Origin of the sequence: Turneriella parva DSM 21527 (genome assembly GCF_000266885.1) — a bacterium.
Taxonomy (GTDB): Bacteria; Spirochaetota; Leptospiria; order Turneriellales; family Turneriellaceae; genus Turneriella; species Turneriella parva.
In genome coordinates this window covers 1712272-1942957 of the sequence record NC_018020.1, presented here as the reverse complement: position 1 = coordinate 1942957, position 230686 = coordinate 1712272, and the positions used below count along the sequence as shown (strand labels likewise).

At 54.1% G+C, this 230686-nt stretch carries 210 protein-coding genes, 6 tRNA genes and 2 pseudogenes (2 of these 218 running past the window's edge); 116 read left to right on the top strand and 102 right to left on the bottom strand.

Annotated elements, in window-relative coordinates:
* Nucleotides 1-860: the beginning of a hybrid sensor histidine kinase/response regulator gene (locus tag TURPA_RS09435; protein WP_014803074.1), read on the bottom strand. It extends 1639 nt beyond the left edge of the window; only the first 860 of its 2499 coding nucleotides appear in the window; the start codon lies at nt 858-860; the stop codon falls past the left edge of the window.
* 319 nt (nt 861-1179) lie between these two features.
* Between TURPA_RS09435 and TURPA_RS09430 the strand changes: the two genes are divergently transcribed.
* From TURPA_RS09430 to TURPA_RS09415, 4 genes are all read left to right on the top strand, one after another.
* On the top strand, nt 1180-1533 hold the full coding sequence (locus TURPA_RS09430; RefSeq protein ID WP_014803073.1) for a VOC family protein: 354 nt from the start codon (nt 1180-1182) through the stop codon (nt 1531-1533).
* Between the two features lie 70 nt (nt 1534-1603).
* Nucleotides 1604-1984 (top strand): hypothetical protein, encoded by a 381-nt coding sequence (locus TURPA_RS09425; protein ID WP_014803072.1) that lies wholly within the window; start codon nt 1604-1606, stop codon nt 1982-1984.
* Nucleotides 1981-2481: a hypothetical protein gene (locus tag TURPA_RS09420; RefSeq protein ID WP_014803071.1), complete on the top strand. Its 501-nt coding sequence runs from the start codon at nt 1981-1983 to the stop codon at nt 2479-2481. Before TURPA_RS09425 ends, TURPA_RS09420 begins: the two co-directional genes overlap by 4 nt.
* Nucleotides 2478-3554, top strand: a complete 1077-nt coding sequence (locus TURPA_RS09415) for a 6-hydroxymethylpterin diphosphokinase MptE-like protein (RefSeq protein ID WP_014803070.1) — start codon at nt 2478-2480, stop codon at nt 3552-3554. Before TURPA_RS09420 ends, TURPA_RS09415 begins: the two co-directional genes overlap by 4 nt.
* Here TURPA_RS09415 and TURPA_RS21695 read toward each other — a convergent pair.
* The 3 genes from TURPA_RS21695 to TURPA_RS24140 form a co-directional block, all read right to left on the bottom strand.
* Complete coding sequence (locus tag TURPA_RS21695) at nt 3535-4296, bottom strand: TetR/AcrR family transcriptional regulator (protein WP_014803069.1); 762 nt, start codon at nt 4294-4296, stop codon at nt 3535-3537. The two genes, TURPA_RS09415 and TURPA_RS21695, sit on opposite strands and share 20 nt — an antisense overlap.
* A 132-nt stretch (nt 4297-4428) precedes the next feature.
* Nucleotides 4429-4689, bottom strand: a complete 261-nt coding sequence (rpmA, locus tag TURPA_RS09405; protein ID WP_014803068.1) for a 50S ribosomal protein L27 — start codon at nt 4687-4689, stop codon at nt 4429-4431.
* Nucleotides 4690-4758: 69 nt separating this feature from the next.
* Complete coding sequence (locus tag TURPA_RS24140) at nt 4759-4884, bottom strand: hypothetical protein (RefSeq protein WP_281054965.1); 126 nt, start codon at nt 4882-4884, stop codon at nt 4759-4761.
* Between the two features lie 151 nt (nt 4885-5035).
* Here TURPA_RS24140 and TURPA_RS09400 point away from each other — a divergent pair, with 151 nt between their 5' ends.
* Both TURPA_RS09400 and TURPA_RS09395 read left to right on the top strand, forming a co-directional pair.
* Nucleotides 5036-5656, top strand: coding sequence for a hypothetical protein (locus TURPA_RS09400; RefSeq protein WP_014803066.1), 621 nt, complete (start codon nt 5036-5038; stop codon nt 5654-5656).
* A complete protein-coding gene (locus TURPA_RS09395) occupies nt 5646-6026 on the top strand; it encodes a hypothetical protein (protein WP_014803065.1) in 381 nt (126 codons plus the stop codon). Before TURPA_RS09400 ends, TURPA_RS09395 begins: the two co-directional genes overlap by 11 nt.
* On the opposite strand, the gene TURPA_RS09390 is transcribed toward TURPA_RS09395, so the two are convergent.
* Complete coding sequence (locus TURPA_RS09390; protein ID WP_014803064.1) at nt 5992-6738, bottom strand: lysophospholipid acyltransferase family protein; 747 nt, start codon at nt 6736-6738, stop codon at nt 5992-5994. The genes TURPA_RS09395 and TURPA_RS09390 overlap by 35 nt on opposite strands.
* 93 nt (nt 6739-6831) lie before the next feature.
* Between TURPA_RS09390 and TURPA_RS09385 the strand changes: the two genes are divergently transcribed.
* The 3 genes from TURPA_RS09385 to TURPA_RS09375 all read left to right on the top strand — a co-directional run bounded on the left by TURPA_RS09385 (nt 6832) and on the right by TURPA_RS09375 (nt 9801).
* Nucleotides 6832-7509: a sensor histidine kinase gene (locus TURPA_RS09385; protein ID WP_014803063.1), complete on the top strand. Its 678-nt coding sequence runs from the start codon at nt 6832-6834 to the stop codon at nt 7507-7509.
* A 6-nt stretch (nt 7510-7515) separates the two neighbouring features.
* Nucleotides 7516-9258 (top strand): BamA/TamA family outer membrane protein, encoded by a 1743-nt coding sequence (locus tag TURPA_RS09380; RefSeq protein ID WP_014803062.1) that lies wholly within the window; start codon nt 7516-7518, stop codon nt 9256-9258.
* A 63-nt stretch (nt 9259-9321) separates the two neighbouring features.
* The gene (locus TURPA_RS09375; protein ID WP_041948437.1) at nt 9322-9801 is read left to right on the top strand and encodes a hypothetical protein; all 480 of its coding nucleotides are present in this window, start codon (nt 9322-9324) and stop codon (nt 9799-9801) included.
* Nucleotides 9802-9846: 45 nt separating this feature from the next.
* On the opposite strand, the gene TURPA_RS09370 is transcribed toward TURPA_RS09375, so the two are convergent.
* From TURPA_RS09370 to TURPA_RS09360, 3 genes are all read right to left on the bottom strand, one after another.
* Entirely contained in the window at nt 9847-10812 is a 966-nt protein-coding gene (locus TURPA_RS09370) for a diacylglycerol/lipid kinase family protein (protein ID WP_014803060.1), read from the bottom strand.
* A complete protein-coding gene (locus tag TURPA_RS09365; protein WP_014803059.1) occupies nt 10812-11567 on the bottom strand; it encodes an SH3 domain-containing protein in 756 nt (251 codons plus the stop codon). The genes TURPA_RS09370 and TURPA_RS09365 overlap by 1 nt, the downstream gene beginning before the upstream one ends.
* A 115-nt stretch (nt 11568-11682) precedes the next feature.
* Nucleotides 11683-12444, bottom strand: a complete 762-nt coding sequence (locus TURPA_RS09360) for a phosphatase PAP2 family protein (RefSeq protein ID WP_014803058.1) — start codon at nt 12442-12444, stop codon at nt 11683-11685.
* A gap of 153 nt (nt 12445-12597) precedes the next feature.
* On the opposite strand from TURPA_RS09360, the gene TURPA_RS09355 reads away from it, so the two are divergent.
* The 3 genes from TURPA_RS09355 (at nt 12598) to TURPA_RS09345 (ending at nt 17569) form a co-directional block, all read left to right on the top strand.
* On the top strand, nt 12598-13368 hold the full coding sequence (locus TURPA_RS09355; RefSeq protein ID WP_014803057.1) for a FecR family protein: 771 nt from the start codon (nt 12598-12600) through the stop codon (nt 13366-13368).
* A gap of 164 nt (nt 13369-13532) precedes the next feature.
* On the top strand, nt 13533-17024 hold the full coding sequence (locus TURPA_RS09350) for an efflux RND transporter permease subunit (RefSeq protein WP_014803056.1): 3492 nt from the start codon (nt 13533-13535) through the stop codon (nt 17022-17024).
* Nucleotides 17025-17029: 5 nt separating this feature from the next.
* On the top strand, nt 17030-17569 hold the full coding sequence (locus tag TURPA_RS09345) for a DinB family protein (protein WP_014803055.1): 540 nt from the start codon (nt 17030-17032) through the stop codon (nt 17567-17569).
* Between the two features lie 15 nt (nt 17570-17584).
* On the opposite strand, the gene TURPA_RS09340 is transcribed toward TURPA_RS09345, so the two are convergent.
* Entirely contained in the window at nt 17585-18472 is an 888-nt protein-coding gene (locus TURPA_RS09340; RefSeq protein WP_014803054.1) for a hypothetical protein, read from the bottom strand.
* Nucleotides 18473-18745: 273 nt separating this feature from the next.
* Between TURPA_RS09340 and acs the strand changes: the two genes are divergently transcribed.
* Together acs and TURPA_RS09325 are read left to right on the top strand one after the other, a co-directional pair.
* Nucleotides 18746-20731 (top strand): acetate--CoA ligase, encoded by a 1986-nt coding sequence (acs, locus tag TURPA_RS09330; RefSeq protein WP_014803053.1) that lies wholly within the window; start codon nt 18746-18748, stop codon nt 20729-20731.
* 80 nt (nt 20732-20811) lie between these two features.
* A complete protein-coding gene (locus tag TURPA_RS09325) occupies nt 20812-21927 on the top strand; it encodes an ATP-binding protein (RefSeq protein ID WP_014803052.1) in 1116 nt (371 codons plus the stop codon).
* Between the two features lie 33 nt (nt 21928-21960).
* Here TURPA_RS09325 and TURPA_RS09320 read toward each other — a convergent pair whose 3' ends face one another.
* The 7 genes from TURPA_RS09320 to TURPA_RS09290 form a co-directional block, all read right to left on the bottom strand.
* Entirely contained in the window at nt 21961-23445 is a 1485-nt protein-coding gene (locus TURPA_RS09320) for a DUF1554 domain-containing protein (RefSeq protein ID WP_014803051.1), read from the bottom strand.
* Nucleotides 23442-24650 (bottom strand): hypothetical protein, encoded by a 1209-nt coding sequence (locus TURPA_RS09315; protein WP_014803050.1) that lies wholly within the window; start codon nt 24648-24650, stop codon nt 23442-23444. The genes TURPA_RS09320 and TURPA_RS09315 overlap by 4 nt, the downstream gene beginning before the upstream one ends.
* A gap of 47 nt (nt 24651-24697) precedes the next feature.
* On the bottom strand, nt 24698-25243 hold the full coding sequence (locus tag TURPA_RS09310) for an RBBP9/YdeN family alpha/beta hydrolase (RefSeq protein ID WP_014803049.1): 546 nt from the start codon (nt 25241-25243) through the stop codon (nt 24698-24700).
* On the bottom strand, nt 25240-26112 hold the full coding sequence (locus TURPA_RS09305; protein ID WP_014803048.1) for an efflux RND transporter periplasmic adaptor subunit: 873 nt from the start codon (nt 26110-26112) through the stop codon (nt 25240-25242). The genes TURPA_RS09310 and TURPA_RS09305 overlap by 4 nt, the downstream gene beginning before the upstream one ends.
* A gap of 1 nt (nt 26113) precedes the next feature.
* On the bottom strand, nt 26114-28453 hold the full coding sequence (locus tag TURPA_RS09300; protein ID WP_014803047.1) for an ABC transporter permease: 2340 nt from the start codon (nt 28451-28453) through the stop codon (nt 26114-26116).
* Complete coding sequence (locus tag TURPA_RS09295; protein WP_014803046.1) at nt 28450-29199, bottom strand: ABC transporter ATP-binding protein; 750 nt, start codon at nt 29197-29199, stop codon at nt 28450-28452. Before TURPA_RS09295 ends, TURPA_RS09300 begins: the two co-directional genes overlap by 4 nt.
* Before the next feature lie 82 nt (nt 29200-29281).
* Nucleotides 29282-30535: a GGDEF domain-containing protein gene (locus TURPA_RS09290; RefSeq protein WP_014803045.1), complete on the bottom strand. Its 1254-nt coding sequence runs from the start codon at nt 30533-30535 to the stop codon at nt 29282-29284.
* Between the two features lie 97 nt (nt 30536-30632).
* On the opposite strand from TURPA_RS09290, the gene TURPA_RS09285 reads away from it, so the two are divergent.
* The 3 genes from TURPA_RS09285 to TURPA_RS09275 all read left to right on the top strand — a co-directional run bounded on the left by TURPA_RS09285 (nt 30633) and on the right by TURPA_RS09275 (nt 32435).
* On the top strand, nt 30633-31514 hold the full coding sequence (locus TURPA_RS09285; RefSeq protein ID WP_014803044.1) for a hypothetical protein: 882 nt from the start codon (nt 30633-30635) through the stop codon (nt 31512-31514).
* A gap of 247 nt (nt 31515-31761) precedes the next feature.
* Complete coding sequence (locus tag TURPA_RS09280; RefSeq protein WP_014803043.1) at nt 31762-32019, top strand: DUF6364 family protein; 258 nt, start codon at nt 31762-31764, stop codon at nt 32017-32019.
* On the top strand, nt 32019-32435 hold the full coding sequence (locus TURPA_RS09275; RefSeq protein ID WP_014803042.1) for a type II toxin-antitoxin system VapC family toxin: 417 nt from the start codon (nt 32019-32021) through the stop codon (nt 32433-32435). The genes TURPA_RS09280 and TURPA_RS09275 overlap by 1 nt, the downstream gene beginning before the upstream one ends.
* Before the next feature lie 115 nt (nt 32436-32550).
* Here the strand turns inward: TURPA_RS09275 and TURPA_RS09270 are convergent, their stop codons facing one another.
* Together TURPA_RS09270 and TURPA_RS09265 are read right to left on the bottom strand one after the other, a co-directional pair.
* A complete protein-coding gene (locus tag TURPA_RS09270) occupies nt 32551-33165 on the bottom strand; it encodes a YiiX family permuted papain-like enzyme (RefSeq protein WP_014803041.1) in 615 nt (204 codons plus the stop codon).
* 135 nt (nt 33166-33300) lie between these two features.
* Nucleotides 33301-33837 (bottom strand): hypothetical protein, encoded by a 537-nt coding sequence (locus TURPA_RS09265; protein WP_014803040.1) that lies wholly within the window; start codon nt 33835-33837, stop codon nt 33301-33303.
* 201 nt (nt 33838-34038) lie between these two features.
* Between TURPA_RS09265 and TURPA_RS09260 the strand changes: the two genes are divergently transcribed.
* On the top strand, nt 34039-36777 hold the full coding sequence (locus tag TURPA_RS09260) for a SpoIIE family protein phosphatase (protein ID WP_014803039.1): 2739 nt from the start codon (nt 34039-34041) through the stop codon (nt 36775-36777).
* Nucleotides 36778-36799: 22 nt separating this feature from the next.
* Here the strand turns inward: TURPA_RS09260 and TURPA_RS09255 are convergent, their stop codons facing one another.
* Together TURPA_RS09255 and TURPA_RS09250 are read right to left on the bottom strand one after the other, a co-directional pair.
* The gene (locus TURPA_RS09255; protein WP_157210453.1) at nt 36800-37813 is read right to left on the bottom strand and encodes a tetratricopeptide repeat protein; all 1014 of its coding nucleotides are present in this window, start codon (nt 37811-37813) and stop codon (nt 36800-36802) included.
* 82 nt (nt 37814-37895) lie between these two features.
* The gene (locus TURPA_RS09250; RefSeq protein WP_014803037.1) at nt 37896-39872 is read right to left on the bottom strand and encodes an SBBP repeat-containing protein; all 1977 of its coding nucleotides are present in this window, start codon (nt 39870-39872) and stop codon (nt 37896-37898) included.
* Between the two features lie 184 nt (nt 39873-40056).
* Here TURPA_RS09250 and TURPA_RS09245 point away from each other — a divergent pair, with 184 nt between their 5' ends.
* Entirely contained in the window at nt 40057-40905 is an 849-nt protein-coding gene (locus TURPA_RS09245; protein ID WP_014803036.1) for a flagellar hook-basal body protein, read from the top strand.
* Between the two features lie 109 nt (nt 40906-41014).
* Nucleotides 41015-43009 (top strand): NHL repeat-containing protein, encoded by a 1995-nt coding sequence (locus TURPA_RS21690; RefSeq protein WP_014803035.1) that lies wholly within the window; start codon nt 41015-41017, stop codon nt 43007-43009.
* 137 nt (nt 43010-43146) lie between these two features.
* Here the strand turns inward: TURPA_RS21690 and TURPA_RS09235 are convergent, their stop codons facing one another.
* From TURPA_RS09235 to TURPA_RS09220, 4 genes are all read right to left on the bottom strand, one after another.
* On the bottom strand, nt 43147-43707 hold the full coding sequence (locus TURPA_RS09235) for a hypothetical protein (protein WP_014803034.1): 561 nt from the start codon (nt 43705-43707) through the stop codon (nt 43147-43149).
* Between the two features lie 83 nt (nt 43708-43790).
* Nucleotides 43791-44414: a hypothetical protein gene (locus TURPA_RS09230; protein ID WP_014803033.1), complete on the bottom strand. Its 624-nt coding sequence runs from the start codon at nt 44412-44414 to the stop codon at nt 43791-43793.
* 34 nt (nt 44415-44448) lie between these two features.
* Entirely contained in the window at nt 44449-44856 is a 408-nt protein-coding gene (locus TURPA_RS09225; RefSeq protein WP_014803032.1) for a CoA-binding protein, read from the bottom strand.
* A gap of 81 nt (nt 44857-44937) precedes the next feature.
* Nucleotides 44938-46503, bottom strand: coding sequence for a TolC family protein (locus TURPA_RS09220; RefSeq protein WP_041948432.1), 1566 nt, complete (start codon nt 46501-46503; stop codon nt 44938-44940).
* A gap of 145 nt (nt 46504-46648) precedes the next feature.
* On the opposite strand from TURPA_RS09220, the gene TURPA_RS09215 reads away from it, so the two are divergent.
* A complete protein-coding gene (locus TURPA_RS09215; RefSeq protein ID WP_041948431.1) occupies nt 46649-47350 on the top strand; it encodes a hypothetical protein in 702 nt (233 codons plus the stop codon).
* A 58-nt stretch (nt 47351-47408) separates the two neighbouring features.
* Complete coding sequence (locus TURPA_RS09210; protein ID WP_014803029.1) at nt 47409-47792, top strand: response regulator transcription factor; 384 nt, start codon at nt 47409-47411, stop codon at nt 47790-47792.
* A 3-nt stretch (nt 47793-47795) separates the two neighbouring features.
* On the opposite strand, the gene TURPA_RS09205 is transcribed toward TURPA_RS09210, so the two are convergent.
* From TURPA_RS09205 to TURPA_RS09195, 3 genes are all read right to left on the bottom strand, one after another.
* Nucleotides 47796-48551: a class I SAM-dependent methyltransferase gene (locus TURPA_RS09205; RefSeq protein WP_014803028.1), complete on the bottom strand. Its 756-nt coding sequence runs from the start codon at nt 48549-48551 to the stop codon at nt 47796-47798.
* A gap of 49 nt (nt 48552-48600) precedes the next feature.
* Nucleotides 48601-49575 carry a FecR family protein gene (locus TURPA_RS21685; RefSeq protein ID WP_014803027.1) on the bottom strand — a complete coding sequence of 325 codons (975 nt, stop codon included), beginning with the start codon at nt 49573-49575 and terminating at the stop codon, nt 48601-48603.
* Between the two features lie 67 nt (nt 49576-49642).
* On the bottom strand, nt 49643-50419 hold the full coding sequence (locus TURPA_RS09195; protein ID WP_014803026.1) for an META domain-containing protein: 777 nt from the start codon (nt 50417-50419) through the stop codon (nt 49643-49645).
* A 139-nt stretch (nt 50420-50558) separates the two neighbouring features.
* Here TURPA_RS09195 and TURPA_RS23770 point away from each other — a divergent pair, with 139 nt between their 5' ends.
* Complete coding sequence (locus TURPA_RS23770; RefSeq protein WP_014803025.1) at nt 50559-51011, top strand: hypothetical protein; 453 nt, start codon at nt 50559-50561, stop codon at nt 51009-51011.
* 49 nt (nt 51012-51060) lie between these two features.
* A complete protein-coding gene (locus tag TURPA_RS09185) occupies nt 51061-52047 on the top strand; it encodes an extracellular catalytic domain type 1 short-chain-length polyhydroxyalkanoate depolymerase (protein WP_014803024.1) in 987 nt (328 codons plus the stop codon).
* A gap of 47 nt (nt 52048-52094) precedes the next feature.
* Here the strand turns inward: TURPA_RS09185 and TURPA_RS09180 are convergent, their stop codons facing one another.
* The 4 genes from TURPA_RS09180 to TURPA_RS09165 form a co-directional block, all read right to left on the bottom strand.
* Nucleotides 52095-53447 carry an NAD-dependent malic enzyme gene (locus TURPA_RS09180; RefSeq protein WP_014803023.1) on the bottom strand — a complete coding sequence of 451 codons (1353 nt, stop codon included), beginning with the start codon at nt 53445-53447 and terminating at the stop codon, nt 52095-52097.
* Between the two features lie 103 nt (nt 53448-53550).
* Nucleotides 53551-54615 carry a fatty acid desaturase family protein gene (locus TURPA_RS09175; RefSeq protein ID WP_014803022.1) on the bottom strand — a complete coding sequence of 355 codons (1065 nt, stop codon included), beginning with the start codon at nt 54613-54615 and terminating at the stop codon, nt 53551-53553.
* Nucleotides 54616-54718: 103 nt separating this feature from the next.
* The gene (locus tag TURPA_RS09170; protein WP_014803021.1) at nt 54719-56608 is read right to left on the bottom strand and encodes a SpoIIE family protein phosphatase; all 1890 of its coding nucleotides are present in this window, start codon (nt 56606-56608) and stop codon (nt 54719-54721) included.
* Nucleotides 56605-58467: a 7TM diverse intracellular signaling domain-containing protein gene (locus TURPA_RS09165; protein ID WP_014803020.1), complete on the bottom strand. Its 1863-nt coding sequence runs from the start codon at nt 58465-58467 to the stop codon at nt 56605-56607. The genes TURPA_RS09170 and TURPA_RS09165 overlap by 4 nt, the downstream gene beginning before the upstream one ends.
* Nucleotides 58468-58587: 120 nt before the next feature.
* Between TURPA_RS09165 and ispG the strand changes: the two genes are divergently transcribed.
* Nucleotides 58588-59739: a flavodoxin-dependent (E)-4-hydroxy-3-methylbut-2-enyl-diphosphate synthase gene (ispG, locus tag TURPA_RS09160; RefSeq protein ID WP_014803019.1), complete on the top strand. Its 1152-nt coding sequence runs from the start codon at nt 58588-58590 to the stop codon at nt 59737-59739.
* A 76-nt stretch (nt 59740-59815) separates the two neighbouring features.
* Here ispG and TURPA_RS09155 read toward each other — a convergent pair whose 3' ends face one another.
* Together TURPA_RS09155 and TURPA_RS09150 are read right to left on the bottom strand one after the other, a co-directional pair.
* Nucleotides 59816-60232, bottom strand: a complete 417-nt coding sequence (locus tag TURPA_RS09155; protein WP_014803018.1) for a type II toxin-antitoxin system VapC family toxin — start codon at nt 60230-60232, stop codon at nt 59816-59818.
* Nucleotides 60225-60461 (bottom strand): type II toxin-antitoxin system Phd/YefM family antitoxin, encoded by a 237-nt coding sequence (locus TURPA_RS09150; protein WP_014803017.1) that lies wholly within the window; start codon nt 60459-60461, stop codon nt 60225-60227. The genes TURPA_RS09155 and TURPA_RS09150 overlap by 8 nt, the downstream gene beginning before the upstream one ends.
* Nucleotides 60462-60517: 56 nt before the next feature.
* Between TURPA_RS09150 and TURPA_RS09145 the strand changes: the two genes are divergently transcribed.
* On the top strand, nt 60518-60943 hold the full coding sequence (locus tag TURPA_RS09145) for a hypothetical protein (protein ID WP_014803016.1): 426 nt from the start codon (nt 60518-60520) through the stop codon (nt 60941-60943).
* 37 nt (nt 60944-60980) lie between these two features.
* The gene (locus tag TURPA_RS09140; RefSeq protein ID WP_014803015.1) at nt 60981-61427 is read left to right on the top strand and encodes a hypothetical protein; all 447 of its coding nucleotides are present in this window, start codon (nt 60981-60983) and stop codon (nt 61425-61427) included.
* On the opposite strand, the gene TURPA_RS09135 is transcribed toward TURPA_RS09140, so the two are convergent.
* On the bottom strand, nt 61428-62687 hold the full coding sequence (locus TURPA_RS09135; RefSeq protein ID WP_014803014.1) for a PQQ-dependent sugar dehydrogenase: 1260 nt from the start codon (nt 62685-62687) through the stop codon (nt 61428-61430).
* A 23-nt stretch (nt 62688-62710) separates the two neighbouring features.
* Nucleotides 62711-63328: a MarC family protein gene (locus tag TURPA_RS09130; RefSeq protein WP_014803013.1), complete on the bottom strand. Its 618-nt coding sequence runs from the start codon at nt 63326-63328 to the stop codon at nt 62711-62713.
* Between the two features lie 65 nt (nt 63329-63393).
* On the opposite strand from TURPA_RS09130, the gene TURPA_RS09125 reads away from it, so the two are divergent.
* The 6 genes from TURPA_RS09125 to TURPA_RS09100 are packed head-to-tail and all read left to right on the top strand — an operon-like array spanning nt 63394 to nt 71565.
* Entirely contained in the window at nt 63394-64350 is a 957-nt protein-coding gene (locus TURPA_RS09125; protein ID WP_041948426.1) for an MBL fold metallo-hydrolase, read from the top strand.
* Complete coding sequence (locus TURPA_RS09120; RefSeq protein ID WP_014803011.1) at nt 64347-66860, top strand: fibronectin type III domain-containing protein; 2514 nt, start codon at nt 64347-64349, stop codon at nt 66858-66860. The genes TURPA_RS09125 and TURPA_RS09120 overlap by 4 nt, the downstream gene beginning before the upstream one ends.
* Nucleotides 66860-68593, top strand: coding sequence for a hypothetical protein (locus TURPA_RS23400; protein WP_014803010.1), 1734 nt, complete (start codon nt 66860-66862; stop codon nt 68591-68593). Before TURPA_RS09120 ends, TURPA_RS23400 begins: the two co-directional genes overlap by 1 nt.
* On the top strand, nt 68586-69782 hold the full coding sequence (locus tag TURPA_RS21680) for a bifunctional folylpolyglutamate synthase/dihydrofolate synthase (protein WP_014803009.1): 1197 nt from the start codon (nt 68586-68588) through the stop codon (nt 69780-69782). The genes TURPA_RS23400 and TURPA_RS21680 overlap by 8 nt, the downstream gene beginning before the upstream one ends.
* Nucleotides 69779-71104, top strand: a complete 1326-nt coding sequence (locus TURPA_RS09105) for a HEAT repeat domain-containing protein (RefSeq protein WP_014803008.1) — start codon at nt 69779-69781, stop codon at nt 71102-71104. The genes TURPA_RS21680 and TURPA_RS09105 overlap by 4 nt, the downstream gene beginning before the upstream one ends.
* The gene (locus TURPA_RS09100; RefSeq protein ID WP_014803007.1) at nt 71101-71565 is read left to right on the top strand and encodes a hypothetical protein; all 465 of its coding nucleotides are present in this window, start codon (nt 71101-71103) and stop codon (nt 71563-71565) included. The genes TURPA_RS09105 and TURPA_RS09100 overlap by 4 nt, the downstream gene beginning before the upstream one ends.
* Before the next feature lie 39 nt (nt 71566-71604).
* Here the strand turns inward: TURPA_RS09100 and TURPA_RS09095 are convergent, their stop codons facing one another.
* The 5 genes from TURPA_RS09095 to TURPA_RS09075 form a co-directional block, all read right to left on the bottom strand.
* The gene (locus TURPA_RS09095; RefSeq protein WP_014803006.1) at nt 71605-72621 is read right to left on the bottom strand and encodes a rod shape-determining protein; all 1017 of its coding nucleotides are present in this window, start codon (nt 72619-72621) and stop codon (nt 71605-71607) included.
* Between the two features lie 69 nt (nt 72622-72690).
* Entirely contained in the window at nt 72691-73926 is a 1236-nt protein-coding gene (locus TURPA_RS09090) for a Glu/Leu/Phe/Val family dehydrogenase (RefSeq protein WP_014803005.1), read from the bottom strand.
* 62 nt (nt 73927-73988) lie between these two features.
* A complete protein-coding gene (locus TURPA_RS09085; protein ID WP_014803004.1) occupies nt 73989-74915 on the bottom strand; it encodes an SPFH domain-containing protein in 927 nt (308 codons plus the stop codon).
* Nucleotides 74912-75862: an SPFH domain-containing protein gene (locus TURPA_RS09080; protein ID WP_014803003.1), complete on the bottom strand. Its 951-nt coding sequence runs from the start codon at nt 75860-75862 to the stop codon at nt 74912-74914. The genes TURPA_RS09085 and TURPA_RS09080 overlap by 4 nt, the downstream gene beginning before the upstream one ends.
* 105 nt (nt 75863-75967) lie before the next feature.
* A complete protein-coding gene (locus TURPA_RS09075; RefSeq protein WP_014803002.1) occupies nt 75968-76423 on the bottom strand; it encodes an NfeD family protein in 456 nt (151 codons plus the stop codon).
* A gap of 91 nt (nt 76424-76514) precedes the next feature.
* Between TURPA_RS09075 and TURPA_RS09070 the strand changes: the two genes are divergently transcribed.
* Together TURPA_RS09070 and TURPA_RS09065 are read left to right on the top strand one after the other, a co-directional pair.
* Complete coding sequence (locus tag TURPA_RS09070; protein WP_014803001.1) at nt 76515-77225, top strand: pirin family protein; 711 nt, start codon at nt 76515-76517, stop codon at nt 77223-77225.
* Between the two features lie 257 nt (nt 77226-77482).
* Nucleotides 77483-78025: a hypothetical protein gene (locus TURPA_RS09065; protein WP_014803000.1), complete on the top strand. Its 543-nt coding sequence runs from the start codon at nt 77483-77485 to the stop codon at nt 78023-78025.
* Between the two features lies 1 nt (nt 78026).
* On the opposite strand, the gene TURPA_RS09060 is transcribed toward TURPA_RS09065, so the two are convergent.
* Nucleotides 78027-79178 (bottom strand): glycosyltransferase, encoded by a 1152-nt coding sequence (locus tag TURPA_RS09060; RefSeq protein WP_014802999.1) that lies wholly within the window; start codon nt 79176-79178, stop codon nt 78027-78029.
* Between the two features lie 106 nt (nt 79179-79284).
* On the opposite strand from TURPA_RS09060, the gene TURPA_RS09055 reads away from it, so the two are divergent.
* The 3 genes from TURPA_RS09055 to TURPA_RS09045 all read left to right on the top strand — a co-directional run bounded on the left by TURPA_RS09055 (nt 79285) and on the right by TURPA_RS09045 (nt 82133).
* Entirely contained in the window at nt 79285-79794 is a 510-nt protein-coding gene (locus TURPA_RS09055; RefSeq protein WP_014802998.1) for a PTS sugar transporter subunit IIA, read from the top strand.
* 41 nt (nt 79795-79835) lie between these two features.
* The gene (locus tag TURPA_RS09050) at nt 79836-80915 is read left to right on the top strand and encodes a 3-deoxy-7-phosphoheptulonate synthase (RefSeq protein ID WP_014802997.1); all 1080 of its coding nucleotides are present in this window, start codon (nt 79836-79838) and stop codon (nt 80913-80915) included.
* Nucleotides 80916-80978: 63 nt separating this feature from the next.
* A complete protein-coding gene (locus TURPA_RS09045) occupies nt 80979-82133 on the top strand; it encodes an amidohydrolase family protein (RefSeq protein ID WP_014802996.1) in 1155 nt (384 codons plus the stop codon).
* Between the two features lie 53 nt (nt 82134-82186).
* Here the strand turns inward: TURPA_RS09045 and TURPA_RS09040 are convergent, their stop codons facing one another.
* The 4 genes from TURPA_RS09040 to TURPA_RS09025 all read right to left on the bottom strand — a co-directional run bounded on the left by TURPA_RS09040 (nt 82187) and on the right by TURPA_RS09025 (nt 87789).
* Nucleotides 82187-83638 (bottom strand): PEGA domain-containing protein, encoded by a 1452-nt coding sequence (locus tag TURPA_RS09040; protein WP_014802995.1) that lies wholly within the window; start codon nt 83636-83638, stop codon nt 82187-82189.
* Nucleotides 83635-84060: a SufE family protein gene (locus TURPA_RS09035; protein ID WP_014802994.1), complete on the bottom strand. Its 426-nt coding sequence runs from the start codon at nt 84058-84060 to the stop codon at nt 83635-83637. The genes TURPA_RS09040 and TURPA_RS09035 overlap by 4 nt, the downstream gene beginning before the upstream one ends.
* Nucleotides 84061-84065: 5 nt before the next feature.
* On the bottom strand, nt 84066-87188 hold the full coding sequence (locus TURPA_RS09030; protein ID WP_014802993.1) for a SpoIIE family protein phosphatase: 3123 nt from the start codon (nt 87186-87188) through the stop codon (nt 84066-84068).
* Nucleotides 87189-87282: 94 nt separating this feature from the next.
* Nucleotides 87283-87789 carry a hypothetical protein gene (locus TURPA_RS09025; protein WP_014802992.1) on the bottom strand — a complete coding sequence of 169 codons (507 nt, stop codon included), beginning with the start codon at nt 87787-87789 and terminating at the stop codon, nt 87283-87285.
* A 203-nt stretch (nt 87790-87992) separates the two neighbouring features.
* On the opposite strand from TURPA_RS09025, the gene TURPA_RS09020 reads away from it, so the two are divergent.
* The 10 genes and pseudogenes from TURPA_RS09020 (at nt 87993) to TURPA_RS08975 (ending at nt 99685) form a co-directional block, all read left to right on the top strand.
* Nucleotides 87993-89804, top strand: coding sequence for a DEAD/DEAH box helicase (locus TURPA_RS09020; protein WP_014802991.1), 1812 nt, complete (start codon nt 87993-87995; stop codon nt 89802-89804).
* Between the two features lie 54 nt (nt 89805-89858).
* Nucleotides 89859-90842: a UDP-glucose 4-epimerase GalE gene (gene galE, locus TURPA_RS09015; RefSeq protein ID WP_014802990.1), complete on the top strand. Its 984-nt coding sequence runs from the start codon at nt 89859-89861 to the stop codon at nt 90840-90842.
* Nucleotides 90843-90845: 3 nt separating this feature from the next.
* Nucleotides 90846-92339 (top strand): undecaprenyl-phosphate galactose phosphotransferase WbaP, encoded by a 1494-nt coding sequence (gene wbaP, locus TURPA_RS09010; RefSeq protein WP_014802989.1) that lies wholly within the window; start codon nt 90846-90848, stop codon nt 92337-92339.
* Nucleotides 92339-93298 (top strand): glycosyltransferase family 2 protein, encoded by a 960-nt coding sequence (locus TURPA_RS09005; RefSeq protein WP_014802988.1) that lies wholly within the window; start codon nt 92339-92341, stop codon nt 93296-93298. The genes wbaP and TURPA_RS09005 overlap by 1 nt, the downstream gene beginning before the upstream one ends.
* Before the next feature lie 9 nt (nt 93299-93307).
* The gene (locus TURPA_RS09000) at nt 93308-94561 is read left to right on the top strand and encodes an O-antigen ligase family protein (protein ID WP_014802987.1); all 1254 of its coding nucleotides are present in this window, start codon (nt 93308-93310) and stop codon (nt 94559-94561) included.
* Between the two features lie 89 nt (nt 94562-94650).
* Complete coding sequence (locus tag TURPA_RS08995) at nt 94651-95157, top strand: CarD family transcriptional regulator (protein WP_014802986.1); 507 nt, start codon at nt 94651-94653, stop codon at nt 95155-95157.
* 344 nt (nt 95158-95501) lie between these two features.
* A pseudogene (locus TURPA_RS08990) lies at nt 95502-96101 on the top strand (PIN/TRAM domain-containing protein); the annotation flags it as partial.
* Between the two features lie 70 nt (nt 96102-96171).
* Complete coding sequence (locus tag TURPA_RS08985; protein ID WP_014802984.1) at nt 96172-96879, top strand: 2-C-methyl-D-erythritol 4-phosphate cytidylyltransferase; 708 nt, start codon at nt 96172-96174, stop codon at nt 96877-96879.
* Nucleotides 96880-96926: 47 nt separating this feature from the next.
* On the top strand, nt 96927-99218 hold the full coding sequence (locus TURPA_RS08980) for an OmpA family protein (RefSeq protein ID WP_014802983.1): 2292 nt from the start codon (nt 96927-96929) through the stop codon (nt 99216-99218).
* A gap of 14 nt (nt 99219-99232) precedes the next feature.
* Nucleotides 99233-99685, top strand: coding sequence for an acyl-CoA thioesterase (locus TURPA_RS08975; RefSeq protein ID WP_014802982.1), 453 nt, complete (start codon nt 99233-99235; stop codon nt 99683-99685).
* 1 nt (nt 99686) lies between these two features.
* Here TURPA_RS08975 and TURPA_RS08970 read toward each other — a convergent pair whose 3' ends face one another.
* Nucleotides 99687-101156 (bottom strand): hypothetical protein, encoded by a 1470-nt coding sequence (locus tag TURPA_RS08970; RefSeq protein WP_041948424.1) that lies wholly within the window; start codon nt 101154-101156, stop codon nt 99687-99689.
* An 83-nt stretch (nt 101157-101239) separates the two neighbouring features.
* Between TURPA_RS08970 and ppdK the strand changes: the two genes are divergently transcribed.
* Complete coding sequence (ppdK, locus tag TURPA_RS08965; RefSeq protein ID WP_014802980.1) at nt 101240-103957, top strand: pyruvate, phosphate dikinase; 2718 nt, start codon at nt 101240-101242, stop codon at nt 103955-103957.
* Nucleotides 103958-103999: 42 nt separating this feature from the next.
* Here the strand turns inward: ppdK and TURPA_RS08960 are convergent, their stop codons facing one another.
* The 7 genes from TURPA_RS08960 to TURPA_RS08930 form a co-directional block, all read right to left on the bottom strand.
* Entirely contained in the window at nt 104000-105133 is a 1134-nt protein-coding gene (locus TURPA_RS08960) for a caspase family protein (protein ID WP_014802979.1), read from the bottom strand.
* Nucleotide 105134: 1 nt separating this feature from the next.
* Nucleotides 105135-105680 (bottom strand): hypothetical protein, encoded by a 546-nt coding sequence (locus TURPA_RS08955; RefSeq protein WP_014802978.1) that lies wholly within the window; start codon nt 105678-105680, stop codon nt 105135-105137.
* 38 nt (nt 105681-105718) lie between these two features.
* Complete coding sequence (locus TURPA_RS08950) at nt 105719-106135, bottom strand: HIT domain-containing protein (RefSeq protein ID WP_014802977.1); 417 nt, start codon at nt 106133-106135, stop codon at nt 105719-105721.
* A complete protein-coding gene (locus tag TURPA_RS08945; RefSeq protein ID WP_014802976.1) occupies nt 106128-106781 on the bottom strand; it encodes an HAD family hydrolase in 654 nt (217 codons plus the stop codon). Before TURPA_RS08945 ends, TURPA_RS08950 begins: the two co-directional genes overlap by 8 nt.
* 55 nt (nt 106782-106836) lie before the next feature.
* Entirely contained in the window at nt 106837-107409 is a 573-nt protein-coding gene (locus TURPA_RS08940) for a hypothetical protein (RefSeq protein WP_014802975.1), read from the bottom strand.
* Nucleotides 107410-107431: 22 nt separating this feature from the next.
* Nucleotides 107432-108130 carry a hypothetical protein gene (locus TURPA_RS08935; protein ID WP_014802974.1) on the bottom strand — a complete coding sequence of 233 codons (699 nt, stop codon included), beginning with the start codon at nt 108128-108130 and terminating at the stop codon, nt 107432-107434.
* 86 nt (nt 108131-108216) lie between these two features.
* Nucleotides 108217-108696: a Fur family transcriptional regulator gene (locus tag TURPA_RS08930; protein ID WP_014802973.1), complete on the bottom strand. Its 480-nt coding sequence runs from the start codon at nt 108694-108696 to the stop codon at nt 108217-108219.
* 115 nt (nt 108697-108811) lie between these two features.
* Between TURPA_RS08930 and TURPA_RS08925 the strand changes: the two genes are divergently transcribed.
* The 3 genes from TURPA_RS08925 (at nt 108812) to TURPA_RS08915 (ending at nt 111395) form a co-directional block, all read left to right on the top strand.
* Nucleotides 108812-109798, top strand: coding sequence for an SRPBCC family protein (locus TURPA_RS08925; RefSeq protein WP_014802972.1), 987 nt, complete (start codon nt 108812-108814; stop codon nt 109796-109798).
* A 169-nt stretch (nt 109799-109967) separates the two neighbouring features.
* Entirely contained in the window at nt 109968-110669 is a 702-nt protein-coding gene (locus TURPA_RS08920; RefSeq protein ID WP_014802971.1) for an ATP-binding cassette domain-containing protein, read from the top strand.
* Nucleotides 110670-110852: 183 nt separating this feature from the next.
* Nucleotides 110853-111395 carry an ATP-binding cassette domain-containing protein gene (locus TURPA_RS08915; protein WP_014802970.1) on the top strand — a complete coding sequence of 181 codons (543 nt, stop codon included), beginning with the start codon at nt 110853-110855 and terminating at the stop codon, nt 111393-111395.
* Nucleotides 111396-111412: 17 nt separating this feature from the next.
* Here TURPA_RS08915 and TURPA_RS08910 read toward each other — a convergent pair whose 3' ends face one another.
* Together TURPA_RS08910 and TURPA_RS08905 are read right to left on the bottom strand one after the other, a co-directional pair.
* A complete protein-coding gene (locus TURPA_RS08910; protein ID WP_014802969.1) occupies nt 111413-113308 on the bottom strand; it encodes an ABC-F family ATP-binding cassette domain-containing protein in 1896 nt (631 codons plus the stop codon).
* Nucleotides 113308-113913: an inorganic pyrophosphatase gene (locus tag TURPA_RS08905; RefSeq protein ID WP_014802968.1), complete on the bottom strand. Its 606-nt coding sequence runs from the start codon at nt 113911-113913 to the stop codon at nt 113308-113310. Before TURPA_RS08905 ends, TURPA_RS08910 begins: the two co-directional genes overlap by 1 nt.
* A 175-nt stretch (nt 113914-114088) precedes the next feature.
* On the opposite strand from TURPA_RS08905, the gene TURPA_RS08900 reads away from it, so the two are divergent.
* Nucleotides 114089-116149, top strand: a complete 2061-nt coding sequence (locus TURPA_RS08900; protein ID WP_014802967.1) for a 7TM diverse intracellular signaling domain-containing protein — start codon at nt 114089-114091, stop codon at nt 116147-116149.
* A 15-nt stretch (nt 116150-116164) separates the two neighbouring features.
* Here TURPA_RS08900 and TURPA_RS08895 read toward each other — a convergent pair whose 3' ends face one another.
* Nucleotides 116165-116707, bottom strand: coding sequence for an SRPBCC family protein (locus TURPA_RS08895; RefSeq protein ID WP_014802966.1), 543 nt, complete (start codon nt 116705-116707; stop codon nt 116165-116167).
* A gap of 354 nt (nt 116708-117061) precedes the next feature.
* On the opposite strand from TURPA_RS08895, the gene rplU reads away from it, so the two are divergent.
* The 3 genes from rplU (at nt 117062) to TURPA_RS08880 (ending at nt 121043) form a co-directional block, all read left to right on the top strand.
* On the top strand, nt 117062-117373 hold the full coding sequence (rplU, locus tag TURPA_RS08890) for a 50S ribosomal protein L21 (protein ID WP_041949152.1): 312 nt from the start codon (nt 117062-117064) through the stop codon (nt 117371-117373).
* A gap of 89 nt (nt 117374-117462) precedes the next feature.
* On the top strand, nt 117463-119772 hold the full coding sequence (locus TURPA_RS08885) for a transglycosylase domain-containing protein (RefSeq protein WP_014802964.1): 2310 nt from the start codon (nt 117463-117465) through the stop codon (nt 119770-119772).
* Nucleotides 119769-121043, top strand: coding sequence for a hypothetical protein (locus TURPA_RS08880; RefSeq protein WP_014802963.1), 1275 nt, complete (start codon nt 119769-119771; stop codon nt 121041-121043). The genes TURPA_RS08885 and TURPA_RS08880 overlap by 4 nt, the downstream gene beginning before the upstream one ends.
* Here TURPA_RS08880 and TURPA_RS22540 read toward each other — a convergent pair.
* From TURPA_RS22540 to TURPA_RS08845, 8 genes are all read right to left on the bottom strand, one after another.
* Nucleotides 121024-122508, bottom strand: coding sequence for an ABC transporter substrate-binding protein (locus TURPA_RS22540; RefSeq protein ID WP_014802962.1), 1485 nt, complete (start codon nt 122506-122508; stop codon nt 121024-121026). The two genes, TURPA_RS08880 and TURPA_RS22540, sit on opposite strands and share 20 nt — an antisense overlap.
* Nucleotides 122509-122571: 63 nt before the next feature.
* A tRNA-Gly gene (locus TURPA_RS08870) sits at nt 122572-122643 on the bottom strand.
* Between the two features lie 126 nt (nt 122644-122769).
* Nucleotides 122770-122851: transfer RNA gene (locus tag TURPA_RS08865), tRNA-Leu, on the bottom strand.
* A 174-nt stretch (nt 122852-123025) separates the two neighbouring features.
* Nucleotides 123026-123098 (bottom strand) — tRNA-His (locus TURPA_RS08860).
* Between the two features lie 64 nt (nt 123099-123162).
* Nucleotides 123163-123279: transfer RNA gene (locus TURPA_RS23395), tRNA-Arg, on the bottom strand.
* Between the two features lie 75 nt (nt 123280-123354).
* Nucleotides 123355-123428 (bottom strand) — tRNA-Arg (locus TURPA_RS08855).
* 35 nt (nt 123429-123463) lie between these two features.
* Nucleotides 123464-123535: transfer RNA gene (locus tag TURPA_RS08850), tRNA-Pro, on the bottom strand.
* A gap of 36 nt (nt 123536-123571) precedes the next feature.
* Complete coding sequence (locus tag TURPA_RS08845; RefSeq protein WP_041948420.1) at nt 123572-124165, bottom strand: TetR/AcrR family transcriptional regulator; 594 nt, start codon at nt 124163-124165, stop codon at nt 123572-123574.
* A gap of 84 nt (nt 124166-124249) precedes the next feature.
* On the opposite strand from TURPA_RS08845, the gene TURPA_RS08840 reads away from it, so the two are divergent.
* Together TURPA_RS08840 and TURPA_RS08835 are read left to right on the top strand one after the other, a co-directional pair.
* On the top strand, nt 124250-124954 hold the full coding sequence (locus tag TURPA_RS08840; RefSeq protein ID WP_014802960.1) for a nitroreductase: 705 nt from the start codon (nt 124250-124252) through the stop codon (nt 124952-124954).
* A gap of 78 nt (nt 124955-125032) precedes the next feature.
* The gene (locus TURPA_RS08835) at nt 125033-126862 is read left to right on the top strand and encodes a GGDEF domain-containing protein (protein WP_014802959.1); all 1830 of its coding nucleotides are present in this window, start codon (nt 125033-125035) and stop codon (nt 126860-126862) included.
* Between the two features lie 4 nt (nt 126863-126866).
* Here the strand turns inward: TURPA_RS08835 and TURPA_RS08830 are convergent, their stop codons facing one another.
* Nucleotides 126867-127466: an START domain-containing protein gene (locus TURPA_RS08830; RefSeq protein WP_041948419.1), complete on the bottom strand. Its 600-nt coding sequence runs from the start codon at nt 127464-127466 to the stop codon at nt 126867-126869.
* A gap of 98 nt (nt 127467-127564) precedes the next feature.
* Here TURPA_RS08830 and TURPA_RS08825 point away from each other — a divergent pair, with 98 nt between their 5' ends.
* From TURPA_RS08825 to recG, 3 genes are all read left to right on the top strand, one after another.
* Nucleotides 127565-127903: an STAS domain-containing protein gene (locus TURPA_RS08825; RefSeq protein WP_014802957.1), complete on the top strand. Its 339-nt coding sequence runs from the start codon at nt 127565-127567 to the stop codon at nt 127901-127903.
* A gap of 81 nt (nt 127904-127984) precedes the next feature.
* Complete coding sequence (locus TURPA_RS08820; protein ID WP_014802956.1) at nt 127985-131158, top strand: SpiroCoCo family coiled-coil protein; 3174 nt, start codon at nt 127985-127987, stop codon at nt 131156-131158.
* A gap of 133 nt (nt 131159-131291) precedes the next feature.
* Complete coding sequence (gene recG, locus TURPA_RS08815) at nt 131292-133364, top strand: ATP-dependent DNA helicase RecG (protein WP_014802955.1); 2073 nt, start codon at nt 131292-131294, stop codon at nt 133362-133364.
* On the opposite strand, the gene lpxD is transcribed toward recG, so the two are convergent.
* The gene (lpxD, locus tag TURPA_RS08810) at nt 133361-134446 is read right to left on the bottom strand and encodes a UDP-3-O-(3-hydroxymyristoyl)glucosamine N-acyltransferase (protein WP_014802954.1); all 1086 of its coding nucleotides are present in this window, start codon (nt 134444-134446) and stop codon (nt 133361-133363) included. The two genes, recG and lpxD, sit on opposite strands and share 4 nt — an antisense overlap.
* 78 nt (nt 134447-134524) lie before the next feature.
* Here lpxD and infA point away from each other — a divergent pair, with 78 nt between their 5' ends.
* A complete protein-coding gene (infA, locus tag TURPA_RS08805; protein ID WP_014802953.1) occupies nt 134525-134743 on the top strand; it encodes a translation initiation factor IF-1 in 219 nt (72 codons plus the stop codon).
* Here infA and TURPA_RS08800 read toward each other — a convergent pair.
* From TURPA_RS08800 to TURPA_RS08765, 8 genes are all read right to left on the bottom strand, one after another.
* Nucleotides 134740-136116: a UDP-N-acetylmuramate--L-alanine ligase gene (locus tag TURPA_RS08800; RefSeq protein ID WP_014802952.1), complete on the bottom strand. Its 1377-nt coding sequence runs from the start codon at nt 136114-136116 to the stop codon at nt 134740-134742. The genes infA and TURPA_RS08800 overlap by 4 nt on opposite strands.
* Nucleotides 136107-136487, bottom strand: a complete 381-nt coding sequence (locus TURPA_RS08795) for a hypothetical protein (protein WP_014802951.1) — start codon at nt 136485-136487, stop codon at nt 136107-136109. The genes TURPA_RS08800 and TURPA_RS08795 overlap by 10 nt, the downstream gene beginning before the upstream one ends.
* Entirely contained in the window at nt 136484-137677 is a 1194-nt protein-coding gene (locus tag TURPA_RS08790; protein ID WP_014802950.1) for a serine hydrolase domain-containing protein, read from the bottom strand. Before TURPA_RS08790 ends, TURPA_RS08795 begins: the two co-directional genes overlap by 4 nt.
* A 217-nt stretch (nt 137678-137894) precedes the next feature.
* Entirely contained in the window at nt 137895-138377 is a 483-nt protein-coding gene (locus tag TURPA_RS08785; protein WP_014802949.1) for a DciA family protein, read from the bottom strand.
* Nucleotides 138378-138379: 2 nt separating this feature from the next.
* On the bottom strand, nt 138380-141115 hold the full coding sequence (locus TURPA_RS08780) for a penicillin acylase family protein (protein ID WP_014802948.1): 2736 nt from the start codon (nt 141113-141115) through the stop codon (nt 138380-138382).
* A 21-nt stretch (nt 141116-141136) separates the two neighbouring features.
* Nucleotides 141137-142381, bottom strand: coding sequence for a sensor histidine kinase (locus tag TURPA_RS08775; RefSeq protein WP_014802947.1), 1245 nt, complete (start codon nt 142379-142381; stop codon nt 141137-141139).
* 45 nt (nt 142382-142426) lie between these two features.
* Nucleotides 142427-142690, bottom strand: a complete 264-nt coding sequence (locus TURPA_RS08770) for a hypothetical protein (RefSeq protein WP_014802946.1) — start codon at nt 142688-142690, stop codon at nt 142427-142429.
* Complete coding sequence (locus TURPA_RS08765; protein WP_041948418.1) at nt 142687-143316, bottom strand: hypothetical protein; 630 nt, start codon at nt 143314-143316, stop codon at nt 142687-142689. The genes TURPA_RS08770 and TURPA_RS08765 overlap by 4 nt, the downstream gene beginning before the upstream one ends.
* Before the next feature lie 339 nt (nt 143317-143655).
* On the opposite strand from TURPA_RS08765, the gene TURPA_RS21675 reads away from it, so the two are divergent.
* The 12 genes from TURPA_RS21675 to TURPA_RS08705 all read left to right on the top strand — a co-directional run bounded on the left by TURPA_RS21675 (nt 143656) and on the right by TURPA_RS08705 (nt 155878).
* Entirely contained in the window at nt 143656-144396 is a 741-nt protein-coding gene (locus TURPA_RS21675) for a glutathione S-transferase family protein (protein ID WP_014802944.1), read from the top strand.
* 75 nt (nt 144397-144471) lie between these two features.
* Nucleotides 144472-145476, top strand: coding sequence for an OmpA family protein (locus tag TURPA_RS21670; protein WP_014802943.1), 1005 nt, complete (start codon nt 144472-144474; stop codon nt 145474-145476).
* A 16-nt stretch (nt 145477-145492) separates the two neighbouring features.
* Nucleotides 145493-147073, top strand: coding sequence for a sodium:proton antiporter (locus TURPA_RS08750; protein WP_014802942.1), 1581 nt, complete (start codon nt 145493-145495; stop codon nt 147071-147073).
* Nucleotide 147074: 1 nt separating this feature from the next.
* The gene (locus TURPA_RS08745; RefSeq protein ID WP_014802941.1) at nt 147075-148085 is read left to right on the top strand and encodes an SPFH domain-containing protein; all 1011 of its coding nucleotides are present in this window, start codon (nt 147075-147077) and stop codon (nt 148083-148085) included.
* Between the two features lie 94 nt (nt 148086-148179).
* Nucleotides 148180-149100, top strand: a complete 921-nt coding sequence (locus TURPA_RS08740; RefSeq protein ID WP_014802940.1) for a diacylglycerol kinase catalytic domain-containing protein — start codon at nt 148180-148182, stop codon at nt 149098-149100.
* A 3-nt stretch (nt 149101-149103) separates the two neighbouring features.
* Entirely contained in the window at nt 149104-149970 is an 867-nt protein-coding gene (locus tag TURPA_RS08735) for a glutamate--tRNA ligase family protein (protein ID WP_014802939.1), read from the top strand.
* A 231-nt stretch (nt 149971-150201) separates the two neighbouring features.
* Entirely contained in the window at nt 150202-150954 is a 753-nt protein-coding gene (locus tag TURPA_RS08730; RefSeq protein ID WP_014802937.1) for a glutathione S-transferase family protein, read from the top strand.
* Nucleotides 150951-151991 (top strand): tetratricopeptide repeat protein, encoded by a 1041-nt coding sequence (locus tag TURPA_RS21665; protein ID WP_053332155.1) that lies wholly within the window; start codon nt 150951-150953, stop codon nt 151989-151991. Before TURPA_RS08730 ends, TURPA_RS21665 begins: the two co-directional genes overlap by 4 nt.
* A 48-nt stretch (nt 151992-152039) precedes the next feature.
* The gene (locus tag TURPA_RS08720; RefSeq protein ID WP_014802935.1) at nt 152040-153500 is read left to right on the top strand and encodes an acetyl-CoA carboxylase biotin carboxylase subunit; all 1461 of its coding nucleotides are present in this window, start codon (nt 152040-152042) and stop codon (nt 153498-153500) included.
* A complete protein-coding gene (gene lptE, locus TURPA_RS08715; RefSeq protein WP_014802934.1) occupies nt 153497-154120 on the top strand; it encodes an LPS assembly lipoprotein LptE in 624 nt (207 codons plus the stop codon). The genes TURPA_RS08720 and lptE overlap by 4 nt, the downstream gene beginning before the upstream one ends.
* Nucleotides 154117-154578, top strand: a complete 462-nt coding sequence (locus tag TURPA_RS08710; RefSeq protein WP_014802933.1) for an NUDIX hydrolase — start codon at nt 154117-154119, stop codon at nt 154576-154578. The genes lptE and TURPA_RS08710 overlap by 4 nt, the downstream gene beginning before the upstream one ends.
* Nucleotides 154571-155878 (top strand): ABC1 kinase family protein, encoded by a 1308-nt coding sequence (locus TURPA_RS08705; RefSeq protein WP_014802932.1) that lies wholly within the window; start codon nt 154571-154573, stop codon nt 155876-155878. The genes TURPA_RS08710 and TURPA_RS08705 overlap by 8 nt, the downstream gene beginning before the upstream one ends.
* Nucleotide 155879: 1 nt before the next feature.
* Here the strand turns inward: TURPA_RS08705 and TURPA_RS08700 are convergent, their stop codons facing one another.
* The 4 genes from TURPA_RS08700 to TURPA_RS08685 form a co-directional block, all read right to left on the bottom strand.
* The gene (locus TURPA_RS08700; protein WP_014802931.1) at nt 155880-158087 is read right to left on the bottom strand and encodes a hypothetical protein; all 2208 of its coding nucleotides are present in this window, start codon (nt 158085-158087) and stop codon (nt 155880-155882) included.
* 135 nt (nt 158088-158222) lie between these two features.
* Nucleotides 158223-160250: a FecR domain-containing protein gene (locus tag TURPA_RS08695; protein WP_014802930.1), complete on the bottom strand. Its 2028-nt coding sequence runs from the start codon at nt 160248-160250 to the stop codon at nt 158223-158225.
* On the bottom strand, nt 160231-162114 hold the full coding sequence (locus TURPA_RS21660) for an adenylate/guanylate cyclase domain-containing protein (protein ID WP_014802929.1): 1884 nt from the start codon (nt 162112-162114) through the stop codon (nt 160231-160233). The genes TURPA_RS08695 and TURPA_RS21660 overlap by 20 nt, the downstream gene beginning before the upstream one ends.
* A 70-nt stretch (nt 162115-162184) precedes the next feature.
* Complete coding sequence (locus TURPA_RS08685) at nt 162185-162517, bottom strand: hypothetical protein (RefSeq protein WP_014802928.1); 333 nt, start codon at nt 162515-162517, stop codon at nt 162185-162187.
* A 452-nt stretch (nt 162518-162969) separates the two neighbouring features.
* On the opposite strand from TURPA_RS08685, the gene TURPA_RS08680 reads away from it, so the two are divergent.
* The 6 genes from TURPA_RS08680 to TURPA_RS08660 all read left to right on the top strand — a co-directional run bounded on the left by TURPA_RS08680 (nt 162970) and on the right by TURPA_RS08660 (nt 166759).
* A complete protein-coding gene (locus tag TURPA_RS08680; RefSeq protein WP_157210450.1) occupies nt 162970-163902 on the top strand; it encodes a CsgG/HfaB family protein in 933 nt (310 codons plus the stop codon).
* On the top strand, nt 163899-164687 hold the full coding sequence (locus TURPA_RS08675; protein ID WP_014802926.1) for a chitobiase/beta-hexosaminidase C-terminal domain-containing protein: 789 nt from the start codon (nt 163899-163901) through the stop codon (nt 164685-164687). The genes TURPA_RS08680 and TURPA_RS08675 overlap by 4 nt, the downstream gene beginning before the upstream one ends.
* A gap of 17 nt (nt 164688-164704) precedes the next feature.
* On the top strand, nt 164705-165247 hold the full coding sequence (locus tag TURPA_RS23390) for a hypothetical protein (protein ID WP_014802925.1): 543 nt from the start codon (nt 164705-164707) through the stop codon (nt 165245-165247).
* Nucleotides 165248-165884: 637 nt separating this feature from the next.
* The gene (locus TURPA_RS08670; protein WP_014802923.1) at nt 165885-166205 is read left to right on the top strand and encodes a CRISPR-associated endonuclease Cas2; all 321 of its coding nucleotides are present in this window, start codon (nt 165885-165887) and stop codon (nt 166203-166205) included.
* Nucleotides 166206-166247: 42 nt separating this feature from the next.
* Nucleotides 166248-166529 (top strand): DUF4258 domain-containing protein, encoded by a 282-nt coding sequence (locus TURPA_RS08665; RefSeq protein ID WP_014802922.1) that lies wholly within the window; start codon nt 166248-166250, stop codon nt 166527-166529.
* The gene (locus tag TURPA_RS08660; protein WP_014802921.1) at nt 166526-166759 is read left to right on the top strand and encodes a type II toxin-antitoxin system MqsA family antitoxin; all 234 of its coding nucleotides are present in this window, start codon (nt 166526-166528) and stop codon (nt 166757-166759) included. The genes TURPA_RS08665 and TURPA_RS08660 overlap by 4 nt, the downstream gene beginning before the upstream one ends.
* Before the next feature lie 169 nt (nt 166760-166928).
* On the opposite strand, the gene TURPA_RS08655 is transcribed toward TURPA_RS08660, so the two are convergent.
* Complete coding sequence (locus TURPA_RS08655; RefSeq protein ID WP_014802920.1) at nt 166929-167819, bottom strand: alpha/beta hydrolase; 891 nt, start codon at nt 167817-167819, stop codon at nt 166929-166931.
* A 56-nt stretch (nt 167820-167875) separates the two neighbouring features.
* Between TURPA_RS08655 and TURPA_RS08650 the strand changes: the two genes are divergently transcribed.
* From TURPA_RS08650 to TURPA_RS08630, 5 genes are read left to right on the top strand one after another with little or no spacing between them, the layout of a single operon-like run.
* Nucleotides 167876-168295 carry a hypothetical protein gene (locus tag TURPA_RS08650; protein WP_014802919.1) on the top strand — a complete coding sequence of 140 codons (420 nt, stop codon included), beginning with the start codon at nt 167876-167878 and terminating at the stop codon, nt 168293-168295.
* 29 nt (nt 168296-168324) lie between these two features.
* Nucleotides 168325-169080 carry a DUF2200 family protein gene (locus tag TURPA_RS24210; protein ID WP_014802918.1) on the top strand — a complete coding sequence of 252 codons (756 nt, stop codon included), beginning with the start codon at nt 168325-168327 and terminating at the stop codon, nt 169078-169080.
* A gap of 3 nt (nt 169081-169083) precedes the next feature.
* Entirely contained in the window at nt 169084-170037 is a 954-nt protein-coding gene (locus TURPA_RS08640; RefSeq protein WP_014802917.1) for an L-threonylcarbamoyladenylate synthase, read from the top strand.
* A gap of 53 nt (nt 170038-170090) precedes the next feature.
* Nucleotides 170091-171710, top strand: coding sequence for an AMP-binding protein (locus TURPA_RS08635; RefSeq protein ID WP_014802916.1), 1620 nt, complete (start codon nt 170091-170093; stop codon nt 171708-171710).
* Entirely contained in the window at nt 171707-172747 is a 1041-nt protein-coding gene (locus tag TURPA_RS08630; protein ID WP_014802915.1) for an alkane 1-monooxygenase, read from the top strand. Before TURPA_RS08635 ends, TURPA_RS08630 begins: the two co-directional genes overlap by 4 nt.
* On the opposite strand, the gene TURPA_RS21655 is transcribed toward TURPA_RS08630, so the two are convergent.
* Nucleotides 172710-173519, bottom strand: coding sequence for a DapH/DapD/GlmU-related protein (locus TURPA_RS21655; RefSeq protein WP_014802914.1), 810 nt, complete (start codon nt 173517-173519; stop codon nt 172710-172712). The two genes, TURPA_RS08630 and TURPA_RS21655, sit on opposite strands and share 38 nt — an antisense overlap.
* Nucleotides 173520-173708: 189 nt before the next feature.
* On the opposite strand from TURPA_RS21655, the gene TURPA_RS08620 reads away from it, so the two are divergent.
* Nucleotides 173709-174563, top strand: a complete 855-nt coding sequence (locus tag TURPA_RS08620; RefSeq protein WP_014802913.1) for a DUF6279 family lipoprotein — start codon at nt 173709-173711, stop codon at nt 174561-174563.
* Nucleotides 174564-174848: 285 nt separating this feature from the next.
* Here TURPA_RS08620 and TURPA_RS08615 read toward each other — a convergent pair whose 3' ends face one another.
* The 3 genes from TURPA_RS08615 to TURPA_RS08605 form a co-directional block, all read right to left on the bottom strand.
* Complete coding sequence (locus TURPA_RS08615; RefSeq protein WP_014802912.1) at nt 174849-175205, bottom strand: HepT-like ribonuclease domain-containing protein; 357 nt, start codon at nt 175203-175205, stop codon at nt 174849-174851.
* Nucleotides 175195-175509 carry a nucleotidyltransferase family protein gene (locus TURPA_RS08610; RefSeq protein ID WP_014802911.1) on the bottom strand — a complete coding sequence of 105 codons (315 nt, stop codon included), beginning with the start codon at nt 175507-175509 and terminating at the stop codon, nt 175195-175197. The genes TURPA_RS08615 and TURPA_RS08610 overlap by 11 nt, the downstream gene beginning before the upstream one ends.
* Nucleotides 175510-175819: 310 nt before the next feature.
* Nucleotides 175820-176182, bottom strand: coding sequence for a DUF2750 domain-containing protein (locus tag TURPA_RS08605; RefSeq protein WP_014802910.1), 363 nt, complete (start codon nt 176180-176182; stop codon nt 175820-175822).
* 188 nt (nt 176183-176370) lie between these two features.
* Here TURPA_RS08605 and TURPA_RS08595 point away from each other — a divergent pair, with 188 nt between their 5' ends.
* Nucleotides 176371-177261: a hypothetical protein gene (locus TURPA_RS08595; protein WP_157210449.1), complete on the top strand. Its 891-nt coding sequence runs from the start codon at nt 176371-176373 to the stop codon at nt 177259-177261.
* Nucleotides 177262-177273: 12 nt separating this feature from the next.
* Here the strand turns inward: TURPA_RS08595 and TURPA_RS08590 are convergent, their stop codons facing one another.
* From TURPA_RS08590 to TURPA_RS08580, 3 genes are read right to left on the bottom strand one after another with little or no spacing between them, the layout of a single operon-like run.
* Nucleotides 177274-185298: an Ig-like domain-containing protein gene (locus tag TURPA_RS08590; RefSeq protein ID WP_041948411.1), complete on the bottom strand. Its 8025-nt coding sequence runs from the start codon at nt 185296-185298 to the stop codon at nt 177274-177276.
* 59 nt (nt 185299-185357) lie between these two features.
* Nucleotides 185358-186482, bottom strand: a complete 1125-nt coding sequence (locus TURPA_RS08585; RefSeq protein WP_014802907.1) for a hypothetical protein — start codon at nt 186480-186482, stop codon at nt 185358-185360.
* A 52-nt stretch (nt 186483-186534) separates the two neighbouring features.
* Nucleotides 186535-188175, bottom strand: a complete 1641-nt coding sequence (locus TURPA_RS08580) for a 7TM-DISM domain-containing protein (protein ID WP_014802906.1) — start codon at nt 188173-188175, stop codon at nt 186535-186537.
* 165 nt (nt 188176-188340) lie between these two features.
* Here TURPA_RS08580 and TURPA_RS08575 point away from each other — a divergent pair, with 165 nt between their 5' ends.
* Both TURPA_RS08575 and TURPA_RS08570 read left to right on the top strand, forming a co-directional pair.
* Nucleotides 188341-188829: a WbuC family cupin fold metalloprotein gene (locus tag TURPA_RS08575; protein ID WP_014802905.1), complete on the top strand. Its 489-nt coding sequence runs from the start codon at nt 188341-188343 to the stop codon at nt 188827-188829.
* Between the two features lie 122 nt (nt 188830-188951).
* Nucleotides 188952-189569, top strand: a complete 618-nt coding sequence (locus TURPA_RS08570) for an Ig-like domain-containing protein (RefSeq protein WP_014802904.1) — start codon at nt 188952-188954, stop codon at nt 189567-189569.
* A gap of 34 nt (nt 189570-189603) precedes the next feature.
* On the opposite strand, the gene TURPA_RS08565 is transcribed toward TURPA_RS08570, so the two are convergent.
* The 4 genes from TURPA_RS08565 to TURPA_RS08550 all read right to left on the bottom strand — a co-directional run bounded on the left by TURPA_RS08565 (nt 189604) and on the right by TURPA_RS08550 (nt 192088).
* A complete protein-coding gene (locus TURPA_RS08565; protein ID WP_041948408.1) occupies nt 189604-190017 on the bottom strand; it encodes a hypothetical protein in 414 nt (137 codons plus the stop codon).
* 115 nt (nt 190018-190132) lie between these two features.
* Nucleotides 190133-190555: a hypothetical protein gene (locus TURPA_RS08560; RefSeq protein ID WP_157210448.1), complete on the bottom strand. Its 423-nt coding sequence runs from the start codon at nt 190553-190555 to the stop codon at nt 190133-190135.
* Nucleotides 190556-190619: 64 nt separating this feature from the next.
* The gene (locus TURPA_RS08555; protein ID WP_014802901.1) at nt 190620-190967 is read right to left on the bottom strand and encodes a DUF4180 domain-containing protein; all 348 of its coding nucleotides are present in this window, start codon (nt 190965-190967) and stop codon (nt 190620-190622) included.
* Nucleotides 190968-190987: 20 nt separating this feature from the next.
* A complete protein-coding gene (locus tag TURPA_RS08550; protein ID WP_014802900.1) occupies nt 190988-192088 on the bottom strand; it encodes a hypothetical protein in 1101 nt (366 codons plus the stop codon).
* A 77-nt stretch (nt 192089-192165) separates the two neighbouring features.
* On the opposite strand from TURPA_RS08550, the gene TURPA_RS08545 reads away from it, so the two are divergent.
* The 5 genes from TURPA_RS08545 to TURPA_RS08525 all read left to right on the top strand — a co-directional run bounded on the left by TURPA_RS08545 (nt 192166) and on the right by TURPA_RS08525 (nt 197207).
* A complete protein-coding gene (locus tag TURPA_RS08545; RefSeq protein ID WP_014802899.1) occupies nt 192166-192486 on the top strand; it encodes a rhodanese-like domain-containing protein in 321 nt (106 codons plus the stop codon).
* Nucleotides 192487-192494: 8 nt separating this feature from the next.
* On the top strand, nt 192495-193676 hold the full coding sequence (mnmA, locus tag TURPA_RS08540; RefSeq protein ID WP_041948407.1) for a tRNA 2-thiouridine(34) synthase MnmA: 1182 nt from the start codon (nt 192495-192497) through the stop codon (nt 193674-193676).
* A 100-nt stretch (nt 193677-193776) separates the two neighbouring features.
* Nucleotides 193777-195279, top strand: a complete 1503-nt coding sequence (locus tag TURPA_RS08535) for an SBBP repeat-containing protein (protein ID WP_014802897.1) — start codon at nt 193777-193779, stop codon at nt 195277-195279.
* Nucleotides 195280-195436: 157 nt separating this feature from the next.
* A complete protein-coding gene (locus tag TURPA_RS21650) occupies nt 195437-196111 on the top strand; it encodes a DUF6989 domain-containing protein (RefSeq protein ID WP_014802896.1) in 675 nt (224 codons plus the stop codon).
* A 4-nt stretch (nt 196112-196115) separates the two neighbouring features.
* Nucleotides 196116-197207: a DNA alkylation repair protein gene (locus TURPA_RS08525; protein WP_014802895.1), complete on the top strand. Its 1092-nt coding sequence runs from the start codon at nt 196116-196118 to the stop codon at nt 197205-197207.
* A gap of 38 nt (nt 197208-197245) precedes the next feature.
* Here TURPA_RS08525 and TURPA_RS08520 read toward each other — a convergent pair whose 3' ends face one another.
* The 3 genes from TURPA_RS08520 to TURPA_RS21645 form a co-directional block, all read right to left on the bottom strand.
* Nucleotides 197246-197680: a TlpA family protein disulfide reductase gene (locus TURPA_RS08520; protein ID WP_041948405.1), complete on the bottom strand. Its 435-nt coding sequence runs from the start codon at nt 197678-197680 to the stop codon at nt 197246-197248.
* A 61-nt stretch (nt 197681-197741) separates the two neighbouring features.
* Entirely contained in the window at nt 197742-198275 is a 534-nt protein-coding gene (locus TURPA_RS08515; protein WP_014802893.1) for a TetR/AcrR family transcriptional regulator, read from the bottom strand.
* Nucleotides 198276-198278: 3 nt separating this feature from the next.
* Nucleotides 198279-199439 (bottom strand): adenylate/guanylate cyclase domain-containing protein, encoded by a 1161-nt coding sequence (locus TURPA_RS21645; RefSeq protein ID WP_014802892.1) that lies wholly within the window; start codon nt 199437-199439, stop codon nt 198279-198281.
* Nucleotides 199440-199888: 449 nt separating this feature from the next.
* On the opposite strand from TURPA_RS21645, the gene TURPA_RS08505 reads away from it, so the two are divergent.
* Nucleotides 199889-200866 carry a metal-dependent hydrolase gene (locus TURPA_RS08505; protein WP_014802891.1) on the top strand — a complete coding sequence of 326 codons (978 nt, stop codon included), beginning with the start codon at nt 199889-199891 and terminating at the stop codon, nt 200864-200866.
* Here TURPA_RS08505 and TURPA_RS08500 read toward each other — a convergent pair whose 3' ends face one another.
* Nucleotides 200867-202657: a TVP38/TMEM64 family protein gene (locus TURPA_RS08500; protein ID WP_014802890.1), complete on the bottom strand. Its 1791-nt coding sequence runs from the start codon at nt 202655-202657 to the stop codon at nt 200867-200869.
* Nucleotides 202658-202734: 77 nt separating this feature from the next.
* Between TURPA_RS08500 and TURPA_RS08495 the strand changes: the two genes are divergently transcribed.
* The 4 genes from TURPA_RS08495 to TURPA_RS08480 all read left to right on the top strand — a co-directional run bounded on the left by TURPA_RS08495 (nt 202735) and on the right by TURPA_RS08480 (nt 206539).
* Nucleotides 202735-203235: a DUF1761 domain-containing protein gene (locus TURPA_RS08495; RefSeq protein ID WP_014802889.1), complete on the top strand. Its 501-nt coding sequence runs from the start codon at nt 202735-202737 to the stop codon at nt 203233-203235.
* A gap of 12 nt (nt 203236-203247) precedes the next feature.
* Nucleotides 203248-204462 (top strand): sterol desaturase family protein, encoded by a 1215-nt coding sequence (locus tag TURPA_RS08490; RefSeq protein ID WP_014802888.1) that lies wholly within the window; start codon nt 203248-203250, stop codon nt 204460-204462.
* Nucleotides 204459-204758, top strand: a complete 300-nt coding sequence (locus TURPA_RS08485) for a PilZ domain-containing protein (RefSeq protein ID WP_014802887.1) — start codon at nt 204459-204461, stop codon at nt 204756-204758. Before TURPA_RS08490 ends, TURPA_RS08485 begins: the two co-directional genes overlap by 4 nt.
* Nucleotides 204759-204892: 134 nt before the next feature.
* Nucleotides 204893-206539: a protein adenylyltransferase SelO gene (locus TURPA_RS08480; protein WP_014802886.1), complete on the top strand. Its 1647-nt coding sequence runs from the start codon at nt 204893-204895 to the stop codon at nt 206537-206539.
* A 58-nt stretch (nt 206540-206597) separates the two neighbouring features.
* On the opposite strand, the gene TURPA_RS08475 is transcribed toward TURPA_RS08480, so the two are convergent.
* Nucleotides 206598-207737, bottom strand: a complete 1140-nt coding sequence (locus TURPA_RS08475) for a bacteriohemerythrin (protein ID WP_014802885.1) — start codon at nt 207735-207737, stop codon at nt 206598-206600.
* Nucleotides 207734-208108 (bottom strand): PilZ domain-containing protein, encoded by a 375-nt coding sequence (locus TURPA_RS08470; RefSeq protein ID WP_014802884.1) that lies wholly within the window; start codon nt 208106-208108, stop codon nt 207734-207736. The genes TURPA_RS08475 and TURPA_RS08470 overlap by 4 nt, the downstream gene beginning before the upstream one ends.
* 111 nt (nt 208109-208219) lie before the next feature.
* On the opposite strand from TURPA_RS08470, the gene TURPA_RS21640 reads away from it, so the two are divergent.
* Nucleotides 208220-211990 (top strand): bifunctional diguanylate cyclase/phosphodiesterase, encoded by a 3771-nt coding sequence (locus TURPA_RS21640; protein ID WP_014802883.1) that lies wholly within the window; start codon nt 208220-208222, stop codon nt 211988-211990.
* A 70-nt stretch (nt 211991-212060) separates the two neighbouring features.
* Here the strand turns inward: TURPA_RS21640 and TURPA_RS24205 are convergent, their stop codons facing one another.
* Both TURPA_RS24205 and TURPA_RS08460 read right to left on the bottom strand, forming a co-directional pair.
* Entirely contained in the window at nt 212061-212363 is a 303-nt protein-coding gene (locus tag TURPA_RS24205; protein WP_342612521.1) for an adenylate/guanylate cyclase domain-containing protein, read from the bottom strand.
* Entirely contained in the window at nt 212248-213447 is a 1200-nt protein-coding gene (locus TURPA_RS08460; protein ID WP_342612464.1) for an adenylate/guanylate cyclase domain-containing protein, read from the bottom strand. The genes TURPA_RS24205 and TURPA_RS08460 overlap by 116 nt, the downstream gene beginning before the upstream one ends.
* Nucleotides 213448-213770: 323 nt before the next feature.
* Here TURPA_RS08460 and TURPA_RS21635 point away from each other — a divergent pair, with 323 nt between their 5' ends.
* A complete protein-coding gene (locus TURPA_RS21635; protein ID WP_014802882.1) occupies nt 213771-215978 on the top strand; it encodes an NHL repeat-containing protein in 2208 nt (735 codons plus the stop codon).
* Here TURPA_RS21635 and TURPA_RS08450 read toward each other — a convergent pair.
* On the bottom strand, nt 215975-216748 hold the full coding sequence (locus tag TURPA_RS08450; protein WP_245536817.1) for a pirin family protein: 774 nt from the start codon (nt 216746-216748) through the stop codon (nt 215975-215977). The genes TURPA_RS21635 and TURPA_RS08450 overlap by 4 nt on opposite strands.
* Before the next feature lie 302 nt (nt 216749-217050).
* Between TURPA_RS08450 and TURPA_RS08445 the strand changes: the two genes are divergently transcribed.
* From TURPA_RS08445 to TURPA_RS08425, 5 genes are all read left to right on the top strand, one after another.
* A complete protein-coding gene (locus tag TURPA_RS08445) occupies nt 217051-217527 on the top strand; it encodes a hypothetical protein (RefSeq protein ID WP_014802880.1) in 477 nt (158 codons plus the stop codon).
* Nucleotides 217524-217877 (top strand): VOC family protein, encoded by a 354-nt coding sequence (locus TURPA_RS08440; RefSeq protein ID WP_014802879.1) that lies wholly within the window; start codon nt 217524-217526, stop codon nt 217875-217877. The genes TURPA_RS08445 and TURPA_RS08440 overlap by 4 nt, the downstream gene beginning before the upstream one ends.
* A gap of 156 nt (nt 217878-218033) precedes the next feature.
* Nucleotides 218034-218324 (top strand): BrnT family toxin, encoded by a 291-nt coding sequence (locus TURPA_RS08435; protein WP_014802878.1) that lies wholly within the window; start codon nt 218034-218036, stop codon nt 218322-218324.
* Complete coding sequence (locus tag TURPA_RS08430) at nt 218314-218523, top strand: BrnA antitoxin family protein (RefSeq protein ID WP_014802877.1); 210 nt, start codon at nt 218314-218316, stop codon at nt 218521-218523. The genes TURPA_RS08435 and TURPA_RS08430 overlap by 11 nt, the downstream gene beginning before the upstream one ends.
* A gap of 282 nt (nt 218524-218805) precedes the next feature.
* Nucleotides 218806-219552, top strand: coding sequence for a hypothetical protein (locus TURPA_RS08425; RefSeq protein WP_014802876.1), 747 nt, complete (start codon nt 218806-218808; stop codon nt 219550-219552).
* 354 nt (nt 219553-219906) lie between these two features.
* Here TURPA_RS08425 and TURPA_RS08420 read toward each other — a convergent pair.
* A pseudogene (locus TURPA_RS08420) lies at nt 219907-221158 on the bottom strand (IS3 family transposase).
* A 144-nt stretch (nt 221159-221302) separates the two neighbouring features.
* Nucleotides 221303-221683: a VOC family protein gene (locus TURPA_RS08410; protein WP_014802874.1), complete on the bottom strand. Its 381-nt coding sequence runs from the start codon at nt 221681-221683 to the stop codon at nt 221303-221305.
* A gap of 239 nt (nt 221684-221922) precedes the next feature.
* On the opposite strand from TURPA_RS08410, the gene TURPA_RS08405 reads away from it, so the two are divergent.
* The 9 genes from TURPA_RS08405 to TURPA_RS08365 all read left to right on the top strand — a co-directional run bounded on the left by TURPA_RS08405 (nt 221923) and on the right by TURPA_RS08365 (nt 229488).
* Nucleotides 221923-222624, top strand: coding sequence for an HAD family hydrolase (locus TURPA_RS08405; RefSeq protein WP_014802873.1), 702 nt, complete (start codon nt 221923-221925; stop codon nt 222622-222624).
* 208 nt (nt 222625-222832) lie between these two features.
* On the top strand, nt 222833-223426 hold the full coding sequence (locus tag TURPA_RS08400) for a hypothetical protein (protein WP_014802872.1): 594 nt from the start codon (nt 222833-222835) through the stop codon (nt 223424-223426).
* Nucleotides 223427-223485: 59 nt separating this feature from the next.
* The gene (locus TURPA_RS08395) at nt 223486-224451 is read left to right on the top strand and encodes an IS30 family transposase (RefSeq protein ID WP_014801511.1); all 966 of its coding nucleotides are present in this window, start codon (nt 223486-223488) and stop codon (nt 224449-224451) included.
* A 64-nt stretch (nt 224452-224515) separates the two neighbouring features.
* On the top strand, nt 224516-225427 hold the full coding sequence (locus TURPA_RS08390; protein WP_014802871.1) for a nucleotidyltransferase family protein: 912 nt from the start codon (nt 224516-224518) through the stop codon (nt 225425-225427).
* 106 nt (nt 225428-225533) lie between these two features.
* A complete protein-coding gene (locus TURPA_RS08385) occupies nt 225534-226511 on the top strand; it encodes a Fic family protein (RefSeq protein ID WP_014802870.1) in 978 nt (325 codons plus the stop codon).
* A gap of 54 nt (nt 226512-226565) precedes the next feature.
* The gene (locus tag TURPA_RS08380) at nt 226566-227195 is read left to right on the top strand and encodes a hypothetical protein (RefSeq protein WP_014802869.1); all 630 of its coding nucleotides are present in this window, start codon (nt 226566-226568) and stop codon (nt 227193-227195) included.
* Nucleotides 227196-227319: 124 nt separating this feature from the next.
* On the top strand, nt 227320-227715 hold the full coding sequence (locus TURPA_RS08375) for a VOC family protein (RefSeq protein WP_014802868.1): 396 nt from the start codon (nt 227320-227322) through the stop codon (nt 227713-227715).
* 5 nt (nt 227716-227720) lie between these two features.
* Complete coding sequence (locus TURPA_RS08370; protein WP_014802867.1) at nt 227721-228488, top strand: SH3 domain-containing protein; 768 nt, start codon at nt 227721-227723, stop codon at nt 228486-228488.
* Nucleotides 228469-229488 carry an aldose epimerase family protein gene (locus TURPA_RS08365; protein ID WP_053332150.1) on the top strand — a complete coding sequence of 340 codons (1020 nt, stop codon included), beginning with the start codon at nt 228469-228471 and terminating at the stop codon, nt 229486-229488. The genes TURPA_RS08370 and TURPA_RS08365 overlap by 20 nt, the downstream gene beginning before the upstream one ends.
* Before the next feature lie 46 nt (nt 229489-229534).
* Here TURPA_RS08365 and TURPA_RS08360 read toward each other — a convergent pair whose 3' ends face one another.
* Complete coding sequence (locus TURPA_RS08360) at nt 229535-230005, bottom strand: PaaI family thioesterase (protein WP_014802865.1); 471 nt, start codon at nt 230003-230005, stop codon at nt 229535-229537.
* A gap of 197 nt (nt 230006-230202) precedes the next feature.
* On the opposite strand from TURPA_RS08360, the gene TURPA_RS08355 reads away from it, so the two are divergent.
* Nucleotides 230203-230686, top strand: partial view of a hypothetical protein gene (locus TURPA_RS08355; protein WP_014802864.1) — the start only. The gene runs 1163 nt beyond the window's last position; the window shows 484 of its 1647 coding nt (coding positions 1-484); its start codon is at nt 230203-230205; the stop codon falls past the right edge of the window.

Below are 230686 nucleotides of genomic sequence, written 5' to 3'. Positions count from 1 at the left end.
AACATGAAAGAAAGATACTCGATACGCAGCAGCAGCTCCCAGTTTGCATTGGGTACTAGAATCATCACGAGCCTGTCGCCCGTGACGAGGGTACGAAAGACTATCGCAATGCAGGTAATGGCAAACCAGGCGGGTGTGTAATCCTGGTTGCGAAAAGTATACAGACCGACGAAATATGCTGCAAGCAAGATCAATGCCCCGAGCAAGAACGCTTCAGTCAGTTGCCGTGAGCGGGTATAGGCCGTGAGCTGCGGTGCAAGGCCGAGCTCAAGCGGAATCGAAAAACCGCCGTTGCGGTGCTCGAAGTTGGCGATCTGTACAATAATTTCGGCTTCGCTTGTGGTCGTGAGCGGCAGCTTCGCTGTCAGTGGGCGATACTCAGGTTTGTAAGCGGCTTTCGTTGCAGCGACCATGCCGTTTGATGCAACCGATGTTCCATTCCAGAAAATGCGGTACGCCGTCTGCTGGTAGCGGCAACGCAACGCCAGCAGCTCATCGTGCAGAAAATTTTTTCCCGGCAGCATGATTTTCAGCCGGTAAGTCGCGAAGCCTGAGCCCGAAAGCGTATCGTCGCCCAGCTTGAGGCCATTCCAGCGGCCCGGTATGCGCACCAAAGCAGAAGGTTGCGGCTTCTGCGCGGTCTGAAAATCTGTCGGGTCGAGTAGCTGGCTCCAGTAGAACTCCCAGTCTCCTTTGATTTCGAGTATTCCGTCACGTTCGAAATCCCACGGGGTTTGTTGCGGCTGGGATCTCTCACGCAGGTCGAGCACACCCAGGTGTGCTTCGATAGGTGCACGGCGTTTGTCGCCGCAGGCTGTCAGAAAACCAACGCAGCTGAGCGCCAGCAGCAATTTCGACATGAGAGCGCGCGTTTTCAGACAGGGGTACGGCGAGCGGGTAAATGAGTGCGTAAAGCTAGTTTTAATCGTCGACTGTTTACCCGATCGAACGGGCTGAAATCGGGCTGCGCGCCAGGTCGCAAAACGCCGAAATTCATGAAAAGTTCCGCGATTTTCGCGGCGAAAATCGCTCTATGAACGGGCTTGGGCCCGCTTTTCCTGAATTTCGCCGCTTTGCCAGCACGCTGAAGTTTCAATTGCGGCGACCTGCCGCGCAGCCCCAGACTGGGTTTTAAAATATGCTTGATGACCTGTTTTTCCCGTGTTTTTTGCCAAGCACATGGTCATCATCGAAACGCTCAGTCATATCAACATACCGGCAAAGAATTTGCAGAAGGCGGTTGAGTTTTATACGCAGTTTCTCGACTTCGAAGTCGTCGAAGAGAGCGCAAACTTTGCGGTCGTTTCGTTCGATAACCTGCAGCTACGGCTCGATACGACACTCGAACCCTATGCAAAAGTGCCCGTACTCTCATTTTTGCTCGACGTCGACGATTTCACAGAAGCACTGCAAGAAGTCGAACAGAACGAGGTTGCAATTGCCAAAGGCCCATTCGAGGTTGAAGGCGGCGAAAGCGTTCACGTGGTCGACCCAAACGGCAACCTGGTAGAACTGTATTACCGCGAAGACTGATCTTTTTCACGCATTCGTTGCAGCCACCCACTGGCTGGGCCTGATACTTTATATCGGGTCTTTCGCCTTTTTGCTGATCATCGTTCACCCGGTTTACGAAAAATACCGGCAATACACCTACATCGATAACTTTCGCGCAGAAATAATCTCCAACTACTGGAAGCTCTTGAACGGCACTTTTCTGCTGATCGTCGTCAGTGGCGCGGCGCTTGCGGGCCTGAGGGGCCGGTCGCCCGTCGCAGGCCTCTATGGCCTGGCGTTCTCAGCGAAGCTGGCATTGTGGTTGGTGCAGCTATACCTGTCGCAGCAATACCTGCGACCCTTCATTGCCGAAAACAATGTACCGGGCCGCGACGCGATGGGCCTGCCGCAAATCGCCCCACCGATGTGGCTACCGCTCGGCCTTTTGTTCTTGATCTTCGTTCTGGGTTTCAGCCTCAAGTACCTGTGAAGCAATCGGCTCTCGCTTTTTTACTTTTTTGCGCCAGTTTCGCCGAATGCAGAAAAGAAACGAATATTTTTTCTTTTTGCCGCGATTTTACCGCAGACGGCTGCACTGAAGTTTTCACCGATAAGGCTTCATTCAACCTGGCGAAGACGATTCAGAACAAAACACTCAGAGAGTTTTATAACTCCGTCTATTTTCGCGGTGACCGCCTTGCATTTGAGCTCAAGAACGCCGACTCACGCAAAGCTGTGGATTTCGATTGTCTTCACGGCAGGTACTCTTTCGGCGAATCTGCGGCCGAACGTTTTGAGCTCGAATATATCGAGCTGCGTGATAAAAACGTCTATGGCCTCGTAATGCTCGGGAGCATGATCGAAAAGCTGGTCGGCCCCAAGAGAGGCCAGCGGTTTCAGCCGCTGCCCGCATTTCAAGTCACGTATGAAATTTTCTGCGGCAAAGACCCGCTCGTGAAGCGCTCTATATTGGTTGAAATCAAATGAGCCTAAGCCCGTTCAGCGCATTCGAGGCTGTTGTCTCTGCAGAACGGCAGCAGATTCGTTTTGCCGAACAGACGATTACATTCTACACAGCGCGTTCGGGCGAGCGTGACCTTAGGCACTTTCGCGAACAACTTGCTGCCGTTTCACCGAGCATGATACCCCTGCTGGTGGCGCCCTACTCAACTTCACTCGCTCCGCTTCTGAAAGACGCAAGGCGTTTTGTATGGCTCGCACCCGTTTGCTTTTCAAAAAATCTACCCGGTGACGCAAGGCTCATTTGTTCCGATGCAAATTTGCAAGAGTTTATCAACAGTGTTGAAACCGACGACAATTTTGAAATTGTTATACCGCCCCAATGGCAGGGATTTCAGGCCGCCGTGCGCACCGTCACCGTCGAAATTCTGAGGCAGGCGGCTGCGCGTCTGAAAACTCTGCGGCATTTCGGCAGATTATGGCCAATCAACTTCACCGCGAATGCCCCGTCTGCGCGTCGCTGGCGAGATATCCGCACGTTAGCGGCTGGCGGCGCCCCCGATGCAATCGTCATGGCAGGCCCGACTCTCGACCAAAGCCTGCGCGAATTGCAATCAAAACAAAATATTTGGGCCGCAGATACTGCGCTGCCCGTTCTCAGCGCGCACGGTATCGAAGCCCGCGCCGTTTTTTCAGCCGACGCGGGTTTTGCCAGCCGTGAGCACTTCGTCGGCGTAAATACCACAAAAGCGACACTTGTGTGCGATATGCTGGTGAACCCAGGTGTTGCAAGACTGCCGTTTGCCGCAATCTGCACGTACGCCAGCTCGCACCCTTTGGTTCAGCAATTCTGTCTGGTTGAAAGGCCCGATCTGACAGCAATCACAAATGCCGAAGGCAATGTCGGCTCGCTGATGCTAGCGATACACCAAGACCTCTTTGGTGAGCTGCCAGTTTCGATTTATGGCTATGACCGCGGGCACAGGCGGCGCGTCACGCATGCCCGGGGCACCGCGTATTTCAGGCGTGTCTACGGCAGACAAACGCGCATCGCGAACATCGAAACCTATATGTTACGCCTCAGCCGGCGGTATTCTTAACTTCGCGGTGAATTTCAATCGCCGGCGTCGCGAGCTGCTTCGCGAGCTCACGCGCCAGCTGGTCGATTTCAGCGGGTAAAGTCGACTTGATTTTGGGATCGACCGCGTAAGAGGCAATAAAGTTCTTCAGCAAAAATTGCAGCAGGTCTTCTTGCGAAACATTTTTGTAGAGGTCATGGTAGATTGAACTGTCTTCGTAAGTCTCGCGGTGCATGTAATAGAATGCAACCTGTGAAATGAGACTCCACACTGCTAAGGTAGGGTTGCTGCAGCGCAGCTCGCCCGCGGCGATGCCCCGCTCAATCACCGCGGTCATCGCGACAATGCGCGGCACAAGATATTTCTGTGCGACGCGCTTGAGATTATTCTGCCCGGCCGCTAGCTCCCACGCAAGAATGCAGCGAAACGAATCGCTGCGCGGGTCGCCGTGTTTCGCGAGAATTACTTTCAGAAAAACATGCACGTGCTGTACCGAGTTGAGCGGGGCAGTCATCAGTTCTTTGACAAGATTTTCCGTTTCGCCCAGCGAGCCGTAAAGTGTGTCGAGCACAGCGGCGTAGAGTGTTTCTTTATCGTGAAAGTAATAGTGCAGCATCGCCTTATTGACCTTCGCGGCCTTGGCGATGTTCTCAGTGCGCGCACCTGCAAAACCATGTTCAGCGAACGCGTCGATAGCCGCGAGCAGAATGGCCTCGCGTGTCTTGGCTTCTGGCAGGCGCGTTTTCTTGGTACGGGTGGGCATATCGACCTACAATCTCAATATACAGCAGGTTTGAAATCCTACCAAAAAAAATTAACCAAATGGTTAATTTACTTGATTAGCAAAATAAAAAAGGCCCCGAAGGGCCTCTGTTGAAGCTACGGCTATTCGGTATCAGCCAGCGACCGGATAAACCGAAATTTTCTGGCGGTGCTTGTCGACGCGCTCGAACTTCACGACACCCGGCACGGTTGTGAAAAGCGAGTCGTCTTTCGCGCGCAGCACGTTCGTGCCTGGGTGAAAGACGGTGCCACGCTGGCGTACGATGATTGAACCAGCCTTAACAAACTGGCCGCCCGAAGCCTTAAGGCCGAGTCGTTGTGAATTGGAATCGCGGCCGTTCTTCGATGAACCGCCACCTTTCTTGTGTGCCATGTGTCAGTCTCTCAGATCGAAATGGGGTGTAAAGGCCAAACGGGTTTCTGGCCCAGAAACCTCTTGGGATTAAGCCGTTACGTCAATTTTTGCAACTGTAGCCTGTTGCAGAGCCTTCTGGGCGATCGTCGCCTTGAGCATCTTTTCGGTAAAGCGCAGCTGCAATTGCATCAGATCAGCCGGTAATTCGACCATTTGGGACTGTAGCAAGATGTCTCCACCTATCCTCATACTAAAGGGTTCGGCGAAAAGCCGAGAGGGCTAAAGCACTTTTTCTCGAAAAGTGAAACAGTTTGCTATTTGAGGAAACTGCTAGACGGCGGCCCTGAAAACGCCTGAATCAGCCATGAACCGTAACCGGGCAATATGGGAAATTCGCAACGAAAAGAACAAGGCAAGTGTGCGCTGGGTGCTGGTTTTTGCCATCGGCGGATATCTCACGTACTTGCTTGAGACCGGCAAGGCCGCTGCCGTTGGCAGCGCCCCAATCTTCAACGGTACCTACATCATGAGCGTGCTCGCGTTCGCGATAGCTTTCAACGCCCTTGTCGCACTCCAGGTGCACCGCGCTGCGGCGCGCGAAAGCATTGGCCGCTGGGTGAAATACGCAACGATGGCCTGCGACTTTCTGCTCGTGGCGCTCGTGCTGATACCCACCGGCGGCAGCCAAAGCCTGCTATACCCGCTGAACTACGTCATCATTGTCTCCAACGCGCTGCGGTATGGCATGAGCGTCGCTATCGCGGGCACCATCATCATGAATATTTTTTACCTCGCGCTGCTCGCGTACCAATATTACCCGCAGACCGAAATTCCGGGTTTTCACCAAGAGGTGCTGAAGATTGCGGGCTTCTGGCTTGTCGGCGTCTATACCGGTTACCTGTCGCGACGCTACGAAGTGTTGCGAGGCGAAGTCGAACGATATCAAGAACTGCTCGCAGGCGCACTCAAGAAAAATGCAGCCTGAAGAAAAACCCAAACCTGAGAGCCAGGTCGAATACGAGGCGCGTGTCGAACGCAGCCTCAGACGCGGCAACATCAACTTTGACTTTTTGAATCCTGTTCAGCTGCGCGACGAGGTACCTGCGGTCGAAACCGACCGTCGCACCGGCGCGCGTGCCGGCAAACGCGGTCTATTTAACCGTGGCAGAAAGCAGCGTGTGTTGTCAGATTGGTTCACTGTGTTGTGGCTTGCGGCTGCCGCCGGCAGTGTCATCGGTTTTGTTTTGGTCTGGAAATCTTCACATTTTCTCGCGCTGCTCGCAGTTCCCTTCTTGCTGAGCAGTGCGCTTGCGTCGCTGATTATGCTCGGTCTTTTTCTGGCGCGGCCACGATAGCGCCGCGCGCCTGAATTATTTCATTCGCGCGAAAGCAAAGACGATCGAGCTCTGCTTCAACCTCTTTGCTGCGCTCGGCGAGCGCGGCTTCGCTCAGATCTTTCGGGGGGTCAATCGGTGCGCCAATGACAAACGCGACGCGCGAGAACGGTAGCGGCAGCGAGAAGTCATCCCAATTGGCACCGACGACGCGGCGCGAGAAACTGGCGCCGATCGGCACAACCACGCTGCCCGCTTTGGCAGCCATGTAAATCACGCCGGGTTTCGCTTCATAGATCGGGCCATGCGGGCCATCGGGTGCGACGATCGCCGGCGTGCCACTCTGAATCTTCTTTATGAAATTGAGAACGCCGGCAGACTGTTTACCGAGCGAGGCATCAAGCACATCAAAACCGAGAGAGCGCAGCGTCTTTAGACCAATCTCCCGAAAGAAATGCGTGGCGCTGCGTTCGTACGCGTCGGTGCGCGGGTGGTCAGAATAAATGCAAAAGTGCCTGTGGTGAAGCGAAAAGACCGCCGCCGTCACAAATGTATGCCAGACTGCCACGATGTGGTTCTGTTTTGAGGCCACGAGAATGCGCAGATGGTCTTCGCCTTCGATTTCGAGGCGCAGCGTCGATTCGTAGATTGACACCAGAACCGACGCGAGCGCCGCAAGCAGGCTCGTGACGGCGCGGTAGAGCGTTCTTTTGACGGGGTTTGCGGGTAACATTTGCGGACTGCGCCCCTGATTCTGCCCATAACGGCAAACAGGGTGCGGGCCAGATTAAACTTGCTATTTCAGCCGCCTATCCGAATTTACCCTATGCTCTCGCTCGCAGAACGCATAGACAGTGCGATTCAGAAGAACCAGTCAATAAAGGTTCGTGCCTATGCACTGCTGCCCGAGACCGAAAAAGACCTCAACCTGATCATTCTGCGCCTCTTGAATAAATACAACAAACTCGACATGACGGCGACGCTCTATACGTGCATTAAAGAACTGGCTGTCAACGGGGCCAAAGCGAACATCAAACGCATTCTGTTCGACGAAGTGAAGATCGACCTCGAAAATGAATCAGATTACCGCCGGGGTCTTGAGATTTTTCGCGACAAACTGACAGACAAGTTCATTAACGAGTACGCGCAAAAAGCGAAAGACCGCGGCCTTTTCGTCGACGTCAAATTCGAATACGACGACGACAAGCTGATTGTCGAGGTTCTGAACAACAGCGCGCTCACAAAACGGGAAGACGAACGCATTCGCGACAAGTTTCGCGACGGTCTGAAATATGACAACATCGGCGAGCTGTATATGGACATGCAAGACAACCAAGAGGGTGCCGGCATGGGTATCGCGCTCATTCTCATGATGCTGAAGTCTGAAGGTGTCGATCCGCATTTTTTCACGATCTATAGCGACTACCAGAACAAAACAATTGCGAAGATCACATTTCCGATGACGCCCAACTTTCAGAGTGATCGCAACGACTTCAAGAAATAACCTGCCGTGAGGCTTCAGCGTTTTCGCGGACTGTGCGCCGCTGCGGCGTTCACGTTCGCGGCGTGCAACGGCAACGACGATGCCGCGCGCCAACTGCCGGCCGACATTGAGGCGATCTTTGACGCGCCCGCCGGCCATGACCAAAAACCCGGACTACTCAGCGAGGCGATCACGATTGGCACGATCACGGTACTCAACCAGACAGTTTTGCCCGAAGACGACTTTTTCGCGCCGCTCGTCAACAACCTGCATTACACAACCACCAAAACCACAATTCGCGACCAGCTGAATTTCGCCGAAGGCAGCACTGTCGAGCGCTGGCAACTCTATGATGCCGAGCGTTACATTCGTATGCTCGACCCGGTGAAACAGGCTAAAATTATCGAAAAGAAAAATGCTGAGACCGGCAAAACTGACCTTACCATCGTCACGCGCGACCGCCTTTCGGCCTATGTGCGCGGCGGCGGTTCGGGCACAGGGGGATATACAAATTTCGGCATGCAGGTCGGCGAAACGAGCCTTTTCGGCCGACTCTACAATGTCGGCGCCGCTTACAGTCGCGAAAACTTTCGCGACTTTATCGGCTTCAGCGCCGGCAAACAGCGCATCGCCGGCACAAAATGGGAGGTCGGCGTCAGCACGCTCGACGGCTTCTCTGATTCGCGCCACAACTACTCGTCGAAGAGCATCGGTATCTCGCACCCGTTCATCGTCGACGGCCAGCGCCATGCGTTCAGCATCGGTGCCGGTTATTCGCAGGGCGTGCTCTACGAATACCTGGGTTCGGGCATTCGTAACGGTGTGAACACAGCGAACGGTCAGCCCTTCGGCCTCATCTATCGTGCGCGCACTGAAACTTTCAGTGCAAACTATCTTTACGGTATTGGCACCAAAAACCGTATCGAGTTCGGCCCCGGTATTCAGCGTTTCGTGAACAGGTCGTACTTTATAGCTCCGCAAGATCAGTACGTCGTCGGCGACACACCTGAGCTGCAGGTTTCACAACGCTCGAAGGAGTTCTACCAGGTCGAACAGTTTTCGACGCATGCGGTCTCTTTCACCGTGAACACGCGCAACGGCGACTTTGTACCGATGACAGACTTTCGCCGCTACCTGTTCGTCGAAGACCAGTTTGAAGGCTTTCGCACTTCGACCACAGTCAGCCATGCCAACCCGGCGTTCGGCCTGAGCGACCATTACACCCGGCCCGCGTTCGTGGCGAGCTACCAGAAAAATCTGCTGGCAAAAATCTTGCGCATCGAGGCGACAATCGGCCGCTCGGCGGCGTTCTGGCTGAACCGCTATGAAATACCGCGCGACGACAGCTGGCAAAGCGACGTGAGGGGGTTCTGGTTCATGAATTTCGGTACGCTCGCGCTGCGCCAATACACAACCGAGGGCAATAATCTCAGCATCGCGGCACGCAACCAGATCGCCGGCGAGTTCACACGCGGTTTTTACTACGGCTCAATTTCACCGAGCGCGGGCTCGCTCACTTCGTTTGAATACCGTTCGCCCTCGGTGAAACTGCCTTATATACTTCTGGCAGGCGTCGCCTTTTTCGACTACGCCGGCGTCGGCGCGGCGCTGCAGAACCTTACATATCACCCGATCGTCGGTCTTGGCCTGAGGTCGATGCTCTACGAATTCGACAATAACGTTTTCAGGCTCGACTTCGGCTTCAACCTGAACGACGACGGATTAAGTTTTCTCAACGCAATGCAATTTGGTTTGAGTCACGCGTTCTAAGCCTTTCGCTTCGCGAAAGGCTTAGAACGCGTGACACCCTGTAGCGCACAGGTATCCTTTCCCGTGTTCTGGCTGCGGTCTTCTTTACTCTACCTTGGCGTCACCGCGCTCATCGGCGGCGCAATCTGGCTCTTTTGGGGCAAGACGATCGAAACCGAGTGGAAAAAATTCACCGCAGCAAACCCAGAAGTAAAGAAGGCACAGGTTCAGGCTGAGAAGAAGGTGAAAGCGGCTGTGCCGAAAGAAGTCAAGGCACCGCCGGTGCCCGCAAACGCGAAAGCCGAATGGAACAAAGCCAAGAGTGGAGCTGTTACGCTCATTGATTTGCATGCAAACGAAAGCCGGCGCGAGACTGCGGCATCGCTTGCAGCGCACGACCGGCGAACCCTCGAATTAATGGCCTTACTCAGAATCAAGGGGCAGCCCGGTTCTGCACCAGACACGTCACCAACTTCCGCACCACCGGTTAAGGCACCTGCGCCTGAGACTACAAAGCCGCTAAAGAAGCCTGAGAAAAACAAACCCTTGAAGCCAATGATCTAACAGTTTCCTTCTCGGGAAACTGATGGTTAGTCGGGGGAACCACGACTAGTTAGTCGGCGGCACGACGACCTTTATCGCTGCCGGTAAAATCGTAAATTCAGCGGGGCATTCGCCGGGCATTTCGCCGTCTGAATCGATCAGCGCGCGCGATGCCGAACGTATACTCACATGCTTCGCGCGATAGACATTGATGTTCTTCTCGTAAATATGTGTGCCCTTGCGCAGCTTTTGCATTTTGGCGACCATCTCGAGTTTGCTCATCTGCCCGAGCATCACCACGTCGAACAGACCGTCGTCGCATTCGGCGTCAGGCGCGATCTTCATGCCGCTGCCGAAATATTTGCCTAGCGCGACGACGATTCCGTTGTATTCGCCGTCGAACTTCTGCTTCTTGTCGAGCACGATTTCGAGGTTCTTGTTCTTGTAGCCGATGAGGCCCCGAAGCGTGGCTATCTGGTAAGACAAGAACGCTCCCATTTTTTTTCCCTGGCGCTCGAGAATTTCGACGACCTCACCGCCGATACCGACGTCGGCGATGTTGATAAAGACGCGTTTGGTTTTTTTGCCGTTGTTGCCCACAAAGTCAATGAGGCCCGCATCAACCGTGCGCGTCTTCTTGGTTTGCAGAATCTGCAGCGCAATCGCCGACGACCGCGGAATACCCAGAGTCTTCGCATAGTCGCTACCCGAACCGGCGGGCAGAATACCCAGTGCCGGTGCCTGCTTGAGGGGCTTAAGCGCCTTGCCGTTTGCATCGAAAAAGCCAGCGGCAACTTCACTGATAGTACCATCGCCGCCGACGGCGACGACAAGCTCTGCGCCTGCCTTAACCGCCGCGCGCGAGAGTTCAGTTGCATGCTCTTTGCGCTCGGTGTATTGAATTTTTGCATTGCCGTAAATCGACGCAATCTCTTCGAGCAACTGTTTCAGCTGCTTTTCAGATTTGCCGCCGCCGGCCTGAGGATTGACAATGAAGACAGCCGGCTCGCTGCGTTGTTTACGAGCGGCCATTAAGGTGCCGCCGCGCCTTCTGCGGGCGCAGCCTCTGCAGGTGCAGATTCAATTGCAGTCGCCAGTACGTTCTTCGCAAGCGTTGCGAAAGCCGATTTACCGTCGTTCACGATGGTCTCGAGATCTTTTTTACCCTGCGCCTTTTTGGCCGCATCGGCGTCAAAAAACTTACGGGCAGCAGCCTCAAATTCAACCCCTTCGCCGATCGCCACCGGGTCGTAGCTCACACCCGTCAGCTGTGCCCATTGTTGGTCGACGTATTTTAATGTTGGTTTGGGTTGGTCCCATTTTTCATAGACCTTGTAGCCGAAGCGTACCTTCGCCCAATCGCCGCGCTCTTCAACAACAAAACCGACATGGCCCTGCGGCACTGAGGTCAATTTTTTACCAGAGACCTGGTTCACGTTGAAGATGTCGAGATTGCCGGTGACGACAAAGGCCTTGCTCTCAAGGCGCGTTGCATCGACGAAACCTTGCTTGCCGGTTGTGCGCTCGATCTTCGCCCATTCAACTTTTTTCGCCGGGTTTTTCGCATCGGGTACGCTCACGGTTTCGAGCACGGTCACCATTTCGGCGCGGTTGAGCCATTCGCTTGCTTTTGCCGCGTCTGTCTTTTCGTAAAGACCGAGCTGGTATACCGTGTACGCAATGCGCGCCTGCTGGCCCGGCTGTGTTTCTGTTTTCTTTTTACCGCATGCCGCAAAAAGCATGAGGGAGGATATAATCAGTACTGGAATCGATCGCTGCATTTTCATATTGGCGAGCTGAGCGAGGCTTAGATAATCCGTCAATTAAGAATCTGCTGTTTAGGCTTGGGTAGCTTGACTGCCGCGCACTAACGCGAGTGGTAGTGAAGTTACCCAAGAAATTTCAATTGGTCGGTAACACCGGTGCGAAACGGAGTCCCGCCATAAAGAGCAAGCCCGCGATGCCCAAGAAGATCACATACAGATACAGCACCCAGAAAGCAGTGCGCGGCGCAAAAACCAAAGCAGCACCACCGCCCGATTGGATTTCACGCCGAATAACCTTATGAACCAGTACAAAATAGACAGCCAGCGCGATGGCCGTGGCGGCGACTAAATCCGCCAAGAAATGCTGGCGCACCGTGAGCGTCGAAATCGTAATCAGCGTTGCAGCGATAATGCCCCACAGCCCAACACGCGGTGAGAGCTTCACGCAGCAGGCAGCGGCAAAGACTGCGTTCGCAATGTGCAAACTGGGAAAAGCGTTCACGGGTTTGTCGAGAACGTAATTGAACGCAACACCCCAGTAAAAAAAACTCTCTTGCGTCGGCACGCCCGGCCGCGGAACGCGCACCGGAAAAAAAATGAAGAAGGGCAGTGCAATGAAACTTATCAGCAAGAAGCCATAAAAAACACGCGTGAAGATGGCCCGGTTGCTGATCGTGAATACGGGCAAAAAAATAAACACGTACACGAGCGCATAACCCAGAATCGAAAACGGCAAAAACGGAACCGCATCATCGACGAACGTGGCAAGGCTGATGCCCGGCCGGTCGCCGTAGACGATATTGGTCGCTGTGTACATCGGCATCGCGACGGCCACGGCGAGAAGCCCCAGCAGAACATTCTGCTTCAGCGGCGGCATGCGGCGAAAAAAATCAGACATCGGGCCTTTACGCGTGGGGTTAGTTTATACGCTGTAAATCAAAAAGCTGCTTAAAATGCTACCCGACACAGTCGCAAAATTGCGTTACAATCCGTCTCAGTTGGGCAGATGGTGACATGACCTTGCTGAATCCGCAAGTTTGAAGGAGAAATTATGAATTTCGGTTTTGCAATAATCATAACGGTGGCGTTCTGCGTCAGCCCGGCTTTTGGCGCCGAAGACGCTGAGAAACTGCAGGTCATCGAAGTCAAACAGGGCGATACGCTTTCGAAGATTTCCAAAAAATACCTCGAAGACCCGAGCCAGTGGCCGGCACTACTCAAGTATAACAAGATCGCAAACCCGAACCTGATTCAACCGGGCATGAAACTGAAGGTGCCGGCAGACCTGGGCAAAAAACCTTCGGCGGTGGTGATCTACAAATCGGGCAAAGCACAATTTGCACGCGCGCAAGAAAATACCTGGAAAGAAGTTTTCATCAAGCTTGGTCTTTTCTCTGAAGACCAGGTTCGCACTGGGCCGCTCTCGAACGTTCACCTGCAGCTCAGCAACATGACAATTCTGCGCCTGCAACCCGAAAGCTACATCATCGTGAACAAGGTCGATAAGAACGCGAAAGAAACAATTTTCACGCTGCAGCAAGGTCGCCTGCAGGCGCAGGTCGAAAGCATGAAGAAGACGGGCGGCCAGCTCGTGCTGCGAACCCCGGCAGCGGTTGCCGCTGTGCGCGGCACGGTGTTCGAGCTGAACGCCTCTGAGAAAGAATCTGGCCTCGCATGCCATGAAGGTCAGGTGGATGTATCGGCGCAAAAGGTGACTGTTCAGGTGCCGCAAGGCATGGGCACTTATGTCGAGAAGGGCAAGGCGCCCATCAAGCCATTTGCACTGCCCAAACCTCCCGAAATCTCCGCTTCAGATATTTAATCTTTCGATTTCCCCGAACCCCCGGACTTAAGTCCGGGGCTAATGAAAGCTTCTGATATATAATCATTCGTAGGGGTAGGTTTTAACCTACCCCTACGAATAAAAATTAACCGTTTGGTTAATTTTTATGGGCAAAAAATGCCCCGGTGATTATTTTGTTTCTTATGAACATAGCCGCGTTTTCGATCAAGCGCCCGATCTTTATTGCTAGTCTCGTGATTCTGATGCTCGCCACTGGGTGGATATCACTGAAACGCATTGGCGTAGATCTTTTTCCCGATGTGAATATCCCCTTTATTACGATCATGACCACTTACCGGGGCGCGGGCCCTGAAGAGATTGAAACGCTCATCTCGAAGAAGATTGAAGAAGAAGTCGCGTCGATTTCGGGCCTCAAGCGTGTCAGCTCTGACAATATGGAAGGCGTTTCGATGGTCATGTGCGAGTTCTACCTCGGGCAAGATATTAAAGAGGCCGAACAGCAGGTACGCAACAAACTTGGCCGTGCGCGCCGTGACCTGCCCGAAGGCATCGACGAACCGCTGATTCAGCGCTTCGACCCGGCCGACCAGCCGATCGTGCGTCTTTCGATCGCAGCAGATATGCCTGCGGCGAAACTTTACGACTATGTCGAGCAGCGCATTAAACCCCGCTTCGAGCAGGTGCCGAGCGTTGGCGCAGTGCGCATCTCGGGTGGGCAGAAGCGTGAAATTCAGGTCGAAGTCGACCGCACTCTGCTCAACTCAAACCAAATGACCATGACGTGGATTGCGAACAACCTGCGCTCTTATGGTGCGAACGTGCCAGTCGGTAAAAAAGAAAGCGGCGATAAAGAAATCGCGTTTAGAACTCTCGGCCGTTTCGAAACGCTGAGGCAGATTGAAAACACTGTGGTGTCATTCGGGGGCGACGCCGGCAGCGCGCTGCTCTTGAAGCGGGTTGCAAAAGTTTCAGACGGCGTTGAAGACCCAAAATCAAAAGCGTTCTTGTACCTGCCGGTCGAAGAAGACCCGCTCGACCTGAATGGTAAACCGATCGACCAAACCAAGATGGTGCGCGACCGCAAACCCGCACTGCTGATCGACGTCTATAAGCAGTCGAATGCCAACACGGTGGCAGTCGCCGACGGCACGCTGAAACTCGTCGAAAAAATCAACGCCGATCTGCGACCGCCGGCTCTCAAGAACCTGAATGAGATTAAAGACCGACTGCGCAAAGGTGAAAAGGGCGACAAAATTGAACCTCTGTTCAAAGCCATCGCCGAAGATGCCCTCACCAAAGGCGACGCCAAGGTTGCAGAAAAACTTGCGGCGCTGCAGGCTCAGGTGGCCAAATCACCTAAAGCAACCGAGACCGCCGATGCCATTCGTGAACTCAAGAGCGAAATCAAGCGCGCGTCGGCTGCGCCCGAGATTGCACTGATACGCAATACCGCGCAGTGGATCAAGATCAACGTCGACGATGTGAAAGAGTCGATCATTATCGGTATCTTGCTCGCGGTTCTCGTGGTTTACCTCTTTTTGGGCAACTTTCGCTCGACTGTCATTACCGGCCTCGCGCTGCCGAACTCGCTGCTCGGTGCGTTCATTCTGATGCTCGCGATGGGCTTCACGATTAATGTGATTACCCTGCTCGCCCTCTCGCTATCGATCGGCCTTCTGGTCGACGATGCGATTGTCGTGCGTGAGAACATCTTTCGAAAAATGGAAGAAGGCGAGCACCCGGTCAAGGCGGCCGAAACGGGCACGACCGAGGTCTTGCTCGCGGTCATTGCGACGACCGCCACCGTTATCGCGGTATTTTTACCCGTCGGCTTTCTCTCGGGCATGGTCGGGCAGTTCTTGCGCCAGTTGGGCATGACGGTCGTCTTCGCGATGCTCATTTCACTTTTTGACGCGATCACCGTTGCACCGATGCTCTCTGCATATTTCGGCGGGCATGTGCACGATAAACCAAACTGGGTAATTCGCAACTTCAATCGTTTTCAAGACTGGCTCGAGGCAACGTATGCAACGATCATGAAGTTCACGTTGCGCCGACCGCTCGTGACCGTCGGCATCTCTGTCGCCGTCATGCTCGGCAACTGCGCCTCGTGCGGCGCGGTGAAAAAGACGTTTTTGCCGCCGAACACGCAACCTGAATTCTTAATCACTTTCGAAATGCCGCCGGGCACCAGCCTCGAAGGTTCGAAAAAGATGGCTGAAGAAATTGAAACACGTATGCGCAAACTGCCCGAAGTGCACCTCATTGCTTCGGTCGCGGGTTCTTATACGGGTCTTGCCAACAAGGGTGAACTGGGCGTCGTGCTCGTCGACCGCAAATGGCGTAAGCGCGAAACCTGGCAGCTCAAAGATGTTGCCCGCGAAATGCTGAAAGATCTTGCCTATGCGAAAGTCTCGGTGAACGACTATAGTGCGGTAGGGGGTGGAGTGCAATATCCGCTGAACCTGAACGTCAGCGGCGAAAACCTCGAAGAGCTCGATAAATATTCGCAGGTTGTCATGGCCGAACTCAGAAACATCAAAGACCTGAGCGATGTATCGGCCGACTTTCAGTCGGGCAAACCAGAGTACCAGGTGCAGCTCGACCCAGAACGCATGCAGCAGGTGGGCGTCGGCCCGGCTGCGGCTGGTAACGAACTGCGTCTGCACATCGCCGGTGGCGTCGTCGGCAAGTTCTATGACAGCGGTCTAGAATATGACATTCGCATGCGCCTCAAAGAAACGCAGCGTGACCTCAAGGGGGCATTTACCTCAAGCTATGTGCCCAACCTGAGCCAGCCGCCGAGACCGATACCGCTCTCGATTCTCGGCAAAGGTGAGATCAAATCGGGACCTTCGAACATTTCGCGCCAAGACCGCTCCCGTGTGATCAAAATTCACGCGAACCTCGCGCCGGGCGGCGCGATCGGCAATGCCGTCGACGAAGCGAAAAAAATTCTCGATACGAAGATTCCACCGCCGCCCGGTGTGCGCTACATTTTCTGGGGCCAGGCCGAAGACCTGAAAGAACTCATGGAGAACATCGTGCTGTCATTCGGTCTTGCGCTGCTCTTCATCTACCTCGTGCTCGCATCGCTCTACGAGTCTTTCATCACGCCGATCACGATTATCACGGCGATTCCCCCGGCGATTTCGGGCGCGTTCGTCTCGCTCGCGATCTTCAGAGAGCAGCTGAACATCTTCAGTATGATTGGCCTCATTATGCTCATGGGCCTTGTGACCAAGAACTCGATTCTACTCGTCGACTATGCGCTGCAGCACGTGCGCCGCGGCATGTCGCTGAACGATGCGATCTTCGAAGCGGGTAAAGCGCGCTTGCGGCCGATTCTCATGACCTCGTTCGCGATGATTGCGGGCACTTTGCCTCTGGCGCTGGGCCTCGGCGAAGCAGCCAAGCAGCGCACCGCGATGGGTATCGCGATTATCGGCGGATTGATTTTTTCAACGGTTATGACGCTGTTCTTTGTGCCTGCAGTCTTTGGTTACATCGACAGGCTGCGTGAGGCGATTGAACGCCGTTTCAGGCCAGACTACGACATGACCCTGGTCGGCAATCACGCACCGGCGCCAGACCATGAGCCGGCGACTCAACCTGCGTACCAGGCCCCTGCGGCCATAGAGAAGCCGAAAGGTCGTAAAGCGAAAGGCAAATAACCCCGGTGCATGCGACATTCATCAAACTGGCAAAGTATAACCAGTTGATGAATGGAGCGCTGTACGCAGCCGTTGAAACCCTGACCGACGGAAAGCGCAAGGCCGATGCGGGCGCTTTTTTCGGTTCGATTCACCTGACTCTCAACCATATTCTCTGGGCCGACAAGAACTGGCTGCGCCGCTTCATCATTGCCGGCCATGGTTATGGCCGCCTGACTGCGGGCATCTACGAAAACATACAAGACAAGATTTCAGAACACCGTTTCGAAATCCATTCTGATTTTGTGGCGCTGAAGCAAGACCGAATCTCTGTCGATACAAAACTTCTCACGTGGGTCAGCGAATCATTGAGCGACGAACGTCTGCAACAGGTATTACATTATCGTAACGCAAAGAACGAAGACATGTCGCGCACATTTGCCGACGTGCTGACGCATCTGTTCAACCACCAGACGCACCACCGCGGCCAGATCACGACCTTGCTCTCTCAGCAGGGCGTTGATGTCGGCGTAACCGATTACATCGCGCTGAGCGCGGGCTGGTAATGGGCAAACCGCTGCTTAAGCGCCCGCCTTTTCAGCGAGCTCGGCGTGCACAGTTGCCAATAAAGGTTGCGCGACTTTTCGCGTGAGTTCACGCCTTGCGCCTTGCTCGAGTGTGTAGAGCACGATACGCTGCAGCTGCAATGCGTCGCGCTCGGTGGCAAAACTCTTGTCGTCGAGATTAAAATTCACGGCAATCTCGTCTTTAGCTGTGTCGATGCGCGTTATGAAGCCGCATTCAATACGAATCGCCGTCTTGGGCGAGCGCAGGGTCACCTGCAATGCATCTCTGAGTTCGAGATGGCGATAGTGGGTGCCCTCCATTTTTATATTCATGCCGTTGAGGCTGAGATTCACGAGCCGCGCTGTGAGAACTGAGTCGCCAGGTCGGCTAAGATTTTTCACAAACACTCTGAACTCCCCACTTTCTTTTGGCACGACGCGCACATAATGCCGTTCGGGGCGTTCGTGACGGTGAAATAGCGGCAGCGCATGCGCGCGTAAAAATTCAAAGAAGGGTTTTTCGTAGGCCAGATCTTTTTGCACGAGACTCACATCTGCCCGCTGAAAGACCTCTTCGACGCGCGGTGAAAGCGTACGCGTCACCACGACGCTGTTGTGGCTACAGAATGTGTTGATATATTCAGCAAGCCTGCGCGCGGCTGCAACCTGCAGCGGTTCGCTGTGCGCCCGCAGGGTCGGGGCGTAGTGGTCGAATGAATAGACGTATGCGGTTGTGCGACCGTTCAGTTGCGGAAACGCATCAATTTCACCGCCGGTCGCAGAATGCAGGTAGATGTCATGCAGCAAAAGGCGAAACCGCTGCGCCTCAGATAGCAATACCGGCAAACCATACCAGCACAACACTTTCGGTGCAATCTGCACCAGTTCGTTCTGCAGAGCCATGAGCCCCCCTGCGACGGTGGCCTGGTCGGTAATTACTTTCAGAAAGCCGGCCGTCTGCTACATGATACCCCGCCAAAGATTCGCAAGGCCAAAAAAACAGAGAACAAAAGAGTACAAACCTGAACACTGCGTCAAATGTAAGCCAGGTGGATTCAGCACGTTGCTGATTATTGTCGCTTCGCGCGAGGTGCCGCCGTTTTTCTTGACGCGTCTTGCACAGGTGCATGTTTGAACCGCCTGTACAGCAGGCGTTTCAAACCAACAAGGATAACCATGGCAGCCAAAAAACCGACGGTAAAGAAGAAACAAACAGAAGTGATTTTTGATCCGAAAAAAATCGCGCCCGCGCTCGTGAAAACTGCGCACGTCAAGGGAATGGAAGGGTATAAGAAACTCTATAACCAGTCGGTGAAAAATCCATTGGCGTTCTGGGGCAAGGTCGGCAAAGAACAGCTTACCTGGTTTAAACCCTTCAAGCAGGTTTTAAAATCAAACTTTGCCAAGGCAGAAAACCAATGGTATGTCGGTGGCAAGACGAACCTCTGCTACAATGCACTCGACCGCCACCTCACCACCGCGCGCAAAAACAAAGCCGCTATCATCTGGGAGCCCGACAACCCCGCCACACCTTCGCGCACGTTCACATACCAGCAGCTGCATTTCGAAGTCTGCCGCATGGCGAACGTGCTTCAGGCAAACGGCGTCAAAAAAGGCGACCGCGTCACGATCTACATGCCGATGGTGCCCGAGCTCGCGATGGCGACGCTCGCCTGCGCGCGCATCGGCGCCGTGCACTCGATTATCTTCGGCGGTTTTTCTGCCGACTCTATCAAAGACCGTATCATCGACGCGGGTTCTGATTTTGTCATCACCACTGACACAGGCTATCGCGGCGGCAAAGTGATACCAATCAAGGCCAAAGTCGACGAGGCGCTCGAAAAGATGTCGGGCCATGTGCGCAAGGTGCTCGTTGTGCGCCACACGGGCGATCACGTCAACGTCGTCGCAGGCCGTGACATCTGGTGGCACGAAGAAGCCGAAAAGGTTTCGGGGGTCAACAAAGCCGCCGAGATCGATAGCGAAGACCCGCTGTTTCTTCTTTATACCTCGGGCTCAACCGGCAAACCCAAAGGTGTGCTGCACACGACTGGTGGTTATGGTGTTTATGCCTCATTTACCCATAAGATTGTTTTCGACATTCAAGAAAACGACACCTATTGGTGCACGGCAGATCTAGGCTGGGTAACCGGCCACAGCTACATCTTGTACGGGCCACTCATCAATGGGGCAACTTCGCTCATGTTCGAGGGCATACCGACATTTCCCGATGTGAGCCGCTTCTGGAAGGTCATCGAAAAGCATCAGGTTTCGATATTCTACACGGCGCCGACGGCGATTCGTGCGCTGATGCGTTTCGGCGACGAGCCAGTCAAAAAACACGATCTCTCTTCGCTGCGGCTTCTGGGCTCAGTCGGTGAGCCCATTAACCCCGAGGCATGGCTGTGGTACCACCGCACTGTCGGTAGGGGTAAGTGCCCGATAGTCGATACCTGGTGGCAGACAGAAACGGGGGGAATCCTCATTTCACCGCTGCCCGGCGCAACACCGACGAAACCCGGTTCGGCAACGCTGCCGTTCTTCGGTGTGCAGCCGCTTTTGGTCGACAGCGACGGCAAACCGCTCAAGGGCGCAACCGAAGGCAATCTCTGCATTCAGTTTCCGTGGCCGTCGATTATGCGCGGCGTTTATGGCGACAAAGAGCGTTTTTACAACACTTACTTCTCGACGTTCAAAGGTTATTACTTCACGGGTGACGGCTGCCGCCGCGACAAAGACGGCTATTACTGGATAACCGGCCGCGTTGACGACGTCATGAATGTGAGCGGCCATCGCCTCGGCACGGCAGAAGTTGAATCGGCGCTGGTGCTGCACCAAGATGTCGCCGAAGCGGCGGTCGTCGGCTTTCCGCATGATATCAAGGGCCAGGGCATTTACGCGTATGTAATTCTGAAAGAAGGCCGAATACCGAGCGACGATTTGCGCAAAGAACTGATTGCGCAGGTCGCGAAAGAAATCAGCCCCATCGCCAAACCCGATGTAATTCACTTCACGCCGGGGTTACCGAAAACGCGCAGCGGCAAGATCATGCGGCGCATTTTGCGCAAGATCGCGGCGGGTGAAATCGACACGCTGGGCGACACCTCGACCCTTGCTGACCCTGCGGTGGTGGAGATTCTGGTGAAAGACAGGCAGAAATAGAGGCACAAGCGCTGATGGCTATTTTTAAGCAGACTATAGAATAGCCTTGTCTATTTATAACTACACTTTAAAATGGCCATATGCGCTATCTAGTTCCGCACATTCTCAGGGACGTGCAGAAGAAGATGGTATTTCTCGGAGGCCCGAGGCAGTGCGGTAAAACCACTCTGGCGCGTGAACTTCTGCCCGAAAGCAGCGGTAGGTATTTCAACTGGGACTCAGACGAAGACCGTAATGACATTCTCAAAAAGCGCTGGAGCGATGACGACCAGATGCTCGTTTTCGACGAACTGCACAAGTTTCCACGCTGGAAAAATTGGATTAAAGGCATATATGACACGTCGCTCAAAAAGCACCAGATTGTGGTGACTGGTAGCGCACGCCTCGACGTCTACAAACGGGGTGGAGACTCTCTCTTCGGCCGTTACCGTTATTGGCGGCTGCACCCGTTTTCTCTGTCAGAGTTGCCGAAGGGCATCACGCCGCGAGATGCCCTGAAACGCCTCATGACGGTTGGGGGCTTTCCCGAGCCATTTCTCGATAACGACGAGACTGAGGCGCGCCGTTGGCGCAAAGAACGCTACGACCGTATTCTCAAAGATGACGTGCGCGATCTTGAACCCCTGAAAGATATACAGACCCTCTCGTTATTCGTTGATCAGCTGCGCCGTCGTGTTTCTTCGCCGATCGTGCTGTCGAATCTTGCGAATGAATTACAGGTATCGCCGCAGACACTGAAGCACTGGCTCGAGGTGCTCGAACGCATGTATCTTGTGTTCGTGGTGAGGCCGTATACGAAAAACCTGCCTCGTGCCGTTTTAAAGCCGCCCAAAGTCTACTTTTTCGACAATGCTGATGTCATAGGCGATGAAGGCGCACGTTTCGAAAATCTGGTAGCAACACACCTTTTGAAGCGCATTCAGTTTAAAGAAGATTCTACGGGGTTTCGCTACGAACTCTGTTATGTAAAAGACAAAGAAGGCCGCGAGGTAGACTTCTGCGTCGTCAAAGACGGCGAAGTCGATGAACTCGTCGAAGCCAAGCTTGGCGACACAAAAGTTTCATTGCCGCTCGAGTATTATGCACAAAGATTAAAGCCGGCGCGGGCATCGCAGATAGTAAATGATCTGAAGAAGCCTTACAGCAAGGGAAAGATTGTAGTTGAGGGAGCAATGCATGCTTTGCTGAGTTTGTAATAAGCTGCTAAACGACCCGTAGAGAATGTTGTACTATTGCTGAATGCACCACAGGCGGCGCAGAGCATCGCAGTAGCGAACGGCACCGCTGGAATTTAGGCTGCCAACTACTGTAGTGTTCTGAATCAGCGTGCGCAGGCTTTGGGCACTTGTGCCGTTCGTGAAGCTCGAGCAGTTGCCGGTAAACAAAGGGCACGACACGCCGCAACCTGTAATATACGGATTCCATGAACCACCGCCGAGCGTGCCAAACCATGATTCATTGGCTGTGCCATCGACTGAATTGGCCATCGTCGAAAAATTTCGGGAAGCATCGGTCGTCATGATGGGTGTCGTGCCATTCGCCCTATAATATGTGGTATTGACCGCGAGCGGCCAATCGACGACGCCCAGCGCATTGGCCGACGAAGAATACTGCCTCACACCGCTATCCACCACAAAAGCCTTAAAGACGCGCCTGCTGCCGAGCGGTAGTGCTGCGTCAGGGTGCCCTGGATCTGCCATGCACCTTGCGTCGGCACCTGAAACACCACCGAGATTTCCGTTCGAGGTGTTGGTTGTCACGAAAGTCAACCGGCTCTGCCGTTGCACGCTCGTGATTCCGGTGAACGCGGGTAGTGTTGTGCCAGTGTATTTGGCATCGGCACTCGTAGAACTCAGGTTGATCGAATACGTTGGCGCAGGTGTTTCGTTCAAGACGAAGTCGTTGTTGGCCGCAATGCGCACGGTCTGCGGCGTGTTCCAGTTGGCAGTTGTGAAGGTTAAAGTGCACGAAGCAGAATTCGTAGCTCCCGCCACGTTGCAGGCTCCCGAATTTTCTTTGAGCCGGCCTTCGGTCGCGTCGCTGCTCGTAGCGGTTACCGTCACAGTTGCTGTGGGCTGCGTGTTCAGCGCTATGGTAAAGTCAAGCGTGCCATTTGTGCTCGCGTCTTCGGTCGTGGTCGCAGCACCAGCTGTGCACTTCGCGGCTGTAAATGTGGCGTCAGAAGCTGTGTTAATGCAGGTCATGGTGCCACCGGCAGTGTCGTTGTCTTGCACTGTGATATTGATATCGCTCGGGTCAATGCCGCTGTAGTTGGCGTCGTTCGAAGTTGTCAGACCTACCTGAATAGCTGTGACTCTGTCGTCTTCATCGATCAGATCATCAAGCCCCGCGACACCGATCGTCTGCGCCGTCGAATAGTTCAAGGGAGTGAACGTCACAATACATGAATTGTTGTTATCTGTTGTGGTCGAATTATCGCAGTTGATACCATCTGCCGAACGCAGCACAACCTCGGTTGCATCGGCGCTCGTGAGTACCATCGACACGTTTGCGGTCGGCTGGCTCGCGAGCTGAATCGTGAACGTGCTGGTGACGCCTGCCTCACCAACGATGCCCGTACCAGGCGTCACTACCACGATGCCGTTCGCAGCCGCCTTCGGCACCACATGTTCGCGAAAAGTATCTGAAACTTCAGGCGCCGCGAGGCACGAGCACAGTAATGCACACAGGCTGTACGAAAACAAGCGCTTCATAGTTCTAACCCCATCGTCATGGCCAGACCAAAAAACACCTGTGCTGAAACACGGTTCGAGAAAAAAAGCAACTCATATTCGGTGTGAAATTCAGCGGCAAGCGTCTCATTCATACGGTAGCCCCCGAACGCGCCAAAGCCAATTAACGGTGCATTGGCAGTGAAGGTGCGTTTCGTCACCTCTTGACCGTCAAGGTCGACCGGCTTTGTCAATAAATTCTCATAGCTCAGCGTAATGTTGCCTGACTGGTATCCGACGCGCAGAACCGGGGCGGCATAGTATCGCGACCAGAAAGCCCAGTGATAACCGGCACCGGCTGAGACGCTGAGTAAGCGGCTCGAAGCGCTGATATCACTCGTCGACCTTTCAACGGCGAAACTGCTGCTCGCAGCACCATAGGTGAGTTGCCCGGTAACAAAAATATCGCGGTAAAATGTCTGGCGGCGCGTATACCCAATAGAAAACTTCAGCGGATGAAAATCTTTAGGTAAAAGCTGGCTACCCGAACCAATCGCGGTATCAAGCGCAGCCGGGGTCGAGATTGCGCCGACGCTCACGCTGAGGCCCACGTGGTGCTGGTAATCGGCAAATTCGCTGGCCCGGGTTTCGCGCCATTCGGTTTCATTGGGTAAAACGACCGCAGCCTCTTTGGCAACGCGCACAGCCAGGGCGTCAATCGACTCGAAAAGCGAAGCGTCGGCGAAACTTTCGACGTCGAATTCAGTCACGAGCTTCTTTTTTGAGATATCGAATACGCGCACCGTGGTCACAATCACAGGCGCTGAAGTTTGTGGCGTATTGACGAGTTTGTCGATCGGTCTGTCGGCGGGCTTTTCGTCGCTGTAATTCTGCCGCGCCCTGGTTATCGGCTTCTGCACCACGATGTAGCTACCCGAGATGACGACATCTTGCTTGAGCCATGCGCCCAGCTGCATGCCCGCGGTATGTGTGTAGAACTCATGCTGGTGCACGAGATTTTGCGACGCGGTACCTTTCCATTTTTCTTCGGCTGGCGACTCAAAAATGAAGTTTTCTTGCAGCTTTCTTGTGACGGCGTCTGTGATGCTGCCCTCAAGGTAATCATAGAGCGCATTCTTCTCGCGGTTCTGAAAAGGCAGAATCAGCAACTTGCGCTTCGCCGCCAATAAGGGTGATAGAGATACACTGCTGAAAAGTAAAATGGATATGAGCCTTTGGGCGCGCATTCTACCGCTGGCAGCGTCAGAATTTTAGGTGTAGAATACAGCAGAATTCAGATTTTTAGTGAAAGTCTCGTCAACAGCGCCAACCCCTGCGGCCAATCGCCGAGATTTGAATCGGCGTTGATGTGTCCGCAGGGGCCGATATTTTCTAAATCCGCACCCCAGGCATCGGCAAAAAAATGCGCGCGTTCAAACGTGACAAAATTGTCGTTCGTGCTCGCGACGACCAGGCTCTTGAACGGCAGGCGCGCGAGCGGCATCGGCGCAAAGCCGCGCACGCTGTCGGGGGTGCGCTCGGGTGAATCGACATCGCTCGGCGAAACCAGCAGCGCGGCACGCACCTTGCTGCTATCGAATTTCTGAGCCCAATGCGCCACCAATGCGACGCCGAGACTATGCGCGATCAAAACAGCATCGCCACTCATCTTTTTCAGAACCTCGTCGAGCGCCGCCAGCCATTCAGCCAGCTGGGGATTTTCCCAGTCACGCTGCTCGACGCGTACGGCATTCGGCAGCGACTGCTGCCACCGACTCTGCCAGTGGGCAGGCCCAGAATTGCCGAGCCCGGGAACAATGACGTAGCTGGTCGTCTTCACTTTACCTTCACGCCCTCACGAATCTTCTCGCCAGGAAAAAGCACCACCTCGTCGCCTTGAGCGACCCCCGATTCGACGAGCGCCACGTTGCCACTCGTTTCAGCGATTTTGACCAGCGTTTTGACCGCACGCTGTTTGATCACACGATAAAGCGCCCACGCTTCGCCGTCACGAAACAGCGCACCAACCGGCAGAGTAAGACTATTCTCAACACGCTTCGCAATGAGCCTGCAGCGCACCTGAAACCCCTCACCCATTTCTTGCGGGCGCTGAAAATCGATGAGCACGCGAACACGCTGCTCTTCGACGCCGAGCGTCGACACTTTCGTAAAAGCGGCCGGCTCAATCGTGCGGATTTTTCCCGTTAACGCGCCACCGCCCCAACCGGTTATCACGACCTCGTTACCCGGCTTTAGCGCAACGACATCGCGCGTCAGAATCTCTGAGACAATTTCAAGTTTTGCTGTGTCGCCGATGTCGAGAAGTGGCGTGCCCATCTCAACCGGACCTTCGCTCTCACGATGCACCTTGAGTATCGTGCCGTTAATCGGCGATTTCACCGGGCGCATATAATCGAGCATCACATGGGTGATAACTTCGCCTTTTTTCACAAGGTCGCCAGCGTGTTTTTCGACACGCATCAGCACACCCGATGCCGGGGCAAAGACTGAGAACTTTTCTTTAACACGCGTGACGCCGTCTTCTTCGAATGACGCCTCATAGATGCCTTTTGTCACGCGGTGAATTTCTGTCGGCACGGGCGGTTTTCGGTAGAAGATGATCAAGAATACGAGCAGCAGAATGCCAATGCCCCCATAGCGCATATAACGGTTCGACCATAACGCTTTGAATTTTTCTGCGATTGCCATTTTATTCCCTCACTTTGAGAACTGATACCAGATCCATTTTTCTGATGCGAAAATAGAGTATAACGAAACTCGCCGCCGCTGTCGCGAGCGACACCAGCATTGCGGTCACATAGGTGCGGCTGCTGATAATGAGCTTAATCGTAAACTCTTCTGTGTCGACGGTGTTCATCATCAGCCAGGCAAAAGCATAGCCGAGTGCGCAGCCGGGTAGAAGCGAAGCAAGCACCGTAGTGCCGAGTTCAGAGGCGATCATTTCAAAGACTTCGGCTTTGGTAAAGCCCAGAATGCGCAGCGAACTGAGCTCAAATGTGCGTTCTGACAGCAGAATCATCGCGGTATTGTAGACGACGCCTACAGAAATAGCCGAGGCAAAGATGAGAATAATCGTGATCATCGCCAGCATGCTGCGCGACATCATATCGTAGAAGATGCGCAGCGTGCCTTCACGCGTACTGATCGAAGCGACGCGAGACGAAGTTTTGAGGTGCGCAATAATTTCGTCTTGCTTTAGCACATCGATCTTGAGCGCGGCGACGTTGATGCTGCGCTCTTCGCTGAGCAAATGGCTGAGCGCATCGATCTGCATATAGCACCCCTGCCCCAGAATCTCTTCGACGAGGCTCGCGATCGTCACACGAATTTTGCGCCGGTTGCCTTCTAAGAGTTCAAGGTCAATGCTGTCGCCGCGCCTGAGTCCCATTCTCTTCGCTATATTGGCATTGAGCAGCACCCCTGAGGTTGGCAGCTCGACTACCCTGCTGTTCTCGTCGGCAACCCGCCTGAGCGCTGAATTTGCCGGCAGACCGGTTATCGCAAGCTCTTTGGTAAACTGTCCCGATCGAAGGCGCACGGGCACCGTGCGGTACCCCTCGGCAAGTTGAACACCCGGTCTGCGCATGAGTTCGTCGAGCGCCGAAGCCGAAACCGGGCGCAGAAAAGAAACCGTCATGCTTTCGCGGTTCAAGAGCTCAAACTGCGTGCCGAGCATTGAATCCATGACGTCGGTCATGAAGAGCCCGAGCACCATGATCATCACCGCCGTTGAAAGCCCCAGAATCGTGAACACCGTTCTGAGCGGGCGGCGCAGCAGATTGCGCAGAAACATCTTGGTGATTGCGGGTATTTTCTTAAACCAGCGCTCGAAGAACGACTCGGCAAATCTTTCAGGCAATGGCGGGCGCATCGCCTGCGCTGGCTGCATTTTCATGACGCGCTTCACCGAGAACCATGTACCGACAGCGCCTGCGCTGGCGCCGATGAAGAGGCCCCAGAACGCCACGGAAAAATGGAATACATGCCTCAAATCGGGAAAACGGTAGAAATCCCCATAGAGCGCTGTCATCGATTTGCCGAGCCACCAGCCGGCACCGACACCGATGAGTGCACCGCCGCCGCTGATAATCAGCATGAGTTTCAGATAATGACCGGCAATCGTGCGGTTCGCGTAACCGAGCGCCATCAGCGATGCGATTTGCTCGCGCTGCCGCGCAATGAGGCGGGTCGCGACAATGTGCAGCAAGAAGGCAGCGACACCGAGAAACACCAACGGCAAAAAGAAAGCGTTCGTGCGTAGCTGCTTGAATTCGTCGCGCAAGAATGCATATGACGGCAGTCTGTTGCGATCGTATGCGCCGAGACCACCGTAAGGTTCAAGCACGGTATCAATCGACTTGAGCGTGTGGCGCACGTTCGCACCGGGCGCAAACGTTAATGCGAGATCGTTGAACGCGCCGCCAAAATCAAAGTGGCTCTCCATTGCTTCGCGCGTCACGTACAAGATGCCGTAGTGTTTGTCGTCGGGCATAAAGCTGCCGGGCCTGAAAATATAGACGAACTCTGGCGAAAGCGCCGTACCCGAAACGCGCAACACCTGACGGCGGCCGTTCAGCACGGCGACGACACGACTACCGGGAACGAGTTTATTGGCGAGCGCGAAAGACTCGCTCAGCATCACCTCGTTCATCGCAGCGGGCAGCTTGCCGCTTCTGACCGCCAGACGGCTGAGCTTCTCGGGCAGAGAAATAAACCGGCCAGCCGAGGGCAGTTTCTCACCCTGAAAATCGAGAGCCGCCTCTTGCACGATGCGCGACTCGACATGCGCCACACCGCTGACCGTCGCGATTCGGCGTACGGTGCCCGCGGGCGCTTTTTTGAGTGAAACAAAACCTTCGGCAAAACCCGTCGTGCCGTAAAAATGGTCGCGCGCACGCGACATCGAATCGTAAGCCGATTTCGAGCCGACGAACATCGCGATGCCGGCGGCAACCACGATCGCAATTGTGATCGTCTGGCTTTTCATGCCAGATATCTCGCGCACGACCTTGCGGTTGAGGGTTTTCACCAGCTGAGCTCTGCGACCTTTTTGCGGCGTTTATTGCGCCGGTCAGAGACAAGCCGGCCGTCGCGCAGTTCAATAACCCGGTCGGCCATGTCGGCAATCGCCGCGTTGTGCGTGATGATGACAGTTGTAGTGCCGAGGGATTCGTTTACCGTGTCAATGGCCTCGAGCACCACGCGCCCGGTTTTGAAATCGAGCGCACCTGTCGGTTCGTCGCAGAGCAGCACGTCGGGTTTTTTCGCGATCGCACGCGCAATCGCGACGCGCTGCTGCTCGCCCCCAGACAGCTGCGCGGGAAAATGCCCCAATCTGTCGGCGAGATTCACCAGGCGCATCGCTTCTGCGGGCGGCATGGGGTCGCTCACGATGTCGGTCACGAGCGCGATGTTCTCTTCAGCGGTAAGGCTTGGTATCAGATTATAGAACTGAAAGACAAAGCCGATATGGTGGCGGCGAAACTCTGTCAGCTCATCTTCGCTCATTTGCGAAATGTCTTTGTCTCTGAAGAGCACGCGGCCCGACGTCGGCGTGTCGAGCCCACCCAGAATATTCAGCAGCGTTGATTTACCCGAGCCCGAGGCCCCGAGCAGAACCACAAATTCACCCGCGTAAAGATTTAGGTCGACAGATTCGAGCGCAGGCACTTTAACCTCACCCATATCATAAACCTTTGAGATGCCCTGCACGCTGAAGATTTCAGCCTTTGCGGCTGCGCGGGGCGTTTTTTTGAGTTGGGCAAGGCGGGCCATGAGTCAGCTACACAGCTGACGCCATATGCGGCGACACCGCGTCACGCAAATCAATCCGCCATTTTAAGGTTGGCGTCAGAAATTATTTGCGCCTGACCGGTTTCGCCTTTCGTTTCGCACCCGTCGCATTGCCACGACCGGCAGCCCTGCGACCTTTCGTTTTTTCGATGCTCGCCACGACACGGTTGCGCCCGCCAAATTTGGCCTCGTAGAGCGCCTTGTCTGCGGCTTTTAGCAAGTCGTTGATCGTCTCAATGCCTTCGCCGGGAAAACAAGCCACGCCAAAACTCGCCGTGACGCGCACCCGTTTGCGGCCGACGACGATTTCGTGCTCTGCAATCTTCTGCCTCAATCTTTCGGCGACGAGCGTCGCCACCTCGAGCGTCGTCTCGGGCAACAGCACGGCAAACTCTTCGCCGCCATAGCGCCCCACCTCGTCGTAAGGCCGCGCGCTGTCGAGCAAGAGCCCGGCAGTCTGCACCAGCACAGCGTCACCCGCCGGGTGGCCGAGCGTGTCATTGATGCGCTTGAAGTGATCGATGTCGATCATGATGCATGAAATGCCCTTGAGCGATGCGCGGCGCGCGCGCTCAAACTCACTCTCGCTGCGCTCGATAAACGACCGCCGGTTGGTGAGCCGCGTGAGCCCGTCGATCGTCGACATCTCGCGAAACAGATTCTCGCGCTCAACCCAGCGCTTCGTGGCGATCATGCCGACGTAGGTAATCATCAGCAACGCCGCAATCTGCATCATCTGAATTGCAAACCAACCCGAAACCGGCGAGCCGTCGGCATTATAGGGTGGCCGGGCAAAGACAGGCGCATAACGAAAATGCCCGCTGCTTTCAATAATACCCAGCACGACAAAACCGATGACGACGATCACGAATGCCCGCATAACCTTGCGTATGTCGGCGAGCGCCGAAGTCAGGTACGCGCCGATCATCAGCAGCAGCATACCACCGGTGAGGTGCGTACCCGAAAGCCACGACTGCACGAACACGACGGCCACGTAACTATAGATAATAAAATCTTCGAAGCGGGCCCACGTCGCATGGTGCCGACGCCGCCGAAAAGCCGCGGCAACAAAGACGAGCATCGCACCAAGATACGCTGCATGAAACAGCAAAAGTGTTTTCGCGACGCCGGCGCTCAGCCACTCTGGCGACCAGTTAAGCCCACAGATGATGGAGATACCAAAAAAGAGCGGTACGAGCATCACCATGCCCGAGAGCAGAATCAAACGATCGATCTGCGCCCAATCGAGCGGGTTCGAAATCCAGCGGTGGGCCAGCAACTGCTCGTGCTGGCGCTGCAACTTCTCTTGTCGATGCATCGCAGGCCATTTCGCCAGAGGGCAGACAGAAACGCCAGTGTTTTGATTGATCGACTGTAGTGCAGCGCGTCGTGGTTTGTAGGATTTAGGAGATTAAATGGCCCTAAATCGACCGGTGAGGCTTTGCCGCATTCGCCCAAACCTTTTTGATCAGAGCGAGACTGTAACTGAAGTCTCACGACGGGGCGTGAGAGGTAGAAATGGAAGACAGGCAAGGCTGAAGGGCGAGTCTTGGGTCGTGGAATGGTTTTTGGGCGGCATTCGGGAGAATATGTCAAAGGCACAAATCAGAAAACGGCTGTTAAATATCTGGCATGATCCAGTTTTGAGCAAAGTAGTTGCTGCCGGCATAATAGGGTTACTCACCATAGTTGGGACTTTGGCTTACGGCTACTTTTCGCGGCTGAGCCTAATTCCAGCTTTTCTCTCCTTGTTAAATCTACAGGTACCAATCTGGCTGATTGGGATCAGCCTGATTTCTATAGTCTTATTGCGATATCTTTTCAGGTTTCTCTTAAAAACTAAGTCCGCGAGAAAGACAGTCGAATACTCTCCCGAATTTATACCTTTGGACACAGTCGTTTTTAATCAGATCAGGGAAAAACTTCTCCCTGCAAGCGGTACAATACAATTCATCCGAAATTTCAATTTCGCTGGTTTTAGCTTTGAATCTGAACGGCTCGATGATTTAGGTAATTTTGAATATGAATGCCAAAATCCAAATTTTGGATTTATGCACCCAAAGCTGGAAGAATTCCGTCAGACTATCAAAGTATTAATAAGAGAATTCGAGCATCTAATAGCGCTAAAGACTTTTCCCACAGAAAGTGGTCGTCAGACAATACCGAAAGAGTGGGAAATCGAAAATCCCAAGGAATTTTGGGCAGTGGTCAAGCGAATACACGAATTATCAGCGGCCATTTGCCTTAATTACGACGAGCTGGTTAATTCTGGCAGGCGCATCTTGAAGGTGATTTGAATAAAAGACTTAGGGGCAAAAATATTACCGTTATCGAACGTCGCCAACAAATTTTTCGCGCGTCGCCGCGAGCCGCTTCGACCACGTATTTGACTCGATTCGGCATTACAGATTGAACAATTGACACAAGCGTCAAAACACACCAGACGAACTCCACGTCAGCTGCTATAACCCAGAACTTTGGGTTTGCAGAACATCAAAATGGAAAAATATTGACTTTGTACGTATCCCTTAGTAATCTATACGTATGAGCGCCGCAAAACTTACATTAAAACTTGAAAAATCAGCAATTCGCAAAGCAAAAACCTATGCCAAGGCCAACAGAACTAGCTTATCAAGAATAGTTGAAGCGTATTTTAACGAGATTTCGACAACATCCAACGGGTCAGCCAATCCCAAGATTTCACCGCTGGTGCGCTCTTTATCTGGCGTCATCAAGAACAAAGATATTGATTACAAAAAAGAGCTGACGAAAATCCTGAGTGAAAAGCATGGCGTCCACTGATGAAAGTTTTTTTTGATTCCGACGTTCTGCTCGATGTTTTAGCCGAACGTATAAATCACTATGAAAAATCAGCCGAAGCTTTGAGTCTTTCAGAATTCAAAAAAGTACGAGGCTATACCTCTTCACTGATTTTATGTAACCTGCATTATATGCTTCGAAAGCTTACGGACGAAAAAACAGCGCGCGCGAAGATAGAAACCATATTGGCCCTATTAGAGATTATTGACTTAAAGAAAGATGATATTTTAAACGCCCTAACTTTGCAAATGCCTGATTTTGAGGATGCGGTTCAAGTTAGTATTGCCACGAGAACAAATATGGCATGGATTCTGACTCGAAATATCAGAGACTACAAAAAATCAGCAGTAAAGCCCATTTCACCGCAAGATTTTATCGAACTTGGCTACGGCAGCTAAAAAGACTTACCTGCTGCGCTAAGAAGTCGGAGACCTGCGGATTCGCGTCGCGAATCCTTGCTCGCTCGGCGGGCTGTGGCTCCCCAGAAGCCAGGCGAGAGCCGCGGGTCGGGTCTTACTCATTCACAAAAATATTCTCGAGCAACCCCGACTCATAGAGCTGGCTCGGCGCAACGACCGGTTCGTCGAGGGGCACTCGACTGCCGTAGCGCTCTTTGAGCTTCGCCTTCACCGCCGGGTGAGAGAGATCGAACTCCCGTAATTTTTTGGTCGCGGCAAGTTCGATGCCTGCACCCTGCTGGTAGATTTTCCACACGAGTTCAGAGCAATAGATGCGGTCATCTGACCAGCCGAAAGCCCAGTCATAATTTTTGCCGATGTAATTTCGTCCGACCGACTGCATCTTTTTGAGAATGGCCGGTGTGAGAACTGCATCCGCATTTTTCAGGCGCTTCACCGCGTAGTGCCCGCCGACGCTGCGCGCGAGAAACTTTTTGAGCGGCGTCACGCGCACCGGCTGCACTGCTTCGAGCACCATCGCGCGACCTTTTTCGAAATAGACGATGCCGACATGAGAGTAACGCGAGTGCGTCGCCAGTTGAATCGCCTTGCTTTGTGAGGATGCAGTCGTTTGAAAAATGACGTCGCCGTTCTTCACCTGCAGCTGAGGTTCTGCTGCGGTGAGCGCCGAGATGAAGATGGCAGGCGCAATGAGTTTTGAGACTCGCATAACTTTAGAAATTCTTACCGGGTTCAGGGGTCAATCTTTCTGAGGCTGGGGTGTCCCCCTCCCAGCCTCCCCCGCAAGCGGGGGAGGTGCCGAAGGCGGAGGGGGACATTTCTTCGGCCGTGAAGGCGGCACCTGTCACTTCAATGCGCGGCGCAACACCACGGCAAATACAAACAATCCCGCCATGTTCGCCAGCGAATAAACCCAGAAATTCGGAAACAGGCCCTTCACCGGCACGTAGACATCGAACGCTACATTGATGTTGTCTGCAGGCGAAGTGAGAAATCGCGCGGCAAGCTGCAGGGCAATATAGTAGCCAATGGTAAGAATGGGCACATGCCTGCCGACACCGAGGTTGCGGCAGAGGTAGAGCCCGAGAGCGGGGCTCACGACGTGCGTCAGAATCGAGAACGCATGAAATCCCCCTTGAACGGCGACATCAAAGAGCCAAATCGGTAGGCCGATGAGAAGCAGCGCGGTGGTAATAAAAATCGCGTCGCTACGGAGCGCAAAGATCGCGAGACCGAGAACCAGGTTTGAGATATTGCAGAACCAAACGAGCTGCGCCGCCTGCCCGGCGGGCGCGTATTGCCACACCTTGAGCGTGAAGAACAAGATGGGCAAGAGGCCCGTGAGGCGCCACAGATTGCCGACAGGGTGCGTACCTCGCAAGATCTACTCTGCTTTGCTTTTTCGCTCAGGCGAATAGCCCGGCTGTTGCATATCAACAAACGCGGCCGAAGGTTTTTGCGGTATTTGTTGCATGGGAAATAACAGATTTGAATTGGGGCAGGTCAAGGTAATTTAGTGCGCGCAATATAGCCATCAGGGTAATATTGCTTGCAGCCCTTATTTACACGCGCACTTGTGGCAATGCGCCTTCGCTATAAAATTTCTCTGCTGCTTGCCGCGATTATTCTCGCAGGCGTCTTGCCTGTCTCTGTCTACATCGTCGACACGCAAGAGAAAGAACGCCTTGCGGCTGCAACGAGCCGCGGCGACGTGCAGGCGAAACTTTTCGCGCGCAGCGTTTTTAATATTCTGCTGATGAATGCGGGCGAAGTCAAGTCGGCACGCATCGACGCGCGCGAGCTCAGCGCGATCTACAAAGGTCTTGAAAAAGAAGGATTGCTCACTGCCATAGCATATTTAACTTCAGCGCAACCTGCACGCGACAAAATCATCATCGCGGGCTTTGACCGACAGGGCAGTCCGCTGCCTGAGGTGTTCGGAAACAGCTCCGCTGCGTGGGCCTCTTCGCCTTTCGGGCTCGTCGACTGCGGCGCAAATGATGAAAAGTGCCTGCGCTTCATTGCATCGGTCGGCCCGACAGGCAAACCTGCAGCGCTGACCGTCGAATTGGTCTACAGCCTCGCCGAGGTGACTGCGCCCATCTACCGTTTGCGGGCAATCTTGTATTCGACGATTGCAGGTGTCATTGCACTGCTCTTGCTCGCGGGCTTCTTTATAGCGCGACGCGTGACGCAGCCCGTGCACGATCTGATGCAGGGCGTTGAGAATCTCGAAAAAAATGCGACTGTCAGCGAGATCAGCACGAGCTCGGGCGACGAGCTCGGCCAGTTGGCACGCGCCTTCAACCGCATGGCGAAAACGATCGACCAGTCGATGACCGAACTAAAGGTCAAGAACGCAGAACTCAAAGAGCTCGACAGGCTTAAAGACGACTTTCTGGCGGTGACTTCGCACGAACTCAAAACCCCTTTAAATGGTATTATTGGTCTTTCGGGCACTCTGCTCGACGGCGCGACCGGCGAACTGTCAGCCCCGCTGCGCAGCAACATTCAGGTGATACGGTCGAGCGGCATTCGGCTCGCCGCACTCGTCGATAAAATTCTGCAGGTGGCAGAACTTCGCAATACCAAGGTGTCGATTACACCGATGCCGGTCGATCTGCGGCAGCTGCTCGACGAAGTTAAAACGCTGATGCAGCCTGGTGCAGAGGCCAAACACCTGGCGTTCAGACTTGAAGCGCCTGACGACCTGCCGATGGTCATGGCAGACCGCGACCGGCTGGCGCAGATATTGTATAACCTCGCCGGCAACGCGGTCAAATTCACAGAGAAAGGCGAGGTAACACTCGGTGCGAGCCACCAGAACGGCGTCATCAGAATCGCTGTGAAAGATACCGGTATTGGCATCGCCGCCGCAGACCAGTCCCGTATCTTCAACTCATTCGAACAACTCGAGTCATCGGATACGCGGCGTTATGGCGGCATTGGTCTCGGGCTTTCGGTCAGCAAACAGCTCGCCGAATTGCACGGCACACACATTCATGTGAACTCGACCCCCGGTAAGGGCAGCGAATTCTGGTTTGAACTGAACTCGGTCGCCGCTGCACCTGCGGCCCGGCTGCCCGAAACAACCCCGTTACCGCTCGAGCGGCTTTCAGAATCGATTGCCAATGAAATGCGGGCGCGTGTGACAGAAAATCCGAAAGAAACAGCTGGCACGCCCACGAAGCGTGGTTACAACATTCTGCTCGTCGACGACGAACCCGTCAACCTGCAGGTGCTCGTCAACCAGCTGTCGCTCGTCGGCTACAAAGTGACCGTGGCCGAGAGCGGCAAAGAGGCAATCAACTATATGGAACACGAACCTGTGCCCGACGCCATTCTGCTCGATGTGATGATGCCCGGCATGTCGGGTTACGACGTCAGTCGCATCTTGCGCAATAAATACACTTCGTATGAAGTGCCGATTCTGATGCTCACGGCCAAGAACCGTAGCGAAGATGTGATTCGGGGCTTCGAGGCGGGCGCGAACGACTATATCAGCAAACCGATCGAATCTGAAGTTTTGCTCGCAAGGGTCAAGACGGCGATCTCTCTCAAAGAATCGGTACGTGAAAAAGACATGCTCGAAAATCTGCAGCGGGAGCTTTCGGTTGCGCAAAAGATTCAGCAGGCTCTGCTGCCGGTAAAATACCCGCAGATGCCGGGGCTTCGCATCGCTGCGCGCTATTACCCCATGGCCGAAATCGGCGGTGACTTCTACGATTTTGTCGAACACGAAGAAGGCCTGGGCGTGCTGATCGCCGATGTATCGGGGCATGGAATACCCGCGGCGCTCATTGCGAGCATGGTCAAGATGGCATTCTCACTCAACCGCCATCTGGCTCCCCGACCAGGTAAAATGCTAACGGCGCTCAACCAGATTCTTTGCGATAAGGTCGACAACCACTTTGTGACGGCGAGTTACTATTTCATCGATTTCAAAGGGCGCAAGGTTCTGCACGCCAGCGCAGGTCACCCCCCGCTGTATTTCGTGTCGCGCCCCTCAGGCACGATTCAAGAACGCAAAACGCGGGGCAGCTTTCTGGGCGTATTTCCCGAGATTCAGCATGAAGAAGGCGAAGACAGCCTCGAATCGGGAATTCGCCTGCTGCAGGTCACCGACGGCGTTGTCGAGAACCGGTCGCGCGCGGGTCATGAGTTTGGCTATAACCGGCTGCGGGATATCATTCTCAAAACAACGCAGCTCGACAGCGAAGAAATGGCAGACAGCCTTATGAAAGAGCTGCGCGAACACAACCCCGAGTACTTTGACGACGATGTCACTTTCGTGCTGATTGATTACACTGCCGAAAGTTAGCAGGTTTCTTTTCAGAAAACTGCTAGCGCAGTTTTTCAACTGCACGCTGGCGGTTGCGCGCCCGTGGCAGGTAGAGTTTGGCTGTCTCGTTCTCGGGGTCGATCGCTAAGACCTTTTCGAGCATCAAGATCGCATTGGCATATTGCGCCGCATCGTAGGCTTGAACCGCAGATTGCGAGAGCGCCGGCACCGTTGGCTTCAGCTGTTGCCGGTATTCGGCGAGCTCGGTGCGCGCTTCTTCTAAGGCCGCAGCTGCTTTTTCGTAACTGCGAATCGCAGAGAGCCCTTTGCCTTCCTCACGATAGGCGCGCGCTTCACGCAAGAGCGGCATCGCCCTCGCAGCATCGACCTGCCGGCGCGCTTCTTTGTCACCGGGTTTCAGCGCCAGAATCTCGCGAAACTTCTGTTCGGCCTCGTCGAACTTCTCTTCGGCCAAGAGGGCCTTACCCTGACGTTCGAGTGCATCGACTTCACCCTGAATCTTCTGTTGCCGGCTTTGCTCCGCAAGCGCGCGGCTGACGGCTTCTTCATTGCGCCTCCAGGTGGGATAACTCACCGTAATGCCGGCACTGAACGTGGTTGCGACAAAACTCTCTTGCGAAAGCTGTGTATAAGATGACTGCACCGCAATGTCGAGAAATGCAAAATACGTCACTGGAATAAAAACCCCGGCGCGCGCCGCGGGCCGAAGGCGATAGGTCGATGATTCTTGCGCGCTCGCCGTGGCGATCACGGTGAAATAACCAAATTCAGGCCCCACCGCCAGAAAAGGGAAAATCCCCCTGAATAAGGGCAAGTAGGCGCCGATGGGCATGAAGAAACTATAACTATTGAGTCTCGAAGCCTCTGAAGTCTTGAGCGTGAACGAACCGTAGCGCGCTTCGGGCATGAGAAAGAGATTGGCGAGACCGACTGGCATGAAAGCCCTGAGCGCAAATTCGGGCGCGGGCTTGTAAAAATCGCCGAAAACACCGTGCAGCAGCGTTTGGCCCGCCGACACGCCCGGTGTCGGCTCAAACCGCGGTATTTCTGGCATATTCGCCGCAATACTCGCGGGCATTATCATGCAGAAGAGCACAGCGATGGCTGATGCGCGAATTTTTGTCGCTGGTAACAAGTTACTGCAGGTTTCCCGAGATATCGAATTTCATCAGAAAGAAATCAAACTTTGAAGCCGAGAGCAGCGTATTGCCGTCAAGATTCGAGGTGGTGCGACCTGTCACAAATATCTCGCTGCGAGAATTAATCTTCAGCGCGAATACATCGTCGTTGGCTGAACCGCCGTATTGTTTTTGCCAGATAAGATTGCCGTTCAGATCGATGCGCGCGAGAACGATGTCAGAGGTCGAATGCGTCACATCGCTGTTGGTGCCGACAAAATCGCCAGATGTGCTGCCGGCAATATAGAGGTTACCGCTGGTATCCCTCGTGATCGCTTCGCAGCTGTCAGAAAAGGCCGTACCAAACTGGCGGCTGAAAAGTTTTGTGCCATCACTCTGGTACTTCGTCAGAATCATGTCGTTATTGCCAAAGGTCGCATTGCCATCGAATGCCTGCGTCGCATAACCGCAGAGCCAAAGATTGCCGCTGTTGTCGAACACCATCTCGCGCACGTTTTCAAGACCTGAATTATTGATCTGGCGCCGCCAGAGTTCGTTGCCACTGCTGTCGAACTTTATCAGAAACATATCTGAGTTGCCATCAATATTCGTGCCAACGAATGCCCCCTGCGAATTGCCGCCAATATAAAGATTACCCGAACTGTCGACCAGCGCGGTGGTCACGCTGTCGCTTGCAGTGGTGCCGATGAGTTTTGTGAATAGTTTCGTGCCGGTTGAGTCAAACTTTTGTATGAGAATATCGTCGCTGCCGGTAAAAGCCTGCCCGTCAATTGACGAACCCGCCCGTGCCATGCCGATCAGATAGATGTTGCCCGATGCATCGCTCACGAGCACTTCACCCGAATCGGTACTCGTTGAACCGACGAGGTGCGTCGACAATTTCGTACCGTCGCTCGCGTATTTCATCAGAAACGCATCGTTACTGCCGAACTTGGTGATACCGTCGAATGTGATCGTCGTCGAACCGAACGACAGGCCTGCGGTAAAAATGTTACCCGACGTATCGACCAGCACTGCCTGAAAACTATCGTTTCCTGAGCTCAGCGTGCTCGAACTGCTGATCATGCGCGTGAACGTGCGCTGCCCATACGAATCATATTTTACGAGAAATGCATCGCGCGCACCGGTTTGGTATGGCTCGCCGTTGAGGCTGCCCTCGGCCGTGCCCACAACATAGATATTATCGCTGCTATCGAGCGCGAGGGCTGTCGCCATGTCTGAGCCGAGCGTGCCCGCCTGAATTGTGAAGCGCGTGGCAAAACGCCGCGTTGCGGCCGTGACAGCATTGCCGGCTCGGTCGGTAATGCCAGCGAGAATCTGCACTTCAATATTCTTCGTATAGCCGAAAGCAACTGTCGGCTGAAACGTGAGTGTTTCACCGCTGGCGTTCAGCGTCGCCACGCCCGCAACGTTGCCCTGATTATTGCTGACGGCAATGCCCGTCGCCGTGTCGCCCGGCAGAACTACCGGTTCAGAAAAAACAATCGTGATATTCGTATCGGTATCGGCGCGCACCGCATTGTCAGCAGGGGTTGACGAAACAATCGTCGGTGCTGTATCATCGCGGTTCAACACCACCGTATACGAATCTGAAAGCAGACCGCGCACGGGTTCCCAATAACAGATCTTGAGGCTATTGGCGCCAGACGAAAGCGATGATGCGGATATAGAAACGCTCACAGCGCCGGCCTCGCTGTTTGATTTGGCAACGAGCTCAGAACCCGATTCACACGCACCGGCGACGATCGAATACTTTCCCTTTTCGCTCAGATCGAACGCAATCGTCGCCGTATTTTTTGTCGATGCAGTGCTGGTAAAGGCGTTGGTTATCTGAACGTTGCTTATCACCGCACCCTGGCGCGCGGCGATACTTTCGCGCACCGTTGTATCGAGCAGGTTATCTGCAGAGCAGCCGAGAAAGGCAAGCGCGACCGAACAAATGGCTACAGAACTAAAATTTCGCTGAAACCACACGGTGGTCAGGCAATTGCTATAAGCGGGGCTCTGTCAAACGAAATTCATTGTGGCCGGCGTGGCTGGGCGGCCCGAAAATAATTGGCTGAATCAGCTGCGAAAATCCATAGCTACTGATGTGACATAATCTTGCCCGGGGCAAATTATGTCTCAGCACTTTGCTAAATCCTCACGATATTCTAACATGCTCAGGGGTATTTACACAGGCGCATCGGGCATGACCGCGATGCAGGTTAAAATGGATACGGTCGCGAATAATCTCGCAAACGTCGACAAAACCGCGTTTAAAGAGGATGTCACGATCTTCAGAGCCAACCCCGAAGTGTTAATTCACCGCACGCGTGACGACGGCGTGGGCTGGGTACCGATGGGGGGCTTTGACATATCGCCGCTCGTCGGCAAACTCGGCACGGGCTCTGAGGTAAACGAAATCTTCACGCGTTTTGATCAGGGCGCACTGAAGCGCACTGAACGCGACCAAGACGTGGCCATCAACGGTGACGGCTTCTTCGTGGTGCAGTCGCAGGCAGGCCCAAGGCTGACACGCAGCGGTGCCTTCATTCTCGACCGCAACGGCATGCTGGTCACACCCGATGGCTTTCCGCTGATGGGGGAAAAAGGTCCTATTCAAGTAAACCATAACAACTACATTATCAAGACAAACGGCGAAGTCTGGATCAACCAGGCGGTCGGCAACGACCCGAAGAACTTCACCTCGAAAGACGTAAACCAATGGGAGAACCCGGTGCTGCTCGACACGCTGCAGATTCGCACCGTAGATCACCCGCGCCACCTCGACAAAGTGGGCCAGTCATTTTACAACACCACCCCTGAATCGGGTGACATGCGTCCGGTTGATCAGGTTAAAGCTCCTGAAATTTTGCAAGGCTTTCTCGAAGCATCGAACGTCAACATCGTCACCGAAATGGTCAACATGATTGAAGTGCAGCGTATGTACGAAGCGAACCAGCGCGCGATCACGACCCACGACGGCATGCTCGGCACGCTGATTAATCAGGTACTTAGGGTCTAACAGGTTTCTGAAAAGGAACCTGTTAGCAGTGATTTGCGCAGGATTTTTGTACTTCGTTGTCGTAATATAGTAATTGCCAGCGTCTAGTACCTTATCGGGTAGGGTATACATGACCGTTAGACAATTCATTCAACTTTCGGCGATATTGCTGATAGTGTCGGCTGCCAGCCAATGTGCGAAGGGGCCCACTGCGGTCGACTCGCGCGTAAAGACCAAACTCTCTCTGCGTCTGGCTGGGGGGGCGCCTATTTCCAGCCCAAATACCGACGAATACAACCCGCACCTTTTACTCGGCGCTGACAATTTTCTGTACCTGGTCTTCGGTTCAAACCGGGCATGCAATCCAGAAGCTACCTGCACGGCCGGCCTCCACTACATATTCATCTCGAGATCGATAACAGCCTTCGATGGCGTCAATTTGCCATTTTTTAATTCGCCGGTTGCGCTCCGTGACGGTGTAAATGCCGGGCCTGGGACTGCCCAACAGGCGAAATTCGCTGCGACGATTAACGGCAGCCAGGTCACGGTATGTGTCAAATCAGGCGCAAACCTCGAGTGTTCGACGTCGCTCAACGCAACCACGGGTGAAGTGACCATAGCGAACATCGCAAACTCAGCGCACGTAACTTCTACTCCGATTGGCGTCGAGGCTGCGGGTCAGAAGCTGATCGTTCTCGATGGCAGCAATAACGCGTTTGAAATCGGCACGAGTTCGGGTGCAACAGCGCTGCCGGGCCTCAACAACGCTTCGTCTGCCGTCGGCGTGCGTGAAGCGAACAGCGGTTACACCGATGCCTATTTCGTCATGGGCCAATTTGGAACGACGGCCAGTACCAAAGACGCCATCGTTGGGCCCGTTGTAAATCTCGAGCTCGCGCTCGCATCCAGCGGGCTTCAGCTCACGACGATTAACAGCTTTTTCAGCTCATCTGCTGAAGGTGATCTGGTGCTCTTCAGCGCGAATGATGGATTAAGCGACGACATGTATGTTGTCACCTCTCACACAGCCGAGCAACTCTGGAACACGACGGGGTTTTTTGGCCCCGGTGTTGGCGGTGGCCCTCCCCCGGGAACCGGCGAAATTGATACCATGGCTAGCATAGTCTATGGACAACCGAATATGACCACCGCGAATGCAGGCAGCACGACGCAGACGACGTTCAGCAGCCCATGTGATGTGAGCAACGACGGCACAGGCCTTTATGTCGCCGACCAAAACAACCAGCGAGTGATGTATTTTCCCGGCATCTCAACCACAGCGTCGCGGGTCTATGGGCAGGCCAATTATATGGCCACCGCAACCGGTCTTTCTGACACGACATTCGCCGGTAATGTTTGCGGCGTGTATACCGACATGACCGGGGTTTTCGTTACGGACCTAGGTGGCCACCGCATTCTCTTCTTTGCCGGCACATCCACAACGGCCACGCGGGTCTATGGCCAGGGTGGGCTGTTCACCAGCGGAACTGCGACGACCACTGCAGACGGTTTGAGTAACCCGCAAGGTGTAGCATCCGATGCGACGGGAGTCTATATCGTCGACAACGGTAATCACCGAGTGCTCTTTTATTCAGGCACTTCGACGACAGCTACACGCGTGTACGGCCAGGTAAACGCAACAACCGCCGGCGGACCAAATGCCGGTGGTTTTTCTGCGAGCAGTCTCAATGCGCCGAGAGGTATTCACGCCGACGGTACTGGGGTTTATGTTGCTGATGTCAGCAATCACCGCGTGCTCTATTACCCTGGCACATCGACGGTCGCTACTCGCGTTTACGGTCAGGTTGACCTAACGACGAACGGAGGCGTCAATCGAGGGGGAGCAGCGGGCGCGAATACCTTAAATAATCCTTGGTTTGTGAAATCTGATCCCTATGGAGTTTATATTTCTGACAGCGGCAATAACCGGGTGTTGTTTTATCCGGGTACTTCGACAACCGCGACGCAGGTTTTCGGGCAGCCGAATATGACAGATAGTGCCTCCAACAATGGCGGCGTTTCTGCCACTAGCCTGAGCTCGCCTCTGGGGCTACATGTGGCACCTGATGGCCTCTATGTAGCCGATAATGGTAACCAGCGTGTGCTGTTCTATCCGCGGCTCTGAAAGTGTATTTCAAGATTTATAATCCTGCGCCCTAAAGGGCGTGTCACCGAAACCGGCTGGCGCCCGCTGCGGAGCAATGGCGAAGCTCATCGAGCCGGGTGGTAGTGAGGGTCCTCCTCAATGAAAGAGAGTGGCGATCAGCTGGCCTTTGCCCTGATATTTTTGGTTTGAAAGATGTTCTGCAGAGTCTTACGGTATTCGTTCGCTATTGCCTTGATCGCAGCCTTAGGGAGTTTCTGGCCCCGGTATTTTTTGCCGATCGCGTAAAGACCTGCCACACGAAGCTCTTGGCCTTCAGAAACCGGCATGGTTTCAGCTCCCCAATAATCGGCGTACATTTTCACATCGACGATTTGTGCGGTTGGGCAGTCATAGATGATCGCAAAATGCGGCTCGCCTGAATTGATAAAGCGATTGATCAGCTCTTTTGTCTTTTCGGGAAACTTCTCGCCGAAGCTCTTCGTCGATTGCATTACGGCAAACCGCTGCTCAGAACCTACCGGCGAAATTTTGAGTTCTTTCAGCGCCATGGCATTGTCGTAGCTGTCGGTGTAATCGATCGAGCCAACTTCACTACCTTTGATAATTTTTGTGAGTTTCTCTTTCGGGCAAACCGTCGTCTGGTCAGCAGATTGAGACCAAAGCGGGCCTGTAAGTACGATGATTGCGCAGACATGGACGAAACGGCGCGTTAACATATTGAACCTATGCCGAAGTACCAGTGATTCGAGCAACCTATTTCATTGGGCGGGCAATACATACCCTGCCCGATGAAAGATACCTAACGTTTCTGCTTCTTTTGTTTGCCGATCAAGACCATCGAGTACATGCCCGCCGCAGAGAGCGCCAGATGCGAGAAGATAAACGAGTAGGTGAAAAATCCGCCATAATTGGCGTGCAGACTTCTCACCTGATTTTCCGCTGCAAAAAAGTAAATGGGCAGCGCGGCGCCGACCGCTGCGATAAATGCCGCAAGCAGATAGCCCTGCGGCGAAAGCTTTTGAAAAAACAGCAACATCGCGAGCAGAGAGACATATACAAGCAGCGTTGCGAAACCTGAACCGTACATCCAGTCGAACATGAACTGGCGGTCAAAATCTGGCAGCGGCATATCGCCATTCACGGTCGTGCCAACGACATAGAAGACCAGCGTCGTGTAGAACACACCCTGCGCCAGTGCGGTGTATTGAAACAGAGTTTCGTAAACTTTGCCAATCGCGTTCAGCGCTGCATTGGTTGAATCTTTAAGATAGAAACCGACGACAAATGTGAAGCCGATAAAAAGCGCCAGCACAACCAACGCGCCAAATGAGAGGTGGTAGAGCAGCCAGTATTCGTATCGCCAGGTAAAGCCGAGCGACAGCATAAAAAGAATGAAAGTGAGCGTTTTGAGATAGCCGAGCATGGTTTGATCTAAACCTACCGGTGTACCGGGGTAATTAACTCACCGCGACAAGATCACGGCTCTCGACCATGACGCACGCGCCGATGATGTACTGAAAGTCGTGCATGTCGAGGTATTCGGCAACGGCCGCGTCAGCCGCACCGGGTTGCAGCCAGACTTTCTTGTAACCCAGCTCTTTTGCCTTGTGCAGACTCTCGAGCGTCAGTTTAGGAGGTATCACAAACACGAGTAAATCGACCTGTGTTTTTTCTTTCAACTCTTCAAGACTCTTCAAAGCGGGCACACCTTCGATCGATGTTGCCTTCGGGTTAATCGGGTAAACGGTGTAACCTTTTGATTTCAGGTCTTTGAAAATGATGTTACCATACTTGGTCGAATCATTGCTCGCACCGATGAGCGCGACCGGCGGCATCGTGCGAAAATATTTAACCAGCGTATGCATGTGACATAATTCCCTTTGGCTACTGCCCGTCAACTATGGGTAGCACAATGCGTGCCAGCCGCAGGTGCAGACCCGAGCCCATTATTTTACCTTTGCCAGAATCTTTTCGACGTCAATGTTATAGCGCTCGAAAATTTCGTTCTTCGCCAGATCAAACTGCAGCAACGCGATATTGTAGTTCACAAGCGCCTCGAGCTCTTTCTGGCGGCTGGCGACCATGCTCTCGAGAGCCTGCCCCACGAGCTGAAAGTTGAGTTTGCCCGTACGCGTGCGCGCGAGCATTCTGTTGTAAAAAGCCTCTGATTCTTTTCGCGCGGTGCGGCTCGTCTGAAAAACTTCAAAGTTCAGGCGAACGTTCTCGAGGCGGGTGAGCACGTCGTCGCGAATTTCTTGTTCCAGGTTCTGTAGTTTGATGCGGCTCTGCGTCAGCTGCATGCCCGCGTTGCGCTGGTTGACCTTGATTTCGTCATCCCAAAGGGGATAACTCGCCTTCACGCCTACCTGCCACTGCGGGCTCTGCAGCGAACCCGCCGCCGGGAAACCGGGAAACTGAATAAACTGGTTCGTGCCCTGAGAGACATAGTTAAAATAAGCCGTCAGCGACGGCAGTGCCTGATTGCCATAAAGATCGGTCTGCATCTCTGCAACCTCGTTTTCGATTTTGGCGTTTTTGAAATCCACCCTTTTTTCCATTGCAGCTTTGAGCGCAGCGTTCGCGTCAAGGCTCGGCAGAGTTTCAACAAGGTTCGTGATACCTTCGACTTTCGTGTCGACGGGCATGTTCACGGTGCGTAGCAGTTTTCGCGTCGCGTTCTTGAGGCTCTGCTCGGTCATGGAAACCTTCGCCGTCGACATGGCGACGCGCGCATTGTAATTGTTGAGGTCGTAAGTTTCACCAAGGCCATAGCTGACGTTACGCGCGACGATCGCGCGCACCTGGCGGTTTGACTTCTCTTCGAGGCGGGCGTTTTCGAGAGCAGATTTCTGAATCGTCACCTGCCAGTAGTCTGTGAGCGCCTGCACGACAAGCCCTGACAAAAGATTCACGGTGTAAGCACGCTGGCCTTCGGCCTGTTTGTTCGCGATTTTTTCTTGCTTGCGGTCGGCATAACCGAACGAGTTTTTGAGTAACTCTTGCTGCACATTGATGAAGTAACCATTGAAGGTACTTGTCGTTGCCGGTTGATTGATTGGCAGCCCCAAAAAGCCATTGGAGGCTTCGCTGTGCAGCTGTTGGTAACGATAACCGCCGCCGACCGTTGTACCGGTGGCAAAGAGCTTTGAAATACCGAGATAGCCGTTGTATTGATATCCGCGGCTGGCTGACGAAAGCGGCGAATCGCTGAAACCCAGATGCTGCCCTTCTGCGCTGACGATGGGGGCAAACTTTTTATCGAGTTTGCGCGCATTTGTGTCGCTCATGACAACGTCATATTTGGCAGACTGCAGCGTCAGGTTTTTCTCGAGCACGATGTTGATCGCGTCTTGAATTGTAAGATTGACCCCACCGATTGTGAAGCTAGCTTCGGCCGATTTTTCGGGAACAGCTGCAGGTGCCGCGGCGGGCGGCTGGGCCGGCGCATCTTCGGCGCTGAGTCCAGCTATGGAATTCCATAGCAGAACGAGGGTAAAGAGACGTGTTTTCATAGAGTTTACCCAAGCAATGTAATGCACCGCCAAACAAAAGACCAAAAAATTTAACCGTTTGGTTAACAGAAAGAACAAGAGTGCAACCCCGGTTAGTTGCCCCATAAAAACCTTGCCGGGGTAAAGGGCCGCATGATCTTCACGCATGATGAATAACAGCCGCCTGCGCACAGCGCTCTTCGCGAGCGTCGTGGCGCTTCTGGTCTTGTCGGTCGTACTCGCAATCGTTCACCCCCCGAAACCTGTGAATGCAATGCAGCCCGGCCTTAACCTACCGGTCGTTGGCCTCGAACTTGCCTGGACAACGCAAGAAATCTGGGATATTCTCGGCGACCCGCAAAGCGAAGCTGGGCAAAAATCGCGCGCGGCGTTTTTTCTCGGCACCTGGCTCGATTTCGGCTACATCACGGTCTATTCACTCGCATACCTGTTTTTGAATCTTCTGCTGATTCATCGGCATGGTGCAGCAAAAGGGTGGATTTATCTCTCAATTGCTTTGGTCGCAGTGACGGCAGTCGGCGACGTAGTTGAAAATCTCGCGATCTTCAACATCATTGAAGCCGGCACGCAGTCGCTTGCCGAGCCGCACCTGCCGCAGCTGATCGTGTTCACCCGCATCAAATGGCTGTTTCTGGGTATGGCTGGCCTGCCCGCTTCGGTGCTGCTGCGCCGTGAAGGCCGGCGCGGGCTCTCTTTCGTGCTCACAGCCGCCTTTGCTTTCGGCGCGCTCGGCGTGCTGAAACAGTATTCAATTGAAATCATGACACTGTTCTCTGCTTTCTTTTGGGCCTATATTCTGATTAAACTTTTGCCCCTCAAAAACCGCTGGTGGGCAGAGGCCGGCTGATTTAGGCTTTACGCGCCCGCATAGCTGTGGTTGATTCGACGCCGCACCGGGCGGCGCTATGGCATCATCGCATAAACAGATACTGATTATTGAAGACAGCGCGCCGATTGCGATGCTGCAAAAAGCGCTGCTTGAGAAGGCGGGCTACACGGTTGAACACGCAGAAACAGGCCTCGGTGGCCTTGAGAGTGCCACGCTCATAAAACCCGCTGCTGTGGTTCTCGATCTGACGCTACCCGATACCGATGGCATCACCGTTTTGAAGGCGCTGCGTGGCATGCCCGCAGAAATTCGCCCCGAGGTCATTGTACTCTCGGCCGATGACGGCTCGGCGATGAAGGCCGGCGCCATCGACGCGGGTGCTTTCGGCTTTATGCTGAAACCCTTCAGGCACGAAGAATACCTGCGCATGGTTGCAGCGAGCTGCACCGTTGAGGGGTAAAATTTACCGACCTGAACTCTCCTTACGCCCCACGCGCATAAAAATCGGCCAGCTTACGCTGCGGGTTTTCACGTCACCCCAGACCGCGGCAAGCTTGGTTTTTACCAAAACCAACGGGTCTTTAGAATTTTCTTTGCGATAGCGCTGCGTCGCCGACCACGATTCGAGATAACCCAGAAGTTCGGGCAATGAATATTCGGCGCGAATCTGCCACTGCGGTGTTGGTATTTCGGCAAAAGGAAACGCTATGCCTGCGTAGTGATTTTCTACATGGCGCCGTTCGGCCGGCCAATATGCACCGACTACATCATGGTAATATTCGCGCGTGACAGCATCGACCTGCGGCGTAACCTCGTGCAGGCCATACCCCCAGACCGCGAGCACGCCTGAAGGCTTCAGAACGCGAGAGACTTCGGCGTGAAACTTTGCGTGGTCAAACCAATGGTACGCCTGGGCAACAGTGACGAGATCGCAGCTCTCTGTCGTGAGCTGCGTCTTTTCGGCAACCTCAACAGCGTATTCGATATTGGCTGTTTTTCTTGCAGCGGCAATCTGTGAAGCGCTGCCATCTGATGCATAGACGCGGGCAAAATGCCCGGCGAGAGCTTCAGCCGCCTGGCCGTTACCGGTCGCTGCATCCCAACAAAGATTGTGCTCTCTGCACTGGCCTGCCAGCCAATCAAAAATTTCTTCAGGGTAATGCGGCCTGAACTCAGCGTAGGCAACTGACTGTGTGGAAAAATGATCGGAAAAACTCATGCAAAAATTGCGTTCTGCAGGGCTTCATCACCTTGCAGAACTGCTTCATTTACGGAAATTTTTTCAGCATCTCTTGCTGTTTTTTCTTCATTTCATCGATCGAGTTGCCGCCCTTCATCGAATCAATCTTGTTCTGCGTGTCTGATTTCATCGAATCGACCTTTTCTGTGCTCTGCTGAACTTTGCCTTCGGTCGATGCTTTCATATCCTGAATTTTGGTGTCGGTCTGGCCTTTAAGACCCTCGACCTTTTCTTTGGTCATGTCTTTCTGGTCTTGAATACGCTTATCGCTGTCATCCATCATGCCTTTGAGTTTGTCGGCGCCGCCCGCTTTATCGAGCAGCTTCTGCTGGTCGCCCAGAATATTCTGAAAGTTCTGTAGATCCTGGTCTTTGATCTTGGCTACAGCAGAGAGCGCATTGGTTTTCGCAGCTGTCGCTTCGTCCATTTTACTTTCGACAAGGTTACCGCTGTCATTCAGCTGCACCTGCTCGCCTTCGGTAACTTCTTCGGTCGTGCCGGTCTTCGCTGATTCAACCGCCACCTTGCCTTCGATCACTGCAACTTTGCCGGTGCCGTTTTCATCGGCCTCGGTCATGAACTGCGTACCCCGTACGCCCGCGACGATTGTCGGGGTCTGAATTGCGAAAGCAGACTTTTTATCGAGCTTGGCCACTTTCGCAAACACGGTGCCGCGCTGCAGCATCAGGCGGTCAGTCTGTATGCCGCCCTCACCGAGTCTGAATTCTTTCATTTCAACGGTCGAGTTCTGGTCGATGCGGATTAAGATGTTATTGGGTAGCAGCAGGTCTACCTGAGACTTTTTTCCCGTCTGTACTTTGTCGGCTTCGTGCAAAATCGCGCCCTTGACAGCTTTGCTTTCACCCTTGGCTGTGAATATTCTTGCGTCGCTACCGACGACAAACACTACAGCCGCCGCGTGCGTGGTGACGGGCTTCGGCTGCTCTTTGCAGGCGACGAACGCGACCGCCGCGATATTGATGAGGATATATAACTTCTTCATGACTGCATATCTGATGCACGATTCACCCGGTCTAGTGGTTTTGCCGGCCCGCGCCAAGGTGCCCGCGTCATGGTTTAGCGTCGAAATCGAGTTGAAATTTTTCGCCCGCGAAAAGGCTCAGCCGGCGTTCGCTGATCGTGTACCGATCGATTTTTGCGAACATGGGTTCGAGGTATTGCAGAGTAAAATCGGCCTCCCGACGCTCTTTGCACGCCTGCTGTTTTAACTGCACGTTCGCGAAGCGCACGGTAGTCTCGTTTGCCGAATAGTCTGCCGTGATTTCATAGCAGCTCTGGCGCAGACGAAACCGGCTGCCCTCGAACCGGGCCCGGTGCGCCTGAATCATTTCTGAAGTGCCGACTGCGCCCGGCATCATGGCAGCGCTCAGCATTTTCCACTCGGTGCCGGTGAGCGCTGCGCGGGGCGCGGGTACGTACGCATGCATAACGAGCTTTTTGCCATCGGCGGTAATGAGGCGAAGCACCCCTGCTTCAACTTCGTATCGTACCACTAACTGCAGCAGATTTTCGAACGCGAGCTCGGCGGCGACGGCAGCCTGCGACCGGCACGGCATCGATGTTTTCAGCTTCTGGCGAATTTTGATCGTATTTCCCGAGGTCTCAAAATCGCCCCGTAGATGGTTGCACCCCGTGTAACCGCTGATCTCGCCTGCGTTCATTGTCAGAGTTGGTTCAAAATTTTCGATTTTGGCGATACCGTCGGCCGACGCGTAAAGCCAGCGGTTTTTCAGCGCGTTACCCGCTGAGTCTCTGAGGTTGTGGTCTCGGCAACCGCCCCCCGCGGTCACAAGCAGAACGACCGCGAGGTGCTGTAATTTCTTCATAAAGTTTTGACGCGATAGACGATCGCAATGTTCGAAAAACAGGGGGATTTTGTAAGTACTGAAAATCGTACGTTTGTGTGGGCCACGCCCCGCCGCACAGAAAAATGAACTTTGTCCAGCGCGCAGCAGTCTAAACGCCATGAAAGCACCTAGAGCACTCGTTGCGGTCGCCATAGCCGCGCTGTTTCTGGCAATGACAAGATCCTCCTTTGCGCATGAATTTGCGAACTGCCACAATACCCTAGACCAAAGCTGCTGGAGCGTGACGAACAACTCATCGGCCCCCATAACGCTCATCTGCCAACACGAGGGCATCGGGTCTGAATTCAAAGCAATCGCGGTCGAGCCCGGGCGCAGTTGGTCATTTCAATATTGCCCGGGCCTCGCAGATGGCATGGGCTTTTCAGGCGGCAAGGTTGCGTGCCGGCTCGAACAAAATAGAGGTTCTGCTGTTTGGCGATTCGAAACACGTGAATTCGGTGAGCGGGTTGCATTTTCTGTCCCTGACCAAGAAGCGGTCGCAACGGTGAGCTCTTACTGGAACAAGGGCAAAGTCAAGAAGCATTCTTTTTCGCTGAGCGGTACTAAATAATTAGCAACTTAATTGATTTGCTGTCGCGGGGTGTCAAATTGTCACCAGCATGCCGCGTCGCGCGCGATCAACTTTGCACTTCTGCATTCTTTCGCTCTTTGCCTTTCGCCTGGATGCGCAAACAAATGAAAATGAAACAGAACCGGCATCTCTCGCCCTGCCCGGGCTTTCGATCATTGAAAACTTTGATACCAACCCAGGCAAGCTCGTTCTGCATCTCTACACTCCGCAATCTTTACCGGTCGGCAAGACGGCTCTGGTCGTCGCGCTGCACGGCTGCGGCGGCTCGGCAAAACAATTCTCGAACGCGGGCTTCAACGAGCTCGCCGATGAATACGGTTTTTTCGTGATCTATCCCGAGCAACGCGCTGAGAATAACCGTAACCTCTGCTTCAACCACCAGATTCAAGGCGCAGCAACACTCGAACGGCGCGAGGTTCAATCAGTCATGCAGATGGTGCACTATATGCTCGCGAATTTTCCGATTTCGCGCAAAGAGGTGTTTGTCACCGGGTTTTCATCGGGCGGGCAGCTGGCGCAGATTCTGGCGGCGACGTATCCGCGAACTTTCGCCGCGGTTTCGGCAATCGGCGCGGGGGGATATCGCTGCGAAACCGACCACTCAGGCATCGCGCATTTTTTCGAGTGCATACACAAGACACCTGCCCCCCCGGCAGTGAGGGGAAAGCGCCCCAAGAGCTGGCCGCGGGCGAGCATATGGCACGGCAAACGTGACAAGAATGTCGCCTTTAGCCGGTTACAAGATGCATTCGACCAATGGCTGAAAGTTCATCGGCTGCGCTCGCCACGCAGGCTGCGCGTTTCACTGCCCGGCAATATCAAGCAGGTCAAAATAAAGAACCGCGCCGGGCAAACCGTCGTCGAAAGTTATACCCTCAACTCGATGGGGCATACGATACCCGTCAACGAGGGTTGTGGCGAAACGGGCGAATATTTCACCCGCGAAAAAATCTGCTTCGCCAAACGTTCCGTGCAGTTTTTTGGCATTGGCAAGCGATCAATACCAAAGAACTGAAAAGCAGCGACGATGCTGTCTTTCAGTTCTTTGGCACCGCCCGTTATTTACATTTCGCTGAGTTTCTTCACCGCACCCGATTCGAGCGCAGCGCGCTCGACAGCTTCGGTCACCCTCTGGTGCACTTCAGTGTTCAAGAGCGCGGGCACCAGCTCTTTGCGGTCGCTGTTTGCAAGCGAGGCAATGGCATACGCCGCTGCGATTTTCATGCGGTTGTTGATGCGCGACGCGCGGGCCTGCAATGCGCCTTTAAAGATACCGGGAAACGCAAGGGCATTATTTACCCCGCGGCCATCTGCGGCAAAGGCCGCACCGGCTTCTATCGCCGCTTCAGGCTTTATCTCAGGGTCGGGGTTTGAGAGCGCGAGAATTATCTGGCGCGGCCGAACCATCTCGGGTTTAATGAGGTTGGGTACACCGGTTGTGGTAACTACCACCTGGGCTTCGCGCATGAGATCTGCGAGCGGTAGCGGTGTGCCGCCCATTTCTGCGAGGCGGTTTTTAGCGTCTTCATTGATATCGGCGCCATAGATCGTCTGCACACCGAAACTCTTGAGCAAACGCGCAATACCATTACCGGCAGCCCCGAGCCCGACAATGCCCACGCTCAGCACGCGCAAATCGTCACCCACATAACGCGTCGCGTTCAGCAGCGCCGCCAACACGACGGTCGCCGTGCCGTGCTGGTCGTCGTGCATAATCGGCATCTCGAGCCGTTGCATGAGGGCCTCTTCAATCGCAAAACATTCGGGCGCGCGAAAGTCTTCGAGCTTGATCGCACCGAACGAGGGCGCGATGTTGACGATCGTCTCGATACAGGTTTGAATATCTTTCGAATCAACGAGAATCGGAATGCCGTTGATGCCGACGAGTTTTGAGAACAGCACCGCCTTGCCTTCCATGACAGGCATGCCGGCGCGCACACCGATATCGCCGAGCCCGAGAATCGCGGTGCCATTGGTGACAATCGCGACGGTGTTTTTGACATATGTGTATTCGTACATCAGGTCAGGGTCTTGTTGAATGGCGCGGCAGACCGCCGCCACACCCGGCGTATAGATTCGTCTGACATCCCCCGCGCTTTCGACTGGAACAATGCTGCGCATCTCGATCTTGCCGCCGCGGTGCAGATCGAGCACGGCGTCTGAAACCGAATCGACCTGAATGCCGTCGAGTTCACCGACCGCATGCAGAATGTCTTGCATGTGCGCCTGGTCGCGCACGTAGAGTTCGATTTCGCGCAGGTTGTTGAGGCCAGCGCGTTTAATGAGACGCAGGTCACCGATATTGCCGCCGTGCATGCCGATTGTGGTGAGCAGCTTGCCGAGGTAACCCGGGCGGTCAGTGATGTAACAGCGAAGATTTTTTATGAGAGTGTCGGTCGACTTCTCGTATAGCATGAATTAAGGATGTAAAACAATACTGAAACACGCCGCAAAGACAATTCGGCCCGCTGTTAAAATGCATGACCACGGCAGACGAAGCCTGCCGGTGCGGTTCGTACTAAGCCGGCTGGCCGAGGGTTTTGAGATGCCTGTAATGGCCGCCGAGCACTGAAGCAAACGTCGGATACTCAAAGTAGCGAACACCGTGCTTTGCACAATATTCTTTGACCACAGGTTGAATGAGTTTATAGCGCGTGTGCGAAATTTTCGGAAAGATATGGTGCTCGATCTGAAAGTTTAAGCCCCCGACTATCCATGAGAGCAGGCGGTTCTCGGTCGCGAAGTCTACCGTGGTTGCGAGCTGGTGCAGTGCCCAGTCTTGTTTGCCTTCGGCGGTCGACGCAGGCATTTCTTGTACGTGTGTCAGGTGCGCCATGGCGAAGACCAGAATCAGCGCGACGCTGAGTATCATCCAGTGCGCGAGATAAAATACGATCGCGAGCTGCCAGCTGCCCGTCACCAGCGCGGGTACAATCAGATAACTTGCGGCATGCCATGCCTTTGCGAGAACAATTTCTGTGAGCAGGGTTTTACGCTCAGTAGGGCTGACCGGCCACCGGTTGGTGAAGTAATCCTTAATGTCGTCAAACCATATCCAACGGATGCTGTGGCCCATATACAGAAACCACGCGTAAAGATGCTGAAAGCGGTGTGCCTTGTGTTGAGCCTGCGCCGGGTGCAGGCGAATAAGCCCACCCGATTCGAAATCCTGATCGTGACCGATGACATTCGTGTTGTCGTGGTGCGCGCGCACGTGCAGCTGCCGCCACAGAATCGGGCTGCCACCGGCGAAAGCAAGACTGTAAGAGGCAAGCGAGTTGATGAAGCGTGAATTGCTGAACGCGCCATGGCTGCCGTCGTGCATCACTGACAGCACAATGCAGAGCATCGCAAAAGCGAGCGGTAGCACTAGTAGCAGCGCATACCAGCCATATTGTGCGCCGACGAAGAGATACGCTGCATAAAGCGTAAACCACATCGTGTAGTTAATGATTGCCTTGCGCAAAAGGCCCGATTCGTCGATTGGGTTCAATGACTTGGTTTTCAGAAAACTGAAAACCGCTTCTCTAAGACCGCGGTGAAAGCCCGCGCCAGCATCTTCGCCGGCTTTGGTGGATGTCATGCGAATTAGATGCTTTGGCCACCGGCTCGGTTGCAATAAGCTGTAGGGTCGCTCTCGTGCATCGCAGCTGCCAATTGCTACAGGGCACTGCAGCTTGCAGCGGCTATTTCACCTCGGCGCCCAACAACGTCACATCGTCTGAGCTCTTGTTCTGTCTGAGCGCGTCGAAATGTTCGAGTGTGGCTTCGAGTGCTGCGGCCAGCGGCAGGTGCGATTTTGACGCCAGCATCTCGGCAAATTGTATATGTTCGTCGTCTGCCTCAGACTCGGGAATTTCATAAGCCCCGTCGGTGCAAAGAAACAACCGGTCACCTGCGCGCAGGCTCACTCGCGAAGATATATATTCGCTGTGATGCGTGAACCCGAGTAGCGGGCCATATTCGCCGACGGGCAGCGCACGATTACCGCTGACAACGATCGCCTGGGGGTGCCCTGCGAGTGCAATTTCGCAAGTTTTGGTCGCGTGATCGTAAACTGCACAGACGGCGCTGACACAGCGGTCGATACCCTGCGCGATCAATCTTGCATTCATCGCCGACAGAATTGCCGCAGCGTCATCTGCCTCAACCACGGCTGTCTGAAAGGCAATGTGCACCACGGCGGCATCGAGAGCGGCCGGCAGACCGTGCCCGGTCACGTCGGCAACGATCAGCACGGTGCGTTGTTCGCTCAGTCTGAACCAATCGTAATAGTCGCCGCCGAGCTCGCTCATGGGCCGGTAGAGCTGAGCGATTGCGAGGCCGGCGAAATCGGGTGTGCCGACGGGAAGCAGTGTTTCATGAACGCGGCGCGCCTGTTCAAGGTCTTCTTGCAGCATCAGTAAATTGACACTCTGCTGGCTGCGCTCGATCTCAAAGCGGCTGATGTCACGGCCGACAAATATCGCAAAGAGTACGAACTCGACCAGCATCGCCGCCTGCAGCAACACATTGCGCAAGAGATAAGAGCTGTCAAACCCAGTGTATTGCAGCAGCGAAACCAGAATAGGCCAGCACCACCCGAGCAAAAAGAGGTTCGACTTTCGGGCTTCCCGGCGAATCAGCCAGACATACAGCAGCAACCCCGGGCCGAGAATAAGCGAAAGCCAATCGCAGGCATCACGCGTTAAATGCCGTGAAACAAAGGCCAATGGCACGGGTACAAGCGCAACATACTGGGCGGTGCGCAGAATCTTGTCGCTTGTTGACCCGCGCGCAAGTTCGAGAAAGGCGCGCGTGAAGCGAATGCCTGCCGCATAGATGACACCGGGCAACGGCGCAACGAGCACGTTCATGATTTCGGCAGACAGGTAGCCGACATGTTGGTACAACAGCCCCGTGCGCGCCGCGAAAAAAACACCGGCGGCGACCAGATACCAGAAATACGCCGCGACAATACGCGAGCGCTTCGACAGATAGATCGCGCCATAAAACAGCAGCAACACCATGATCGCGCCGAAGAAAATTCCCTGAATGAGATAGGTGCGTCCACCGAACTCGGCGAAAGCAGAATCGCGCAGCAGGGTAAAATCGGCAGCAAGATCAACCGGATTTTCAACCAACACAAATATCTGCGCCTCTGAATTGGGTGCCAGAGTGAACGCGAAGCGGGCCGCCAGAAAGTCGGGCCGTGAGTTGCGCGTTATAAGGTCGCCCCCCGCGTGCGCACTCTGCAGACTACCTGCCTGGTAGAGATAGAAATGTGTCTTGTCGGTGCGCGCTTCACCGGCCACCAACACCAGATTTGCGGGAAAGTTTTTGTCATTCACCAGCGAAATCCTGAGCCAAAGCCGGTCGCCCGAAAAACGCTCTTGCACAACCGGCGCGGTAAGCGGCAACCAGGCGCTTTCAGGCTGCATGACGCCTTCGATATCTTGCTGCGTGAGACGAAAGTACAAATAACCCGCTGCGTCTTTCACCTGAAAGGCGCCGTCGATGTGCAGCCTCGGCTGGTCGGCAGCCGCAAGGCCCGCGATCGCCAGCAAGAACGTGAACGCGAACGAAGCAGCCTTCAACTCTGAGCCTCGGCGTAATGCAGTGTAATGAGAGTCATGTCGTCGCGCGCGCGCCGCTTGGTTCGCGCCGCACTCAGACGCGGCCGTTGCTGCATCTTGTCGACGCGTTCGCGGGGGTGCAGTCTGTCACGAACGAGGTTAATGCGCCGCGCGATGCCGGTCGTCGCCAGAACCAATGTGTCGCCGGGGCGCAGCTGCAGGTCAAATTTCTGAGTAAGGGGGATATCCTCATTATCTGAAAATATCGCCTCACGCGCGCCGCCTGCGCGCACAACCACCGGCACCGGATTCATATGCAAGTACCCTCGCACGAAACCCGTGTCAGTGTTGAGCGTGACGTATGTTGCGGCCACCGGGCGCGACTTCGTCACCGGCTCGAGCATCGCGAACATGCGCTGCATCACGACATCAGGTTCTGCGCCGGCTGAAAAACTATTGCGAAATGCCATGCGCACCGCAGAGACATCGAGCGCGGCAGCGAGTGACGAGGCCCTGCCAGCACCGGCATCGGTAAGCAGCACCCCGATGCTGTTTTTGCCGGCTTCGAGAACATCAAAGTAATCGTTACCAACAGCTTTTTCAGAGCGGTAAGCGGCGCGCACTTCGATGCGGCCGAATGTCTGCGCAAGCGGCGGCAACAGGCTTTTTTGAATTGCACTCGCAAACGCCAGTTCTGAGCGAAAGCGGGTCAGTCTTTCGTGGTCTCTGACCCGCGCGGTCTCTGAATCGGCGAGCTTGCGATAGATGATCTGCGCGAAGAGCAAGAACTCAAAGAGCATCGCCGCGGGCAACATTTCGTTTCGCAATGCGAAAGCGGGCAAAACCCCGGCTTCGACCAGGTTATCGGCGATCGCGGCAATGATCGGTACGCTAAAGCCAACGACGAAATAGAGCGCATGCTGGCGCTTCTGAAACACATGCATTAAGCCCAGCACGAGCAGTGGCGGCCCGACAAAAAGCGCGGCGATGTTTTCAGCAATGAATGCTTCACGCCTGCCGACGAACAGAACCAGCGCAGGTGTAAGCGTGAGTACCTGCAGAACAGAGAGCAGGCGGTCGGCGCGTGGGTCTGTGGTTTTCAGCGAGAGCAACGCCCGCGCCGAACTCACACCGGTGAAATAAGTCGCACTGACCAAAATGACCCAGACCATGTCGCTGAGGTGGGCATACTCACCAAACAGAAATTGCGGCAAAATACCGCTGCGCAGCGGCATGAAGAGAGACACAGTCAAAATATAGCCGAGATAACTGCGTAGCATCGCGTCGCGCGTGGCGATGTACATATTCAGATGAAAGATGAGCAGCATGCACACGACACCGACAAAGGCACCTTGCGCGAGCAGCTCGGCGAAAACACGCGGGGAGAGAGATTCACGTCTGTAAAGATTGATCTGCGCGGCTGCGCGGGCAACCGTGGTGACTTTCAGATACACAGTCAGCCTTTCCTGCGGCTGCAGCTCGAAGCGCACCAACGGCAGGCGCTCGGTACGCCGCCCTTTGACCGTGTCTCCCCCCAGTGATGATGAGATGACTTCGCCGTTTTCTCTGACGACAAAGAACTCGGCGCGGTCTGTCCATGGAAACTCATAGCGGGCGACGAGTGGTACCTTCACAGCTGCGGCTGATTCGACGGGCAATCGCAGCCAGACAGATTCGGTGGCCCTAAGGCCTATCTGTGATGCAGCAGGTTGTGAGAACTTCAACTTCTGTATCTGCAAAAGCGTGAGCGCCTTGTCGGTCACCAGAATTTCGACCCGGCTCAAGGCGCTCTGGCTAAACCCGTCATCGACCTGAACCGCGCCGGTGCTGGCGGTGCCGCAGAGCGCAATAATGGCAATGGCGAGTGACTTCGCTTTCACTTTGATAACAACGGCGATGGCAGCTGTATTTAGACCTGCCGCCCGCAGCCAATTACCACGAACGGGACACGATAACCCGGAAAGCTCTTTTCAGCCTGATTGAGAGACGCACCCGGCCCCATGACGGCTCCGGAAAAATCTGCTCCCAATGAATTCGACGGGCCGACGCCCGCAGAAATCGGCAGCGCTGAAGTGCACGACAAAGTCGAGCGCCGCAAAACCCGCACCGTAATGATGGCCGGTGTGCCTATCGGGTCTGGCCACCCGGTGCCGGTACAGTCGATGACGAAGACGAAAACCGCCGACTGGAAATCAACAGTCGAACAGATTCTGCGCTACGAAGAGGCCGGGTGCCAGGTCGTGCGCTGCACTGCGAACGACGAAGACGCGGCGCATGCTTTAAAGAAGATCAAAGAGAATATTCATATTCCCCTCGTCGCCGACATACACTTTCAGCACAAACTCGCGCTGATTGCCGTGAAAAGCGGCGTCGACAAGATTCGTATTAACCCCGGCAACATCGGCAACAAAGACAAAGTCTCAGAAGTGCTGCGCGCCTGCAAAGATAACGGCATTCCGATTCGTATCGGCGTGAACGCAGGCTCACTCGAGAAAGATATCATGCGCAAAGTGGGATATCCCACTTCTGACGGTATGGTCGAATCTGCGCTCAGGCACATCGAAATCTGTAACGAGCACAACTTCGACGACGTGATTGTCTCGCTCAAATCGAGCGACGTTTTTATGATGATGGAGGCTTACCGCAAACTCGCGAAATTGTGCGACTACCCGTTTCACCTCGGCGTCACCGAAGCAGGCACAAGCTGGCAGGGCACGATCAAGTCATCGATCGGCATCGGCGGCCTCTTGTCTGAAGGTATCGGCGACACCATTCGTGTCAGCCTCACGACTGATGGCACTGAAGAGGTAAAGGTCGGCCGCGAAATTCTGCGCTCGCTCGGCCTCGTGAGTTTTGGCGTAACGCTCATCTCATGCCCGACTTGCGGCCGCCTTGAGGTCGACCTCTTTCGCATCGCCAAAGAAGTCGAAGAAGCGGTCGCGCATATCAAGACACCGCTGAAGGTTGCGGTCATGGGTTGCCTCGTCAACGGCCCCGGCGAATCTAAAGAGGCGGATATCGGAATTTCTGCCGGTGCAGGCTCGGCGATTCTCTATGTCAAAGGCGAAAGCAAAGGCAAAATTGCCGAATCGGAGATTGTACCGCGCGTGCTCGAAGAGATTGCGATTCTCGAGAAATCGCTGAAGCTCTGAAATTCTTCATAAACCACAAAGGGCACGGAGGTGCGCGGAGGAGAAACTCGCCGCGCATGACATTCTCAGAACTTCACTAATTCACGGGTAAACCAAGTTCACGCGCGGCCTGCAGTTGGTTTTCATCGAGAGAAATAAATTCTTCGAGACCGCCGTTTTTCATAAACCATTGTGCGGTACGCAGGTGCACCATGTCGGCTGATTTCGGAGTCCTAATCAGCGGAAAGTGGCGCGTCAGGCATAGATCGGGCGTAAAGTCACGCAAAAGGAAAGCCTCCTGGTCTTTGCGGATTTGTGTGTATGCCGATTCAAAATCAAGCGTGCTGATTTTTTCAAGACGCACCAAGTGCACAAGATTGCGCTCAGCTTCTATTAACAACAGCGTGCTCGAACAAAGTACGCGGTTCGAAAGCTTCTTCGTAACCGACGCAGCCTGCTTCTCGCCCAAGAGAACCGCGAGGTACGCAGAGGTGTCGAGATAAACTCTATTCACGATCAGCTGCAAGAATTTTCAGATACGCGCCGCCGGTATTCTTGACGACGGCCGCCTTCAGCCGGGCTTTACCCACGCTGCGGCCGATATGCAACCCCAAAGCAGTCGCAGGCGTGAGACGAATGAAGGGTTTATTGTGCTTGGTAATTTCGATGGTTTCGCCGCGTGCAGCGATATCGGCGAGAGTCGCCAGATTCTCTTTGAGCTCTTGCATGGGGGCGATTCGCATACTTAGAAAGTACGGAATTTAGTGCTATTTGACAATAAATTTAGTACTTTTTTCTCGTGCTATCCGCCAGCTTCGAAATCATCACTGTCGGCCTGCCTTTCTGCGCCTTCAAAATTCTTGCGGGCATTGCGCTCGGGCAGGTGTGGCTAACCTTCTGGGGGGCGCTCGATCTAGTGATCAACGTCGCGAACCTTCTGGCGCTGGTCATCAGCCGCCACCGCGCAACCGATGCGTGCGTGCTTTCGCTCGTCGTGCGGACTCTCAAAAAACCGACGAGCAATGAAAAGCCGCTATGGCAAGAGCTGGGCAACTCAATCGATGTTTTGCTTTCGTTCGCAATCGTCGCCTTCATGCTCGGGGGCGGCTTTCTGAAACTACTGGCGCCGGCGCAGCTGACGCTCTGGAATATTTCTGTGATTCTGAACGTGCTGGGTGCAGGTTCGATTCGGCTGTCGCAGTCGCTCACCAACATGAAACAATAACAGTTGTGGTCGCGAGCGAAACGGATTCTAAATTTTCATGCTAAGTATTTTCAGAATCGACCGTTTCTACAGTAGCACCCGGCGAGTTATCGCCTTGGTGTCTATAGCTGCGCTACTGGCGACGCAATGTACATCGTACCAGCTCATGTTCGGAGGAGTCTCGCACCACTTTACCCGAGAGTTTCGCGGCAAACCCTATAATGAGCTGCACCATACGGTCGGTTTTGGTGGCCGCAATGAATTTGCGAAAGGCTTCGTCGGTTGGAGCGCGCAATACATGAAAAACAGCTTCGATAACGATGCGCTCTACTTCACAGGCCAGCTCGGCTTTCGCAACATCACGCTGGGGCGCTTCACAAACTCGACGGGTTTTCTGATGGGTTTAGCAACCGGGTACGCCGACCGCTTCGGCCTGCGAAGCCAGAGCCCGATACCGCTCGCAGGTTTGGCCAACGACATGCGCCTTTATGACTTTTACTTATGACTATTTAGCCACCAGCCGAAAAATCTTTCCGCTGCCAAAATCGGCCGCATAAACATTGCCCGCAGCATCGCGCCCGAAACTTGAAATCAGCACCGGCCAGCGCCCGAGAGTGAAAACTTTCGTCACCTTCGTCTGCGCATTTTCAGGAAGATCGATCGCCCAGATGCGCCCGCTGACGAAATCGGCGAACACATATTTGTTCTTCAGCGCAGAGATCTCCGCGCCGGTATAAACATAACCACCGGTAAGCGATTGCCCTTCTTTGCGGCCATATTCATAAACGGGGTCCAGAAGTCCTTTCGTCTCGCAATTTTCTTTAGGTTCAAAACAGTGAAAGCCCTCGCGCCGGTTCCAGCCATAGTTGCCGCCCTTCTCGACGATGTCGATTTCTTCATACAGGTCTTGCCCGACATCGGCGACGATGAGCCGCCCTTTCGGGTCAAAGCTGTAGCGCCACGGGTTGCGAAACCCAATCGCCCAGGTCTCGGGCGCATAACGTGTATCGCCAACATGAGGATTGTCTTTCGGTATGGGGTAAGGCTTGCCGTTTACGTCTGGCTCGACCGAGATACGCAGCATGCTGCCGAGAAAAGTCAGCGGGTTTTGACCATGGCCCTTCGGGTCGTCTTTGAAACCGCCGTCGCCCCAACCGATGTAGAGCATACCGTCTGGCCCGAACGCGAGCTGGCCCGCGTTATGGTTCGCGTAGGGCTGCACGACGCGCATGAGAATACGTTCATCGCCGAGCGTAGCTTCTGCGAGATTTGCAGGTTTCGAGACAATCCATTCAGAAACACGGCTGACGTCTTTGCCGTTTTCATTCGCAACATAGTTGAGGTAGATCTTTCCGTTTGTCGCATAAGCCGGGTGAAACGCGACTCCGAGCAAACCTTCTTCAGCATTGGTAATGACATTAATTTTCGCAAGCGTGCCCATTGCCTTGCTTCTAAAATTAACCCATTTGAGAGCGCCGGTTTTTTCAGCGATGAGTGCGGTATCTTTTTCGACGGGTGAAAACTGAATGTCGACCGGCTGCGTAAAACCAGAGGCGATCTGTGCCAGATTCACCAGAATCTTCTCGCGTTGTATATCCGCATCGTTAAAACGCGGCTGCATGGCGTTAGGGTCACCCTCGACTTTGTAATTCTCTGCCGCCCCCAGAATGTGGATTATCTTAATCTTGATCTCTTCGGTAAAGAGCAGCACAGCCCCCCCGGTGAGCAACAGAATAGCGATCAAAATTTTCCATTTCAGTTTCATCTTTTGACTCCGGGTTAAGGCATTCAGTTGACCATTGAGAGCACGCCGCGCCGCACCATCATGACGGCAATCGAAGCGAGCAGCAGGCTGGTGATTTTAGAAAGAGCGGCCGAACCCTCGTCGCCGAGCACTTTCGTGACAAGTGGTGCTTGCAGAAACAGCAGACCCGCGATTACGATATTGACGGCAAGCGATATGAGGGTGACTGTATAGCCATATTCATTCGCCATCAGAACGCAGGTCGTGATGAGCGCTGGGCCGGCAACCATGGGGGTACCGAGCGGCACTACGCCCATGGCGCCGCTGTCGTCATCGTGATTATGGCGCGCACCCATGACGTCGAGAATTGCCAGAATAAAAAGTATAACTCCCCCCGCGACCATGAAGTCGAACACAGTGATGCCCATAAAACGAAAGATCGCCTTGCCCATGACGGTAAAAATCGCCGTGAGCACGAAGGCTGTGATCATCGAAAGCGCGACGATACGGCGCCGCTCGGCGTTCTTGCGTTTGCGGGTCATGCCGACGAAAATGGGCAGAATACCGACAGCATCTGTCGCGACAAAAATAGGGATAAACGTGACAACAATGGCCCTGAGAAACTCTTCCATCAGGGAAACTTCGCCAAAACGCCGTGCCATGCACACCGTTTTAGCGAAGGCACAAAAAACCTTGCTGACGCGTTCGCCCTATGAAATCGGGAGCGATGTTCATTCGCTTTTGGGGGGTGCGGGGCTCGCTCGCCACCGCAATTACCGCCCGTCAGGTCGAAGACAAAATACGTAAGGTGCTCGAACTCGCGAGCCCTGCCGACCTGCTGTCGCGCGAAGCGATCGAGAACTTCATCGGCAATCTGCCATTTTCGGTGCGCGGTACCTATGGCGGCAACACGACCTGCGTAGAAATTCAGACCAGCGAAAACAAGACCATCGTTGTCGATGCCGGCACTGGCCTCAGGGGCCTCGGTAACGCTCTCATGTCGCGCGGCAAAATGACCGGCAGCGACGACATGGCATTCTTTTTCACGCACTCGCATTGGGACCACATTCAGGGTCTTATGTTTTTTGTGCCGATATTTATCCCGGGCAACAAACTGAACTTTTACTCGTGCTTTCCCGACATCGAAGCGCGTCTGCGCTACCAGATGATTACGACGCATTTTCCGCTGACATTCGACGAGCTCAGCGCGCAGAAGTCGTTCACGCATTTCGAAGAGACGGGTAGCGTCGATGTCTACGGCCTGAACGTCTCGGCAAAATCGGTGAGGCACCCAGGCGGATGTTACTCTTACAAATTTAAACAGCCGAATGGCAAAACTTTTGTCTTTTGTTCTGATGCAGAATTTAACCTCGAAACGCTCGAAGATATTGGCCCTTACATCGATTATTTTTTTGGTGCGGATGTATTGGTGTTCGACACACAATATACCTTTGAAGAAAGTTTGCAGAAAATTGACTGGGGCCACTCGTCTGCTGCGATTGCCACAGACATCGCCATCAAGAGTGAGGTCAAAAAATTGGTACTCTACCACCACGACCCGTCTTACGACGACCAAAAGATGGATAACGTGCTGCTTCAGGCAATCAAGTACAAGAGCATGATGGCGCCGAATCATCCGTTACAGATTATGGCGGCATACGAGGGACTCGAAATCGAATTATGACAAAGTGGATACTGCGTATCCACCTTGTCGTAGTTATTGGCACGGTATTCGCCGAGCCGATCGGCTGGGGCGACCCAGTGCTTGTCGACCGGCGCGCTGACGAATATGCAACCTGTTGCCATGAAGGTGAGAGTCGTCTCTATGCGGTCACGGCCTCGTTGAAGGCGCCATTTGCCAAGAATGTAGCCACCGAAGCCGAGATCGCAATCGTTTACAGCGACATGGGTAAATTCACGCGGCGGGTTGTGGCCGACGTGACGCTCGGCCCGGCAGAGCAGCAGTTTCCGCTGCACCCTTCGATCTCGGTGCTCGCGAATGAAATTCTTATCTCATGGCAAGAGACTTTGCCGCAGGGTGGCGCCTCAGGCATCTATTATGTATACAGTGCTTCGGGCGTCGAAGGGCTTTCGCCGAAGCAGGTGCTACCGGCAACCGCGGGTAAGCTCAACGCAATTCTGCCGCTGGCGAAAATGACCGGTACAGGCAAGCACATTATCTTCTATCAAGAGCCCGCTGGAACGAACCGGTTTCGGCTCACGGCGGCAAACGGCGCTGGTGGCCAGTTTTATGGCACAACAACAGTGGCAGAAATCAGCGGTGCGACGCGGGGCGCGCTTTTCCCTGCGGTGCTGCGCCGCGGCAACCGCCTCGATATATTATACCAGAACCGCGCCGAATCGACACTGATCGACGACATCTTTCGCTCATTCAGCCTCGACGGCGGCGCCAGCTGGGCGGGCAACGTGCGCATCACTTCAAACGGCGCACAGAATTTTTCAGCGAGAATGACGGATGCAAAGGATAAGCTTATCTTCGTTTGGCAGAGCAACCCTGACAAAGTCTGGTCGATTTTTGCCGCACCTGAGGGACAAGAGCCGCTGCGCGTCAGCGAGAATGCCGCGCCGAGTTATCTGCCGGCCATCGTGGCGGGTTCAGACACGGTCGTGACCGCGTGGCAAGATACACGCAATGGCGCGCCGCAGATATATGCACGGTTTATCGATCGTCCAGATAACCCTTTTGTGGGTGTCGACCACCGCGTAACGCGCGACGGCATCGCCGCCCGCCCGCTTGAGTTTGCGCGCATCGGCGCTCGCCCTTACCTCTTTTATGGTTGCGGCCCGGCGCTCTGCCTGCGCGAGACCGACACCACAGCAGACCCTGTGGGTATTTTCTCGCGCACGCACGCCCTCGGAAAAATTTCAAAAGCGAGCGATGCCGTCTTTCAGTGGCCAAAACCCAACGACATATCGGGTATCGAAAGTTATGCGTGGGTGATCGACGACCAAAAAGAAACTGACCCCGATCTTTATAACCTGAATGCGCGCGCGACGCAGATCACGATACCGGGCCTCAACGGCGGCGCTTATTATCTGCACATCAAATACCGCGACAAGGCGGGCAATGTCTCGCCGGTGAAGCATTACCCGTTTGTCGTCGATTCGATACCCCCGAGTCGGCCGATTATCACGAGCACGACGCACGAGAATGGCATTCCCGATTCGCGCCAAGATGTCGTGATCAGGTTCAGCGCGGCCGACGACAGCGGCATACAGACGTACCGTTACGCGTTTGCAGAAAAACTACCGCGTCAATTCACCGAAACGACGAGCTCGACAGAACTTGCATTCAGCAATGTGCCGGTGGGCAAGTACATCTTCGCCGTAGAAGCCGTCGACCTGGGGGGCAATGTTTCTGAGCGTGCGTTTTACCGTGTCGAGATCGGGGCGAACGAGCGAAACGACCTGACGATTCGCCACAATGCCGAAGCCGATGTTATCACGCGACCCGACATCACATTCACGATTGAAGACAACGGCGCGCGGGGCATCGCCGAAGTTTACCAACAGTCTGGCTTCGACATTCGTGACCCTTTTAAGGGCAAAAAGGCACCGATCGAGGCAAACGAAAACATCTATACGGTGCGGCTCAAGAACCTCGAGCGGGGCATCAGCGTAATCTCGCTCGGCATCGTTTACGCCGACGGCACCCGCGCGGCGCCGCGCCACTTCTACTTCGACTCGAACGACCCGCGGGCGCGCAAGAAATTTCAATTTACTGACATTGATTATGAAAAGGTGGTCATGCCCAAAGAGCGCGACGCCATTCAGGTGGGCGGCAGGGCAGAACTGATCAGCTCGAAATTTGACCGAGGCATTTTAGAAATCCGCCTTGATTACCGGCCGCCGAAGAAAGTAAAAGTCAAAGGTTTCGTGTGGGAGATAGCAAGTGCAGAGCGCATACCGCAGGGTGAAATCAATTTCTCCGCACCCGTCGAATACATCTACCTGCAGAAGCCAGGCAATTATTTTCTGAATGCCAAGACGCTGTTTAAAGGGCCCGAGAGACAGCAGTTTACCTATGACTCGCGCGTCATTGAAGTACCCGATGTGCGCAAAGAGTTTCGCCGCCAGGTTTACCAGGCACTCGGTATCGCGCTTGCAGTGCTGGCGTTGCTCGCTCTGTGGCAACGTAAACGCATTGCGTTCTATGCAGGGGCATGGGCGTGATGCGGCGGCTGGTTCTTCTTGCGGTTATTTGTGCGACACTGCCGCTCGCACCGCAGGCAACCGGTGAATGGCCGATCGCCAACCTGCGCCTGATACGCACGCAGTGGTCATCGTGGATAGCCCGCTTCTTCGCAATCGACGACCAGCAGAATCTCATCTATGGCCGGGTCGCCGACCAAAAATATTCGCTGCAGCGGGTGCACCAGTTTCGCCGCGTCCCTGACCTGCTGAAGCATTTTCCCATGGAAGACGGCGATCTGATCGTCAGCGTCTACAACCTCGAGAAGATTATCTCGTTTGTCGCATTCGATTTTGCCGGGCAGATGAAATACTCGAACGAATTTGCGCTCGGCTACAACGTCTACGATGTCGATGCGCGCGTGAACATCGTCGCGGGCAATCCGTCTTGCCTGTTCTATGCTTATAACAATAAGAACTATTCGATCAAATACTGGAGTGAGAACCGCACGACAGATATTATGGTCAGCCGTGACCCAATCGAGCTTATGTTCTTGCAATGGACCGACGGGGGTGTCAACTACGTCTCTTCGTCACCTTCAGGCCACACGTGGACAACCTGGAAAGACGGCGACTACCGCTCTTACCAGCTGCCCTTTCCCGTGAAGAGCGCGCGCTTCTATCGTTTTCGCAACACGATTCATCTGATCGGCCTCGATCTCGAGGGCGCTTTGTGGCAGTTCAACATCGGCGGCAACGAACTGAGACGCAACATGCTCATAAAAGACCCGCGGCTCACTTATGTCGATCGCGTGATTCCCGTCAATTTCAATAAAGAGCTGAATATTCTGCTGACGGCCGATCACCTGCCCTCGGCGTATCGGCTGATATTCGATGACTTTCCGGTGCCGAGGCGCAAGCTGCGGCTCGAAGAAAGAAAGCTTTTCTGGCCGGGGCACATCTACCCGATGATCGACAATACGAACCAGCTCACTTTTCTGCTCGAGACCGAGATTCGCCATATTTTTCTCGAAACCTGGAACGCGCCGACGGCAGTCATCAGCGACATCGACTGGCGCCTCGACGTGAAGCGCAACCCACCGGTGATGCTCGTGAATTGGGCAACGCCTAAGGGCAGCGAATATGCTTACCGCTATCTGCTCGACCAGAACCAGAGCACCGAGCCCCTGAACGAAACCAAACTTATACCCTCGAACACGCTGCAGTTCGCCGCGCGTAAAGAAGGCACGTACGTGCTGCATATGCAGGTGCGCAACCTGCGCACGGGTTCTTTTTCGCGCGTTTACCATATACCTATCGAATGGCAGTACGCCCCGCCCGAACCCGAGGTCATTTTGCGGGGGCAAATTGCCCCGCGCATGGTAGGCCCTGGCATGGCAGAATTTCTGATTCAAAACCTGAACCCCGGCAGCTATTACGCTGAAGTCGACACCAAGCCCGATACGATACCCAAACGGCCGGTGGCCGCATCGTCGGGGCGTATCGGCTTCAGAATTAAGGCAGCGGGCAGGTATTACCTGCACATCGCGATGCGCGACGAGCGCAGCCGCGTGCTGGGGCCGGCGCACCACTACCTCTTTTTCGTGTCTCCGTTCGATGCCGACAAAGATAAGGCACTCTCTGAAAATAATTTTCGCATCGAAGAGATCAAGCGCATCAAGCGCAAGATTGAAGCTGCAAAGGGCGACCCGGCCGCGACACACCTGTGGATTAACCGCTTGCAAGAGATTGAGGCACAGCTCAAGAGTGAATAGCCGTATCGAGCTACCAGACCCGGCACCCGAAGAAAAAGAAATTCTCGAATTCTTTAGCGCGCGCAATTTCGAACGCAGCCGCCGGTTCGCTAAGGGAGCGTATGACCCGGCGATTCTGCGTCAACATCTGGCGGCAAGGGGAGATCCTCAGTTTTCATACAAGACGATACACGTCGCCGGCACGGTCGGTAAGGGCAGCACAACGAACTATCTGGCGCGCGGACTCGTGTCGCTCGGCAAGAAGACCGGAACTTACCTGTCGCCCCATTTCGTGAGCCTCAAAGAGCGCATTCTGGTAAACGACAGACCGATAACAGACGGGCAGCTGGCCCACGCATGGGGGCAGCTGCTGGCAGCCGGCAACCTCGAGACGCTTTCTTTTTTCGACGCGATGACTGCGATGGCTTTTGAAATCTTTGCCGACGAGCGGGTCGATTATGCGGTGATCGAGACGGGGCTCGGCGGCAGGCTCGACTCGACAAACAACCTGCACTCAGAGTTCAGCGTCATCACGCGCATCGGCCTCGACCACCAGCAGATTCTGGGCGACACCATTGACGCCATCGCACGCGAAAAGGCCGGTATCATCAAGCCAGGGCGGCGCGTCTATACGTGTACGCAGATCGACGCCGCGCTCGAGGTCTTGCGTAGCGTCTGCGCAGATGTTGGTTCAGAGTTAGTGGTCATCGGCGACAACGGCAGCGACTTCACCGAACGCAATCGCCATCTGGCGCGTGAGATTCTGACGCGGGAATTTTCGCCCGATGCTGCGGGTATCGCGGCAATAACAAAGGCGCTCGAGCAGCCGGTGTTCGGCAGGTTCAGCATCTTGCGTTCTGAACCGCGAATCATTTTTGACTCGGGTCATAACGACGCGGCGATGCAGGCACTTGCCGAGATAGTTAATCGACAGCCTGAATCGCAATACAATTTTTTTCTCAACACCATGGTTGAGCGTGACTTGGCGCAATTCTTCAGCCGCTTGGCGGCAACCCTCGGCGGCAAAGCGAGGTTTTTTCTTTTTAGCATGCGCTCGCCAGGCTATTACGCGGCAGAGAACTCTCCCTCAGGTATCGAAGCCCACTCAGATGAGCAGATCAGTGCCATCTTGAAAGATCGGGAGGCACTCCATGTCTTCGCGGGCAGCATGGGTATTTACGCAGAACTCAGAGCGAGGTTCGGTCTGTGAAGCGTCTGACATTTGTGGCAACATTCACCCTGCTTTGCCAGTACAGTATCAGCGCCGCAGGTGCCTTCGACGCAGCGATTGCTGCCGATGACCATTCGCGGGCACTCGAGATTTTTGCAGGCGCCGAGCCTAACGAAGAAGACGGCGAAAAACTCGTCGAATGGTTTGCCGCAGCTAAAGAAAAGCAGCGCAAAAAACTGACACGGGTCATCGTCGAAAAGCAGCGCCATGATGCGATTGCCGGCAAACACGTGCACAACGAACTCTTGCGCATGATCAAAGAGAACAGGGTTGAAGACGACACCGACTACGCCGAACTCTGCCTCAAAGCGGCTGGCCCCAATAAAAACCCCGATCTCATTTATACGATCGCTCCTTTTCTGGTGCACCCGCAGGCGGTGCTAAGGGCCGAGGCGAACCGCGCGGTCGCCATACGCCGTGATGAGCGTATCTACCCCCTGATCGGCCAGCTGCTCGCTGCCGAAAACGCCATAGACAAAATCTACGCCATGGAAACACTGCTCGCCCTCAAAGATGAGCGGGCCGTGCCACTGCTGTTGTTGCAGTTATCGAACCCCAACAAGAATGTACGCTATTTTGCGCTGAAAACCCTCGAAGCGATCGGCTCAGACAAGGCGCAATTTGGCGTGATCAACCTCGCGCAGAACGAGGCCGACGAAGAGGTTCGGCTGAAGGCCGTTGAAATTCTGCGGCAGTTCAAAACAGGCCCTGTTTTTTCGGCTGTGCAGCGCCTGATAAGCGATAACAAACTTGCGGTACGGGCGAAAGCGCTCGAATCGGCGCTTGCCCAGAACGACAAACGTTATGCCCATGCGATATCAGAACACCTCGCCCGCGAAACAGACATGGCGCAGAAACACGCGCTGCTGCGGGCGCTGCTGAGCCTCGGTTCGGGCGGCGGCATGAATGGCGTGCTGGCGCTACTGAAAAAAGAGACAGACACCGAACTGCTGCTCTGGTCTGTGCATGCCTGCATTCGCTTTGGCGAGCAACGCTGCGCCGAACCGCTGTCGCACCTTGTGGCAACCAACGCAGACGAAACGATAGTGCTCGAAGGCGTGGTGGCGTTGGGGGCCTTCAAACAAAAGAAACACCTGCCACAGCTACTCGGTCTCGTCGCCGACCCGGCGCGCGCACAGCTGATTCGCTCTGCCGCACTGATTTCGGTTTCGCAGTTCGACAGCGAGGCCGCGATTCAGCCGCTGTTCGTGACCTACGATAGTGAAAAAGACCAGTCGATTCGCGTACAGATAAAAGGTTATCTGGTCGATCTCATGAAACGCAAGCTGCCAAAACTATGAACAACCAGTGCCGCTTTATTCTGCTGCTCGAATACGAAGGCGACGACGAACTGATTCAGGCGATCGCCACTATCGAAAAGAACCTGCCCGGTTATGACTATGCTTCGAGACCGCTACCGATCGCCGGGCAGAAACAGGGCTTTAAGTTTGTGGCAGTCAAAGAGCTCAGGCGGATTGCGACGTTCGAGAAGTTTGCACGCAAAGTTTTCAGCCTGCAGTCAAAAACTTATGGCGTAAGGTTGATACCTGGCTACGTCAGCCACACCAATGTTGTCACTGCGGCATATGCACCCTCGGCAGGTGCAATCTTCTTCGACGATGAGTTATTTCTGAAAGCGCAGCTCGTGCTGTCGGGCAAAGTGCTCGCAAGCCACACGCTGAGTGACGAAACTTTTCGCGATCGCCGTACAGGGCTTTACCTGAACGATGTGTGGCAGTTAGTCAAAGGGGCGACGAAGTAAATTTGGATTTCGGCCAGAGGCCGAAATCGAAATTTGAACTCAGCGCCCCTTCAAATACTTCAATTCTTCGAGATATTTGCCCGTACCTTCGACCACGCAGTTGAGCGGGTTCTCGGCACGAATCACCGGTACGCCGGTTTCTTTCGAGATATGCTTATCGAGGCCTTTCAAGAGGCAGCCACCACCGGTCATGACGATGCCGCGCTCGACGATGTCGGCCGCAAGCTCAGGGGGAGTTTTCTCGAGCGCAATTTTTGTCGCTTCGACGATTGCATCGATCGGTTCTTTCAGCGCCTTACGCACTTCGGTGCTGTCGATCACGACAGTGCGCGGCAACCCCGTGCCGGCGTCGCGACCCTTAAGTTCGAACGTTTCGGTTTTTTTCTCGGGCATAGCATTGCCGATCGCGAGTTTAATCTCTTCAGCGGTGCGCTCGCCGATAATGAGGTTGTGGTGCAGACGCAGGTGCTTGATGATCGCTTCGTCGAATTCGTCGCCGCCGATACGAATACTGTCGGCGATCACCATACCGCCGAGTGAAATGACTGCAATCTCAGTCGTGCCACCGCCGATATCGATGATCATGTTACCCGCAGGTTCGTGCACGGGAATCTTGGCGCCCAGCGCGGCTGCAAAAGCTTCGTCGATCAAGAAGATGTCGCGCGCACCTGCCTGTTCGGCAGACTCACGTACCGCCCGGCGCTCCACCTCGGTGATGCCCGAGGGCACACCGATCACGATGCGGGGCTTTACCAGCGTCGCTCGGTTGTGCACTTTGTTGATAAAGTAACGAATCATCTTTTCGACGGTTTCAAAGTCGGCGATAACACCGTCTTTCATCGGGCGAATCGCCACGATTTCACCCGGAGTACGGCCGAGCATTCGCTTCGCCTCTTGCCCTACTGCGAGCACCTTGCCGGTCGACGCCTGAATCGCGACCACCGAAGGTTCTGAGAGCACGATGCCCTGGCCTTTGACATATACCAGCGTGTTCGCGGTACCGAGGTCGATGCCCATGTCGTTCGAAAAGAGAGAGTGAAACCAGTCAAATATCATATATACCTTTAATCAGGCTAACCTTCGCCACTAAACAAGCTGACAACCAAAAAGGCTTTTGGCCAACATTCAATGAAACCCGCGCAGGGTCGTCGCTGCGGCGACGCGTTTTATTGCCAGTAGAAACGCTGCAGTGCGCAAATCGACATTGTTTTCACGTGCGAGCGACCAGACACTGCGGCAAGCTTCGGTCATTTTCAGCTCGAGCTCGGCATTCACTTTCAGCTCGCTCCAGGCCGCGCGCTGCGCGTTTTGCACCCATTCAAAATACGATACGGTGACGCCACCCGCGTTACAAAGAATATCGGGTATCAGCACGACCCCCTTTTGCCGAAGCATTTCATCTGCCTCTGGGGTGACCGGGTGGTTGGCAGCTTCGGCGATAAACTTTGCGCGCACGCGGCCAGCGTTTTCTGCGGTGAGAACTCCCCCTAAAGCGGCCGGCACCAATACGTCGCAATCTAACGCGAGCAAATCGGCGTTGGTAATTTTTTCGCCTGCAGTTTTTGAGTAGGATCTATCGCCCTTCTGGTACTCTGCCCAAATCGCTTCGGCGTCGAGGCCCTTCTGGTTGTAGATCCCCGTCTGGCTGTTCGTCACTGCAATGATGCGGCCGCCTTCTGCTGCGATGAGCCTGGCGGCCCAGGTACCCACATTGCCAAAGCCCTGAACAGCGAAGGTCTTGCCGGTAATTTCACCTGCCCCTGCGAGGCGCAGAATTTCACGAATCGCAAATAAGGTGCCCCGGCCGGTCGCCGCATCGCGCCCGAGCGAGCCGCCGAGCTCAAGCGGTTTGCCGGTCACGACGCCGGGCGCGAAGCCATGCAGCAGTTCGAACTCGTCGACGAACCAGGCCATTTCAGTCGCCGAAGTGCCGACGTCGGGCGCGGGTATGTCTTTGTCGGGGCCGATAACTTCGTGCAGCGCGCGAACGAGCGCGCGCGTGAGGCGCTGTTTTTCATTCGCAGAAAGTTCGCCCGGCCGGCACAGCACAGCGCCCTTGGCCCCGCCGAAGGGAATATTCACGACTGCGGTTTTCCAGGTCATGAGCGAGGCGAGCGAGCGCACCTCGTCGAGGTTTACCTCATGGTGGTAACGAATGCCACCCTTGAAAGGCCCGCGTGAATTGTCGTGCTGCACGCGATAACCTGTAAAGGTCTCGGTGCGCCCGTTGTCGAGCTGCACGCTCAGCTTGCACTGCAGCTCGCGGCGCGGCGAGAGCAGATTTCGCTGAACCGCTTCGCCGAGCTTTGCAACCGCGAATGCTTTTGAAAGAAAGAAGTTGGTTTGTTCAAAGGGGGACATCGAGTTGTTTCCTTAAGTTAGGAAACAACACGATGTCTATTCAGGGCAGAAACAAGATTAGACTAACTTTCTTTGTTAGCTGAAGACTTGAGGCCCAGCGCCGCGAGCTGCTCGTCGAGCCGCGTCAGGTCAGACGGAATGATCACCGTCGCGTCTTTGCGCGCCACGCCTGAGAGTTTGTTCAGGTATGACTCGGTAAGTCTCAGCGCCATCGCCTGGTTGCCGCCGGGTTCGCGTACCGCGGCGGCGACCGATTCAATAGCCTGCGCAGTTGCATTCGCGAGCGCCTCAATTTCTTTCGCGCGGCCCTCGGCTTCGTTGATACGACGCTGTTTTTCACCTTCAGAACGGTTCACGAGTTCGGTCATGAGACCTTCTGAATTGTTGATATTCGACTGCATGTCGCCTTCTGAGCGGGCAATCTGCGCGCGGCGTTCACGCTCGGCAGTCATTTGGCGCTCCATCGCATTCTTCACCGACACCGGCGGCACAATGTTCTTGATTTCGTAACGCAACACCCTGATACCCCAGGTTTGCCCGACTTCTGAGAGCACGCTGACGATCTTCTGGTTAATCATCTCGCGCTCTTCGAACGTGCGGTCGAGGTCAAGCGTGCCCATGACCGAACGAATTGTCGTCTGCGCAAGCTGCACGGTCGCCTGGCGAAAATCGGTTACGCCATAGCTGGCGAGCATCGGGTCGGTTACCATCATGTAGATCACCCCGTCGACTTCGACCTTCACGTTATCGTGCGTGAAGCAGTCTTGCGGCGGCACAGTCATCGCCTCTTCTTTGAGGTCTTGAATGTAAGTGACCTTGTCGATGAATGGAATCAGCACGTGAAAGCCGCTGAGCAGGGTCTTATGGTACTTGCCCAGCCGCTCGACGATTGCCGCGACGCGCGGGGGAATAATGCGCACCGAGCGCACAAGCTTAAAGAGAAAATAGACGAATAAACCGCCCCAGACAATAATATCAAACGGATTCATTTTGCGCTCCTGGGTTGTTGTGTTGCCGGTTTGGCGGCCTCTGCTGTCTGGCCGGTCAGCGTCGATAGCCCCTGAAAGTATGCCTGCAGCTCGGCGATGCGGCCTGGCACGACAGAAATTTTCGAGTGCGCGAGCACTTTGCCGAATTCTTCGAGAAACTGTTCGACAATGCGCATCTTGACCGCTGACGCGCCACCCGGCTGGCCGATCGCCTGAGCGATGCGCTTGAGTCCGTTGGCAGTCGCGTCAGCAACGAGAGTGATCTCTTTACTGCGGCCTTCGGCTTCGTTGATGCGCTTCTGCTTTTCACCTGTCGAAACATTGATCGCGGCCTGTTTCTCGCCTTCTGAAACATTGATACGCGCCTGTTTTTCGCCCTGTGCGAGCGTAATGTCAGCGCGCTTCTGCCGCTCGGCTTCCATCTGTTTTTCCATGGTGTTCATCATGTTCGCAGAGGGTTCAATAGTGCGTATCTCGTAGCGAATAAACTTAATGCCCCACGGCTCAGAGGCTTTGTCGATCTCCATCACGATCTTGTCGTTAATTTTGTCCCGCTCGCGAAAGGTATCGTCGAGCGCCATTTTGCCGATTTCAGAGCGCATGGTCGTCTGCGCGAGCGAAATGACGGCTGCATGGTAGTTGCTGATGCCATAACTCGCCTTCTGCGCATCGACGACCTTGAGGTAGACAACGCCGTCGACATCGACTTCGACGTTATCGCGCGTGATACAGCGCTGTTTGGGTATGTCGATGACCTGTTCACGCGCATCGTGCACGTACGCAATGCGGTCGATGAAGGGCACAATAAAGTGAAAGCCCGGCTTTAAGACACCCTTAAAGGCGCCAAGCCTCTCTTTAACCGCAAGCGCGCGCATGGGTATAATACGAAACATGCGCAGCACCAAAAAGAAGATGCCCAGCACGAGAATAGTGGCAAAGTTTTCCATGTGGCTGTTTATCCCATGCGAGCGTCATGTCAAACGCATTGCATTTTTTAAGCGCGGCTGCTGAAATATGGATCGCAGACTAACGGTTACCCTTTCGGGAGACCTTTAGTCTGCGACTTTTTTCACGACAAGGTTTATATTGTCCTGGCCGGTGATTTCGACTTCTGCACCTTCGGCAATTTCACCTGCTTCGCTGCGCGCGGGCCAGGTAGTGCCCGAATATTTGACGCGGCCCGAATAGTCGTGCGCCGAAAGCAACGACACAGCGCGGGCACGCTGCCCGACGATCAGCGCTTCTTCATCGGTCTCAACCTTTTCAGTCAGCGAGGGATAAAAACGCAGAATCATTTTGCGCAGCGTCGCCAGCATCAGAATCGAAGCCACACCGAAACAGGTGATAGCAAGCCATGCTTCGCGTATGTAACCCATGTACAGCAGGCCCGAGGTGATGAGCGCGCCAAGACCCAGAAAAATGACCACAAGCCCCGGAATCAGAAATTCAAGCAGAACGAGGGTCGATCCCCCTATTAACCAAAACCAAAAGTTGCTGAAATATTCCATGAGGTATGCCTGTCGCTCAATTCGCCGACGAATCGCTGACGTAAACGCGATTTTTTTTCTGCGCGGGCAAAGACTTTGTTAGATTTAGTTCATGCAAAAAATTCTGCACCGCGCGAACACCCGGGGGTACGCCGACCATGGCTGGCTGAAGAGCAACCACACGTTCAGTTTCGCAGGCTATCACGATGCATCGCGCATGAATTTTGGCGCACTGCGCGTGCTCAACGACGACCGCGTCGCGCCCGGCATGGGCTTCGGCATGCACGGCCACTCAGACATGGAAATTGTGTCGATACCGCTTTCGGGTTCGCTGGCGCACAAAGACTCGACCGGCCGCAGCGAGACAATCTTGAGCGGCGATGTGCAGATCATGTCGGCGGGCACCGGTATTATGCACTCTGAGTTCAACCCCGACAACGCCAAAGAGGTTAACTTTTTGCAAATCTGGGTGCTGCCCGAAAAGCGCGGCATTGCACCGCGCTATGGCCAGCGCAGTTTTGACCTTGAGGCGAAACGCAATAGTTTCATCAAAGTTGTCAGCTGGCAAGAAAGTGGCGACGCATTGTGGATTAACCAACGCGCCGAATTCTCTCAGGGCGTGTTCGACCCGGGCACCAAAGTTCAACTGAAACCTTCGGCCGAAAATACGGGCTTCTATCTGTTCGTCATCAAGGGCAGCGTCGAGGTTGCGGGTGAAACGCTGCAGAACCGCGACGCAATCGGCATATCTGGCGCAGATACAATCGACATCACCGTCAAAGATGATGCGCGCCTTCTGGCGATCGAAGTGCCCCTCTCGTGACCAGGCCGGAACTCGCTGCCGCGCATTTTCTTGCCCATGCGAACTGCTAATCAAAGCAAATTCCTCCGCGAATCGAGGCGATTCGCTATGCGAGGGGCGCAAAGCCGCCCGAATTTGCGCTGATTTGCCGCCTTCGGCGGCATCGCAATTCGCATCGCCAAGAAAATGCGCCTTGTGTGTTATGCTTCGCGAGTTCCCGCCTGGTCACTCACGTAAAATCTGGTTTACGCGCACGTGGCGCGCCTGCAAAAGCGTGCATGCGTAACCGTCTCGTTTTATACCTGATCATCGCCCTCGCCGCCACGGGTGCATGCAAGAAAAAAGTCGGCACCAGCGATGCAATCAAAGCCGATCTGAAAAACTATCTGCAGGTTGAATTACCCAAAGCAGACAGCCTGTTTGCGCTGATGGCGCTGCTCAGCGAAAAATTCAAAGAAAAAGAGGCGGGCGAAAGTCAAGACCTGCCAAAGTTCGACGACAAAAAAGAAGGGCAAAAGCTTGCGCAGGCGGTCGAGGCACTCAGCAAAATCAAAACCTCGACTGAAGACGTCGGCCGTCTGCACGCCGAACTGCAGTCGGGCGTCGCCGACATACAGGTGAGCTTTCAGAAACTTGCCCAACTCGAAAAAGAGGCGTCGGGCTTCTCAGCCTTCACCGCGATGCTCAAAGCTATGAAAAACATCGTCAGCGGCATCGAAAGCCTGCAAGACTGGCGCAAACACCTCGAGGCCGGCTGCAAGGCGAACGGTCTCGAAGCAGAGTTTGCGGAGTTTGAAAAGAAATATGGCTGGGGTGGTTAGATCACACCAACTCGGCAATGTGCCGTGTGAATGACTCGAACAGTTTTTCGTCTGTGTGGTTGCCAATCGACTCGCGGCCTTTGGTGCCGAGCATTTTCATGTGCGCGCGATCGCTGAAGAGAGAGTGCATCGCCTGCTTGAATGAATCGTAGTCATGCGCCTTGAAGATCATTCCGTTTTCGCCGTGCGTCACATAATCTTTGGGGCCACCCTTATCAGAGACGACGACGCCTGTACCCGATGCCATCGCCTCGAGCACCGTCTTGCCGAGTGTCTCACTTGCCGACGGCAGCACGTAGAGGTCTGCACTGGCATAAAGTTTTTGTAAGGCTGCGCCGCGCTGCACGCCGAGAAATTTCACGCGGTCACCCGCATATTTTTTTTCGTAAAGCTCTTTTTCAGGGCCGCCGCCGATGACTGCGCACACTGCCTTCTCGGGTTTCTCTTCGGTGAAATACCGCAGCAAGAATTCGATATCTTTGACTTTCGTAATCCGCCCGACAAAAATCACGACAGTCATCTCTGGGTCGATGCCGTGATCTTTGAGCGACGCGCGGTCGGCATTTTCGGGGTTCCAGTGGCGCGCATTGACGCCTGCCGGGTAATAGCGCAGCTTGCGCTCATCGTGGCCTTTCTTGACCATTAGCTCGTAAAACTCGCGCGTGCGCACAAAAATGAGGTCTGCCTGTTTTTGGTATTGCTTCAGAAAGAACAACGCCGGGTTTTTCACGAACGGCTTCACCAACCTGCCCGAAAGATCGTTCATGTAATAGTCAATGTCGGTGTGGTAAATATCGACCCATGGCAGCGACTGGTATTTTGCGGCTGCCATTGCGAGCATGCCCATGACACCGGGTGTATTCGAGACGAGCACGTTAAATTTATTCTTGCGAAAGAACTGCACGACGCGCAAAAAGTCGGGCACGTACATGCTGGTACCTTTGTAAAAGCTGCCGGTCGGCACGGGCAGAATCGGGTCGAAAATATGAAAAGGATGTATGGGTTTCTTGTATGTCGTCACTGGTTGCCAGAAATAGCCACGCGCCTGCGCGAGTTCGTACATCTCTTCGGTGTCGGTAATGATACCTGAAACTTCGTCGAAGATATCGGCAACCCATGCCACGCGCAGTTTATTGGCGAGCTCGTCTTGCATACGTGGCGAACCCTGACATACCCCCCGCGCACCATGTCAAGGTATTGCGCAGCCGCTTTGGCTCTAAACTGATTGACCACATGAAAACAGCGTGACATAATTCCCCGTGCAGCCTGATGAAGGTTACCGTCCGTGGCGCGAGTCTCTCACCGAGGCGAACATTCACATTATTTCTGCACAGAACCCGGGCAACTTCGACCTCACCGATAAATGGACCCTTCTGAACGGGCTCAGAAAAGCCCTGTGCGAACGTGAGCAGGTGAGTGCCGAACTCTGCGCCGAGATTGAGCACGAGCTGTTGGCGCGCGAGAAGCTGATGAGCACCGGCATCGGCGAACAAATGGCGATACCCCATGCGGTGATTGCCGGGGCCTGCAAGCTCATGACGCAGTGCGCGATTTTGCCCGAGGGTATTGAGTTCGAAAGCATCGACGGCTCAAAGGCGCATATCGTCGTGATGCTGGTGGCGCCGAAGTCGGCATTACAGGCGCACCTCAAGGTAATGGCGTCTATTGCGAAGGTCTTTTACCGGGCCGAGGCGCGCGCGAAGGTCATTGCTTCGAAGACTCCTGCTGAAGCGCTCGCGGCAATCATGAGTGTCGCCGATCATGTGTAAGTTTCATTTACGACCTGACTAAATCTCTTTGTTTACCGAACATGTCTGCTGTTTCCCATTCGGCTGCCGCGCAGGTCTCTGGCGTTAATATTCGCACGATCGAGCCTTTGTTGTCGCCCGTTGCGCTGATGAATTTGTACCCGGCGAGCGACACCATGACGCAGACGGTGATTGCGGCGCGCGAGCGTATTCAGCAGATTCTCAGCAAAAAATCACCCAGGTTTCTCGTGATCTGCGGACCCTGCTCGATACACGACGAAAAGGCCGCGCTCGAATATGCGCAGAAACTGCAGAAATTGCAGGTCGCCTATCAAGACCGTCTCGAAATCGTGATGCGCGTCTATTTCGAAAAACCGCGCACAACCATCGGCTGGAAAGGCCTCATCACAGACCCGCAGATCGACGGCAAAGACGACGTGCAAGAGGGCCTGAAGACCGGTCGCCGGCTGTTGCAAGAAATCGTGGCGATAGGCATACCGACTGCTACAGAATTTCTCGACCCGATTGTACCGCAATATATCGCCGATCTGGTTTCTTGGGCAGCGATCGGCGCGCGCACGACCGAATCGCAGACGCACCGGCAGATGGCTTCAGGCCTCAGCATGCCGGTGGGTTACAAAAACAGCACCGACGGCAATGTGCAGATCGCGCTCGATGCGATGCAGTCGGCAAGGTCGCCGCACAGCTTTCTCGGCATCGATGAAACCGGCAGAACCGCAGTCGTGCGCACCAACGGCAACCCGTGGGGCCACGTGATATTGCGCGGCGGCAACAACATGACAAACTATGAACCCGAACATATTGCACGCGCCGAAGAAAAGCTGAAAGCCGCGGGGGTTGAACCCGCAATTGTTGTCGATTGTTCGCACGCCAATTCAGAGAAAAAATTTGAGCGGCAAGAAAATGTCTGGCGCAGCATAATCGCACAGCGGCAGGCAGGCAATACGAGCCTCATCGGCATGATGCTCGAAAGCAATCTGAACGAAGGTAACCAGAAGTTGCCCGAGACTCTCGATGCCAATGTGAAGGCGAACCTCAAATATGGCGTATCGATCACCGATGCCTGCGTGAACTTCGCCACAACCGAAGTTCTGCTGAAGTACGCGCACGAAACGCTTTGACCTGCGCCCTGCATTCATTGTAAATCATCGACACGCCATGGCGATGACGCCGCTTAGGCCCTGATGAATCTGTTTGAGGTACTGCGCGGTGAATGGGGCCTCACCCGCGAAGCCGACTTTCGCGCCGACCCATGGTATATCGTCTCGGGCAAACAGATTGTCGATTCGGGTTTCGGTAAACCTCCCAAAGAATTTTTTGCGCGCATGCTGCCACCGGGTGTTGTGGTGCCCGGTTTCGTCAACGCGCACAGCCACATAGAACTTTCGTGCATGGCCGCCAAGGTACCCTACGGCAGTCGCCTCACCGATATGGGTGGCATCATTCAGTCAACGCGCGGTCAAATGACCAGCCAGCAGATTCGCCAGGCCGCCGTTGCGGCGATAAAACAGGCAGAAGAACAGGGCACGTTTTTCTTCTGCGATATCTGCAACAGCACAGACTTTATCCGCTTCTTGCGCGACCTGCCAACTTTCAGCGGCAACCGCTATCTCGAGCTTCTCGGTTTTTCATCGCCGAGCGATGTGGCCCGCATCGAAAAGGCGCGTGAACTGTTGAATCTCGATTCGACCTTTTACCCGACAGTGCATTCGGTTTACGGCTCTTCGCCGCTGCAAATGCATTTTGTGCGCGAAAAGGCGCGCCACACTTCGGTTTCGATTCACCTGCTCGAAAGCCCCGATGAAATTGACTTTCAGCACGACCGCGGCGAAATTGTCGCGTTTCTGAAAAAGATCGGCCAGCACGTGAAGCATCACGAAATGCAAGGGCGCTCTGCGGTCGATTATCTCTATTCAGTAGGAATGCTCTCGTTCAAGAAACTTTTGCTGGTGCACCTTTCTGCCGCCCGTGTCGAAGACATCGACAAGCTGAGTGACTATGTGCCGCACGCCGCGTGGGTCATGTGCCACCGGTCGAACAAGCACCTCGGTATCGAACGCACCAACTGGGAGACGCTTAAAAACGCACCGCTCAAAATGCTCATCGGCACCGACTCGCTGGCAACCAACACCGACCTCTCGGTCTTGCAAGAACTGCGCGCGCTGCAAAAAGAAGAAAAGTTTTCAGAACGCGACCTGCTGCGCGCCGCCACCTGGGACGCTTATGACTATCTTGAGATTCGCAGCAACCGCATACCACACTTCTTGTTCGCGGGGGCGAAACCCAACATCATGTCACTCAGCGAAACAAAACGCGCGACGCCCTTGGGTGAAGGTTAGCGGTCTGCTGAAAAATGAAACGTCTGGCAGGCATCGGGAGCTTGTTGAGCATCTCAGAAATGAAAGTGCGCCGAAACGCCCTGATTGCCCGGCATTGCGCCGATACGAATTTCATAGTCTTCGGTTTTGGGCTTTTGTTTCATGACGATGCCGTCGTCGGCCGAAAGCAAATGCTGCACGTAAAAATAGATCGAGAGGGCGGCGAAGAAGCCAGCGGTCACTGTGAAGGCAGTCGCGTACGTGCCGCGCGACTCATATGCTGCGTTCTGTTCGGCGAGAAATATGTTGTCTTCTGTCGTGTACTGCGAAACAGATTTGCCGCTTAAACGTCCGAATATCTGCTCTTGAGCTTCGTCGCGCCAGACATAAAATGCGATGCCACTGCCGAAGAACAGAGCCGAAGTTGTGAGCGACATGTAATACCATGTCTTGTAAGAAAGCCCCAAAAGGCCCGACTGCCGCTGGTCGATAAATTCGGTGAGTGATTCTGAAATCTTGAGGTAGGGGGTCGCCTCGGTGAGAGTCACAGTCTTGTAGGCTTCACCTTTCTCAGGCAAAAGCAGATGCACGCGATAGGTTCCGAGCGTGATATTTTCAAGCGTCTTGGGTGTCTTGCCCTTATAATCCGCATCAAGATAGATGCGCGCATCGGGCGGGTCGGTGATAAGCTCAAGGCGACCGCCGGTCTTGCCGGGCGAAAGCGAAAACGACCGGGTGAAGACCGCGCCGCTCTGCGGTTCAATCGGCACGGCCTGTGACTCATAACCGTCGAGCTTCAATACCAAACGGTATTTGCCGGGAATCAGATACGAATAGTTCAGAGGTGTTTTTCCCAAAAACTGATCGTCGAGATAAACCGAAGCACGCACGGGTGTCGATTCGATCTTGAGAGATGCATAGTTGTCGCCCGTGAGCTTGGCTCGAATCGGGTTCACCAGCTTCGTGACACCTGACACCAGTTCTTGTTCATCGACGGTTGTGCTCTGCGCGTGCAGAATTTCTGCGCCCTGGCAAAGCGCGACATGCAGCGTAACTTTTGTGCCCACCGCGCGTATGCGGGTTGCCAGCGTATAACGATCGTCTTTGCGTTTGGCACAATCTTCTGAAGCACCCGGCGCTGCGGGAACGCGCACAATCTTAAGCGGCAGCACCTCGGGTTTGGGATGCCTTTCGAGCAGCGCCCGGCGCTCATCGGCTGGCAGCTCTTCATGGGTTTGCTGCAGCGAATATTCTATACTGAGCGGCGAAAGTTTGCCGCGCGTCACCGCCGAGCGCTGCAGAGACAGTTCGTCGGCAATCAGATTCTGCACGACTCCGGCGAGGTAAGCTTTGGTTTCCGTGCTCTCAGAAACGGGGCGAACGAGCTCAAGAACGTAAGCATCGCTCCAGGTGACTCTGCCGTCGTATTTGTTGGCTGTCTGATTCGCGTAAGTTGCCGAAACTGCAAGAATCGCGCAAATAATTCTAACAGGTTGCTGAAAGAGGAGCCTGCTAGCAAAATTCATGACTGGCTGGCGAGGCGTTTGATCATTTGTATCATCGAAGCAAAGCCATTGGCGCGGGACATCGAAAGGTGTTTGGCGAAACCTAGTCTCTCGATGATCGAAAGATTCGCCCCGCCGATTTCATTGGCCGTAGCGCCCGAGAATAGCCGAACCAGAAGAGCGATTAATCCTCTTGTGATTGCAGAATCGCTGTCAGCGTCGAAGTATATTCTGCCATCGGCTTTTTTTGCCACCAGCCATACCTGCGACTGGCACCCCTGAACCTTGTTCGCTTCGGTTTTGTGCTCGGGCGCGAGCGCCGGCAGACCTTCACCGAGTTCGATCAGATAGCGGTAACGGTCGGCCCAGTCGTCGAAGACCTCAAAGTCTGCGAGCAATTCTTCTTCGCGGGTAGCAATCGAACCCGTCTGTAATTCGGCCATCGTCGTCAGGCAGTGGCCGTGTTCTTGCGCGCCAGCGCGTCGAGCACGCGCTTCACCTTCGGGTTATGAGGATCTATTTTCGCGGCGAAGTCAATAATCGTGCGCGAGCGGCCAAAAAGACCCTGCAGGTAATAGATGTCTGCAAGATTCACCAGGTTCTTCACCATGTCATGATCCCTGAGTCTGAGGCGCTCGCCAAAGTCTGCTGCCTTTTTGTAGTTCTGCAGCACCTTATGGCAATACGACGCGATATAGAGAAACTCAGAATCGGCCGGCTTGATGTGAATATAGTCTTCTGCAAGATTCGCCGCCTTTTCGAACTGCTTGTCTTTGAGGTAGGCTTTGATCAGATCGCGCATCACCTCGGGCTGCGCATCGTCGATGCGGTGCGCCTCTTCGAGGTCACCAATCGCCACTTTGAGCTGGTTCGCCTTTACAGCCAGGCGCGCACGGTTCAGCAACTGAATCACATGCTGCGTCAGCTGCGTATGGTCGTGGTGCACATCTTCTTTATAGCCGATGCGCAAAAGCGAAAGGTCATCGGTGAGTTCGCCGTAATTTTCGAGAATATCTTTAATTCGATCGAGGTGTCCCTCGGCCTCTTCGATGACTTTCAAGAAGAGATTTTCGTCTTCGTTGATGATTCTTGCGCCGTCGTTATCATAACCGAGCAGCAGGTCGTCGCGACCGTCTGAGCCGATGAAGATCACGTCTTTCGGTTCTAGCTGCAGCGTGCAGACTTCAATCTGCCCGGCAACACCCTGCGTGCCGAGTTTACGCAGAACGAGTTCTTTCTCGATAAACTCTGCCTTGCCCTGGCGGTACAGCACCGACCAGGGGTGCTCGGCATTAATGTAATACATGAGACCCGATTCGTCGTCGACAAGGCCCATGACCAGCGAGATCAGCATCGAACCATCGAACACTTCAAAGACCCGGTGCAGCTCGATGAAAGTGTATTTGAGCCAATGTTCGGGAAACACATCGGCTTCTTTCGGAGAAAGTTTCGTGCGTTCAATGACCGAATGGAATACCGAACCGAGTACGAGAATGCCGCCGGCGCCCTGCATCGACTTGCCCATCGCATCGGCATTCAGAAACACCGTATGCGGCTTGCCCTTCAGGGTGATCGAGCTGGTGATGCAGGTGTCACCGCCGATATCGCGCGCCCACTTGCGAAATTCGAACTTTTTCTTCTGTTCAAGCAGCACATCGACGTTCAGATTCGGGCTGTCAGCCTTGTTCGAACCCAAAGGATGCGTCAAAAGGCTGGTAAGAAAGTAGTCGCCGTCTTGCTGCTTCTTCAGCGCATTCACCTCTTCAAACGCTTTCTGCAATTCGGCAGTTCTTTCTTTGACTTTGTCTTCGAGGGTTTCGGCGTATTCCTGAAGTTTCTGCTTCGAGTCTTTGATCGAATGCACCATGCCGTTAAATGACCGCGAGAGATAACCAATTTCATCTTCGACGTAGATCGGCAGCTCGACATTGAGGTCGCCGTTGTTTACCTGGTTTACGCCAGCCAGAAGGCTGTTGAGCGGCGTCACCAGAGCGCGGCTGAAAAAGAACGGAAAACCGACAATAATCAGCACCATCGCGCCAATCAGCAACAGAATAAATTTTACCCCCAACGGGTGAACATACTTGCGGTAATCGAGGTAGTCAAAACCCACCTCGACCATCTTACCCTTTTTGAAGTCAATGCCAACATAGGCTGTGTAGTGCGCTCCGTTGCTCTTGTCTTTGCGGTAATGTCGTGCGCCCGGTGGCACAACTTCTTCTGCAAACTGCAGTAGCTTGGCCTTCAGAACCGCACCACTGTCGGTTGTGTTCTCTTTCAGGTACGCGCGCATCGCTTCGCTGAAGGTTTCAAAACCCCGGTGCGATTTGCCGAGAAACTTGATCGCCGCTTCACGAAAGTTGAAATCAGGAATTTTGCTGAGCTTGTACCGCCGGTAAATAACCGGTCGCTGCAGTTTGTCGATTTTCCCGAGTATCGCCGCCTTGGTGCAGGTCTCTTTTTTCTCGAGCATCGGAAAAATGGCATTCGCGTAACCGGCAAAGGTAGGCGGCGCCGATTGCAGAATCTTTTCAACCTTGTCTTTAAACGCAATGTCTTCATTGAGATAATAAATCTTCTGCCAAACGAATGCAAATTCATAGCCGTTGATTTGTTCGGCAACATCGACCTCTGCAGACGCGATCGACTTTAACGGTTCCGTTTTCTTTTTGACGAGGTCGTATGAAATGGCATACCGCAGAGCTTCAGGTTCAATGCCAACCTCACGAAACCTGTTCGCCTGTTCGCTCTTGACTCCGTCGTACGCTGATTCTTTTTCCTGAAAAGCGAAGTAACTGATGCCCTGCAGAACGAGCAGAAAAACGACAACGCTGACAAGAATGATTTTCGCCATGAACGTCGTCTTGTCTGAAGTGTTGTTCATATAGATAATAACGATGACAAAGGCCCCGAGAATTGTCGACATGTCGAACACGGTCTGAAAGGTTCCGCGGTCCATACCGCCTTCGCGGCTGAGCGTATTTAGGTAGGCGGGCAGAATTGTCGCCGCAACGATGCCGAGAATCAAACCGGCAATAGTCCAACGATCACGCCCCTTTACGGCAATAACCCGCCAGATGCCTATGCCAATGAGCGTAAAAACATAGACCAGAATCGCGATGCTGATAACATAACTCGCATCATCCGCATCAAAATCATAGTAGTGGCCCTCGAAATGGTAAATATAACCCGAATCATGAGTTTGCACCATGAACCAGGTGGCAAAACCAATCGCAACGGCGATCATCGCCCGAACGAGAATTTTGGCAACCCGGGTATGAACCGGCTCGGGAAACTCAAAAAATATCTGCGTCAGCAGCGACACCGCAATCAGCACAAAGCCCACGGTTGACCAGCGGTGAAACGCAGCCAGAGGATGATAAAACGTAGAGGCGATTATATAGCTTGAAACAAAGATGCCATAGATAAGCAGACCATTCGCGAGCACCTTGGTCGCGCGCGATTTATCTTTAACCTGAAAGAAAACTGCAGCGCAGATAAAAAGAAAGAGTACAGGTATCACCGACCCGAGGGTGAAGTAGTCAAGATAAACGCTCTGCAAGAAGTTCATGAGCAAGCTAAACAAAGTCCGCCGCGTCTGTCAAGCGGATAGTCTTGGGGGTTTGTGTACAGGGCGTTCAGCGCCCGGGCAGCCCTGATGCGACTTAGTACTGCAGGGGCGGCAGGTCGCGCAGAATATCGGCGCGCGTGCGAGAAGCCGGCTTCTCGGCCCGGCGTGGGCGTACCGTCTGGTCAGCCGAAGACTTTGGCAGAATTTCGTCGACGTTCATCATGCGGGTGAATGACCTGAGGGGGTTCTGGGCTCCGATGCGAATTGTTTCATCGGGCGCATCGCTCTGTCTCGCGGCCACATAGGTGGATGTCGTACCGCCCAAGAGAGCCTCAAGCGCAATGCGTGGCTGCGTCGAAGGTTCTGCGACATTTTCGCCGACGTGCTTCGTCAAGAACTCGGGCGGGTTCTCAATCTTGAGATCCATCAGTTTGACTTTTTCGCCGACGAGGTTATTGATCTGTTGCTCAGCAGCGATCTTCAGCGGGTTGCGGTAAGAGCGTGCAGCGTCGATGCCCGCGACAAGCTGGTGCAGCTCGGCGATTTCACGGTCGATTGCCTCGACCCGCTTCACGAGATGAATCACTTTTGCGACAGCCATGGCGAATGCCCGGTTGGGCCTTCGGGGGGTCAAGTGAAATGGCGATTGCATGGCGCTCGTTATGTCGCCTTGCCATGGTTCGACAGGCTCACCATGACAAGTCGTCACCCTGAGCCTGTCGAAGGGTGTTGACCCCGAAATTACGATTCGGGCGTACGGGTGCAAAGTCATTGACCCCCTGTTTCAGACGAACAAAGAAACCTGTGCTATTTACTGAATTGAAGCTCTCAGAGCCGATACAAAAGCGGCTCGCTGAGAAGGGCTTTCCCGAACCCACCCCCATTCAAGCCGAGACAATACCCCTTGCGCTGAATAACCGTGACCTCATCGCCTGCGCCAAGACTGGTTCAGGTAAAACCCTGGCTTACCTGCTGCCGATTCTGCAATTCGTTCACGAGAAGATCGAAAAAGGCGAGACGCATGGCGAAGACGGGGTGAATCCCCCTGTTGCACTGGTTTTGGCGCCGACCCGCGAACTCGTGGTGCAGATCGCCGAAGAGGCTGAGTTCTTTGCCGACGCAGCAGGCCTCAAGCTTGCCACAATTTACGGCGGCGTCGACCATGACAAACAGCGCCGCGAACTCGCCGGTGGCGCGCAGCTGATCGTCGCAACACCCGGTCGCCTGCTCGACTTTCTGCGCGGCGGCGAAGCCAACCTTTCAAAAGTCGTGCGGATCGTTCTCGATGAAGCCGATCGCATGCTCGACATGGGTTTTATCGACGACGTGCGCAAGATTCTTTCGAAGTGCTCGCCGAACGAGAACGAAGAACGCCAGTTCTCGCTGTTCTCAGCCACGATCAACTTCAGCGCCCTGTATTCGGTGTGGGAATTCATGCGCGAGCCCGAAGAAATTCTCATCAACCCCGAACTCATCGACCACGCGAACATCGCGCAAGAGATGCTGCACCTCGGGCAAGACGAAAAGCTGCCCTACCTCATACAGTTTCTCGAAAACAATAAGCTCGAGCCGGTGATTATTTTCACCAACAGCCGCCAGTATGTCGACGTGCTGGTAAAAAACCTGAACCACCACAACATCGCTGCCGCAGGCCTCTCGAGCATGGTGACGCAGAATAAACGCCTCAAGATTCTCGACGACTTTAAAGACGGCAAGTTTCGCATTCTCGTGGCAACCGACGTCGCAAGCCGCGGCCTGCACATCGAAGACGTGCAGCTTGTCATTAACTACGACATCCCCATGGATCCCGAGACGTACGTGCACCGCATCGGCCGCACGGCCCGGGCGGGCAAAACCGGCAAGGCGATCAGCGTCAGCTCAGAATTTGACTACGACTCGCTCGCGAAACTCGAGCGCTATTTGAAATACAAAATTCCCGTAGCGCAACCCGAATCTCGTTACATTGAAAATGTCAGCTTTGTGCGTATCGTGCGCGTTGAGCGCGAAGACGGCGCCGACCATGTACGCGGTGGCCGTGACCGCGGGCCGCGAGGCAACGATCGCGGCGGCAGAGGCGGTAACGACCGCGGCGGTCGTGACCGCAAACGCGAGGGTGGCCGTCCACCCCGACGCGAAGATGCACGTGGGCCAAGAGACGATTCGCGTGCGCCTCGCGGCGAAGGTCAGGGGCGCCCGCAGCACGGTCGGCGCAACGAACAACCGAACCGCCAGAAGCAGGTTGCAGACGGGGCCTATTACGATGCACGGCGACAGCGTGGCGGTCAGAATGAGGGCGGCAAACGCGACCATAATGCGCGCAAAGACAACCGCCAGAAATTTGCGATCGTGCCCCGCTCTCAAGAGAAGGTGGGACTCTTCAAGCGCATCGCTCGCTCTGTCATGTCGCTCTTTGTGCGCAAAAAATCTGAGCCACAGATTTCAGAGCGCACACGCCGCATTCTTGAAGAAGAAAACCGTGGTGGCGGTGCCGGTCGCGGTGACGGCCGTGGCCCACGCCGCGGTGGTCGTGGCAAACCAGGCGGTAACCGCAACCGCAATCGTGGCGGTAGCCGCGGGCCCGGTCGCCAGCGTCCGCAGCGCGATGGCCAGAGATAGAAAAACATACCCGCGCGTTAACGGTGACTGCCTCGACCGGGCGGGCGGCAGCGCATGAATATTCTGGTTACAGGTGGGCGTGGCTACATTGGTTCGCATGCCTGTAAACTTCTCGCCCGCGCTGGCCACAACGTCGTCTGCATTGATGACGAGTCTTACGGTAAGGCAGACGTCAGTGGCTATGCTGAATGCCACCGAATCTCAACCCGCGAAACGGAAAAACTCACCGCGCTGCTCCGGGAAAAACGTGTCGATGCAGTGATGCATTTCGCCGCGTATATTTTTGTCGGTGAGTCGGTCGAAAAGCCAGACGCGTATTACGAGAATAATGTCGCGGGCACACTTTCGCTGATGTCGGCGATGCTCGCGGCAAATGTGAAGAAACTCATATTCTCGTCCACTTGCGCAACCTATGCCGAACTCACGGTAGCAGAACCCCTCACCGAAAACCATCCACAGAATCCGATCAGCCCTTATGGCAGGTCAAAACTCATGTGTGAGCAGATCATGCGCGACTACTGTACAACGCTCGGGTTTTCAGCGGTGGTTTTTCGTTATTTCAATGCGACGGGAGCCGACCCGGAAAATGAGTTCGGTGAAGACCACGTGCCCGAGACGCATCTGGTACCGCTCGCCGTGCGAGCCGCGCTTGAAAACCGAACAGATTTTGTCGTGAATGGCAGAGACTTTGCGACTCCCGACGGCACGGCGGTGCGCGATTATATTCATGTCTCTGATATTGCGCGTGCGCACGTGCTGGGCATTGATTTCGCCTTCAAGAATAGCGGGTTTCATGCATTCAATCTGGGCAACAATCGCGGTTACAGCATTCTCGAGGTACTGAAAGGCATCGAGAACGCATGCAGCCGAAAGATCAATTTTCACTTTGGCCCCCGGCGCGAAGGTGACGCGGCAATGCTCGTGGGCGACAATGCACTGGCGAAACAAAAACTCGGTTGGTCTCCCGAGATTCCCGATCTGGAGGCGATTCTGAAGACAGCCGTCGCGTGGGAAAAGCGGCGCCTCGGCCTGAAGTAGAATATGGCGAAGTCGGCAAAAGGTGTCGAGGTGCATTTCGCTCCGCAATCCTCAGGGACTTCACGTAACGTGCTCTACCTGGTTGCTCTATTGGCGATTGACCTCACTGTCTACACGCTGGCATTCGTGCTCGCGGTCAATACCCGCATTTTACTTGGTGAAACCGTGCAGTTCGTGCCGCAGTTTTCTGGCGATGCAATGCGGTTTGCCGACCTCTATTTCATGCCCGTGCTATTCGTTACTATTTTCGCGTATGAGGGGTTGTACAAGAAGCGTCTGCCCTATATCGACGAGTTGAAAGAAATTGCCAAGTCGATCGTGATACTCACGGTTTTTTTGTTCGCCCTCATTTCGGTGGGCAAGTTATCGCACCTTATCAGCCGCCTGACGATATTGCTCATGGCGCCGTTCGCTCTCATATTGCTGGGCTTTGCGCGCTACTGGAGCAAGATCGTGCTGCACAAAATAGGTCTCGGCACGCAGAATCTTCTGATCGTCGGCGAGGTCGATGCTGCCCGCAAAATCAAGGGTGAAGTGCTCTCAGAGCGAACGCTCGGTTACCGTTTCTCGGGGTTTGTACCGCTCGACGCGCAGCAAGAAATCCTCTGGAAAAAACAGGCACCTTCTGACCTGACACGCGCGGGTGCCAAAAGAGATCTACCGCGTATCTTGCGTGAACTGCAGGTCACCTGCGTGCTCATTGCGGCTCCCGGGCAACCGCCCGAAATATCGGGGCGGGTTGCCGACGAGGTTCACCGCTACGTGCAGCATGTCTTGCTGATACCAGAAATGCGTTCGGGAGCTCTCTTAAACGCCGAATTCTACCATCTGTTCGTCAACCAGCTGTTTCTGATTAAATTGAGCAATAGCCTGCGCGAACGCCCTGCACGGCTCACCAAAATGTTTTTCGACTACAGTCTCGTGCTTATGGCATTGCCATTTGTTCTGCCGATTCTGTTTCTGATCGCGCTTGCGATTCGCTTCAGCTCACCTGGGCCGGCGCTCTTCTCACAGCTGCGCACAGGGAAAGATGGCAGGCCGATCAGGGTCTATAAGTTTCGCAGCATGTACCGCGATGCTGACGTTCGCCTCAAAGAACTGCTGGCAAAAAACCCTGCCGCGCGCGCCGAATGGAAGAAAAATCTGAAACTGAAGAACGACCCGCGCGTCACCAGACTCGGGGCGATCTTAAGAAAAACTTCGCTCGATGAATTGCCGCAGCTGATCAACGTGCTGAAAGGCGAAATGAGCCTGGTGGGCCCCCGGCCCGTGCCTGAAAGTGAGCTGCTCGAATGTTATGCAGAGCGCAGCGATTTCTATAAACTGGTTCGTCCAGGTATGACCGGGCTCTGGCAGATCAGCGGGCGCAGCGACGTCAGCTACGAACAACGCGTCGAAATGGACACCTGGTACGTCTTCAACTGGTCGCTTTATATCGATCTCGTCATTCTTTACAAAACCATCGGCGTTGTGCTTAAGCGACGCGGGGCCTATTAGTGCCAACCTCAAAAAAACAGCCACGCGATACTGCGCTGCCAAAATATTCCCTGGTGATTCCGGTGCGTAACGGCGGCGAGCTTCTGCTTGATTGTCTGCGCGCGGCGATGGAGCAAACGGCAATGCCCGCAGAGATTATCGTTTTCGATACCGATTCGAACGATGGGGCGACAGCCCAGCTCAAGGCCATTGCGGCCAAGACACCGTTTCGGCTAATCAAGATCAGCAAACATGAATTCGATCATGGCGGCACCCGCAGCGCAGCTCTAAGGATTGCGCGTCACGACTGGGTGCTTTTCATTACCCAAGACGCCGTATTCGCAAACCCTGGGTCAGTGGCGCGGTTACTCGAGGCGACCCGGCAACCGAAGGTGGGCGCCGTTTATGCGCGGCAATTACCGCACACGAATGCTACCCCCCTCGCGTCGAGCGCCCGCTTCATTAACTATGGTGAAGAGCGTATCGTGCAGAATCTGCAGAGCGCCGCCTCACTCGGCATCAAAACCTGGTTCACCTCGAACAGCTGCTGCCTCTGGCACAAACCGACGCTGACCAAAGCCGGCGGTTTTGCCTCAAGCCTTATACTCGGTGAAGATATGCACGCTGCGGCGCGCATTATTCAGGCAGGCGCGACGGTCATCTATGAGCCCGAAGCAGAGGTCAGGCATTCGCACAACTACAGCGCGTGGCAAGAATTTACCCGCTATTTCGATATCGGCGTCTTTCATTCACAGCATGCAGACCTGCTCTTTACGGCAGGCTCAGCAAATAAAGAAGGATTTCGATTTGTAAAAAGACAGGCTTCGCTGCTATGGAAATCCGCAGCTCTGCTGTCTCTCATGCTGATGCCATTTCACATCGCGGCAAAATTTCTGGGTTACAAACTAGGCCGCAAATACACGGTGTTCGGCAGGCGAATCTGCCGCATGCTCAGCATGCACAAAAATTACTGGAAGTGAAGGGGCTCTATGCGCGCATCTGAGAATACCATAGCCGGCAAACTCGCGTTTGTTTTTCTTTGCCTGTTCGCTGTGGGGCTTGCGTTCTCGATATCGATTGCACAAACAGGCCTCGGACTCGCGTTTCTCATTTTTCTCGCAACGTTATTCTCACGCCGGGGCCGCGCAATCCTCGACGCCAAAGGCGCGACAACTCTGAAGGTTTTTTATGCCGGTGCTTTTCTGTGGGTGTTCTGGCGCATTTACCATGTCGTGATTTCACCCCAACCCGTCGCCGAGCTCATTGAGGCCCGCGAAGTCTGGCTGATGCTGATACCTGCATTTATTTGGTTTTATGCCAGCAGCCGCAAACGCCTGCTGGTGGTCGTCGCGCTTTTCGTCGCGGGTGCGGCTGTCTCTTCGGCGTACGGCGCCTGGCAGATGCGCGAAGATTTTTTGAACTGGGTTCGTGGTCGTGGTTTCAGCAGCATGCACCACCTGAACTTTGCCGGGCTGTCTGCACTTGCCGCGATGATGGGCCTGGGCCTGACATTTTCAGCGTATTTTGCCGGTCGAAAAGGTCGCGCATTCGGCATATTGCTGCTAACGCTCAGCGTATTGATCGGGTTATGGCTCACCAAATCCCGGGCTGCGATCGCCGCTTTCGCGGTGGTGATTCCCGTATTCGTTTATTTGCAGCTATACAACAAGGCACACCGCTTGATTTTTGTGGCCATTGTGGCAGTCGCGGGCACCCTCGTTTTTCAGAATATTCCCGAAAGTATCGCCGAGCAGTACCGCTTTCCCGCGCCAGAGATTCATGCGGGGTCGCAGGCCGAGCGCCGTGATCTTTGGCAGGCGGGCTCAGCCATGATCAAAGAGCGTTTTTGGACAGGTTTTGGCGACCGCGGCTATAACCTTGAATACCCCCGTTTTCAGGTACCTGGGGCTGCAGGGGTAGCGGTATACGACAATGTGGAAAAATCGATAACGCACATGCACAATGACTTTATAAATACCTGGGTGCTCTATGGGCTCGTCGGTTTGCTGCTGCAGCTATTCTATTACTTTGCCCCGGGCGCCCTGTACCTCAGGGAACGCTTTCGCCTAAGCCGGCAAAGCGACCGGCCTTTGGCCGCCGCCGCAGCCACTTCGCTGCTGCTCATGGCCCTCATGGGCCTTACGCAATGCCATTTTACCTCTGAAATCGTGCAAATGAGCTTCTGGCTCTGCGTCGGTACGCTGATAACCCTGCTCGACAGCGACCGTATCGGTTTGAGTTGAGAAACCGCTAAAGCGGTGTCTCAACTCAAAGCTAGAAAACTATGTCCGATTATTGATTGACCACACGTCTTTCGCCACCGAAGCCCCTAATGTCGCCGTTAGGCGGCAAGACTATAATGTTTAATCTCGAGGAAAATGTCGTATACCCGATGCATGGCGTCGGCAAGATCGTAGAAATCGCAACCAAGACGATTCTCAATAAGAAGAAAAAATATTACGTCGTTGAGCTCATTAATACCAGAATGCGGGTCATGGTGCCCGTAGACAATGCCGAGACAATCGGTCTCAGGCATATTATGGATAAAAAGCAGATTCCTAAAATCTCGAAACTTCTGCAAGAAGACTATGTCGAGCAAGAAGAAGATTGGAAAATCAGATACCAGAACAACCTGACCAAAGTAAAGTCAGGTTCAATCACTGCAGTGGCCGAAGTCTGCCGCAACCTCTATAAGCGGGCGCGGGATAAAGAACTTTCTGTCATGGAGCGAAAGCTCTATGAGTCGGCTTATTCTCTAATGATCAACGAAGTTGCCCTGGCAAAGGGCATCACAGCCGAAGACGCAAGTAATATGATTTCAGATATCTTGTCGAAGTAGCATCAGCACGGCATTTTTCCCGACCTGATAAAGAAGGAGGGAAAATGAAACATTCCCAATCATTTGCGGCGCAGACGCCCGTGAAAAATTACCTGCCCTACCTGCTCGGTGCGCTCGCCGGCATGGTCGCTGCGGGCTCGCTGAATCCATATCTGAAAGACACGCCAGGAACAATCAGCTACGTTGTGCTCGCGGTACTCGTGATCGCGAGTTCAGTCGGCTTTGGGCTGCTGTGGCCTGCGCAGGCAAAAGTACCTGTCGTCGCGCCGCAACCTGCGGCGCTCGGGCCCCGCGTTGACAAGGCTGCGGCAAACAGCGAAGACGCAAAGCCGGCAACCGTCACCGAATCAAAAACCAAGATTCTCGATACGTCGATCATTATCGACGGGCGCATTATCGACATCGCCGCGACCGGCTTTCTCGAGCCACCTTTTCTTGTACCGAACTTTGTACTGCGTGAAATTCAACTGATTTCTGATTCGCCAGACGCGATCAAACGCAACCGTGGCCGTCGCGGTCTTGATATGCTGAACCAGCTACAGAAGCGCAGCGATCTCGAGGTGAAGATTTCTTACAAAGATTACACAGAAACGCGTGAAGTTGACCAGAAACTGATTCGCCTCGCGAAAGACACGGGTGGTTATCTTGTCACGAACGACTTCAACCTGAACAAGGTTGCAGAGCTTCAGGGCGTGCGCGTGCTCAACATGAATAACCTCGCGAACGCACTGAAGCCCGTGGTTCTGCCAGGCGAAGAAATTGAACTTCAGGTTGTGAAAGAAGGCAAAGACGAAAACCAGGGCATCGCATACCTCGAAGACGGCACGATGGTCGTGATCGAAGGCGGCGGCAAACTGATCGGCAAGAAAGTGAAGATCAACGTCACCTCGGTCATTCAGACGAACGCCGGCAAGATGGTATTCACCAAATTGGCGCAAAAGTAAATATTTGCTGAAACTCCTCGCGCAGTAGGGGTAGGTTTAAACCTACCCCTACTGCGCGAGGGCAAATTATATGAACGCTCTGCTGTTACTTATGGGCGGCTCTGGCAGCCGCTTCGGTGGCCCTACCCCCAAACAATTTCTCGAACTTGAGCATGAAGGCGTTGCGCGCCCGCTGTTTGAAGTCACCGCGCGCAAATTGCTCGCCGCTTTGCCGATCGACATCGCCATTTTTGTCTCGCCGAAGAACACGGCCGGCAGCGCTGTCTTGAACCCGATTCTCGAGAAACTGGCAGCGGATTTTCCAGGCAGGCAGTTCAGATATGCCGCAGCGGGTGTGACGCGTTTTGGCAGTTTTTTGTCGGGCATCAATGCGGTGCGAAAGTTTCAGAACGTCGAGCGCTTGCTTGTACATGACGCCAATCGACCCTACCTTTCGGGTGAGTTTCTGCAGCGGGTAAGCAAACATTTGGGTTTGTTATCCCCCGCGTTGCCTGCATTTATACCTGTGATGCCGGTGGTCGATTCTATCGTGCGCGTTGACGGCAAGAACGTCGTCACCTACGAGAACAGGGGGGAGCTCAACCGTGTGCAAACCCCGCAGCTGGTACACTACAACACTTTTCAAGAGGCTGAATCGCGCGCGGTTGCGCGCGGCCAGCTCGCCATGGATTTCACCGACGAGGGTTCGCTCTGTCTGTCGCTTGGCCTGTCGGTGCATACATTCGAGGGCGACGCTGCCAACGTGAAGATCACATATCGGGAAGACCTCAAGCCATAACCTGCTAAAGTAATTCACCGCGTATGTCTGCCCGGCAGACGTGACTTATGAAGTTTCGAAATATGGGCGCTGCGGGCAGCATTGCCGCCTTGCTGATGGTCATGCCTGCTTTAATTGCGCAGGGCGCACGCCTGCCCGTCACTGCCGACAATGTGGCCCAGATTCAGAACATTGGTGCGGTCAATACCCCATACAGCGAATACACGCCTTACATTACTGCAGACGAACACTTTCTCTATTTTCAGTCGAACCGCCCGGGTGGTGTCGGCGAATCGGGTGATTTCGACCTGTGGTTTGCGGAGAATGAGGTCACCGCGGGTGCACCCCGTTTCAAAACACCCGCGAATGTCGGCCTGCCGGTGAATTCTGGCTATTTCGACGGACATCCCACTTTGCGTAAATTGCCGAGCGGAGACTACGAAATGTATTTTGCATCGTTCGGTGAAGACGGCCGGCCCGGCCCGCAGCTCACCAACCTGTATTACACGATTCAGCGTGACGGCAAATGGAGCGTGCCCGAACCCGTGGTCGAGATCAACACCGATTTTCACGACCGAATGCCCTCTATTTCTCAAGACGGTCACTACCTGTTTTTCAGTTCTGACCGGCCAGGCGGTTTTGGCCGCGACGATATCTGGGTTTCTGAATACGATTTTGCGGCAAAACGCTGGGGCAAGCCACGCAATGCCGGCAGAACGATCAACACGCCCTCATCAGAGGTGACTCCCGCTATTCACTCAGACAACATTACGCTCTATTTTTCGTCTGACCGCGCGGGCGGCGTCGGTGGCTACGACGTCTACGTGACGCAGATGCTGCAAGACATCGCGGCAAACGGCGGCAGCAACGACGAAGAATCAAAATGGAAACGCCCGGCCAATCTGGGTACTCCCTACAACTCAAAATTCGACGACGAATACCCGACAGTCGTGCGCAATGGTAACTTCATGTATTTTGCATCAAACCGCGAGAACGGCCAGGGCAGCTTCGATATTTACCGGGCGCGCGTTCCCGATTTTGCCAAACCTGAAGTTGTGGTAACAATCAAAGGGCGCGTGAAAGAAAAATTCAGCGACAAAGGCATTGAGGCGAATATTCGCATATCTGATCTCGACGGTGAACGCAACTTTTCGACGCAGCAGCCCGACGGTCTCTATAGCGCAGACCTCATCAACAAGAAACAATACAAGTTCACGGTCACTGCACCCGGCTACCAGCCGATTGAATACATCGCAGACCTGCGCGACGTGAACACGCCCGTCACCATTCAGAAGGATTTCGAAATGGTACGGGCCATCGCGCTACCAAAACAGATCAACCTCACGGTACTTTTCGTCGACGACAAGAATCGCACGTTGAAACCCGCAGCCACTTACACACTGGCACCCGATATAAAAGACGAAACAATTCTGCCGTTTAAAAACGGCGCCGGTCGCCTGAGCATACCCGCAATGTCGCGGTACAAAAAACCCGAAGACGCACTCGCGGCGCTCGAAAAGCAAAAGCTGACAGTTTCAGCATCGCTCAAGGGTTTTGAAAACCTCGCCGAATCGCGCAACGTCGGTGATCTGATTCGCGGCCCCAACGGCGAGCTCTTAGGTGACGCAGAGCTGAAGCTCGTCATGAAGCGCAAAGACCAGGGCGACGTCGAAGTGGTACCGACAAAAGGCCCCGGCGGACTCGAGGCAATCGTGTACTTTTCAACCAACGTCTCGAACCGCCTCAATAACGAGAAAGCTTCAGGTCTCAAGAATGTGGTCGACCTGTGGAACAAGCAGCCCCACAAATACGTCTATGTCTATGGCCATGCCGATAGCCGCGGCGGCCCCGACTATAACATGAAACTCTCGCGGTCGCGCGCTGCGTTCGTGAAGAAGCGGCTCGTGCAATACGGTATTCCGGCCGAGATGATTATCACCAAAGCCTTCGGCGCAACACGGCCGGCGAGCAAAGACGAAAGCACTGTCGAAGGCCGACGCAAAAACCGCCGCGCCGAGATCTATTTCGACGCCAGCAAAGATAAGAATGATGGCGGCGAAGATGTCGCGCCCGATACCTCTGAGAAGCCCGAAAAGCCCGTGAAGCCAGCAAAGCCCGCACCGGTCAAGAAGCCGGCAAAAGCGGCGAAAAAGCCCGCCAAGAAAAAGCCGCTGCCGCCCGAAGAAGTTGAGCCATCGGCAAAACCAGAGCCGACAGACGACAAAATTGTGCCAGGCGCAGAAACGGGGGTTATTGAACCCGGTAAACCGGCCGCACCGGCAAAGCCGGTTGCCGAACCCGTGCCCCCTGAAAACTCTACACCGGGTGCGATACCGAATACTGAAATACGCATCAAGTAAGGCAGAATATTACCGTGGCTATACAGGGTGAGGGCAGCGAACGCCGGCAACGCGGCGACCGCGCCGGTGAGCCGACCGTACACGATCTGGTGCAAGAAGATTTTTCGCTCGTGACGCAGCACATGGTAATGTCAGAGCACCTGAACCCGAACCACCATATTTTTGGTGGGCAGCTGCTTGCGTGGCTCGACACCGATGTTTACCTGCACTGCACCAACCGGCTGCGCTATAAGTCGATGGTGACTGTGAGCATGAACAACGTCTACTTTAAGGCGCCAGGCTACCTCGGTGATATCATTCAGATCTATGCGCGCATCAAAGACGTTCGCCGCAGCAGCGTTACCGCCGAAGGCAAAGCCGTGGCGTACGACCCTGAGAAGCAGACATCGCGCGAAATTATCGCCTGCGAAGTGACTTATGTGGCTGTAGGCGCAAATGGCCGCCCCGTGAGAATATTTGAGCGCTAGCCTACTTTCTTTCTGAAAGAACAGCAATCAGACCGGGCACGGTTTCACCGGCCGGCAGTTTCTGGTGAATCTTCTCTAAAAGGCCTGCGAGCAGAAGTTTGGCGCTCTTACTTGCTGAAAGCTTTGCGATAACTTCTGCGAAATCGCCAGACGAAAGCTCCATCGCGCTAAAAGCATCGTGAGAAACCATGACAAAGTAGCTGCCCGCTGTCAGGCGGTGCTCTGAAATCATCGTGTATTCTGAGCCAAATTCGGTGCTGCCCACATTGATCTCATGGCAGACGCTGTCGGGGGTAACTTCAAAGAGGTGCACACCACCCGCGCGGCAGATATCCATCGATTTGGCGGCTTCGTCGAGGCGCGCGAAGAATATGCCGGGCACAAGTTCGCTGTGCGCGAAAAATGCAGTCCAGATGTTGCGGGCGAGTTCGTCTGAGCTGAGATTCTGTTTCGCCAAAGCGAAGAATCGCTCTTGCATGCGGTGTTTTGCCAGCAGGGCTTCGACGCTGTCGGCGTCGGTAATGCCGATCAGTACATCGACGTGCCCCGGCTCATAAGCGCCTGAAATAAATTCATGGGTTTCGTTCTTGGGGCGGCGCGGGTAAACGGCGAGCTCATAACCTTCCATTCGCGGAAAAGGTCTCTCAAAAAGTTTCGCCTGTAGGGTCGAAATTACGCCGTCACTCTTCGAAACTTCACCGGCAGGTGGCGGCAGTGCCACACGGCTCTGCCTGATCTTTTCATCGACTGCCTGCGCCAGCGCATCGATCTCAATATACTGCGATTCGATGCTTTCTACCCGTATTGAATCGACATCCAGGCCACGCACGATTTGCGCCAGACTGTGCGCAATCGAATGACCGTAGTGATAGACGAACAGTGTGTTGATGCCGACTGCAAGAAGACAGAGCAAAAAGAACGAAGCCGCGAGGGTAACCATCTTCGGCTTTTGCGCCGTAAGCGCAATGAGGATAGTCGCTTTTTCTTGTACCAGTGCGGTATAGTGGGCTTCACCCAGATTGTACAGCGGGTTCACGGGCCGCGTACGGCGGTACGCGAGAACATCTTGCAGAAGTTTCTCTTGCGCGACGACCTCTGCGAGTTTCAGTTTTGGGTCAGTGACCACCTTGCCGAGCGCAGTCGCGATGCTTTCGTCGGTATGCGTGACAAGCTGGCCTTTTTCGTTAAAAACCCCGATGGCATCGTTAAATCCGCCATTTTGCAGATTTCGAATATAAGTCATGGTATTGATCGCGTCGCGCGAAAGCGACACAGCGCGCACAATCACCTCGGCGCTTTTTGCCTTTTGGTCGAGTTGCTGCGTCGCCAGCCTCGAAAACAGCGAAACAGAAAGTACAAAGTAGATTGCAGAAAAGGCTGCCCCAACGGCGAGCATGATCAGCCCGAGTGTCATCGTCAACCTGACAGCAAGGGCGGGATGCGGTTTTGCAGTCACGGGCGATGAAGACATACGTAATTATATGATCGGCAGACCGGGCGTCAATTTTGAGTGTAAACTCGTTTACAAGACGTCAAAAACTCAGGTGCTGAGTAATGGCTCAAACAGTTCAACCCGGCAAGTTTGTCTATTTCTTCTCGGCCGGTCGCACCGAAGGCGGTGCAGGGGATAAGAAGCTTCTGGGCGGCAAAGGTGCCAACCTTGCCGAGATGACCACGCTCGGCATTCCCGTGCCCCCGGGTTTTACGATCTCAACCGAAGTCTGCACCTATTATTACGCCAACGGCAACAAGTACCCCGCCGATCTGCAAGCGCAGATCGACAAGGGCATCGCCGAACTCGAGGCAGCCATAGGCAAGAAATTCGGCGATAAAGCGAACCCGCTTCTGGTGTCTGTTCGCTCGGGAGCCCCGGTATCCATGCCCGGCATGATGGATACCATCTTGAACCTCGGCCTCAACGATGAAACCGTTGCGGGCCTCATCGCGAGCACCGGCAATGCGCGGTTCGCCTACGACAGCTACCGCCGCTTTATACAAATGTACGGCAACGTCGTGCTCGGCCTGAAACACCATGACTTCGAGCACATTCTCGACGGGCTTAAAAAGTCGAAGGGTGTCACCGAAGACCTCGCGCTCGACGCCGAAGACCTCAAGAAGCTGATCGCTGAATATAAGGTTGAAGTTAAGGCGAAAATCGGGCGTGACTTTCCGCAATCACCGAAAGAACAACTCATGGGCGCAATCGATGCCGTGTTCGCCTCGTGGATGAACGACCGCGCGATCACCTACCGCAAACTCAACAATATTTCTGAGGCTCTCGGCACAGCCGTCAACGTGCAATCGATGGTCTTCGGCAACATGGGCGATGACTGCGGCACCGGCGTCGCGTTCACGCGTAACCCTGCCAACGGCGAGCGCAAGTTCTATGGGGAGTTCTTGATGAACGCGCAGGGCGAAGACGTGGTTGCAGGCATTCGCACTCCCCTCTCAATCGAAAAGCTGGGCGAAAAAATGCCAGAGGCTCTGAAAGAGCTGCACAGCTACGCAGACAAACTCGAGCACCACTACAAAGACATGCAAGATATCGAGTTCACGATCGAACGCTCAAAACTCTACATGCTGCAGACACGCTCGGGCAAACGCACTGCATTCGCAGCGATTCGCACCGCAGTCGAAATGGTCGACGAAAAACTGATCGATGAAAAGGCTGCACTGAAGCGAATCGACGCAAGCACGTTGCCGTCGCTGCTCGCAAAAATTTTCGACGAAAAAGAAAAAAAAGAAGTGCTCGCGAAGGGTCTCGTCGTCGCCACCGGTCTGCCGGCCGGCCCCGGCGCAGCGAGCGGCAAGATTGCCCTCACCGCCGAAAAAGCCGTGGAGTGGGCAGAGAAAGGCGTGAAGTCCATACTCGTTCGTGTCGAAACGTCACCAGAAGATATTTCAGGTATGCATAGCTCAGAAGGTATTCTGACTGCGCGCGGCGGTATGACGTCGCATGCTGCGGTGGTTGCGCGCGGCATGAATAAACCCTGCATTGTTGGTTGCAGTGCACTCGAAGTCGATTACAAGACGGGCACCGTAGAGTTCAACTCGGGCACTGCGAAAGCGGTAAAAATGAAAGAAGGCGACCATATCTCGATCGACGGCTTCACCGGCCAGGTATTGAACGCTTCTCTCAATACCATACCGAGCGAACTCGAGCAGGTGTTTGTTACCAAGACCCTCCCCATGGAAAAATCACTGCTCGCTCAGCAATACGCGCGCATCATGCAGTGGTCTGACCAGTACAGCCGCCTCAAGGTGCGCACCAACGCCGACACCCCCGAAGACGCTGCTGTGGCGCGCAGCTATGGTGCAATGGGCATTGGCCTTTGCCGCACCGAACACATGTTCTTTGCCGAAGAGCGCATCGCCGCAATGCGCGAGATGATTCTGTCTTCAAGCCTTGAAGAACGCGAGAAGGCGTTGGCAAAACTTTTGCCTTACCAGCGGGCCGACTTCAAGGGAATCTTTTCAGCCATGGAAGGGCTCGCGGTCACCGTGAGACTTCTTGATCCCCCTTTGCATGAATTTTTGCCGCACGAAGAGGCACAGATAGAAGAACTTGCCAAAGCATTCGGCAAGACCTCGCAGTACGTTCACAAAAAGATGGATGACCTCAAAGAGTTCAACCCTATGCTCGGGCATCGCGGTTGCCGGTTAGGGGTCACATACCCTGAAATCACCGCAATGCAGACGCGCGCGATTATTGAAGCAGCGGCTGAGCTCTTGAAAGAGGGCAAAAAGGTATTTCCCGAAATCATGGTACCGCTTGTGGGCCACTTCAAAGAGCTCGCGAATCAGGCGAAGGTCATTCGTGAGACTGCTGACGCCGTGATGAAAGAAAAGGGTATCAAAGTCGAATACGCGCTCGGCACCATGATTGAAGTGCCGCGCGCTGCCGTCACCGCAGACGAGATTGCCGAGCATGCGGAGTTCTTTAGTTTCGGTACCAACGACCTGACGCAGATGACATCGGGTTTCTCACGCGACGATTCAGAGCACTACCTGCCCTATTACATCGAAAAGGGCATCTACCCGCAAAACCCATTTCAGGTATTTGACTGGGAAGGTGTCGGCAAACTCGTCGAGATTGCGATTGAAAAGGGGCGCAAGACTAACCCGAAAATAAAACTCGGGGTATGCGGTGAACACGGTGGCGACCCGGCCTCAATCGGCTATTGCCACCGCGTGGGCCTCGACTACGTTTCGTGTTCACCTTACCGGGTACCCATCGCGAGGCTCGCGGCAGCCCAGGCAGCGTTAGCCTAAATGGTTTGTGGGCGCGCACCTGAAAGGTGCGCGTTCTCACGATTAATGAGAGCCGCAGGCCGAGCTGTGCAGCGACGCGATGTGGCCTTCGTAAGCCCAGACGGCCGATCTGAACCGCGGCCAGTTCTTCTGCCTCAACCCCATTTGCATCGTACGCGACAGCTGTATCATCTGTTTATCGCCACCGGCCTGAACCAGCGCGGTTACCATCTGCTGATAGCCTGCAAGCTCTTGGCGCTGACGGCGAAAGTCGAATTTCGCAGGCATACCAGATTTGACAGTCGAAAGTGCCGAGGCAAATTCACCGAGCGCCTTGCATTGTTCATTATGCTCTTCAGGCGGCTCGGGTTCTGCGATGTGAATCTCATGCTGCTGTTCGACGCTCGCCTGCGGTGTCTGCACTGCAGCGCCCTTCACGAGCTCGTATTGCGGGTCTTGCGTTTTCTGCTGCGGACTGTTGATGACAATCTGTCGCGTCGCAAGTTTCATGATGTGGTCCCAGTTGGCTGACGTACTCTTCACTTCTGAACGCACAATGGCGAGAAAACGGCTGGTAAAGGCGCCGCCGGCAGCATCTTGGCCGAAAGACATTTGGCCGACGATCGAACCCGACGCATAGATGCGCCCTGAGAATTCGACGAACAGCTTTCGCCAGGCCTCATCTTGATCTTCAAGCATCGCACGTGAGTTGAGGCCGGCCTGCGGCAGGTCGATGTAATTGTTGCACGAATCGCTGATCGCCAGTACCATGCGCGGCTTCTTCGCGTCGATGGTGTCGATGACCCATTGAAAATCGACGCCCTTTGTGCCGGCGTCGGGTATGTAGAGCAGAGGCCAGCGTGTTTTCACTGGCTGGGTGCGAAAGCCATGGCCCGAATAGTAGAAGATGACCGTATCGTCGCTGTCGACCTTCAGGTTTTTTACAGCGTCCATGATCGGGCGTGATTTTAATCCGGCGCCTTTAATGACCTTGATGTCGAGCTTTAATCCTGTACGGGCCGCAATCTGCTGCGCGAAGCCTTCAAAATTCGCTAAGTCTGTCACCACCGATTTGCCGATCGAGCGGTCGTTCGTATCGCCCACAAGCAGCACGCGCAAAGACGCCGAAAATGCCGGCGTCACGCTGGCCGAAAACAGCACGCAGGCTGCAATAGCGCGAAGATTCAATCTTTTCATGTTATAGCTCGTCTTTGATCGCCGCTAGCTTCGCATCGTTCGGGAAAAGCTCCCTTGCGAGAGACAGTATCTCTTTGCGAGCCGGGTCGAAATCTTCGAGGTTGCCCTGTTTACCGTCGCGGCCATAACTCACCTCGTTGCAGGTGAAGCAGAAGAGTGCATGCGATTGTTTGCCGCCCTTTTCAAAGATAAAGCCGATGTAGGGGGAAAACAAACAACGCTTCGATGAATTAAAATCGTATACATTGACGTCGAATACAACCGATTGCAATTTTTTCACCTGGTCGGGGGTCATGATCTTGCCTTTTTTGACAATCGCATAACCTTCAAGATTCTCTTTCTTACCGCCAGAGTTGGGGTCTGAATTGACAATCACCGGTATAACGCGCACGGCGTCAGCGTAGACGTCGATACCACCGAGAAGTTTTTCGACCTGCGGGTCGGTTTTACCTGTGAACATGAAGCGCTCCTTCGGGGCGTCACCCGATTTGCAGCCGGTCACCGCGAAAACCGCCGCAACTGCGATATAGAATTTAAGGTTTCTCATACAGCAGAGCTATCTGCCGCGTTTGAGAAGTCAATACTTTATGAGAGCAACTTCGAATTCAGCAGCCGGTTCAAGAACGCTTCTGCATCCTCAGGCTTATATGGCTCGATATTGACATTGCCCCACACGGGCTTCGGCCACGCGGCATCATGGGTGAAACGCGCGATAATGTGCACGTGCAACTGCGGCACAACGTTGCCGAGCGCCGCAACATTGATTTTGTCGGGCTTGAACTCGGTCTGCAAGAGCCTGCTCACGAGTGCGATCTCGATTATAAGCTGCTGTTGTTCTGCGGCCGCAAGGTCGATGATTTCGCGCGCACCGGCAATTCGGGGCACGAGAATGAGCCAGGGCACCGCACGGCAGTTCATCGCGACGAGCCGGCAGAGCGAAAGTTCTTTCACGGCGAAAGTGTCGGCCGCGAGCTGTGGGTGCAGTACAAACCTTTCAGGCATATTTGAGCAGGTCTGAAAATTGTTCGAGCTTCACCTGCCAGGTTGTGATCTCACCTGGCGGTGCATGCCCGTACTCGCACCAGGCAAAATCGCAGCCAATCGTCTGCGCGGCTTCGAGGTCGCTCAATCGGTCGCCGACCATCACAATTTTTTTTGCGTCGAGGCCTATCGAAGTGTAGTGACGCATAATGTCGCTCTTGGTGAAAATTTTTTCACCGTCGATATAAGTGGGATATATAACGTGCTGCAGCACGCCCGCATACCCAAGAATCGCCTCGATATAGGGGCGCCGACCATTCGACGCGACGAGAATCTTGCCGCCCCGTTCTGTGATGGCGTCGATGGTCTTCTTGACTTCGGGGTAATACTCGCCGGCACCCGCGGCTATCTTGTCGCAGAGCAGTCGCAGCACCGAATCAGAAAGCGTGTCGCGGTCGTCTTCACTCAGCTGGGGAAAAAGGTTCTGAAAGATTTTTTTCACCGGCTTGCCGATCTCGAGCATGATACGCTCGCGGCCCGGGGTATCGAGCGCATTACCGGTTGCCTTGGACCATAACTCGATCGATTCTTTGTAAACAGGATAAATAATCTCTTCAGACGAGAAAACGGTTCCGTCGATGTCGAGTGCGAAAAATTCGTATTTCATAGCGATGTATAGCCTCATTTGCATTTGCCGCGTCGCGGCAAATGCAATTCAGCTCTTAATGGGTGTAAAGCAGGGGCACGATAATCACGTAACCGGCATTCTGGCCATTGACGACGTGCGGAGGGCACGGCCTGGTGCCGAACGCCCGCCGACCCGCTTCTATAAAGAGCTTACGCATACGTGGCTGCAGGTCTTCTTCGACCTCTTGCCCAAACTCGACCGCCGTCGGTTTTACCTCGCGAACCTTGCCGAACCGGTCAACGTTCAGTCGCACGGTGACCGTCGCCGTCTTCACATGGGGCTTTGCCTCGGCGGGAAAGTTGCGTATGACACACTTGGCGACGTTGGGTACCTCTTCGCTTTCGGTGAGATTGACGGGTGGCGTGTTGTCAATCTGCTCCACTGCGGCTGCGGGCCCTGATGGTGGCGCTGCCGGCGCGGGCGCCGGCTCAGTTGCGGGCTTCGGCTCGGCCGGTTTCTTCTTGAGTTTCGCTTTTAATGACGGTAGAAATCCGCCTTGCGAAGCTTCTTCGGGCGTCGTCGCCTTGCCGCAGGGTTCGAGAAACCATATGAGCAAAGCTGCAAGCGCCGCCGCGAAAACCGCGACGAAAATTCTGTTTCTCGACATGGGTTATAAACTGAAAAAGACGTCAGTTGGTCAGCTCATAATTGAGTGGCACTTCAAGCCGATAGCCAGTCGCGACGCCGGCGGCGTAATACACCGGACAACGGCGCCCCTGCAATGAATTGCGAGCGGCGCTCATGAAAAGCTTCTTCATGCGCTCTTTGAGATCGGGGGGCAGGTTCTTCTTGAACTGCACATAGAGCGGCTTCGCATCGCGCACGAGGCCCGATTTGTCGACGAGCAGATTCACGAGCACGAGCGCCTCTTCAACGTATGCCTTTGCCTCGGGCGGAAAGTTTCTGACCGCACAGCGTGCAATATTCGGCGCGCCGCCACCGCTGCCGCCCGAACCTTCGACATCGAGGTCGACAACACCTTCGCCGTCGATAGAACCGCCAGCTTCGTTGGCAGGCAGCGTCGTCGCGTCTTTGCGTTCTTTCACAAACTGGTTGCCGAACACCTCATCGACCTCGATCACAGGAGCCTTGCGGGCGCGGGGTTTGAAATCGCCAAGGTCGATCGAAGCCGAGGTGAACGGAATTTCACGCGCCTCACCCTGCCAGCTGACGGTCAGATACGCCACGAGTTCTATAAAGAGAATGATGCCAATGGCGATCGAAAGGTATTTATTTTTCTTTTTGTCGCCGCGACGACGAAACGAATTCGTCAGCCCTGAAAAGACCTGTTCGCCCGAAGGTAAAACGATGCCGTCAAGCTCGCCCATCTGCCGCCACGGCGAGACCTCAAAACTTGGGGCAAAGCGTTTTCATGCATTTTACTTTGACAGCAAAGCTGCCAAAGTAAAATGCATCAGGTCTCGCGCCGCGTCAGCACGCGCTTTTCGGGCGGGCAGGTAGTGCATTCGGCGTAGATCGTGAGGTGGTGCTTTTTCATGCGAAAGCCATTCTTAAGCGTGATTTTCTCTTTTAACGTTTCAAGACTCGAATCGGCAAATTCGATAATCTTGCCGCAATCCATACAAACGATGTGGTCGTGGTGATCGTGCCCGGGCGTATGCTCATAGAATTTGTAGTCTTTGCCGAAATCGTGCTCTTCGATCAGTTTGAGGTCGAGCAGCATTTGAATGACACGGTACGCGGTCGCCTGTGAGACCTTCTTTCCCTTTTCGCGAAAGCTCGCAATCAGCTCTTCGACGGTAAAATGTTCATGCGTGCGAAACACCCAGTCGGCGATCTCGTCGCGCTGCGGTGTGGATTTATATTGGTGCTGGTGCATGCGCTCTTTCAGCAGAGTCATCTCTTTCGAAATGTTTGCCGCACGCTCTTCCATGAGTTTAGTCGGTGATACAAAAGCGCAACGTCAAGCCGAATTGGCATTCTGGCAAATCGGTACAGTTCAGGCACTAGACTTATTGACGCGCTCTGGGGCAAAACGCGGATGCACTATGACTGCAAAAATGAAGCCGATGTCACTTTCGATGCTGATCGCGACCGTGATCGGTATTGCCTACGGCACGAGCGCGCAGATTTTTATGCGCTTCATGTCGAAAGACGAGGGCAATAAGTTTGGCAATGGCAGCTTTATGGTGATGACTCTGGGGTTCGTCTTTTTTGTACCCTTTGCTGTGGGTATGCTGCACGTCTACCTGCGGCAGCGAGATGGCCTGCGTGACTTTGTCTTGTCGATTTTCGAGCCGATGCTGCCGGCAGTTTTATGCCTGATGGTGTCGCTGGTCATCGGCTGGGAAGGCACGATTTGCCTGATTATGGCTTTTCCCATTGTGATGGGCCTTTCGGCGCTCGGTGGCCTGGCGATGCGCATCATCATCAACGTGCGCCAAAAAAACCTGATCTTTGTCGCTTTTATGGTTCTGCCGATGCCGCTCTCGCTGCTCGAAAGACAGATCGACCTGCCGCAAGAAAAGCGCATCGTTTCGAATACGCTGCGTATCAAAGCAAAACCCGAGACCGTGTGGCGCAAAATCGTGCGCGTTGAAAAAATCACCGAGCCGCAAGAGAGTGTCTTCTTTACGCTGGGGTTTCCCCGCCCGATAGAGGCTGTGCTTTCAGGTGACGGTGTCGGGCAAACAAGACTCGCCACCTTCGAACGTGGGCTGCAATTCGTCGAAACGGTCACCGACTGGAAGGTCAATGAAAAGCTCGGGTTCACCATCAAGGCCGACCCGAATCTGACTCCACTCACCACACTCGACGAGCATGTCACTGTCGGCGGTGCCTTTTTTGACGTGATGTCTGGCACGTACGAAATTCGTAAAATCAACGATCGTGAAGTCGATCTCGTGCTCTACAGCGAGCACCGCATCTCGACGCACTTTAACTTCTATGCCCGCATCTGGAGTAATTTTCTGATGAGCGAGATTCAATCAAACATCATGAAGGTGATCAAGGCGCGGGCTGAGGCTGAAGGGTAGCGACACATTTGGCAGGGCTTTAAGCACCTGCCAAACGCTATAACTTTTTGCCGCCCTGAAAGATTTTTGTTATAATCTGCGTGCAGCCACCCGCTGCGCGTATGCGCTAATCTGCTCCCCCACGTAAAGCCGCGCCTCGTATCGAGGCGTTCGATTCACAGGAGCAGATATGACTTATATAAAACTACACGGCGTGAGCTTTGGCTACGCGCCCGAAAGGCTTGTTCTCAAAACAATCCACCTGACACTCCAGCGGGGCATCTATGCCATTGCCGGGCCAAATGGTGCGGGTAAGACGACTCTTTTAAAACTCATCGCAGGCGAACTTCTGCCGAGCGCCGGCGAGCTGGTCGTTGCACCGACGGCGCTATGCACCTCGCTGGATCATGGCCTACCAGCCGAGGCGCATGAAAGACTCAGCAGTGGTGAACAGAAGATGCGGCAGCTAAAAAGCGCCTTACAGCAATCGTCTGAAATTTTGCTGCTCGACGAACCTGAAACACACCTCGACGCTGCCTACCGCCGCTGGCTGACAAGGCACCTGGTTTCGCGCAGACAACTTGTCTTGATGGTGTCGCATGACGGCGCCCTTTTGAATCTGGCGACGCGTATTTTGCACGTCGAAAATCAAAAAGTGCGCGTGTTCGATTCAGGCTACGCCGCTTACCGTGAACAGCTGGCGCATGAACGTGAGGTGGCAGAAAGCGCCGCCAACCGGGCTGAGCGCCTCGCCAAAAGTGAGCGGTTGCAGCTACAGCAAAACCTCCAACGGCAGCAGAAGCGCAGTGAGAACGCTGCCCGCCGTGCACCGAATGCGGGAATTCCCCGTGTGGCGCTGGGGCTCATGAAACGGAACGCCGAAAGAACTTAAGGAAAAATTGAGGTCCGAATCAAAGAACGCATCACTGAACTTGAAGCGAACATCAAGAATACACGCACCCTGATTTCTCACCAGCTCGACTTGCGATTTCAGGGTGCATGGCAAAAGCCGCTCAGCGGACATGCGAGACTCGAGGTGGTTGATCTGCAGCTTTACCTTGAGAGAGGCCGCCCGGTGTGGCGAAAACCCCTGAGCTTCAGCGCCACCGGCGGCGACCGCATTCGCCTCAATGGCCATAACGGAGCAGGCAAGAGTTTGCTGATTCGACACCTCAGAGGCGGGCGCGAACTGGCGAGCAGCGGTACCGTCGCCTGTTCGAAACACGAATCGATGCTACTCAGAGCAGAAACAGAAGTTTCTCACGAGCCGCGCAGTCTGCTGCAGCTGGCACATGAGAAACTGCCTGACTTCAGCGAATGCGAGCTGCGCCGCCTTCTCGGCAGCTATGGTTACCGAGGCGAAAGAGTGTTCGATAGACAAGCGAATCTGAGCGCAGGTGAAAGAATCAGGCTGCAGATTCTGCTCGCCACCGCAGGCAAAATAACTCCCGGGTTTTGTTTCTTTGACGAGGCTGAGGTGGGTCTCGACTTCGAAAGCCGGCTCGCGGTGGCCGACTTTCTACGCCGCTTCATGGGCGTTGTGGTGTTCGCCACACACGACGATCTTTTCGCCAGGCGGATTGAGGCAACTCTTGAAGTAACGCTTGAACGCAGTTGAACTTCAACCGAGTCAAATCACGAAGCCAGAGATTCCCATTCAGCGAGGCGTTCTTCGAGCTGCTTCTGCAGCTGAGCCCGCTCTTCGGTCTTTGTGCGCAGTTCATCGGCAGAAAGCGACTGCAACTGGCCGCCGTCACCGAAGAGCGCGTCGAGCGCCTGAATGCGCGCTTCGTGGTCGGCAATTTCTTGCTCGAGGCGTTTCACGCGGGTTTGCGCTTTGCCGGCTTCACTCTTGAGGCGCTTACGCTGCTCATAGCTGAGGTTCGCTTCGGCGCTCGCCTGCTGGCGGTCTGACTCTGCGGCAGCTTCGGCCTTTTGGCGAGCGGTCGGCGGCGCCTTTGCCTCAGCATCTTCACGGTCGTCGAGCGCGCGCACGCCGGCATTGAGTTCTTTGAGGGTGCCGTCTTTGAGTTCGAATACGCGGTTACAGACCTTTTTGATAAATGCCCGGTCGTGGCTCACCATGAGCACGGTGCCCTGATACGCCGCGAGCGCGTCTTCGAGCGCTTCGATACCCTCGATGTCAAGGTGGTTCGTGGGTTCGTCGAGTACGAGAAAATTGGGTTTCTGCAGCATCAAGTCGGCGAACACGAAACGCGCCATCTCGCCGCCCGAAAGCGCCGAGAGTTTCTTCTTCTGTTCATCGCCTTCAAACAGCATGAGGCCGAGCGAACCGCGCACGTCTTTGACCGCCTTTTCGCGGTGCAGCGTATGCAGATGTTCATGCAGCGGCTCGCCGAGTTTACGCAGCTCTTCGTGTACCTGCGCATAATAACCCATGCGTACCTCGTGGCCGAATTGCACTGAACCCGACTTCGGTGTCAGCTCGCCTGCGATGATTTTCAGCAGCGTCGTTTTGCCATGACCGTTGGGGCCGACAATTGCCGCCTTGTCGCCTTTTCTGAGCAAAAACTCCGCACCCTGAAACAACGGTGTTTCTGTGAACTGCATAGAAACACCGTGTATGTTGAGCACATCGCGGCCCGATTCGCGCTCATAGCGAAAGTTAAATGAGGGTTTGCGCCGCGAAGATGGGATAATCTCGGGGACTTCAATCTTTTCTACCTGTTTGACGCGTGACTGCGCCTGGCGCGCCTTTGACGCTTTGGCTTTGAAGCGGTCGATAAACTCGGTAAGTTCGGCGATTTTCTTTTTTGCCGCCTCAGCTTCGCGCTCTTTCTGCTCGGCGGCGAGCGTGCGCGCGCCGACAAAGCGATTATAGTTCATGTTGAAGAGCGTGATTGTCTTGTAGTCGACATCCAAAATCTGCTCTGACAGGGCCGACAAGAACCCGCGATCGTGCGTGATTAAAAGCAGAGTGCCCTGAAACTCGTTGAGAATATAGTTCTCGAGCCACTTGATGCCCGGCATGTCTAAGTGGTTGGTGGGTTCGTCGAGCAGCAGCACCTCGCCTTTAGCGAAAAGCGACCGCGCCAAGAGGGCCCGCATCAGCTGGCCGCCCGAAAGTTTGTTCGCGGGAATATTGTGTACTTCGTCGGGCAGACCCAAACCCGAGAGCAGGCGGGCCGCTTCGGCTTCGGCGCGGTAACCTTCGCGCGACATGATAATCTCTTCGACCTCGCCGGCATGCGCCGGGTCGGCGTTGGGGTTGTCACGCTCAGCGAGCGCCTTGGATAAAATTTCGTCGCCGGCGATCACGATCTGTATCGCGGTTTCGCCAGAATCGAGTGGCAGGTTCTGTTCGAGGTAGGCGATGCGCGTACCTTTCTGTACATCAATCTTGCCTTCGCTCGGTACATCGCGGTTCGCGAGAATTTTCAGCAGTGTCGATTTACCCGAGCCGTTCGCCCCGGTGATACCATAGCGCGTGCTCTCGTTCAGCTGCAGCGAAACCCCGGTGAAGAGGTCGCGCTCACCGTAAGACATGCCGAGGTTTTGCAGACTGATCATTAGTAATGAAACTTCGCCTTGTAGTCTGCAACCGCAGCTTCGATGACCTTACAGGCAACGTCGCGTTCATAAACTTCGCCCATTTCAATTTTGCGTTTCTGGCCAGGAAAATCTTTGTAGGTAAGAAAGTAATGGCGAATGCGGTCGATAAGCGATTGCGGTGCATCTTTCAGCGTTTCGATGCTGCCGTAAATCGGATCATCAGCCATCACCGCGATAATCTTGTCGTCGGCCTCTTGTTCGTCAATGAGCCTTAGCCCGCCGATCGTGCGGGCGCGCACGAGAAAGCCGTTGCTGCCGATGCTTCGTTCGGTAATCACGCAGATATCCAGCGGATCATGGTCACCACTGGTGACTTTCTTGTCGTTCGCGAGCGCGCGAATGCGTTCGTCGCAATACGTCTGCGGAATAAAACCGTAGAGAGCCGGCGGCAGCGATGAATATTTCTGCGGGCGATCAACTTTCATGAGGCCCGATGCCTTATCGATTTCATACTTGATCGTGTCTGAGGGCACGATCTCAATAAAAGCTGTGACAACGCTCGGGGCTTCGTCGCCAATCGCGACACCATGCCAGGGGTGCGCGGTAAATTGACTCAGCTTCATACGGCATGAAATGAGGTTCAGACACCGCGTAAAGCGGTGTGCGGCCTCCGGTGTGAAACTGCGCTTCGGCCTGAGAATGGCCGGCCGGTGGGCGCCAAATCGCTTGCCATTTCAGGCGTAAATTTACCAGAGTGCTGACCGCGCTGGCTATACAAGTTGCGCAAGGGTCTACCGCATGAAGAAATTCAATCTGGTGAAGATGCTGATGATCGGCTTGCTGGCAGGCAAAACTGCTGCAGCTGCAACATCGCCCATCGATTGGGGCACTGGCACGAAACAGCTGAATCTGGGCTCGTCGATGGATTTTTACAAAGACGAAACCGGGGAGGCATCGCTTGCCACCGTGCGAAAACTGCCAGACTCAGCGTTTGCGAGTGCAGATAAGGCCAACCTCGGGTTCTTCGTAAAACCTGTTTGGCTGCGGTTTCGCTTCACACCCACCGCCGAGCGTTTGATGCTGAGGCATGATTACGCGATGACCGACTACGTCACGCTCTACGAACCGGGAAAAAACGGCTACGATGAAAACACCCAGGGCGATATGATCGACTTCGCGCGGCGCGACGTGAAACACCGCCTGGTTTCGTTCTGGATAACGCCGCGCTCAACAGACTGGTATTACATTCGCCTGCAGACCAAGGGCAGCGTCAATCTGGCATTCACGCTCGCTGATGCGACGCAGGCTCTCGAAAGCGACCATGTCTCGCAGTATTTTCTGGGCATGTTTTTCGGCACCATCGCCGTAATGTTCTTCTACAATTTTTTTCTGTTCTTTAGCCTGCGCGAACCGGCATATCTCTTCTATTGCTGCTATATCGGTTCATTTGCGATACTTGCCGGCACACTCAACGGTATTTCGTACCAGCTTCTCTGGCCGGCGAGCCCCTGGCTGCAGAACCGCGCGTTTTCCATATTCGCGGGCAGTGCAATGAGCTTTGGCATCATCTTCGCGATGCTGTTTCTCAATTTGAAACAACTTTCAAGGCCACTCTATTTGGCCGCACACGCAGTAGGCGCAGCCGGCACCGGCGTTGCCTTGAGCGCGTTCGTGCTCGACCCCGGTACCTCAGTGAGGATAGCCAACGTACTCGGTATACCCTGGGTGCTCGCATTGCTCTCGAGCGCCGTTCTGGCGTGGTGGCGCGATTACAAACCAGCCCGGTATTTTCTCGCCGCCTGGATCGTGATGCTTGCAGGTACGGTGGTATTTACGCTGACGACGCGCGGCGTGCTGCCCCCTAACCCTTTCTTCGTCAACGCGATGCTTGTCGGCAGCGCGCTTGAAGTGATTTTGCTTTCGCTCGCACTGGCCGATCGCATTAACGTGCTCAAAAAAGACAAAGAGCGAATTCAGCAACAGGCGCTCGACAAGCAAAAGCGGCTGACCGACGCCTATAGCCGTTTTTTTCCAAGGCGAATGCTCGAGCTTCTCGACCGCGACAGCGTCGAACAGGTCACGCTGGGCGATGCCACAGAACGCGACATGACGGTGCTGTTCGCAGATATTCGCGGCTTCACCACCCTCTCAGAAAAAATGACGCCGCGCGACAGCTTCAAATTTCTCAACTCTTACCTCAAGCGCATGAGTCCGATCATTCGCGCGCACGATGGCTTCATCGACAAATTTATGGGCGACGGCATAATGGCGCTGTTTCCTGAAAATTCTGAGTCGGCTCTTAAGGCGGCAATTACGATGCAGCAGACCGTGCGCAAGTATAACCACCACCGCATGAAATCGGGTTACGACCCCATACGTATTGGCATCGGTATTCATAAAGGGGCGCTGATGCTCGGCACAGTCGGCGAGCAAGAGCGTATGGACGGGACGGTGATTTCTGATGCAGTAAACCTCGCTTCACGTATTGAATCCTTAACAAAGAAATTCGACGCCGATGTGCTGATCAGCGAAAGTGTGTTTCATGACCTTGCCGACCCGACCGTGTACATGACGCGGGTGATCGCCCGGGTTAAAGTGAAAGGGAAAGAACAACCCGTGACTGTTTTACAGGTTTTCGACGGCATGCCCGATTACCAGATCGAGATGCTCGACAAAACCCGCGGCGCCTTCGAACGCGGCTTCTTGAGTTTTCACGAGCGTCGTTTTGCAGATGCGCAGGCGATGTTTCGCCAGGTGATCGAGATTAATCCCGGTGACAGCGTCGCCGACATGTATCTCGAGAAGGCTCGGTATTTCGAACTCATCGGCAGCACCAAACCGCTCGCGGGCGCGCCGTGAATCGGTGGCGCGCGGTTACTTGCGCTCGAGCAAAAGCTTCAGGTTCAACAGGCCCGTTTCAAAGTCTTTGCCGATCATGCCCTCAATGTCAGTGAAAAGCAACATGAGGTTCATCGGGTAAGGCATCTTTGCGCTAAACCCCCAGGTGACCTTCGTCTTGTTGGGTTCAACCGCCTCGGTTTTCAGAAAAGCGTCACTTTTTGATTCAAAGGGGCGCAAGAACCGCAGCTCATAGTCGATGCGGTCGCCCGGCAGAATTTTTTTGATTTCTTGCTCCCCGGCGCCGACATCGTCTTTCGCGCTGTCCCAGGCTGAGACAAAGCCAACCGTGCCGTCGGTGCCCCGGTAGGTTTTCTTCATGTCTTTATCCATGCTGGCCCAGACGCTGAAATTATCCTGATTTTTAAGCTGCAGCAGATACGCGAAAACCTTGTCTTTCGGCAGGTTGATGGTCGCATCGCGCGCGACAGAATATTCTTTTTTGCTGAACGCGGCAACTGCCAGTATCAGCAGCACGGCCAGACCCACGACAAGGCCGAATATTTTCAGAATTTTCATAGATCCCCCTGAGGCTTCATACCCACCTGTCTAATTGCGCATTCAGGTGGATTTCGATGCGAAACCAGCCTGCAGGCTGTGGCAGCCGCTGTAGTCTGTACAGCCAATTATTCTGACCGGGGCGCAGGGGCTGCGCGGCAGGTCGCAAAACGACGAAATTCAGGAAAAGTTCCGCGATTTTCGAAGCGTAAATCGCTATATGAACGGGCTGAGGCCCGCTTTTCCCGAATTTCGTCGTTTTGCTATAGCCCTAAAATTTCGAATTTGGCGACCTGCCGCGCAGCCCCAACCGGCTGCGGGCTGAGGTACCACTATTGATTTGACCGCATGTCTCGGCGCCCCAAAATGACGGTCATGCAGGCAGTAATTCAAGTCGGTGGCAAGCAATACCGGGTGGCTCAAGACACAGTTTTTTTCGCTGAACTCACGGGAACCGAACCGGGCAAAGACCTCACCATCAATGAAGTGCTCTCTGTCAGCGGCAATGGCCAGATCAAAGTTGGCCAACCATTCTTGTCAGGCGCTTCGGTGACAGCCAAAGTCGTTGAAGAAGTCAAAGGCCCAAAAATCGTCGGCGTATTCTATCGCACGAAGAAGCACAACCACCGCAAGTGGGGCCATCGCCAGTCTTACCACAAGCTACAAGTTACCTCAATTAAAGCTTAAAGATTTTGCCCTGCGGGCAAAATCTTTAAGCTAATTCAAATTTTTCTTTTCTCGCCAGACGTTAACGCCGCCCTGCCATAGTACTTACTATGCGCCGCTTCTATCAGACTTTCATTCGCGGTAAAATTCGCTACTATCTTATATTGCTCGCACTCTATTTCGGGGTGCGTGTGTTTCTGGCGCACAACCGCTGGGTCGATGAAGAAGCCGCCGTGATGCAGAAGCTGACGCTCTATAAGCAGCAGCTCGACCGCCTGCGCAGCGGTGCCATCGCGCAAGATACCGTCGCGTCGATTGAACCGGGCGCAGTCGCGATACCTTCAAAGGTTTTCGACCGCTATGGCAAACTCATCGGCGAATTCTACACCGAGCGCCGCAGCCTGCTCAATTTCGAAGATTACCCGAAACACCTGGTCGAGGCGCTCATCGCGAGTGAAGACCGCCGCTTTCATGAACACCACGGCATCGACTACGCGGGCATTCTGCGCGCGATCGTGCGCAACACGCTGCGGCTGCGCTTTGTGCAGGGTGGCTCGACGCTCACGCAGCAGCTGGCAAAGGTGCTTTTTACCAACCAGGAGAAGACACTCGACCGCAAGCTGTTCGAATTTTTCTGCGCGCAGGCAATCGAAGAGAAATACAAGAAACAAGAAATTCTTGAAATGTACCTCAACCTCATTTATATGGGGCATGGCATGTATGGTCTCGAGACCGCCGCGCAGTTCTACTTTAATAAATCGGCACGCGCTCTGACGCCCGGCGAATCGGCGAGCCTTGTGGGCATTATACCCAACCCGAAGGCCTATTCGCCGATCACCGATCTGCCGCGCTTTCTCGAACGCCAGCTGGTGGTCATGCAGGCACTCGTTGCGGTGGGTAAGCTTGCGCCAGAGAAGATCAACAACGAACGCCGCAAGTTTTTTCAGGCATGGCGCATCGCGACGAAAGAGAGTAAACAGTCGGCAATCGCTGACTTTCCCGACAGGCTCACCGGAAAAAACTATGCCCCGTTTTTTCTCGATTACCTGAGGCAGAAGCTCGCAACGCAGTTCACGCAAGACGCGCTGAACCGCAGCGGGCTGCGCATCTTCACGACACTCGACCTTGGCCGGCAAATGATTGCGCAGCGTTCGGCGAAGGCGGCGGTCGAACTGCAAAAGAAACATTACGAGAAACTGCTCGAAGGCGCACGCAAGAAAAAAAACGCCGCCCGCGTGCAAGAATATGAACGCGCCCTCGCGACGACGAACGCGGCCTTTATCAGCATTGAACCCAAAACCGGGTACATTCTGACCATGGTCGGTGGTGCGGAGTTCTCACAGCAAAACCAGTTTAACCGTGCGCTAAAGGCTGACCGGCAAATCGGTTCAACGATTAAGCCTCTGCTGTTTTATCTGGGCCTCGCGAAGCAGGTCATTACGCCGGCGACGCTCATCGCCGACGAGCCGCTGCAAGACTACCAGAACTACGACGGCAAATTTCTCGGTAAGATTACCGTGCGCGATGCCTTAAAGCTCAGCCGCAACCCGACCGCGATTCGCGTTTTGCAGAAACTCGATTTCGACGACCTGCGCTCGCTCATTCACGAGATTCTGCAGATTCCCTATTCTGACGTCGAGAAGAAGATACCCCGCGAACTCGGCGTTGCGCTAGGCAGCTCATCGTTCACGCCCCTTCAACTGGCGCAGATGTATGCGACAATGCTCAACCGTGGCCGACGTGTCGAACCACGCGACCTGCTGCGTATTGAAGACAACCAGGGTCGGCAAATCTGGGAAGCCCCCGAACCCGCAGAACCACAGCAAATCATGGACCCAGCCGCCGCCTACGTCGCAATCACCCTGATGCAGGCAGTCGTCGGCGGCGGCGGCACGGCCGAGCCCGCGATGAAGGTTCTGAGAAATTCTGAAGGTCGGCTTGCGTTTGAAGTGGCGGGCAAGACCGGCACCACGTCAAAATATATCGACGCATGGTTTGTAGGGCTGGTCGCCGACGAAGCGACAGTCATGTGGGTAGGCAACGATGCCAACACAACGCTCGGCGCCGGCCGTTCAGGTAGCGGCCTCTGCGCCCCGCGTTACGCCGATTACCTTAAGTCGACGCGCACCGCAGCCAACAAACCACAACCATTTGCCGAACTCTTTGACCAAAGCCAGGTTGTTAAAAAATCGTTCTGCCCGGCAACTGGGCTCTTATCGAAATTTCCCGGCGCGTGCGAAGACGAAGTGCTCGACCAACCCTTTGTACGTGGTACCGAACCCCAAGACTTTGATCCATCGGGTACACCCGAGCCCACACCCGAAGTACCACCGGCAAATGAAACCAATGCGGTAAACCCACCCGTGACAACACCGGTACCGCCCGAATCACCCGCGACACCTGAGGCAACTACACCATGAATTTTATACTGCGCAACCGCATTGCTCTGCTCTTTGCGGGTTCATTTGTCATATTGTTGCTGGCGCTCTTTTGGCCTGAAGCCAAAAAATCGGGCGAATTGCAGAAATACTACACCCGGCCAGCCGACCAACTCGTCGCAATCTCGTATCAAGGCGAGATGCAGCTCGGCGACAAGCAAAAGGTTTCCGTTGCTTACGATATCCTCAAAGAAGAAAATGTACTGAAACCGAAAGAGCCGGTATATCGCATCGAAGTGCGCGAACTCAATACCACTGACAAGAGTCTCATGGCACGGGTCGCCGACCTCTCAAAACTCAAGCGGTTTTATGCGAGTTCGCTCGTGAAGACTATTGTACTCGACTGGGCAGCACCTGATTATTATTTTCTGCTGCCATACGAGTCAGCAATCACCGAGGCGAAAGAAACAGAATACGGATTTAAAAATTGCCCAAACCAGCTGAAACTGCAGTTTAAAGCCGACACAAAAGAGTTCTGCATCGGCGCCGCCAGCCAGGGCGACACGCGGCGTTACCTGCTCGACCGGCAGAAGAACCAGATAGTCATTGGCCCCGATTACACCGTGCGCCGCCTGTTGAATAATATCTTTGCCCAGCGCGAGCAATCATTACACCCTTATGGCAACGAGGGCATCGACACTGTTGATCTCAAGGTGTCGCCGGTGCTGCTTGAAAAATACCCTTTGCTGCGTGAAAAGACAGGTGGCACACTCAAGCTGCGCATGCTCGTCAAAGATGAAGGTAACCGCAAGATAAACGTGTGGCATGTTGAAAAGCTGCTGAGCATCAAACCATCGCATGCAGCCGAATATGCACAGCTGTTGCAGGCGATGCGCATCAATGCGCTTTTGGCAATCGATGCACCCGCGCCGAACGCTGCGCTCGCCGATATCGCAAAGTCAGTGGGCCTCGGTATTAAAGTGCTGCCCGCGATCGAAGGCTCGGTCAGCGTTAAACAGACAGACAAGCAAGACACTCTCGTGTCGCGCTACGCCTTTTTCGCGCCCGATACCAAACCGCCCGGCGGCATGGCATTGCAGCAAGACAAAACCCTGGTCAGACCGCGCGACACGTTCGTTCTGAGTTCATTCAACGCAGGCTACATCACTGCCGACCTCTACCCACGAATGCTTGCGATTCTTCAGAAGATTGAAAATGACCTGCGCGAAGCGCAGAAAGCCGGCGAAGAGCAAAAGGCGAAAAAAGAGAAAAAAGCCAAAGAGTCGCCTCAGCCTAGCGTACCGGCTCGCTGATAGCGCGCTCACCCCAGCCCGCAAATATTCTGGGTATGCGCAGGCGCGATTTCTTCAACCGGTAAAACTGCATGTTCTGAAAGCCGATAAAAAGCCAAGGTGACAACTCGCGCAGCCGCTGCTGAATATCGTCGACTTCTCTGGCCGAATATCCCGATCTGTCGAGCATCGTATCGAGCTTTTGGTCTTTGAAGTGCGCACGGTTGCCGCCAATACCCGCGTTACGCGAATGGAACAGCGGCATGAGAAAGTTTTCTGCGTGTGGATAATCCGCCGACCATTTCATGAGGTATACACCGCGCGTGCCTTTGTTGCTTTCACGCACCATGCTCGGCAGATCGACGATGCGAAATTCAAGGTGAATGTTAAACTTCGCGAAAACGTGCCGCATGTATTCTGCAATCAGCATGCGCTCTTTGTCGCTCAGTGTAAAGAGCGTCACCGTCTCTTTTGTCTGAGGTAAAACATAGTCACCCGCCGGTGGAAAAGCCCGGCCCGGCGGGGGCGACAGCACGGCCGGTACGGGGTAGTCTGCGCCCGAACAGGCACCGAGCAGCGTTTTCTGGCAGATTGCCTGCCGGTCGAAAGCCAGGTTAATCGCCCGCCTCAGCCCCGGCTGGGCCAATGCCGAAGGGGCACTCACATTAAATGCAGCGTATAGCACCACCAGGTCGTGCATCGTCTGCGGTTCATAAATATCGGCATCATAGGGTAGCTTGCGGTGAATACCGAGCGCCTCGTAGGCGTCGAGCCGCGCCTCGCGAAAAGCGAAATACCGCGCTGTCTCGTCGGGCATCACGAGAAACTCGAGCCGTGGCGAACCATCGGTCGTCGAAAATACGATGCGGTCACCGGTCTGCGACTCTATACGGTAGCGCGTGAACGGCACGAAGCCATTGCCCTTACGGTGTTCTGCTGCAACGAATACAGCGCATTGCGGCAGCGTCAGTTTAATGCGCGCCATCTGCCAATCTGCACTCGCCGGCCGGGGCGACTTGCTCAGTTCAATCTCAATTAGAAGCGGACCCACTTTTCGTACCGCGGCAATCTGCTCCATTACCCAGCTTTGGTTGGCGTCTTTCTGCACCCGCTGCAGCGCATAAACCACGTCGTCGGCCGTTGCGCTGCCATGGCGCAGTTTCACTCTCACCACCCGGCCAGCGAGGCTTTCACTTTCTGCCAGGTCTGAAACTAGGCGACCATCGGCATCGTACGCGAACAGCCGGCGGTGTAGAAAATTCACCACCATCACCGTCGATTCATCGACTGCATAAAGCGGGTCGAGAATCTCAGCGCGGTATTTTAAAGGTATTGTGATGATGCCCGCAGGCTTGTCGTCACCTCCGCAGCTTACTAGCGAGGCGACACACAGAAATGCGCAAATGAATCTGGCAGCGACTGCCAGCAAACGGTCTTGGGTCAATGAATATCTAAAAGATGAATGTTTCAACGATTGCCAGTTCATGACTTGCAGCCCCACTCTGAGAAGTGAGACACGTTCGCGCAATTCATAAACGAATCTGAATTGAGCGGGAAATGGGACTTGAACCCACGACCCCCTCCTTGGCAAGGAGGTGCTCTACCACTGAGCTATTCCCGCGGTTGCGTTGTGCGAGCCGTTGCTGGCCTAGATGACATCGTGTCAGCCAACAACCCGCGCACGTCATGTGCGAGCGGTCGTCAGCGTCGATGGCCTCGTGCCAGCTGCCGACCCGCGCACTTCCTGTGCGAGCGGAGGGACTTGAACCCCCACGCCTTGCGGCACGGGAACCTAAATCCCGCGTGTCTACCAATTTCACCACGCTCGCTGTCGCGTAAACGCTTTTGCACCTGGCAAGAGCGTTTACTTTTCTGCCCATCGAAGCGCCGCAACCGAAAGCCTCGCAGTTTGCTTCGGCAAACTGCTGCTAAAGCGCTGCGCTGCTTTCGGTTGCGTTAGTCACGGACTGGTGACAGGTCGCGCAACGCTCCGATGAGCTATGGGTGATCGACGGGGCTTGAACCCGCGACATTCAGAATCACAATCTGACGCTCTACCAACTGAGCTACGACCACCGAATTTTTCTTTTAGCGACATCGAAACGCGATGCGTTTCGATGTCGCTAAAAGATTCATGTGCGCACGAAGGGAGTCGGTCTGCGCCAGGCCATCCGTGGCCGCGCAGACTTTGCGACATCCTGTCGCGCTAAACCCCTGACCCACAGCCTAGAAGGCTGTTGCTCTATCCAGCTGAGCTAAGGCGTTTCATCGAAACGCCACTGCTCCGTCTTCGGTGCTGCGTGCGCCAACAGTCAAATGCTCACTTCGGCTGTGCGCACGAAGGGAGTCGAACCCCTGACCCACAGCTTAGAAGGCTGTTGCTCTATCCAGCTGAGCTACGTGCGCGTATCACGCAAGACCTCTGTCTGGCGCTTTTAATTTCGGGATGACTGGATTTGAACCAGCGACCCCTTGCTCCCAAAGCAAGTGCGCTACCGCTGCGCTACATCCCGCGGTATCGAGTCGAAAAGCGGCTTTGAGACACCGCGTCAACAGCAATCGCGGTCAAGTATAGCAAGACAAAGAGGCTCAATATCGTCGAGCGCAGCGTCGTCGCCGGTGAGCCGCCAGACGTGCACGCCACCCTCGTAAATTTGAAAAATCCGCCTTGCTACTGCCCGGGCATGCTTTGCCGTGCCAGCCTTCTCGCCGTAGAATGCGCGCAGGTAGCCAGAGAGCGCTTCAATCGTATCGGCGGCGAGCGATGCGATTGCACTTGCCAGCGCCGGCGACCCGATGCCGATTTGCGCGCGCAGATTCGCCATGGGGCAGCCATAGAACACACCCGAGCGGTTCTGCCGCCTGATGAGGCGAACCCATGCAGCAATAAAATCTTGCGGGGTCGCCGAGCGCTGCATCAGCAGCCCGAGAAGTTCGAGGTGTTTGCGGCCATAACGGGCGAGGTATTCTTGCCCCAAAAGCTCTTTCGAGGGAAAATGGTCGTAAAAGCTGGCCTTTGCGGTCTCAGATTCGGCGATTATCTGGTTAATACCCGTTGATTCATAGCCCTGCGCTTCGAAGAGGCGCGCCGCAGTCGCGAGCAGCCTTTCTTTGGCCGGGGTAGCTGTGGAGCTTTTTTTCATTGACGGCGGCATCGACCCCTCTGAACAGACAGACTTGTCTGTATGGCGACGCCGAGCGTCAAGCCAAAATCAGGCGGAGGTAGAATGGAAACGGAAACTGTCGAACTGAAAGAAATCACCGGCGCCGCAGCGAGTGTCAGCGAAGCGATGAACACAAGGCACAGCATTCGCCGCTTTGACCCGCGCCCAGTTGAACAGGCGAAACTCGATGCGCTGTTCACAACGAGCCTTCGGGCCCCCAGCTGGAAAAACTCGCAGCCGTGGCAGGTACACGTCGTCACGGGCGAAAAGCGCAGCAGGCTTGCGACGCTGCTGACCGAAGCCGCTATTGCCGGCAACCTCAAGCCCGACATCGCCTGGCCCGCCGTTTACCCTGCCGACGCCAAGCGCCGTATGTTCGATCTCGGCATGAAAATTTATGGCGTCGCGGGCATCGACCGCAAAGATAAAGCGGCACGCGACCAGTTCATGGTCGACAACTTCAAGTTCTTCGACGCACCGGTAGCCGTTTTTATCACGAGCAACTTTGAAATGAACTATTACGTCGGCATCGACATTGGCTGCTATCTGCAGTCGGTGATGCTGCTCGCGCGCGAACACGGGCTTGGCACCTGCCCACAGGCGGCATTGTCGGCTGCACCCGAAGTGGTGCGCGCAGAACTCGGTCTCGCCGAAGAGCAGAAGGTGCTCGTGGGGCTGAGTCTCGGGTACCCACTCGCCGAGCCAGAGCTAAACCGCTTTCACACCCCGCGTGAGGCACTGGCCGATAAAGTGAAATTTTATTCTTAAAGTGCAATCAGCGCAGAAACTGCACGGGCCAAGCAAACGGTTTTCACTCAGTCCTTATTTCGTCGATTGGCGAAATATATGGATCTGCGCGCTTCTGAGAATACGGCTGGCCCAGAGCATAATTACCGCGGCCCGATACCTGACGCCGCCGCCGGGTTTTCGCGCTGGCGTCACCTGATTAAGCAGCTTGATTTTGCGCTGCAGCCAATCGTGCATGCCAGCACCGGCAGCCTCTATGGGGTCGAAGCATTGGTCAGGGGGTTCGGGCCGCTCGGCTTTGAGACGCCTAAAGATCTGTTCGATGCGGCCTACCATGACAATGCTCTGTTTTTTGCGGATATAAGACTGCGAGAGCTGGCGATCGCCAAATTCAAACAGCTGCCCTTTCATCAGAAGCTCATCTTATTCTACAATTACGACCCACGCATTCTGCAGATGCCCGACTACCGACCGGGCGTGACCGAAAGGCTCATGACAAATTTTGACCTGAGCTGCGACCAGATTTGCTTTGAGATTAACGAAAAATATGAAATCGGCTCCAATGCCGTGCTCAATGCGTTCGTCAAAAATCTGCAAAGCCGTGGCATCAAGATTGCACTCGACGATTTTGGTGCCGGGTATGCGGGCTTTGAACTCTTTTACCATTCTGAACCGAATGTTCTGAAGTTTGACCGGTTTTTGATTTCGAATATTGAATCTGATGCGCGCAAACGCAACCTTTGTTCGCACATCGTCAACCTCTGCAAAGTGCAGGGTGTAACGACGATCGCCGAAGGTGTTGAAACCGAAGCAGAACTTCAGGTTTGCTGCCGCATGGGCTTCGACCTGATTCAAGGCTTTATTGTCGAGAGGCCGCAAACTGACGTTCGTCTTTTGCGCGGCAGTTACGCTGAGACAATACAGAAACAAGCCCCGTTACACCAGCGGCAAGAAGAAGACGCTGAACTCTTGAAGCGCAGCATTTTGCGCATCGAGCCGATAGATGTCACGGCAGATGTGCGCAGTCTGCTCGACATGTTTCATGACCAAGTGACCTACAACTTCTTACCAGTTGTCGACTCGAATCGTTACCCTCTGGGGATAATACACGAGCGCGATCTCAAGAAATATATCTATTCGCCCTTCGGTCGCGAACTTCTCGCGAATAAATCTGTGACGCATGGCCTCAGATCATTCATCACGCGAAACCCCGTAACCGACGTCAACACTCCACAAGAAAAGATACTCGAAATATTTATCAACAACCCCGAAAGTGAAGGTGTTATATTCGTCAAAGACATGCAATACTTCGGGTTCTTGAATGCAAAGTCTCTCTTGAGTGTCATCAACGAAAAGCAGATTGCGGCCGCACGAGACACGAACCCGCTCAGCGGATTGCCGGGTAACCGGTTGATACACGCCTTTGCAGACAACCTGCTCGGCGACCTTGCCGCGCACGGCTTCATGGCCTACATGGACTTCGATCATTTCAAGCCGTTCAATGACCATTTCGGCTTCAGGCAGGGCGACAGGGCGATTACGATCTTCGCGCGCATATTGCGCGAGGTAGTGCCGTCAGAAGTTTTCGTCGGGCATATCGGCGGCGATGATTTTTTTCTGGGCCTGAATGCGTCATTGCATCAGCAGATTAACCTGCAATCTGTAACCGATGCTGTGCGACTACAGTTCGAAGCGGAGCTTCTGCCATTTTTTTCGCACGAAGAGCGGGTGAAAAAAACATATAAAACGATCGACCGTAGCGGTGAAGCGGCAGAGTTACCGTTGCTGACGGTCAGCACCGCGATCATTGAACTGAAGCCGGGTCGCCAGACAGCCGATGCCGATCAGATGTCGATGCTGCTCGCACAAACGAAAAAAACGGCAAAACACAGCCCAGAAAAAATGGCGGTGGCGGTAGTGGGCCTCTAGCAGACTACCTCTCGAGAACTTCGCGCAGTTTTTTTAACGTCTCGAAAGGCAAATGCGCAACCATACCAGCAGCGGCCCAACCCGGCAGGCTGCCCCCCGGTTCAGAATGCATCGAATAAATTACCTCGGTGTGGCCGGCGTCGAGCTCGCGAAATCGCCAGTAACCCTTGAGTTTAGCGATGCGCACTTTGCCGGGTGTCGGTGGCAGCGCATCGGGTGCGGCGGCGAGCCAGATTAATGCAGTCGCGGGCTTTGCGGTCTTTTGGTAACTATAGCGCACGACTGCCTCACGCTCAGATATAGGCCAGGGCGTCGATTGCAGCGAATAGACGATGCCACTGGAGGGAGAAAGCTCGACCAGGCGGCGCGACTCTTTACAGTCTTTCATCCAGCTTTTGTAGCCGTTAAAGTCTTGCATCACAGCGAGGGATTTTTGCAGACTCGCATTGACTCTCATCGTCGCTCGAAATTCTTTATAATCAGACCCGGAAACTTTGCGCGTTTCAATAACTATGCCTGCCTTTTCGAGAGATCGAATCCAGGGTTCTTCGGCGAAAATGGCGGCCGCAAGCGCCAGAAACGGCAGCAGGCTCGAAATCCTCATTTGCATGTGACCGCATATTATTCTATATTTCGCCAATCAACTAATTATTGACACAGCAAACCGGCCCTCTTCGCTGCCCCTGAGACACTGCACCCAACGTGAGAATCGAATCTGAAAGTAAATCAGGCTATACAATAATGCGGGTCAGCGGCGAAGTGGATTTATTCAACGCGGGCGAGCTGAAGTCTACGCTGCTCGACGCAATCCATAACGGAGCGCAGAACCTGATTCTGAGCATGGCTCAGGTTTCATATATAGACTCGACGGGTATAGGCGCATTGCTGGCTACCCTCGGCGAGGTTAAAAAACGCAGCGGACAGTTGAAACTTGCCGAGCTGAGCCCCGGTGTGAACAAAGTTTTTCAACTCACACGCCTGTCTGGTTTTTTTGAAATTTTTCTGCGAGAAGCAGACGCGATAAATTCTATGCACGCATGATGAGGATAGATGAGTTTTACCAGTCTCTTCCTTTTAAAAAAGGCTTGTAGAACCACATGCGACATAATAATGTGACATAATATGCTCGAGTACGCCCTACCGGTAGCGGCATCGGTGTTCTTCACCCTGTTTCTTCGCCGGCTCGACAAATCTAACGTCAACCTCAAGAAAATCAAGGCAATCGCTGAAAGGGCAGAACGCGAACTCGCAGAACTGACACTCAAGAAAAAAGAAGAACTGAAAGACGCAACCGTGCGCTTTGATTCGTTGCTCATCAACGCCGACAAGTACCTGGGCGCGCTCGGCGAAAAACTCGAGCAGGCGCGAGCCGATCTGACGTCGGTTGAAAGCACCCGCCAAAGCCTTCGCGTGATGGATACTGAGCTGCAGTCGCTCGATAACACCACGCGTTCAGTGAAAGACCAGCTGAAATTCATTAACGACTCGCTCGAGAAAATTGACCAGCAGCAGAAAAAGATCAAAAAGCTGCAAGATCATGTGAAGCAGGTCGACGACGAAGCTGCGAACATGATCGATGCTTTTCAGGCAGCCCTCAAAGACAAGTCGGGCGAAATTCTAGCCGTACTCGAAAAGAAGTTTGAAGAGATCACCAACGAAACATTGCGCATGCAGGGCGAGTTGCGTGACGACCTCATGGCGCGCCACGTCGACCTCAAGGGCGAGGTTGAGCACAGCTATGAGCAACTTGAGATCGACCTAAAGAAGAGCGCGCAAGACCTTACTCTAAATATCGAGAACCGCATCAACACCCAGATTCAGGCGGTCACCGACCTGCAAGAACGCATTTTCTCAGCCGAGAAGAATCTCGAAGTCACAGTGCCCGACATGATTCGGGACATCAAGAACGACCTGCTGCGCGACATGCATGAACAGGCGCAGAAACTCGAAACTCTGAAACTCACGCTGAGTGGCACCGAAGACACGATGCGCAAAAAGCTGCACGTGTTTCGCGAAGAGCTCGAACAACAGCGCTCGCTGCTGTTCCATGAAATCGCGGGAGAAGCAGAGCGCATTCGCGACCAGATTTCGAATCTCGACCTCGACGCGCTTGCGAAGAAAGACGAAATTATCAAGTCGGCGCGCAGCGAAGCGCAAAAGATACAGAAGAACATCGAAGAGTTCAACGACCAGTATGCCCGAGCGCGTGAGACGCTGTTTCAAGAAGCCTCTCGCCGCGAGAGCGAACTTTCGAACAAACTCGACGAGATCGAAAATTTGAACAAAAGCATCACGACCACGCTGTCGACGACACGGTCCCGGGGTCTTGAAGAAATGCAGAATGAGCTGCACAAGGCTTTGGGCGAAATCAAAACCGCTTCACGTGAACTCTTCAGCGATATCGAAGATGAAATACTGCGCGAGTCGGGCATGCTGCGCGAAAAACTGAGTTCAGTACAGGCTGAAGTCACGCAGATCGTTCAGCAGACAGAAGAGCGCTGCGAGCACCTCGAAACGAAGGTAGCTGATATTTCTCAGAACACCGAAAAAGAATTCGCCAACTACCTGAAAGAACTCAAGAAAGCGGCAGAGAAAGGGCTCAACGACTACCGCGAAGAGCTCGGCGAACGCGAACGCCAGTTCATGCAGAACCTCACGAGCCTCGACAAGAACCTGCGCGACAAGATCGCCGATGCAGACCGGCACTTTGAAAGCGCGCAGGCGCGACTCGAAGAGATTGTGAAAGATGCGCGCAACGCCCTGCACAAGAACACTCTCGAAATTGAAAAAAGCCGCGCTGAACTAATGCGCGATATGGACGCCGAACTCGAAGACCGGCTCGGCCACGCAAAACATTTCATCGAAGAAGCGCAGGAAAAATCAGCGAATTCTTTCGCCGACGCATTGCAGAAATTCAAAACCCGCATCGAAGAAAAAGAGAACGAATTCAGCTCGAAAATCGAGCTGAATATCGCGCGCTTCTTCGACATGAAGAAAAGCCTCGAGACATCGCAAGAGAGCCTCATCGAAAATCTGCAAAGCGAAAAGCGCCGCATTGAAAACGAAATGCGCCAGACGAACGACCAGCAGCTCAAACTTTTCGACAGCGAACTCAGCGAGCGCGAAAACCGGCACAAACAACAGCTGCAGAACCTCTCAGCTGATTCAGTGAGTGACTTCAAGGGCAAAGTCAATGAGCTGATGGATCGCCTCATGGAAATGAAGTCAGACACAACTTCAACCTTTCGCGAATTTCAAGAAAACCAGCAAGAAGTCTACGCGGCAATCGTCGAAGAGACCAGGTCAACCGGGCAAGAAATACGAGATCTCAAAGAGGCTCTGCGCGAACTGAAGGCAGAAGGGCTGAGCATTGAGAAGAGCAAACAATCTGCCGAAAACATGCGCAATCTGGTTCGTGAACTTTCGCAGAAAATCGAGCAGGCAGAAAGCAAAAATCAGGTTCTGGGCGAAGTCTACCAGCGTGTCGAAGAGCTGAAAGAAATGCGCACGAAGCTCGAAACCGAGCTGCTGATGCTCAAAGAGAAGCGCGACAAGGTCGATCGCCTCGAAGAGAGCATCAACTTCGTGCTGTCGATGCAGAACGAAATCGAAGGCAAATCTGTACAGCTCAAGAAACTGCAGTCGAACCTCGACGAGTTCTCAGCGCATTATGCAAAGCTCGACGACGAGCGCCGCAAAGCCGACGTCTTGATGCAGAATCTAATCGACGAGAACCGCCTGATTCAGAAAACTATCGACAAAATTGAAGCACAAGACAAGCATATTGACTCACTTAACGAAGGCATCGCGCAGCTCAATGGCTTTTTTCAGCGCGTCGAACAGCGTTCGCACCTGCTGAAAGATCAACTCGATACAATCACCGACCAGATGGTTGGTCTGCACAAGAACGAACAAGAACTGCAATCGATTCAGGGCCGCTTCATGGAAATCGAAGACCTGATGACCGATATCGAGAAGAAAAAGACCCAGATAATCGCCTTCAACAAGCAATTTGAAGAACTGCGCAAGGCCATGTCGACCAGCGTGCAGCAGATTGAGCGCATCGAACAGAATGCAGAATCGAAGGTGCGCCAGCTTTCAGAATTCATGAAAGCGCTCGATGAAGAATCGACCAACAAAGTTACCATTACAAAAACCCTGTCACCCGCCGGCGTAGGTGACAAGAAAGACATGGTGCGCAAGCTGTCGACTTTCGGCTGGACAGCCGAAGAAATTTCGCAGCGCGTAAACCTCGATATTAATACCATCGAAACTATTTTATCTTTGCCAGGGTAAGGCAGGTCGCTTCGAGCACCTCAGCGACCAGTGAGTTTGGGCAGCTCGGCGGCTGGCGAGCTACGGTAATGATTAACTCGGTGACTCGAAGATGCGGTCGCTGAGGCGCTCGAAGCGACTGTTTTGAAACGCAATGATTTCCCTCACTGAAACGGGTTTGTTCTCAACCGAACAACTGAAGGTCTTGAGCCGCCTCAAGGTAAAAGACGTGCGCGATCTGTTTTATTATCTGCCGCGCAAGTATATCGACCGCACGCAAAAACTCGATCTGCGCAGCTCGCGCGCCGGCGACCTCGTCACAGTTGTCGGGCAGATACTGCACGCAGAGATGAAATTTGCGGGCAGACGGCGCTTCACCATAAAAGTAGAAGCCAATGGCTTCATCATCTACGCAACTTTCTTCAACGCAGGCCCGTACCTGCAGAAGGTACTGCAGGTCGGCACACAGGTAGCCTGCTGGGGCAAACTCGAAGTCTACCGTGGGCGGTTGAGTTTTATGCACCCCGAATGGGAGGTCATGACCGAAGACGGTGATGCAGGCAGCACGGTACACACGGGACGTATTGTGCCGATCTACCGCATTACCGAGGGAATGCGCGCCGCCTACCTCACGGTAAAATCACTTCGTCAAAAAATCGAAACATGCCTGCAGAAATACGAGAAGCGTATCGCCGATTATATTTCGCCAGAAACCCTAAAGGCCTGGCAGATGCCGGGGGTCGCAGAGGCCTTGCACAAAATTCATTTTCCCGCAACGATCGAAGAGACAGAATACGCGCGCCGGCGCATGGCATTCGATGAGCTCATGCTGTTTTCAGTTTTGAACGAAGAAAAAAAGGCGGCGATTCGGCGCATCGAAAAAAGCCACAAGATCGTCATCAATCTGGCGCTTAAGAAAGAAATCGAAGCTCTCGAGAAGACTCTGCCGTTTGAGCTCACGAGCGACCAGAAGAAGGCGATTTTTGGCCTGATGCAAAACTCGACGGCCAGCTACCCGGTGAACCATTTGCTCATGGGCGATGTGGGCAGCGGCAAGACTCTCGTCGCGCTGCTTCTGGCACTCGTCTATATGCGCAATGGTCTGCAGGTGGCGTATCTTGCCCCGACTGAAATTCTCGCGCGGCAGCACTACCAGACGTTCTTGAATATTCTACCCGGTGGGTCTTTCGAAGGTGTCGAGCTCATTATCGGTAAAGACGCCGCGAAAGAACGCCGCGCAAAACTCGACCGGTTGGCGCGCGGCGATTCGCGGCTCGCAATCGGCACGCACGCACTCATTCAAGACGACGTCAGCTTTCAGAATCTGGCGCTCATCATCATCGACGAGCAACACCGCTTTGGCGTTGAGCAGCGCGAGAAGCTGCGCGCGAAGGGCAAAACCCCTGACCTGCTTTCGATGACGGCGACGCCGATACCGCGCACGCTGACGCTCGCATACTATGGCGACCTTGAACCGTTCTATCTGAAAGAGAAGCCGAAAGACCGCCTGAAGATAGACACGCGCCTCTTTGCCGAAAGCGACCTAGACCGCATCTACAAGGCGGTGCGCAAGTATGTGAGCGAAGGCCGGCAGGTTTATATTATCTATCCTGTGATTGAAGAGAGCGAGAACTCCGATATGGCGTCGCTGGTGAGCGAATATGCCGCGCTCGAGCGCGATGTGTTTCCCGATCTGCGGCTGGGGCTGTTGCACGGTCGCCTTACAGGCGATGAAAAAGAACGGGCAATGCAAAAATTCAAAGAGGGATTAATACAGGTTCTGGTGGCAACCACCGTCGTCGAAGTTGGCATCGACGTACCCAATGCCAATGTGATCGTGATCAGAAACCCTGACCGCTTTGGCCTTTCACAACTACACCAGCTACGCGGCCGGGTTGGTCGCGGTGAACACCAGAGCTTTTGCATTCTCGTAGCGCCCGACCGGCTGACCGCCGAGGGCCAGCAACGGCTCGACGCACTCGTGCGCACAGACGATGGCTTTGAACTGGCGCAAACCGACTTTCAGCTGCGCGGAGCTGGCGAAATGACGGGCCTCAGGCAGTCTGGCGCGTCAGAATTTCACGTTGCCGACCTGCGAATTCACGGTGACCTGCTCGACAAAGCCGTCGAGTACCTGCAGAGTCACCCCGAAGTGCAGGCACAGTTCGGCTCTTTAAAAAATATTCAGCAGGCGCTCGAAAAGGGATTGGTGCTGTTCGGCAACTAACCGCCTTTGGCCGCCATCAGCTCGGCGACCTGCTTCTTGAGCTCTTTGAATTCTTTTGCCATGTCGCCGAGCTTCTGGTAAGCTGCAAAATTTTTCACGTACTCGCGCATTGGCTGCGAAGGCGACTGTGCATACATACCCTTCTCGGTGATATCGGCGATTACACCCGCACGGTGCACAAGCACGACGTCATCGCAGATCGAAACATGATCTTTTACCATTGCGTCGCCACTCGCGATCACACGTTTGCCGGTTTTTGAAGACCCGGCCATTTTCCAACCGGTGAGCAGAATCGAGTTTTCGCCGATATCGCAGTTGTGCGCCGTGTGGCATATATTGTCGCAGATCACGTTATCGCGAAAGTTGGTCGACGTGAATGTCGCGCGGTCGATCGCGTTGAGTGCCCCGATGGTGACGTCGTCGCCGATCACGACATTGCCCGTCTGCGGAATGCGGTAATGGTGAAAGTTCTCATCTTGCGCATAACCAAACCCTTCTGAACCGATTACGCTATGCGGAAGAATAAGGCAGTTCTTACCGATCTTGCACTGGAAACCGACGATGCTCATGTGCTGAATGACGGTTCCCTCGCCGATCACAGCCTCAAACTCGATCACGACATGAGACTGCAGCACGACGCCTTTACCAATCACAGCACCCCGTTCGATGACCGTGTACGGGCCGATTTTGACGTCATCGGGAATCTTCACCGATTCGTGAATAATGGCCGTCGGGTGAATGCGCTCGAAACCACCTTCGGTATAGTCGCGGTCGGTATATTTCTGCCGCATGAGCGCATAAGAGACACCCGGGTTTTCTGACGCAATAATTGCGGTTTCGGCCTGTGGCCCGAGCTTCGCTGCCTCTGCCGCGGCGACCACCATTGCCGCCGGTTTGCGGGCCAAAACGTCTTTAATTTGTTTCGCGTCAGACACGAACACCAGGTCGCCCGGCTTGCAGTCTTCGGTGCCGGCGATAGTCTTGACTTTAATGTCGTTTCCGCTCAAAACTTCTTTGAGGCGAAAGCCTTGGTTGCATTCAGCGGCGATTTCGCCGACGGTTTTATCAATGGTGGTTTTCATTCACCATGTTTTTCGCTGCACTCGACCCCACAATCTCAAAGTGTTCGACGCCCTGTGTCGAATGGACAAAATGCCGCAATGGCCAAAGAAGAGGCAATCTCAGTAAACGGTGTAATCAAAAAAGCTTTGCCCAACGCCATGTTTCTCGTCGAACTCGAAAACGGTCATGAAATTCTCGGCCACATCTCGGGCAAGATGCGCAAGCACTACATTCGCATCAACCCCGGCGATAAGGTGTCGATCGAACTTTCACCTTACGACCTTACCCGCGGTCGCATCACTTATCGGGTTGCCTAAAGGCTCCCCAACCACTCTACATACTGCTGCGCGAATTCGCTGCTGAGCCCAGCCCCCATAAATACTGCGGCAGCTTTGCGGTCACCGAACGCGTTGCGAGTAAGGGGAAAATCCTCACTTTTTGCGATGTGCACAAAGGGAGGATTGCAAAACGGAATGAAGAGTTTTTCCGTTTCAGGGTAGTCGCCCGCCTTGTCGCCCGAAGCATAGAGCGGCAAAGTGAAGAGGCTGTGCCCGGTCGCATAGGGCAGCAGAGCGTCGGAAAATTCGCGGTGAAAATGGGTGAACCGGCTGAGCCGGTGAGGTTCCCAGAAGATCAGCAGCTTGTCGTACTGGCTCGCGAGAGCCGCGAGCGTTGCCTGCACCTCATGCGGGTGGTGCGCATAGTCGTCGATGACCGTCAGCATCAACTCAGCAAATTCAGCCAGCTTCTGCATGCGCCTGTTGACACCGCCGAAGTTTCGCAGCATCGGCGCAAGCACCGCGTCGCCTATGTTCAGTGCACGTGCCAGCTGAACGACCAGAGAAGCATTCATGAGGTTGTGCACTCCGGCGAGGCCAACCTGCAACGCCTGCTGCCCGTACACGACAGTGCGCAAGGCGGTATCAACCTGTGTTTGCGTGAATATATTGCGCTCGCGCTCTTGCAGCAAACTCACAAACTCAGCATCGCACTCTTTTGAAACGTGCGCCCAGCCGCCGCGCGACAGCGCGCCGCTCAAGAACTCGCGAAATTCAGCCCTGAGGCTTTCAAGACTCGAATGGACGTCGGTGTGGTCGAGGTCAATATTTGTCACCAGTGCCACGTCGGTGTCGATGCTGAGAAAGCTGCGGTCAGATTCGTCGGCTTCGATGACGAGCAGCGGTTTGCCCCGATATGTGCCCTTGCCCTCACGGTAGTTTGAGCTCCACTCGGGTACTGTGCCGCCGATCAGGGCAGTCGGGTCGAAGCCGGCGCTCTCGAGCAAACGCGCGACCCACGCGCTGGTCGTGGTCTTGCCGTGGCAACCCGCGACGGCAATCGTGAAATAGTTTTGGGTAATCAACTGTAACAATGCATGGCGAGAAGCGCAGGCGAACCCATGCGCTTCGGCATAAGCGCGCTCAGGGTCTTCGGGTTTTACCGCAGTCGAATAGAATACCTGAGAACCGGGCTTTATTTTTTCGGGACTTGAACCAACCCATGTGGCAATTCCTTTTTCGGACAGCTTACGCAGATATGGGGAATCATTCAGATCTGACGCCGTGACGGCCGCACCGGTGCGCGCAAGCAGCATTGCCAACCCGCTCATGCCGACGCCACCGGCGCCGATGATATGCACATTTTCGGGATTGCTGCGCGATCCCGAAAATGCGTTACTGTCTATTGCCATGAATCGAGAACGCAACCATATCGGTCGCCCGTGTAGCGGGCTGTCGTGGTGACGAAGAGGCCTTTGACGGTCACGGTACGCTTTTCTTTATCGAGCTCAAAACTCTGAGTCGGCACCCACTGGCGTGCAAAGTTATGGCATTGTTCGACCGTGCCTTCTGTCACAAAATAGCAAGAGCAGAATTCTTTGCTGTAGAACGACGATATAATACTCGGGAAAGCGGCCGTATGCCTGAAGTTGACCAGCAGAAAGACCACGGCCGCGAGAACAACAACACCGACGAGTTGAAGCGCCCGTTTCAAAATTTTGCGCATCATCGACGGCCTTCTGCTATCCGTGGCGCGGTCGCCCTCGTTTCGTCCGTGACTCATGGTGCTTTCTCCAGAATGTTTTTCAAAAGACCCAAATAGCGGTTCTTATCGAAGCTGCCATCGCGGTCATCGCCGAGTCTCACCGCAATCAGATCGAGCGAAGGTATAATGTAAAGCGACTGCCCCCAGGGACCGAGCGCGGCAAACGTGTCGGCCGGTGCGTCGGGCCAGGGTGGCTTTTGCCCGCGTTCGGGAATACCCACGTTAATGTACCATTGTGCCCCGGGATTATCTTTTGCATCTTCGGGGTTCAGCTGCGTCGTGTAATAGGCAGGCGCCATCGACGTCGTGTAGCGTACCCATTTTTCGGGCAGCAGTCTCTTACCTTGCCAGACGCCGTCGTGAAGATAGAGATAACCGAAGCGGGCGAGGTCGCGCGCCGTTGTGTACAGGTACGAAGAGCCGACCGGTGTAGCGGCGCCGTCGCGCTCGAATGTCGTGAATCGCATGCCGATCGTCTTGAACAGGCGGTTGAAGATCAGGTCTTCGTATTTTTCCTGATAGACGTTCTTGAGCATCGCCATGAGAATATTCGTCGTGCCGCTCGAATAATACCAGTGCGTACCGGGTGGGTGCGCCAGATCTTGCGAAGCTGCGAACGCGGCCATGTCGTTGCGCCCTCTTGTATAGAGCATCGCGATTACCGAAGATTTGAGCGGAGAACTTTCATACCCCTCAGACCAGTAGAGCCCCGAACTCATGCGCAGCAGGTGGTCGATCTGTATGTCTGTCTTGCTACCCGAAGCCAGCGGCTGGTAATACAACGAAGCCGAATCGCTAACCTTGAGCTTGTTATCGGCAACCGCCATGCCGACGAGCGTGTTGGCAAAACTTTTTGTCACAGACCAAATCAGGTGTTTGCGGTTGCGGTGAAACTCGCGCGCATAGCGCTCGAACACAACTTTGCCGCCGCGAATGATAACCACGCCGTCGGTGCGGATTCCCTTGCGTTCTGCCTCGGTCGCTGTGTTGGTGAACAAGAACTGTTCAAGATTCTTCAGCTTCTCGCGGTTGATACCGGCTTTTTCAGGCGACAACTCTTCCCAGTCGGCGCCCGGGTAGACTGTGGTGCGCGCGGTTGTCTCGAATGCCGGGGGCAATGCTTCGCGTACAGCAGCAGGCGCCAGCGGCGGTTTGCTGCAGGCAAAAAGCGCGATGGCAATCAATGGCGCGCAGTTGGTTAAACGCATGAAATCCACAACGGTATAGAATGGTGGTGCTGCAATGCTAAAATTGGGCTGCGCGGCAGGTCGCAAAACGACCAAATTCAGGAAAAGTTCCGCGATTTTCGCCGCGAAATTCGCTCTATGAACGGGCCTGGGCCCGCTTTTCCTGAATTTGGTCGTTTTGCTACAATGCTGAGATTTCAATTGCGGCGAACTGCCGCACAGCCCCCAAGGGTGGGGGTCAGCGCAAAGATTCCAGGTCGGCAATCAGCGTATCGAGAGCCGGGTTATTTGTGGCTCTTTTCGGCACCGCTGCAGCCTCAGTTTCAGCCGCCTTTGTCGCCGGCAACTCGGGCCAGTAAATCTTCTGCGTCGCTCTGGCTTTGATGCGCGTGCTGATGCCGTAGAGCTCGAAAATCTGTTTTTCTACGGAACCCGCAATCATCGCCAGCTCATTCGCAAACGTATTGTGGTCGCAATGCACAAGCAGGCTTCTGCCTTCGAATTTTTCGGGCAGCGAGTGCTGCGCCAGCAACGTGCTCACGAGTCGCCCCCAGTCTTCTCGCAGGCGCGACAGCAGATACTCCTGTTCGACTTTCTGCGCCTGCGACGGGTGCACAACGCGCAGAATTTCAACCCAGTCGCGGTTGCGCAGCTTCGCTGCCTCGCGTTCGAGCTCGTCTTTGCTCGCTGAGCGGCGAAATATGGGCCTCAGGGGCTTCACGATTATTGTTTCTTCAGCAAGAACTTCTTAGTGTACTGCGCGTCAACGTTCGCGGGCTTCATTGACAACGGCAGGTTTGTAACTCCCGTGAAGTGCGGTATCATATCATCATAGTGTTTCGACTCCGCATTGCCCGATGTACCCATATGCAGCATCAGCTGCGCCGGTTCATCTGCCGAAAAGTCGACGATGAAGCGCATCGCAGGTATCAGCCAAACGTCATGTGTGTCGCCCCACAGGTTGCCCGCCTGGTTGAGCGTGTGTAAATCACCGCCTGTGCCCACCGGCCCGCGATTGAGGTATGGCCCGAGCACCGGCGCTTTCTTTGCAAACTGGTGCTGCCAGCGGTACTGGTGAATCTTACCCCACGCCCAATCGCCGCGGTTATCACCCATCTGCTTTTCTGACTGGGTGATAGCTTCTGCGAGCGCAGCCGCAAAGATCATCGCCTTGGTTTCTTTGTCCGGTGTGGTAACGTTGTCCCAGAATGGGCTGTCGGCGCGCGCGAGCAGGTGATCTTGCACGGCATTGTAAGAGCGCTTGTTAATTGCCTGAAAGTTCTCCCACAGCGGTGAACCTTTGCCACCGAGTTCATCGGCGAAGGTCAGCACGGTCATCGCCGAAACAAAGTTCTGGTAAACCGCCGCCGACGCCGACTCTTTGCTCAGGTCGCCGCGAAAGTCTTTCAGAATACCCAATGCCTCTTTGGCGCGAATATTTTCAGACGCAGGTAACTGGTCGATCGCCGCTGCTACGTCGACAGCGAAAGGTGAGGATTGCAAAAGTACCGCAAACGACCGCGCAGTCGGTGACTCGACGTCTGCCTGAAACTTCGCCATGTCGCTGGCTGTGTGAGTCTTGCTGCCTGCGAGCAATTCTTTGGCGCGCCCCGCCCGGTCTGAACCATACCACGACGACGACACCCACAATTCGGTTTCGTCGTTCCAAATGCGGTCGTTGCCTGTGGCGATATAACCGTCTTTGGGGTTCAGAGCCGAAGGGTTTTCTGATGGAGCGAAAAAGCCATTCCATTCGTTCTCGCCTGTCCAGCCGATGCGGGGCAACAGCCCCGAAGCACCCTCACGCGCCGGGTACCTGCCGGTCGCAACCCAGCCGATATTTTTTGCATCCGCATAAACAACATTGAGATAGATGCCGGTCACCTGGTCGAGGGCCTTGCGCGCCGCTTTCATGTCACGCGCCGCTGCCATGGAAAAAATACCTTCGAGAGTGGTTTCGCGCGCGCCAACGCTGGTACGGTAGGCAAGGCCATACTCGCTGCGCAGATTCAGCGCCAGGTGCTTATCGGGAAAAGGATGCAGAAATGCTTCGTTGAGCAGCACACCATGTCGGGTCTTGATCTTCTTGAAGGCATGGGTCTTGCCGCCGCGCAAACCAATCTGCTCTTCGCTGACGATTGCATTTTCCCATTTGCCTTTGAACAGGTATTGCGTGGTACCATTCTCTTCGCGCAGCTGCTCGAGAAAAATATCCTGGTTGTCGGCCATCACCATCGTCGCGCCCCAGGCAATCGTTCCATTCGTGCCAAGCGCGACAATGGGTGTGCCCGGCAGCGCCACACCGGCAGCACGGTATTCAGGGCATTCAAGGTTCATCATGTACCACATCGCCGGTATTGTCAGCTGCAGGTGCGTGTCATTCGCGAGCAGCGACTTGCCTTCTTTCGTGCGCGAGGGTGCAACTACCCAGTTATTCGAAGCGGGCACCGACGGCGTCAGCGCCTGCCACAGTGAACCTGCCTTCTCGATTTCTGCTTTCAGCACAGGTTCACTCGCACTGATCTTCTTGAAGTCGACATCTTTTAGCTGTGCAGCCTCTTCAAATGGCAGCTCAGCATCGGCATAGATGGGAAAAAGCCACGCGGCCTTTTCGAGACCGAGGTGGGCAGCGAATTTGAGAAAAGCGACCTCTTCTATGTGGTTGGTGGCGAGCAAGAATGAGAACAGCTGGTAGAGCGCGAGCGAGTCTTCGGCTTTCCATTCAAGACGATCGAGGCCGAGCAGCAGGTATTCAAACTGCGTTTTGGGGTATGCAGCGCGCGCAGCATTCACCCCCGCGGCATATGACGCCAGCATCTTCTGCATTTTGGGCGACAGGTTGGCATAATTTTTCTGTGCCAGCCCGGCGAAGCCCAGCGAACGCATGTAGATGTCGACGCCGAGGGTATCGTTACCCAAAACCTCTGAGAGCCGGCCATACGCCATACGCCGCAAGAACTCGATCTGAAAGTCGCGATCGGCCACCATGGCAAAGCCCGCGCCGAACGCCATGTCATCGAGATTCTGCGCTTTGATGAACGGCACCCCATAAGCATCGCGGCGAATTTCGATATCTGCAGAAATCGCGGCGACGGTGACTGAGCCCTCTTCGGGTATAAGGCTCTGCTTGAGGCGAAAGCGCAGCCAGCCATAACCTACGAGCAAAGATACGACGAGTACAGCCGCGACGTAACGCCAGATTTTTCTTTTCGGCCGCGGCTCATCACCGGCATCGTGTTCGACTTCGGCGAGCTGCACCTGCGCTTTGCGCGAATTGTCGGCGCTCGCGACTTCAAAAAGCGCACTCAGTTCTGCCTCAGAAGTCGGGTCGCCCTGTTTCAGGCGCGCAATCGGCGTCGAGGCCGCTTTCGGCTGCAGTAATTTCTTTTTGTTGGGTTTTGCCTTGGTTTTTGTCGCGGTCTTTTTGGTCGGCTTCTTGCTCGATTTCTTCAGGGCCATAGCGAAGCCCCGGTTAAAAAGTCAGATTGGCAACTCTATTTCCATGGCGATCATTTCGGTACCGGCCATGTCTTGCCTTTCAAAATCATTGAGCGTGGTGCAGCGAATATTACCATGGTGCATCTGCACGATTTTCTCGACAAAAGTGAGTCCAAGGCCATATTCAAGGGTGCTGTACTGTTCGTGCACGACACGTGAAACCCTGAAGAAAGGCTCAAAAATCAGGGCCCGCTGCTCTTCGGGAATTCCCATGACACCGTCGGCGCCATTACCCTCTGGCAGATTACAGACTGTCACGAGCACACGCGTCTGCAGGTGTTCGGTGAGAATCATCACAGTCGAGCCGACGGGTGAAAACTTGAGCGCATTCAAAACGAGTTCTTTAAGCGCCTTGCGCATGAACTCCCAATTGACTTTGAGTTTGCCGCCCGCCTGCCGCGCAGGAATATCATTGAGAACCACTGAGTGGCCGCGTATGTCGATCTGCGGCTTTAGCTCATAGACCAGGTTGCGGGCGATCGCATGCAGCTCGCCTACCGTGACGTCGTGCAGCACGAAATCTTGTGAAACGAGCAGCTGCAGCTCAGAAAACATGTCGATCATGTCACCGACGGCGCTCTGGTTGCTGAAGATCAGATCGAGAATTTCTTTGGGTATGAGATAGTTCTGCCCGTCGGGCGTCGTGGGCGAGCCGGCGAGCATCGCCAGCAGGGTGGTGAGAGAACCGATACCGCGGCCCTGGGTAAATGACGTGTGAATGTTGCCAAAGAGCGCGCGGGCAAATTTGTCGTTTTGCCGCCTGAGCAACTGTTCAGCGACGCGGCGGCTGGCGAGCTGCTTTTCGATATGGCGGCGACGGTCGCGCTCTGCTGCCCGACCGACTGCCTCGGCCTCAGCCCGGGCGAATGCGCGTTCAACCACCTGAATAAATTCGGCTGCATCGATACCTGGCACGATAAAATCAATAACACCGATACGGTGCGCTTCGATAATAAGCTCTGCTTTGTCGGTGCCGACCAGCATCAGCACGATCGGGGCAATATCACCTTCAAAGAGACGCTGGCAGACCTGCAGCGCCGTGAGGTCGCCGGCGAGATTGGCACCGAGAAGCACGACTTCATGCTGAATTTTTGCGAAGGCCGAAAGCGCGTCGTCTGCGCTCGTTGTTGCCGTGAGGGCATAGGGTTCGTCTGCCAGCTGGCGTTGCAGCGTTTGCAAATAGCCGGCGTCGCTCTCAACGATCAGTAACGGACGTTTTTTAGACATGGCTGATTCGTGTTTGCGCACACAGTGCGCAAACACGAATATTTATCAAACGATATGAATATCGATGCGTTTGCCCGAGGTCGTGCCTGCGTTCTGCAGCTCGATCTCGTACTTGCCGACCGCCAGCTGAGAAAACCAGGCGAAGTCGTCGCGCAGCGGAATCGACTGCAACAGTCGCCCCTGCCGGCGCAGATTGATGAATTTCGGCCTGGGGCGGTAATTCTGCAGTTTAACCGTCAGCATCACGGTATCGTTACCGTCTTTCACGACCTGGTAGAACAGATCACCTTGTTTGGGTTCAGTCGTCATGAACTGCAGCGCACCCGTCGCCGGCGCGTTCGCGGCGATTGCACCATCGCCCGATGAACGCACCGCAACCATTTCGTCGCTGTTGCTGAGGTTATAGAGATCACGAATATGGCCCGCGATAAGGCGAAGACCGTCTTTGAGCCGAATAACAATTGTCGACTCTTCTTCTGCCGGTGCCGCGGCATATATATGCGATTCATGACAATCTGTTTCAAGTATGCAGGCGTCGGTATCATGGGCCGGTCGCCCCAGGTGAAGAGAAACGCCAGCGTGTCTTGAAAGAGACCAAAATCGGCAGCGCTTGCCTTGATTGTTTGCCAGATCTTGTTTCCCTTGAGCTCGGTTTCGATTAGTTTAGGATCTTCAACGTGAAAGAACTTCTCGGCTATTTCGACAATCTGGTAAACGGGCAATTTATAGTCGGCAGGCACAGAACCGATTTCGAGGCGTTTATTCATCGCCACCATGGTTTCAAACTGCACCAGCATCTCGAGCGCTGAAATATTGTCTGCAGCCATTTTCAGGGCCTGCTTTTGCTTTTTCTCGTCGAGATAGAGCGCCAGCAGCTTTGAATAGTCTGCAGGTGACAGCTTCTCGAGACTTTTTCTCTTTTTATTCGTCTGCACGAGTACCTTTACCCCGGACAACACTCAGCCCCGACCCCGCAAACCCAGCGGTTGCGGCAGGCCTGACAGGTCGCCCTTTTGTTCCTATATTACAGACGACGCGGCAGGGGCAGACTTTACGACAACAAAAAAGGGCTGCGCGGCAGGTCGCCGTATTCGAAATTTTAGAGCTATAGCAAAACGACGAAATTCGGGAAAAGCGGGCCTTGGCCCGTTCATAGAGCGATTTTCGCTTCGAAAATCGCGGAACTTTTCCTGAAATTCGTCGTTTTGCGACCTGCCGCGCAGTCCCAAAAACGCATGCCGGCCGCGACGCAAACCTCGGTACGTCCCTGTACCATGCGTCTCATTTCCATATCGATCAGCCATTACGTCGAAAAGGTCAAATGGGCGCTCCAATTGGCCGGGTTACCCTTTACCGAAGAAAGCTATATTCCCGGTTTACACGCCGCGGTAACGCTTTGGCATACTGGTGGCCGGCACCGGGCGACCCCGGTCTTGATCGACGACGGCGAAGTTATACCCGATTCGACCGCGATTTTGCAGCACCTGGCAGCGCGGTATCGACAAACCTGGCTTTATGCGCACCCCGAAGCACTGGTGCTCGAAGAGCGCTTCGACGCGAGCATCGGCCCGCACACCCGCCGCTTCATCTACCGCCATCTGTTCGACAACGAGCTCTCGCTCGCTGAAATCTTCTCACAAGATGTCGTGCCAGCGTGGCAGAAACGTATGCTGCCTCTCGCAGCGCCCATGCTCAAGGCAGGCATGATCGCCGAGATGGCGATCTACCACGACGAGGCGGAGCGCTCACGTCTTGTTTTCGAGGCCGAGTTTGCCTATGTCGACAAACTTCTGCAAGATGGCAGACCTTTTTTGTGCGGCGAGAAGATTTCTGCGGCCGACATCACCTTTGCTGCACTCGCAGCACCGGTCATTCTTCCCAGTGAGTACGGTGCAAGGCTGCCCGACCTGAACTCGGTGAAACCCGGCAGCACGTTACCGGCGGTAATTGAAGGCTACAGAAATACCACTGCCGGCAAGTATGTGCAGAGACTCTACCGGGAAAACAGACGGTAGCACAGGGTAGATCCTCACTACGAAAAACTGACTCTAAAACTATTGACAAACCCCGCGAAAAAAAAGTCATCACTCATGACCCGATCAAATTCGTCACAAGCTGGCGACAGCTATTACACTGTTATCAAAGGCAAGAAATATGACCGGCGCATGCTCGAACTCGCAGAGGGCCTCACGAGCGGTCGCGGCGATGGCCGCATCTCTATCGCCGATGCCAAGAACCTGCTGCGCGTGGTGAAAGATGCCAACAACTATTCAGCGACCGAGAAGCTGACGATGGAATACATTCGTAAGCACTACAAGTTTACCAAAGAGGGCGATGAGTTTTTTCGCAGTGAAATTCGCAAATGGGCTGCGAACAAGAGTGCAGGTAAAAAAACAAAAGCCGCGAAGGCCCCCAAACCATCCGCCAAAAAATCTGCAGAAGCTGCACCGATAGCTGTTGCGCCTACCGCCCAATCGACAAGCGAACCCCAAAGTGCGGCCCCTGCTGTCTCGGGGGGCAAGAAGTCTTCTGCGATCATGCAGATTCTGCTCGGCCTGCTGCTGCTGATTGCCGCAGCCGTGATCTTCTACTTTATCGCCTATAAGAGCGGTTGTGCAAAAACGGAAAACAACCCACCCGTAACATCTGAGCCTTCGACAACGCCGGCCCCTGCACCCGCAGCAACACCTGTACCCGCTGAAGCTGCACCTCAACCTGCTGCGGCAACCCCCAGCGCGCCGACACCGGCATTCAAAGATTATGTAGAGAAAGTGCGGCTCGGCTTCGTTGCCGAAAAGACTGAGCTGACACCTGAGACGCTGAAGGCGCTCGATGAACTTGCTGAAAAGATGAAGTCTGAAAACAGCCATCTGCGCATCACCGGCCATACCTGTTCGCTTGGGCCCAAATCGCTCAACCAGCTGATTTCAGAGAAGCGCGCAAACCTCGTGAAAGAGGCGCTCGTCGCCCGCGGCATTGCGGCCGACCGGCTCGAAACGCGGGGTGTCGCCGATACTGAACCGGCGGGCGACAATAAAACCGTACCGGGCCGCGCGCTGAACCGGCGCGTCACCTTCAACGTTATTCAAAAATAATCACTAAGGCGGAAAAATGAAAAAGCTTTTCACAACTCTGGCGGCTATTTGCCTCGTGGGCACATTGGCCACCCATACGCTCGCAGCAGACGATGCTGCCACGGCCAAGGCGGGCGCTGAAACTTCTGCTGCGGGCCACTCGCCCGCAGGCGCACACGCGGTAGACCCCCAGAAAGAACTCGGCAAGCAACTGTCGATCTATACGATAATTCCATTCGTGATCATTCTCTTAGCGATCGCCGTGCTGCCCCTGGTAATACCCCACCTTTGGGAATCGAATCTCGTCAAGGCCGTCATCAGCGTGCTCTTGGCGCTCATTATGGGCGCATACCTCGTGACGCTAGGCCACCTTGGCATCGAGGTTATTGTCGAATCGCTAAAAGAGTATTATGCGTTCATCACGCTGCTCATTGCACTCTTCACAATTTCGGGTGGTATTTTTGTCGAGGGAGACCTGAAGGCAACGCCCCTGACGAATACGCTCATTCTCGGCATTGGTGCTGTGCTCGCGAGTATCATTGGCACAACGGGTGCGTCGGTTTTGCTCATTCGTCCGCTGATTCGCACGAATAAAGAGCGCCGCCGCACGACGCATATATTCGTCTTCTTTATTCTGATTGTCTCGAACGTCGGCGGTACTCTGCTACCAGTGGGAGATCCCCCTCTTTTCATGGGTTACCTCTACGGCGTGCCGTTCTTCTGGACCCTTATTCATCTCTGGCCGATCTGGCTGACTGCGGTTTCTGCTCTGCTGCTCGTCTTTTTTATCTGGGATAACTTTGCGTACAAATTTGAATCGAAGACCGATATCGCGAAAGATAACCAGAACCAAAGCCGGTTGCGCGTCACGGGGGCCTTTAACTTTGTTCTGATATTCGGCGTGCTCATGGCCGTCGTGTTCTTGAAGGATTACAAGACCGAACACGGCGTTCTTGCGATGGGTTGGTTGCAGCAACCTGTCATGGTCGGTCTGGCGCTGCTTTCATTCGTCATCGACTACACCAACCGCACGCGCAAACGCAAAGAGCATGAAGAGACAGTGCTCGCACGCATCGCTGCCGAGGGCCCGACCGAAGCGCATGTAAAATCGCTTTCGCACTACCACCCCATCACCCCCCGGGACAAGAACCATTTCGGCTTTGGCCCCATTGTTGAAGTCGCGGCGCTCTTTATTGGTATATTCATAACCATGATTCCCGCGCTGTGCATATTGAAAGCGCGCGGCGCAGAAACCGGCATCACACAACCGTGGCAGTTCTACTGGATCACCGGTGGCCTTAGCTCGTTTCTCGACAACGCACCTTCGTATGCAACATTCTTTGCGCTAGGCCAGGGGTTGACCGCCTCGATGGGCGCAGCAGCGGGCTCTGTTGTGCAGGCATCGACGGGCCCGATCGCAGAAACGATTCTCGTGGCGATTTCAATTGGTGCAGTATTCTTCGGCGCGAATACGTACATCGGTAACGCTCCCAACTTTATGGTGAAGGCAATGTGCGAAGAAGCCAAGATCAAGATGCCATCTTTCTTTGGCTATATGGCATACACGACGCTGATTCTTGTGCCCGTGCTTGCGATTATTGCCTTCGTATACCTCTAAAATGCTCGGCATACGCTTCATCAAATTCGACGCGATGACGTATGTCATCCATTACAAGAAAGGCCGCGTTGCCCGTGAGGGACGCGGCCTCGCCTTCTATTATTACGAACCTTCGAGCTCTATTGCAGCGATACCGCTGGGCAGCAACGACGTGCCTTTCATCTTTAACGAGACGACGCTCGACTACCAGACTGTTTCCATTCAGGGACAGATTTCATACCGTGTGAGCGATGCAAAAAAGCTCGCCGAAGTGCTCGACTTCACCGTCGATGCGGCCGGCAGCTATAAGAAAGACGAAAGTGAAAAACTGACGCAACGCATCAGCAACGAAGCGCAGACCGCAACCGCAGCCCTCGTGCATGCAATGCCGCTCAAAGATACGCTGCGGGCGGCCAAAGCGATCGAAGAAAAGATATTTGCAGGCCTCAAAGGTTCGGTCGCAGTCAACGCCCTTGGTCTCGAAGTGCTCGCGGTGAACGTGCTCGCAGTGCGCGGCACGCCAGAAATGGAACGCGCACTCGAGGCTGAAACGCGCGAAGGTATTCAGCAGAATGCTGACCAGGCAATCTATACGCGGCGCAACTTCGCAGTCGTCGAAGAGCGTAAGATTAAAGAATCAGAACTCAACACCGAAATCGCTGTCGAAGAGAAAAAGAAACAGATCGTCGAAAAGAAGATGGAGACTGAAATTCTCACCGCAGAAAACAACAAGAAACTGCGCGAGATGAAGATCAGGGCAGATATCGCAATCGAAACCGAGAGGCAGAAACTCGTCGAAACCCGCGTACAGAACACGCGCAAAGAAGCCGACGCCCAGGGTTATACCATAGAAACTCTGCTGAAGCCATACCGCAACATGGACTGGAAAACCCTGGCTGCAATCGGCAAAGAATTCAATTCGAACTCACAGATTGCCATGGCCTTCAGGCTGCTCGCCGAGAACGCAGAGAAGATCGGTACGCTGAATATTACACCTGAGCTGCTCGATTCGCTGACTAAACCGAACACTTAAAGCGCAGCTAAAAACCGCCATCGCGTGGCTTGCGACAAGTTCGAAGCCGAACGCGGCTTGTCGCGAGACGAGGGTTTTGAGATGCGCTCTTAGCGTGTTTGATTTTGCGATCATTGTCAGAAGCAAAACACGGCGCGAGCTGCTGCAAGACAAGTTTCAGACGCACGCACAGGCAAAATTTTATGTCGAACGCTCTGGCGGCACCATCAGCGATATCGACGCCGAGCACGATCGGTTTTACCAAAGTCTCGAATCTCTGATAGCCCAACTCTCAGGCCGGCTGAAGTACAAGATCATCGACCGCAGCTATCTGCCTTCTTTTCTGTTCGCCGAAAACCACCTGATTATCACCATCGGTCAAGACGGCCTTGTCGCGAATACCGCCAAGTACGCGAAAGGCCAGCCGATCATCGGCGTTAACCCCGACCCGACCCAATACGACGGTGTGCTGCTCAAGACCCAGGTCTCGCAGACCGCACGCCAGGTCGATGCCTGCCTTGCGGGCAAGAACCAATTTGCAGAAATCACCATGGCAGAGTTGAAGCTGAACGACGGCCAAAGACTTTTGGCATTCAATGACTTTTTTATCGGGCCGTCATCGCACATCTCGGCGCGCTACATTATTCAACACGAGAACCAGAAAGAAGAACAATCGTCATCGGGCATTCTCGTGGCGACAGGTGCCGGCAAAACAGGGTGGATGTCGTCTGTACTCAACATGGTACGGGGTTTCGCCGCCGGCGCCACAGTCGAACGCTACCAGAATCTCGGTTGGAGCTCGAACGAACTTATTTTCGCCGTGCGGGAACCCTTTGCGAGCCGGCAATCACAGGCCAATATCGTCTGGGGCATGATCGGTGAAGCCAGACCCTTGACGGTTGAATCGCGCATGCCAACCGCCGGCGTTATCTTCAGCGACGGAGTCGAACGGGACTTCTTGCAATTCAATTCGGGGGCGATCGCGAGTGTCGGTGTTGCGCCCGAAAAGGCACGCCTCGTTATCTCTGAGGGGTGAGCATTGAATTTTGCCCGAACGCGCATCGCCCCCACGCCGAGTGGATACCTGCATCTCGGCAATGCGTATGCATTTGCCATGACCGCGGCGATCGCAAAGCGGGTCGGGGCGAGACTTCTGCTGCGCATCGACGACATGGATAGAGTCCGCGCAAGGCCTGAGTTCATCGCCGATATCTTCGCATGCCTTAGTTTTCTCGAAATTCAGATCGATGAAGGCCCGAGAGACGCGGTAGAATTTGAAGAGCTCTATTCGCAGCGGCTTCGCTTGCCCCTGTACGAGGCCGCAATCAAAGAACTCGCCGCCCAAGGACATGTCTATGCGTGCCGGTGTTCGCGCAGCGAGGCAGCGAGGGGCTGTGCCCGAGACTGTAAGCACGAATCGATTGCTCTCGACGAGCCCGGCTGCAGCTGGCGACTCAACACCGCCAATGCCCATGCGCTCACGATGAAATCGCCCGGTAAGGCCGAACAGAGCGTTTATCTTGCCGACGACATGCGCGACTTTGTCGTGCGCAGAAAAGACGGTTACCCCGCTTACCAGATCTGCTCGCTCGTCGATGACCTGCACTTTGGTGTCGACCTGGTCGTGCGCGGCGACGACTTGCTGGCCTCGACTGTCGCGCAGCTCTATCTCGCCGCATGCCTGCAGCGGCCAGCCTTCTCGCAGATTACCTTCTATCACCATAGGTTACTGTTGAGTCCTCAGGGTACAAAACTTTCAAAATCAGCCGGAGATACCTCTCTGCAATACCTGCGCGCACACGGCAAAACCGTGGCCGAAGTTTATGAAAGCATCGGACGTCTTGCAGGTATTCGGCGACCGGTTGCCAGCTTTGCCGACATTTGCAAATCGATTGAGTTGAATTGAGCGGGGCTGCGCGACAGACAACACAACGATAGAGTTGTCAGGTGCTCAGCACATTAGTTCGTGACGAGAGAGACCAATATGGCAAAAGACAACAACCAGAAAAAAGATATCAAGAAGAAACCAGCCAAGACGGCTAAAGAGAAAAAGGCTGCAAAGGCAGAAAAAAAGAAATCTCGCTGATCTGAATCCTCATTCTACTTTACGGCGGCTTTCACAGGGTCAGTGCGCCTTATGAACAATCGTCTGTTTGGCATCTCATATTCGATGTGGACTGTTCAGGCGCGCTGGGCGCTTGACCACCACGTGATTCGTTACCAATACACCGAGCACATTCCGATGATTACAACTCCGCTGCTGCGCCTGGCAGCCGGCAAGCTCACGGGCAACGTCAGCGCGCCGCTGCTGGTTGCCAATGGCCGTGTGTACGAAGATTCGTGGGCGATTGTCGCGTATGCTGACCGCGAGGGACATCGCGAAAAGCTGATTCCCCTCGATATGGTAGACGAAATTCGTGGCTGGCATGACCTCTGCGATATCGCGCGCAAATCAAACCGCATTATCGCAACCGATGCGACCGCGCATAACGAAGATGCCAAACGCGAGAACCTGCCCGATCTGATTCCCGAGTTTGCGAAGAATGTTCTGACACCCCTCGCTGACCTCGGGGTCGCATACCTCGGCATGAAGTACGATTTCAGGCACGCCATCATCGCTGAAGAAAAGAAGAAAGTGCGCGAGGTGCTGAACCAGGTGCGCAAAGGCCTCGCGGGTAAACCCTACCTCTACGACCACTTCACGTATGCAGACATTACAGCTGCTGCGACGCTGCAGTTTGTGCGCCCGGTAAGCGACAAGTACATTCCGCTGAAGCCGGCGATGCGTGAGACTTTTTCACAGAATGACCTGGCAACTGAATTCGCCGACCTCATTGAGTGGCGCGACAAGCTTTACGCCGACAAACGCGGCGAAACCTTCGCCGTGTGAAGCGCGCGACCGCCTGTATGCTCTTTGCCGCAGCAACCCAGCTGTCTGCGGTCAGCGAAATCTACAGCGGCAGTCCGGTTCGTAAAAAAGACAAGGTTCAGGCAGACCTTAAGTTATTTCACCCGCGCATTACCCCCGAATTTCTGTCGAGTTTCAAGCCCACGCAGCTCGATTTCGACATGGGCTGGGTGATTATCGATGAAAGCACGCGCAAATTTCCCGATAGAATTACAGCAGACGATCTGCGCAAGAGCGACCCTGCCAGGGCAAGCACAGAAGTCAAACGCCCGCGCATTACAAACCGGGGCGAGTTTCTCTGGGCCGAGGGTGCGAACGATCTCGCGACCTCGAAAAACAGCGAAGGTCTCGCCTTCGTTATGGCGAACGACATGGACAGGGCACGCGAAATCTTCGAAGAATTGCGCCAGTCAGAGCCGCAGTTTTTTCCCGGTCGCTTCAACCTCGGCAGGGTTTATCTCTATTTCAAGCAGCACCGCGAGGCGATCGCTGAATTTGAGAAGTGCACACAGCTGGTGCCGCAGTACAGCAAAAACTATTATTATCTCGGCAAAAGTTATGAGCTCGCCGCGCGCCGCGATGCGGCAGACTATAATTTCTTGCGTGCGTATAAATACGACATCTACAGTCTCGACGCGCTCGTGGCGCTGGGCGACTCACTGCTCGAACAAAAGCGCACAGTCGAAGCACTCAATGCATTTAAGCATTGCCTGAAACAAGACTCGGGCTTCAACGATGCGCTCATCGGTATGGGCAAGGTCGCCTACACAATGAAAAAACATTACGATGCGACACTCTGGTTTCGCACGGTAGACACCAAAAAGAGCTACAAGAAAGAGCTGCACTTCTATTACGGAGAATCGGCCTTTTTTTCGCAAGATTACCAGACCGCCGCCCGCCAGTATGAGGCGATGCTGAACTTTCCGCAAGATGCGATCTACTCGAAAGTCTCTCTGCTGAGAATGCGAAAACGACTTGAACAGACAAAACGACTCCTGAACCAGACAGTCGATCAATAGCGTGCAAAAGTTCTGACCAGTGAAGCCCGCCGCCCGAGAACAGTTGAGATGAAAACAATAAAGACGCTACTCATCGCCAATCGCGGAGAAATCGCCCGCCGCATCATGCGCACCGCGCGCACTATGGGTATTCGCTGCGTGGCCATTTACGAAGACGAAGACGCCGGTTCGCTTTATGTGCGCGAGGCTGATGTAGCTTCACGGCTTGCGAACGGGTTTCTCGATCAGGCGGATATATTGCGTATTGCGGCCGAGCACCGTGTCGATGCGATTCACCCCGGTTATGGCTTCTTATCTGAGAACGCCGAGTTTGTCGCCAAAGTCGAAAAGCAGGGCACCATCTTTATCGGGCCCTCATCAGCGGCCATGAAGAGAATGGGCGAAAAAACCAGCGCGCGCGCCGAAGCCAAGGCAGCGCGCGTACCGCTCTTACCGGGCGAAGAAATTGAAGATGCGACGAAACTGAGCGAAAAAGAGCGAACTGCACTGGTCGAGCGTATTGGCCTCCCGGTCGTGCTCAAGGCAGCGGCGGGCGGTGGCGGCAAGGCGCAGGCAATCATTCACAATATGGCCGAGGCGCAAGAAGCATTTGAGAAGGTGATCCGCGAAGCGGCAAGGCTCTATAACAGCAAGTCACTCGTTGTCGAGCGTTACCTCGTCAAAGCGCGCCATGTTGAGGTGCAGGTTTTGGGCAACGCCGCGAAAAAGAATTTCTCTCTGTTCGACCGTGACTGCAGTGCGCAGCGAAATAACCAGAAGATCATCGAAGAGGCGCCCGCACCGAACCTGCCGCCGAATGTGAGGGCAGAGCTGCATGCATCGGCGGTTAGGCTGGCAGACCATGTCGGTTACAGCAATGCCGGCACGATGGAATACCTATTCGACCCGATTCGTAACGAATGCTATTTTCTGGAGATGAACACAAGGTTGCAGGTCGAGCACACCGTAACAGAAATGGTCACGGGGCTCGATCTTGTGCGCGAGCAGATTCTGATTGCGGCAGGTGGCGAAACTGAATATGCAAGCGTCAGCGTGACGGGGCACGCGATTCAGGCGCGCATCTGCGCAGAAAAAAGCGACGGCACTTACCAGCCATCAACGGGTATAATCGAAACCTATGTCGAACCCGAGGGAGTGCGAATCGACACAGGTATCTCGCAGGGTTCAGAGGTCTCGGGCAAATATGACAACATGCTCGCAAAAGTTATCGTGCACAGGCCCACACGCGATGAAGCCATTAACTTGTTGGCCCAGAAGCTTGCAGAGTATATGATCAATGGCATTCATACGAATATTCCACTGCTCATTCAGCTGCTCAAAGACCCACGCTTTGGCGAAGTGAGCCATTACACGCGTTACCTGCAGAGCGAATTTGAGCCGCCGCGTTACGATTCTGACACGGCAGCCGCTCTCGCCGCGATCATGCTCTACGAAGAAGAGCGCCGGGCAGGCCTTGCAAGGTATGGCACGCTCGCTGATTTCACCAATACACCGCAGGCTGCGCGATGATCAGCACGCGTGCCCGGCTGTCGAGGCTGCCCGGCGTTACAGGCGCCAGCGGCCTGCGGCAGCTGCTGTGCATTGGGTTGACGCTCACAGGGTTTAGTTTCGCGCCTTTTGGCTGTGCGACGCTCTCGAAAGGTTTCGGCGACACAGAATCAGAACCCCTGACCCTCGAATATCGCAAGTTTCGCAGTGCACGCCGGCTGCTCTATATTCAAAACTTCGACAACCGAACGTTTTCGCCACAGCTCACCGGCCGGCTCAAAGACAAGCTACAGGTCGCATACACGCGCCTGAGTTCGGTGGTTGTGACTCCCGATAAAAAGGCGGCGCAGCTGATCTTGTACGGCAAAATACTGTTCTACGCTGAAGAGCCTGGTGTTTTTGACCGCTCGGCGGCGCCGCTCACATACAACCTTTCGATCGTCGCGTCGGTGCGCATCAGAGCGCGCGGCGAAGGCGAAGAAGATACTCAACCCTATGAACAGCACACGGTGCGGTATGCAACGACCTATTCGGCGGGCGAACCGCTGTTTGAATCGCGTTACACCGCAGAAGAGCGCCTGCTCGACGGCTTGGCCGACCGCATCGTCAACGCAACCTATGAACCGGGGGCAACACCATGATTCTCGCGACGCTTTGCTACGTACAAAAAGACGGCAAGACACTCATGATGCACCGAAATAAGCGGGCCGACGACGTGCACCTCGGCAAGTACAACGGGCTCGGCGGCAAGTTCGAGCCCGGAGAATCGCCAGAAGAATGTGTCATGCGCGAAGTCTTTGAAGAGAGCAACCTGAAAATTAAGCCAAGGCTGCGCGGGGTCATGACTTTTCCGCAATTTGCCAAAGGTCACGACTGGTATTGTTTTCTTTATACATCCTCAGAGTTTGAAGGTGAATTGAAAGACGACTGCGCCGAAGGCGACCTGGTGTGGATAGAGAACGAACGCGTGCTACAGCTACCCTTGTGGCCAGGTGACCGCATTTTTCTGCAGTGGCTCAACCAACCGAAATTCTTTTCGGCAAAATTCAACTACGCCGGCGGCGAGCTCGTCTCGCATTCTGTAGAGTTCTATGGCTGAACAAGAAAAGCTGACGACTTCGCCCTTTGGCCGGTTTCTCAAAATGGGCGCGTTGGCCGGCCGGGTGGGTTTTTCACTCGTTGGTGAAAAAACCCTCGGCCTCTTTCTCGGCGAAGAATCGCGCGAGCTTCGCATGGCCCGCGCGTGGGTGAAAAACGCTGAGAAAATAGCCGAGACCCTCGGCAACCTCAAGGGCGGCGCAATGAAAATCGGGCAGATGCTTTCAGTGCAAGAGGCGATTTTGCCGAAAGAACTGGCTTTTGTGCTGAAGTCTCTGCAACAGAATGCGCCGACCGTTTCGACCGCGGTAATGATGCAAACGCTCGACGCCGACATACCGCACTGGCGCACACTCATAAAAGAGATTGATGAGAAACCGCTCGCGGCGGCCTCGATCGGCCAGGTACACCGCGCGACAATGCATGACGGCCGGCAGGTCGCAATAAAAATTCAGTACCCGAAAATCGACCAGGCAATCTTTTCAGATCTGAAGAACCTGCGGCGATTGTTCGAGCTGATTCTCGAAAGTATGCTCGCGACGAACCTCGACCATTTGTTCGCCGAGATCGAGGCCAGGCTTATCGAAGAGGTTGATTACCGCCGTGAGATTCGGCGTATTCATGAGTTTCGTGAATTCTACGCGAACGACGACAGGTTTTGTATTCCCAAACCTGTTGAAGAGATGTCTTCGCAGCGGGTGCTTACAACTGAACTGCTGGTGGGTATCACGATTGAATCGGCGAGGCACCGCACCGCGGCAGAAAAAAATATCTGGGGTCGCCTGCTCTTTCGCGCGCTCGCAGCCCAGCTGCTGGTCTTTCGCAAACTGCAGTCAGACCCAAACCCTGCCAATTACGCATTTCTCGAAAACGGCAAAATCGCTCTCTATGATTTCGGCAGCATCAAAGAATTGCCCGACTGGCTGCACGCGGGCTATATGAAGACTATCAGCCTCTGCCGGCAAGACAGGTTCAGTGAAATTACGGCTGTTGCGGCCTCGATGAAGGTCATGATGAAGTCGGGCGAAGAGGTTCCGTTTAAGCATGTGCAGCTGTTTCATGACGCGTTGGCGCCGGTGTTTCTCGAACGGCCCTATCGTTTTAATACCGAACGCGATCCGATCAAAAAGATTATCAACTATAACAAGGCAAACTTCAACGAGTTGAAAGACATTACTTTTCCCGGAGACATCTTGTTCATCGACCGCGCGATTGCGGGCCTCATCGGCAACCTGACAGCACTCGGGGCAGAGGCGAACTGGAAAGACGAACTATTCGAGGCCATCGGCCTTAGCGAATAGACTATTTCTTCAGGTTCTTCTTCAGATACGTGTAATACTTCACCTCGAGCGTATTGATCAGGTACCGGTAAAACTCTTGCTCGAACTCTTTCAGGTTCGGCTTGAATATCTGGCGGTATTCTTCGGCAATTTTCGCGCGGGTTTGGTCTGAAGAAAAATCTTTGTAGCTGATATAAATAGCCGGAGGTACCTTGTTCATCGACTTTTTCACTATTTCAGTCGGTATGACAATACACACAGAATCTTCGCGCAACGCGTCATAAACGGCCTGCTCGAGCGCTTTGCCGTCGAGACCGCCCATTTCAGGCACGTTACGCTTTACCTCGGGCGCGGCGAGGCGCACCTTGTCACGAAATTCGGCCTCGGTCAGCACCCGCTCAGAATGTTTCTGCGGCATGTAGGGGAAAACCATCGCTGAGCCGTAGCTTGCCACCTTTGATCTGACGATTGCCTGCTGCTCGGCCAGGCGCTTCGCCATGTTGTCTTCGGCCGTTTCTTCTGCCGTCGAAACCGATTTTGAATCTGTTTCTGTGCCCGATTTTTTTGGTTTCGACTGAAAGTTGATGCGGTAAAACGCGATTACCGATACCAACGTCAGCGGAAACACCAGCCAAAAGAGCTGCGTCGAATAGAACATCGCCGCACCAAACAGTATCGCCGAAATGAGCGAAACCAGCACTCCCTGTGGAATGTTATAGCGATTCGCATTGCGTTCGAGCTGCTTCGTCTCGGCGTGTTTATTGACGTTGTGCGCCCGCATCTGCGAGAGATTAATGCGCTCTTCAGCAGACAGCCCCTGGTCGAGCGCCGGGTCTTTGCGCTTTGCCAGCTGCTCGTACATGCTCATCGCAATTTCGTATCGTTCGGCTGCACCGGTATCGGTCTTCATCTGCCGGCTGAGGTTCTCAAGTACCGAACTCATATACTTTTGGTCGACAAAATAGCAAATACCCGAGCCGTCTGATTGCATCGCCTTGTAAGAGCCGAATCGATTCATGAGTTTCTTTTCAAACTCGTTTTCCATCGCCATCGCCTGCGCTTCGTCTTTGACGGTACGCAAGACTTCGCGCCGCAGATCGATCTGGAATATATCGAGGTTTTGTTTTGTGTGCGACTGCACCATGCTTTCGATCTTCTGCAGCAGATTGTCGACGCTCTGCGCCTGCTTTCGGTTCACGAGCTTGTCTTTTTTCTCGATCAAAACGTTCAGCCAGCTGATCGTGTCGTTCAGTTTCTCTCTGATTGCATTGTTCTCTTTATCTTGAATACGATCAAAAGGATAAGACCCAGCGACACGCAGAAGCGCATCGACCTTTTCTTTACTCTGCTTACGGCCGGGCTCGGCAGGCACGACGTAATTTCTGCGGTATTCTTCGAGAGACGCCACGTAGGGGGCCGCCCCGCCCTTCTTGGCTTTGTCATAGAGAACATTGAGCACGAACTTCTCAAGACCATCGGCGATCACGCGGTAATGCCTGATCACTTCGGGTACGCGTGCGTAATTACCCGAATCGTCGAGCATCAGCTGGTCGATAACGATATGGTAACGATCGCCGATGCGATCGACCAGATCGCCGCTGCGTGCAAAGAACTCGCGCAGGTCGACAAAAAAATCGGGTATCTCGATATAGGGTATCTGCAGCTTATCGTAACTCTTCTTGAGCAAACGACGAAAGTCATATTCGAGCGAGTAAAAGTCGGGATAAAACCGCGCCGCTTTACCGTCGAGCTTGATGAGTGCCGCGCCCGGGTCTTCTTCTTCAATCTCGGTCGGCTTCGATCTTTTTGCCTCAAGCAACGAGCGGATTAACGGCTCAGACTTCGACATTGCCGCACGCCGCAGCGGCCCGGCATCGCGCACAGCAGCCTTGTTTTTGGGAGGGTAGAACAGAAAGAGCTGAAACGCAGGCTTTGAATGGTGTGAAACAAGCATCGGGTACAGATAGGCGACGCGGTTTTTGCCGCCATTTGCCATATCGGTAACTTTTTTCACCGCCGCTTCGAGCGCCGTTGCATTGGCGACCGAAATGTGGTCGAGTGCGAGATAGTACGTGGGGTCATTGACGCTGACTTTTTTCTGCTCGATGAAGCGCAGCTTCTCGTCGAGCTTGGCCAGAATCTCCATGTCGGCGCTGTTGGGTGCCGTCAGCGAAGAGCGGTCTTGCACAAGAATGGCAGACGCGTTCGATTCAGATGTTATATCTTGCATGGCTGGCCTGCGGCGTGGGCAATCTTGAATCGCCTACACAGGGGGCAAATTTGAAAATGCGCTCTCGCACAAGCCCGTGCAACAACTCGCTGATGCGGCATTTTAGACAGCTTGCGCGAGCTGTCACGCGGGCTCTTACTCAACCGTCGGTACAATCTCAGGCGCGGGTGGCGTCGCGCCAAATGACACATTCACTGTGTTGCGCACCGGCTCACTCTGCTGCACAACCTTTCCCGTTCGATCGGCCTGCTGCGCGCGTACTTCCCAGACCATTTCACCCTCTTTCAGCTTCTTGAGATCAGAAACGGTCAGGGCAGTTGTTTTCGTCACGCGCGAGTCGACGAGCACCAGGCCCCCCTTTCGCTTTTGAAAGACCTTCACCTCGTATGAGCTCGCCCCGGTAACGGGCTGCCACTTCAGATTGAGGCCCGCAGAACGGGTGATATCCACCTTTTGGTCGTCTTTTGGGTAGAGCTCTGCAACCGGGGGCAGCTTGTCTTGCACAACAACCTGGTGCGCCGCGCTTTCGGCCCGCGCGAGGTTATTCTCGAGCGCCAGCACTTTCACAAAGTAGGTACGCGCGGTGAGACCCGTAAAGCGAAACTCGGTATCTTCAACGTTGAGTTTCTTCAGCACTTTCTGCATCGCCGCGTCTTCAGCGATAAGAACCTGGTATAAGGTAATTTCAGCGCTGCCACGCCACTTAATCGCGAGCCCCACAGTTTTTTGCTGCGGCGGCAAAAAAACGACCGTGTTGTTGACAGGCTCGACGAGTTCAACCCTGACCTTGTCACGCACCTCGAAAGGTAGTTCGGCTTTCTCACCCGATGAGGATTTCACCCGCAACGTATATTTACCCGCTGCGAGGTCTGCAGGCAGCTCAACGCTGCTACGCTGCGTTTCGCCCGAGCGCAAAACTTTGTCACTGCCGCGCTGCAGAATCTCATAATTCGCCCGCTCGGCGCCTTCAAAGGCAACGACCGCTTTACCCGATTCTACCTGCGAACGTGAGTACGAAGCCGCGCCGAGACTGAGAAAGCCCAGCCCGGCTCGTTTTTCATTGCGCTGAACGACAACGGAACCGGTCGCGGGCGGCAACTGCGAATCGACGCGCCCCGATTCTGACGCAGGGCGCAGGCGATAGTAATAGCGTCCGTCTTTGGGTACATTCACGACCACCGAAGAACGGCTCGTCGTTTCGGCATAGACGGGGTTCACAAACTGCGCGTTGTCGGCAATTTCAATCTGGGTCGAGGTCACGCCGCGAGGTGGTTTGATTTCAAAGCGAATGGCGGGCTTCTCATCGTAAGATGCACTCTGCGCAATCTGGTAGTTGCCGGCTTCGACCACGCGAAAATGGCGCGTGGCAGATATAGATCCACCTTCGCCTTTGCAGCGCGTGTACCAATCGCCAGCGGCGAGCGTCGTGGTCGCTTTGCCGTTTTCGAGTTCAATCTGCCGCGCCGACGACATGTCAGAGCGCTGTGACACTTCAGCCGTGCGCGCGTTGCCGCTGCAGCCCAGCATCACCTTTCCCGTTTTGCCAGCTGCAAGAATGACGGCGTCTTCGAGAATACCCGTGAGCTGCAACGTAATGCGCGCCTTCTTGCCTTCGGCGAGAACTTCGTCTTTGGCGACAGTTTGCGTCTGGCCATCTTTGCCGACAACCTGCACCTGGCCTTCTTTGACTTCTACCGCGGTCTGTTTACCCGTCGTGCGAATGCTCGCATCTGCCTGCGTGACGTTGATCGCCTGGCCGTCGGTCGTCGTGACTACCGTCTGCGCATTCTGCGCGCCGGCCGTTTTGATGCCACCGCCAGAAAGCCTGAGCTTCAGTCCGCTTTGTTCGAGGTCGAGCTCGACGAGGGTATTTGCTTCGAGTTTTAGCTTCAAACCCGAGTTGAGTACCAATTCAGCATCGGAATAGTTGCCTGTCATAACCGCATCGAGTGAATAGAGCGGTGAACCGTTCTCGACGTCTTCCCATACCATGCGGTCAGAGAACTTGCGCATGGCAACTTCGCGCTTGAAGAACACCTTGCCGATCGACTCACCTTTACCGGCGGTGCGGCGGCTGTTGTGCAGATAGAGCAAGCCCGAGAGTATCGCGATGCCACCGAGCATCGCGGCGGTAAAAGCGGCGTCAGCCTTCGAGAATTTCATATTTGACTTCTTCGTCGTCGCCCGACTTCTTCGGCTTGCCCGACATGTCGATGCCGAGCAGTTTGCGCAGTTCTTTCAGGTCTTTGGGGCCATTCTTATCACCTTTCTTGCGCAGCACGGCATAAATCTGCTGCGGCTGCGACTTGCCCTTGACCTTGATCTTTTGCATCGGTTCGCAATCAAAATCATTTTTGACGACGTTGTAAGTATCTTGTGAGATGAGAATGTCGGTACCGAAGGGTTTGTTGAGGGTTTCAACGCGTGAGGCCAGATTCACTGCGTCGCCGATAACGGTATAATCGAGACGGTCTTCTGAACCGATCTGCCCGGCAAGCACCGCGCCGGTATTGAGGCCGCAGCCGATTTTGATGATCGGCTTTTTCGCCGAACCGCGGCCCTTGTTGAATTCGAGCAGCGCCCGGCGCATTTCAATCGTCGCGTTCACCGCGTTCAGGGCGTCGTTACCCTTGGACTCGGGAACTCCCCACACTGCCATGATGGCATCACCGATGAACTTATCGACGATGCCGTTATGGTCGCCAATGATCTTAACCATAATCGTCATGTAGGCATTTAAAAACTCGACGACCTCTTCAGGTTGCAACTGCTCTGAAATTGCGGTGAACGAGCGAATGTCTGAGAAGAAGATCGTCGCCGTTCGCCGTTCGCCACCGAGCTTTAGTTCACCCTTCATCGCCTTTTCGGCAATCTCGGGGTTCACAAACTTGCCGAGCGCACCCTTAAGCTTTTCGCGCTCTTCGAGGCCAACCGCCATTTCGTTGAACGACTGTGTCAGCGCACCGACCTCATCGCCGCTGCGCGGTGTTAGCCGCAAATGGTAATCGCCGCTTTTGATTTTTTCGGCCGCGTCACGCAGTTCGCGCACCGGCTCAGAAATTGTCTTCGCAAAAAAGTAGACGAGAATCAGCGCAACGAGAATGATAATGCCGGCAATGAGGGCAGCGGTGATTTGCAGAAGTCTCACCGATTCGAGCGCCTTGTCTTTTTCGAGCTCTACGACTATGGCGGTCGAACCGACTTCAAGTTTTGAGTACGCACCGAAATATTCATGCCCTGTCGCGCTGTTTGGGTAAATGCTAAAGCCTGCTTTGGTTTCTTGCCCTTGCAAGAACACCACAGCCGGGTGGTCTTTGAGTGAACGGCCTGCGAGCGTCTCTTTCTTGTCAGTGTGCACGATGACAGCACGGTCGCTATCCACAAAAAACGAAGTGTAGACGCGCGAGGTGAAAGCCGAATCGAGAACTTCGCTGCTGAGGTACGCGGCGACAACACGCTCCGCAACCTGCCCTTCGATAATGGGAAAAGCCAGAAACCACACCGGTTTGCCGAATGCCTGCGTGCGTGTCAAAACCAGCGTCTGCCCTTTGAATACGGCTTTCAGGCGTTCAGCGAGGCGCCCTTCGTCGCGCTCAAAAAGATCGGCGCCGAGCTCGAGAGCCTGCTGCGCTGAAGCAATGTCGCGCTTGTAGACGCGTGAGATGCCGCTCGCATTATAAATATAGCGGCTGACGCGCAGCACACCCGTGCCTGCAGCCATCGGCGTCTGTGGCGCACTGGCGGCTGCCTTACCCTTCTTGCGCTCGGCCTTTTTTCTAGGTGAGCCTGCAGACGATGCAGCCGCAGCGTAACGATCGAAAACCGTGAGTGCCTCGATCTTGGCACCAATCTCGGTCTTCAGCCGTTCGGCGATCAGCTTGGCGGTGTCGTTCGTCTGCAGTTTGATCAGGTCTGTTTTGTCTTGCGCGAAATAGCGGATTGAGATAACAGAAAGCACAATGAGGCTGATGATAATCAGCCCCGAAGTGATGACCATGAGTTTCGAGCGCAGTGAAAGATTCTTCAAATTGTTTTCCTTTATTTATCCGCAACGGATTTTCATAACTACAGCTAATTTCAGGCCAACTGGCCCGTACCTACATCGCCTTGCTGCGTGAGCGCACGTAGTTAATAAACTCGTGCACCAGGGTCGCCATGCGCGCGAGCACAAGACTCGACAGCACATAGTGCACACTCTCAGCAACCGTTATTTTCGTACCATAGAAGAAGCGCAGCTGGTCAATTTTTGCGCAGACACCGAAGGCCGCGATTATCACCAGCGCATTTTTCACAGACCTGAGCAGCGTGGTGTTGAGCAGGTCGTCGATAATGCGTATGGAAAATATCGCAGAGACTGCGAGTTCAATAAAAACACCGACAACCAGAAAGAGCATCAGGTTGTCCCAGAGTTGAGAGACGGCGATTGGCATTAACCACCGTTACGGCAGCGGTTCGCTATGGAAAGTAAAAAAGGGCGAAGAGTGTTTCATCACGCTTCGCGAGCACTAAATTATTATAGTTCGCACCTAGCGGTTTTTTGCGTTGACAACGCCGATTATCGCATTTACTCTGCCGTGCAGACTCGTAGGGTCTTAGCGGCTCGTATCCGCTTACATACACAAACGTTCGATGGCCCTGTCTCTGGGCCAATGCAGTATTACGTTTGTGGTATTGTGTTGGATACGAGCCTAAAGGCAGGGCCTTCCATAATGGCCCGCAAGGGGGCAGTATCCACTTTCGTTTCTATGGCTTAGGGAAGATATTTAGCATTCAGGCGCGCGGCTTTATCCGTCAATCTCGTATTATTTTTACTGGTATCATATGTTGCTTCTTGCCCCTCTTAAATATCGTGGCGCAGCAGCCGTCGATTGCGCGACGCGTCTTGATTCTAGATTTTGTAAACCGCCAAAAGAATGTTAACGCCGAATATCTTTCGGTCACGATTGCAGAAGCACTGATCGACCCACTCAAGAAAACCCGTAAGTTTGAGATTCTACCTCGCTCAACGGCAGATAAGATTCTCAAAGAAAGGAACATCAGCAAAGAGCAGACATTTAGCGAAGAAACCGCAATTCAAATAGGTGAAGCCACAGGCGCCGATGTCGTTGTCATGGGTAGCTTTGTGGCAGTAGAGCCAACTGTACAAATTCAGGCCAAGGCAGTCGATGTTGCTGAAAAACGCCTCGCGCTCAGCAAATCAAGAACCGCAAAACTCGATGCAAAGATTTTTGATAATATCAATGCACTCGCCGATGACATGACTCAAGAGATGGCTGAGAAATTACCGCCGCTGACCCAGCGAGTTGTCTATCAAGATAGTGGCTTGTTTATTGCGAAAGATTTCATTTTTCATGGCATGGCAAACGCAGCGGTAACCTGGGGCTTCGAAAGCAAATTTCTGGCTCTGGGGCTCGGCGGGTCTTTCAATACAAGTTTTAAATTTTTGCACCGTTTTGTTCAACCCTACTTTGCCACTTCATTCGCTTTGACTACAGGCAAAACGCAAATCGATAAGATGTCGGCCTTTGATTTTTCGGGCGGTCTGACTTACGCCTTTATCATACCCAAGAAGTGGGGCTGGGTTCAAGAAACGCAGATTCGACCATACGTGGCTGGTGGTGCGGCGGCGGGCACCATTAAGACAAGCTACGATATCAACTACATGGTACCGGCTGTTTCAGGCGGGTTCATCACGGATTTTTTCGTGCACAAGAATCTTAGCATCGCCGTGCAGATACAACAACAGTTTCTCTTTGATGCGGATACGACTTTGAAATTGCTTTCGGTCGGACTCGGAGCGGGGTACAGAATATGAGAATAATTATATTTTTGGCTTTAATGCCACTGGCTCTTGCGTGCCGTGGTTTTGAAGGGGCTTTTACCGACGCTTCGACGAACGCATTCAAGCCCGGCACCACCGTGCAGCTGCCCAAAGCCGGTGGTGGCACCGTACCCGGTACAATGATCGACATGACGGGTGACGGCATCGCCGACGGCCTCGACCTCAACGGAGACGGCGTGCCCGAAATTCTGTTCTTGTCGCTCGTCGCTGGCAAATGGTCTGGCCTCGACACCAACGGCGATGGTACAATCGACTATTATCTGAGCGTCGACCTCAAGGGCAACTTCTACCTCAGCACGGGCAACCCCAATGGCAATGCAACCTCTGGCAACGTCGCAGTCACAACCAACAGCAGCGGCACGCCGACAGGGTTTAACTCATCTGACGGAACTTCCGTTGATAATAGTATTCTCACCCAAATCTACGCCGACGCGACAGTGCCGACCACCTCGACCAACAATGCGGGCGGCACGTTCTCAAGCGCTCAAACAGTCACTCTATCGTGCAGCGACAACGTCGCTTGCAATGCGATAGCATATACCACCGATGGTTCAACGCCGAATTTCACAGGCAATGGCACGGTCGTCGCGGGGAAAACTGCTACCGTCACAATCTCATCGAGCGCGACTCTTAGATGGATTGTTCGCGATGCAAAGGGTAATTTGAGCACAGCCGGTAGCTCAGCCTTTGTCGTCAGTGGTGGGAGTGCCTGCACTTATGGTAACGGTGTTTACGGAACCTGTACTTATTCAAATTAACTAATTCAGGAGGCTTTATGAAAATACACATCACAATCGAGCCGGGTAAATACACCGGCAGAACAATACTCTGGCTAAAAAACCATCGAAAGACCACGACCTTCTTTCTGGCGTTGATAGGTGCCGTGGCAATATGGGCTGCACCCATTACTAAGCCGTTCACATTCACAAACGGTGGTGTCGTCTCAGCGACTGAGATGAATCAGAACTTTGATGCGCTGTATACGGGCATGTCCCAGCGCTTAGGTTCATACTGCGGCGCAAGCACCGCGACAAATGGGAACATCGGCAGCTACGCAGCTGCAAAGACTCTTTGTCAAACAGCTTGCTCTGATACCAATGCGCACATGTGCACGGTTCATGAAATTTTGATAGAACTTCAAAGCGGAACAGATCTTGGCACCACAAAGTGGATAAGCGTAGGTTTCAATGGTGCTACCTATTTTGACTGTAATCGTTGGACAACTAGCACGGCGGGCCCAGTCGGGCCAGCGGTGCTAAATACTGGCTTCGTGTCGAATGCTTGTAGTTCTTCTATCCCGGTGGCTTGCTGTAGATAGAGACCTGTTAAAAGCAGTCTATATGAAAGTTTGTAAAATTTGCGGCCAAGAAATCCTGCCAAGATCGAGGCACGATTTTATACCAGATCCTGATCTACTTCTAAGACTGAGCCGAGAATTTTCTGGCGTCGCAGGCACAATAACTAAGGTTCGGGCTTGTTGCATTTTAGCAGGTGACAGATTCACATTTACTACGGATAATGAAAGGTATCACGTCGTTGAAAACGACGGCAATTGGGTCGAAAAACTAAGTTCACCCACGGAAAATGCCCCCGCAATTGAACAGTCGAAAGTTTCAAACGGTTTAGATGGGGAGCAAACATGAATTTGTGCCGACTTAATGATACTAAATGGCTTATCGAACATCAGCGAAGATGGCATCGCTATCATCAACACAACGATAAGAATATATATCGGTATTCTGGCAAATTATCAATCGGTGGCAGTACTGTCATCTTGCACAAATATGACAAGAGAAAAGCGGTGCACTTGACGCATGCAGAAATTGACGTAATTCTTGCTCGCATGCCAGAATGTTTGGATTTTAGCAATTTTGAAATCAACAATCAAAGCAACATTGATAATATTTCTTGATGAACAATTAGTGCGCTGGTAGGCATTGAAAGAGGCGAGTGGTATGAAGACATTAATTCACAATGCGGAAACGATAATCGTGACCTATGACATCGGTGACCAGGTAAGACGCGACGAAATGCGCAAATACTTGATAGACCTCGGCGGTGAAATGCAGACTGAATCAGTTTTTGTTGTCCCACCAAGCCCGGCAATTGGTTCGCAACTTGACAGTGTTCTTGCCACCGTCCACCTGCTAATCAGCCCCGCGCAAAATGACAAAGTCAGCATATTTTCCATGATTAGGGGCGATGCTAGCGAATACAGTAAATTCAAAGAGCACCAGCTCGCCGCGCCCCAGTCGCAAATGCCGCGGAGCAGATAATCACGTGACAAATCTAATCCATTCCGTGTTTTCGACGAGAACATGGATGAGAAGCGGTTTGAATTTTCTGGCCATGCCATCCGACGCATGTTCGAAAGGGAGATTTCCGTTAACGACGTCAAGCAGGCGGTAAAAGCCAATGAAGTTATTGCCGCGTACCCAGATGACAAGCCGCTACCAAGCCGATTGTTATTTCATCGCGGGAAGACAGGCGTAACTCATGTGATCGCTGCTTTCGACGCCGAACACAACAGCGAAATCATAATTTCAGTTTACAGGCCTGACCCACTGCTGTGGGATGAGACCTTGAGGCAGCGAAAATGATAAGGCATTGTAATATCTGTAAGACTGGCGAATTGAAACCCGGTTTGACGCACGTGACCCTGAACAGAAAATCGGCGATCATCATTATTAAAGATGTCCCTGCCGAAATCTGCGACAATTGCGGCGAATTCTACTTAGATGAACCGCGAACAGAAGCAGTCCTGGCAATCGCCGAAAATGCCTCGAGAAGCGGCAGCGAAGTCGAAATCAAACGTTTTCAGGCTGCGTAAGCAGCTCGACCTTCGGCACTAGGCTCTAACAGTCTCCGGAAAAACTCCCGAAAAAGCGAAAAGCCTCGTCGTTTGCATGCGCAAACGACTGCTAAAGCGGCCGAAACGGCCTGCTTTTCGCTTTTTCGGTTCCGGAAGCCTGCTAACAGTTTCCTTTTTCAGGAAACTGCTAAAGCCACTTCTTTAAGAACTCAACCTGCGCCGCCACGATCGTGTCGAAAAGCGGGGGCAGATATGGGTCGAAGTGGTCGCAGTCATACTTGATCAGCGTCGCCTTGGGCGCGAGCCGCGCGGCCTTTTCGGCGGGCGCAAGCGGGGTGGTCTGGTCATGCGTTGCTGCCTGAATCAGCCAGGGCATTGTCATCTTTTCGGCGAAGCGTTCGGGCGAATAGAGCGGCAGATGCAAGAAGATGCGCGCAGCGATGCGGTTGTCGAAGCTAAAACCCGTGGGTATCATGCGCGGCCAGATCGCGGCGACGTTTTCAGAGGTCATCGCAGCGAGGTCTCCCGGGCCGCCCGCAATTTTGACATAATGAGGATCTAAACCGATAAGGCCGCTGGCAGCGTCGCGCGCAGCCTCGATGCCGAGCCTTGCCGCCTGCGCGCCACCTGCCATGGCCGCCGAGGCAAAACCATCGAGGTGGGGCACCTGCGAAATTACGCAGCGGACTTTTTGGTCTGCCGCGGCGATTTCAACAACGTGACCGCCAGAAAATGAACTACCCCAAAGCGCAATACGCTTCGCATCGATTGCCGAATGGTGGCGGGCAAACTCAAGCGCGGCACGCCAGTCTTCGAGTTGCAACGATATGTCAATCAGTTGGCGCGGCTCGCCCTCGCTTGAACCGAAATGGCGGTAGTCAAATACGAGCACAGCGCAGCCGGCTTCGGCGAACTTCTCGGCATAGGCGTCGAGCCGCAGTTCTTTGACGGCACCGAAGCCGTGCGCCATGATGACTGCGGGCAGACGCCCTGACTCAGCATCGGGCGCATAAAGCCAACCCCGGCAGAGTTCGCCTTTTTTACCTGATACGAATTCTATATCGCTACGTTTGAACACGCGAACAGGTTTGAATCTCAAATTACACCGTAAATGCGGTTTGTATTCTGGGCCTTATGCGCAAGTTCGTTTCGGCAATTGTTTTTCTCTCTGCGACCATTCTCTTCGCAGAAATTAATCCCCGGTATTATGTAGAGATGCAGAAAAAGTCGCCCGAACGTTTGCGCATCAGGGTCACGCAGGTCAATAACGAGCCTTGTGACAATTGCGAGACATTCAAGACCGAGGTGCAGGCTGTCGTGACGAAGACAATCCGCACGAAGTCAAAAATAAAAAAAGGGCGTGCAGTGACATTTAGCTACACTGTTTTCAGACCGCGCGAGGGTTGGGTCGGCCCCCGGCCAATGCCACAACTCGAGCAAGGCAAAGAATACGATTTTTTTGGCAGCAAGTCGGGCGTCGATGCCCAGAAGCGTGTAAGGCTCGAACCGGGTGCGCGCGGCTATAGTTTTGACAGCATCGTCGATGAAGACTGAGGTGCGACGCTGGCAAATTCTAGAACGGCATGAACTCTGAAACACAGAAATACAACAACGCACAGGCCGCAGCCGATAAAGAAATCTGCGAGTTGCTCGCGCGCACCATCGACGCCAACCTCAAAGGCGCTGAAAACAAGATCTGGCATGGGCACCCGGTTTGGTTTCTCGACGGTAACCCGATTGTCGGCTACAGCAAACTCAAGGCCGGCATTCGCCTCATGTTTTGGAGCGGCGCCGATTTTGAAGAAAGCGGGCTAAAACCCGGCACGGGAAAATTCAAAGACGCTTCGGCGACTTACACCTCCCTCGACGAGGTCGACGTCAAGGCCCTGAAACGCTGGCTCGCGAAATCGCGCACTATTCAATGGGATTACAAGAATATCGTGAAGCGCAAAGGTCTTCTCAAGAAGCTGCCAGCAGCGAGAGCGCGCGGTAATCACGATGAACGCATGGCGGCGATTGTCTTCGGCGCCGTTTATCCGCTATACGTCACGAAAGTAACGCGCAAAGGCCGCACACAGGCAGAACTCGATAAAGTCATTACCTGGCTGACCGGCTTCAGCACGAAGAAGATCCAAAGGCTGATTGCCAAAAATATTACCTTCGCCGATTTTTTCGCGCAGGCAAAGCTGAACGCCAACGCGAAGCTGATTACCGGCACCATCTGCGGGGTGCGCGTCGAAGAGATCAAAAACCCTCTGACCCAGAAGGTGCGCTATCTTGACAAGCTCGTCGATGAGCTCGCGGCCGGTAAGAAAATGGATAAGATACTGCGGTCTTGAGCGATGACCGAACTGGGCACTAACGTTGAAAAAGCTGCTGAGCTGCTGCGCCGCGGTGAGCTCGTGGCGATACCGACTGAAACGGTCTATGGGCTTGCGGCCAACGCGCTCAGCAGCGACGCCGTGCTGAAAATTTACGCAGCCAAGGGCAGGCCCGCCTTTAACCCGCTGATCGTGCACGTTAGGGGCGCCGCAGAATTCTCGCGCTACGCAGAAGAAGTTCCCGAACTTGTGATGCAGCTCGCAGCCCATTTTTCACCGGGCCCGCTGACGTTTGTATTAAAGAAGAAATCGAATGTACCTGACGAGACAACCGGCGGCGGCAACAGCGTCGCCTTGCGCGTGCCGGCGCACCCGATGGCGCTCGACCTCTTGCACCAGCTCGACTTTCCGCTTGCGGCGCCGAGCGCAAACCCTTCGGGCTTTATCAGCCCAGTCACGGCGGCTCATGTCGCCGACCAGCTCGGCGGTCTGATACCGTACGTGCTCGACGGCGGCGCGTGCAGCGTCGGCCTCGAATCGACGGTGGTTGCAGTGCAGGGCGACACGATCACCGTACTGCGTTTAGGTGGCGTCAAAATTTCTGACCTTCAGCTGGCGGCGCCCCAGGCGACCGTCGTCACATCGACGACGCCCGCCGCCGCCTCGCCCGGCCAATTGCGTTCGCACTATGCACCGCGTACTCGCCTCGTGCTTGGCAATCTCGATAAACTGATACAAGAGCACCGCAGCAAGAAAGTGGCTGTATTAGCGTTGGCGGATTTACCCCCGCACCAAAACATCGTCGCGGGTGCAAAACTCTCGCCGACGCGAAACCTCGACGAAGCTGCGCGCAACCTGTTTGCCTCGCTGCACCGGCTCGATGCTGCGGGCGCAGAAATTATACTCGCCGAACGCATGCCCGAAGAGGGTTTTGGCCCGGCGATCAATGATCGCTTAGAAAGGGCAAGTGTCTAGCGTTTGCCTTATTTACCGGTTTACGATGCAAAAATACCGATGAGACTGACGCGGTGCCGACAATTCACGAAAAATTTTTCGCCACGGTACGTAAATTCGGCGGCAAGACTGCCTTCACGTTCATCGATCGCCAATTTTCTTACGATGAATATAACCGCTTGAGCAACCGCATCGCGCACGGTCTGCAGGCGCGGGGGTTACAACCAGGCGACAGAGTCGCGATACACCTGCCCAACCTGCCGCAATATCTGGTTTTCATGATGGGTGCACTCAAAGCCGGGTGTATCATTTCGGGACTATCGCCCCTCGCAACGCCGCGCGAGATAGCAGATCAAATAAATGACCTGGGTGCCGCAGCAGTCATCAGCTTCGACGACGTTTATGTGAAAAACGTACAAGAGCTTGTGCCGGCTCTGGCCTCATTGCGGTTGATCGTGGTAACGCGCCCTCTCGATCTGATGCCTTTTCTGATACAGTTTTTCGGCCGCCTGCTCGGTAAGGTACCATATCCTGATATTCGGTTCAGAGATGCGCGCGAAATCTGGTTCAACGAGTTTTTGGCCGCGCAGAGTGATTCTGATTGTCTGGTCGCGAGGCTAGTCACAGATACCGCGGCGATACAGTACACGGGCGGTACAACCGGCCGCAGCAAAGGAGCGATGCTATCGCATGCGAATCTTTTGGCGAATATCGAACAATCCATTGCGGTCACACATCCCGAAATCGGCAGTGAAACGGGACTTTCCATCTTGCCGTTTTTTCACATCGCCGGGCTTATCGCCGCGCTCAACACAATCGTGATTGCCGGCGCGTGGCTCTTGATTCCAAACCCCCGCGATCTCGATTTCATCGTGCGGCAGTTAAAAAAGTACCGCCCCAGCCTGATCTTTGCAGTGCCGCTGCTTTATGAGAAACTTCTGGCGCGTGATGATTTCCGCCGTGTCGATTTCAGTGAGCTAAAATTCGCAATGTCGGGGGCCGCACCGATGAGCGATGCGCTCAAAGAATCTCTCGAAGCAGTCATCAAGGTGCCCGTGCTCGAAGGTTACGGCATGACCGAAGCTTCGCCTGGCATAACAGTCAATTACCCCGGGCGAGTGAAACCCGGCACCGTAGGGCAGGCTCTGCCGGGTACCGAGCTTAAAATATCTGCGCTCGACGGCGGTGCCGAGGGCGAACTTCACGTTTCGGGCCCGCAGGTGATGCAGGGTTACTGGAACAATCCGCAAGAGACGCAGGCGGCACTACAAACACATGAAGGTAAGGTCTGGCTAAAAACGGGCGATATCGCGCGCATCGATGCAGAGGGCTATGTGACGATTGTCGACCGTTTAAAAGACATGGTGAACGTCGGCGGCTATAAGGTTTTTTCGGTCGAGGTCGAGGCGGTGATGCAGCAGCATTCGGCTATTGCCGTCGCCGCAATACTGGCGAAAAAGCATTCCGATCACGCAACCGAATCTGTCAAGCTGGTCGTTGAGCTTCGACCAGGCCATGAACAGAGCGACAAACCTGCGCTGCGCGAAGATATTCTGCGCTTCGCGCGGGAGAAACTTGCGGCATACAAAGTACCGCGTGAAATTGAATTTGTGCCGACGATTCCGTTAACACCGATCGGTAAGGTCGATAAAAAGGCACTCAGGGCCTTGATCGCCGAAGAGGGTACAAAGTGACAAGATCGAAAAAACTGGCTTTTCTTCTCGTGATACAGATGCCGCTGCAGATTATTGTCGGGTATCTGATCGGCTTCAACTACTTTTCGCTCGTTATGGTTTTTATCGCAATACCCATCGCTGATCAGATTCTGGGTCATGACGCGAGCAATCCGCATGCTGATCAGGCAGCCGCATTGGCGCGCGATCGTTTTTTTCTGATTATGCCGGTACTGTGGGTGCCGTGCCAGATCGCCATTCTCATCTGGGGCGCAGTTCTCATTCAGGGCGATACTCTGCCCTTCTGCCAAAAGGTTGGCCTCGGGTTTTCTATCGCGGTGATGACGGGCTCAGGAATCATTATCGCGCACGAATTCGGTCACCGGCACAGCGCCTGGGAGCGCACGCTGGCAAAGGTGTTGCTGGCATCGGTATGTTACATGCACTTCATCATAGAACACAACCTCGGCCACCATACTCGGGTGGCCACCCCAGAAGACCCGTCTTCGGCGCGGGTGGGCGAGAATTTTTACTCGTTTTGGCTGCGTTCGGTCGGCGGCAGCTACCGCTCAGCCTGGCAGCTTGAGCTACAACGGCTGCGGCACAAGGGTTATTCTCTCTGGGGCTGGCACAACCAGATGTTGTGGTTTCTGCTTATTCCCGTCGCGATCGGCGGGGCATTTTATTTTCTGATCGGCGCCTATGCGCTTTTGTTTTTCGTGTTGCAGAGCTTCTTTGCGTTCAGCATGCTCGAGCTGATTAATTACATCGAACACTATGGATTGACACGCACGAAAAAGCAGAACGGCGAATACGAACCCGTATCGACCCGCCATTCGTGGAACGCGAACCAGCTGTTATCGAATCTTTATATGATACACCTCGAGCGGCATAGCGACCACCATCACAATCCGACGCTGCGATATCAACTGTTAAGCCACCGCGACGAAAGCCCGCAGCTGCCGGGCGGTTACGGGGCGATGTTTCCGCTGGCACTCGTGCCGCCCCTGTGGTTTCGCGTCATCGATCCGCTGCTTGAGAAATACCGGCAGGGTTAATACCCAAAGTCTCAGAATTTATCCGCACAGCGGGAACTCCCCCCCACATTTCGCCCGCGCCGATGCGCGTCTTCGGCAAGACGACAGAATTCGCCAGAACGCGGGCACCGTCGCCCACAACAACATCGCCCATGATCGTCGCCCTGAGACCGATGACCACGTCATCGCCGATATTGACAGGCGCGACGATGAGATAACCCGACTGCGCGTAATGCGCCACAATCACGGCTGAACCGCCGATAGTGACACGGTTGCCGATGCTTATCATCGCCGGGTCAGATATATGCGTCGTGTTGATGAAGACGTCATCACCGATTTTCATGCCCATCAGCAGGTAAAAAATATTCCCGAAAGGCGAGGGCGTCACAAACTCGAGAAATGAATAGCGCACGAGATAGAGCAGCGCATTCGAAAAATACCAGCGCCCGGCTTCGGCTGAAAAATACACGCCCCGATAATCACGCGCATAAGCGCGCATCAAGAAACAAGCAAGGGGGATAACCACCATCAGCGAGAAGCCATACGTAAAGAAGCCTGCGGCAATCCCGATACCCCAGAATAAATATTGACCGGCGATTGGCCAAGCCTCTGCGATGCCACCTAGCCATTGAAACACGGCAATGCCGGGCATCAGCGCCACACCCAGTAAAGCGACGAAGATGGCGGCCAGAGGCAAGAGCGCGAGCGCTTGAGCGATAAGTTTAAGGCGATTCACCGCTTTCTGCGAAGCAAGAATTTTCGCCCCCGTAAAGCGATAAAGCAGGTGACCCATCGCAGGCGGCCCGAAGAGCGGCTATTGAGGCAGCGCGGCAGGTCGCCTGATTTGAAAATTTATAGCTACAGCAAAACAACGAAATTCGGGAAAAGCGGGCCTCAGCCCGTTCATAGAGCGATTTACGCTTCGAAAATCGCGGAACTTTTTCTGAAATTCGTCGTTTTGCGATCTGCCGCGCAGACCCTTATGCGCCGAAGATTGCGGCTGACGCTGCTGTTTGCTTTTGTTCTCTCCGTTGCATGCTGCACCAGGGCCCTCGGCAAGGTTGCGTATAACAACCTTCTGCCGCAGATAATTCTCAATCGAATCGACGAATATTTCGACCTGAACTCCACTCAAGAGAAATATCTGAAAGCACGGCTTCAGGTACACCACGCCTGGCACCGTACAACCCAACTGAAACTTTACGGCGCCGATCTGAAAGATCTGCGCAGCCGTCTTGCTGCGACTCTGACCGAAGCCGATCTGCTCTGGCTCACTGACCGGTTGACCCGGCACCGCAATGCCATTTACGCCCGCATAATACCCGATTTGGTAAATGTATTGCAGACCCTCAGCGATGATCAGTTGAACCATTTTCAAAAGAAGCTCGATAAAGAAAACCGTGAACTCGATGAAAAGCTCGCCCGTCCGCTGAGCGTGCGCCAGCAAGAAGAGTTTCAGGCGATTGTGAAACAAATCGAAGAATGGACAGGGTCACTCACAAAATTGCAGAAAGACATGCTGCGCACAAAATACGTTTCGATAGCCGACAGCGCGGTCGACTGGCTGCGCTACCGCGAAGACCAGCAGGGGGTATTTGTCAGGCTATTGCGCTCAAAACCCGATCACCAGACGCTCAAGGCAGATTTAGAAGGCCGCATGATCTATCAGGAGCGCAATGTGCCGCAGAGATTTAAGGTACGTTTTCAGCGCACTTTGACTCTGCTGAAAGAAATGGCCCTTACCGCCGACAAGACGCTAACGCCCGACCAGCGCATGCATGCTCTGGCAAAAATGGACGAGTACATTCAACTGGTCGAAGAAATTTCCCCGCGGTGAACGTGGAATTTACGCTGACGTTTGGTGACGCATGTTTCATTATTTCAGTCTGTAGAGCAAATTTGCGTCACCAAATAAGCCCGAAGCGCCTGCCTGCGACGAGGCGAAGCCGAGTCTCCGTGCTAGGTGGAGCACAAAACATACGTCCCGTTTGTGCGACGAAGGCATCTTTGGCGCGTAGGGCCGAGCACCCGCGACCGCTCTTACGGTCTCCGTCTTCGGTGAAGCTACGGCACCGCAGGGAGCGCAGCAGATAAATTTTGTTGTGCGCTGCTGCGATTGAAGTCAGCCCGCCTGAAAGATGTCTTTTTCTTTCAGGCGAATCTCTTTCAATTGTGGCTTTAAGGCAGGAAGTTTATTCGTGGCCGCATCCCATACGATTTTATAGTCTACGATGAAGTAACCGTGTATCAATTTATCGCGGGTGCCAGCAATCAGTCTCCAGGGAATCTCAGGGTATTTAGATTTCAGGCCTGGAGAAATCGTTTTTACTGCTTCTCCAATAATCTCCAAGCTCCTTGCGGTAGCCCGCTTATGTATCTCAGAGGTTAGAAACGCGCTTTCTGTAATGGCCTTCAATTCCTTCTCAAGAAAATCTATTTCCCCAAGAATATAGCCCAAATATTCAAAATCAGACTTCAAGGTAAACTATCTCTTTTTCCACTACCTTTTTGAAATTCTCAGGAAGGGAGTCGAAGGTCAATAAGTCAATCTTACGGTTTAATTTATCTTCAAGATAGTAAGCCAAATTCATGAAATTATAGAAATCTGTGGCGTTTTGCTTGAATCTCACGACAAAATCAACATCACTATCACTATCCGGCCGCCCCGCGGAGCGAGAAAAAGAGCCAAATAGGCCAATATTTTGCACCCCATAACGAGCAAACTCTGGTTTGGCATCTTTGAGTCTGTTAAGTATGTCAGCTTTATCCATTACCGGCTGCATATAAATACCTTCGTCTCATGTCTGTAAACCGTCAATTCCTAATCAGAATTTCAAGAATTAAAGGTAGAATGCTTTCGCAGTTGCACCCAACGTGGATTTTACGCTGACGTTTTGACTTGCTGCGTCTTCGTAGCAAGTCAAAATGTGGTCGTAGCGGCTCGCGGTGACGCGCGAAAACACACCTCCCGGTGTGCGCGTCATCCGCGATCTTCTGCCGCGAAGACCCGAGGACGCGACCCAGCGGAGCGGTCGCGCCCGCAGCGCGTAAAATTTGTTGGGCGCAGTTTGATATTCGGAAGCCACGGCCAGGCTATGTTTCTTCGGCTTTGTAATTCTCGAGGTTTTGCTTTAACTGCTTCGGTTCAATGTCATAGCCGACGGCTCGTGGTCCAGACCAATTCAAGCCGGCTAATAGCCCATATTTATCTAAACCCGGTAGCCAATCATTGATAAATTTATGATACTCGATTTTGACCGTTTTAAAACCATGATATGCGGCGACATTCTGTATGATTTTCTTTGCTCGCGATTCAGAAGACCAAAAAGGCTGTGATCTCTTCTTGCTACTGGTCATTGGTGCAGGGTACCCGTCTTCGTCACGAATTGTCCAGATTTCTCTATTTTTTGTGACATCTTTATAGAATGCGGCGGCTTGTGATGCGGCTTGACTCATACAATTTACTCTGAAACCGTCTTACTCGAAATTATTGACCTTATGTTATCAAGCAAAATTGCGTGAAATATTTTCATATCAAATTGCGCCCAACAGAATTTATGCGAACTCAAAAGATGCTCCCGATTGAAAATCGAATCCATGCCAGTAAAGAGTTGCGCTTGCAGGCAAATGTGAAAAGAAATCCCATGATGCGAATCATTTGCCAGACCCTTCACGCCGGCCTGTTCATTCTGGTGCTGCAGCATTCGCCGTATGCAAATATTCATGCGGCCAAGCCGCCACGGCAGCTGAGTGCCAGTGCAATCAAGAAAGAAATAGCCGAGAAATATAAAATTCAACGGAAAGAAATAAGTACAAACGAGAAAGACGCGCTCAGCGGGCGATTCAGGGCGCATGTCGGTGAATTAGACCTCAGCGATCGCGAATCAGCAAAAGGCCTGAAATTGCCTGAAATCCTCTATGGCAAATTGAACCTGAGCGGCCTCAAATCAACAGAAGGATTAATATTGCCGAAGGTCATGCAGGGTGATCTCTCTCTGAGCGAGCTTGAATCAGCCGAGGGATTAAATTTGCCTGCGACTTTTCAAGGCACCGTTTATTTGAGTAGCGTCATATCGGCAAAAGGTTTGCAATTGCCCGCGGGCTTCAGCGGTGGGCTTGATCTCGGTAGCCTGAAATCGCCTGAAGGCTTGCACCTGCCAGAAACCATGCACGGCAGCCTGTACCTGAGCAAACTCAGAACCGCCAAGGGCCTGCAGTTGCCAAAGGTTATTCATGGCAGCCTCTTTCTGAGCGGCATCGTTTCGGCGAAAGGTGTTACGCTTCCAGAAATCGTCGACGGCAGTCTCTACCTGGTCGGACTCTCATCGGCAGAGGGCTTACAGTTTCCCCAGACAGTCGGTGGCACCATTTATATGGGCCGGCTCGCAACCGCTCAGGGGCTGGTATTGCCGGCCGACGTTGGTGGTAAGGTTGACATCAGCCGCATCAAATCGGCAGAGGGGCTTCGGCTGCCCGCAAGTCTCAAAAAGAAAGTGCTGCTGCCGCGCGGTATCACGCCAGAATGGATTGAGTAACCTATTGGCCTGTCATGGGCAGCTGTGGCTCAGCGCAATACTGTACTTTTTGCCGAGGTAACACTGCACCATCTCGCGTTCAGTCTGGCTCAGCTCTTTGTTAAACGCGATAATTTCGGCAATATCGCCCTGAAAGAAAAATCCCGCGCCTCTTCTGCCTATGCGTGAATTCGTGTATGAATAGACCGTACTGGTGTTGGCATCGCTGGTGAGCAAGGTTCCGTTTTTTCTTATCGCCCGGCCCGTTGATGTGTTGAGACTACCGAGATAAATGTCGGCGTTGCCGCTCGCCGATTCTGTCACGGCCAATGAATTGCTGCCCTGACCCAGCTGAAACGAAGAAGTACTCAAGAAGCCCAACCGCAGTTCTGCATTGGCGTCGTTGGTATCACCTGCAAGAAACCAGTTATCTGCCTTATTGCTGGTGATTTTTGCGACAACAATCAATGTGTATGCTGTGTTTAGAAAAAAATTACCGTTAAACGACAGCTGGTCTGAAGTACCGTCAAACCGCAACACGGGTCGGCCGTTGATCGCTCCGGTGACATAGGTTGGCCGATTGCCAGCGGTAGCCGATGATCCGTGGCGGGCGCCACCACTCTGGTCGTTCCATTGTTGTACTGTCTGACCGTTCGAGGCGAGCGTGGCGCCGGCATCGCTGTAGGCGCCCTGAGAGGCATCGAGCCACCATCTGACGCTGTCCATAGATATCGGTAGCATTCGTGGCGTCCAGGCAACAGGGTTGCCCGAACCATCGATTCCGTTGGTATCAAAGCGCAGCAACGTGACTCCGGCGACTGTTCCGTCGATGAAGTTTTCTTTACAATAAGTTTTTCCCCACCAGCGGTAGGTGGTGCCTGCCGGGCAGTTGACCGTTGGGTTCGTCTCTTCGCCCTGATAAGCGCCGATATTCGGTGTGAACAGGCAGACTTCATTCGATTCGCAAAGACCGTTCTCGTTGCCGACGCCGTCGCCGATAAACTCGGTGGCATTAGGTATGAAAGTAGAAACGCACTTCGCTGCTGACCAGTTACCGGTGGCGCCCGTGCAGGCACTGTTGGTTTTATAACCTGGGTACGAACACGCTCCCCCGCTAGCGACGAAAGTAGAACCGATCGCCGCGTAGTTATCGCACGAACTTTGTGCCGTGGGGGCAGTCGCTGAATACCAGGCGTGTGAGTATGCCTGATTGCCATAAGGCAGCGCGTTGACATTGTAAGCGACGGCCGCCCCGCCCGCTCCCGTATCAGTCGAGGTCAGCCGCATATCCCAAATGCGGCAGGTACCACTGGTGCAAGATCCGCGTGTAGTGCTATCGGTGATAGCTGTGCCGTCTTTTCCCCAAAGGCGGTAGTCATTGGCAAAGTTCAGCCAATTGTTCCCCGAGGCAAAGGGCGCAGTGCCGTTCGTATCTGAGGTATTCACCGCATCATTGGTGGTCACCCTGCCAACGAATGTGCCGGCCATGGTGATACCCGATGTGAAGGTTGCATCGGAGGCACCACCATTGGCACAAGTTGTGTCAACGAGGCCTGCAAGCGTCGCTGTCGTTGCCGAGGTGTCACAATTCTTACCGGTGTTGCTGCCGAAGCGCAATAGACCACCCCAGTAATGCGCGGCGGTATTCTGCACCAGAACGCCGCTCGTCGCCGCGTGCGCCGCCGCTATATTCAGGTGCGAAAATTTCGTGTTTGCCTGCGTTATGCCCGACGAACCGGTTTGCGCACTCAAGAAATTCATCAATACTCCGCCACCATTTGTCGCAGAGCCGGTGAAGCCTGCACCCGTAAGCATACCGACTGTTGAATTCAGCACTGTGACATTGATGCCGCTCGTGGCAGCTATGCCCTGGCTACCTGCGCCAATACCCAGCGCGTTATGGATAACCGATCCTGTGCCCCCTGTATCAAAAAGTTTTACGGTCGTGTTCGCGCCGCGAATTTTGGTAAGCGTGGCGTAATTTGGGCTATCCAATAGATAATTTTCAGAGCTCGGCGAGTATCCCACCGCCGTGTTAAACAATAAAACATTATCGGCGCTGGTTTGAATTCTGAAAGACGGTGAATTGAGCCCGCGTGCACTGGCATTTCTCACCACCTGAAATTTACCGCCGACGCGAAAGCAGGCATTTCCCGTGTTCTGCTGCTCAAATTCGCCTTCAATCCACGAGAAGTCGGCGCTGCCGCCTCCAACGACGGGGTTGTTCGTCGTGTTGGCGACCTTGCTACCTGATTGCACGACCAGGGCATTTTTTGCGGAGATACTGAAGGTAGCGTCTGTATTGGTCATGATGACGTGAATGGTACCGCTGGTGTTGAGTGAAACAGGAATACCGCTCACCACTCGCCTCACGATATTGTTCGCCGCCCAATAGCGAGGCGGCGTTACTTTGATTTCATTGCCATTGCGAAAGATGCGCAGCGTCATCTGCTTCCATTTACACGGTGAAAGATCGGTGCCCCCACACGTACCCCAATCGATTAGGTCGCTCAGGTTCTTCGTCTCATTGAGCGCCGTCGATACCATGCGCACCGGGTTGGTGGATGTATCGCACACCCAATTAAACGCATCCAATGAATCGATCGCCGTGACACCCGTGCAGTCTGTGTTGCCGGTCGGTAGAGACTCAACGCGCATTGCGCCGCCATGCAGACACTTGTAATAGCCGCCGGTTTCGCTGCCGGTGCAGGCGGTCGAATTCGCGTTAAACACGGTCGTGCCGTTGTTTCTGATGTAGTCCATCCAGTTGAGGCCGTTGGTGGGGTAGAGCGCGGTGAAGACGCCGGCAGACGCCGTGAGCGATACCTGCGTTGTCGTCATCGCATTGCCGGCCGCGTCGTAGATTGCGGTTGCTGAGGCCGCCCCGACCCTGTCGCCCGAACCATTGGCATCGGCCGTCAGCAGGTTGGCATTGGTGTTGAACCGCACCAACGCATCGCAGCCGTTTTCATCGTCCCAGGGTGTCGCACTAACCGCGGTTGCCCCGCCCGCAGCGATATTGTTATAAGACAAGGCCGTTTGCGTAATGGTTGTGAGGCAGCCGATGGCCGCAGAGTTATCCACCGCTTCAGAAAATGCCAGCCACACGCGGTTATATCCCACTGTGCCTTCGGCCGCTGTGATAATCGGCGCTGCTGTGTCAGATTCGGTAACCGTTGCCGTGAAGAGCTGCGCCATGGTATTATTCGCGAGGTCTTTGACGCCGGGCGAGGCGGTCGTCGTCAGGTCTGGCTTGGCGCCGGTATCGTATCCATTAGCGAATTCTGAAAATTTCAGGTAGATGACGTTGTCGTTGAGCACATCGGTTTGACCCGTGGGCGCTGTTGTGCCGTGGGCGAGTTGCACGTTGGTGTAGCCTGCCACGAGCCACGCGGTCGTGACCGTGCCGAGGTTGTTGTTGGCCGTAAATCCGGGAAAACTTGAATCGACAATGTTTTCGCTAAACGTTATTTTGTACGCGTCTATGCGGCCATTGCCGTTAGAATCGAGAGTCTGGACAAGAGTGATGGTCGGGGGCAATATATCTCCCGGGTTCAGGTTTATCGAAGCAGTCACCGTCGTGATCGGCGCGGCATTGCCGACGCTGTCAAAGATCTGCGACGCCGCAGGCCTCACGGTGATGGTCTCGACGCCAGTTGCGGTGCCGGTAATGGAAAGATTGCAGCGTATCGTTGTTTCTCCCCCCGTCAAAGCGCTGCCCGTGGTTTTCGTGACCGAAGCGATCGTCGCCGCTGTTGCCCCACCGCCATTTTGCGTAAAGGTCAGCACGAGGTCAGAAACGATGAGCGCACCCGCGCCGGCACTATTGGTATAAACACCCTGGTCAAAGGTCACGTCGATATAGTTATTTTGCGAATGCAATGTTCTACCGGTAATCGCCGGGTTTCGGGTGTCGACAGTAACCGTGCGCGCGGTATCGGCATTCATGACATTGCCCTGCGCATCTTGAAAGGTGCTGATATTGTAGGTACCCGTTGCAGCTTCGTTGTTATCGATGAAGGTAAACGCACCTGTCCAAACTGTGTTGCCGACTGACCACGCTGAGCCGGTGATGGTGTATGCAGATGCAAGTCCGGTAATTGTCGGCGAGGGATTCACAGCGGTGTTCATCGCTTCACTGAAAGTAATGCTGACACTTTTTGATCCGACATCGGCGTCTCGAAGGGCTGTTACCGAAACCGAACTCACCGTGGGTTTCGAGGTGTCGAAGGTGAAACCAGTGCGCGTGACGGTCGGTGCGGCATTGCCATTGGCATCGCTGCCGTTGAAAGTGATCGTATAGACCGCACCGCTCACTAGAGTCGGCGGGTTGGTTAGAACACCGCTGAACGTGCCGCTCGCGAGCTCAGCGGGCACTAGAGTTTGGGTGTGCGGCGAGGAGCCGTCTGTACTACCGCCCGTACGGGTCCACGTGACGGTGCCGGCCTGCAAGGCTTCTGAAAGTGTGTAGCTGACAGCAGTCGTATTGGCGCTCGCTGAATTCGCAGGCGCAACCGCTGAAAAGACGGGATTCTGCGTATCAACATTGATCGTGTAACTTGTGTTGGTAGCGATCACATTGCTCGCAATATCGCGAAAGCCACTGATTGTATAGCTACCCGTCGCTGTCGCATTGAGGTCGGTGAAAGCGAATGATCCTGTCCAGACCGTGTTGCCGACGCTCCAGCTTGAACCCGTAATTGTGTACGGTGTCGCGCCGACGGTCAATGTCTGCGACGGATTGAATGTCGTGTCCATCGCCTCGCTGAAAGTGATGCTGACGCTTACCGAACCGACATTACTGTCTTTGAGCACCGTATTGGGCGTTACCGCTGTAATCGTCGGCACTTTCTTATCGAACAGAAATTTTGCGCCGGTTGCCACGGATGCCTTTGCCGGGTTGTTCGATAGGTCATAGATGGAGTTGGCATCAAACATTCGAATGTTAATCGTCTCAGCCCCTGACGGATTGCAGGGTACCGGGGGACTACACGTAATTGCGAGAAAGAAGCGCACAACGGTTTCACCGCCCGTGAGAGCAGACGCCGATGCCTCTACTGTGTTGTCGGGTTTTTTCACCGAGCTGATGGTTGCACCGCTCGCGGGGCCGGCATTGGCTGAAAAATCCAATAGAAAATCCCCCGTGTGCACGGCTCCCGAGGGCGGGCCACTGTTCGTGTATACGCCCGAGCTGAATGTTACGTCGATGTATGCATTGCTGTTCGCGAGCACGGCCGAGGTGATGGCGGGACCTGCAGTTGCAATACCGAAGCTTGCGTTCGTGGGGGCCTGCGACGAATTTCCCGCGGTATCCGTGGTCGCACTGAGGCTCACGGTGGCTGTGCCGTCCTGGAAGGCGCCACCATTATCAGCCGTCACCGTGTAGGTGTAAGTGAATACGAGAGGGTTTGCCGTCGGGAGCATGGCCGTGGTAACATCTGAAGATCCCGGTTGATCAACCGTAATGTTTGGCGTTCCATTGGGCGCCTCGCTGTAAGTGGCGGTGACGGTGAGACTACCCGCGGCAAAGGGGCCCGTCGTATTGCCGCTCTGGTTGTAGCTGAGCGCCACAGTGGGGGCCGTTGTGTCGATCGTGACGCTGAGCGGCAGCGAAGCGCCGCTAATATTACCGGCGGCATCCATGACGCGCGCGGTGATGTTGCGTATACCAGCGGCGAGCGCCAGATCGATAGTATAGGTGCCGCCGGTTGCAAGCCCCGAGCCCAGTATGGTCGCACCTTCGAGCAATTGCACTAATTGCCCCGATTCGCCGTTGCCGGTGAATGTCAGGTTTGTTGTAACATTGGTTCTGTCGTCTAGCACAGATGTTCCGGTGTCGTCGGCATCTTGAAGATCGGGAATTGTCGGTACGAGGGGTGCTGTCACGTCTACTGTCACCAGAAGTGCCGGGCTGTCGGCAGAGGTGAAGCCAGCGGCATTGGTTGCTCGTGCAGTCAGGTTATAGACTGCTTCGGTGAGGTTAACGTCGACCTGCCAGAAACCTGAGCCGTTCGCAGTCGTCGTGGCGATTTGTGTAGCGCCATTCATCAGCGTCACCGTTGAATTTGCTTCGGCATTACCCTGAAACGTCAATGCCGTCGTTCGGTTCGTGATATTATCGCTGTCGCTGCTACCACTGTCGTCTGCAGCCAGAAGATCAGGTTGCCCTGGCGCATCGGGCGCGCAATCGATCAAGAGGCCTGTTTTGTTGCCACCCGATACAGTACCCGAGGCCGAAGTGCCCGAAGCCGAAACGATACAATTCTGCGGCGGGCTCGAAGGTTGATTCAGAATCGTGATGTCGTAACCCGAACCATCGATCTGGGTCGCAAAAGCAAAATTGATGTCTGCGCCGGTGGTGTTGAGTACGACATCGTTAGCACCATTGTTCTGCAGCGTGAGGCCATTGCCAGCAAGACCGCGCACGGTACCCGTTACCGCAAAATAGTCTGTGGTGCAGCTGATGTTGACATTGCTCACCGCTGAAGAAGGCATCGTACCGAAACCATTCGTAACGACGCAGGTTTGGCTGAGGCCCTTCGGGTTGTTCAGCACCTGCACCGAATAGGTTGCGGCGCCGGGCAGGCCATAGGTGAAGTTATAGCTGCCGTTCGTGGCAATGGTTTTGATTTCGGTGCCATTGATCTGCAACGCAAGCCCCTGCCCCGCAAGACCCGTCACCGTGCCACCGACCTGGTACGCAAGCTGGCAATAGCCGAAGATATTACCGACGCTGCCGCCGCTGATCGCACCCGTGCTGTTCAAGATCGAACAAAACTGCAGCGGGCTCAGCGGTTGGTTTTTCACGGCAACCGAATAGGCGCTGCCGTCGGGTATCAGCCGGGCAAAGTTGAAGAAGCCGTTGCCGACATTCATGATCTCGTCGTTGTTCTCATTGTTGACGAGTGTCACGGTGCCGCCCGAAAGCCCGGCGATATAACCCGAAATCTGGTATGCCTGTACTGAACAGATCACCTGCACATCGGTGACCGCAGCGCCGGCTATAGTGCCCTTGTTGTTCACGACGCCGCACACCTGCGTGGGCAACGTCGGTTGCGAGAGCACCTGCACATTGTAGGCCGAGCCATCGGCCATAGCGGGAAAAGTAATCGCGCCATTGGCACCGACGAGCAGCTCTGAGCCGCCATTAATCTGCAAGGTGAACCCCTGCCCGACGAGGCCCGTCACTGTGCCCGAAACCGCATAAGACTGGCTGCCGCACTGCACCTGCACGTTGGTTATGTTACCGCCCTGCAGAATATTCTGGTTGTTGCTCACGGTGCAGGTCTGCGCGGGGTTGGTGGGCTGCGTCGTGATCTGCACGTTGAATGCCGAATTGTCGGCGATCACCTGCGGAAATGTAAAGAAGCCTGCGGCGGCTGTGAGGTCAGGGCCGCCGTTGAGCGAGAGTTTGAGCCCCGAGCCGGTGAGTCCGGCGACAAAACCGCCAATAGTGAAATTCTGCGTCGCGCAGACGATCGCGACGTCGGTTACGTCTTTGCTGCGCACGTTCGCCTTGTTCTTGCTCGCAGAGCAGGTCTGCGCCGGCGAACCTGGGTTCTGCGTCACCTGCACGTTGTACATGGTGCCGTCGGCAATCGTCTGCGTGAATTGAAACGTGCCGTTGGCGCTGAGCGTCAACTCTTCGCTGGCGTTGAGTTGAATTTTCACCGAACCGCCAATGAGCCCGAGCACGGTGCCGCCCACCCGAAACGGAGCGCTGACGCAGTTGACGTCGACGTTGTTGATTGCTTCTGACTGCAGCACACCACTCGCATTCGAGAGCGTACACGTCTGCTTCGGGTTTTGCGGCTGTTGCGCAATCGTGATGGCATAGGGGGATTTATCCCGTAACGCCACATCGAACTGGTAGCTGCCATTTTGCGTAATCGCAAGGGGACTGCCGCCGTTAGCGCTGAGCGTCAGGCCTTGACCGGCGAGGCCGACTACCGCACCACCGAGGCGAAAATTGCCGAGCGCACGCTCGAAGGTTTCGTTGACAGTCGGCAGCTTGGCGCAGTGGGTCGCTGAAAGAATAACAATGGTGGCAAACCTCACCCCCCAACCCCCTCTCCTTAAGGAGAGGGGGGGGAGCGTAGCGGAGGGGGTGAGGTTTCTCATAATCTATACCCCGCTCCCATGAAAAAACCCAGGGTGAAAAAACTGCCGCCGTCGGCGAAAATCATTTGGTATTCGATGTCGGTAAATATCTGCACGTTTGATTTTAAGAGCAGCGTGATGTCGGCACCTGAAATGAAACCCATGCCCGCATAATTCTTTTTGAGCGTAGTCACTGCGCTGCGGCTGGCGTCATAGACGACAAGCTGGGTTGAAGAGGCGTCGACGGTGATGGTGCCAAAGCCCGCCGCAGGGCCGACATAGGGTTGTACGAGAAGAGATCCGAAAAAGGCGAAACGCATGCCCACGGGCGCGCTGATACGATAGCCCAAATGGCTCGCCGGCAGATTCAGATCGCTGAGTTCAGTTTGCTTTAATGCATATTTGTTCGAACCGAAATCAACGCTGCCGCGTGCTTCGAGGTACAGATTTTCGCGGTAAACCGAATTGCGGCGGTAAGCGGCGCGAACGGTAAGGTTATTAAAATCTTTGGGCGAAAGTTCTGAACCAGTCGCGATACCGCCTGACGCGGCGAAAAGAGACGGTGCGAAGCCAAATGACACCAGCACCTGGTTTAATCCCCCCTCATAGAAACTGTCGGCCAGCGAGATGCGCGCGAACTCGTCTTTGCTCGGCAGAATCTTTTCCATTTCGATTGCCGATTCGGTCGCAATTTTCTGCAAAGTATTGAAGACCGAGCTGTCGACCGCGGCCTTATGGCTGATCGTCTTCAGAATTTTTTTCTCGCCCACACCGATGATGCGAATTTCGACAATGATGCTGCGGGCGTTACCGGCATTGCCGCGAAAGCTGCCGGTCACGACGATATCTTGCCGGCCCAAAAGCCCCAAAGCCACTGCTGCAGTCTCGGTATCAAAATCTTGCGGAAAGATGTAGTTCTTCTCGGCGAGCGCATTGCGCTGTTCAACGGGTATTTCGGTGAACAGAAAGCGATTTTTCAGCTCGGTGCGAATCGCGTCAGAAATCGAGGCTTCGAGGTATTTGAGGTTCGGGTCGCCCGAGCGGTTGACGGTCTCGAGCACCATAACCCGAGGCAGGCGGGCAGCACCGAGAGCCGAGCTCGCGAGCGCCAACAGAAGTAGTTTGAAGATCGGAGCCTGCATCGACTCTTCTTTAATAGAGGGTTTTTCAGCTTTTGTCGCCTCAAATGATCATTCAAGACCTATTTTGCGCAAAATTCGCCGCCTTTTGCAGATTTTTTTCGCGGTATTCTTTCGCAGTAACGCCCGTCACCCTTTTGAATTCGGTCGAAAACGCCGCCTTTGAGCCGAAGCCCGTGGCGAAGGCTATATCGAGCACATTTTCATGCGGATTCTCAACGAGCAGGCGTTGCGCCTCGCCCACCCGGTATTCGTTGATAAAGTTGGCAAAATTCTTCTGAAAGTGGCTGTTCAAAAGTTCTGAAAGCTGTGTGCGGTTGAGGCCGAGCGTCTTGGCCAGATCGGGCAGGCGCAAATCTTCGATGAGGTAAATTTTCTCTTCGTCCATGAGAATCTTCAGCCGGGCGAGAGTGCTCTGCACGTCGACGTCGGTCAGCGAAGATTTGCGGTATTTGGCCTTCGATTCACCCGGCATTCGCGCGATCAATGCCTGCATCTTCTCATCGAGCAATCGCAAACGCTCGCGGTCGGCGAGGCGCTGCTTTTCCCATGCTGCCATGAAGAAGAACAGAATGTCGACAGGGAAAATGAGAACAGCTGCGTAGACAATCCACCCCGAATACTCGAGCACGCTGCGCAGATAAAGAATGTGAAACACTCCAAAAAAGAAAAGAATCGCCCAGCCGATGATGAAGAGGCGCACGTGCAGGCCGCTCTTCGGCAAGAGGTAAATACCGATGCCGAAAAAAGCCGGAATCGAAACCAGATAGATCAGGGAATATAGAGTCGAGAACCACACAACGGGCAGGTCGAGCAGACTCACGGGCAGGCTAATGGCACAGAAAATTGCGAGTGCATTGCAGACGAAATCGGCGCGTGGCAGAAACTTGCGAAAGTCGAGCAGACGGCTCACGAACAGTGTCGAAAAAATAATCTGCGCGCCGACCAGGGTAAAACCGGCCCGGTTCTGCCACCAGGTTGAATTGGGCCAGAGAAGATCGAACGCGTTGCCAAAAGTGGTGTCAAATGCCAGCGCAATCGAAACTAGATAGCCCGTGTACAAAAGAAAGTTCATGTCTCTCGATATGGCATAGAGAAAGAAAGCAAACGCGATCAGAATGAGGGTAATAGTCGAATAGATGACGATGATTGTAAGTTCACGCTTGAGATCATGCAGGTACGCGCCTTCGGTCTTGAGCAGAATCGGAAAGTTCTTAATCGACGTGGATTGCAGGCGTATGAACAGCAGTCGGCCTGATACCTGATCGGGCTGTATCTGCACCGCGGGAAAATGCGTTTCTGGCAGGCTCCACGTTGATTTGGGGTAACCATCGCCCGCGATCTGCTTTTGTGTATTGCCGGCAGCATCGCGGTAGAAGACCTCAATCGAGTCGAGGGCTTTCCACGCGAAGACTGCATATATCTTTTTCTGCGCCGCGAATGACGCAAATTTCTTCAGATCAATGCGAAACCAATACGCCGACCTTGAAAACCCAAAATGCGTTGCATTTTTTCCGACACGCTGCCACGGTAATGATTTCTGCGCCTCAACCTGTTCAAATGCCAGTTGGGGCGGCATATCTTCAATAAATTCAACATCAGCAGTGATATTGATTTCGCCAGCAATCTGGCCAGGCCAAAGCGGAGCCGCGGATATTATTAAGGACACGATACAGGTGAAAAGAGTCTGCCTCATAAACCTTTCACGCGACAGTGACTGTAGATATTCCCGCACGGCAATCTTTAATCAGACAGGGAGAAAACCCAAACGATCGAGAGAGCGTTGCCGATTTGCGATATAACCCAAACGTGCTGAATTCAATAGTTGACCGACGCAATACAAATCAGCAGTTGCACAACTATGAAGCCCCCTATCCAAATCATCACTTCTACCCTGCTCGATGAACTCGAAAATAGGGCCAGGGACTCAGCACGCCAGCGCACAAACCACAACTTTCATGCAACCTTTGAAGAAAACCCCAACCGTTTTCTGAACGTGATGGTCCGCGGAACCTATGTCACTCCGCATCGCCACACGACCCCACCGAAAAGCGAAAGTTTTGTCGTGCTGCGCGGGCAGCTGCTTTTTATTACCTTTGATGATCAGGGGGATCTAAAAACCGTCACGCGCCTGTCAGCCTCTGACAATTATGGCATCGATATCGGCCCGGGCATCTGGCACAGCATCATCGTCGAAAGTGAAACCGCAATCTGCTTTGAAGTAAAGCCCGGCCCTTATGCTCCGGCAAGCGACAAAGATTTTGCGCCGTGGGCACCGCGCGAGGGCGAGGTCGGGTGCGAGGCGTATGCAAACGAAGTTTACACCAGAGCGTTGAAGTATTTTACCTAAACTCGCCGACAGCGGGGTGCGGCGCATAAGCAGAAGAGCCCAGTACGAGGGCTCAGAAATTCTTGGCGGCATAGGGCAAGATGCCCTATGGACAAAGCACCTGCAACCTGATAAGGTCTGCCATGAAGAAAATCAAAAAGAACATCATTTCGACCCTTGCGGTTGCGGGTATAATTCTCGGTGGGTTCGGCTGCTTCCCGAGCAACTCTACCGACCAGCCTGGGCAAGGCCAGACGAACAACGGCGGAGGCAACACTCCTCAGGAATTCACGTTTACTATCGCGCCTGCAGAAGGGACGACGCAGATTGCACTGCATACCAAGTTACGTATTACTTTCGATCAGGCCATGGACGTCACCACGTTGACAACCCACAGTTCTACAGTCTGCAGTGGATCAGTGCAGCTTTCGCGCGATAATTTCGTGACCTGCGTGTCGATGCAATCTGTCGCGCCGCAAATGAGCCAGGGCAATACCGTGGCCGAGTTCGCGCCTATCGAGGGCATGGCTGGTGCCTTCAATCACAAGGTACGGCTAACGACAGAGATCAGGTCTATTTCTGGTAGTTCACTGCGGGAAACCTACACGCAGACCAACGGCTTCACGCCTGACAATATTGCGCAATGTATCGCCTCTTGTGATGCAGACCTTGAGGCCTGCGGTGGCGGTGCGGGTCCAGAAACGGAATTGGGCGCGTATTGTCTTGAGCTCAGAAATCAATGCACTACGGCGTGCAATTGAGAATCTGACTTAAAGCGTCAGTCGCCAAATTGCTTCAAACCCCCGTATGCGTGAACGTCACGGTAAACGGCGCCAACGAGCCACCGCTCACGGCATTGATATTTGATGAAAACTGCACGTTGTAGGTAGCATTCGTCAGGCCAGTGAGTGTAAATGTCCAGGTGATGTTATCGACCGATGCAAGGCTTGTGAGGGCAGCCCCGTTATCGATGGTGATAGAGCCTATGGGCACGTTCACGGCCTCGCTAAACGTCACGGTAGCATTGAAGGTGCCGCCAGTGTTTAGCGACGGGTCTATGTTTGTACTCACCACCCGAATGTTTCGGAACGAGGCACCACCCCCCGGCGCTTCGAGCTTGCTGAGCAAGTCGATATTCGTGCAACCAGTCGCAAAAAACCATAACACAATGGTGAGTGGGTAGACGAACCGCGGCTTGATGGTTTTCATGCGCGAACAGAGCCCACCCATGCCAACGCGTCAACAAATATGACGCCCGCGCCAGTGCCATCGCGAGGCTCAAAAGGGCATTATATCCCCAACGGGTTTTATTCTCCGGAATCTGCTAGCCCTTCTCTATTATAAACACTTTGAACAGGCAACTGGGCTCCCCGAGGGGGCTGCCAATATGCTCTGCGTGAATGATAACCTTGTCTTTACTGCCCAGGGTTTCACCCGTCGCAGTATGAATCTTGAGGTCGCCTTCCTGGTAGGTTTTGGCAAGTTTGTCGATTGCGTTCTTGCCACCATGCGTGCGCACGCTCACGGTTATGGATTTCCCTTTGCGATCAGGCGTCTCATACAGGTCGAGATTGATCGTATCGTTCTGCAGCAGCATACCCGAAACGCTTAAATAGCCGGGAATCGCAATGCGCTCACCTTCATACAACCCCTTTACTTCTTTTGCGTAGTACTTGCCGCCGCAGGCCTCGGCGAAGGCGACGGGCTTGCCCTTGGGTTCTTCTTTGCACTGTGACAAAGAGAGCATAATTAGCAGACAGACAATTTTTTTCATACGTCCAATCCACATTTATGCTTCAATTTTGCTACCCTTAGCTCGGTTTTATAACTTGGGCGAGAATTTTTGCCCTTGCCTCTTCGCTCGACGCAACAAAAAATATATTGCCTCGCCTATTGCTCTCATAAATAAAATCGCGTAGGCTCTTGCTATCGATATCAGAAAAATCACCCACCACCGCAATGCGCCGGCGGTAGTTAGCAAGCTTTTGCGCAACCTCGCCCGCGATGCCCGTCGAAAGATCAAAAAATTCAGGCGCGATATTTCTCTGGTGTAGAATCAGGTTATCTTCTTCGTGCGCATAGATGAGACCCAGAACATCAGCACCATTCGCAATCAATATCTCCTGCGAATCAATTTCAGCTACCGCGGTATTCGGCATAACGAATAGACGCTGACAATTCAGAACATCAGCGAAATATTGGCATAAACGCGCGAAATTCCCTCGAAGGTATCGAGAGAACTTTTGACCCTGCCCACCCCTCGCTCAATTTCAACCAGATCTGTGGTCTGCGGGTTCATCGGGCGCTCGAAATCTTGCCGCGATGAAATCGGCATCTCGACGCCGCCCTCGAACATGAGGTTCTTGTATTTGAGACCGAGATGCAACGAGTAGGTGTTCTGTGTGATCGTACCATTCACCTGGCTTCCACGATATGAAGGCCCGGTGCTGCCATAGGCATAATCCATCACCATGCCCCCGCGCCAGATATAACTTGAACCGGCAAAGAGACGCGAAGCGCCAAAGCCAATGAGGTTGACGTTGAGGTAAGCGCTCGCCTGCGCCATCATGCCAAATGTGTTGGTGTCAACCAAGATGTAACCCAACGAACCGCGCACGCCACCGAATACCGGCCAGTTGACATTTGTACTGAGTCCCAGGCCGAATTGCGGCAGCACAGACCACGGCCCCGAAAGCATCAGCGCATAATTGAAAGTGCGCTTCTTATCAAGATAGGGTTGCATGCCGAAGATTGACCCTTTGGGTTCTTGCCGCGCGTTCTCATCGCCAGACCAGACACCGCCCCTTCGCCAGGCGGCGATCTTGCGCTTCTCGACATCGTAGCTTGCGCTGCGGGTGCGAATTGTCATCACCGTTTCATCTTCGCCCGTAATGACGCCGATGTACTGCACATCTTCGGTATCAACGATGATGTCACCCCGCTCATTAATATAATCGACGTAGCCACCGAACCGAGCATGGTCTTCGGCGGTGAGCGCCAGATCAGAATAGAATGCATCGCCCTGGCGCGCGCGAAAAACCAGATCGCGGTCAATCTTCACCGCCATCGCGCCTTTCTTGTAGCTGATCGATTTCTGGTCGATGCTCTGCAGCTCGACATCGGCGATAACCTGATCATCTTTGAGCCGCAAACTCACAGCTTTGCCCGGGGTGAGCAAACCCAGGTTGCGGCCTATTGGGGCATCACTGAAAAGTAACGAGGCGGCAGAAAAAGACATGACCGTCAGCAAAAGGTAGGATTTCAGAAACAAACGCGCCATACCACCTCATGGCAGACCGGGCTGCCCCGTAAATGGATTTTGGCTTACGCGCTGTCTCTGGTGTATATTCGTGCAGTATGGTTGAACAGCTTTCAGTGCATGATCTCAAGAAGAAAATGGACGCGGGTGAGAAATTTCTGCTCGTCGATGTGCGCAACGACAACGAACTCGATATCTGTAAATTCGAGACTGCGCTGCATATTCCGTTGCACCTGCTGACGGCTCGCTACACAGAGCTGCCGCAAGACGCTGAAATTATCCTTACCTGCCACCACGGCGGGCGCTCGATGCAGGCCGCAAATTTTCTGGTGAACCAGGGCTACCGCAACGTCAGTAACCTGATGGGCGGCATCGATGCCTGGGCGTCGCATATCGACCCCAACATGGCGAAATATTGACAGGCAGTATGCGTGTTCTGTGCGCCATGTCGGGCGGCGTCGACTCTGCCGTCTCTGCCTTCTTGCTGAAACAGCAGGGTCATGAAGTCATCGGCGCCAATATGCGCTTTTGGGAGTATAAAGAACCCCTCCCCCTGTCCCCTCCCCTTGATAAGGGGAGGGGTGCCGAAGGCGGGGTGGGGTCGTGCGAAACACCTGTCCTGGTGAAGAACAAACTCACCTCGTGCTGCTCGCCAGAAGATATGGCAGATGCCGAACGCTCGGCTCGCGGAATGGGCATACCGTTCTACGCGCTCAAGATGGAAGCCGACTTCCGTGTGAATGTCATAGATCCTTTTGTCGCCGACTACGAGAACGGGTTAACTCCCAACCCGTGCGTGCACTGCAACACCTACATCAAGTTTGGCGAATTCTATGAAAAGGCGACAGCACTCGGCTTCGACCAGATCGCTACGGGTCATTACGCCGACATTGTTCACCTGCCGAACGGGCGTTATGCCGTCGCGCCCGCAGCTGACCGCAAAAAAGACCAGAGCTACTATCTCTATGGCATGTCGCAAGAGTCACTCGCGCGCACGATTTTCCCGCTCGCGAAGATGATCAAGGACGAAGCGCGGCGCATCGCTGAAGCGAACAATATTCCCGTCGCGCGCAAGCCCGACTCGCAGGAGATCTGTTTTATACCCGACAACGACCACAAGGCGTTCCTGAAGCGCGAGGGTGTCTCGATGCGGCCTGGGTATTTTCGCGACCGTCTGGGCGCGATACTCGGCAAACATGAAGGTTCAGTGGGATTAACCATCGGCCAGCGCAAGGGCCTCGGCGTGGCGGGTTTTGCCGAAGCGCAGTTCGTGCTCGAAATTCTCTCGAATGGCGATGTCATTCTTGGCCCCCGCGAAGAGCTCGAGCGCCGCACGTTTTATATTCGCGATGTGGTTTTCCAGGGCGTCGCCGAAGACGACCGCGCGTGGTCAGAAGGTGTACCGTGCAACGTGCAGATTCGTTACAACGGGCAGCCGTTGGCGGCGGTGGCATACAAGGTAGAGACGCCATTGATGGCGTCTCTACGGATTGAATTAGATACCCCTGCATGGGCAGTGACACCCGGCCAGGCGGGGGTACTCTATGACCGTGACGGCGGGTTTATTCTTGCTGGTGGCAAAATTAGGCTGGTGCCACCAGAAGATTAGAGACGCTGCCATTCTGCGGACGCAATGCATCTGCCCGCTCAAAAAAAGAACAGCGGCAAAATAATCTTTACGTCCCCCCCCCCACCCGTTATTTTGACGCATGAAATTGAAAGCTTACCTTATGATACTTATGGTTAGCGGTGCCTTCGTGCATTGCAAGAGTGGCGGTGGCGATAGCGGTGACGCGTCGAGCGGTAGCGCCGCTGCGGGCACTGCTCAGTGGGCACGGTTACCGACACCGGTCAGCGGAACTATTTCTTTTTCTGCTGTGGCCAGTGATAGCTCTGGCAATGCGTATGTGGTCGGCTCACAAACGGGCACGGGAGCGCATCAATACGCAACTGGCGTGACCGCAACGGGCACGGCAGCAGGCTCCAATGCTGTAATCGTAAAATACAATTCTTCTGGCGCGGCTCAATGGGCACGAACCACGACGGCAGGTACGGGTGGCTCTGCATTTGCAGGTATTGCTGTTGATAGTTCAGGTAATATTTTCGCCGTCGGCTCTCAAAGCGGAAATGCCGCCACAAGCTATGCAGCCGGAATCACCGCAACGGGTACGTATAGTCTTGGCAACAACGTGGTGATAGTTAAATACAATTCAGCAGGTGATGCGCAGTGGGCGCGCACCGTTACAGCGGGTACGAATGCGTCTGCATACACGTCAGTGGCCGTCGATAGCAGCGGCAACGCCTATGCGGCTGGTAGCCAAAACCAAAATGGCGTGTTCACCTACGCTGCGGGAGTTTCAGCGACCGGCTCCGCAGCGGCAGCTACTAACGCCGTCATCGTTAAATATGATACAAACGGAACTGCCCAATGGGCCAAGACCGTCACGGCTGGTAGCAATAACTCTGTTTTTAATGGTGTGGGTGTTGATAGCTCTGGCAATGTGTACGCGGCCGGTTCACAATCGACGAATGCCACGTACACATATGACACTGGGGTATCAGCAACTGGCTTGTCGATCTCGGGTCTTAATCTGGTGGTTGTCAAATACAACTCGGCAGGTACGGGACAATGGGCTAGGGTAGCGACAGCCGGCAGCAATCAGACGGCGGCGAACGCGGTGGCAGTGGATTCAAGTGGCAACGCTTATGTGGCCGGTTATCAAATTGGCAATACGGCGTTCACTTATGGCACTGGTATTACTGCCACGGCAGCCGTTTCGGGTGCTATGAATTCTCTGTTGGTCAAATATGATTCTACAGGTACCGCTCAGTGGGCACGAACAGTAACCACGGCAACAGCTGAATCGCGTTTCTTTGCTGTAGCCGTTAATGCCAGCGGCAGAATCACTGCTGGCGGAAACAAACTATCTGAAAATGCGTTCACGTACGGCACTGGTGTAACTGTAACGGGAACTTCGTTCAACTATAACATGACTCTGGTGCAGTATGACAGCGCAGGAACAGCACAATGGGGCAGAAGCGTAACATCGGGCAGTAACAATTCACGCGTTAATGGTATTTCTGCTGATAGCCCTGGAAACATATACGCTGTGGGTTTCCAGAATGGTACGGGATCATACAGTTATGGTAATGGTATCAGCGCTGCTGGCCCTCTTGGTGGTGATAATCCGACTATCCTTCAGTATCGATAGATTCACCACTATCGTAGCGGCTCTGCGTCAATCTTCTTGAGTCTCGGCCTAGGTTCTGATTCATGAAATGAGCGCCACTCAGAAAAGGGCGGGTCGGTAAAACCCAGAGATTCATATCTCAGTTGTCCCCCAGAGCAGTTCACGCCGAAGGTGAGCCATGAATTACAACCGCAGTGATTTTCGTCTGGCTTCAGCGCTGCCCTGGCAGTTTCTCTTTCTCGTCATCACGGCCGCTCTTCTCTGGTTCAGAACCCCGGCAAACATCGGTATTGCACTACTGACACTTTGCGTTGTATGGGATATTCTCTTTTATCTGTGGTCACGGACAGAAGCGTCTATTCAGCTCAAGCAGATTCTTATTTTCTCTATGGTGCTCAGCATTTTCCAGATCTTTCCCGATTGGGTACTCTCGCGGCATCTCGGCGTACTGGTCTTGCCACCCGATGGCCTGTTCAAGTGGGACACCGTGTCAGGATACATGGCGCTACTCTGGACAATACCTGCCTCGCAGATTCTGATCGCCTACTCGGTCGCGCATGAGCGCTGGGGCTATAAGCTGGCCTATGCCGCCGCAATATTGGTGGGAGCTATTCTTTTCATCGGGTCTGAAGAACTGCTTTGGATGCTGCCCTCTTGGTACGCAATTAATGTGATCAAATGGGGCCATGTCGCCCGCTATATCATCCTGCCGGAGATCTTGCTGAGCTTCATGATTGTTTTTGTATTTGGACGCGTGAAAGAAAAATCTCTCCTGTGGTATACCTGCGGCGCGGCCCTGGTTTCATTTATCTATACAGCAGCGGCCGTGTTGAGCTACCACCTGATGGGATAATTTGATGCAACCCCTCAAAGACCAGTTCTTCAGCAAGACATACATTACCACGCTCGCAGCCGATGTAAAAACCGCTGCGCCAGATTTTGACGCGGCCGCATTCACAAGGCAGGTACTCGACCGCAAATGGAAAAACCGCGAGCTCAAAGACCGCATGCACCACGTCGCCGACTGCCTGCACGCAGCTCTCAACCATGATTACAAAAGTTCTATCCGCTTGCTGACACCCATCGTGCAGCAGAGGATCAAAGAAGGCACCAATTCATTCGGTGACATGATCTTTCCCGACTTTGTCGAGCGTTTTGGTTTGGAGGATTTCAAAACTTCTGTCAGGGCGCTCGAAGTGTTCACGGCTGCGTGCAGTTCTGAATTTGCGGTCAGGCCGTTTATCGTGCGCTATCCGCAAGAGATGATGCAGGTGATGCTGCAATGGTCGAAGCATAAGAGCGAGCATGTGCGGCGGCTGGCTTCAGAAGGTTGCCGGCCGCGTTTGCCCTGGGCGATGGCATTGCCTGAATTTAAGAAAGACCCGCGGCCAGTGCTCAAGATTCTGGAAAATCTGAAATCCGACACTTCCGAATATGTACGCCGCAGCGTGGCGAATAACCTGAACGATATTTCGAAAGACAACCTCGAGGTCGCGCTGAAAACCGCGGAGCGATGGGCAGGGTCATCGGCTGAAGTTGACGCACTCGTGCGGCATGCGCTGCGCAACGAACTCAAGAAAGGCAACCCGCGCGCACTCAAATTATTCGCCTTGGCGACAAAAACCAAAACGCAAATTCGCGATCTAAAGGTTTCGCCTGCCAAAATCAAAATCGGCGATGCAGTGCGCATCGAGTTCTCTGCGGTTGTGGCCGCTGCCGAGCGTCTGCGGCTCGAGTACTGGGTCTTCTTCGTCAAAGCAGGTGGTAGCACTTCGAAGAAAGTATTCCAGATTACCGAACGCGAATTTGAAAAGGGCTCGCGCCACAACTTCAGCAAGAAGCACCGTTTTCAGAATTTTACGACGCGAAAGCACTATGCCGGTGCGCACCGCATCGTCGTTGCTGTCAATGGTGAGCAGAAGGCCGAGACGCAGGTGCTGCTGCAATAACGGGCGGCAGATTTGGCTTAGTTACGCCGCAGGCGAGGTTACTCGAGTTGACGCGAAAGCTCTGGCGAGTTCCAGTCGACATCGCCGACCTTGGTGAAAACGGTTTCGCCCTGCGCATTCAGTAAATAGATTGTCGGTATCGCATGTATGCCGTAATGTCCAAAATCTTTCGGTAGTGAATAGAACCTGAAATTGAATTTCATCGCGTCACGGTATTGGACCATTGTCGTGATACCTTCGTCAGTGAGCGCTACCACATCTACGCCCTTGAGTTGCCCCTGCAAAACACGTTGCAGCTTCGGCAGTTCACGCTCACAGTCATGACACCAACTGGCAAAAAACACGACGACTGTGCCGCGGCTTGATTTCTGCCATACCTTCACTCTTTCGCCCCGCGCATTGTACGCTTCGAGTTGTGCAAACTCAATGCCCGGCGCAATGCGGTATTTTTGGTAGATGTAGCCAATAACCACCAGGAGCAGAGTGGCGACTGCAGCTATTCTGTAGAGGGAAGAGCGGCCTTGCAAAATAATCTCAGAGCGATTTGACAAACTCGCGCAAATCGCGCAGGTAGTCAGGTTTGTTGTTCAGGCTGTCCATCATCAGACAACCTTCGATGGATGAAAGAATTACGGTGGCGAGCACCTGCGATTGCTTTTCAGATTTGCCCAGTGCCACCAGCTGACGGCGAAGCCATTCGCTGAGGTCGACAAAGAACCGAGCCACGAGCGCTTTGGCTTCGTCTGAAATCTGTGAAGATTCGGCGGCAAGAATGCCTGCCGTGCAATGGCGGTTTTCGAGATTCGACTCGATAAGGTCGAACAGCTTCAAGAGGCGCGCCTTGCCCGGCTTCAGCTTTGCCGTGTCGGCCTCGATCGCAGCAAACATACTCTTGCCATATTGGTCGGCAACAGCTTCAATCAGGTCATCTTTATGGGCAAAATAATAATGCACACTCGACGACTTGATGCCCAGCTTCGCCGCGAGCTCGCGAAAACTAAGGCTTGAGACACCTTTTTCTTGCAGCTCGCGGTTGGCCAGGGTCAGAATTTCTGTTTTTTTTCCCATACGTTAGGGCGCATCGATATAATGCGCCAGCACAGTTTCTGTAAGATTCTTGAGCCGTAAACGAACCTGCTGCTCGCTCTTGGCATGTGGCTGAACGCTCTCAAATAGCGTCTGGCTGATGAGAATGCCACCGGGGCGGCATGCCTTCTGCAACCGCGCTGCAATGTTGACGGCGTTACCGATCAGCGTATTGTCTCTGCGGTCATCACCGCCAACGTTCGCGCGAATTGCCTGCCCTGAATGTAGCCCCATGGTGACGTTTAGCGTCACGTCGCCCCTGACTGCGCGCTCTTGATTGAGTTCTTCGAGCATGGCGCGAATCTTGAGGGCCGTGGCAACGGCCTGCGCGCCGTCTTGAAACAGACAGAAAAGCTGATCACCGACAAACTTATCGATGTCTCCGCCGTTCGCAAAGACGACATCGACGATGGGCCTAAAATAGGCGTTGAGCAGCTCAACAGTTGCCGAAGAGCCCAGTTCTTCACTGAAACGCGTGAAACCGACGACGTCGAGAAAGAGATATGTCGCAAAAACCTCCTCATCGTGAATATCTAACCGCCCATTTTCGACGGTCAGGTCGGCGCGCTCCCAGACGCTGCGCGATGTATACCTTTTCATGAGATTCTCGAGTGATATTGCCTTGCGGGTAGTTTTCGCAAGCGCGCCCAGATTATGCCTGAGCTCAATCTGCGCCATCGCCTGTCGCGCAAGCATCTTGAGTCGGGCAAGAGCATCTTCTGAAATTTCCCGCGGCTTGGTATCGACCACGCACAGTGTGCCGAGATTGTAGCCGTCACGGGTTTTCAGCGGAGTACCCGCGTAAAACCGTACGCTCTTTTCAGCATCGACCACGCCGTTCTGAAAACGGGCATCGAGACTGACGTCGCTCACGACCATACCATCTTCGGTCATGATCGTGTGCGCGCAGAAGGCGCCTTCGCGTGGTGTTTCAGGAGCGTCGAAACCGACATTCGACTTAATCCATACTCTGTCTTTGTCGACGAGGGTAATGAGGCTTACGGGTGTGCCGGTAATATCGGCGGCAAGCCTTGTCAGGTCGTCGAACAGCTGCTCTTTTTCGCTGTCGAGAATATCGTACCGCCTGAGCGCGCTCAGGCGTTCATCTTCGTTCATGGGAATCGGGGTTGTGAGCGTTGTTGGCATTGTGTCCTCCGGTTATCTATCTACTGATAGATAGTATACACCAGCATGCACGCTGCGGCAAATTTTTATCTATCAGTAGATAGGTTATTTTCGGGCGCGGCCGGTACCGCGACCGAAATGGGGTCTTTTGCCGCTTCGGCAGCTACCGCCTGGTGACCAGGCGGGAACTCGCTGACGCGCATTTTCTTGCCCATGCGAACTGCTAATCAAAGCAAATTCCTCCGCGAATCGAGGCGATTCGCTATGCGAGGGGCGCAAAACCGCCCGAATTTGCGCTGATTAGCCGCCCTTGGCGGCATCGCAATTCGCATCGCCAAGAAAATGCGCCTTGTGTGTTATGCTTCGCGAGTTCCCGCGTGGTCACCCTGGTCACCTCTGACCAAAACCGACTTTACCGCAGAGAACTGAGTACGCGGCTGCTACGATGTTGAAACTGCGCGCAGGCACTCATGGATAACCTGACACATTCCATGACGGCGGCAATCGCCGCAAAATTCGTGCGCACCCCACCTTCGGCCGGCGACACCGGCACAAAGCGCACGATCTTTTGGCTGCTCGTCGCAAGCGTGAATTTTCCCGATCTCGATGTGGTAATGGCGGTTTTTCGCGATCCGATTCTGACCATCAAAACCCACAGGTGGATTACCCACTCGGTGCTGGCGGCGCCACTCTTTGCGGTAATACCCGCCGCAGTCTTTTACCGGTTCAGCAAAGTGAAAGACTTTCGCCTGCTGTGGTTTACGGCCCTCTTGGGAATCTATATCCACATTTTTTCTGACCTGGTCACGCCCTATGGTACGATGCTGCTTGCACCGTTATCGAACCACCGTTTCACATTGAGCTCGCAGTTTATCGTCGATCTGTATTTTACGTTCGGGTTGCTCGCTTTCATTTTGCTGGGCAGATACGATGCCAGCCGCCAAAGATTCTGGCACAGGCTCGGATTGTTCTTTATGGTCGCGTACCTCGTTGGCACATTTGGTTTACAGCAATATGCGCATGCACGGGTACGCCGTGCCGTCAGTGAAAACCGTATCGAGTTCGAGAAGATTTCTGCGCTACCCCTACCTCTGAGTATTTTCGATTGGGGTGGCCTGGTGCAGACGAAGAGCGGCGTGCTCCGTGCAGAGTTCAGCCTCTTCGATGACCGGCTTATGTTTGAAGACCTGCGCCACGCGGCCGACGCTTTTGTCGATCGTACCCGCCGGCATGCGCAGGCGGTGTGGTATCTGGGGTTTGCGCACCACCCTCTCGTGCATTCGTTCGTGCAAGACAACAACCACATCGTCGAGATACACGACATGCAATTTTCGGCACCCGCGCGCATGGTCAAAATGTTTGGTATAAAAAAGCCGCACGCGCCCTTTGCCCTAAGGTTTACCTACAATGCGGCGGGTGAGTTGGTGGGCAGTTCGTTTAACGAATAGTCACTCGTCCCGAAACGGCGAACGCGCTTCGAATTCGGTCGCTGCCAGTCTGCCGACATAGTAGTTGCCGATCGTGCGATAGAACCAGTTATCTGAATGGAAGAGCAGCAGGTAATCTTCGCGATCGGCGCCCACGGTTGACTTGATTTCGAGTGCCGTGCGACCCAAATGGATTGCAGGTAGTTTTTTTTCGATACCCTCGGCAACAAAATCATAGAGCATGCGCTGGTACAGCTTCTGCTCGGCGTTCACGTCTGCTGCGAAACCGACATAGTGCGCGATCAACCTGTCTGCAGCATCGAGCGAGCTGCGAAAACCAACAAGCCGGTCATGCAAGAAATAACCGTAGAGCGAAAACTGCGGCATGCCTGCGAGGCGCATGAAGTAGTCTTCGGGTATACGTTCAAGATTAAACTTGTCTTGCTTCACGACCTGCGACAGCAGGCCGTTGATCTCGGCCTTGTGCTCGGCGATTTGCGTCAGGTTCAGCTTCTGCATGGAAATCGCCGCGCTTTTTTTCATCGTGCTCTGGTAGCGCTGCCGGTATTTCGTGCGCATAGCGGCAACGTATGCCTCAACCGTTGGCCACGTATTCTGTACCACCATATTCGGATCGACCTGAAACTTCTTGAATTCGGCTGGCTTTTTTCTAAGTGGCGGATTAATATCTTTCACGATCACGGCGTCGAAATCGATGACATTTTTGAGTTTTCTGAGAGCGGCAACCAGTGCGTCGGCTTCATCGAGATCGTCTGGCTTTGAGACAAAGCGAAAATCGCCCGTCAGGTTCGGACAGCCATTCACCAGAATCGTGATGCGGCGGTTTTGCACGAAAAATGCGATAATCTTGCGCACGACGCTCTTACCGAGCGAACCTCTGGCCTTGACATAACCCAGCAGTTCTTTCGGCGTCACGGTAATCTTCTGAAAAAGCAGCAGCGCATCTGAGCCGTGCGGGCCGCCGACCTTGACGAAAAAACTCTGTTGATCGACGCCATAACTCACCTGCGAAATATACGAGGCCAGCCGCTGCTGGTCTTGAAAGTATAGATCGACACCCTTGATTTGGTCAAGCCGCGAATAGACTATGGAGCCGATTCTCTTCTGAAGGCGATATCTGGTGCAGGCCGCCGCGACCTTCTTGCCGAGGACAATGCAGAAGAGCAGCACACTCGACATACCGAAATAGATCGGAATGTAATAGACGGGATTTTTGACGTAAGGGCTGAGCGCGGTGGTGATGAGGCCGATGCAGAGAATTCCCGGGGTAAGGCCGAGAAACGTGCCCAAAATGTAGAGGCCGGGTTTAACTCCCACTGCGCCCGCGAGATAATTCTCAACGGTGAAGGGCGCGACGGGAGTCAGCCGAATGATCATGATCGTCGCAAGGCTCGGGCTCTGCAAAGCTTCTTTAAGGTCAGAGAGTTTGCGGTGTTCCAGAAAGCGAAATACCTGCTTCTGGCTAAACCAGGCGCCGAAATAGTAATTCAGAACAGAAGCAGACATCGTGCCGGCAAAGCAATAGACAACTCCCGGATACAATCCGAACGTGAGAATCGTGCCATAGAGCAGAATGCTGATGGGAAAAACAAAAATACTCAGAACGCAATAGACAAGCACTACCCAGAAAATAGCGAATGGCGTATTTGGAATATTGCGAACGCCGTTGCTGATTGCGTCAATAATCGCTGGGTCGAGAAACTTCCATGAAATTGCCAGGGCAATGAGCAGAATGAGCGGAAAGCTGAGCCGCAGCAGATCGACGAAGCGGCCCATTTTGCTCTGCGCCATATCTGTCGCAGTGCGGCGGCGAAACCGACCGTCAATGTGTTGACATGGCATGAGTTGAAGGCGCAGCATGCCCGACTATGATGCCCAACCTTGCAATGATTGCACTCGCCGCTCTGATACCCCTGGCCGTGGGTTTTGTCTGGTACCACCCTAAAGTTCTCGGCACCGCATGGATGAACGCCGCGGGTCTGACAGAAGAGAAACTCAAAGGTGCGAACATGGCGCTCATTTTCTTTCTGGTTTTCGTGTTTTCGTTTCTGATAGGTCTCGCGATTATTTCAATCGTCATTCACCAGGGTCATGTGTATTCGATACTCGTGAAAACACCGGGGTTCGGCGTACCAGGCTCGCCGGTGCAGACGATGCTCGAAAACTTTATGCGCGACTACGGTCAGAACTACCGCACCTTCAAACACGGCGTCTTTCACGGCGTGCTGTTCTCGATTTTCTTTGCTTTTCCGCTCATCAGCATCAACGCGCTGTTCGAGCGCAGAGGCTTCAAATACATCTTTATCCATTCGGGTTACTGGCTGGTGACAATCGCCCTGATGGGCGGTGTGATCTGCCAGTACGCCTGATATGAGCCTGCCATGAACGTCTACGCGCTGCTGACCCCGATCGCGATCTTCTTTGTGCTGCTCGAGATCGCGGCCTGCTTCGCCTTCAAGCGCAAATACATCAACTTCCAGGAGGCTGTCGCCAATTTCGGCACAGCCCTGGGTAACCAGACCACCAACCTGCTCGTGGCAGCGGGTGTGTACGAAGTTTATGGCTGGCTACACGCCAACTACCGTGTCGCCGGTCCACTCGAAATGACACCAGTGAACTTCATTCTGCTGCTGCTCGGCGTCGATTTCATCTTTTACTGGGTGCACCGCTGGGGCCACGAGATGAAGATCATGTGGGCGGCACATTCGCCGCACCACTCGGCCGAAGAAATGAATTTTTTCGTCGCACTGCGTGCGAGCGTGACGCAGCGCCTATTCTCTTTTTTCTTTTTTTGGCCGCTGACCCTCGTGGGTTTCACGCCTTTCGACATCTATACGATGACCGCACTGCACCTCTTCATTTCTTTCTTGCACCACACAGAATTTATTCCTAAATTGTGGCGGCCGATCGAGTTCATCTTCACCACGCCGTCGCACCACCGCGTGCACCATGGCGCCAACTACCAGTACCTCGATAAGAATTTCGGTGAGTTCTTGATCATCTGGGACAGGATGTTCGGCACCTTTGCCGAAGAGCGCGAGAAGATCGTCTACGGCATGTACAACCACCCGCAGTCGTTTAACCCGATCAAGATCAACTTTCACTACTACGCCGTGATTTTCAGGGAAATGCTGAAAGCGCCGGGCCTCTTCAACAAGCTGCGCATCTGGTTCATGCCGCTCAGCTGGTCACCAGAAGGCAAGAAGCCGCTGCCGCCCGAAATCACCGTGCAGAACCAGAAACGCTACCAAAGCGTCATGTTTGACGGTGCCAAGACCTACCTCGTGGTGCATGCGATACTGACTGCCGTACTGATGCTGTTTGTGATCTCACCGAAATCCCCACTGTCTTATGAAATGAAATGGGTGGGAGCTATACTCTTGTGGCACAGTATCATCAACTGGGCCGGCATTCTCGAATCGAAACGCTGGTTATTGCCGTCAGAGCTCGCGCGGCTCGTATTGACAGTCGCATTCGTCGCGCAGGTCTCACATCGCTGGGAGATTCTCACGACAGTTACTGCGATTGCGGTACTGTCTGCAGTCTGGAACCTGATCTACTTCAGGCCGTTTACCAGACAGGTTGCGACAGCTTGAAGGCAGACCAAAGGGCGTTCATTCGAATCAAAGCCACGAAAGACATTACACTTTCGGTGGGTGCCGATTCGCACGCCGGTGAGACCCTCGACATTGGCCAGGGGGGCCTCTGCTTCACGGGTCCGAGCGCGCTGGACCTTGGCCCGGCGATTGTGCTTATCAATAAATCTGACTTCGTTTTCAAAGGCACAATTCTGGCCTACCACAGGTCAAAAGTTTCAGGCGAACCACATTTTCATTTTCGATTCGATAAACACATCGATTCGTCAATCCTCGCTGTGGTACTCAGTCTCTGAAAATGGCGTAAGGTTTTTCGCGGTATGGCTCGGCCCCATGGCGCACTAGTCGGCGTCTTAGGTCTTCAGATTGCCTGCCATGGAGCAGAATATATTTCGCCGCAGGCGCAGCAGCTGCTTAACTTCACAGCAACGTGCCTATAACTCATACACCCCCAGACGAAAGCCAAACGGCAAATTGGAACTTCGACACCAGTTACCTGAACCTGCCGGAAATTTTTTACACCCCGGTGGCACCCACCCCCGTGGCGCTGCCGCAGCTCGTGGTGTTCAACCGCGAACTCGCGCTTGAACTGGGTCTGAACGCCGAACTGCTCGGGCAAGCTGAGTCTGCGCTGGTATTTGGCGGCAATGTTTTGCCCGAAGGTGCAACTCCGATCGCGCAGGCTTATGCCGGCCACCAGTTCGGGCATTTCACGATGCTGGGCGACGGCCGCGCGATTCTGCTCGGCGAACATGTGGTCAAAGGTGAGCGGTTACCCCCCGCCAGTGGCGCGCCAGACACATCGCTGCGCTGGGCCCGCCGCTGGGATATTCAACTTAAGGGCCCGGGCAAGACACCCTATTCGCGCCGCGGCGACGGCCGCGCGGCGCTGGGCCCGATGCTGCGCGAATACATTATGAGCGAGGCAATGTTTGCACTCGGCATACCCACGACACGCAGCCTAGCCGTGGTGGTGACAGGTGAACCCGTGTACCGCGAAAACGTTCTTCCCGGCGCAGTGCTGACGCGCGTCGCGGCGAGCCATATTCGCGTGGGAACTTTTGAATTTGCCGCGGCTCAGGGATGGGCAGGGGCCGGCGCGCGCACGGACGCGCTCGGTGCGCCGGCCGCGGCTATCGCAAGCCAAGAGGGAAAACCTGAAATTTTACAGGCGCTGGCCGACTATACCATCGCGCGACACTACCCTGAAATCGGCCCGCGTGAAGACCGCTACGTCGCCTTCTTCGACGCGGTCGCCGAACGGCAGGCGCAACTGATCGCGCGCTGGCAGTGCGCCGGGTTCATTCACGGCGTGATGAACACCGACAACATGGCGCTCTCGGGTGAGACGATCGACTATGGCCCGTGCGCGTTCATGGACGCGTTCGACCCCGCGACGGTTTTCAGCTCGATCGACCAGCACGGCCGTTACGCGTTCGGCAACCAGCCGCGTATCGCTGCCTGGAACCTGGCGCGCTTCGCCGAAACGCTGCTCTCGCTCTTTGCCGACGATGAACAGCAGGCGATTGCAATCGGCCAGCAGGCGCTCGCGCGCTTCAACGAACGCTTTAACCACCACTACTCACACGGTATGCAGGCGAAACTGGGCCTCGTGAACCATGAAGAGGCGGATGTAGGTCTCGTGACAGATCTGTTGACACTGATGCAGCAACACACCGCGGACTATACGAATACGTTTCGACGCTTAAGCGGCAGAGCAGCGGTATCAGCCGAAAATCATGGCACCGAAGCCAACACCCTACCCGGCACTGAGGCACTCTTCGCCGCGGCAGAATTCACCGCGTGGGCTGGCAGATGGTGGGCGCGCGTAAAACGGCAGAGCATATCACCGGCTGAAGCACTCACGAACATGCGCGCAGTCAATCCGGCAGTCATACCGCGCAACCACAAGGTGGAAGAAGCACTCGCGGCCGCCGTGAGTGCAGGTGATCTTTCGGTCATGGAGTCGCTACTCGAAGCGCTCAAAAATCCATTTGTCGAGACTGAAGCGAACCTGGCTTACCGCTCACCCGCACCCCCGGCCGCTGAGCCGTACCGGACTTTTTGTGGGACCTGAAATTCAGTCGCGAGCAGATTTTGCCGGCAGCAACAACTAGCGACAGTCAGGCCGGTGATTACGCGCCGCTGGCCCGCATGCGGGCGGTGATATACGTATAAATCAGGGTCTGGTCTCGGGGAATCGAGATTTCTTTTTCGCGAATGAGCAGGCGCGAAATATTGATCGTCGCCTGCGTGTCATGGGCGAACACGCGGGCATATTTGCTGTCTTCGATGACGATATGGGTCAAGAGCCATTGCCTCAGCAAAGTCACAAGGCTCGACAGCGAATGGTGATTGCCGGCGTCGTATTCTTGTTTCAGTTTCTGCACGGTGCGGCGAAAGTCTTCGTGCAGCCTGTGGTGGGCTTTTTCTTCGGGGTAGCCGAGCTTTGCCATCAACCATTCTTCGCAATTGAAGTGTATGTCAACGTAGTCAAGCAGGTCGGCCAACACGCGCTCAAGGTGCGTTCTGCGCTCGGCAAATGAAATATGCAGCATACTTTCCATCTCGACGACCATTTTGAACAGCCAGAGATGCTGCATGTCAATGAGCGGTATATTCGTGCGCACCTCGAAGCGTTTCCAAAGTTGAAAGAGGTCGTCGAGTATCGCCTTGCGAATGCCAGGAATCACTTCTTGCGCGACGAGCAACTGCCTGTAGAGCTGCATGTGTATCGATTCGTGTTCTGCGGTGATATCGGTCACCACTGCGCCGACAAAGTCAACCGGGTTAAAGTGGTGTTTGCTGAGATAAACCTTCCATTGCGGATCGTCTCTTTTAATGTGTTTGTCTAACCAGAGTTTTATCAGGTTCACAAAACTTTCGCCGTTTTGTATATTGCCGGCCTTGTCGAGATTCAGCGCGGCCGTGAGGCGACTGAGAAAATCGGCATGGTCAAGCGCTATTTCTTCATGCCGGGGAATCTCTGCCGCCTTCATGACCCGGTCTTCAAGCTCGAGGTGGCTGCGCAGAAACCGTACCAGTTCGCGCGCGTATGCAACCAGTTTGCCGGCCCGCTGCTCGGAGTGCTTCGTGAGCAGCACCGACTCCATTCTGAAAACGAGGGCTACCAACCATAGATGCTGCGCATCGATAATTTCAACGCCTAACGCAAAATGAGAATCGGTCCAGTGTTTATGCAGCGATTCGAGAAAAAACGGGTCAAATATTTCAGGGGTCGAAACCTGGGTCGCAGGCGCTGAATTGTCGCTCATGAACCCGCCCCACGCGCAGGTTTGAGCGATTGCAGCATTTCGGACAACACGACGCCTTCGTCAAAGGCGATACCGAGCTTCAATATCTCAGAGCCCTGCGCCTTTTCAGCCGATCGCCACGCAATCTTGCCTGCAAACTGCATCTGCAGCGCAGGGTTGTCGCTCAAAATTTCGCCGCGAACCGGCGAATTCATGGTAAAAATATCGCCATGGGCCTCACCTGCCATTTGAATGCGCAGGCCACCGGCCGATATGTCTTCAACCAAAGCTTCGGCGAGCAGTGGCTGATCGAGCTGAGCGCTGCAATCGGCGAAAAGACTGACGCGCGCACGCAGGTGCCGGCGCTTCTCGTTCGGTATCTTATCAACCATGTAAATCTGCGTGGGGTTAGATTTCACTATGTCAAGCAATTGACGGTACAGGGTTCTGCCGCGCCATGTTCTTCATGTTGGCGACCCATTGATTAGCGAGAATACAAACTCATGCTAAAAAAAGCGTTACGCGTCTCATGCGTCTATTTGGTTTTCGGGGCCATCTGGATCATCGCCTCTGATTGGATTGTAAACCGGTATTTTCCTGACGTCGACAGGGTGCAGTCACTGCAAACAGCAAAAGGCCTGCTGTTCGTCGCTATATCCACCATTGTTATTTTTCTCGCCGCCTGGCGCGAGCTAAAATTAGAACATCGCTACCAACTCAAACTCAGCGCGGCCGAAAGCCAGCTGCACCAGGTGGCTGAACGCACTTCTGATCTCGTCTATACTTTTCAACGGCAACCAGAACGCAGATTCACCTATGTGAGCCCATCGGTGCTGAGCATTACGGGTTATTCTCAGCAAGACCATTACCGCGATGCCGAGCTGAGCTACAAGATCGTACACCCCGAAGACAGACCTTTGCTCGATAGCCTCATAGAACCGGGCAATGAGGGCAAACCCTTCAAACTTCGCTGGATTCATAAATCGGGCAAGATCATCTATATCGAAGTGAGCAACGTTGCCCTGCGCGACGAGCATGGCAATATCGTCGGCGTGTCGGGCATGGGCCGTGACGTGACGCAGGCAGAAATAGCACGGCAAGAGCTCGAACACCTGAACCATGCTTATGCGGTGCTCTGGCAGGTGAACAAGCTGATCGTGAATCAGGGCTCTGTTGCAGAAATTTATCAAGAGGCCTGCGCTATTCCGCTGAGCAGCGGCAATTTTTCGCTCGTCTGGATAGGCCGTGTAGACCGGGCCGCGAACCGACTCGACCTCGCCTGCAGTTCGGGCGATAAAATCGGTTACCTCGATGGCTTGAATGTCACGCTCGACGATACACCGACGGGGCGCGGGCCTTCGGGGCTTGCGGCGCGCATGGGAAAAGCATACTGGTCGACAGATATTGCGACAGACGACTCCATGGCCCCGTGGCGCGCCAGGGCGCTCTCAAACGGTTTTCGCTCTTCGGCTGCGTTTCCGCTGAAGGTTGACGGGCAGGTAACCGCCGTCTGGACTCTGTATTCACCAGTCGCGGGGTATTTCACCGAGGCGGTTCAACGACTCTACCAGCAGCTCGCCGGCGACATCAGTTTCGCACTGCAAAACCTGGCGAATAAGGCAGAAAAAGAGAAGCTGGCAAAAGATCTTGAGATCAGCACCAAAAGGTGGCAATTTGCGGTTGAAGCCAGCGGTGAAGGTCTGTGGGACTGGAATCTCAAGACCGACGAAGTGTATTTTTCAGAGACGATCGCGTCGATGCTGGGCTACACACTTGCTGAGTGGGGCACAACCCTCGACGCCTGGCAGACGCGCGTTCACCCCGAAGATCTGGCGGCAGCAAAAGAAGCAATAGCAGCGCACTTTCGTGGCGAATCGGCAGTTTACGAATGTGAGCACCGCATGCTCTGTAAAGACGGCAGCTACCGCTGGATTCTCGATCGCGGTAGCATCATTGAACGCAGCAAGACGGGTGAACCTCTGCGCATGATCGGTCTGCACCGCGACATTACCGCCGAGCGCGAAATAAAACTCGCAACGCAAGAACGTAACGAAAGCCTGCAGGCAATCATCTCAGAATCCCCGCTCGGTATCGCGATTGTCAGCACCGAAACGGGAAAAATAATTTCGACAAACCCGGCGTTCTGCACGCTGCTCGCGCGCAGCGATGCCGAGCTACGCAGTACCATCTGGCAGAGTTTTACTTACCCTGAAGATATTGAAGCAAACGAGGCCAAGAATCGTGAAATTATGAGTGGCCGCCTATCGGGGTATGTCATGGAAAAGCGGTTTATCCGCCCTGACAAGACGATCATCTGGGCGCGCCTGACCGTGAGAAGCCTGCGCCACTACCGGGCGGCAGAAAACGTACACTTGGCACTTGTCGAAGATATTACCGATCGCGTCGAACGTGAGGATCGCCTGCGTGCGCTCTTCGCCGAGGCACCATTGGGCATTGCGGTCATCGACTCAGATACGGCGCAGGTATTGTCGGCGAACGGCAAATTCTGCGAAATAGCGGGCCGCGACGAGGCCGAACTGATGCGCCTCACCTGGAAAGACTTTACCCACCCCGAAGACATCGCCGGCGACCAGGCGTTCATGGACGAAATCGTGTCAGGCAAACGCAAAGGCTTCAATATGGTGAAGCGCTACCTCACAGGTTCTGGAGGTGTTGTCTGGGTAAATATGACGATCGCGAAGCTTAGCCATTACCATGAAGACCGGCGCGTGCATATTTGCATGGTCGAAGATATCACAGACCGCATCGAAAGTGAAAAGCGCATGCGCCTCGATGCGGCGGTTATCAGCCACACCCGTGACGGGGTTGTTATCACGACGCTCGAACCAAAAATTGTTTCTGTCAACCAGGCTTATTGCGACATCACGGGCTACAGCGCCGACGAAGTCGTCGGCAAGAACCCTTCGATTCTGCAATCGGGCAGGCAAGACCGCGACTTCTACGCGGCGATGTGGCGCGAGATCAAGTCAAAAGGCAGGTGGCAGGGCGAACTCTACAACCGCCGCAAGAACGGTGAGATATATCCGCAGATCAGCACGATCGACACTATCTATAACGCCGATGGCAAACCCGAATATTACGTCGGCGTCTTCTCTGACATCAGCAAGCTGAAAGACAGCGAAGAGAGTTTTGAGCGCCTCGCGCACTACGACGTTTTGACAGGTCTGCCCAACCGATTGATGGTGACTAACCGTCTCGCGCACGCAGTCGCCTCGGCAGGTCGCCACCGCCGCATGGTCGCCGTTCTTTTCATGGATCTCGACCATTTTAAAAATGTCAACGACAGCCTGGGCCACGTCGCCGGCGACGAACTTCTGGCAGCGGTTGCGATGCGCCTGAAAGCACGCCTTCGGGCCGAAGACACGATTGCGCGTCTCGGAGGCGACGAATTCATCGTGCTACTTGAAGACATCGAATCTGCCGAGCATGCCGCGCTGGTTGCGCGTGACCTTTTAAGCAACCTGTCTGCACCCTTTGAGCTGGCGAGTGAGCATGAAATCTATAGCGGGGGCAGCATCGGCATCAGCATCTACCCGCAAGACGGTGAAAATCCGCATGAGCTTATTCGCAATGCCGACGCCGCCATGTATCTTGCCAAATCAGAAGGACGCAACACGTTCAGGTTCTACACGCAGTCGCTGACTGATGCCGCCCGCAAACGACTGGCCCTCGAAGCGGCGCTGCGCCGCGCCCTCGAGCGGGGCGAACTCTATGTCAAATACCAACCAATCGTCGACATTGCCTCGGGCGCAATTGTCGGCGCAGAGGCGCTTTGCCGCTGGCGCACTGCCGAGGGCGAAGAGATTTCGCCCGCTGACTTTATACCTGTGGCTGAGTCTACCGGCCTTATTGTGCAGGTCGGCGACTTCGTGGCGCGCACCGCGCTCGCTGTGGCCAGAACATGGGCAGCAAACCAGGCGACTTTTAAAACGATGGCTGTGAATTTTTCGGTGCGCCAGTTTCAAAGCCACGACTGGTACGAGCGTTTTAGCCACATCTTGCGCGAATCGGGTGTCGCGGCTGATCGCGTCGAAGTCGAAATTACCGAGTCAGACATTATGCAAAAGAGCGAAGAAGGCATCGAGGTCATACGCGAACTGCATAGTTCGGGAGTTCGCATCGCGATCGACGATTTTGGCACAGGCTATTCCTCTCTGTCTTACCTGCAGCGCTTCTCTGTGAACAAGATGAAGATCGACCAGAGTTTTGTGCGCGATCTGCCAGAAAGCGCAGCGCCAATTTCTGCTTGCTGAGGGGTGCGATACGTACCAGGGTTATCTCACGAGCCCACCGGTAACGGCCGAAGAATTTGCGGCGAAGTTTTTATAGCCGCGCATAGCGCCGCTGAAATTCTTCGTTCGGCACACGCGGCTGGTTTTCGCGCTGCAGTTCAGTCTTGAGACCCCGCACGAAATACATGTCGATTGTGCCCTTGTTCTTGGCAGGGGTTGCACCGCGGTATTCACACTCGAAGAAGTCCCTCACGAGTTCATAGGTGTCTTTCGAGATGTTAATTTCGCCGGGAACGCCCGATGATTCGCAGCGGCTTGCGGTATTCACCGTGTCGCCCCAGACATCGTAGGCAAATTTTTTCTCGCTCCGCGGACATAGATGTCCGCAGAGTATGCGGCCACATGGATGTGGTGGCCGCACTACCGATAACGCCGGCGACGAGATTACCCGAATGAATGCCGAGCCGCAGTTGCCAGTAAGGCAGGCCTTGCGCACTTTTGATATCTTTCATTTGGTTCATGAATGCCTGAATCTCGAGCGCTACCATGACGCAATCGACTGCGTGCGTGCGGTTTTCAACCGGTATGCCGCCTGCAAACATGTAGCTATCGCCGATCGTCTTTAGTTTTTCGAGTTTGTATCTTTCCATGAGGCTGTCGAAGTATGAAAAGCAGCGATCGAGTTCACCGACAAGCTCGGCTGGTGACATCGATTCGGCGATTTGTGTGAAACCTTCGAAATCCGTAAAGCAGACAGTCGTCGACGCATAGTAACGTGGCTCGCTACTGCCCTTGCCTTTAAGCTCGGCAGCAATCTCTGTGGGCAAAATGTTCAACAACAGTTTTTCAGAGGCAGCGTGTTCGGCGGCGAGAAGCTTCTCAGCCAAAGAGACGGCCTTGAAGAATGAGTTTATCGTGATGATAAAGAACATCGTGACGATCACAAGCGGCGGCATCAGGTAATCACCGGGCACGACCCACTTGGGCGGCCCAAAAATGGCAGCGCCACCGATCACCCGGTAATAATACTGGTCGGCGAAATTGGCGATGAGCGGCAGCGCCACGAGTGACCAGCGCGTTTTCGCATAGTCAGGCGGAATCGCCAGAAAGGGCAGCAGAGCTAACAGCAAGAAAATCGAATGCGCCGGGTCGTCGGCATAGGCAATGCATAGACCAATGATGTGGATGTTAAAGCCAATCAGGGTCAGCGCGCCACCGGTCGCAAAAAAGCGTTTGTACAGAAATACACGCGCCACGATGAAGAAGCCGACAATTTCGATGAACATTACCATCGAGAAAAAATGCGTCTCTGGAGGTTCGAAGAGCAGAATCTGCGGCACCAAAAGCAATAAGATGGTGAAGAACGTCAGTTGAATACCGTTCGTCGTGCGTATCGCGCGCACTTCGCCTGATTTGAGGCCCGCGGTGAGGCTGCGCAAAGCGAGCCAATCATAGAGCCGTGTTTCGTGAAATCGCATCGACGCTGATTCGGGCCAGTTTTTTAACCAGGCAGACGTCGTATTGCTGAATCAACATTTCCAGTCTGTTTCGGCAGCATCAACGTTATCTGGCATCTGTAGCTGGTCGTCTTTGTAGGCAGCCATTTGCTTAAACTTTTTTGCCCCAGCCGTCGGGCCGCCATACTTTAAGGCCTACCGAAAGAAGATGGGAAAACAGACTAACCCGGGTCGTTGGTAACTGCAGTGCTCAACTCTTATTCAATACCCGCTACACAGTGAGCGATTACCCACTAAGATTTTTTTCGTCTTTACGCAGTGTAATACCCGAATCGCAAAGTCTCATGCTCATACGTATATTACCGATCGTGCGCATCACAATAGCCATAATGGCATTACCTTTACTCTCTGATTGCGGATCAGGCGGCGGGAGTGATTCTGGTAGCGGAGCCGGCTCGGCAAATAATTCAACTACTGGCAGCACCGCCCCCGCAGCCAGCCGCGTCTACGGGCAAAGCGGTAACTTTACAACAACCCTAGCCAATTCTGATGGCGTAACGGCGAATAGCCTGAAAGGGCCAACCGACATCGCCAACGACGGCGTTGGCACATATATCGTCGATAACGGTAACCACCGTGTTTTGTATTATGCGGGCACCTCAACAACGGCAACGCGTGTCTATGGCCAGGGCGGCAGCTTCAACACGAACACCGCAAGTAAAGGCGGTGTCACCGCAGAGAGTCTCGCCTTCCCTTTGAGCATCGCTATCGATGCCGGGGGAGTCTACGTTGGTGCTGCAGGCCGAGTTCTCTATTACTCCGGCACATCGACGATTGCAAGTCGTGTGTATGGTCAGCACGGCAGCTTTACATCGAATACAGTAAATAACGGTGGTGTCTCCGCGACGAGCCTCAGCGGCGTCGGCGCGATCGCCATTGATGCTGGCGGCATCTATTTTGCCGATTCGGCAAACCATCGGGTGTTATATTTTGCAGGCACATCGACGACGGCGACCAGGGTCTATGGTCAGGCGGGTAGTTTCACAACGAATACGCTGAATAACGGTGGCATCTCTGCAGACAGCCTGAATTATCCCACTGGGGTGGCGGTCGATGCGACGGGAGTCTATATAGCCGACTCAGGCAATAACCGGGTGCTCTATTACTCTGGTACATCCACAACCGCAACGCGGGTTTATGGTCAGGCGGGCAGCTTCACGACGAGCACGATCAACAATGGCGGCTCATCTGCTAACAGCCTTTGGGGCCCATCTCGGGTGGCGGTCGATGCGGGTGGCGTCTACATATCAGATTCGGTAAACTGGCGCGTGCTCTACTATTCAGGTACTTCGACGACGGCGACGCGGGTGTATGGCCAGAATGGTAGCTTCAGCGGGTTCGGCAATGCGACGCTGGCGAGCGCCGACGGTTTATATGAGCCTAAGGGAATCGCTCTGGTTGCTGGCGGTGTTTTTATTGCAGATGCAAGCAGCAACCGCGCCCTATTTTACTCCGGCACATCGACCACCGCAACTCGCGTGTTTGGGCAGACCGATAATTTTACTGGTACCAGCGCAAACCCAGCCGGCCTTGGAAGCCTAAATACGCCTTACAGCCTCGCTGCCGACAGCAGCGGAATTTATGTCGCCGATAGTTTCAACAACCGCGTGCTTTACTTTGCGGGTAATTCGACAACGCCAACGCGAGTCTATGGTCAGGCAGGCAATTTCTATTCTAACGTGGCGAACAACGGCGGCGTCTCAGCAGATAGCCTCAGCGCGCCGATTGCTGTTGCAGTCGATGCTTCGGGTGTTTATATTGTAGATAACGGAAACCACCGAGTTCTCTACTATAGCGGCAGCTCTACGACCGCGACACGTGTCTATGGACAAACGGGAAGCTTTTCGACACGCAATTCCAATAAGACCGGCATCAACGGCGATGGCCTATTCGGCTGTTCTGGCGTCGCGGTAGACCCGGCTGGTGTCTATATTTCGGATTACGGAAACCATCGTGTCCTTTACTACACGGGTGTGTCGACGACAGCCAGCCGTGTGTATGGCCAGGCAGGAAGCTTTACATCCGCTACGCTCAATAACGGAGGCGTGTCGGCCAACAGCCTGTATGGTCCACTGAGTGTAGCTGCCGATGCGGGCGGAGTCTACGTGGTCGATCTCTTTAACTTTCGGGTTCTCTATTTTGCCGGCACATCGACTACGGCATCACGTGTCTATGGCCAGAATGGCAGCTTCACCTCGAGTGCCATCACACCTATACCCAGCGCGACAACGCTGTTTCAGGCCCGGGGCATTGCGCTAGATGCAACTGGAGTCTATATCGCCGATACTGGTTTTAGTCGGGTTGTCTATTACGCTGGCGCATCGACAACGGCGAGCCGCGTTTACGGGCAGTCTGGCTTTACCACGACAACGACGAGCAACACGACGACGACAGCCCAAACGCTACATGTCCCGCAAGGGGTCGCGATCGGCAATGGTGGTATATACGTGGCCGATACGGGCAATCATCGAATTCTCTTTTATTGGTTCTAGCTCGCCTTCGAAAACTTACCCGCCTGGTAGTCTTCGAACGCCTGCTGAATCTCTTCGGCGGTGTTCATGACGAATGGCCCATAGCGTGCGACGGGTTCTTTGATCGGTGCACCGGCGACGACGATCACGCGAAAGTTTTCGCCGCCTTTGAGCTCAATGCTGTCGCCGCTCGTCAGAATCGGCAAATCGCCGCGCACCACTTTCTCGCCCGCAACATCGCCTGTGCCTGCGACGACGATCACGAATGCGGACTTGTCGGCAGCGACTGGTATCTCTGCGCTCTGTCCGTCTTTGACTTCAATGTCGAAGTAGTCAATTTCGTAAAAACCTTTTGCGCCACCCGTGACGCCTTCAAGGGTACCAGAGAGAATTTTCGCCTCATACGCGCCGGTTTGCACAAGGGGTATATCCCCCTTTTGAAGATCTTGGTAGTGCGGCTCAGACATCTTGAGACTGCCGGGCAGATTCACCCACAGCTGGTAGCCCCACATCATGCCGTTTTCTTGCCGCGGCATTTCAGAATGAATGATGCCTGAGCCCGCACGCATGAACTGCGCGCCGCCGGGTTCGAGTAGCCCACGGTTGCCACGCGAATCGTTATGCTCCATTTTGCCCTGAATGAGGTACGTCACCGTCTCGAAGCCGCGGTGCGGGTGATTCGGAAAACCCGCAAGGTATGAATCGGGGTCGTCGCTGTAAAACGCGTCGAGCATCAGAAACGGGTCGTGCGCCATGAGGTCGCGTGTGCCAATGTAGCGGCGCAGCTTCACGCCGGCACCGTCAGAAGTCTCTTGGCCCTTCAGGATGTGATGTATTTTTCGCGCGCTTTTCACATCTTCAGTTTAATAAACTTTCTTCAAAACGACCAACAGTTTCCCAGGGGGAAACTGACGGCAGGCGTCGGATCCGAAAAATCGGAAAGCAGCTAAGCCGCCTGCTCGCCAGGCGGCGACGCGCTTTAGCAGTCGTTTGCGCAAGTAAACGACGAGGCTTTTCGATTTTTCGGAAATTAATCCGACGCTTGCTACAAGATTCGAAATTGACAGCGCAGGCCAATGAGGATTTTTAAATCATGCGATACTTGTTACTCTTTTTGACTTCTACCCTGCTCTTCTCATGCAGCTCGACCGATACAAAGTTTGCAACTTCGAAAATTCGTGAGAGCCATTTTGCCGACGACAATACCATGCTGATCTTTTCACTCGGCAGCGCCGCGGGAATACCCGCAACGAGCCCCGCGAAAGAGCTGCGCGCCCGCGCCGCAAAGAACGCGAAAGACGGCGCGCTCGGTCGCGCACTCGAAATCTGCCGCAACGCCGACCCGCGCGTCTATTTAATGGAATGCAAACCCGACGCACCGAAGATTGTCGTGTCAGAAGAAACGCAGCGCATGCAGAAAACTCTGAACGCCGCCAAAAAACTCGTCGCCGAAAGCTGCGAAGGTGAAGGCGCGGCGATCATGTGCGAAGCAGATTATGAAATTCGCCTGCCCGGCCTCAGGCAAAAGTGCGTGGAATTCGCGCAACGCAAAGCCTGCGGTGGCATATGAGTGCGCAGATTCTCGGCATCGGCGGCATCTTCTTTCGCGCCGAAGACCCCGACGCGCTGAACGCCTGGTACCAAAACACCTTTGGCATCACCCCGGCCGCCGATCACACGCCGTGGCAAGCCGGCGGTGGCATGCTCGTCTTCTCTGCATTCAAGAAAAACTCTGACTATTACCCGGCAACGCAGCAGACCATGATCAACTTTCGCGTCAAAGACCTCGACGCGTTCTTAGCAGAGCTGACAGCGAAAAACGTGCGCATCGACGAGAAGCGCATGGATGAGTCTTATGGCAAGTTTGCGTGGGTGTATGACCCTGAAGGCAATAAGATTGAGTTGTGGCAAGAGGCTTAGGCTGCGGGGGGTGGTAGGTAATTGGAGTAGTGTGAATGTTCGCCAACGTACCCCCAAATTCTCACTTAGAAAAATCGTTTAGCCACGATGAAGAATACGGAACTCTGAAGAAATTTAATTGCCGTGTAGTTACATTATAATTATACTGGGATTGCTTTGTTGCATTTTGAATGGGACCCGCACAAAAGTGCGGAAAACTTGAGAAAGCATAAGGTCTCATTCGAAGAGGCTCAGACGGTATTTTATGATGATTTCGGTCTATTGATACCTGACCCGGACCACTCGATAGGTGAAGAACGGTTTATTCTGATCGGCACGTCCGCTACTACGGGAATATGCATAGTCAGTCATTGCTACAAAGACAAGGGTAATGTAATCCGCTTGATTTCGGCCCGGAAGGCGAACAAGAAAGAAAAAGATCAATATAGGAGTCAATATGAGGGATAACTACGATTTTTCTAAGGGCATTAAGAATCCGTATGCAAAACGATTAAAGAAACAGATTACTATTCGCTTAGACCCTGAAACTATAGATTATTTCAAGACTATTGGGGCGAGTAACAATATCCCGTATCAGAGCCTGATTAATCTGTACTTGAAAGACTGTGCTGCGCACAAGAAAAAACTCAAAATGCAGTGGGTCTAACAGGCGAACCTTCACACAACAAGTTTTACTTGCTGCGCGCGCGACCACTGCGTTGGGTCGCGTGCTCTGAAGACAGAGACCCGGAGACGGGTCGCGGCCCTACGCGCCCCGGATGCCGTGCGCCCGGCCAAGCGGGAGCTTGTTTTTGCCGGGTGCGGGTAGGCGCTCCGGGCACGTTTGGTGAGGCAAATAGGCTTTACAGGTTAAAATAATGACAGAAACGTCACCAAGCGAGAGGTAAATTCCGCGTCGTGCGAAAGCCAAGGCAAAGGTAAACAACTTGTGAATGATATTTACAGTTTTTTTAGATATATTTTGCCTGGTGCCGTATTTATTTTCGAATTGGGTCTTTCACTCGCAATTTTATTCCCTGACTCTGTTCATAAAACCTTGGATTCATCCGTAGCGAAAAATCCACATTTTCTTAACGCCGCGGTAGCATTAATTCTCGGAACCTTTACGGCTATCGCACTTGGGTATCTTTTCACAGTTTTCTTCCGTTTCCCTGCGTTGTTTCTGATTGATTATTCGCGTTTTGTCTTAAAGTTAAGTAAATTGCATTATATCGAAAAATGCTCTCTAATCTTGCGCATGAAAAAAGAGAAGTGCATTAAGAGGCGGAAAACTGCATGGATAATTGTAAGTTCTATCTGGTTCGAGAGATCAGAATCTTCACCCAGGATTAAGGGCGCAACGGCGAGAACTCAAAGTCTCTCGAATATTTTGAATAGCTCGGCAGCGAACACCATTGGAACATTCATTGCCATCATTATCGTTATAGAAACGGTAGCCTGTAATTGGTCGTCTACATCACTAAGCCGCGTTATTGTTGTCACTTTTCTCTTAGGACTTGCCTTTGCGGCACAACTCGATTCATGTCTGGATGCAAAGAAGACTCTTCAGGAATTCTGTGAAATAATCATCACAAACACTCTGGCAGACGAGCATAAGGCAAAAAAACAAACACTAGACTTATCTAAGATTAAGATCTCCATTCTTTCTGCTATGAAGTGGCCGTGGCTACCCTAGCCTTGGCCATCGCACAGCAAATTTTACGCGCTGCGTTGCCGTCGCTGCTCGCGTGCTTGGGTTTTCGCGCCAAAGATAGCGGACGACGCGCATACTGGGAGGTGTGTTTTCGCGCCTAGCCGCGAGTCGTTTCAACCACATTTTGACTTGCTGCGAAGACCCAGCAAGTCAAAACGTCAGCGTAAAATCAACGTTGGCCGAAATTGCCCTAAACTAATTACATGCTCTCCGCTCTAATTCAGGCAGTAAATAACCGTGAAATCGCCATAGCATTCTATTTAGGATTATTGAGCCTCTATCTATTGACTAAGCAAGAAGTTAGAATATCGATAAAGAATCTGCTTAAGACACTGGCTAATAGGTACTGCAGTGACCCCCGAAAACCGGACAGCTTAACCTGCTGCCATTAGGTTCCTGTATTCAACCGGCGAACGCATCTTCAAGCCTTTATGGGGCGCATGATGGTTGTAGTCATGCATCCAGTCTGAAATCTGCGGCATTACTTTCCACGCGGATTCAAGGCGATTTATGTAAACGTAATCGCGCTTGAATGTTTTCACAAATGCTTCGGCCATACCGTTGCTTTCAGGGCTATAGGCAGGCGTCGTGCAGACTTGAAAGCCGATGGAAGATGCAAAATGAACCGTTTCACGGCTCGTGAATTGTGGGCCATTATCACTGAGCAGTTGAATGGTGTGTGGGCATTCAGCCTTGCCAAAGCGCTCTTCGACTGCACCGAGCAGCATGTCGCGAATGTTCAGACCGTCGATGCCGACGGTGCTGCTAAAGTGATTGATGACTTGCCGATCGTGGCAATCCAGAACAAACGCCACCCAGACGTGAGTGCCATCCCAGGTAAGCACGCCAAATATATCCATGCACCAGCGCACGTCACTTTTCGCCGTGATGATTCTGCCATCATGCACAAGGGTGCGACGGCTTGCAACTTTTTGCAGCAGCAACTGGTGCACCTTCATCAATCGGTAGACGCGCTTCTTATTCACGCGTGAAAAGCCTTGTTTTTCAAGGGTTTTGTTGAGCATTGCTGTCACGCGTCTATAACCGTATGTCGGTCTTTCGTCGCAGATCCGTCGGATTTCCGGCAGTACTCGCTCATCTACCGTCAGGTCGGTCTTGCGCCCCCGTTGTGAGGATTTCAAACTTTCATAGAGGTTGGACCGTGAGACACGCAATACATCCGCTACATGGCTCACTCGAAACCCTCGATGCCGCGCAATGGCTTGTGCGAGATCAGTTTTTTTTCGCGTCCAATACGCACGGCTTCCTTGAGGATTTCAACTTCTTCCGTCTTACGACCCAAAATGCTCTCCAGCCGACGGATGCGCTCTTGGAGCTGCCTGACCTGCGATACGGGCAATACTTCCTCTTCGCTGCCAACAGCCGTCAGAGCGCCAGCCTCTTTCAGCTTTTTCCATTTGAAAATCTGCGTCGCTGCGATTCCATGTTTTCGGGCCACATACGACATGCTCATACCGGGCTGTTCGGCCTCTACCAGAATCTCCAGTTTCTCCGCGACCGACCATCTGCGCCGCCGCTGGACGGTTGTGACTAACTCTACCTTAGCCTTAGTACTATCATTATTCATATCACTACTCCTATGTCTTAGGAGCAGGATAAGGTGTCCGGTGATTTAGGGGGTCGCTACACTGCGGTGCCGTAGTGCCACCGAAGACGGGTCGGGGCAATGCGGGCCTTAGCTTGCAAGCCGCTCAAAACCTCTTTAATTTTCTTAAACCGGCCTACCCGAAACATGACTGGAAAAGACCGTAAATTTATGCCCTACCGAGTCTAGAATATAGAAGACTTCGTGGTCAATTGCTGGCCGCGCCTCGATGGCCGACGGGGCAAGCCCCAATGCGGTGAATTGTTTGTGTGCATGCTGCAGGTCATCGACCATGAGATCAAAGGGCGCATCACCGGGGGTCACGCTCTCTTTTTGCATCAAAATAAGATGGGTACCGCCTCGCACTTCGTAAACACTGACCATCGACCCTTCAGAAATTGGGCGCATGCCTATAGCACGAACAAATTTGCCCGATTCGGCCATTTGAGTCGTTTCCAGAACAACATGGGCGATGGCGACATAGGGGGGTTGGTTTTCCAAAATCATAAGTAACAACTCCAGCCTTGCATAGATTGAACCGTTTCAATACCACGACTTAAGAACCAGCTGTAAACATTCCTTTTAATTTCGGCCGCTGATTTGAGAGTTTGCCGGTGAAGGCCATGCTTCCCGTTGACCCGGCGCGCGGTTACATTTTGCCTTGCAGCGAAGATGCTGCAAGGCAAATCGTCGCCTACCACATGCGTTGCGTGAAAGCCTATCAACCCAAAAGATTATACTGAATTATGAAACCAATAAAAGCCATAATATTTGATTATGATGATACACTTGTCCGTACCCGGGAAATACGATATGAAACGATCAAGAAAATCTCCCGTGAGCATTTCAATACAGAAATGGATATTGCTGAGATTGATAGCGCATGGGGGTTACCGGGCGACAGCTTCTTGATCACCCTGTTTGGCAAACATGTCGATAACGACCTTGAGAAACTCTGGGCTATCTACAATGAATATTGTGCGGCTGACCCGAATCAGCTGAATGAAGGAGTCGTTGATTTTCTCGACGAATTTCGCGAAGCCCTGAAGTACGGTATTCTTACGTCATCGAGCGAGAAGCGCGTTGGGGCAGAACTCGCCGAACTCTGTTTAAAGAAGAATCTCTTCTTAGATGTACAAACCTGCGAACACACGAATGTCCATAAACCTAACCCGCTGGTGTTCGAACCAATTTGCGAGAAGTTCGAAACAATCGGCATCAACCGTTCAGATCTTTTGTATATAGGTGACACCTTGGCAGATTATAAGGCTGCCACGGGCTTTGGGTTGCAGTTCGTGGGCATGGCCCACAGCACGCGGGAAGAGGTCATCTTTGCACGTGCGGGGGTTACGTATCTGACGGGGTTTGGCCAGCTGTCTCACTTTGTCGTCAGTCAGCATATACAATTCGCGAATAAGGCTAAAGACGACTTGCCGGCCCAGGCATGAATGTCTGCGCCGCTGCAACTGCGGTTACTTTGACCTAGGCTACCCCGCCCGCCGAAATGAATATCATTGATCACGATGGCTTCGGGAAATGTAGCACAAAGTTGCACGAAATTGTATACTTTCTGTAGCGATAGCTTCTCAATTATCGTGCAATGGAAGCGGCCGCTATGGATTACCAGCGTCGTTTAGCGATGGGGAATACACCACGATGAAAACCACGCAGCAGCCTTCGAACGGCGTTCGCTATGCGATCGATGCCGATGACAATATCTGCTCTTTCGACGAGGGCTGGGTGCAGTTTGCCTCGGCAAACGATGGCCCTGAGCTGGCGCAGCCCGCCATCATCGGTAAATCTCTTTGGAAATACATCAATGATGAGACAACCCTGAAGCTCTACCAGCAGATTGTCTCGCGGGTTCGCGAGGGGCGGTCGGCACGATTTTCCCTTCGCTGCGACGGGCCCGATTGCCGGCGGTTGCTCGAAATGACCGTCAGAGCGGGTGAAGGCAATACAGTCGAATTCGAAACCCGCATCGTGCAACTCGAACAGAGGGCACCGGTGACATTGTTATCTCGAAACACACCGCGCTCCAACGGTTTGCTTCGGGTCTGCGCGTGGTGCAACCGTATTGAAACAGAATCGGGTACCGGTCAATGGGCAGAAGTCGAAGATGCGATTGAACGCCTGCGGCTTTTCGAACTCCCCATGCCCCCGCAATTGACCCACGGAATCTGTGAAACCTGCTTCGCTTCAATGTCAAAAAGGCAGATTCCAAAACGAAGTGCGAAAGGGATAAAGTAATGTAAGGCCGCTCCCGGGTTTCGAGGTTGATTTGCGAAAAACGACCACGGAGCCCCCGGATGCGACCCTACGTTCAACTATCAAATGATGAAAGACTGCGTATAGAAGAAAGCCTTGCTGAGGGCCTCAAGGCCAGCCAAATCGCCAGAAATCTTAAGCGACACCCGAGCACTATTTTTCGAGAGATTCGGCGTAATTCAATGCCACGACATTACAGCGCGCGGTGCGCCAGAGACGAGGCGCGAAAGCGCCAGACTAATACCAACGCCGCGAAGGTTACACCAGAGCTTTGGTCAGAGATCGGAGCATCGCTCAAGTCGACGCTGTCACCAGAACAGATCGCAGGCCGCATGCGCCTAGAACGTTTCGACGGTGTCTGCATGCAGACGATTTACAATCATGTGCGCAAGAAATCCGGCACATCGAATTTTTATCGCCTGTGCCTGCGCCGCAAAGGCAAACCATACAAGCGCAAAGTGAGGATTGAGGCTGAAAACAAAGGGTTTTTTCGCATTCACGACCTGCCAGCCGAAGCTTTGACGCGACGCAAACCCGGCTACTGGGAGGGCGATTTGGTCGAGGGTAAAATGGGCACCGGGCAGATTGCAACTTTCGTCGAAAGGCATTCGCGTTACTTGCTCGCGGCGAAACTGGAGCGCAAATTGGTGACACAGTTTAACGCTGCAGCGCGCGACCTATTCGCCGACATCGATAACGAACGGCTGCGGGGTATCATTTACGATCGGGGCACCGAGATGAGTGGCTACCGCGACCTGCAGCAAGTGCTGAACTGCGGCATCTACTTTTGTGACCCCGGCTCGCCATGGCAGAGAGGTACGAACGAAAACACGAACGGCCTGCTGCGCGAGTCTTTTCCCAAAGGCACAGATTTTCGGCGCATCGACCAGGAACAGGTTGACGCAGCGCTTAAATTACTAAATAACCGACCACGCAAGCGGCTGAATTACCGAACCCCGGCCGAGGTCTACTTTCGCAGCCCTATCGCACTTCGTTTTGGAATGTAAGAAACGGTTCAGAGCCTGAAAACTTAAATACTGACGCCGTGTCGCTGACGGTAATTTTTACCCCATGCAAAGACCCACCCTTCTCATTCTCGCGGCCGGCATGGGCAGCCGCTACGGCAGCCTCAAACAAATGGATGGCCTCGGCCCAGGCGGTGAAACCATCATGGATTATTCAGTTTTCGACGCAATTCGCGCCGGCTTCGGTAAGGTCGTATTCGTCATTCGCGGCAGTTTCGCCGACGATTTCAGGGCGGTCTTCTCGCAAGCGCGCTACAAAAACCAGATTGAGGTGGCGTACGTGATGCAAGAGCTTGAGAATATACCCAAGGATTTCAAACTCAACCCAGAGCGCACTAAACCCTGGGGCACCAACCACGCCGTCATGATGGCGGCCGGCACAATCCATGAGCCATTCGCTGTCATCAACGCCGACGACTATTATGGCCGCCACGCGTTTCAGGTGCTCGGTGATTTTCTCAGAGGCGTCAGCGGCAAGCAGAACGACTATTGCATGGTCGGCTACCAGCTCGGCAGAACGCTGTCTGAACTCGGTGCCGTCTCGCGCGGTGTCTGCTCTGCCGACGCGAACGGTTATCTCACCACGGTTGTCGAGCGCACGCATATCGAGCGCATAGAAGGTACCATCAGGTACAAAGACGAAACGGGCAACATGGTGCCGGTCGACGACAAGGCGATCGTATCGATGAACATGTGGGGTTTCACTCCAGATTATTTTGCGCACTCTGACAAAATGTTTGCGGATTTTCTACGCGAGAAGGGCAACGACCCCAAGTCAGAGTTTTTTATACCGCTCGTGGTCAATAACCTTGTCGCGAGCAAGACTGCGAAACTCAAGGTGCTCACTACCGATTCTGAATGGTTTGGCGTCACGTACCAGGGCGACCGGCCCAAGGTAGTTGAAAAACTGAACGCACTGATTGCAAAGGGCGAGTACCCGCAGATGTTGTGGGCATGAGCCGCTGAGGCTTTACACCAAAGCGTACGGCCAGCAACATACTCTACTGAAGCCCGAACCTTCAAATTTGGCTTTACAATGATAGTATCATTTGATACTATCATTTATGGACGAGAAATACCCTCCGTTTTCCGTCACGCCGAAGGCGCTGCGGCTCGTCTCTGAAATTGAGCGCCTTCTGGGCCAGGTCGACCTTTCGACTCTTGTAAGGCAAGAGCCTATGCTGCGCCGGCAGAACCGGGTGCGTTCGGTGAAAGACTCACTCGCGATTGAGGGCAACAGCTTGTCGCTTGATCAGGCCACGGCGATCTTTGACAAGAAGCGTGTTGTTGGCCCTAAAAATGAAATCCGCGAAATACAGAATGCTATTGAGGCCTACGCCGCCGCGGGCAAATGGCGATCGACCAGTGAAAGAGATTTTAAGAAAGCGCACGGCATCATGATGGCGGGCCTTTTGGCTTCTGCGGGTAAATACCGTGCCGGCGCCGTGGGTATCATGAAAGGTGAACGTATCTCGCATATCGCGCCGGGCGCCAAACAGCTGCCGCAGCTGATGGGTAGGCTTTTTTCTTACGCAGAGCGCAACCGCGATCTGCATCCGCTTGTGATGGCTGCGGTGCTGCATTACGAGATTGAATATATACACCCGTTTGAAGACGGCAATGGCCGCATGGGCCGGCTATGGCAGCACCTGGTGCTGCGAGAGTACCACAGGTTTTTCGAAACGGTGCCCTTCGAGTCGGTGATCAAGGCGAAACAAAAGCAATACTACCGCGTGCTTGAACTTTGCGACAAAGCGGGTGATGCCACGAGATTTGTGGAGTTCGCACTCGAGACAACGGCGATCGCCCTGAAAGAAGTCGTTACCGTGACCCCACGTCGCCGGTCGACGACCAAAGAAAGAATTTCGTTTGCTGAAACTGTATTCAAGAAGAAATGGTTTAGCCGAAAAGATTACATAGCCTTGTTCGCCGATATATCGTTACCGACTGCGAGCCGTGACCTTGCCCAGGCGGTAAAGGACAAGACGATGAGCTCGCGCGGGCAAAAGAACCAAACCGAGTATCGATATCGTAGAGCCTAGACCAAAGGTCTGCTCAAAGAGTTGCTTTCTTGACATGGGTCAGAATGGTGCCACATGCAGTTGATCGAGACTCAGCGAAAGACGATTAAGAATTTCTTGCGCCAAAATACCTACCGATGCAGCAGAGTATTACTATTGATAATCAGCCTGCTCATGACCGGCGCGGTGTCGGCCGAAGAAAACGCCAGTGCCGAGTACGGTAGCAAAGGCACGTTCGATCTTTCGCTGGGGTTTAGCGTGGCCAACTCAGAGAACAGCAAATACTATAAATCTTTCGGAGTCTACCTTGCACCTTACGCGAACCACTTTCTGTTGTCTAATTGGTTTGCCCGATACGAGCTGCCTGTGGGTTTTTCGTCTCAGTATTCTGGTTGGAGATCGCAACAATACTCTATGGCCCCGGGTATTGCATTGGGATATAGCTTTCGTTTTACAGATGCATGGCGCCTGAACTTTTCAATGGGTTATACACGCACTTTCAACTGGTACTCAAGCTCTTATGGCGGCATGAATGAATACTCTTCGGGTGCTTTCACTTTTTTCCCTGAGGTCAAATACCTGATTACTCCCCACTGGGCGGCGTCTGTTCTGATGCGCGGGGCAGTCAATATGTATGAATATCTGGGGGAGCATTCCATAGGTGTCTCGACATCAACTTATATCGTGCTTTCTTACATCTTTTGAAATAAACTCCTTGCATCATGCGCATTGTGCCCCGTCATCGGTAGATATTTTATGTTGGCAGGCTGAAGTGCGCTCGGTGGTATAGCACTCCAATAGAGATAACAAAACCTACAGGAGCGAAAATATGATCAACAATCCCGTTGTGCACTTTGAGATCTACGTCGACGACATGACGCGCGCAAAGACGTTTTACGAGGCCGTCTTTCAGACCAAACTTGAACAGATGCCAAACCCGACCCCCGAAACCGAAATGGACATGTGGTTTTTTCCGATGGATAAAGAAGCTGGCATGTCGAGTTATGGCTCAGGCGGTATGCTGGTCAAAATGCAGGGCTTTAGTCCCGGTGTGGGCGGCACGCTTGTCTACTTCGGCTGCGAAGATTGTTCGGTGCAGGCAGCCCGCGCAAAGCAGCATGGCGGCAGTGTCGAACAAGAGAAAACACCGATCGGCGAACATGGCTTCATGGCATTGGTGAAAGACACAGAAGGCAATATCATCGGCCTGCATTCTATGAAATAATAACCATGACTTTCGAAATCCGCATTGGCCTGATAGCGAGACTCTGCCGGGCCATAACCGTTTGTACTTTTTTTCTCGGCTTTGCCGTTTTTGCGCAGGCTCTGCCATTGAGCGAGAAGAGGCTCGCGCAGGGTAAGTGGAATGCCGAACCCAACCACCCGGGCTATGAATATAAGCTGAGCTTTAAGAAAGGGGTCGCCAAATATATACAGGCGATCGCCGAGCTGGATGTGCAAGCCGAGGGGCGGTATACGATCGACACTGGGGCCGTCGTGATCACCGGCTTCAAGAGAACCAGCGCCGGCATAGACGGAGAGGTGCCGGGCGACCTGCGCTGTACTTTGCTGCGAACCGAAGAATCTCTGCAATATACCGAACTGCTTTCATGTCAGCCGGTCGTGGGTGGCAACAAAATCGATTTTTATGATACCGGTGCGCACGTCAAAACCGGCGCCGAAAGAATGGTCGATGGCGTAGCGGTGATCTACTCACCCGCATTTAAGAAGCCGACGACAACGCTGATCGTACGCAAGGCACCGTCAAAGAGTTCAGAAGCTTTGAGTTGGAACTCCCAAAAAAAAGACGGGACGGTTGAAGAGCGTAAGAATCTTCGCAAAGGCGAAAAGGTCACCGTGCTCGCCAGAACGCGCGAAAAGCTGCAGGTCGACAAATGGAACAACTATTGGTATTACGTTGAGATCGACGCAGTAGACGCCATGGGCAATGTGCCGCTTTCTGAACGTGGTTGGGTGTTTGGCGAATTTCTTAAATAACAAATTTGCGCGCTTCACCGAATACGGCGCGCGCCTCGTCTCGCTCTCGGTACCCGACCGCACGGGCAACCTCGTCGACGTTGTGACGGGCTATGACAGCGACGAAGACTACCGCAAGGGTGCGCGCTTCTTCGGCGCGAACGTCGGCCCGTTTGCTAACCGCATCGCCAATGCGCGCTTTGCCATCGACGGCACCGAATACCACTTCACACCCAACGGCAACGGCCACCTTTTGCACAGCGGCGAGCAGGGCCTCGACTCAGTGCTATGGAATTGGGCTCGTGGTGAGCGCAGTCGAACCACAGCCGCGACCGACGGAATTGCCTTCACCTACCACAGTCCCGACGGCGAATTTGGTTTTCCCGGCCCGGTCGACTATAGCATTCACTACAGACTTTTGCCCGGCCCGACGCTGCGCATCGAATACACGGCCGTGCCGCAGAAGGCGACGCACCTCAACATCGCGCACCACTCGTACTTCAATCTTGCAGGCCACGACGCCGGCAGCATCGACGACCATCTCGTGCAGATCAACGCGGCACATTACCTCGAAGTCGACGCTGATTCGATACCGACGGGAAAACTTTTGCCCGTCGAGAAGACTCCGCTCGACTTACGAAATCCCGCACGTATTGGCGATAGGCTTAAGGCGGATTTTCTGCCGTTACGAACCTGCGGCGGTTTTGATCAATGCTTCGTCGTCGATACGTCGCGGCCGCCGACTGCGGGCCTCTATTTCGCCGCGCGCGTGGTGGCGCCCCAGACCGGTATAGCTATGGAAATCCATAGCAGCTACCCGGCGCTGCAGTTCTACACCGCGAACCACGACCTGCCGCCGATGCCGGGCAAAGGGGGCGCGGTCTATCGAAGGCACGGTTCGTTCTGCCTCGAGCCGCAGTTTTTTCCCAACTCGCCGAATATCGCGCATTTTCCTTCGACGTTGGTGCGCCCCGGTGAAACCTACCGGCAGATAGCGGAGTTCAGGTTTTCCGTCTTTTAGTACCTACTAACGACCCAGGTCCCCTGTTCGGTGGGTTTTTCCTGGCTTACTGTATTTTCGCCAGCACGTAGTGGTACTTCGCCTGCGCGGCGCGTTTGCCGTCTGGCAAAAAGAAGTCACAGACGAAGTACAGGTTCTTGCCCTCGCGGCGCTTGAGCAACGCGCGCGCCTTCACCGTCTCGCGGTTGACCGGGCGCAGGTAACGAATCGAGGCGTTGATCGTGAGCATGCGTTCGTTGGGTTCTTCAATGAAGAAGAGGCACATCATCGCGGTAATGGTATCACCGACGGTGAAGTAAGCGCCGCCGTGCAGCAGGCCATGCAGCGCGCGGTTCGACATGGCAAACGGTATCGAGGCGACCGACTCTTCGCCCGAAAGCGTTTCGAGTTTCATCTGGGTGGTGCCGGGGTGGCACTGCTCGATGAGGTGTTGTATCGACTCGACGAGGGTACCGTCGCGCCGTATGTCGAACAGGTCTTTGGGAATGATGTCGAATACCAGGTCTTGATTGTGCATATACACGTTACTCCTGCGGATAAGGAAAAGACGCAGAAGGCGGCGACAAGCTCTTTGTTCATGAGCCTTGATCGCCGACTGGGCTGACGGCAGGTTACCCAATTAGACATTTCAGCGCCACGGTGAAACGACGAAATTCCGTAAAAGCAGGCCTGATTTCCGTTTACAATCCGCAATGGGCTGCTATAGAGGTGCTGATGGTACAAATCAAGTTGGCTTCCCTGAGGCAGCTGGCGGGCGCGATTGCGCTCGCCGCGGCGCTGTCGACACCGACTAAAATCGCAGCGGTGAGCAGCGCCGAGTGGAAACAGGGCTTAGACCTCATCAATGCACAAAACTGGTCTGCCGCCATCGAATATGGCGAGAGCCTCAGCCAGAAATACCCGCGCCACCATTTGGGATTTTACCTGATATACGTTGGCTCGGGCAATTTGGCTGCGACAAACCCAGACTACTGGCAGAAATCGACGGCGGCAGCGCTGAAGGCTGCGAGCCTCGAACCTGCGCGGGCTGCTGTGCACCGCGCACATGCTGTCTGGTGCCTCTGGAACCAAAAAGATTATGCGGGCCTCGTTGCGCAGGCAACGCGCCTCAACGCAGGGGCAGTGGCGCAGATCGCCGAGCACAACTACCTTTTACAGATCAATTACCTGACGATTGCATACGTCGAGCAAGGTCAAC

What these genes read in the sequence shown, in the direction of transcription:
- TURPA_RS09430 (WP_014803073.1), top strand. Translation starts at nt 1,180, where the DNA reads ATGGTCATCATCGAAACGCTCAGTCATATCAACATACCGGCAAAGAAT.
- TURPA_RS09415 (WP_014803070.1), top strand. Translation starts at nt 2,478, where the DNA reads ATGAGCCTAAGCCCGTTCAGCGCATTCGAGGCTGTTGTCTCTGCAGAA.
- TURPA_RS21695 (WP_014803069.1), bottom strand. Translation starts at nt 4,296, where the DNA reads ATGCCCACCCGTACCAAGAAAACGCGCCTGCCAGAAGCCAAGACACGC.
- rpmA (WP_014803068.1), bottom strand. Translation starts at nt 4,689, where the DNA reads ATGGCACACAAGAAAGGTGGCGGTTCATCGAAGAACGGCCGCGATTCC.
- TURPA_RS24140 (WP_281054965.1), bottom strand. Translation starts at nt 4,884, where the DNA reads ATGGTCGAATTACCGGCTGATCTGATGCAATTGCAGCTGCGCTTTACC.
- TURPA_RS09400 (WP_014803066.1), top strand. Translation starts at nt 5,036, where the DNA reads ATGAACCGTAACCGGGCAATATGGGAAATTCGCAACGAAAAGAACAAG.
- TURPA_RS09395 (WP_014803065.1), top strand. Translation starts at nt 5,646, where the DNA reads ATGCAGCCTGAAGAAAAACCCAAACCTGAGAGCCAGGTCGAATACGAG.
- TURPA_RS09390 (WP_014803064.1), bottom strand. Translation starts at nt 6,738, where the DNA reads ATGTTACCCGCAAACCCCGTCAAAAGAACGCTCTACCGCGCCGTCACG.
- TURPA_RS09385 (WP_014803063.1), top strand. Translation starts at nt 6,832, where the DNA reads ATGCTCTCGCTCGCAGAACGCATAGACAGTGCGATTCAGAAGAACCAG.
- TURPA_RS09370 (WP_014803060.1), bottom strand. Translation starts at nt 10,812, where the DNA reads ATGGCCGCTCGTAAACAACGCAGCGAGCCGGCTGTCTTCATTGTCAAT.
- TURPA_RS09365 (WP_014803059.1), bottom strand. Translation starts at nt 11,567, where the DNA reads ATGAAAATGCAGCGATCGATTCCAGTACTGATTATATCCTCCCTCATG.
- TURPA_RS09360 (WP_014803058.1), bottom strand. Translation starts at nt 12,444, where the DNA reads ATGTCTGATTTTTTTCGCCGCATGCCGCCGCTGAAGCAGAATGTTCTG.
- TURPA_RS09355 (WP_014803057.1), top strand. Translation starts at nt 12,598, where the DNA reads ATGAATTTCGGTTTTGCAATAATCATAACGGTGGCGTTCTGCGTCAGC.
- TURPA_RS09350 (WP_014803056.1), top strand. Translation starts at nt 13,533, where the DNA reads ATGAACATAGCCGCGTTTTCGATCAAGCGCCCGATCTTTATTGCTAGT.
- TURPA_RS09340 (WP_014803054.1), bottom strand. Translation starts at nt 18,472, where the DNA reads ATGGCTCTGCAGAACGAACTGGTGCAGATTGCACCGAAAGTGTTGTGC.
- acs (WP_014803053.1), top strand. Translation starts at nt 18,746, where the DNA reads ATGGCAGCCAAAAAACCGACGGTAAAGAAGAAACAAACAGAAGTGATT.
- TURPA_RS09325 (WP_014803052.1), top strand. Translation starts at nt 20,812, where the DNA reads ATGCGCTATCTAGTTCCGCACATTCTCAGGGACGTGCAGAAGAAGATG.
- TURPA_RS09320 (WP_014803051.1), bottom strand. Translation starts at nt 23,445, where the DNA reads ATGAAGCGCTTGTTTTCGTACAGCCTGTGTGCATTACTGTGCTCGTGC.
- TURPA_RS09315 (WP_014803050.1), bottom strand. Translation starts at nt 24,650, where the DNA reads ATGCGCGCCCAAAGGCTCATATCCATTTTACTTTTCAGCAGTGTATCT.
- TURPA_RS09305 (WP_014803048.1), bottom strand. Translation starts at nt 26,112, where the DNA reads ATGGCAATCGCAGAAAAATTCAAAGCGTTATGGTCGAACCGTTATATG.
- TURPA_RS09295 (WP_014803046.1), bottom strand. Translation starts at nt 29,199, where the DNA reads ATGGCCCGCCTTGCCCAACTCAAAAAAACGCCCCGCGCAGCCGCAAAG.
- TURPA_RS09290 (WP_014803045.1), bottom strand. Translation starts at nt 30,535, where the DNA reads ATGCATCGACAAGAGAAGTTGCAGCGCCAGCACGAGCAGTTGCTGGCC.
- TURPA_RS09285 (WP_014803044.1), top strand. Translation starts at nt 30,633, where the DNA reads ATGGCCCTAAATCGACCGGTGAGGCTTTGCCGCATTCGCCCAAACCTT.
- TURPA_RS09280 (WP_014803043.1), top strand. Translation starts at nt 31,762, where the DNA reads ATGAGCGCCGCAAAACTTACATTAAAACTTGAAAAATCAGCAATTCGC.
- TURPA_RS09275 (WP_014803042.1), top strand. Translation starts at nt 32,019, where the DNA reads ATGAAAGTTTTTTTTGATTCCGACGTTCTGCTCGATGTTTTAGCCGAA.
- TURPA_RS09270 (WP_014803041.1), bottom strand. Translation starts at nt 33,165, where the DNA reads ATGCGAGTCTCAAAACTCATTGCGCCTGCCATCTTCATCTCGGCGCTC.
- TURPA_RS09260 (WP_014803039.1), top strand. Translation starts at nt 34,039, where the DNA reads ATGCGCCTTCGCTATAAAATTTCTCTGCTGCTTGCCGCGATTATTCTC.
- TURPA_RS09255 (WP_157210453.1), bottom strand. Translation starts at nt 37,813, where the DNA reads ATGCCAGAAATACCGCGGTTTGAGCCGACACCGGGCGTGTCGGCGGGC.
- TURPA_RS09245 (WP_014803036.1), top strand. Translation starts at nt 40,057, where the DNA reads ATGCTCAGGGGTATTTACACAGGCGCATCGGGCATGACCGCGATGCAG.
- TURPA_RS21690 (WP_014803035.1), top strand. Translation starts at nt 41,015, where the DNA reads ATGACCGTTAGACAATTCATTCAACTTTCGGCGATATTGCTGATAGTG.
- TURPA_RS09235 (WP_014803034.1), bottom strand. Translation starts at nt 43,707, where the DNA reads ATGTTAACGCGCCGTTTCGTCCATGTCTGCGCAATCATCGTACTTACA.
- TURPA_RS09230 (WP_014803033.1), bottom strand. Translation starts at nt 44,414, where the DNA reads ATGCTCGGCTATCTCAAAACGCTCACTTTCATTCTTTTTATGCTGTCG.
- TURPA_RS09225 (WP_014803032.1), bottom strand. Translation starts at nt 44,856, where the DNA reads ATGCATACGCTGGTTAAATATTTTCGCACGATGCCGCCGGTCGCGCTC.
- TURPA_RS09220 (WP_041948432.1), bottom strand. Translation starts at nt 46,503, where the DNA reads ATGAAAACACGTCTCTTTACCCTCGTTCTGCTATGGAATTCCATAGCT.
- TURPA_RS09215 (WP_041948431.1), top strand. Translation starts at nt 46,649, where the DNA reads ATGATGAATAACAGCCGCCTGCGCACAGCGCTCTTCGCGAGCGTCGTG.
- TURPA_RS09210 (WP_014803029.1), top strand. Translation starts at nt 47,409, where the DNA reads ATGGCATCATCGCATAAACAGATACTGATTATTGAAGACAGCGCGCCG.
- TURPA_RS09205 (WP_014803028.1), bottom strand. Translation starts at nt 48,551, where the DNA reads ATGAGTTTTTCCGATCATTTTTCCACACAGTCAGTTGCCTACGCTGAG.
- TURPA_RS21685 (WP_014803027.1), bottom strand. Translation starts at nt 49,575, where the DNA reads ATGAAGAAGTTATATATCCTCATCAATATCGCGGCGGTCGCGTTCGTC.
- TURPA_RS09195 (WP_014803026.1), bottom strand. Translation starts at nt 50,419, where the DNA reads ATGAAGAAATTACAGCACCTCGCGGTCGTTCTGCTTGTGACCGCGGGG.
- TURPA_RS23770 (WP_014803025.1), top strand. Translation starts at nt 50,559, where the DNA reads ATGAAAGCACCTAGAGCACTCGTTGCGGTCGCCATAGCCGCGCTGTTT.
- TURPA_RS09185 (WP_014803024.1), top strand. Translation starts at nt 51,061, where the DNA reads ATGCCGCGTCGCGCGCGATCAACTTTGCACTTCTGCATTCTTTCGCTC.
- TURPA_RS09180 (WP_014803023.1), bottom strand. Translation starts at nt 53,447, where the DNA reads ATGCTATACGAGAAGTCGACCGACACTCTCATAAAAAATCTTCGCTGT.
- TURPA_RS09175 (WP_014803022.1), bottom strand. Translation starts at nt 54,615, where the DNA reads ATGACATCCACCAAAGCCGGCGAAGATGCTGGCGCGGGCTTTCACCGC.
- ispG (WP_014803019.1), top strand. Translation starts at nt 58,588, where the DNA reads ATGACGGCTCCGGAAAAATCTGCTCCCAATGAATTCGACGGGCCGACG.
- TURPA_RS09150 (WP_014803017.1), bottom strand. Translation starts at nt 60,461, where the DNA reads ATGCGAATCGCCCCCATGCAAGAGCTCAAAGAGAATCTGGCGACTCTC.
- TURPA_RS09140 (WP_014803015.1), top strand. Translation starts at nt 60,981, where the DNA reads ATGCTAAGTATTTTCAGAATCGACCGTTTCTACAGTAGCACCCGGCGA.
- TURPA_RS09135 (WP_014803014.1), bottom strand. Translation starts at nt 62,687, where the DNA reads ATGAAACTGAAATGGAAAATTTTGATCGCTATTCTGTTGCTCACCGGG.
- TURPA_RS09130 (WP_014803013.1), bottom strand. Translation starts at nt 63,328, where the DNA reads ATGGCACGGCGTTTTGGCGAAGTTTCCCTGATGGAAGAGTTTCTCAGG.
- TURPA_RS09125 (WP_041948426.1), top strand. Translation starts at nt 63,394, where the DNA reads ATGTTCATTCGCTTTTGGGGGGTGCGGGGCTCGCTCGCCACCGCAATT.
- TURPA_RS09120 (WP_014803011.1), top strand. Translation starts at nt 64,347, where the DNA reads ATGACAAAGTGGATACTGCGTATCCACCTTGTCGTAGTTATTGGCACG.
- TURPA_RS23400 (WP_014803010.1), top strand. Translation starts at nt 66,860, where the DNA reads ATGCGGCGGCTGGTTCTTCTTGCGGTTATTTGTGCGACACTGCCGCTC.
- TURPA_RS09100 (WP_014803007.1), top strand. Translation starts at nt 71,101, where the DNA reads ATGAACAACCAGTGCCGCTTTATTCTGCTGCTCGAATACGAAGGCGAC.
- TURPA_RS09095 (WP_014803006.1), bottom strand. Translation starts at nt 72,621, where the DNA reads ATGATATTTGACTGGTTTCACTCTCTCTTTTCGAACGACATGGGCATC.
- TURPA_RS09090 (WP_014803005.1), bottom strand. Translation starts at nt 73,926, where the DNA reads ATGTCCCCCTTTGAACAAACCAACTTCTTTCTTTCAAAAGCATTCGCG.
- TURPA_RS09085 (WP_014803004.1), bottom strand. Translation starts at nt 74,915, where the DNA reads ATGAATCCGTTTGATATTATTGTCTGGGGCGGTTTATTCGTCTATTTT.
- TURPA_RS09080 (WP_014803003.1), bottom strand. Translation starts at nt 75,862, where the DNA reads ATGGAAAACTTTGCCACTATTCTCGTGCTGGGCATCTTCTTTTTGGTG.
- TURPA_RS09075 (WP_014803002.1), bottom strand. Translation starts at nt 76,423, where the DNA reads ATGGAATATTTCAGCAACTTTTGGTTTTGGTTAATAGGGGGATCGACC.
- TURPA_RS09070 (WP_014803001.1), top strand. Translation starts at nt 76,515, where the DNA reads ATGCAAAAAATTCTGCACCGCGCGAACACCCGGGGGTACGCCGACCAT.
- TURPA_RS09065 (WP_014803000.1), top strand. Translation starts at nt 77,483, where the DNA reads ATGCGTAACCGTCTCGTTTTATACCTGATCATCGCCCTCGCCGCCACG.
- TURPA_RS09060 (WP_014802999.1), bottom strand. Translation starts at nt 79,178, where the DNA reads ATGCAAGACGAGCTCGCCAATAAACTGCGCGTGGCATGGGTTGCCGAT.
- TURPA_RS09050 (WP_014802997.1), top strand. Translation starts at nt 79,836, where the DNA reads ATGTCTGCTGTTTCCCATTCGGCTGCCGCGCAGGTCTCTGGCGTTAAT.
- TURPA_RS09045 (WP_014802996.1), top strand. Translation starts at nt 80,979, where the DNA reads ATGAATCTGTTTGAGGTACTGCGCGGTGAATGGGGCCTCACCCGCGAA.
- TURPA_RS09040 (WP_014802995.1), bottom strand. Translation starts at nt 83,638, where the DNA reads ATGAATTTTGCTAGCAGGCTCCTCTTTCAGCAACCTGTTAGAATTATT.
- TURPA_RS09035 (WP_014802994.1), bottom strand. Translation starts at nt 84,060, where the DNA reads ATGGCCGAATTACAGACGGGTTCGATTGCTACCCGCGAAGAAGAATTG.
- TURPA_RS09030 (WP_014802993.1), bottom strand. Translation starts at nt 87,188, where the DNA reads ATGAACTTCTTGCAGAGCGTTTATCTTGACTACTTCACCCTCGGGTCG.
- TURPA_RS09025 (WP_014802992.1), bottom strand. Translation starts at nt 87,789, where the DNA reads ATGGCTGTCGCAAAAGTGATTCATCTCGTGAAGCGGGTCGAGGCAATC.
- galE (WP_014802990.1), top strand. Translation starts at nt 89,859, where the DNA reads ATGAATATTCTGGTTACAGGTGGGCGTGGCTACATTGGTTCGCATGCC.
- wbaP (WP_014802989.1), top strand. Translation starts at nt 90,846, where the DNA reads ATGGCGAAGTCGGCAAAAGGTGTCGAGGTGCATTTCGCTCCGCAATCC.
- TURPA_RS09000 (WP_014802987.1), top strand. Translation starts at nt 93,308, where the DNA reads ATGCGCGCATCTGAGAATACCATAGCCGGCAAACTCGCGTTTGTTTTT.
- TURPA_RS08995 (WP_014802986.1), top strand. Translation starts at nt 94,651, where the DNA reads ATGTCGCCGTTAGGCGGCAAGACTATAATGTTTAATCTCGAGGAAAAT.
- TURPA_RS08985 (WP_014802984.1), top strand. Translation starts at nt 96,172, where the DNA reads ATGAACGCTCTGCTGTTACTTATGGGCGGCTCTGGCAGCCGCTTCGGT.
- TURPA_RS08980 (WP_014802983.1), top strand. Translation starts at nt 96,927, where the DNA reads ATGAAGTTTCGAAATATGGGCGCTGCGGGCAGCATTGCCGCCTTGCTG.
- TURPA_RS08970 (WP_041948424.1), bottom strand. Translation starts at nt 101,156, where the DNA reads ATGTCTTCATCGCCCGTGACTGCAAAACCGCATCCCGCCCTTGCTGTC.
- ppdK (WP_014802980.1), top strand. Translation starts at nt 101,240, where the DNA reads ATGGCTCAAACAGTTCAACCCGGCAAGTTTGTCTATTTCTTCTCGGCC.
- TURPA_RS08960 (WP_014802979.1), bottom strand. Translation starts at nt 105,133, where the DNA reads ATGAAAAGATTGAATCTTCGCGCTATTGCAGCCTGCGTGCTGTTTTCG.
- TURPA_RS08955 (WP_014802978.1), bottom strand. Translation starts at nt 105,680, where the DNA reads ATGAGAAACCTTAAATTCTATATCGCAGTTGCGGCGGTTTTCGCGGTG.
- TURPA_RS08950 (WP_014802977.1), bottom strand. Translation starts at nt 106,135, where the DNA reads ATGCCTGAAAGGTTTGTACTGCACCCACAGCTCGCGGCCGACACTTTC.
- TURPA_RS08945 (WP_014802976.1), bottom strand. Translation starts at nt 106,781, where the DNA reads ATGAAATACGAATTTTTCGCACTCGACATCGACGGAACCGTTTTCTCG.
- TURPA_RS08940 (WP_014802975.1), bottom strand. Translation starts at nt 107,409, where the DNA reads ATGTCGAGAAACAGAATTTTCGTCGCGGTTTTCGCGGCGGCGCTTGCA.
- TURPA_RS08935 (WP_014802974.1), bottom strand. Translation starts at nt 108,130, where the DNA reads ATGGGCGAGCTTGACGGCATCGTTTTACCTTCGGGCGAACAGGTCTTT.
- TURPA_RS08930 (WP_014802973.1), bottom strand. Translation starts at nt 108,696, where the DNA reads ATGGAAGAGCGTGCGGCAAACATTTCGAAAGAGATGACTCTGCTGAAA.
- TURPA_RS08925 (WP_014802972.1), top strand. Translation starts at nt 108,812, where the DNA reads ATGACTGCAAAAATGAAGCCGATGTCACTTTCGATGCTGATCGCGACC.
- TURPA_RS08920 (WP_014802971.1), top strand. Translation starts at nt 109,968, where the DNA reads ATGACTTATATAAAACTACACGGCGTGAGCTTTGGCTACGCGCCCGAA.
- TURPA_RS08910 (WP_014802969.1), bottom strand. Translation starts at nt 113,308, where the DNA reads ATGATCAGTCTGCAAAACCTCGGCATGTCTTACGGTGAGCGCGACCTC.
- TURPA_RS08905 (WP_014802968.1), bottom strand. Translation starts at nt 113,913, where the DNA reads ATGAAGCTGAGTCAATTTACCGCGCACCCCTGGCATGGTGTCGCGATT.
- TURPA_RS08900 (WP_014802967.1), top strand. Translation starts at nt 114,089, where the DNA reads ATGAAGAAATTCAATCTGGTGAAGATGCTGATGATCGGCTTGCTGGCA.
- TURPA_RS08895 (WP_014802966.1), bottom strand. Translation starts at nt 116,707, where the DNA reads ATGAAAATTCTGAAAATATTCGGCCTTGTCGTGGGTCTGGCCGTGCTG.
- rplU (WP_041949152.1), top strand. Translation starts at nt 117,062, where the DNA reads ATGCAGGCAGTAATTCAAGTCGGTGGCAAGCAATACCGGGTGGCTCAA.
- TURPA_RS08885 (WP_014802964.1), top strand. Translation starts at nt 117,463, where the DNA reads ATGCGCCGCTTCTATCAGACTTTCATTCGCGGTAAAATTCGCTACTAT.
- TURPA_RS08880 (WP_014802963.1), top strand. Translation starts at nt 119,769, where the DNA reads ATGAATTTTATACTGCGCAACCGCATTGCTCTGCTCTTTGCGGGTTCA.
- TURPA_RS22540 (WP_014802962.1), bottom strand. Translation starts at nt 122,508, where the DNA reads ATGAACTGGCAATCGTTGAAACATTCATCTTTTAGATATTCATTGACC.
- TURPA_RS08845 (WP_041948420.1), bottom strand. Translation starts at nt 124,165, where the DNA reads ATGAAAAAAAGCTCCACAGCTACCCCGGCCAAAGAAAGGCTGCTCGCG.
- TURPA_RS08840 (WP_014802960.1), top strand. Translation starts at nt 124,250, where the DNA reads ATGGAAACGGAAACTGTCGAACTGAAAGAAATCACCGGCGCCGCAGCG.
- TURPA_RS08835 (WP_014802959.1), top strand. Translation starts at nt 125,033, where the DNA reads ATGGATCTGCGCGCTTCTGAGAATACGGCTGGCCCAGAGCATAATTAC.
- TURPA_RS08830 (WP_041948419.1), bottom strand. Translation starts at nt 127,466, where the DNA reads ATGAGGATTTCGAGCCTGCTGCCGTTTCTGGCGCTTGCGGCCGCCATT.
- TURPA_RS08820 (WP_014802956.1), top strand. Translation starts at nt 127,985, where the DNA reads ATGCTCGAGTACGCCCTACCGGTAGCGGCATCGGTGTTCTTCACCCTG.
- recG (WP_014802955.1), top strand. Translation starts at nt 131,292, where the DNA reads ATGATTTCCCTCACTGAAACGGGTTTGTTCTCAACCGAACAACTGAAG.
- lpxD (WP_014802954.1), bottom strand. Translation starts at nt 134,446, where the DNA reads ATGAAAACCACCATTGATAAAACCGTCGGCGAAATCGCCGCTGAATGC.
- infA (WP_014802953.1), top strand. Translation starts at nt 134,525, where the DNA reads ATGGCCAAAGAAGAGGCAATCTCAGTAAACGGTGTAATCAAAAAAGCT.
- TURPA_RS08800 (WP_014802952.1), bottom strand. Translation starts at nt 136,116, where the DNA reads ATGGCAATAGACAGTAACGCATTTTCGGGATCGCGCAGCAATCCCGAA.
- TURPA_RS08795 (WP_014802951.1), bottom strand. Translation starts at nt 136,487, where the DNA reads ATGAGTCACGGACGAAACGAGGGCGACCGCGCCACGGATAGCAGAAGG.
- TURPA_RS08790 (WP_014802950.1), bottom strand. Translation starts at nt 137,677, where the DNA reads ATGCGTTTAACCAACTGCGCGCCATTGATTGCCATCGCGCTTTTTGCC.
- TURPA_RS08780 (WP_014802948.1), bottom strand. Translation starts at nt 141,115, where the DNA reads ATGGCCCTGAAGAAATCGAGCAAGAAGCCGACCAAAAAGACCGCGACA.
- TURPA_RS08775 (WP_014802947.1), bottom strand. Translation starts at nt 142,381, where the DNA reads ATGTCTAAAAAACGTCCGTTACTGATCGTTGAGAGCGACGCCGGCTAT.
- TURPA_RS08770 (WP_014802946.1), bottom strand. Translation starts at nt 142,690, where the DNA reads ATGACGACTGAACCCAAACAAGGTGATCTGTTCTACCAGGTCGTGAAA.
- TURPA_RS21675 (WP_014802944.1), top strand. Translation starts at nt 143,656, where the DNA reads ATGCGTCTCATTTCCATATCGATCAGCCATTACGTCGAAAAGGTCAAA.
- TURPA_RS21670 (WP_014802943.1), top strand. Translation starts at nt 144,472, where the DNA reads ATGACCCGATCAAATTCGTCACAAGCTGGCGACAGCTATTACACTGTT.
- TURPA_RS08750 (WP_014802942.1), top strand. Translation starts at nt 145,493, where the DNA reads ATGAAAAAGCTTTTCACAACTCTGGCGGCTATTTGCCTCGTGGGCACA.
- TURPA_RS08745 (WP_014802941.1), top strand. Translation starts at nt 147,075, where the DNA reads ATGCTCGGCATACGCTTCATCAAATTCGACGCGATGACGTATGTCATC.
- TURPA_RS08730 (WP_014802937.1), top strand. Translation starts at nt 150,202, where the DNA reads ATGAACAATCGTCTGTTTGGCATCTCATATTCGATGTGGACTGTTCAG.
- TURPA_RS08720 (WP_014802935.1), top strand. Translation starts at nt 152,040, where the DNA reads ATGAAAACAATAAAGACGCTACTCATCGCCAATCGCGGAGAAATCGCC.
- lptE (WP_014802934.1), top strand. Translation starts at nt 153,497, where the DNA reads ATGATCAGCACGCGTGCCCGGCTGTCGAGGCTGCCCGGCGTTACAGGC.
- TURPA_RS08710 (WP_014802933.1), top strand. Translation starts at nt 154,117, where the DNA reads ATGATTCTCGCGACGCTTTGCTACGTACAAAAAGACGGCAAGACACTC.
- TURPA_RS08705 (WP_014802932.1), top strand. Translation starts at nt 154,571, where the DNA reads ATGGCTGAACAAGAAAAGCTGACGACTTCGCCCTTTGGCCGGTTTCTC.
- TURPA_RS08700 (WP_014802931.1), bottom strand. Translation starts at nt 158,087, where the DNA reads ATGCAAGATATAACATCTGAATCGAACGCGTCTGCCATTCTTGTGCAA.
- TURPA_RS08695 (WP_014802930.1), bottom strand. Translation starts at nt 160,250, where the DNA reads ATGAAATTCTCGAAGGCTGACGCCGCTTTTACCGCCGCGATGCTCGGT.
- TURPA_RS08685 (WP_014802928.1), bottom strand. Translation starts at nt 162,517, where the DNA reads ATGCCAATCGCCGTCTCTCAACTCTGGGACAACCTGATGCTCTTTCTG.
- TURPA_RS08675 (WP_014802926.1), top strand. Translation starts at nt 163,899, where the DNA reads ATGAGAATAATTATATTTTTGGCTTTAATGCCACTGGCTCTTGCGTGC.
- TURPA_RS23390 (WP_014802925.1), top strand. Translation starts at nt 164,705, where the DNA reads ATGAAAATACACATCACAATCGAGCCGGGTAAATACACCGGCAGAACA.
- TURPA_RS08670 (WP_014802923.1), top strand. Translation starts at nt 165,885, where the DNA reads ATGAAGACATTAATTCACAATGCGGAAACGATAATCGTGACCTATGAC.
- TURPA_RS08665 (WP_014802922.1), top strand. Translation starts at nt 166,248, where the DNA reads ATGGATGAGAAGCGGTTTGAATTTTCTGGCCATGCCATCCGACGCATG.
- TURPA_RS08660 (WP_014802921.1), top strand. Translation starts at nt 166,526, where the DNA reads ATGATAAGGCATTGTAATATCTGTAAGACTGGCGAATTGAAACCCGGT.
- TURPA_RS08650 (WP_014802919.1), top strand. Translation starts at nt 167,876, where the DNA reads ATGCGCAAGTTCGTTTCGGCAATTGTTTTTCTCTCTGCGACCATTCTC.
- TURPA_RS24210 (WP_014802918.1), top strand. Translation starts at nt 168,325, where the DNA reads ATGAACTCTGAAACACAGAAATACAACAACGCACAGGCCGCAGCCGAT.
- TURPA_RS08640 (WP_014802917.1), top strand. Translation starts at nt 169,084, where the DNA reads ATGACCGAACTGGGCACTAACGTTGAAAAAGCTGCTGAGCTGCTGCGC.
- TURPA_RS21655 (WP_014802914.1), bottom strand. Translation starts at nt 173,519, where the DNA reads ATGGGTCACCTGCTTTATCGCTTTACGGGGGCGAAAATTCTTGCTTCG.
- TURPA_RS08620 (WP_014802913.1), top strand. Translation starts at nt 173,709, where the DNA reads ATGCGCCGAAGATTGCGGCTGACGCTGCTGTTTGCTTTTGTTCTCTCC.
- TURPA_RS08610 (WP_014802911.1), bottom strand. Translation starts at nt 175,509, where the DNA reads ATGCAGCCGGTAATGGATAAAGCTGACATACTTAACAGACTCAAAGAT.
- TURPA_RS08605 (WP_014802910.1), bottom strand. Translation starts at nt 176,182, where the DNA reads ATGAGTCAAGCCGCATCACAAGCCGCCGCATTCTATAAAGATGTCACA.
- TURPA_RS08595 (WP_157210449.1), top strand. Translation starts at nt 176,371, where the DNA reads ATGATGCGAATCATTTGCCAGACCCTTCACGCCGGCCTGTTCATTCTG.
- TURPA_RS08585 (WP_014802907.1), bottom strand. Translation starts at nt 186,482, where the DNA reads ATGCAGGCTCCGATCTTCAAACTACTTCTGTTGGCGCTCGCGAGCTCG.
- TURPA_RS08580 (WP_014802906.1), bottom strand. Translation starts at nt 188,175, where the DNA reads ATGAGGCAGACTCTTTTCACCTGTATCGTGTCCTTAATAATATCCGCG.
- TURPA_RS08575 (WP_014802905.1), top strand. Translation starts at nt 188,341, where the DNA reads ATGAAGCCCCCTATCCAAATCATCACTTCTACCCTGCTCGATGAACTC.
- TURPA_RS08570 (WP_014802904.1), top strand. Translation starts at nt 188,952, where the DNA reads ATGAAGAAAATCAAAAAGAACATCATTTCGACCCTTGCGGTTGCGGGT.
- TURPA_RS08565 (WP_041948408.1), bottom strand. Translation starts at nt 190,017, where the DNA reads ATGAAAACCATCAAGCCGCGGTTCGTCTACCCACTCACCATTGTGTTA.
- TURPA_RS08560 (WP_157210448.1), bottom strand. Translation starts at nt 190,555, where the DNA reads ATGCTCTCTTTGTCACAGTGCAAAGAAGAACCCAAGGGCAAGCCCGTC.
- TURPA_RS08555 (WP_014802901.1), bottom strand. Translation starts at nt 190,967, where the DNA reads ATGCCGAATACCGCGGTAGCTGAAATTGATTCGCAGGAGATATTGATT.
- TURPA_RS08550 (WP_014802900.1), bottom strand. Translation starts at nt 192,088, where the DNA reads ATGGCGCGTTTGTTTCTGAAATCCTACCTTTTGCTGACGGTCATGTCT.
- TURPA_RS08545 (WP_014802899.1), top strand. Translation starts at nt 192,166, where the DNA reads ATGGTTGAACAGCTTTCAGTGCATGATCTCAAGAAGAAAATGGACGCG.
- mnmA (WP_041948407.1), top strand. Translation starts at nt 192,495, where the DNA reads ATGCGTGTTCTGTGCGCCATGTCGGGCGGCGTCGACTCTGCCGTCTCT.
- TURPA_RS08535 (WP_014802897.1), top strand. Translation starts at nt 193,777, where the DNA reads ATGAAATTGAAAGCTTACCTTATGATACTTATGGTTAGCGGTGCCTTC.
- TURPA_RS21650 (WP_014802896.1), top strand. Translation starts at nt 195,437, where the DNA reads ATGAATTACAACCGCAGTGATTTTCGTCTGGCTTCAGCGCTGCCCTGG.
- TURPA_RS08525 (WP_014802895.1), top strand. Translation starts at nt 196,116, where the DNA reads ATGCAACCCCTCAAAGACCAGTTCTTCAGCAAGACATACATTACCACG.
- TURPA_RS08515 (WP_014802893.1), bottom strand. Translation starts at nt 198,275, where the DNA reads ATGGGAAAAAAAACAGAAATTCTGACCCTGGCCAACCGCGAGCTGCAA.
- TURPA_RS21645 (WP_014802892.1), bottom strand. Translation starts at nt 199,439, where the DNA reads ATGCCAACAACGCTCACAACCCCGATTCCCATGAACGAAGATGAACGC.
- TURPA_RS08505 (WP_014802891.1), top strand. Translation starts at nt 199,889, where the DNA reads ATGGATAACCTGACACATTCCATGACGGCGGCAATCGCCGCAAAATTC.
- TURPA_RS08500 (WP_014802890.1), bottom strand. Translation starts at nt 202,657, where the DNA reads ATGGCGCAGAGCAAAATGGGCCGCTTCGTCGATCTGCTGCGGCTCAGC.
- TURPA_RS08495 (WP_014802889.1), top strand. Translation starts at nt 202,735, where the DNA reads ATGATGCCCAACCTTGCAATGATTGCACTCGCCGCTCTGATACCCCTG.
- TURPA_RS08490 (WP_014802888.1), top strand. Translation starts at nt 203,248, where the DNA reads ATGAACGTCTACGCGCTGCTGACCCCGATCGCGATCTTCTTTGTGCTG.
- TURPA_RS08475 (WP_014802885.1), bottom strand. Translation starts at nt 207,737, where the DNA reads ATGAGCGACAATTCAGCGCCTGCGACCCAGGTTTCGACCCCTGAAATA.
- TURPA_RS08470 (WP_014802884.1), bottom strand. Translation starts at nt 208,108, where the DNA reads ATGGTTGATAAGATACCGAACGAGAAGCGCCGGCACCTGCGTGCGCGC.
- TURPA_RS21640 (WP_014802883.1), top strand. Translation starts at nt 208,220, where the DNA reads ATGCTAAAAAAAGCGTTACGCGTCTCATGCGTCTATTTGGTTTTCGGG.
- TURPA_RS08460 (WP_342612464.1), bottom strand. Translation starts at nt 213,447, where the DNA reads ATGCGATTTCACGAAACACGGCTCTATGATTGGCTCGCTTTGCGCAGC.
- TURPA_RS21635 (WP_014802882.1), top strand. Translation starts at nt 213,771, where the DNA reads ATGCTCATACGTATATTACCGATCGTGCGCATCACAATAGCCATAATG.
- TURPA_RS08445 (WP_014802880.1), top strand. Translation starts at nt 217,051, where the DNA reads ATGCGATACTTGTTACTCTTTTTGACTTCTACCCTGCTCTTCTCATGC.
- TURPA_RS08440 (WP_014802879.1), top strand. Translation starts at nt 217,524, where the DNA reads ATGAGTGCGCAGATTCTCGGCATCGGCGGCATCTTCTTTCGCGCCGAA.
- TURPA_RS08430 (WP_014802877.1), top strand. Translation starts at nt 218,314, where the DNA reads ATGAGGGATAACTACGATTTTTCTAAGGGCATTAAGAATCCGTATGCA.
- TURPA_RS08410 (WP_014802874.1), bottom strand. Translation starts at nt 221,683, where the DNA reads ATGATTTTGGAAAACCAACCCCCCTATGTCGCCATCGCCCATGTTGTT.
- TURPA_RS08405 (WP_014802873.1), top strand. Translation starts at nt 221,923, where the DNA reads ATGAAACCAATAAAAGCCATAATATTTGATTATGATGATACACTTGTC.
- TURPA_RS08400 (WP_014802872.1), top strand. Translation starts at nt 222,833, where the DNA reads ATGAAAACCACGCAGCAGCCTTCGAACGGCGTTCGCTATGCGATCGAT.
- TURPA_RS08395 (WP_014801511.1), top strand. Translation starts at nt 223,486, where the DNA reads ATGCGACCCTACGTTCAACTATCAAATGATGAAAGACTGCGTATAGAA.
- TURPA_RS08390 (WP_014802871.1), top strand. Translation starts at nt 224,516, where the DNA reads ATGCAAAGACCCACCCTTCTCATTCTCGCGGCCGGCATGGGCAGCCGC.
- TURPA_RS08385 (WP_014802870.1), top strand. Translation starts at nt 225,534, where the DNA reads ATGGACGAGAAATACCCTCCGTTTTCCGTCACGCCGAAGGCGCTGCGG.
- TURPA_RS08380 (WP_014802869.1), top strand. Translation starts at nt 226,566, where the DNA reads ATGCAGTTGATCGAGACTCAGCGAAAGACGATTAAGAATTTCTTGCGC.
- TURPA_RS08375 (WP_014802868.1), top strand. Translation starts at nt 227,320, where the DNA reads ATGATCAACAATCCCGTTGTGCACTTTGAGATCTACGTCGACGACATG.
- TURPA_RS08370 (WP_014802867.1), top strand. Translation starts at nt 227,721, where the DNA reads ATGACTTTCGAAATCCGCATTGGCCTGATAGCGAGACTCTGCCGGGCC.
- TURPA_RS08360 (WP_014802865.1), bottom strand. Translation starts at nt 230,005, where the DNA reads ATGCACAATCAAGACCTGGTATTCGACATCATTCCCAAAGACCTGTTC.